The 230,686-nt window shown below is 36.4% G+C and carries 229 protein-coding genes, 1 riboswitch and 1 other annotated feature (2 of these 231 only partly in view); of the genes, 200 read left to right on the plus strand and 29 right to left on the minus strand.

What is annotated here, in order from left to right; translation table 11 throughout:
* Positions 1 to 481: the 5' portion of an MDR family MFS transporter gene (locus ACZDYH_RS03405; RefSeq protein ID WP_000449912.1), read on the minus strand. It extends 1,061 nt beyond the left edge of the window; 481 of the gene's 1,542 nt are visible here — the first part of the coding sequence; it begins with the start codon at positions 479 to 481; its stop codon lies off the left edge, out of view.
* A gap of 412 nt (positions 482 to 893) precedes the next feature.
* Between ACZDYH_RS03405 and ACZDYH_RS03410 the strand changes: the two genes are divergently transcribed.
* Positions 894 to 1,394, plus strand: coding sequence for a hypothetical protein (locus ACZDYH_RS03410; protein ID WP_000708120.1), 501 nt, complete (start codon positions 894 to 896; stop codon positions 1,392 to 1,394).
* A gap of 31 nt (positions 1,395 to 1,425) precedes the next feature.
* Here the strand turns inward: ACZDYH_RS03410 and ACZDYH_RS03415 are convergent, their stop codons facing one another.
* Complete coding sequence (locus tag ACZDYH_RS03415; protein ID WP_000939448.1) at positions 1,426 to 1,659, minus strand: SPP1 phage holin family protein; 234 nt, start codon at positions 1,657 to 1,659, stop codon at positions 1,426 to 1,428.
* Between the two features lie 163 nt (positions 1,660 to 1,822).
* On the opposite strand from ACZDYH_RS03415, the gene ACZDYH_RS03420 reads away from it, so the two are divergent.
* Both ACZDYH_RS03420 and ACZDYH_RS03425 read left to right on the plus strand, forming a co-directional pair.
* Positions 1,823 to 2,476 carry a diguanylate cyclase domain-containing protein gene (locus ACZDYH_RS03420; RefSeq protein ID WP_000680811.1) on the plus strand — a complete coding sequence of 218 codons (654 nt, stop codon included), beginning with the start codon at positions 1,823 to 1,825 and terminating at the stop codon, positions 2,474 to 2,476.
* Positions 2,477 to 3,090: 614 nt separating this feature from the next.
* On the plus strand, positions 3,091 to 3,753 hold the full coding sequence (locus ACZDYH_RS03425) for a YkyA family protein (protein WP_000922498.1): 663 nt from the start codon (positions 3,091 to 3,093) through the stop codon (positions 3,751 to 3,753).
* Between the two features lie 31 nt (positions 3,754 to 3,784).
* Here ACZDYH_RS03425 and ACZDYH_RS03430 read toward each other — a convergent pair whose 3' ends face one another.
* Complete coding sequence (locus ACZDYH_RS03430; protein WP_000804864.1) at positions 3,785 to 4,243, minus strand: YkyB family protein; 459 nt, start codon at positions 4,241 to 4,243, stop codon at positions 3,785 to 3,787.
* A 141-nt stretch (positions 4,244 to 4,384) separates the two neighbouring features.
* Between ACZDYH_RS03430 and ppx the strand changes: the two genes are divergently transcribed.
* Positions 4,385 to 5,959 carry an exopolyphosphatase gene (ppx, locus tag ACZDYH_RS03435; protein ID WP_002024754.1) on the plus strand — a complete coding sequence of 525 codons (1,575 nt, stop codon included), beginning with the start codon at positions 4,385 to 4,387 and terminating at the stop codon, positions 5,957 to 5,959.
* Positions 5,960 to 6,067: 108 nt separating this feature from the next.
* Positions 6,068 to 8,176: a polyphosphate kinase gene (locus tag ACZDYH_RS03440; RefSeq protein WP_000421680.1), complete on the plus strand. Its 2,109-nt coding sequence runs from the start codon at positions 6,068 to 6,070 to the stop codon at positions 8,174 to 8,176.
* A gap of 161 nt (positions 8,177 to 8,337) precedes the next feature.
* On the opposite strand, the gene ACZDYH_RS03445 is transcribed toward ACZDYH_RS03440, so the two are convergent.
* Entirely contained in the window at positions 8,338 to 8,574 is a 237-nt protein-coding gene (locus tag ACZDYH_RS03445; protein WP_000283738.1) for a hypothetical protein, read from the minus strand.
* 97 nt (positions 8,575 to 8,671) lie between these two features.
* Complete coding sequence (locus ACZDYH_RS03450; RefSeq protein ID WP_002024756.1) at positions 8,672 to 9,529, minus strand: metallophosphoesterase; 858 nt, start codon at positions 9,527 to 9,529, stop codon at positions 8,672 to 8,674.
* 231 nt (positions 9,530 to 9,760) lie between these two features.
* On the opposite strand from ACZDYH_RS03450, the gene fadH reads away from it, so the two are divergent.
* The 3 genes from fadH to ACZDYH_RS03465 all read left to right on the plus strand — a co-directional run bounded on the left by fadH (position 9,761) and on the right by ACZDYH_RS03465 (position 12,669).
* Positions 9,761 to 10,525: a 2,4-dienoyl-CoA reductase gene (gene fadH, locus ACZDYH_RS03455; RefSeq protein ID WP_000660913.1), complete on the plus strand. Its 765-nt coding sequence runs from the start codon at positions 9,761 to 9,763 to the stop codon at positions 10,523 to 10,525.
* A gap of 255 nt (positions 10,526 to 10,780) precedes the next feature.
* On the plus strand, positions 10,781 to 11,998 hold the full coding sequence (locus tag ACZDYH_RS03460) for an EAL domain-containing protein (RefSeq protein WP_139848846.1): 1,218 nt from the start codon (positions 10,781 to 10,783) through the stop codon (positions 11,996 to 11,998).
* Positions 11,999 to 12,180: 182 nt separating this feature from the next.
* Positions 12,181 to 12,669, plus strand: coding sequence for a DUF3993 domain-containing protein (locus ACZDYH_RS03465; RefSeq protein ID WP_001233804.1), 489 nt, complete (start codon positions 12,181 to 12,183; stop codon positions 12,667 to 12,669).
* Between the two features lie 81 nt (positions 12,670 to 12,750).
* On the opposite strand, the gene ACZDYH_RS03470 is transcribed toward ACZDYH_RS03465, so the two are convergent.
* A complete protein-coding gene (locus tag ACZDYH_RS03470) occupies positions 12,751 to 12,987 on the minus strand; it encodes a glutaredoxin family protein (RefSeq protein WP_006928192.1) in 237 nt (78 codons plus the stop codon).
* Between the two features lie 233 nt (positions 12,988 to 13,220).
* On the opposite strand from ACZDYH_RS03470, the gene ACZDYH_RS03475 reads away from it, so the two are divergent.
* From ACZDYH_RS03475 to ACZDYH_RS03520, 10 genes are all read left to right on the plus strand, one after another.
* On the plus strand, positions 13,221 to 13,457 hold the full coding sequence (locus ACZDYH_RS03475; protein WP_000055151.1) for a YkuJ family protein: 237 nt from the start codon (positions 13,221 to 13,223) through the stop codon (positions 13,455 to 13,457).
* A gap of 241 nt (positions 13,458 to 13,698) precedes the next feature.
* Positions 13,699 to 13,848 (plus strand): hypothetical protein, encoded by a 150-nt coding sequence (locus ACZDYH_RS03480; protein ID WP_000440540.1) that lies wholly within the window; start codon positions 13,699 to 13,701, stop codon positions 13,846 to 13,848.
* A 74-nt stretch (positions 13,849 to 13,922) separates the two neighbouring features.
* Positions 13,923 to 14,441, plus strand: coding sequence for a ribonuclease H-like YkuK family protein (locus ACZDYH_RS03485; protein ID WP_000348489.1), 519 nt, complete (start codon positions 13,923 to 13,925; stop codon positions 14,439 to 14,441).
* A 120-nt stretch (positions 14,442 to 14,561) separates the two neighbouring features.
* The gene (abbA, locus tag ACZDYH_RS03490) at positions 14,562 to 14,753 is read left to right on the plus strand and encodes an antirepressor AbbA (protein ID WP_001188692.1); all 192 of its coding nucleotides are present in this window, start codon (positions 14,562 to 14,564) and stop codon (positions 14,751 to 14,753) included.
* Positions 14,754 to 14,921: 168 nt separating this feature from the next.
* Positions 14,922 to 15,365 carry a cyclic-di-AMP-binding protein CbpB gene (gene cbpB / locus ACZDYH_RS03495; protein WP_000623579.1) on the plus strand — a complete coding sequence of 148 codons (444 nt, stop codon included), beginning with the start codon at positions 14,922 to 14,924 and terminating at the stop codon, positions 15,363 to 15,365.
* 178 nt (positions 15,366 to 15,543) lie between these two features.
* Entirely contained in the window at positions 15,544 to 16,428 is an 885-nt protein-coding gene (locus ACZDYH_RS03500) for a LysR family transcriptional regulator (RefSeq protein ID WP_001987174.1), read from the plus strand.
* 71 nt (positions 16,429 to 16,499) lie between these two features.
* Positions 16,500 to 17,222 (plus strand): 2,3,4,5-tetrahydropyridine-2,6-dicarboxylate N-acetyltransferase, encoded by a 723-nt coding sequence (gene dapD, locus ACZDYH_RS03505; RefSeq protein WP_000783241.1) that lies wholly within the window; start codon positions 16,500 to 16,502, stop codon positions 17,220 to 17,222.
* Positions 17,223 to 17,285: 63 nt separating this feature from the next.
* A complete protein-coding gene (locus tag ACZDYH_RS03510) occupies positions 17,286 to 18,416 on the plus strand; it encodes an N-acetyldiaminopimelate deacetylase (protein ID WP_000218672.1) in 1,131 nt (376 codons plus the stop codon).
* A 246-nt stretch (positions 18,417 to 18,662) separates the two neighbouring features.
* Positions 18,663 to 19,529, plus strand: a complete 867-nt coding sequence (locus ACZDYH_RS03515) for a hypothetical protein (RefSeq protein WP_006928202.1) — start codon at positions 18,663 to 18,665, stop codon at positions 19,527 to 19,529.
* A gap of 82 nt (positions 19,530 to 19,611) precedes the next feature.
* A complete protein-coding gene (locus ACZDYH_RS03520) occupies positions 19,612 to 20,277 on the plus strand; it encodes a potassium channel family protein (RefSeq protein ID WP_000504032.1) in 666 nt (221 codons plus the stop codon).
* Positions 20,278 to 20,320: 43 nt separating this feature from the next.
* Here the strand turns inward: ACZDYH_RS03520 and rnjA are convergent, their stop codons facing one another.
* Together rnjA and ACZDYH_RS03530 are read right to left on the minus strand one after the other, a co-directional pair.
* The gene (gene rnjA / locus ACZDYH_RS03525; protein WP_000670377.1) at positions 20,321 to 21,988 is read right to left on the minus strand and encodes a ribonuclease J1; all 1,668 of its coding nucleotides are present in this window, start codon (positions 21,986 to 21,988) and stop codon (positions 20,321 to 20,323) included.
* Positions 21,989 to 21,992: 4 nt separating this feature from the next.
* Positions 21,993 to 22,205: a DNA-dependent RNA polymerase subunit epsilon gene (locus tag ACZDYH_RS03530; protein WP_000576435.1), complete on the minus strand. Its 213-nt coding sequence runs from the start codon at positions 22,203 to 22,205 to the stop codon at positions 21,993 to 21,995.
* A gap of 547 nt (positions 22,206 to 22,752) precedes the next feature.
* Here ACZDYH_RS03530 and ACZDYH_RS03535 point away from each other — a divergent pair.
* Positions 22,753 to 23,526: a Cof-type HAD-IIB family hydrolase gene (locus ACZDYH_RS03535; RefSeq protein ID WP_000998268.1), complete on the plus strand. Its 774-nt coding sequence runs from the start codon at positions 22,753 to 22,755 to the stop codon at positions 23,524 to 23,526.
* A gap of 60 nt (positions 23,527 to 23,586) precedes the next feature.
* Here the strand turns inward: ACZDYH_RS03535 and def (ACZDYH_RS03540) are convergent, their stop codons facing one another.
* Together def (ACZDYH_RS03540) and ACZDYH_RS03545 are read right to left on the minus strand one after the other, a co-directional pair.
* Positions 23,587 to 24,141, minus strand: coding sequence for a peptide deformylase (gene def / locus ACZDYH_RS03540; protein ID WP_000957048.1), 555 nt, complete (start codon positions 24,139 to 24,141; stop codon positions 23,587 to 23,589).
* 169 nt (positions 24,142 to 24,310) lie between these two features.
* Positions 24,311 to 24,457 carry a YjcZ family sporulation protein gene (locus ACZDYH_RS03545; protein ID WP_000274562.1) on the minus strand — a complete coding sequence of 49 codons (147 nt, stop codon included), beginning with the start codon at positions 24,455 to 24,457 and terminating at the stop codon, positions 24,311 to 24,313.
* A 514-nt stretch (positions 24,458 to 24,971) separates the two neighbouring features.
* Between ACZDYH_RS03545 and pdhA the strand changes: the two genes are divergently transcribed.
* The 5 genes from pdhA (at position 24,972) to ACZDYH_RS03570 (ending at position 30,329) form a co-directional block, all read left to right on the plus strand.
* Positions 24,972 to 26,087 carry a pyruvate dehydrogenase E1 component subunit alpha gene (gene pdhA / locus ACZDYH_RS03550; protein ID WP_000536895.1) on the plus strand — a complete coding sequence of 372 codons (1,116 nt, stop codon included), beginning with the start codon at positions 24,972 to 24,974 and terminating at the stop codon, positions 26,085 to 26,087.
* 3 nt (positions 26,088 to 26,090) lie between these two features.
* On the plus strand, positions 26,091 to 27,068 hold the full coding sequence (pdhB, locus tag ACZDYH_RS03555) for a pyruvate dehydrogenase complex E1 component subunit beta (protein WP_000068168.1): 978 nt from the start codon (positions 26,091 to 26,093) through the stop codon (positions 27,066 to 27,068).
* A gap of 93 nt (positions 27,069 to 27,161) precedes the next feature.
* Positions 27,162 to 28,451 carry a pyruvate dehydrogenase complex dihydrolipoyllysine-residue acetyltransferase gene (gene pdhC, locus ACZDYH_RS03560; RefSeq protein ID WP_000863419.1) on the plus strand — a complete coding sequence of 430 codons (1,290 nt, stop codon included), beginning with the start codon at positions 27,162 to 27,164 and terminating at the stop codon, positions 28,449 to 28,451.
* A 5-nt stretch (positions 28,452 to 28,456) separates the two neighbouring features.
* On the plus strand, positions 28,457 to 29,869 hold the full coding sequence (lpdA, locus tag ACZDYH_RS03565; protein WP_000260104.1) for a dihydrolipoyl dehydrogenase: 1,413 nt from the start codon (positions 28,457 to 28,459) through the stop codon (positions 29,867 to 29,869).
* 232 nt (positions 29,870 to 30,101) lie between these two features.
* Positions 30,102 to 30,329 carry a hypothetical protein gene (locus ACZDYH_RS03570; RefSeq protein WP_000697469.1) on the plus strand — a complete coding sequence of 76 codons (228 nt, stop codon included), beginning with the start codon at positions 30,102 to 30,104 and terminating at the stop codon, positions 30,327 to 30,329.
* A 1-nt stretch (position 30,330) separates the two neighbouring features.
* Here ACZDYH_RS03570 and ACZDYH_RS03575 read toward each other — a convergent pair whose 3' ends face one another.
* Positions 30,331 to 30,723, minus strand: a complete 393-nt coding sequence (locus tag ACZDYH_RS03575) for a DUF1885 family protein (RefSeq protein WP_001163299.1) — start codon at positions 30,721 to 30,723, stop codon at positions 30,331 to 30,333.
* Between the two features lie 130 nt (positions 30,724 to 30,853).
* Between ACZDYH_RS03575 and ACZDYH_RS03580 the strand changes: the two genes are divergently transcribed.
* The 4 genes from ACZDYH_RS03580 to ACZDYH_RS03595 all read left to right on the plus strand — a co-directional run bounded on the left by ACZDYH_RS03580 (position 30,854) and on the right by ACZDYH_RS03595 (position 31,838).
* Entirely contained in the window at positions 30,854 to 31,150 is a 297-nt protein-coding gene (locus tag ACZDYH_RS03580; RefSeq protein WP_000462038.1) for a DUF3055 domain-containing protein, read from the plus strand.
* A gap of 194 nt (positions 31,151 to 31,344) precedes the next feature.
* Positions 31,345 to 31,473: a GapA-binding peptide SR1P gene (locus ACZDYH_RS03585; RefSeq protein WP_000536778.1), complete on the plus strand. Its 129-nt coding sequence runs from the start codon at positions 31,345 to 31,347 to the stop codon at positions 31,471 to 31,473.
* A 59-nt stretch (positions 31,474 to 31,532) separates the two neighbouring features.
* Entirely contained in the window at positions 31,533 to 31,661 is a 129-nt protein-coding gene (locus tag ACZDYH_RS03590; RefSeq protein ID WP_000536803.1) for a GapA-binding peptide SR1P, read from the plus strand.
* A 48-nt stretch (positions 31,662 to 31,709) separates the two neighbouring features.
* A complete protein-coding gene (locus ACZDYH_RS03595) occupies positions 31,710 to 31,838 on the plus strand; it encodes a GapA-binding peptide SR1P (protein WP_000536796.1) in 129 nt (42 codons plus the stop codon).
* Positions 31,839 to 31,874: 36 nt separating this feature from the next.
* On the opposite strand, the gene ACZDYH_RS03600 is transcribed toward ACZDYH_RS03595, so the two are convergent.
* Complete coding sequence (locus ACZDYH_RS03600; RefSeq protein ID WP_102955934.1) at positions 31,875 to 32,705, minus strand: protein-glutamine gamma-glutamyltransferase; 831 nt, start codon at positions 32,703 to 32,705, stop codon at positions 31,875 to 31,877.
* Positions 32,706 to 32,780: 75 nt separating this feature from the next.
* Positions 32,781 to 34,253, minus strand: coding sequence for an arginine decarboxylase (gene speA, locus ACZDYH_RS03605; protein WP_000084899.1), 1,473 nt, complete (start codon positions 34,251 to 34,253; stop codon positions 32,781 to 32,783).
* A 367-nt stretch (positions 34,254 to 34,620) separates the two neighbouring features.
* Between speA and ACZDYH_RS03610 the strand changes: the two genes are divergently transcribed.
* Complete coding sequence (locus ACZDYH_RS03610) at positions 34,621 to 34,890, plus strand: UPF0223 family protein (RefSeq protein ID WP_000456562.1); 270 nt, start codon at positions 34,621 to 34,623, stop codon at positions 34,888 to 34,890.
* 81 nt (positions 34,891 to 34,971) lie between these two features.
* Here the strand turns inward: ACZDYH_RS03610 and ACZDYH_RS03615 are convergent, their stop codons facing one another.
* The gene (locus ACZDYH_RS03615) at positions 34,972 to 35,598 is read right to left on the minus strand and encodes a YktB family protein (protein ID WP_000155317.1); all 627 of its coding nucleotides are present in this window, start codon (positions 35,596 to 35,598) and stop codon (positions 34,972 to 34,974) included.
* Between the two features lie 206 nt (positions 35,599 to 35,804).
* Here ACZDYH_RS03615 and ACZDYH_RS03620 point away from each other — a divergent pair, with 206 nt between their 5' ends.
* Both ACZDYH_RS03620 and ACZDYH_RS03625 read left to right on the plus strand, forming a co-directional pair.
* Positions 35,805 to 35,993, plus strand: a complete 189-nt coding sequence (locus ACZDYH_RS03620) for a hypothetical protein (protein WP_001250165.1) — start codon at positions 35,805 to 35,807, stop codon at positions 35,991 to 35,993.
* Positions 35,994 to 36,081: 88 nt separating this feature from the next.
* The gene (locus tag ACZDYH_RS03625; RefSeq protein ID WP_102955935.1) at positions 36,082 to 36,867 is read left to right on the plus strand and encodes an inositol monophosphatase family protein; all 786 of its coding nucleotides are present in this window, start codon (positions 36,082 to 36,084) and stop codon (positions 36,865 to 36,867) included.
* A 50-nt stretch (positions 36,868 to 36,917) separates the two neighbouring features.
* Here the strand turns inward: ACZDYH_RS03625 and ACZDYH_RS03630 are convergent, their stop codons facing one another.
* Entirely contained in the window at positions 36,918 to 37,097 is a 180-nt protein-coding gene (locus tag ACZDYH_RS03630) for a DUF5325 family protein (RefSeq protein ID WP_000400127.1), read from the minus strand.
* 140 nt (positions 37,098 to 37,237) lie between these two features.
* Between ACZDYH_RS03630 and typA the strand changes: the two genes are divergently transcribed.
* From typA to ACZDYH_RS03645, 3 genes are all read left to right on the plus strand, one after another.
* Complete coding sequence (gene typA, locus ACZDYH_RS03635; protein WP_000914762.1) at positions 37,238 to 39,082, plus strand: translational GTPase TypA; 1,845 nt, start codon at positions 37,238 to 37,240, stop codon at positions 39,080 to 39,082.
* Between the two features lie 158 nt (positions 39,083 to 39,240).
* Positions 39,241 to 39,543: a YlaH-like family protein gene (locus tag ACZDYH_RS03640; RefSeq protein WP_000893662.1), complete on the plus strand. Its 303-nt coding sequence runs from the start codon at positions 39,241 to 39,243 to the stop codon at positions 39,541 to 39,543.
* 15 nt (positions 39,544 to 39,558) lie between these two features.
* Positions 39,559 to 39,834, plus strand: coding sequence for a hypothetical protein (locus tag ACZDYH_RS03645; RefSeq protein WP_001258151.1), 276 nt, complete (start codon positions 39,559 to 39,561; stop codon positions 39,832 to 39,834).
* Positions 39,835 to 39,869: 35 nt separating this feature from the next.
* Here the strand turns inward: ACZDYH_RS03645 and ACZDYH_RS03650 are convergent, their stop codons facing one another.
* Positions 39,870 to 40,070, minus strand: a complete 201-nt coding sequence (locus ACZDYH_RS03650; protein ID WP_002082250.1) for a YlaI family protein — start codon at positions 40,068 to 40,070, stop codon at positions 39,870 to 39,872.
* 145 nt (positions 40,071 to 40,215) lie between these two features.
* Here ACZDYH_RS03650 and ACZDYH_RS03655 point away from each other — a divergent pair, with 145 nt between their 5' ends.
* The gene (locus tag ACZDYH_RS03655; RefSeq protein WP_000024596.1) at positions 40,216 to 40,671 is read left to right on the plus strand and encodes a pyridoxamine 5'-phosphate oxidase family protein; all 456 of its coding nucleotides are present in this window, start codon (positions 40,216 to 40,218) and stop codon (positions 40,669 to 40,671) included.
* Positions 40,672 to 40,917: 246 nt separating this feature from the next.
* Positions 40,918 to 42,246, plus strand: a complete 1,329-nt coding sequence (locus ACZDYH_RS03660; RefSeq protein WP_000358083.1) for a PhoH family protein — start codon at positions 40,918 to 40,920, stop codon at positions 42,244 to 42,246.
* Between the two features lie 31 nt (positions 42,247 to 42,277).
* Here the strand turns inward: ACZDYH_RS03660 and ACZDYH_RS03665 are convergent, their stop codons facing one another.
* Positions 42,278 to 42,775: a molybdopterin-binding protein gene (locus tag ACZDYH_RS03665; RefSeq protein WP_001289809.1), complete on the minus strand. Its 498-nt coding sequence runs from the start codon at positions 42,773 to 42,775 to the stop codon at positions 42,278 to 42,280.
* A gap of 155 nt (positions 42,776 to 42,930) precedes the next feature.
* Between ACZDYH_RS03665 and ACZDYH_RS03670 the strand changes: the two genes are divergently transcribed.
* The 3 genes from ACZDYH_RS03670 to pyc all read left to right on the plus strand — a co-directional run bounded on the left by ACZDYH_RS03670 (position 42,931) and on the right by pyc (position 48,300).
* Entirely contained in the window at positions 42,931 to 43,218 is a 288-nt protein-coding gene (locus ACZDYH_RS03670; RefSeq protein ID WP_000135694.1) for an Fpa/YlaN family protein, read from the plus strand.
* Between the two features lie 125 nt (positions 43,219 to 43,343).
* On the plus strand, positions 43,344 to 44,522 hold the full coding sequence (locus ACZDYH_RS03675; protein WP_000758412.1) for an FtsW/RodA/SpoVE family cell cycle protein: 1,179 nt from the start codon (positions 43,344 to 43,346) through the stop codon (positions 44,520 to 44,522).
* A gap of 331 nt (positions 44,523 to 44,853) precedes the next feature.
* Positions 44,854 to 48,300 carry a pyruvate carboxylase gene (gene pyc, locus ACZDYH_RS03680; RefSeq protein WP_434712666.1) on the plus strand — a complete coding sequence of 1,149 codons (3,447 nt, stop codon included), beginning with the start codon at positions 44,854 to 44,856 and terminating at the stop codon, positions 48,298 to 48,300.
* 85 nt (positions 48,301 to 48,385) lie between these two features.
* Here the strand turns inward: pyc and ctaA are convergent, their stop codons facing one another.
* A complete protein-coding gene (gene ctaA / locus ACZDYH_RS03685; protein ID WP_001188742.1) occupies positions 48,386 to 49,321 on the minus strand; it encodes a heme A synthase in 936 nt (311 codons plus the stop codon).
* Positions 49,322 to 49,818: 497 nt separating this feature from the next.
* On the opposite strand from ctaA, the gene ctaB reads away from it, so the two are divergent.
* The 7 genes from ctaB to ACZDYH_RS03720 all read left to right on the plus strand — a co-directional run bounded on the left by ctaB (position 49,819) and on the right by ACZDYH_RS03720 (position 56,951).
* Positions 49,819 to 50,742, plus strand: a complete 924-nt coding sequence (gene ctaB / locus ACZDYH_RS03690) for a protoheme IX farnesyltransferase (RefSeq protein WP_001015058.1) — start codon at positions 49,819 to 49,821, stop codon at positions 50,740 to 50,742.
* Between the two features lie 93 nt (positions 50,743 to 50,835).
* Positions 50,836 to 51,885, plus strand: coding sequence for a cytochrome c oxidase subunit II (gene coxB / locus ACZDYH_RS03695; protein WP_000745268.1), 1,050 nt, complete (start codon positions 50,836 to 50,838; stop codon positions 51,883 to 51,885).
* Positions 51,886 to 51,945: 60 nt separating this feature from the next.
* Complete coding sequence (ctaD, locus tag ACZDYH_RS03700) at positions 51,946 to 53,781, plus strand: cytochrome c oxidase subunit I (protein WP_153578907.1); 1,836 nt, start codon at positions 51,946 to 51,948, stop codon at positions 53,779 to 53,781.
* A complete protein-coding gene (ctaE, locus tag ACZDYH_RS03705; protein WP_000557861.1) occupies positions 53,781 to 54,404 on the plus strand; it encodes a cytochrome c oxidase subunit III in 624 nt (207 codons plus the stop codon). Before ctaD ends, ctaE begins: the two co-directional genes overlap by 1 nt.
* Positions 54,405 to 54,407: 3 nt before the next feature.
* Positions 54,408 to 54,740 (plus strand): cytochrome c oxidase subunit IVB, encoded by a 333-nt coding sequence (gene ctaF / locus ACZDYH_RS03710; RefSeq protein WP_000985706.1) that lies wholly within the window; start codon positions 54,408 to 54,410, stop codon positions 54,738 to 54,740.
* A gap of 80 nt (positions 54,741 to 54,820) precedes the next feature.
* Positions 54,821 to 55,726 (plus strand): cytochrome c oxidase assembly factor CtaG, encoded by a 906-nt coding sequence (gene ctaG, locus ACZDYH_RS03715; RefSeq protein ID WP_000069022.1) that lies wholly within the window; start codon positions 54,821 to 54,823, stop codon positions 55,724 to 55,726.
* Positions 55,727 to 55,952: 226 nt separating this feature from the next.
* On the plus strand, positions 55,953 to 56,951 hold the full coding sequence (locus tag ACZDYH_RS03720; RefSeq protein WP_000535802.1) for a formamidase: 999 nt from the start codon (positions 55,953 to 55,955) through the stop codon (positions 56,949 to 56,951).
* A gap of 46 nt (positions 56,952 to 56,997) precedes the next feature.
* On the opposite strand, the gene ACZDYH_RS03725 is transcribed toward ACZDYH_RS03720, so the two are convergent.
* Positions 56,998 to 57,363: a YugN family protein gene (locus ACZDYH_RS03725; RefSeq protein ID WP_025709069.1), complete on the minus strand. Its 366-nt coding sequence runs from the start codon at positions 57,361 to 57,363 to the stop codon at positions 56,998 to 57,000.
* A 204-nt stretch (positions 57,364 to 57,567) separates the two neighbouring features.
* On the opposite strand from ACZDYH_RS03725, the gene ACZDYH_RS03730 reads away from it, so the two are divergent.
* The 6 genes from ACZDYH_RS03730 (at position 57,568) to ACZDYH_RS03755 (ending at position 61,093) form a co-directional block, all read left to right on the plus strand.
* Complete coding sequence (locus tag ACZDYH_RS03730; protein ID WP_000735378.1) at positions 57,568 to 58,602, plus strand: CAP domain-containing protein; 1,035 nt, start codon at positions 57,568 to 57,570, stop codon at positions 58,600 to 58,602.
* A 187-nt stretch (positions 58,603 to 58,789) separates the two neighbouring features.
* Positions 58,790 to 59,227, plus strand: coding sequence for a YlbD family protein (locus ACZDYH_RS03735; RefSeq protein ID WP_001143346.1), 438 nt, complete (start codon positions 58,790 to 58,792; stop codon positions 59,225 to 59,227).
* 11 nt (positions 59,228 to 59,238) lie between these two features.
* On the plus strand, positions 59,239 to 59,484 hold the full coding sequence (locus ACZDYH_RS03740) for a YlbE-like family protein (RefSeq protein WP_001200990.1): 246 nt from the start codon (positions 59,239 to 59,241) through the stop codon (positions 59,482 to 59,484).
* 76 nt (positions 59,485 to 59,560) lie between these two features.
* Complete coding sequence (locus ACZDYH_RS03745) at positions 59,561 to 60,133, plus strand: histidine phosphatase family protein (RefSeq protein WP_000134946.1); 573 nt, start codon at positions 59,561 to 59,563, stop codon at positions 60,131 to 60,133.
* A gap of 114 nt (positions 60,134 to 60,247) precedes the next feature.
* On the plus strand, positions 60,248 to 60,700 hold the full coding sequence (locus ACZDYH_RS03750) for a YlbF/YmcA family competence regulator (RefSeq protein ID WP_000634366.1): 453 nt from the start codon (positions 60,248 to 60,250) through the stop codon (positions 60,698 to 60,700).
* Positions 60,701 to 60,826: 126 nt separating this feature from the next.
* Positions 60,827 to 61,093 (plus strand): YlbG family protein, encoded by a 267-nt coding sequence (locus ACZDYH_RS03755; RefSeq protein ID WP_002082261.1) that lies wholly within the window; start codon positions 60,827 to 60,829, stop codon positions 61,091 to 61,093.
* Between the two features lie 54 nt (positions 61,094 to 61,147).
* Here the strand turns inward: ACZDYH_RS03755 and ACZDYH_RS03760 are convergent, their stop codons facing one another.
* Complete coding sequence (locus ACZDYH_RS03760; protein WP_000616017.1) at positions 61,148 to 61,537, minus strand: DUF7147 family protein; 390 nt, start codon at positions 61,535 to 61,537, stop codon at positions 61,148 to 61,150.
* 498 nt (positions 61,538 to 62,035) lie between these two features.
* On the opposite strand from ACZDYH_RS03760, the gene rsmD reads away from it, so the two are divergent.
* Positions 62,036 to 62,602 (plus strand): 16S rRNA (guanine(966)-N(2))-methyltransferase RsmD, encoded by a 567-nt coding sequence (gene rsmD / locus ACZDYH_RS03765; protein ID WP_001266978.1) that lies wholly within the window; start codon positions 62,036 to 62,038, stop codon positions 62,600 to 62,602.
* Positions 62,599 to 63,090 (plus strand): pantetheine-phosphate adenylyltransferase, encoded by a 492-nt coding sequence (coaD, locus tag ACZDYH_RS03770; RefSeq protein ID WP_000200601.1) that lies wholly within the window; start codon positions 62,599 to 62,601, stop codon positions 63,088 to 63,090. The genes rsmD and coaD overlap by 4 nt, the downstream gene beginning before the upstream one ends.
* Here the strand turns inward: coaD and ylbJ are convergent.
* Positions 63,082 to 64,311 (minus strand): sporulation integral membrane protein YlbJ, encoded by a 1,230-nt coding sequence (gene ylbJ, locus ACZDYH_RS03775; RefSeq protein ID WP_000273082.1) that lies wholly within the window; start codon positions 64,309 to 64,311, stop codon positions 63,082 to 63,084. The genes coaD and ylbJ overlap by 9 nt on opposite strands.
* Before the next feature lie 113 nt (positions 64,312 to 64,424).
* Between ylbJ and ACZDYH_RS03780 the strand changes: the two genes are divergently transcribed.
* Both ACZDYH_RS03780 and ACZDYH_RS03785 read left to right on the plus strand, forming a co-directional pair.
* The gene (locus ACZDYH_RS03780) at positions 64,425 to 65,216 is read left to right on the plus strand and encodes a patatin-like phospholipase family protein (RefSeq protein WP_000662588.1); all 792 of its coding nucleotides are present in this window, start codon (positions 64,425 to 64,427) and stop codon (positions 65,214 to 65,216) included.
* Positions 65,209 to 66,246: a SepM family pheromone-processing serine protease gene (locus ACZDYH_RS03785; RefSeq protein WP_000476280.1), complete on the plus strand. Its 1,038-nt coding sequence runs from the start codon at positions 65,209 to 65,211 to the stop codon at positions 66,244 to 66,246. The genes ACZDYH_RS03780 and ACZDYH_RS03785 overlap by 8 nt, the downstream gene beginning before the upstream one ends.
* A 9-nt stretch (positions 66,247 to 66,255) precedes the next feature.
* On the opposite strand, the gene ACZDYH_RS03790 is transcribed toward ACZDYH_RS03785, so the two are convergent.
* Complete coding sequence (locus tag ACZDYH_RS03790; protein ID WP_002182932.1) at positions 66,256 to 67,437, minus strand: nucleotidyltransferase; 1,182 nt, start codon at positions 67,435 to 67,437, stop codon at positions 66,256 to 66,258.
* 213 nt (positions 67,438 to 67,650) lie between these two features.
* Between ACZDYH_RS03790 and ACZDYH_RS03795 the strand changes: the two genes are divergently transcribed.
* The 3 genes from ACZDYH_RS03795 (at position 67,651) to ACZDYH_RS03805 (ending at position 69,022) form a co-directional block, all read left to right on the plus strand.
* Positions 67,651 to 68,151 carry a YceD family protein gene (locus tag ACZDYH_RS03795; RefSeq protein ID WP_000872149.1) on the plus strand — a complete coding sequence of 167 codons (501 nt, stop codon included), beginning with the start codon at positions 67,651 to 67,653 and terminating at the stop codon, positions 68,149 to 68,151.
* A gap of 61 nt (positions 68,152 to 68,212) precedes the next feature.
* Entirely contained in the window at positions 68,213 to 68,386 is a 174-nt protein-coding gene (rpmF, locus tag ACZDYH_RS03800) for a 50S ribosomal protein L32 (protein ID WP_001984764.1), read from the plus strand.
* 129 nt (positions 68,387 to 68,515) lie between these two features.
* Positions 68,516 to 69,022 (plus strand): RsfA family transcriptional regulator, encoded by a 507-nt coding sequence (locus tag ACZDYH_RS03805; RefSeq protein ID WP_000246467.1) that lies wholly within the window; start codon positions 68,516 to 68,518, stop codon positions 69,020 to 69,022.
* Positions 69,023 to 69,054: 32 nt separating this feature from the next.
* On the opposite strand, the gene ACZDYH_RS03810 is transcribed toward ACZDYH_RS03805, so the two are convergent.
* On the minus strand, positions 69,055 to 69,528 hold the full coding sequence (locus tag ACZDYH_RS03810) for an N-acetyltransferase (protein ID WP_088361877.1): 474 nt from the start codon (positions 69,526 to 69,528) through the stop codon (positions 69,055 to 69,057).
* 296 nt (positions 69,529 to 69,824) lie between these two features.
* On the opposite strand from ACZDYH_RS03810, the gene panE reads away from it, so the two are divergent.
* The 39 genes from panE to pyrE all read left to right on the plus strand — a co-directional run bounded on the left by panE (position 69,825) and on the right by pyrE (position 113,514).
* Positions 69,825 to 70,709, plus strand: a complete 885-nt coding sequence (gene panE, locus ACZDYH_RS03815) for a 2-dehydropantoate 2-reductase (protein ID WP_033687782.1) — start codon at positions 69,825 to 69,827, stop codon at positions 70,707 to 70,709.
* A gap of 79 nt (positions 70,710 to 70,788) precedes the next feature.
* On the plus strand, positions 70,789 to 72,405 hold the full coding sequence (gene bshC / locus ACZDYH_RS03820; RefSeq protein WP_088361878.1) for a bacillithiol biosynthesis cysteine-adding enzyme BshC: 1,617 nt from the start codon (positions 70,789 to 70,791) through the stop codon (positions 72,403 to 72,405).
* Between the two features lie 369 nt (positions 72,406 to 72,774).
* Entirely contained in the window at positions 72,775 to 73,707 is a 933-nt protein-coding gene (rsmH, locus tag ACZDYH_RS03825) for a 16S rRNA (cytosine(1402)-N(4))-methyltransferase RsmH (RefSeq protein ID WP_000472508.1), read from the plus strand.
* A gap of 15 nt (positions 73,708 to 73,722) precedes the next feature.
* Positions 73,723 to 74,085 carry a cell division protein FtsL gene (gene ftsL, locus ACZDYH_RS03830; RefSeq protein WP_000182804.1) on the plus strand — a complete coding sequence of 121 codons (363 nt, stop codon included), beginning with the start codon at positions 73,723 to 73,725 and terminating at the stop codon, positions 74,083 to 74,085.
* A 21-nt stretch (positions 74,086 to 74,106) separates the two neighbouring features.
* Complete coding sequence (locus ACZDYH_RS03835; protein ID WP_000739963.1) at positions 74,107 to 76,257, plus strand: penicillin-binding protein; 2,151 nt, start codon at positions 74,107 to 74,109, stop codon at positions 76,255 to 76,257.
* Positions 76,258 to 76,338: 81 nt separating this feature from the next.
* Positions 76,339 to 78,255 carry a stage V sporulation protein D gene (locus ACZDYH_RS03840; RefSeq protein ID WP_001266234.1) on the plus strand — a complete coding sequence of 639 codons (1,917 nt, stop codon included), beginning with the start codon at positions 76,339 to 76,341 and terminating at the stop codon, positions 78,253 to 78,255.
* A 185-nt stretch (positions 78,256 to 78,440) separates the two neighbouring features.
* Complete coding sequence (gene murE, locus ACZDYH_RS03845) at positions 78,441 to 79,916, plus strand: UDP-N-acetylmuramoyl-L-alanyl-D-glutamate--2,6-diaminopimelate ligase (protein WP_474885729.1); 1,476 nt, start codon at positions 78,441 to 78,443, stop codon at positions 79,914 to 79,916.
* Between the two features lie 22 nt (positions 79,917 to 79,938).
* On the plus strand, positions 79,939 to 80,913 hold the full coding sequence (gene mraY / locus ACZDYH_RS03850) for a phospho-N-acetylmuramoyl-pentapeptide-transferase (protein WP_000893060.1): 975 nt from the start codon (positions 79,939 to 79,941) through the stop codon (positions 80,911 to 80,913).
* The gene (gene murD, locus ACZDYH_RS03855) at positions 80,914 to 82,266 is read left to right on the plus strand and encodes a UDP-N-acetylmuramoyl-L-alanine--D-glutamate ligase (protein ID WP_000860116.1); all 1,353 of its coding nucleotides are present in this window, start codon (positions 80,914 to 80,916) and stop codon (positions 82,264 to 82,266) included.
* Positions 82,267 to 82,356: 90 nt separating this feature from the next.
* On the plus strand, positions 82,357 to 83,448 hold the full coding sequence (gene spoVE, locus ACZDYH_RS03860) for a stage V sporulation protein E (protein ID WP_000753520.1): 1,092 nt from the start codon (positions 82,357 to 82,359) through the stop codon (positions 83,446 to 83,448).
* Between the two features lie 102 nt (positions 83,449 to 83,550).
* A complete protein-coding gene (gene murG, locus ACZDYH_RS03865; protein WP_025709060.1) occupies positions 83,551 to 84,645 on the plus strand; it encodes an undecaprenyldiphospho-muramoylpentapeptide beta-N-acetylglucosaminyltransferase in 1,095 nt (364 codons plus the stop codon).
* Between the two features lie 212 nt (positions 84,646 to 84,857).
* On the plus strand, positions 84,858 to 85,763 hold the full coding sequence (murB, locus tag ACZDYH_RS03870; protein WP_000437024.1) for a UDP-N-acetylmuramate dehydrogenase: 906 nt from the start codon (positions 84,858 to 84,860) through the stop codon (positions 85,761 to 85,763).
* A 98-nt stretch (positions 85,764 to 85,861) separates the two neighbouring features.
* Positions 85,862 to 86,632, plus strand: a complete 771-nt coding sequence (divIB, locus tag ACZDYH_RS03875; RefSeq protein ID WP_001065794.1) for a cell division protein DivIB — start codon at positions 85,862 to 85,864, stop codon at positions 86,630 to 86,632.
* Positions 86,633 to 87,031: 399 nt separating this feature from the next.
* Complete coding sequence (ftsA, locus tag ACZDYH_RS03880) at positions 87,032 to 88,339, plus strand: cell division protein FtsA (RefSeq protein WP_001087558.1); 1,308 nt, start codon at positions 87,032 to 87,034, stop codon at positions 88,337 to 88,339.
* Positions 88,340 to 88,378: 39 nt separating this feature from the next.
* Positions 88,379 to 89,533, plus strand: coding sequence for a cell division protein FtsZ (ftsZ, locus tag ACZDYH_RS03885; RefSeq protein WP_000888984.1), 1,155 nt, complete (start codon positions 88,379 to 88,381; stop codon positions 89,531 to 89,533).
* 259 nt (positions 89,534 to 89,792) lie between these two features.
* Complete coding sequence (gene spoIIGA, locus ACZDYH_RS03890; RefSeq protein WP_000261975.1) at positions 89,793 to 90,710, plus strand: sigma-E processing peptidase SpoIIGA; 918 nt, start codon at positions 89,793 to 89,795, stop codon at positions 90,708 to 90,710.
* A 20-nt stretch (positions 90,711 to 90,730) separates the two neighbouring features.
* A complete protein-coding gene (gene sigE / locus ACZDYH_RS03895; RefSeq protein WP_000976948.1) occupies positions 90,731 to 91,450 on the plus strand; it encodes an RNA polymerase sporulation sigma factor SigE in 720 nt (239 codons plus the stop codon).
* Between the two features lie 157 nt (positions 91,451 to 91,607).
* Complete coding sequence (gene sigG / locus ACZDYH_RS03900) at positions 91,608 to 92,387, plus strand: RNA polymerase sporulation sigma factor SigG (protein WP_000197753.1); 780 nt, start codon at positions 91,608 to 91,610, stop codon at positions 92,385 to 92,387.
* Positions 92,388 to 92,550: 163 nt separating this feature from the next.
* The gene (locus ACZDYH_RS03905) at positions 92,551 to 92,832 is read left to right on the plus strand and encodes a YlmC/YmxH family sporulation protein (protein WP_000236750.1); all 282 of its coding nucleotides are present in this window, start codon (positions 92,551 to 92,553) and stop codon (positions 92,830 to 92,832) included.
* A 120-nt stretch (positions 92,833 to 92,952) separates the two neighbouring features.
* On the plus strand, positions 92,953 to 93,771 hold the full coding sequence (gene pgeF, locus ACZDYH_RS03910) for a peptidoglycan editing factor PgeF (RefSeq protein WP_088361880.1): 819 nt from the start codon (positions 92,953 to 92,955) through the stop codon (positions 93,769 to 93,771).
* Complete coding sequence (locus ACZDYH_RS03915; protein ID WP_000218005.1) at positions 93,768 to 94,442, plus strand: YggS family pyridoxal phosphate-dependent enzyme; 675 nt, start codon at positions 93,768 to 93,770, stop codon at positions 94,440 to 94,442. The genes pgeF and ACZDYH_RS03915 overlap by 4 nt, the downstream gene beginning before the upstream one ends.
* A gap of 19 nt (positions 94,443 to 94,461) precedes the next feature.
* Positions 94,462 to 94,932: a cell division protein SepF gene (locus ACZDYH_RS03920; RefSeq protein ID WP_000119129.1), complete on the plus strand. Its 471-nt coding sequence runs from the start codon at positions 94,462 to 94,464 to the stop codon at positions 94,930 to 94,932.
* 6 nt (positions 94,933 to 94,938) lie between these two features.
* The gene (locus ACZDYH_RS03925) at positions 94,939 to 95,202 is read left to right on the plus strand and encodes a YggT family protein (RefSeq protein WP_000214232.1); all 264 of its coding nucleotides are present in this window, start codon (positions 94,939 to 94,941) and stop codon (positions 95,200 to 95,202) included.
* A 15-nt stretch (positions 95,203 to 95,217) separates the two neighbouring features.
* Positions 95,218 to 95,985 (plus strand): YlmH family RNA-binding protein, encoded by a 768-nt coding sequence (locus ACZDYH_RS03930; RefSeq protein WP_002164454.1) that lies wholly within the window; start codon positions 95,218 to 95,220, stop codon positions 95,983 to 95,985.
* Positions 95,986 to 96,074: 89 nt separating this feature from the next.
* Complete coding sequence (divIVA, locus tag ACZDYH_RS03935; protein ID WP_001131611.1) at positions 96,075 to 96,581, plus strand: septum site-determining protein DivIVA; 507 nt, start codon at positions 96,075 to 96,077, stop codon at positions 96,579 to 96,581.
* A 51-nt stretch (positions 96,582 to 96,632) separates the two neighbouring features.
* Positions 96,633 to 96,856: a binding site (T-box leader), on the plus strand.
* Between the two features lie 71 nt (positions 96,857 to 96,927).
* Positions 96,928 to 99,693, plus strand: a complete 2,766-nt coding sequence (ileS2, locus tag ACZDYH_RS03940) for an isoleucine--tRNA ligase (protein ID WP_000455951.1) — start codon at positions 96,928 to 96,930, stop codon at positions 99,691 to 99,693.
* A gap of 157 nt (positions 99,694 to 99,850) precedes the next feature.
* Positions 99,851 to 100,180, plus strand: coding sequence for a TraR/DksA C4-type zinc finger protein (locus tag ACZDYH_RS03945; protein WP_001002956.1), 330 nt, complete (start codon positions 99,851 to 99,853; stop codon positions 100,178 to 100,180).
* 124 nt (positions 100,181 to 100,304) lie between these two features.
* Positions 100,305 to 100,763, plus strand: a complete 459-nt coding sequence (lspA, locus tag ACZDYH_RS03950; protein WP_000642180.1) for a lipoprotein signal peptidase LspA — start codon at positions 100,305 to 100,307, stop codon at positions 100,761 to 100,763.
* 4 nt (positions 100,764 to 100,767) lie between these two features.
* Positions 100,768 to 101,676, plus strand: coding sequence for an RluA family pseudouridine synthase (locus ACZDYH_RS03955; RefSeq protein WP_000005833.1), 909 nt, complete (start codon positions 100,768 to 100,770; stop codon positions 101,674 to 101,676).
* A 203-nt stretch (positions 101,677 to 101,879) separates the two neighbouring features.
* Positions 101,880 to 102,422, plus strand: a complete 543-nt coding sequence (pyrR, locus tag ACZDYH_RS03960; protein WP_001156491.1) for a bifunctional pyrimidine operon transcriptional regulator/uracil phosphoribosyltransferase — start codon at positions 101,880 to 101,882, stop codon at positions 102,420 to 102,422.
* A gap of 146 nt (positions 102,423 to 102,568) precedes the next feature.
* The gene (uraA, locus tag ACZDYH_RS03965) at positions 102,569 to 103,852 is read left to right on the plus strand and encodes a uracil permease (RefSeq protein WP_000435928.1); all 1,284 of its coding nucleotides are present in this window, start codon (positions 102,569 to 102,571) and stop codon (positions 103,850 to 103,852) included.
* Positions 103,853 to 104,000: 148 nt separating this feature from the next.
* On the plus strand, positions 104,001 to 104,915 hold the full coding sequence (gene pyrB, locus ACZDYH_RS03970; RefSeq protein ID WP_166694728.1) for an aspartate carbamoyltransferase: 915 nt from the start codon (positions 104,001 to 104,003) through the stop codon (positions 104,913 to 104,915).
* Positions 104,899 to 106,185 carry a dihydroorotase gene (pyrC, locus tag ACZDYH_RS03975; RefSeq protein ID WP_001108367.1) on the plus strand — a complete coding sequence of 429 codons (1,287 nt, stop codon included), beginning with the start codon at positions 104,899 to 104,901 and terminating at the stop codon, positions 106,183 to 106,185. The genes pyrB and pyrC overlap by 17 nt, the downstream gene beginning before the upstream one ends.
* Positions 106,182 to 107,279, plus strand: coding sequence for a carbamoyl phosphate synthase small subunit (locus ACZDYH_RS03980; RefSeq protein ID WP_000828680.1), 1,098 nt, complete (start codon positions 106,182 to 106,184; stop codon positions 107,277 to 107,279). The genes pyrC and ACZDYH_RS03980 overlap by 4 nt, the downstream gene beginning before the upstream one ends.
* Positions 107,264 to 110,482 (plus strand): carbamoyl-phosphate synthase large subunit, encoded by a 3,219-nt coding sequence (carB, locus tag ACZDYH_RS03985; RefSeq protein WP_001126101.1) that lies wholly within the window; start codon positions 107,264 to 107,266, stop codon positions 110,480 to 110,482. The genes ACZDYH_RS03980 and carB overlap by 16 nt, the downstream gene beginning before the upstream one ends.
* The gene (pyrK, locus tag ACZDYH_RS03990) at positions 110,479 to 111,258 is read left to right on the plus strand and encodes a dihydroorotate oxidase B electron transfer subunit (RefSeq protein ID WP_000983359.1); all 780 of its coding nucleotides are present in this window, start codon (positions 110,479 to 110,481) and stop codon (positions 111,256 to 111,258) included. Before carB ends, pyrK begins: the two co-directional genes overlap by 4 nt.
* Positions 111,255 to 112,184, plus strand: coding sequence for a dihydroorotate oxidase B catalytic subunit (pyrD, locus tag ACZDYH_RS03995; protein WP_001081049.1), 930 nt, complete (start codon positions 111,255 to 111,257; stop codon positions 112,182 to 112,184). The genes pyrK and pyrD overlap by 4 nt, the downstream gene beginning before the upstream one ends.
* Positions 112,169 to 112,885, plus strand: coding sequence for an orotidine-5'-phosphate decarboxylase (gene pyrF / locus ACZDYH_RS04000; protein WP_006928308.1), 717 nt, complete (start codon positions 112,169 to 112,171; stop codon positions 112,883 to 112,885). Before pyrD ends, pyrF begins: the two co-directional genes overlap by 16 nt.
* Complete coding sequence (pyrE, locus tag ACZDYH_RS04005) at positions 112,882 to 113,514, plus strand: orotate phosphoribosyltransferase (protein ID WP_000711443.1); 633 nt, start codon at positions 112,882 to 112,884, stop codon at positions 113,512 to 113,514. The genes pyrF and pyrE overlap by 4 nt, the downstream gene beginning before the upstream one ends.
* 108 nt (positions 113,515 to 113,622) lie before the next feature.
* Here pyrE and ACZDYH_RS04010 read toward each other — a convergent pair whose 3' ends face one another.
* Both ACZDYH_RS04010 and ACZDYH_RS04015 read right to left on the minus strand, forming a co-directional pair.
* Positions 113,623 to 113,877: a YbeF family protein gene (locus tag ACZDYH_RS04010; protein ID WP_006928316.1), complete on the minus strand. Its 255-nt coding sequence runs from the start codon at positions 113,875 to 113,877 to the stop codon at positions 113,623 to 113,625.
* Between the two features lie 166 nt (positions 113,878 to 114,043).
* Positions 114,044 to 115,429 carry a hypothetical protein gene (locus ACZDYH_RS04015; protein ID WP_006928318.1) on the minus strand — a complete coding sequence of 462 codons (1,386 nt, stop codon included), beginning with the start codon at positions 115,427 to 115,429 and terminating at the stop codon, positions 114,044 to 114,046.
* A gap of 182 nt (positions 115,430 to 115,611) precedes the next feature.
* Between ACZDYH_RS04015 and ACZDYH_RS04020 the strand changes: the two genes are divergently transcribed.
* Positions 115,612 to 115,980 carry a YoqO family protein gene (locus ACZDYH_RS04020; RefSeq protein WP_139848852.1) on the plus strand — a complete coding sequence of 123 codons (369 nt, stop codon included), beginning with the start codon at positions 115,612 to 115,614 and terminating at the stop codon, positions 115,978 to 115,980.
* A 32-nt stretch (positions 115,981 to 116,012) separates the two neighbouring features.
* On the opposite strand, the gene ACZDYH_RS04025 is transcribed toward ACZDYH_RS04020, so the two are convergent.
* The 3 genes from ACZDYH_RS04025 to ACZDYH_RS04035 all read right to left on the minus strand — a co-directional run bounded on the left by ACZDYH_RS04025 (position 116,013) and on the right by ACZDYH_RS04035 (position 119,743).
* A complete protein-coding gene (locus ACZDYH_RS04025) occupies positions 116,013 to 116,537 on the minus strand; it encodes a DinB family protein (RefSeq protein WP_001012051.1) in 525 nt (174 codons plus the stop codon).
* Between the two features lie 83 nt (positions 116,538 to 116,620).
* Positions 116,621 to 117,691: a M24 family metallopeptidase gene (locus ACZDYH_RS04030; protein ID WP_000172800.1), complete on the minus strand. Its 1,071-nt coding sequence runs from the start codon at positions 117,689 to 117,691 to the stop codon at positions 116,621 to 116,623.
* Between the two features lie 342 nt (positions 117,692 to 118,033).
* Positions 118,034 to 119,743: an Rqc2 family fibronectin-binding protein gene (locus ACZDYH_RS04035; protein ID WP_000863286.1), complete on the minus strand. Its 1,710-nt coding sequence runs from the start codon at positions 119,741 to 119,743 to the stop codon at positions 118,034 to 118,036.
* 105 nt (positions 119,744 to 119,848) lie between these two features.
* Here ACZDYH_RS04035 and ACZDYH_RS04040 point away from each other — a divergent pair, with 105 nt between their 5' ends.
* The 17 genes from ACZDYH_RS04040 to spoVM all read left to right on the plus strand — a co-directional run bounded on the left by ACZDYH_RS04040 (position 119,849) and on the right by spoVM (position 137,789).
* A complete protein-coding gene (locus ACZDYH_RS04040) occupies positions 119,849 to 122,572 on the plus strand; it encodes a calcium-translocating P-type ATPase, SERCA-type (protein WP_006928320.1) in 2,724 nt (907 codons plus the stop codon).
* Between the two features lie 99 nt (positions 122,573 to 122,671).
* Positions 122,672 to 123,547: a YicC/YloC family endoribonuclease gene (locus ACZDYH_RS04045; protein ID WP_000625866.1), complete on the plus strand. Its 876-nt coding sequence runs from the start codon at positions 122,672 to 122,674 to the stop codon at positions 123,545 to 123,547.
* 67 nt (positions 123,548 to 123,614) lie between these two features.
* On the plus strand, positions 123,615 to 123,878 hold the full coding sequence (gene remA / locus ACZDYH_RS04050) for an extracellular matrix/biofilm regulator RemA (protein ID WP_001251456.1): 264 nt from the start codon (positions 123,615 to 123,617) through the stop codon (positions 123,876 to 123,878).
* Between the two features lie 13 nt (positions 123,879 to 123,891).
* Positions 123,892 to 124,509, plus strand: coding sequence for a guanylate kinase (gene gmk, locus ACZDYH_RS04055; protein WP_001257741.1), 618 nt, complete (start codon positions 123,892 to 123,894; stop codon positions 124,507 to 124,509).
* Positions 124,510 to 124,511: 2 nt separating this feature from the next.
* Positions 124,512 to 124,724: a DNA-directed RNA polymerase subunit omega gene (gene rpoZ, locus ACZDYH_RS04060; protein ID WP_000933960.1), complete on the plus strand. Its 213-nt coding sequence runs from the start codon at positions 124,512 to 124,514 to the stop codon at positions 124,722 to 124,724.
* Between the two features lie 172 nt (positions 124,725 to 124,896).
* Complete coding sequence (gene coaBC, locus ACZDYH_RS04065) at positions 124,897 to 126,102, plus strand: bifunctional phosphopantothenoylcysteine decarboxylase/phosphopantothenate--cysteine ligase CoaBC (RefSeq protein ID WP_000911750.1); 1,206 nt, start codon at positions 124,897 to 124,899, stop codon at positions 126,100 to 126,102.
* Entirely contained in the window at positions 126,099 to 128,504 is a 2,406-nt protein-coding gene (gene priA / locus ACZDYH_RS04070) for a primosomal protein N' (protein ID WP_284996409.1), read from the plus strand. The genes coaBC and priA overlap by 4 nt, the downstream gene beginning before the upstream one ends.
* A gap of 11 nt (positions 128,505 to 128,515) precedes the next feature.
* Positions 128,516 to 128,986, plus strand: coding sequence for a peptide deformylase (gene def / locus ACZDYH_RS04075; protein ID WP_000279455.1), 471 nt, complete (start codon positions 128,516 to 128,518; stop codon positions 128,984 to 128,986).
* Between the two features lie 23 nt (positions 128,987 to 129,009).
* Positions 129,010 to 129,954 (plus strand): methionyl-tRNA formyltransferase, encoded by a 945-nt coding sequence (fmt, locus tag ACZDYH_RS04080; protein ID WP_474885743.1) that lies wholly within the window; start codon positions 129,010 to 129,012, stop codon positions 129,952 to 129,954.
* Positions 129,951 to 131,285, plus strand: coding sequence for a 16S rRNA (cytosine(967)-C(5))-methyltransferase RsmB (gene rsmB / locus ACZDYH_RS04085; RefSeq protein WP_088361885.1), 1,335 nt, complete (start codon positions 129,951 to 129,953; stop codon positions 131,283 to 131,285). Before fmt ends, rsmB begins: the two co-directional genes overlap by 4 nt.
* 4 nt (positions 131,286 to 131,289) lie before the next feature.
* Positions 131,290 to 132,378 carry a dual-specificity RNA methyltransferase RlmN gene (gene rlmN / locus ACZDYH_RS04090; RefSeq protein ID WP_000450541.1) on the plus strand — a complete coding sequence of 363 codons (1,089 nt, stop codon included), beginning with the start codon at positions 131,290 to 131,292 and terminating at the stop codon, positions 132,376 to 132,378.
* Positions 132,379 to 132,382: 4 nt separating this feature from the next.
* On the plus strand, positions 132,383 to 133,135 hold the full coding sequence (locus ACZDYH_RS04095) for a Stp1/IreP family PP2C-type Ser/Thr phosphatase (protein ID WP_000648707.1): 753 nt from the start codon (positions 132,383 to 132,385) through the stop codon (positions 133,133 to 133,135).
* Between the two features lie 8 nt (positions 133,136 to 133,143).
* Positions 133,144 to 135,117, plus strand: a complete 1,974-nt coding sequence (pknB, locus tag ACZDYH_RS04100; RefSeq protein ID WP_000904747.1) for a Stk1 family PASTA domain-containing Ser/Thr kinase — start codon at positions 133,144 to 133,146, stop codon at positions 135,115 to 135,117.
* A gap of 246 nt (positions 135,118 to 135,363) precedes the next feature.
* On the plus strand, positions 135,364 to 136,245 hold the full coding sequence (rsgA, locus tag ACZDYH_RS04105) for a ribosome small subunit-dependent GTPase A (protein WP_001113932.1): 882 nt from the start codon (positions 135,364 to 135,366) through the stop codon (positions 136,243 to 136,245).
* 2 nt (positions 136,246 to 136,247) lie between these two features.
* Positions 136,248 to 136,892 carry a ribulose-phosphate 3-epimerase gene (gene rpe / locus ACZDYH_RS04110; protein ID WP_000589974.1) on the plus strand — a complete coding sequence of 215 codons (645 nt, stop codon included), beginning with the start codon at positions 136,248 to 136,250 and terminating at the stop codon, positions 136,890 to 136,892.
* Positions 136,893 to 136,961: 69 nt separating this feature from the next.
* Positions 136,962 to 137,642, plus strand: a complete 681-nt coding sequence (locus tag ACZDYH_RS04115; protein WP_000752663.1) for a thiamine diphosphokinase — start codon at positions 136,962 to 136,964, stop codon at positions 137,640 to 137,642.
* A 66-nt stretch (positions 137,643 to 137,708) separates the two neighbouring features.
* Positions 137,709 to 137,789 (plus strand): stage V sporulation protein SpoVM, encoded by an 81-nt coding sequence (gene spoVM / locus ACZDYH_RS04120; RefSeq protein ID WP_001213599.1) that lies wholly within the window; start codon positions 137,709 to 137,711, stop codon positions 137,787 to 137,789.
* 73 nt (positions 137,790 to 137,862) lie between these two features.
* Here the strand turns inward: spoVM and rpmB are convergent, their stop codons facing one another.
* Positions 137,863 to 138,051 (minus strand): 50S ribosomal protein L28, encoded by a 189-nt coding sequence (gene rpmB / locus ACZDYH_RS04125; protein WP_000124776.1) that lies wholly within the window; start codon positions 138,049 to 138,051, stop codon positions 137,863 to 137,865.
* 376 nt (positions 138,052 to 138,427) lie between these two features.
* Between rpmB and ACZDYH_RS04130 the strand changes: the two genes are divergently transcribed.
* The 84 genes from ACZDYH_RS04130 to miaB form a co-directional block, all read left to right on the plus strand.
* On the plus strand, positions 138,428 to 138,790 hold the full coding sequence (locus ACZDYH_RS04130; RefSeq protein WP_000021109.1) for an Asp23/Gls24 family envelope stress response protein: 363 nt from the start codon (positions 138,428 to 138,430) through the stop codon (positions 138,788 to 138,790).
* Between the two features lie 22 nt (positions 138,791 to 138,812).
* Positions 138,813 to 140,489 (plus strand): DAK2 domain-containing protein, encoded by a 1,677-nt coding sequence (locus ACZDYH_RS04135; RefSeq protein WP_000027129.1) that lies wholly within the window; start codon positions 138,813 to 138,815, stop codon positions 140,487 to 140,489.
* Between the two features lie 290 nt (positions 140,490 to 140,779).
* Positions 140,780 to 142,828 (plus strand): ATP-dependent DNA helicase RecG, encoded by a 2,049-nt coding sequence (gene recG / locus ACZDYH_RS04140; protein ID WP_102955945.1) that lies wholly within the window; start codon positions 140,780 to 140,782, stop codon positions 142,826 to 142,828.
* 88 nt (positions 142,829 to 142,916) lie between these two features.
* Positions 142,917 to 143,510: a transcription factor FapR gene (gene fapR, locus ACZDYH_RS04145; protein ID WP_000747348.1), complete on the plus strand. Its 594-nt coding sequence runs from the start codon at positions 142,917 to 142,919 to the stop codon at positions 143,508 to 143,510.
* Positions 143,507 to 144,499, plus strand: a complete 993-nt coding sequence (gene plsX, locus ACZDYH_RS04150; protein ID WP_086389460.1) for a phosphate acyltransferase PlsX — start codon at positions 143,507 to 143,509, stop codon at positions 144,497 to 144,499. Before fapR ends, plsX begins: the two co-directional genes overlap by 4 nt.
* 14 nt (positions 144,500 to 144,513) lie before the next feature.
* On the plus strand, positions 144,514 to 145,458 hold the full coding sequence (gene fabD / locus ACZDYH_RS04155; protein WP_000515900.1) for an ACP S-malonyltransferase: 945 nt from the start codon (positions 144,514 to 144,516) through the stop codon (positions 145,456 to 145,458).
* Complete coding sequence (gene fabG, locus ACZDYH_RS04160) at positions 145,458 to 146,198, plus strand: 3-oxoacyl-[acyl-carrier-protein] reductase (protein WP_000911773.1); 741 nt, start codon at positions 145,458 to 145,460, stop codon at positions 146,196 to 146,198. The genes fabD and fabG overlap by 1 nt, the downstream gene beginning before the upstream one ends.
* Positions 146,199 to 146,267: 69 nt before the next feature.
* Entirely contained in the window at positions 146,268 to 146,501 is a 234-nt protein-coding gene (acpP, locus tag ACZDYH_RS04165; protein WP_000786062.1) for an acyl carrier protein, read from the plus strand.
* Positions 146,502 to 146,559: 58 nt separating this feature from the next.
* The gene (gene rncS, locus ACZDYH_RS04170) at positions 146,560 to 147,297 is read left to right on the plus strand and encodes a ribonuclease III (RefSeq protein WP_001146875.1); all 738 of its coding nucleotides are present in this window, start codon (positions 146,560 to 146,562) and stop codon (positions 147,295 to 147,297) included.
* Between the two features lie 146 nt (positions 147,298 to 147,443).
* Entirely contained in the window at positions 147,444 to 151,013 is a 3,570-nt protein-coding gene (smc, locus tag ACZDYH_RS04175) for a chromosome segregation protein SMC (RefSeq protein ID WP_000478974.1), read from the plus strand.
* Between the two features lie 15 nt (positions 151,014 to 151,028).
* Positions 151,029 to 152,018 (plus strand): signal recognition particle-docking protein FtsY, encoded by a 990-nt coding sequence (gene ftsY / locus ACZDYH_RS04180; protein WP_000007655.1) that lies wholly within the window; start codon positions 151,029 to 151,031, stop codon positions 152,016 to 152,018.
* 133 nt (positions 152,019 to 152,151) lie between these two features.
* Positions 152,152 to 152,484, plus strand: coding sequence for a putative DNA-binding protein (locus ACZDYH_RS04185; protein WP_000891062.1), 333 nt, complete (start codon positions 152,152 to 152,154; stop codon positions 152,482 to 152,484).
* Between the two features lie 12 nt (positions 152,485 to 152,496).
* Entirely contained in the window at positions 152,497 to 153,846 is a 1,350-nt protein-coding gene (gene ffh, locus ACZDYH_RS04190) for a signal recognition particle protein (protein WP_000863460.1), read from the plus strand.
* A 101-nt stretch (positions 153,847 to 153,947) separates the two neighbouring features.
* Positions 153,948 to 154,220 carry a 30S ribosomal protein S16 gene (rpsP, locus tag ACZDYH_RS04195; protein ID WP_000268750.1) on the plus strand — a complete coding sequence of 91 codons (273 nt, stop codon included), beginning with the start codon at positions 153,948 to 153,950 and terminating at the stop codon, positions 154,218 to 154,220.
* A 14-nt stretch (positions 154,221 to 154,234) separates the two neighbouring features.
* Positions 154,235 to 154,462 (plus strand): KH domain-containing protein, encoded by a 228-nt coding sequence (locus ACZDYH_RS04200; RefSeq protein WP_000737401.1) that lies wholly within the window; start codon positions 154,235 to 154,237, stop codon positions 154,460 to 154,462.
* Positions 154,463 to 154,583: 121 nt separating this feature from the next.
* On the plus strand, positions 154,584 to 155,099 hold the full coding sequence (gene rimM, locus ACZDYH_RS04205) for a ribosome maturation factor RimM (RefSeq protein WP_000170278.1): 516 nt from the start codon (positions 154,584 to 154,586) through the stop codon (positions 155,097 to 155,099).
* Positions 155,099 to 155,833, plus strand: coding sequence for a tRNA (guanosine(37)-N1)-methyltransferase TrmD (gene trmD, locus ACZDYH_RS04210; RefSeq protein ID WP_000686903.1), 735 nt, complete (start codon positions 155,099 to 155,101; stop codon positions 155,831 to 155,833). The genes rimM and trmD overlap by 1 nt, the downstream gene beginning before the upstream one ends.
* Positions 155,834 to 155,979: 146 nt before the next feature.
* A complete protein-coding gene (gene rplS, locus ACZDYH_RS04215; RefSeq protein ID WP_001186516.1) occupies positions 155,980 to 156,324 on the plus strand; it encodes a 50S ribosomal protein L19 in 345 nt (114 codons plus the stop codon).
* Between the two features lie 101 nt (positions 156,325 to 156,425).
* Positions 156,426 to 156,977, plus strand: a complete 552-nt coding sequence (gene lepB / locus ACZDYH_RS04220; RefSeq protein WP_000711853.1) for a signal peptidase I — start codon at positions 156,426 to 156,428, stop codon at positions 156,975 to 156,977.
* 20 nt (positions 156,978 to 156,997) lie between these two features.
* Complete coding sequence (ylqF, locus tag ACZDYH_RS04225; protein ID WP_000236704.1) at positions 156,998 to 157,888, plus strand: ribosome biogenesis GTPase YlqF; 891 nt, start codon at positions 156,998 to 157,000, stop codon at positions 157,886 to 157,888.
* Positions 157,889 to 157,944: 56 nt separating this feature from the next.
* Entirely contained in the window at positions 157,945 to 158,718 is a 774-nt protein-coding gene (locus ACZDYH_RS04230) for a ribonuclease HII (protein WP_001194265.1), read from the plus strand.
* Positions 158,719 to 158,912: 194 nt separating this feature from the next.
* On the plus strand, positions 158,913 to 160,073 hold the full coding sequence (sucC, locus tag ACZDYH_RS04235) for an ADP-forming succinate--CoA ligase subunit beta (protein WP_001020791.1): 1,161 nt from the start codon (positions 158,913 to 158,915) through the stop codon (positions 160,071 to 160,073).
* Between the two features lie 19 nt (positions 160,074 to 160,092).
* Positions 160,093 to 160,995: a succinate--CoA ligase subunit alpha gene (gene sucD / locus ACZDYH_RS04240; protein ID WP_000115178.1), complete on the plus strand. Its 903-nt coding sequence runs from the start codon at positions 160,093 to 160,095 to the stop codon at positions 160,993 to 160,995.
* A gap of 88 nt (positions 160,996 to 161,083) precedes the next feature.
* Positions 161,084 to 161,953 (plus strand): DNA-processing protein DprA, encoded by an 870-nt coding sequence (gene dprA, locus ACZDYH_RS04245; RefSeq protein ID WP_000818043.1) that lies wholly within the window; start codon positions 161,084 to 161,086, stop codon positions 161,951 to 161,953.
* 144 nt (positions 161,954 to 162,097) lie between these two features.
* A complete protein-coding gene (topA, locus tag ACZDYH_RS04250) occupies positions 162,098 to 164,176 on the plus strand; it encodes a type I DNA topoisomerase (protein ID WP_001286963.1) in 2,079 nt (692 codons plus the stop codon).
* Positions 164,177 to 164,224: 48 nt separating this feature from the next.
* Positions 164,225 to 165,529 (plus strand): FADH(2)-oxidizing methylenetetrahydrofolate--tRNA-(uracil(54)-C(5))-methyltransferase TrmFO, encoded by a 1,305-nt coding sequence (gene trmFO, locus ACZDYH_RS04255; RefSeq protein ID WP_474885752.1) that lies wholly within the window; start codon positions 164,225 to 164,227, stop codon positions 165,527 to 165,529.
* Positions 165,530 to 165,594: 65 nt separating this feature from the next.
* Complete coding sequence (gene xerC / locus ACZDYH_RS04260; RefSeq protein ID WP_001101243.1) at positions 165,595 to 166,494, plus strand: tyrosine recombinase XerC; 900 nt, start codon at positions 165,595 to 165,597, stop codon at positions 166,492 to 166,494.
* Positions 166,495 to 166,536: 42 nt separating this feature from the next.
* Positions 166,537 to 167,079, plus strand: a complete 543-nt coding sequence (gene hslV / locus ACZDYH_RS04265) for an ATP-dependent protease proteolytic subunit HslV (RefSeq protein WP_000526272.1) — start codon at positions 166,537 to 166,539, stop codon at positions 167,077 to 167,079.
* A 22-nt stretch (positions 167,080 to 167,101) separates the two neighbouring features.
* On the plus strand, positions 167,102 to 168,493 hold the full coding sequence (hslU, locus tag ACZDYH_RS04270; RefSeq protein WP_000550078.1) for an ATP-dependent protease ATPase subunit HslU: 1,392 nt from the start codon (positions 167,102 to 167,104) through the stop codon (positions 168,491 to 168,493).
* Positions 168,494 to 168,570: 77 nt separating this feature from the next.
* Entirely contained in the window at positions 168,571 to 169,350 is a 780-nt protein-coding gene (codY, locus tag ACZDYH_RS04275; protein ID WP_000421290.1) for a GTP-sensing pleiotropic transcriptional regulator CodY, read from the plus strand.
* Between the two features lie 347 nt (positions 169,351 to 169,697).
* Complete coding sequence (rpsB, locus tag ACZDYH_RS04280) at positions 169,698 to 170,399, plus strand: 30S ribosomal protein S2 (protein WP_000111485.1); 702 nt, start codon at positions 169,698 to 169,700, stop codon at positions 170,397 to 170,399.
* A gap of 103 nt (positions 170,400 to 170,502) precedes the next feature.
* Positions 170,503 to 171,390 (plus strand): translation elongation factor Ts, encoded by an 888-nt coding sequence (tsf, locus tag ACZDYH_RS04285; protein ID WP_001018578.1) that lies wholly within the window; start codon positions 170,503 to 170,505, stop codon positions 171,388 to 171,390.
* 66 nt (positions 171,391 to 171,456) lie between these two features.
* A complete protein-coding gene (gene pyrH, locus ACZDYH_RS04290) occupies positions 171,457 to 172,179 on the plus strand; it encodes a UMP kinase (RefSeq protein WP_000042668.1) in 723 nt (240 codons plus the stop codon).
* A 2-nt stretch (positions 172,180 to 172,181) separates the two neighbouring features.
* Positions 172,182 to 172,739, plus strand: coding sequence for a ribosome recycling factor (frr, locus tag ACZDYH_RS04295; RefSeq protein ID WP_000531501.1), 558 nt, complete (start codon positions 172,182 to 172,184; stop codon positions 172,737 to 172,739).
* A gap of 85 nt (positions 172,740 to 172,824) precedes the next feature.
* The gene (gene uppS / locus ACZDYH_RS04300) at positions 172,825 to 173,601 is read left to right on the plus strand and encodes an isoprenyl transferase (RefSeq protein ID WP_000971296.1); all 777 of its coding nucleotides are present in this window, start codon (positions 172,825 to 172,827) and stop codon (positions 173,599 to 173,601) included.
* A gap of 17 nt (positions 173,602 to 173,618) precedes the next feature.
* Positions 173,619 to 174,410 (plus strand): phosphatidate cytidylyltransferase, encoded by a 792-nt coding sequence (gene cdsA, locus ACZDYH_RS04305; RefSeq protein WP_000813594.1) that lies wholly within the window; start codon positions 173,619 to 173,621, stop codon positions 174,408 to 174,410.
* Between the two features lie 23 nt (positions 174,411 to 174,433).
* Positions 174,434 to 175,576, plus strand: coding sequence for a 1-deoxy-D-xylulose-5-phosphate reductoisomerase (gene dxr, locus ACZDYH_RS04310; protein WP_000790373.1), 1,143 nt, complete (start codon positions 174,434 to 174,436; stop codon positions 175,574 to 175,576).
* 17 nt (positions 175,577 to 175,593) lie between these two features.
* A complete protein-coding gene (gene rseP / locus ACZDYH_RS04315) occupies positions 175,594 to 176,850 on the plus strand; it encodes an RIP metalloprotease RseP (RefSeq protein ID WP_001090243.1) in 1,257 nt (418 codons plus the stop codon).
* A 109-nt stretch (positions 176,851 to 176,959) separates the two neighbouring features.
* Positions 176,960 to 178,660: a proline--tRNA ligase gene (locus ACZDYH_RS04320; RefSeq protein ID WP_102955949.1), complete on the plus strand. Its 1,701-nt coding sequence runs from the start codon at positions 176,960 to 176,962 to the stop codon at positions 178,658 to 178,660.
* Between the two features lie 124 nt (positions 178,661 to 178,784).
* Positions 178,785 to 183,086, plus strand: a complete 4,302-nt coding sequence (locus tag ACZDYH_RS04325; protein WP_000060005.1) for a PolC-type DNA polymerase III — start codon at positions 178,785 to 178,787, stop codon at positions 183,084 to 183,086.
* Between the two features lie 336 nt (positions 183,087 to 183,422).
* Complete coding sequence (rimP, locus tag ACZDYH_RS04330) at positions 183,423 to 183,893, plus strand: ribosome maturation factor RimP (protein WP_000359096.1); 471 nt, start codon at positions 183,423 to 183,425, stop codon at positions 183,891 to 183,893.
* Positions 183,894 to 183,910: 17 nt separating this feature from the next.
* Complete coding sequence (gene nusA / locus ACZDYH_RS04335; protein WP_000102604.1) at positions 183,911 to 185,017, plus strand: transcription termination factor NusA; 1,107 nt, start codon at positions 183,911 to 183,913, stop codon at positions 185,015 to 185,017.
* 11 nt (positions 185,018 to 185,028) lie between these two features.
* Positions 185,029 to 185,301 (plus strand): RNase P modulator RnpM, encoded by a 273-nt coding sequence (gene rnpM, locus ACZDYH_RS04340; RefSeq protein ID WP_000071127.1) that lies wholly within the window; start codon positions 185,029 to 185,031, stop codon positions 185,299 to 185,301.
* Complete coding sequence (locus tag ACZDYH_RS04345) at positions 185,302 to 185,613, plus strand: YlxQ family RNA-binding protein (protein WP_001286523.1); 312 nt, start codon at positions 185,302 to 185,304, stop codon at positions 185,611 to 185,613.
* A gap of 4 nt (positions 185,614 to 185,617) precedes the next feature.
* Complete coding sequence (infB, locus tag ACZDYH_RS04350; RefSeq protein ID WP_000036343.1) at positions 185,618 to 187,678, plus strand: translation initiation factor IF-2; 2,061 nt, start codon at positions 185,618 to 185,620, stop codon at positions 187,676 to 187,678.
* Positions 187,675 to 187,956 (plus strand): DUF503 domain-containing protein, encoded by a 282-nt coding sequence (locus ACZDYH_RS04355; RefSeq protein ID WP_000582363.1) that lies wholly within the window; start codon positions 187,675 to 187,677, stop codon positions 187,954 to 187,956. The genes infB and ACZDYH_RS04355 overlap by 4 nt, the downstream gene beginning before the upstream one ends.
* A 15-nt stretch (positions 187,957 to 187,971) precedes the next feature.
* Positions 187,972 to 188,328, plus strand: coding sequence for a 30S ribosome-binding factor RbfA (rbfA, locus tag ACZDYH_RS04360; RefSeq protein ID WP_000776437.1), 357 nt, complete (start codon positions 187,972 to 187,974; stop codon positions 188,326 to 188,328).
* An 86-nt stretch (positions 188,329 to 188,414) separates the two neighbouring features.
* Complete coding sequence (gene truB, locus ACZDYH_RS04365) at positions 188,415 to 189,338, plus strand: tRNA pseudouridine(55) synthase TruB (RefSeq protein ID WP_000399350.1); 924 nt, start codon at positions 188,415 to 188,417, stop codon at positions 189,336 to 189,338.
* Between the two features lie 43 nt (positions 189,339 to 189,381).
* On the plus strand, positions 189,382 to 190,353 hold the full coding sequence (gene ribF, locus ACZDYH_RS04370) for a bifunctional riboflavin kinase/FAD synthetase (RefSeq protein ID WP_000766706.1): 972 nt from the start codon (positions 189,382 to 189,384) through the stop codon (positions 190,351 to 190,353).
* 100 nt (positions 190,354 to 190,453) lie between these two features.
* A complete protein-coding gene (rpsO, locus tag ACZDYH_RS04375) occupies positions 190,454 to 190,723 on the plus strand; it encodes a 30S ribosomal protein S15 (protein ID WP_001229392.1) in 270 nt (89 codons plus the stop codon).
* A 160-nt stretch (positions 190,724 to 190,883) separates the two neighbouring features.
* On the plus strand, positions 190,884 to 193,022 hold the full coding sequence (gene pnp, locus ACZDYH_RS04380; RefSeq protein WP_000076737.1) for a polyribonucleotide nucleotidyltransferase: 2,139 nt from the start codon (positions 190,884 to 190,886) through the stop codon (positions 193,020 to 193,022).
* 153 nt (positions 193,023 to 193,175) lie between these two features.
* Complete coding sequence (locus ACZDYH_RS04385) at positions 193,176 to 194,075, plus strand: polysaccharide deacetylase family protein (protein ID WP_000868224.1); 900 nt, start codon at positions 193,176 to 193,178, stop codon at positions 194,073 to 194,075.
* Positions 194,076 to 194,162: 87 nt separating this feature from the next.
* Positions 194,163 to 195,404, plus strand: coding sequence for a M16 family metallopeptidase (locus ACZDYH_RS04390; protein WP_000592996.1), 1,242 nt, complete (start codon positions 194,163 to 194,165; stop codon positions 195,402 to 195,404).
* A gap of 133 nt (positions 195,405 to 195,537) precedes the next feature.
* Entirely contained in the window at positions 195,538 to 195,789 is a 252-nt protein-coding gene (locus ACZDYH_RS04395) for a YlmC/YmxH family sporulation protein (RefSeq protein ID WP_001239759.1), read from the plus strand.
* A 170-nt stretch (positions 195,790 to 195,959) separates the two neighbouring features.
* A complete protein-coding gene (dpaA, locus tag ACZDYH_RS04400) occupies positions 195,960 to 196,862 on the plus strand; it encodes a dipicolinic acid synthetase subunit A (protein WP_000954735.1) in 903 nt (300 codons plus the stop codon).
* Positions 196,859 to 197,458 carry a dipicolinate synthase subunit B gene (gene dpaB, locus ACZDYH_RS04405; protein WP_000053596.1) on the plus strand — a complete coding sequence of 200 codons (600 nt, stop codon included), beginning with the start codon at positions 196,859 to 196,861 and terminating at the stop codon, positions 197,456 to 197,458. Before dpaA ends, dpaB begins: the two co-directional genes overlap by 4 nt.
* A 150-nt stretch (positions 197,459 to 197,608) precedes the next feature.
* Positions 197,609 to 198,655 (plus strand): aspartate-semialdehyde dehydrogenase, encoded by a 1,047-nt coding sequence (gene asd / locus ACZDYH_RS04410; RefSeq protein ID WP_474885764.1) that lies wholly within the window; start codon positions 197,609 to 197,611, stop codon positions 198,653 to 198,655.
* A 23-nt stretch (positions 198,656 to 198,678) separates the two neighbouring features.
* The gene (gene dapG / locus ACZDYH_RS04415; protein WP_000692451.1) at positions 198,679 to 199,911 is read left to right on the plus strand and encodes an aspartate kinase; all 1,233 of its coding nucleotides are present in this window, start codon (positions 198,679 to 198,681) and stop codon (positions 199,909 to 199,911) included.
* A gap of 11 nt (positions 199,912 to 199,922) precedes the next feature.
* Positions 199,923 to 200,801: a 4-hydroxy-tetrahydrodipicolinate synthase gene (gene dapA, locus ACZDYH_RS04420; protein ID WP_102955952.1), complete on the plus strand. Its 879-nt coding sequence runs from the start codon at positions 199,923 to 199,925 to the stop codon at positions 200,799 to 200,801.
* Between the two features lie 736 nt (positions 200,802 to 201,537).
* A complete protein-coding gene (locus ACZDYH_RS04425) occupies positions 201,538 to 203,208 on the plus strand; it encodes a ribonuclease J (RefSeq protein WP_000823097.1) in 1,671 nt (556 codons plus the stop codon).
* A 101-nt stretch (positions 203,209 to 203,309) separates the two neighbouring features.
* A complete protein-coding gene (gene tepA, locus ACZDYH_RS04430) occupies positions 203,310 to 204,059 on the plus strand; it encodes a translocation-enhancing protein TepA (protein WP_000139806.1) in 750 nt (249 codons plus the stop codon).
* Positions 204,056 to 204,259 (plus strand): YlzJ-like family protein, encoded by a 204-nt coding sequence (locus ACZDYH_RS04435; RefSeq protein ID WP_000605036.1) that lies wholly within the window; start codon positions 204,056 to 204,058, stop codon positions 204,257 to 204,259. The genes tepA and ACZDYH_RS04435 overlap by 4 nt, the downstream gene beginning before the upstream one ends.
* A gap of 212 nt (positions 204,260 to 204,471) precedes the next feature.
* Entirely contained in the window at positions 204,472 to 206,853 is a 2,382-nt protein-coding gene (locus ACZDYH_RS04440) for a DNA translocase FtsK (protein WP_001118782.1), read from the plus strand.
* Positions 206,854 to 207,056: 203 nt separating this feature from the next.
* Positions 207,057 to 207,158: riboswitch (purine riboswitch) on the plus strand.
* A gap of 232 nt (positions 207,159 to 207,390) precedes the next feature.
* Positions 207,391 to 208,116, plus strand: coding sequence for a GntR family transcriptional regulator (locus ACZDYH_RS04445; protein WP_000114182.1), 726 nt, complete (start codon positions 207,391 to 207,393; stop codon positions 208,114 to 208,116).
* A 92-nt stretch (positions 208,117 to 208,208) separates the two neighbouring features.
* Positions 208,209 to 209,294, plus strand: coding sequence for a BMP family lipoprotein (locus ACZDYH_RS04450; RefSeq protein ID WP_000725771.1), 1,086 nt, complete (start codon positions 208,209 to 208,211; stop codon positions 209,292 to 209,294).
* A 117-nt stretch (positions 209,295 to 209,411) separates the two neighbouring features.
* Positions 209,412 to 210,944 (plus strand): ABC transporter ATP-binding protein, encoded by a 1,533-nt coding sequence (locus ACZDYH_RS04455; protein WP_000456914.1) that lies wholly within the window; start codon positions 209,412 to 209,414, stop codon positions 210,942 to 210,944.
* Positions 210,937 to 211,995 carry an ABC transporter permease gene (locus tag ACZDYH_RS04460; RefSeq protein ID WP_001085254.1) on the plus strand — a complete coding sequence of 353 codons (1,059 nt, stop codon included), beginning with the start codon at positions 210,937 to 210,939 and terminating at the stop codon, positions 211,993 to 211,995. Before ACZDYH_RS04455 ends, ACZDYH_RS04460 begins: the two co-directional genes overlap by 8 nt.
* On the plus strand, positions 211,996 to 212,955 hold the full coding sequence (locus tag ACZDYH_RS04465; RefSeq protein ID WP_474885768.1) for an ABC transporter permease: 960 nt from the start codon (positions 211,996 to 211,998) through the stop codon (positions 212,953 to 212,955).
* Positions 212,956 to 213,164: 209 nt separating this feature from the next.
* Positions 213,165 to 214,439, plus strand: a complete 1,275-nt coding sequence (yfmF, locus tag ACZDYH_RS04470; RefSeq protein ID WP_000772418.1) for an EF-P 5-aminopentanol modification-associated protein YfmF — start codon at positions 213,165 to 213,167, stop codon at positions 214,437 to 214,439.
* The gene (yfmH, locus tag ACZDYH_RS04475) at positions 214,440 to 215,726 is read left to right on the plus strand and encodes an EF-P 5-aminopentanol modification-associated protein YfmH (protein WP_016123272.1); all 1,287 of its coding nucleotides are present in this window, start codon (positions 214,440 to 214,442) and stop codon (positions 215,724 to 215,726) included.
* Positions 215,727 to 215,826: 100 nt separating this feature from the next.
* A complete protein-coding gene (gene ymfI, locus ACZDYH_RS04480; RefSeq protein WP_006928385.1) occupies positions 215,827 to 216,540 on the plus strand; it encodes an elongation factor P 5-aminopentanone reductase in 714 nt (237 codons plus the stop codon).
* Positions 216,541 to 216,615: 75 nt separating this feature from the next.
* The gene (locus tag ACZDYH_RS04485) at positions 216,616 to 216,864 is read left to right on the plus strand and encodes a DUF3243 domain-containing protein (protein ID WP_000114450.1); all 249 of its coding nucleotides are present in this window, start codon (positions 216,616 to 216,618) and stop codon (positions 216,862 to 216,864) included.
* Between the two features lie 138 nt (positions 216,865 to 217,002).
* Entirely contained in the window at positions 217,003 to 217,788 is a 786-nt protein-coding gene (locus ACZDYH_RS04490; RefSeq protein WP_000574107.1) for a DUF3388 domain-containing protein, read from the plus strand.
* Between the two features lie 21 nt (positions 217,789 to 217,809).
* Positions 217,810 to 218,736 carry a helix-turn-helix domain-containing protein gene (locus tag ACZDYH_RS04495; RefSeq protein ID WP_006928386.1) on the plus strand — a complete coding sequence of 309 codons (927 nt, stop codon included), beginning with the start codon at positions 217,810 to 217,812 and terminating at the stop codon, positions 218,734 to 218,736.
* Positions 218,737 to 218,800: 64 nt separating this feature from the next.
* Complete coding sequence (pgsA, locus tag ACZDYH_RS04500; protein ID WP_001052967.1) at positions 218,801 to 219,379, plus strand: CDP-diacylglycerol--glycerol-3-phosphate 3-phosphatidyltransferase; 579 nt, start codon at positions 218,801 to 218,803, stop codon at positions 219,377 to 219,379.
* Positions 219,380 to 219,399: 20 nt separating this feature from the next.
* On the plus strand, positions 219,400 to 220,638 hold the full coding sequence (gene cinA / locus ACZDYH_RS04505) for a competence/damage-inducible protein CinA (protein ID WP_006928395.1): 1,239 nt from the start codon (positions 219,400 to 219,402) through the stop codon (positions 220,636 to 220,638).
* 143 nt (positions 220,639 to 220,781) lie between these two features.
* A complete protein-coding gene (gene recA / locus ACZDYH_RS04510; protein WP_001283860.1) occupies positions 220,782 to 221,813 on the plus strand; it encodes a recombinase RecA in 1,032 nt (343 codons plus the stop codon).
* 483 nt (positions 221,814 to 222,296) lie between these two features.
* Positions 222,297 to 223,859, plus strand: coding sequence for a ribonuclease Y (rny, locus tag ACZDYH_RS04515; RefSeq protein ID WP_000204911.1), 1,563 nt, complete (start codon positions 222,297 to 222,299; stop codon positions 223,857 to 223,859).
* A 162-nt stretch (positions 223,860 to 224,021) separates the two neighbouring features.
* The gene (locus ACZDYH_RS04520; protein ID WP_001221095.1) at positions 224,022 to 224,816 is read left to right on the plus strand and encodes a TIGR00282 family metallophosphoesterase; all 795 of its coding nucleotides are present in this window, start codon (positions 224,022 to 224,024) and stop codon (positions 224,814 to 224,816) included.
* Between the two features lie 149 nt (positions 224,817 to 224,965).
* Positions 224,966 to 225,226 carry a stage V sporulation protein SpoVS gene (gene spoVS / locus ACZDYH_RS04525; RefSeq protein ID WP_000404341.1) on the plus strand — a complete coding sequence of 87 codons (261 nt, stop codon included), beginning with the start codon at positions 224,966 to 224,968 and terminating at the stop codon, positions 225,224 to 225,226.
* A 59-nt stretch (positions 225,227 to 225,285) separates the two neighbouring features.
* On the plus strand, positions 225,286 to 226,209 hold the full coding sequence (locus ACZDYH_RS04530; protein WP_102955954.1) for a dipeptidase: 924 nt from the start codon (positions 225,286 to 225,288) through the stop codon (positions 226,207 to 226,209).
* Positions 226,210 to 226,433: 224 nt separating this feature from the next.
* On the plus strand, positions 226,434 to 228,191 hold the full coding sequence (locus tag ACZDYH_RS04535; protein WP_000625418.1) for a 2-oxoacid:acceptor oxidoreductase subunit alpha: 1,758 nt from the start codon (positions 226,434 to 226,436) through the stop codon (positions 228,189 to 228,191).
* Positions 228,178 to 229,044: a 2-oxoacid:ferredoxin oxidoreductase subunit beta gene (locus ACZDYH_RS04540; RefSeq protein ID WP_000190155.1), complete on the plus strand. Its 867-nt coding sequence runs from the start codon at positions 228,178 to 228,180 to the stop codon at positions 229,042 to 229,044. Before ACZDYH_RS04535 ends, ACZDYH_RS04540 begins: the two co-directional genes overlap by 14 nt.
* Positions 229,045 to 229,474: 430 nt before the next feature.
* A protein-coding gene (gene miaB, locus ACZDYH_RS04545) for a tRNA (N6-isopentenyl adenosine(37)-C2)-methylthiotransferase MiaB (protein WP_001005378.1) crosses the window boundary here: on the plus strand, positions 229,475 to 230,686 show its 5' portion. It continues 318 nt past the right edge of the window; 1,212 of the gene's 1,530 nt are visible here — the first part of the coding sequence; the start codon lies at positions 229,475 to 229,477; its stop codon lies beyond the right edge, outside the window.

Here is a 230,686-nt window from a genome sequence, read left to right on the forward strand (position 1 = left end):
TATAAGCACCTAATAAAGGACCGAATACACTAGATGTCCCGAAAACAGCACCGAATAGTCCTGTCATCTTCCCGCGTTTTTCTGGTGGGAAGATATCGTACATAATTGTGAAGGCGATAGGCATAAGGGCACCACCACCGATCCCTTGAATAGCTCTATAAATACTTAATTGCTCAATACTTGAAGCTGTTCCGCAAAGAGCAGAACCGAATAAGAAAAGAATGAGGCCCCCAATATAAAAACGTTTCCGCCCGTACATATCAGAAAGTTTCCCGAAGATAGGCATCCCTGCCATTGTTGCTACCATATAAGCTGATGTGACCCAAACAAACTTATCAAATCCTCCTAGGTCTCCAACGATTGTTGCCATTGCGGTTGCAACGATTGTATTATCCATTGCGGCCATTAATATACCAAGCAGTAAACCAGCAACAACAAATTTTGTCTTGTTGGCTTCTTTTTTTAATGGTTGAGTTTCCAAATATAACCCTCCTTTAGAAATAAGTAAACTATATTAAGTTTTGAGTGCAGTGGATAAAAAATTTTAATGTATAGTTGATTTTAATTTCTTTTCCATAAGTGCACTGATATGCCATAAAGAATATTATAGTCAAATTTGACTATAAGGCAAACTTTTTCTTACGTCAAAATATTCTTTCGTATGAGTAGAGAACGAGTGAGCCATACTGAATATTGCTATGAAGGGAATGAAGTAAATTGTAAAAAAATTTCATAAAGAACACCTTCTGTTAATAGATGAAAAATGGTTTTTTCTTCATATTGTCGAATAGGATAAAAGGAAGAGAAATATTAAACATTGCTTGTAGCAAGCTTTAGTAATTTGGGGAATTCATTGTGTGTATGTTACATCTGAAATGAGGTGAATATATATTATGAAAATATGGGGACGAATTTCGGATACAGGAAAGTATTCAATACCGCTACAACCAGTATTGTGGATTGACGGATCGAAAAAGGAAAACGAATTTCCTCAAGTAGCCGTTACATTACAAATTGGTAGTATGTATACAGAACAGTTTTCGTATGAATTGACCTACGATGTAAACGACATACTTATTATGCGAATTGAAGTGGAAAATAAAGGGGTAGAAATGATTTCGAGAGTTGTTGTAAGTCATATGATTCGAGATTACTTTGCTTATATTCCTAATTCTTTAAAAGTTGATAAGGGGATAAGTGAGTTTTTATTCCAGCTTGTTAGATGGCGAATTGATGATTTGTTACCGAATGAGAAGGTGGAACTACGTTGTAAAATAAAAGCTAATAAAGATAAAGCTCTTAAACAAACATTCTTTCAGGCTACATATACATTTCAAGATAAAGAGATATCATATGGCCCACTGCAAACAAATGAAGTTGTTGTGCGTCAATGATAAAAAGGAACCTGTACAAAAGGTTCCTTTTTTAGTGAAGGTTGTGTTTTTTGAGTATTTTCTTTTGCTCCATTCCTTTTTTTCCTACATAGTTATTTTTGTAGCCAAAGTATAGAATAAATAAAAATGAAACAACATTAACAATAGCGTCGATTTGATCGTTTGTAATAAAGTGTATCCCGAAAGAGGTAAATAATAATTTTAATGATAATAGAAAACCAGCTAGTAAACGCATAGCATCTGATAGATTCTCTTTTTGTAGCATATAGATTACTCCTTTCTATAAAAGTTATATATTATATATATGAAATAGAGTAGAAAAGGTATACAAGCTTAAGCAGAAATGTACATTGCATATGTACATTTTTTATTTTGTAGAAAAACATTATTGATATAGAAACATATATTGGTATAAAAGGGGGAAAAGTATGAAACATAAAGGGAAAATTAGTGGATTATTGCTTGGCAATACTGTGGCAGTTACAGAATGGATTGCACTTCAGGATGTAATTGCAAAACTGGATTCACGATCATTTTATACCGTCTTTATTATTTATATATTGCAAATGATACTAAGTTATTATTTTGGACATTGGTACGATAAAAGAGCGAACGAGCGTATGGGTATGGAAGTAGGAGGAATGGCAAGCAATGATTTTGTTGTTGATTTTTTTGGGAAAGTAGCTGCTTTATCTGAAAGAGATTCTCGTAATATTACAGTGTACATTCTTTCTGTAAAAGAATGGGAAGGATTAAAAGACACGTTGCAAGAAAAAAAGTTGGGAGTGTTAGTACAAAAATTAGAGAGTACCATTGTAAAGACAATTCGGAAGGGTGATGTTGTTACAAAGTGGGATGAAAATAAGTACGTTATTGTAGCAATTGATAATGGTCATGAAACATCAACAATAACAAAACGATTAATGAAAAATATTGAAAGTGAAATAGAAGGTGATTTACTCAGTGTCACTCTTTTATTTGGAGCAGCTAGCTATCCAGTAGAAGGAAAAACGTTTGAAGAACTGTTGAGAAAGTCGCAAAATCAATTGTACCAGTATAGAAATTTGCAGGAAAATGAGTGAAGCTTTGATTTGAAGATATATGATAGGAAGATGTTTTATTTGTAACATTTTTTTGACTTTTATTACAAAAAAACGCCGCGTTTGTAATAAAAGTCTTTAAAAATATATGAAATAAGCATATAATTATGATGGTAGTGCCAATGCAATTTGCACAGTGTGTTTTATTTTAAAAGTGTAGAGGAAAGCAAGCTCTACACTTTTCCTTTTTAGGAAATGAAAAGAATATTTGTAAGTTGTTGCGAGATATCGATTGTACTGTGTAAAATGAACAAAGAGATTAATTGATAGAAAGCTGGAAAGGGAATGATAGACGTGAGAGCGGAGCGATCACCTTTTATCAGGTGAACTATTATAGTCTTATTAAGACTGAGGTGAAATTCCGTGGATATTAAAGTAATACATAGTGTGAACAGGCCTTAAAAAACACGAAGTAGTATACTTAAAGATGGATATGGAATTGCTAAATAATTCAAAAAGAATAATGTAATATCAAGTAATAATTTGTACAAACAATATTAATGATCTTCGTAAAAAAGATGCGAGTGTATAGAACAATTACATATTTTATAACTTTTTTATATTACACGATGGTCGTTTATAAGTAGGAGGAAGAGATGTTGAAATATAGTAAATTAGCAATTGTAACTACATTATCAATGATTTTATTAGCCGGTTGTTTTGGCCCGAAACCAGAAGAAGAATTATATGTAGCGTTTGAAAACGCTGCTAAACAAGAAAAAACAATGTTTGAAGATGCAAAAAAACTTGAGACTTTAGAGAAAGAAGGACAAGAATTATATAACCAGATTGTTCAAGAAGGAAAAGATAATAATCAAACTGTTAAAGAAAAACTGAATCAAGCAGTGAAAAATACAACTGAACGAGAAAAAGTGCTTACAAAAGAAAAAGAAGTTTTAAATAAAGCGCAAGAAGAAGTGAAGTCAGCTGATAAGTATGTGAAGAAAATTGAAGATAAGAAATTGAAAGATCAAGCTGATAAAGTGAAAAGCACGTATGAGAAACGCCACGATTCATTTAATAAAATGTATGACAGCTATAACAAATCTTTAAAACAAGAAAAAGAGTTATATACAATGTTACAAGATAAAGGTACTAAATTAAAAGATATTAGTGAAAAAGTAAAAGTAGTAAATCAATCTTATAAGGATATTGAGTCAGAAAAAGATAAATTTAATGAATTTACAAAGTCTTATAATACAGAAAAAGTAGCTTTTTATAAACAAGCAAATATTAAAATTAAAGAAGAGAAAAAATAAAACAGTTTGGCCTACACTTGGCCAAACTGTTTTATTTTTTTGTATAAGTACGACTATACCATGGAACAGGCTCACTTAATTTTTTTTCTTGTTTTAATGCTTCAGGACCAATATAATCTTGAAGTGTTTTTTTTGCTACTGTTAAAGATAAGGTTGTTTTCGGATTTCGATAGGAGGATTCAAGATGACCAAGATGCGGTAGAATTCGAAAATCTTCTTTCGTAGGAGGGATGTGGAAAAAATAATCGCCTAAACGTATAAGGACATCAGATTGTTGTTGGCTAAAACGTGGGTTTCTAGAAAAATGCAATCCTTCTTTAATTGCTTTTTTTTCAGCAATCAAACGTTCTAAAGCTGTCTTTTTTAACCAGTATAAATATTTAGGATTAGTAGCTGCTTTAGCATGACGATTCACAACGAAAATAGATTGAGCTAGTCGATTAATAGAATGTTGGTTTTGTAATTGAGATTGTGGTTGTGAAGGTTTCATATTGAATCTCCTTTCAATTTTTCATTATTATACCATAAATAAAATAGGTATTTATTATACGCAAAAAGTGATTGTATATATTTTCAATATTAAAGCAATATTGTTACAAAAAACAACTATTTTGTATAATAGTAATAGAATATGTTTTTGAAATTTGATAATGAAAGAGTGAGAAGTTTGAAAGAAATATTAAAACAACAGTATGCCATTATAGATATTGGATCTAATACAATGCGTTTAGTTATTTATGAAAAGCAAAATGGAGGTTTTTATAAAGAGATTGAAAATACGAAAGTTGTTGCTAGGTTAAGGAATTACTTAATTGATGGTGTATTGAATGAAGAGGGAATAGAAGTATTATTACAGACATTATTTCAATTTCAAGAAAGTACAAGATTCCATCAGTTGCATCATGTACTTTGTGTTGCAACAGCAACAATTAGACAGTCGGAGAATCAAGAGGAAATTAAAAAGCTTGTTGAAGGACAAACGGACTTTACTCTTAGAGTATTATCAGAGTATGAGGAAGCGCGTTACGGATACTTGGCGGTTATGAATTCTACATCGTTTTCAGAAGGAATAACGGTAGATATTGGTGGGGGAAGTACGGAAGTTACATACTTTAGAAATAGAGAGATTTTAGAGTACCATAGTTTTCCTTTTGGGGCACTTTCTTTAAAGCAACAATTTATTAAAGGTGATATTCCTACTAAAGATGAGTTAGAGGGAATGCAACAGTATTTAGAGTTTCAATTTCGAACGTTACCATGGTTAATCAATAAGAAATTGCCTCTTATTGCAATTGGTGGTAGTGCTAGGAACTTAGTAAAAATCCATCAAAATTTAATATGTTATCCTATAGCAGGATTACATTTATACAAGATGAAAGAAGAAGATATTGAAAGTGTAAAAGAGGAATTGGAAAAATTGTCGTTCATAGAACTTCAGAAATTGGAAGGATTAGCAAAAGATCGAGCAGATACGATTATTCCAGCGGTTGAAGTATTTCATACACTTGTTAATGTTATAGAGGCACCGGCATTTGTATTAAGTAGAAAAGGGTTAAGAGAAGGTGTTTTCTATGAAGAGTTGACAAAAGATTTGGGGATTTCATATTATCCGAACGTAGTTGAAGAAAGTTTGCATTTACTATCACATGAATACGAAATGGACATGGAATTTGTTATTCAACTTATTAAACATGGAAGATTAATTTGCAAACAACTTGAGGAAATAGGGCTTATTTCTATGACAGTAAAAGACTGGGAAGTGTTCCATCAAGCTGCGAAAGTATTTAATATAGGCAAATATATAGACGAAGAAGCGAGCCGTTTACATACGTTTTATTTATTAGCGAATAAGACAATTGATGGCATGATGCATAAAGATCGAGTAAGGCTAGCGCTTATTGCATCGTATAAATCAAAAATGTTATTTAAACAACATTTATCTCCATTTGAAGGTTGGTTTGATAAAAGCGAACAAAAAAAAATCCGCCTGTTAGGAGCTGTTTTACAATTTTCAGCTACTTTAAATGTAAGGCAACGATCGCTTATTGATACCATATCTATAACAGAAAGCGAAGAGGGATTAACGTTTAAAGTTTTATGTGAACAATCGGCATTAGCAGAAAAAGTACAAGCTGAAAAACAAAAAAAACAGTTAGAAAGAGTATTAAAAACGAATATTAATTTATTATTTGAACTAAAACATTAGGTTGTACGGATGTCTTTACGAAAAATTTACACTTTGTAATATTGTAATTTGATAAAATGAAATTAACTAAATTATAGTAAAAAAGTTTCAAGGGGAAGTGTGAAGAGAATGGAATTATTGAAGGGGAATGCAGTAAATTTAAATGATACAGCTTATTACAATAATCGAGAGTTAAGTTGGTTAGCATTTAATGAACGTGTCTTACAAGAAGCGCAAGATGCAAATAATCCACTTTTGGAAAGATTGAAATTTATTAGTATTTTTAGTTCGAATTTAGATGAATTTTTTATGGTACGTGTAGCGGGATTAAAGGATCAAGTGAGTGCTGGATTTAATCAACCAGAAAATAAAGCTGGCTTAACACCGAAAAAGCAATTAAATAAAATTGCGATAAAAGCCCATGCACTAATGACAGTACAATATGATACATTTAAAAATTATGTATTACCAGCGCTTGAGTTAGAGGGAATTGAACGTTTAACATTCAATGATTTGACGAAAGAGCAGCGAGAATTTATAGAAGAGTATTTTGACGAGCAAATTTTTCCGGTGTTAACTCCTGTAGCTATTGATGCATATCGCCCATTTCCAATGTTATTAAACAAAAGTTTGAATTTGGCTACTCTTTTATATGATGAGAAGCAAGCGGAAGAAGAAAACAGGACGAAGTTAGGGATTGTACAAGTTCCTTCATTACTTGAGCGCTTCATAATTTTACCGAGCGAAGGGCAAAAGCATAAATTTATTTTATTAGAAGACGTAATTAGTAGCTTTACTCATAAATTATTTACGGGATATACAGTATCATCTGTTACTCGTTTCCGTATTACACGCAATGCAGATTTAACGATTCATGAAGAAGGTGCGAGAGATTTATTAAAGGTAATTGAAAAAGAATTAAAAAAGCGTAAGTGGGGGGCTGCTGTACGTTTAGAAGTTGGGAAAGAACACATTGATGAAAGAGTATTAGCGTTATTATATGAGGTTCTGGAAGTAAAAGATGAAGATGTATATATAATGGATGGCCCATTAGATTTGACATGTTTGTTTTCTTTATATAAAAAACTAGCTCCTTTATATGAACATCTTGTATATCCAGCTCTTATTCCGCAACCGCCTCAAGATTTAGGTGATGAAGAAGATGTATTTGAAAAAGCAATTGAGCATGATATTTTATTACATCATCCTTTTGAATCATTTCAGCCGGTAGTTGATTTTGTCCGTGATGCGGCAGACGATCCGAATGTACTTGCGATTAAACAAACGTTATATCGTGTAAGTGGTGATTCACCGATTATTCAGGCGTTAAAGATAGCGGCTGAAAAGGGAAAACAAGTGACGGTATTAGTTGAATTAAAGGCAAGGTTTGATGAAGAAAACAATGTTCACTGGGCTAAAGAATTGGAACAGGCAGGCTGTCATGTTATTTACGGTGTCAGTCACTTGAAAACACATAGTAAAATTACGCTAGTTGTAAGGAGAAAAAACGGAAAAATCGAAAGGTTCGTACATCTGGGAACTGGGAACTATAATGATGCAACAGCGAAGTTATATACTGATTTTGGATATATTACATCAAGAAAAGATTTTGGGGTCGATGCAACCAATTTCTTTAATTATTTAAGTGGTTATACAACAAAGCCACATTTTCATCATTTATCGGTTGCTCCATTTGATATAAGAGAGCAATTTATGGATTTAATAGATGAAGAAATCCGTTATCATAGGCAATATGGAAATGGATATATTATCGCTAAGATGAATTCATTAACAGATAAACCGTTAATAAAAAAAATGTACGAAGCATCACAAGCTGGAGTAAAGGTAGAGCTCATTGTTCGAGGAACATGTTGCCTACGACCTGGTATTCCAAATGTAAGTGAAAATATTCGTGTAGTTAGTGTTGTTGGAAGATATTTAGAACATAGCCGTATTTATTATTTCCATCATAATGGGGAGGAGAAAATATATTTATCTTCAGCTGATTTGATGACGCGAAATATGGAGAAGCGAGTGGAAATATCTTTCCCGATATTAGATATTGAAATGAAGGCACGAATTAAGGCGATTTTACAGCTTACATTAGCTGATAATGTGAAAACACGTGAACAAAATAAAGATGGTGATTACTATTATGTTATTAATGGTAGTACAGAAGAAATTGATAGCCAAGTGAAGTTGTTTAAGATGGCGTATCAAAATACAGACGCTGAATAATGAAAAAAAGTAAAAACCTCTTATGTCCATAAGAGGTTTTTACTTTTTTCTACTCATATGCTCCAAAAATGGAAGGATGAGTAGAAACAATAGTTTTATTATAAGCGTGTAATGAGATGGCTCGTTGAGAGAATAATATTTGAAAGAATCGTTACTTTAACCTAGTAATAGTATGGTTGCTGACATGGTCCACCGTAACAAGGATAAGGTGCTGGCGGCGGGAAAGGTGGTGGATAAGGTGGATAAAATGGTCGAGGGCCGAAAGCTAATGCTCCGCCGAGCAATCCACCAGCAATTCCAGCTAGAAAGGGAACGCCAAAAAACGGGAAGAAGCGTGAGTCGCCTACTGGACCAATAGGTGCTGAACGGACTGGAATTGGTTGATAATATGGATACATGAACATACCTCCTTTATTGGACTCACTTTTATCATATGGTAAACGAAACATGGATGAGCGCGTACAAGAAAGGATATGTAAGAAAATAGGCGAATTATTACGAATGTTGGAGTGTGAAAATTGTGATTTCAGGTTTTGACATGAAACGAAATGGGACACGTGTTCTTCCAAGACCTCGATTGACATAGAGAGTTAAATCCTGCATCGTATAGAAGCCTTCAATATAGTCTTTGGCGAGTGATGGTGTAATAATAGCACCTAAAAAAGGAATTTGTACTTGTCCGCCATGGCTATGACCAGAAAGTTGCAAGTTGATTGGATATTTGGAAATTTGCGGCGCGATATCTGGCTCGTGAACAAGAACGATGTTATAAGTATTTTGCCGTGCATGTTGTAATGTTTTCTCTATTTTTGGTTTGCCTAGTAGTATATCATCGAGACCGAAAATAGAAATTTCACTATTATCCATTAGACGAATTCTTTTTTCACTATTTAGCAATAGTTCAAATCCTGATTCACGCATGATGTGCTCATAGTATTCAGTTCCATATCCACCGTGATCATGGTTACCATAAATAGCGAATTTACCGAAGGGGGCTTGTATATTTTTTAAAATGGATGCGACAAAAGGAGTGTCAGTATACGTTTGATAATTATCAATGAGATCTCCGGTAAAAAGGACAATATCTGGATTTACAGCATTAATTTTAGAAACAACTTGAGATAAATGTTGAAGCGAGAAATAGTATCCGAGATGTAAATCGCTGAATTGAAGAATTTTCATACCATGAAAACTTTTTGGGATGAGTTGTGATTTTAATGTGTGCTGTGTAAAAGAAATGAAATGGGGTTCTATATATTTAGCATAGTAGTATCCGATGCCACTGGTTATAAATGAATAGAGACAAGTACGCATACCAATTTTCAAAAAATTTCTTCTTGTAATGTGCGTCATAAAAATATGAGTATACCTCAATGTTTTTATTCCATTTACAGGCTACTCAAATCTCCTTTCAGTTTATTTAAAAATATATTTTACATAATAAAAAATTAGTATAGATTACGAAAAAAATGAATAAAAAGAAAGTTCTTTACATTAAAATATCAGAAAAGTTTAAAAATATAAAGATTTCTATTAAATAAAGTGATAAAATGAATGTGTATTCATTTTTTGGAGGGGATGTATGTGAAAGAAAAGGTAGTTATTATAACAGGTGGATCGAGTGGAATGGGAAAAGGAATGGCGACTCGCTTTGCAAAAGAAGGGGCACGAGTTGTTATTACAGGACGTACAAAAGAAAAACTAGAGGAAACAAAGTTGGAAATTGAACAATTTCCAGGGCAAGTATTACCTGTACAAATGGATGTAAGAAATACGGATGACATTCAGAAAATGATTGAACAGATTGATGAGAAGTTTGGTCGAATTGATGTTTTAATAAATAATGCAGCTGGAAACTTTATTTGTCCAGCAGAAGATTTATCCGTGAATGGCTGGAATTCGGTCATTAATATTGTATTAAACGGTACATTTTACTGTAGCCATGCTGTGGGAAAATATTGGATTGAAAAAGGTATAAAAGGGAATATCATTAATATGGTAGCAACATATGCATGGGATGCAGGTCCAGGAGTTATTCATTCGGCTGCAGCGAAGGCAGGAGTATTAGCGATGACGAAGACGCTCGCTGTTGAGTGGGGACGTAAATATGGAATACGAGTTAACGCTATCGCTCCAGGACCAATTGAACGTACGGGCGGTGCTGATAAATTATGGATTTCAGAAGAAATGGCTAAGCGTACGATACAAAGTGTTCCGCTTGGAAGGCTGGGTACGCCAGAAGAAATCGCTGGTCTAGCTTATTATTTATGCTCAGATGAAGCTGCGTACATAAATGGAACTTGCATGACAATGGATGGAGGACAACATTTACATCAATATCCATTTTAAAAGGGATAAAAAAATGAATGTTTGATTCATTTTTTTACGGTTAAATGTGACGGAATTGTGACATATGAAAGAAAAGTGTTTACAAGAGGTCATATATACGTTATATTTAAGACCTCTTTTTTCTTCATAGTAGAATTGCTAATTCCCCTTAGCATTTTACCCCTCTAATCCCTTCAGGAAAACTGAAGGGATTTTTTATTATTTTTCCGTAAATATCATGTTATAATTTTTGAAAAGTAAAGGGAGGGAAGCACGTTGATAGATGCATTAGATGTAATGAGTAACTTGGATAAAGTCCTTCCTTATTATCAAGCTATTTTTAGTGCTGATGAGCATACTGTAATTGGATATGAAGTAGTAGGACGTATTCAAACAGAAGAGGGCATACAAAGTTTAGCTTCTTTCTTTCACGATGATTCGATTCCAAGTGAATTTCAACTGGAAGCGGATAATATTATAGTAGAAAAAGCTTTAAATCGTTATTTAGAAAGCGATCAAAAATTATTATTATTTATACATCGGAATGCTAATGTATTAATGAATGATGATGATGAAAGCTTGCTTCAACTTTTATTGAGGTATGAAGAACAAGGTTTAAATTTAAAACAAATTGTTTTAGAGATTACAGAGCATGAATGTAAAGAAGATATAGAGCAATTTAATCATTTGCTTATGTATTATCGTACATATGGTATTCAAATTTCGATTAATAAAGTCGGAACGGGTACAAGTAATTTAGAGCGTATTAGCGTGTTAGCACCTGATATTTTAAAAGTAGATTTAACGAACTTAAGGCAAACAGCACTTTTACAATCTTATCAAGATATTTTATATTCTTTATCATTACTTGCTAGAAGAATTGGTGCAACTTTATTATATGAAGAAATAGATGCTTTTTATCAACTGCAATATGCTTGGAAGAACGGCGGAAGATATTATCAAGGTAATTATTTAAAAGAATGTTTACCTGATTTTATTGAAACGAATGTTTTGAAAGAGCGACTAGGTAATGAATGTCATCAGTTTATTCAGCATGAAAAGAAGAAGTTACAAAAAATTTATAATTTAACAGAGATGTTACGCGATCGCATTGGCGATGTTTTATCAAAACAAAAAAAGAAAGAAGATATAAATGATTGGTTATTACAATTTAGTCAAAGTGTATCACAGTGTAGTTTTCGTATATTTATTTGTAATGAAGATGGTTTCCAACAATCAGGAAATGTTATGAAAAAAGATGGAGAATGGATTGTGATGCCGGATTATTATATGAAGAACTGGAGCTGGCGCCCGTATTTTCTCGAGAATATAATGAAAATGCGTTTTGAGAATAAGGCGAGGCTTTCAGATTTATATGCAGATATTGAAACGGGAGAAATGGTACGAACATTTTCTTTCCCGATTGATGATGACAACTTTTTATTTATAGATTTATCTTATGAATATTTATATGAAGAAGATGTTTTATTTTAATGCACGAAGAGATTCGTGCATTTTTTGTTTGTTTTTATCATAAATTGGTAATAGTGAAAATGGTGATGAAAATGCTGTCTATCGTTGTAAAGATTTTACGAACGAAATCTGTCCTTTCTTTGCATAATCATTGTTACAATGAATACTACAAAGACAAGTTCTTTTAAAAGGAAGGTGAAAAAATGAGGAAATATGGAATATGGCTTGTTCTATTTGTATGTGTTGCCTTTCTAGTTGGTTATAGTGTTACGACTGTTTTAGGAAAAGAGGAAGTGGAAGTCGATCGGAAAGAAGTATTTACAACGATACAAAAAGGCTATGAAACCCAGTTTTCAATTCGTGGGAAGCATTTGCCGATGAATAAGATGATAGAGACGTTATCACCGTATTTTACAGATAATTTCCTTCAAGTATTTACAGATGAAAATAGCAGAAGTGATAAACAAAGTGGTGAATATTTACTTCCGGCAAAAGAAGCACCGTTTTCTTTTAATTCAGAAACGAAAATGTCGTATGATGAAGAACATAAAAATTTATATGTATATGAGCGGACAAAAAGTGGACAATATCAAATTGTAACATTGAAAAGGGATCAAGATAAATGGAAGTTAGCAGGATATCATGAAAGTCAGGAACTTTTAACTGAAATAAAAAGGTTGCAACAATTATAAAGTGAAACTTTTAATCAGTGGGTGGGAGTTTTACTACCTACAAATAGCGGGATAAGAATAGGAATAGGTATTTACCTATTCCTATTCTATATTGAGTAGTAGTTGTAACTTTTCAATTTGAAAACCTGCAACTACTTCGCCATCAATTACGACTGTTGGAGTTGAATAAGAATCATAGTCGTATAAAAGACGATTGCGAGCAGCAGCGTCTTTTTTTACGTCAAATTCTTCATATGCAACGTTATTATGCTTCAAAAATTCTTTTACAATAACACATGGCGGACAATCGGGTTGTGTATAAACCTCAATTTTTTTCATTGTAATTCCTCCTTTTTTCTGTTTTTTATTATATTCTTCCAGTATAAAAACCGCAATAATGAAGGAGAAATATGTTCTTTCTGTTTTTTCCTTCGCATTTCGACAAATTTTTAGTTGAGTTTCTGGCCAATAACCTTTATCCTAGAGTGTGGAACATTTTTTCTGTTATGACGGATAGAATGAGTATAGCTGTAAAACCTATTGGTAGGAAGATCAGAGAAAGGAGAGATTTCATGTCTCTACTCCAAGGAATTTTAACTCGACTTGTTAGTCTACAAGAACAAGCTGAAAGCGGTGAAGTAGCACAACGCTATTTTGAAGTGAACGGTGAGCGCAAATGTAGCGTGAAATTTTTCGATAAAAGTGAAATGTATGAGTTAGAAGTGTATCAACAAGGTGAAAAACCTCAAGTATATCAATTCGATAATATCGACATGGTTGCAATTGAGATTTACGATATCATTTCTTGATACATATAAAAAAGGTACTGCCACATGGCAGTACCTTTTTTAGTTCTATTACTTTCTAGCATAATGTATAGAAGTTTTTTATTTTTCCTACAATGGTATTAAAATGAAAATTTAATCCGTGCAAGTTTGCTTATCCATGTGGATAATTAGTCCCGTCAACCGGGTGAATATGTGAAGCTAAACTTCTCACTATCGCTGGGTTTTGCAAATAGCGGGAGAAATATAACTAGGAGGTTATCGTATGGAACGTTTACCAGTTGTGATTTGTCCTAATTGTCAAAGTTCTGCTGAGATTATTCATGTATTAACGGCTCAATCTAATCAAAATGTAATTTATACGTGCCAAGTTTGTCACTTTGTAATTCGAAATATTGAAACGAATAAAGGATAGGAAGTTATAATTTTAGTTTTTGTCCCATACAATGAGAATACGAAAAGTCTGTCTAATTGAAAGGACGTGACTCTGTGGACGGTGCACATAAATTTTACAATGTTTCAGAGAGACATTTAAATTTTGATATGGTCTTTAACCGTATTTGTAGTTTCATTGAAAAGGATCCGCGAAATTTGTATCGATTATCCATTGGGACAGACTCGCAAGCGCATCAAAAGGATACGAGGTTTATTACAGCAATCCATATTCATCGTGTTGGAAAAGGTGCCTGGGGTTGTTTACACCATAGATCAGTAAAAGATAAGCCAGCGACCTTACGTGAGAAAATATATTTAGAAACGCAGTTTAGTCAAGAAATCGCATGTCTATTTACGCCTACTCATATACAAACAATATGGGAGTTATTGCATCCTTATGCTCAAGATGGGGCTGGATTCATAATGGAAATTCATTTAGACATTGGGAATGATGGCTTAACAAAAGAATTTATTTTAGATATGACAGAAAAAATTCGAGCGATGGGATTAACTGCAAAAATTAAGCCGGATGCTTATGCGGCGTTTAGCTATGCAAATCGATATACGAAATGATTTTTTTGTATGTGTACGATTGTTACATATCTTTTAATAAAAACTGAATATTACATCTATTAAATAGGTTGAATTTTTTATATAATAAGAGTAACGATGCGAGTGTAAGGAGAGGGGTATATGCAAAGGGAAGTTGTTTTAACGAAGGAAGAAGAAAGTTTACTACTAGATATTTTATTTCAGCAAAATTACGCAAGTGAAATTTTAGCTGTGGAACTTACAGATATTGAGAATGGTTTGAAACAGACAGATGTGATGCAATATAAAAAAATCACAAGGTTATTTTACAGATTAAAAAATAAAGGGTATTAAGCGCTACCGGAATGGTAGTCTTTTTTTTGTGCGGTATGCTAAAATAGCTGTGTGATTGTATTTTTATTGAAATAAATTTAGGACAAAATAATAATATGAAAACGCTGTCATAAAATGTGAATAGAGTTGTGAACATAAGCAGGAAAAAGGGAAAATGGGGGATGTAATATGATTAGTATTCCGAAAGACGAATTTCAACAAATTCTTGTGAAGGATTTAATGATTTCATCGGAAAAAGTAGCTCATGTCCAAATTGGAAATAGTTTAGAACATGCTTTACTTGTTCTTGTAAAATCTGGATATTCAGCGATACCTGTCTTAGATCCAATGTATAAACTACATGGTTTGATTAGTACTGCCATGATATTAGATGGTATGTTAGGATTAGAACGTATTGAGTTTGAAAGGCTCGATGATATGAAAGTAGAGCAGGTGATGAAAGAAGATATACCTGTTCTTAAATTAGACGATTCATTTGCAAAAGCTTTAGAAATGACAATTGATCATCCTTTTATTTGCGCTGTTAATGAAGAAGGCTATTTTGAGGGGATTTTAACACGTCGGGCTATTTTAAAATTGTTGAATAAGAAAGTAAGGCAACATAATCGATAAAGTGAAAAAAGTGACTTCATAGAAACGAAGAAGTCACTTTTTTTCGTGCATATCACTTGTGTATGTATTATATTTAAAAAGACATAAAACATAAGGAAAGTTTGCGCTGGACAATTGTATTTTCTGAATGAAAGCATTCGGATAAATTAAGGATGAAAAGCTTATTGAAATAAGGTGTATGGAAGCTAAGGAAAGAGGGAGAAAGTTGCAAATTGATGATTTTCAAATGATGGTTGTGTTAGCTCAGGAATCAAATATGAGAAAAGCGGCGGAACGTTTATTTGTTTCCCAACCTGCGCTGAGTCAACGATTACAATCTATGGAGAAACAATGGGGAATGAAGTTTTTTATTCGCTCACAAAAAGGATTGACAATTACACCTGAAGGGGAAAAAGTTGCAAATTATGCCAAAGAAATGTTGCAAAGGGAAGAAGATATAAAAAGTGAGCTGGCTGTTTTCAGAACGGAAACTCATGGAACGTTAAAAATAGCTGTTGCATCAGTTATTGGTCAATATTGGCTCCCTCCTGTTTTGAAAAAGTTTGTGCATAAATATCCTTCTGTAAAGATATCGCTGTTTACTGGATGGAGTAGTGAAGTGCAAAAGCAGTTTTATGAAGGAGACGTGCATGTTGCTATACTGAGGGGAACACAAGAATATAAAGGTCAGAAGCAACAATTATTTGAAGATGAACTGTATTTAGTTGATAAAGAAATAAAAGATATTTCGATGTTAAAAGAAACAAATAGGCCGTTCATTCAATTTAAAAGTGACTCGACTTATTATGGACAAATACAAAATTGGTGGTATGGTTTATTTTCTAATCCGCCTAAGCGAACGATTGTAGTTGACCAAATTGAAACATGTAAACAACTTGTTTTAAATGGTATAGGTTATGCCCTTTTACCTTCTACTGTTTTAAAGGAAGTACAGGAAAATATGTATAAAACACCTGTTCAACTGACGAGAGAAACATGGTTGTTAACAAGTGACTCGGCAAGGCAGTTGAAGCAAGTACAAGCATTTTTAGAAATTATAGAAGAAATTCAAAGGGAAAAATAAGATTATTATCTTGCTACTCGCTCTTTCGTTTGGTAGAGTAACATTATAAATGGATTTAGGAGGCAACAAGAATGAAAATGATGGACGCTAACGAAATTATTTCGTTTATTCAAAAAAGTGAAAAGAAAACTCCTGTAAAGGTATACATAAAAGGGGATTTAAAAGAAGTAACATTCCCTGAAACAGTACAAGCATTTGTGAATAAAAAATCAGGTGTATTATTCGGAGAATGGTCTGAAATTAAGACAATTCTTGATGAGAATAATAAGCACATCGTTGACTACGTTGTAGAAAACGATCGTCGTAATTCTGCAATCCCAATGCTTGATTTAAAAGGTATTAAAGCTCGCATCGAGCCAGGTGCTATTATTCGTGACCATGTTGAAATTGGTGACAACGCTGTAATTATGATGAATGCAACAATTAACATTGGTGCTGTAATTGGTGAAGGTTCTATGATCGACATGAACGCAGTACTTGGTGGACGTGCAACAGTCGGTAAAAACTGTCACGTAGGTGCAGGTGCTGTACTTGCAGGTGTTATTGAGCCACCTTCTGCAAAACCAGTTATCGTTGAAGATGATGTAGTAATCGGTGCAAATGTAGTTGTTTTAGAGGGTGTTACAGTAGGTAAAGGTGCAGTTGTAGCAGCGGGAGCTGTTGTAACAGAAGATGTACCTCCATACACAGTTGTTGCAGGTACTCCAGCACGTGTAATCAAAGAAATTGATGAGAAGACAAAAGCAAAAACAGAAATTAAACAAGAGCTTCGTCAATTAAACCCAGAGAAATAAAAAGTAAAAAAAGCGTAAGAGCGTAAATGGGCTCTTACGCTTTTTATAGATAGAGGTGCAAAAATGACAGTAAGCAAATTTGTCCAAATTCGTAGAGATCTACATAGAATTCCAGAAATCGGATTTAAGGAATGGAAAACACAACAGTATATTTTAGATTATATAGGAACACTTTCTCATGAATTTGTGGAAGTGAAGACATGGAAAACGGGTGTAATCGTTAAAGTAAATGGAAAAAATCCCGAAAAAATAATAGGTTATCGTGCAGATATAGACGGTTTACCAATTACAGAGGAAACTGGATACGAGTTTGCTTCTATTCATGAAGGAATGATGCATGCATGTGGCCATGATGTACATACAACAATCGGTTTAGGCCTTCTAACGAAAGCTGTGAGCGAAAGAATAGATGATGACCTTGTATTTCTATTCCAGCCAGCAGAAGAAGGACCAGGCGGTGCTCTTCCTATGTTAGAAAGTGAAGAGTTAAAAGAATGGAAACCGAATATAATTCTTGGTCTTCATATTGCACCAGAATACGCTGTGGGGACAATTGCAACGAAAGAAGGACTGTTATTTGCCAATACTTCAGAATTATATATTGATTTAAAAGGGAAAGGTGGCCATGCTGCCTATCCGCATACTGCAAATGACATGATTGTTGCAGCGAGTCATCTTGTTACACAGCTTCAATCCGTTATTAGTCGCAATGTAAATCCTCTTGATAGTGCAGTAATTACAATCGGGAAAATTACTGGTGGTACGGTTCAAAATATTATTGCAGAAAAATCTCGTTTAGAAGGAACGATTCGAACATTATCAGTGGAATCAATGAAGCGTGTGAAAAGCAGAATTGAGTCAATTGTTGCAGGTATCGAAGCTTCTTTCCAGTGTGAGGCGATTATAGATTACGGAGCAATGTATCATCAAGTATATAACCATGAAGAGTTAACGAGAGAGTTTATGGAATTTGTACATAAACAAACTGATATGAATGTTATTACATGTACTGAGGCAATGACGGGTGAAGATTTTGGTTATATGCTTCGAGAAATCCCTGGATTTATGTTTTGGCTTGGAGTAAATTCAGAATATGGTTTACATCATGCAAAATTAAAACCAGACGAAGAAGTGATTGAAAAGGCAATTACATTTTTAAGCCAATATGTAAAGTGGAAAGGGAATAGAAAATAAAACTTCCACTTTCTTGAAGGTTCCAAAAAACTTTTTGTTCTGAGGTGTAAGTAACGCTCGTATAGATTGATTTTAGACATTTATATACAAATGGAAGAATTAAAGTTAATTGTACTGTTTTAATAATGAGCAGGGGGTTTAGCCACTGCTCATTATTAATTATTTGACTAACTTATATATGTTTACTTTTAGTATGAAAAGTGTGTAAAATCAATGTGAAACATAGAAAAAAGGGTGGGGAATTACGTGCAAATTAGCAGTGCGATTTTATGTTTCGTCTTATATGCGTATGTTATTATTGCGGCGGTTTATTTTGGGATAAGTTTTTATGCCTATCGTCTAGTAGATAATAATGAATATGACGAAACATACAAATGGGTGAAGAGATATTTATCACCTGTACTAGAAATTATGAATGGGTTTGTGCTCTTTTTATTTATTGGATTAATTGCTTTTTCAACGAGTTTAGTAGGGAATAAAACTACGTTATTTGTATTGGGTATCATTATTTTTATGTTGTTAGGAATAAGGATTGGTAATACGGTCTTTTGGAATGAAAGAAAAGTAGATGGTTGGACGGGAATGTTAATTCCGTGCATGTTAGCTGCAATCGTGACAAATATAGAGCATGAATATTATCAATTACATTTTTGGCTTATTATCGTTTTAACAATTCTTTCTGTTTTGTATATAAGCACAGTAGTACTAACATATATTGCACATGAAAAAGGAGATGTTAAAGGCACTCGTTTCTTTAGAGGACGGGCATTATTTTGGAGTGTGCCGACGATGGTAGTTATCGGGCTTATTGCGATATTAGTAAATGGATATCAATTTTCTAATTGGCAACTATTTTTAGAAAATTGGTGGATCTTTATCTTTTCGTTTATTGCTTTTTTAGGTGCAACGCATTATTTATTCCATCAACATCATTACATATGGGCGTTGTTATTTGCATTCACACAGCTTCTATTTGCCTTTTTTGGTCAAGAAACATTATTATTCGTTTTTGAAACATTTAGTTCTTTTGGAAATATATTTGTATTTGCTATGCTACTTGTTGGTATCGCTTTTTACTTGCAACAATATTTTTATATACAAAAACAAAAATAAGAGCTAATCATAGTTTTTGTGACGCATATAAAGTGTGTTACACTGAAAATAAATAGTACTTGAAGTTATTGGAGGAATTCCCGTGGGTGAGAAAGAAAAAGAATTTGCTGTCATTGGACTTGGTCGCTTTGGTGGAAGTATTTGCCGAGAACTAGCTCAATTAGGTATGGAAGTAATGGCAATCGATTCAGATGAGGATAAAATTAATGAATTTGCAAATATAGCTTCGCATGCTGTAATTGCAGATTCAACAGATGAGATGGTATTAAAAAGCCTTGGTATTCGAAATTTTGATCACGTAGTCGTTGCTATTGGAGATAATTTAAATTCAAGTATTTTAACGACTTTGATTTTGAAAGAGTTGGGTGTAAAAAATATTACTGTAAAAGCTCAAAATGATTATCATGAAAAAGTGTTAAGTAAAATAGGTGCAGATCATATTGTGCATCCAGAACGTGATATGGGAAAAAGGATTGCTAATAATATTGCATCAAGCAATGTGCTAGACTACCTTGAGCTTTCAGATGAGCATAGTATTGTAGAGATTATTGCGAATAAAAAAATTGATGGGCACTCTTTAATTGAATTAGATATTCGTGCGAAGTTTGGATTGAATATTGTAGCAATTAAACGAGGCAAAGAAGTTATCGTATCCCCTCGAGCTACGGAGAATATTCAAGCAGGAGATATATTAATTGTCATTGGTCATGACGATGAAGTGGATCGATTTAAACACTTTTTAAGATAAGAGAAAAGAAAAGGACAATGCCTTCATGGCATTGTCCTTTTTCTTATATTTCCATAATGATTGGTAAAATCATTGGACGGCGTTTCGTTTTCTCATATAGGAATGGAGCTAATGTGTCTGTAATTTCATTTTTAATTTCAGACCATTGTGTTGTTTTACGCTCCATTACTTTTTCTAAATGAGTTGTAATTAATGTTTGTGCATCATTGATTAAATCGCTACTTTCACGCATGTAAACGAAACCGCGTGAGATGATATCAGGTCCTGCTGCAACTTTAAATTCTTTCATATCAATGCTTACAACTACAATTACAAGTCCTTCTTCAGAAAGGATACGACGATCGCGTAATACGATATTGCCAATATCTCCAATACCGTTTCCATCAATGTAGACCGAACCAGATGGGATTTTTCCAGCTACGCTAGCTTCATCCGAACGTAAAGCAAGAACATCGCCATTATCCATAATGAAGCAATTTTCTTCAGGGATGCCACAATCATTTGCTATGTTCATGTGCATACGCTGCATACGATATTCACCATGAATTGGCATGAAGTACTTCGGTTTAATTAGACGTAACATTAATTTTTGTTCTTCTTGTCCACCGTGTCCACTTGTATGGATATTTGAAAGTTTCCCATGAATTACATCAGCGCCAGCGCGGTACAACATGTTAATTGTACGACTTACGCTAATTGTATTTCCTGGAATTGGTGAAGAAGAGAAAACAACTGTATCTCCAGGAATAATTTGAATTTGGCGGTGTGTACCGTTTGCAATACGTGAAAGTGCTGCCATCGGTTCACCTTGACTACCTGTACATAAAATAACAACTTTATTAGCTGGTAAGCGGTTTAGTTGAGATGCATCTATGAATGTATCTTTCGGGCAACGAATATAACCAAGGTTTTGTCCAATTTCAATCGCTGCTTCCATACTTCGACCAAACACAGCTACTTTACGGTTGTTTTCAACAGCAGCTTCAACAACTTGTTGTAAGCGGTGAATATTTGATGCAAAGGTTGCGAATATAATCCGTCCTTCTACTTTACGGAAAATGTCTTGAATGCTATCACCAACGCGACGCTCAGACATAGTAAAGTTTGGAACTTCACTGTTCGTACTATCAGATAATAGACATAGTACGCCATCTTTACCGATTTCAGCCATTTTTGTTAAATCAGCTGGTTCACCAACTGGTGTGAAGTCAAATTTGAAGTCACCTGTATGAACAACTTGACCTTGAGGTGTTTTCACAACAACGCCGTACGAATCTGGAATACTGTGTGTTGTACGGAAGAAGGATACAGACGTTTTTTTGAATTTAATAACGTCATCTTCTTGAATCTCGTAAAGTTTTGCTTTACGAAGTAAGCCGTGTTCTTCTAATTTGTTTTTGATGAGTGCAATTGCTAATTTTCCGCCGTAAATTGGAATGTTCACTTGACGTAATAGGTAAGGGATTCCGCCGATATGATCTTCGTGACCATGTGTAATGAATAACCCTTTAATTTTATCTTCGTTTCGCACAAAATAAGTGTAGTCTGGTATTACATAATCGATTCCGAGAAGTTCGTCCTCTGGAAATTTAATTCCAGCATCAATTATAATAATTTCATCTTGAAATTGAACAGCGTATGTATTTTTACCGATTTCACCAAGCCCACCGAGAGCAAATACAGCAACTTGGTCGTTTTTTAGAAATTTCATATCGCTATACGATTTCCGCTAATGTTAAATCAGCGTTTTCTTTTTCATATTCAAGATGAGCGCCAGTAACAGACTGAACAAACTCGATATTATATGCGAACTTATTTAATTTTGTACGAACATCCTTTTCAGACGTAGCCTCTAAATATAAAACTTTTGTATTTTCACGTACTGGAACCTCAGTTAATTTTTCTTGATAAAATACTTTAAAAATCATTTGGAAAACCTCTCCTTGTCTATGTTTTGCATTATCTGTTACTTATTATAAAGCAAACAGTCACGATTTTCATGTTTTTTCGAATGAGAATGAAGAAAAAGCCCGAAATGGGCACAATTTAAGCGACTGTCTTTTTACGGACTAGACCATTTAAATAACGCTTGAGCTTTTTCTTCAGCTTCTTCAGCATGATTACTCCTTCCTTTCCTTATTTTAAACATGCCTATTACTAGTGAAAACTCTATCTCTGATATAAGAGATAGGACAAAAGTGAATGGTGAATCTTGTCCTTTCCCATACAGTGAAAGTTATTCTATAGTAACGATCAGTAGCCGTTAGTTATAGGTATAGTATGAGGAAGAATGGAAAAGAAAATTCATCCGAACAAGTATCTACATGTTTTACTAATATATATATGCAAAGTTTACAAATAAGGTCAGAAAGGGAACGCTTTCTTCACAGATGTTTAATATGTTATACTTTTTTTTAGAATTTGAAAAGTGATATTCAAAATAGGAATATAGAGTCTCAGAAAGGATTTTGACAAATGAATGATAAAATTGTCTTTTTTGATATTGATGGAACATTATTAGATCATGATAAAAAAATTCCGCAATCTACACGAGATGCAGTAAAACAGTTACAAGAAAAAGGTGTACATGTAGCAATTGCGACAGGGCGCGCGCCATTTATGTTCGAAGATATTCGTAAGGAACTTGATATACATAATTATGTTAGTTTTAATGGACAATATGTTGTCTTTGAAGATGAGGTAATATTTAATAATCCGTTACATCCAGATGCTTTACATAAGTTTACTCAGTTTGCAAAACAAGAAGGATATCCACTTGTATATCTTGACCATCAAGATATGAGAGCATCAGTGGAATATCATGATTATGTGAAAGAAGGCTTTGGAAGCTTAAACTTTGAGCATCCAGCATATGAGCCTAATTTTTATGAGGAACGTAATATTTATCAAACACTACTTTTTTGTGAAGTAAATGAAGAGGAAAAGTTTATTAATCATTATCCAGATTTCCATTTTATTCGTTGGCATGCATATTCAATGGATATCATTCCGAATGGTGGTTCTAAGGCAAAAGGAATTGAGAAATACATTGAAAAGTTAGGTTTTAATCGTGATCAAGTGTATGCATTTGGAGATGGCTTAAATGATTTAGAAATGATCGAAGCCGTTGGCACAGGTATTGTGATGGGAAATGGCCATGAAGACTTGAAAAAACTTGCAAATCATGTGACAAAGGATGTTAATGAAGACGGTATATATCATGGACTAAAGTGGGCTGGATTGCTATAAGTGAATATGGAACCCATTTCATAATAAAAAGGCGGAAGATTAACTTCCGCCTTTTTATTATTATCGCTCTAGAGGTTTGGAATCATCAGGAGCGGCAAAAGGATTTTCTTTATTGATATGGTCATAGAACATAACGCCATTTAAATGATCAATCTCGTGTTGGAATACGATTGCTGGTAAACCTTTTAAACGTAATTTTACTTCTTCTCCGTTAATAGAAGTTGCTTTTACTGTAATTCTTGTATAACGAGGAACATAACCAGGTACTTCGCGGTCTACAGATAGACAGCCTTCACCACCCTGTAAATATGTACGTTCAACAGAATGGCTAATGATTTTTGGATTGAATAATGCATGGCTATATAATGTACCATCCGCATCGGTTACATGAACTGCAATCATTTTTTTTGAAACACCGATTTGCGGAGCCGCTAATCCGATTCCAGGGCGTAAACTATATTTTTCAGCCATTTCAGGATCTTGGCTATTTATTACGAATTCAATCATTTCTTTTAAGGTAGTTGTATCTTCTTCGCTTGCCGGTAAGGACACCTCTTCTGCAACGTTGCGCAAAATAGGATCTCCTTCGCGAATAACATCTTTCATTGTAAGCATATGTAATCTCTCCTTTCCTCTTTAGTCTACCAAAGGAGATGGAAAAAGTCATCGGCAAGAAAGGGAAGGCATTTTGGAAATCGTTCTATTATAGAGTAGTTATGTATGTGATAAAAAGAAAAAGACGGCAAAGCCGTCTTTTTCTTTCCATAGTTGTTTCGTTTTACAATTAGCGAATGCAAGCAGCACCAACGATAATTAAAAGAATAAACAACACAACGATTAAGGCGAAGCCGCGTCCAGACCCGCCACAAGAACCGCCATAACCGTAGGAAGGATATGAACAAGTTGGATAGCAATATGAGTATCCGTACATGAGATGACCTCCTTTATCATTTCCCGCTAATACTGCGGTTACTATAATGTATGGAAGAGAGGGTAGAAATGTATAGGTATTTACCTAAAAAAGGAAGAGTAGTTTGTATATTTTTGTTACGAAGAGAGAAAAACTAAAGAGAATTAAATCGTTTACATATTATTCTAAGAGAAAAAATAAGTGAAAAAGGGAATAATATAACAGTAGGTCAATGCTTACTAATACAGATGTAAAAAATAAAAACACGTTTGTGTAGTAGAAACCTGCATATTATTTATAAAAAAACGTATTCAAAGTAATTGACATCGTAATTAGAATAGTTGTAAACTAAAAAACGTGATCAAGATTGTATTAATATGTTTCTGAAAAAACATTAGTACAGATTGTTAGGTACACAAAATTATTCTCAACCGACATACAAACATGTTGGTTTACATCGTTGCGCTTTTTAAACTGGAAAATAGCCAGTGAAAGCGTTTCAGAATATGGTTCAAGAGAGGAAGAGGTGAACGGAATGGGTACTAAAACAAAAAAGACCCTATTTAATGTTGATGAGCAAATGAAAGCTATCGCAGCTCAATTTGAAACATTACAAATTTTAAATGAAAACGGTGAAGTTGTGAATGAAGCAGCTATGCCTGAATTATCTGATGATCAATTAAAAGAATTAATGCGTCGTATGGTGTATACTCGCGTATTAGATCAACGTTCTATTTCTTTAAACCGTCAAGGACGTTTAGGTTTCTACGCACCTACAGCTGGACAAGAAGCTTCTCAATTAGCAAGTCATTTCGCACTTGAAGCAGAAGACTTCATCTTACCAGGATACCGTGATGTACCACAATTAGTATGGCACGGATTACCATTATACCAAGCATTCTTATTCTCTCGTGGACACTTCATGGGTAACCAAATGCCTGAGAATGTAAATGCATTAGCTCCACAGATCATTATCGGTGCGCAAATCATCCAAACTGCTGGTGTTGCGTTAGGTATGAAACTACGTGGTAAAAAATCTGTTGCAATTACTTACACTGGTGACGGTGGTGCTTCACAAGGTGACTTCTACGAAGGTATGAACTTTGCAGGTGCATTCAAAGCTCCAGCAATCTTCGTTGTTCAAAACAACCGTTATGCAATCTCTACTCCAGTAGAAAAGCAATCTGCAGCTAAAACTGTAGCACAAAAAGCAGTAGCAGCAGGTATTTACGGAATTCAAGTAGACGGTATGGATCCATTAGCTGTATACGCAGCAACTGCTTTCGCTCGTGAGCGCGCAGTAAATGGCGAAGGCCCTACTTTAATCGAGACTTTAACATTCCGTTACGGTCCACATACAATGGCTGGTGATGACCCAACTCGTTACCGTACAAAAGATATCGAAAACGAATGGGAACAAAAAGACCCAATCGTACGCTTCCGTAAGTTCTTAGAAGCTAAAGGCCTATGGTCTCAAGAAGTTGAAGAGACAGTAATCGAAGAAGCAAAAGAAGATATCAAACAAGCAATTGCTAAGGCTGACCAAGCTCCAAAACAAAAAGTAACTGATTTAATGGAAATCATGTACGAAAAAATGCCTTACAACTTAGCTGAACAATATGAAATCTACAAAGAAAAGGAGTCGAAGTAAGCCATGGCTCAAATGACAATGATTCAAGCAATCACTGATGCTTTACGCGTTGAAATGAAAAATGACCCTAACGTACTTGTATTTGGTGAAGACGTTGGTGTAAACGGCGGTGTATTCCGTGCTACTGAAGGTTTACAAGCTGAATTTGGTGAAGATCGTGTAATGGATACTCCACTTGCAGAGTCTGGTATTGGTGGACTTGCAGTTGGTCTTGCACTTGAAGGATTCCGTCCAGTTCCAGAAATCCAATTCTTCGGTTTCGTTTATGAAGTAATGGATTCAATTTCTGGTCAATTAGCTCGTATGCGTTACCGTTCTGGTGGACGTTGGACTGCTCCAGTAACAGTTCGTTCTCCATTCGGTGGTGGTGTTCATACTCCTGAACTTCATGCTGATAGCTTAGAAGGATTAGTGGCTCAACAACCTGGTCTAAAAGTTGTTATTCCATCTACTCCATACGATGCTAAAGGTCTTTTAATCTCTGCGATTCGTGACAACGATCCAGTTATCTACTTAGAGCATATGAAATTGTACCGTTCATTCCGTCAAGAGGTACCAGAAGGTGATTACACAATTGATTTAGGTAAAGCTGATATCAAACGTGAAGGTACAGATGTATCTGTTATCGCTTACGGTGCTATGGTTCACGCTGCATTAAAAGCTGCTGAAGAACTTGAAAAAGAAGGTATCTCTTTAGAGGTTGTTGACTTACGTACAGTTCAACCATTAGATATCGAAACAATCATCGCTTCTGTTGAAAAAACAGGTCGCGTAGTTGTAGTTCAAGAAGCTCAAAAACAAGCTGGTATTGCAGCTAACGTTGTAGCGGAAATTAACGACCGTGCAATCTTAAACTTAGAAGCTCCAGTTGTACGTGTTGCAGCTGCTGATACAGTATTCCCATTCTCTCAAGCAGAGAGCGTATGGTTACCAAACCACAAAGATATTGTTGAAGCTGTAAACAAAGTAATGAACTTCTAATTTTTAGCTTTTCATGTGCAAAAGAAATCAGCACATGCTGGTTTCTTTTGTACATATTCCATAATAATGAAATGAATCAGGGGGCTGAATTCCGTGGCATTTGAATTTAAACTACCAGATATCGGTGAAGGTATCCACGAAGGTGAAATCGTAAAATGGTTTATTAAACCAGGCGATGAAGTAAACGAAGACGATGTACTTCTTGAAGTACAAAATGATAAAGCAGTAGTAGAAATCCCTTCTCCTGTTAAAGGTAAAGTACTTGAAGTACTTGTAGAAGAAGGAACAGTTGCAATCGTAGGAGATACATTAATTAAATTTGATGCTCCTGGATACGAAAACCTTAAATTTAAAGGTGACGATCATGATGAAGCTCCAAAAGCTGAAGAAGCAGCAGTAGAAGCTCCAGCAGCGGAAGCTACTCCAGCAGCAACTGCAGAAGTAGTAAATGAGCGCGTAATCGCTATGCCATCTGTTCGTAAATACGCTCGTGAAAAAGGTGTAGACATTCATAAAGTAGCTGGTACTGGTAAGAATGGCCGTATCGTAAAAGCTGACATCGATGCATTTGCAAATGGTGGACAAACTGTAGCAGCAACTGAGGCTCCAGCAGCAGTAGAAGCTACTCCAGCAGCAGCGAAAGAAGAAGCACCAAAAGCACAACCAATCCCAGCTGGTGAATATCCAGAAACTCGTGAGAAAATGAGTGGTATCCGTAAAGCGATTGCGAAAGCAATGGTTAACTCTAAACACACAGCTCCTCACGTAACATTAATGGACGAAGTAGATGTAACAGAACTTGTTGCTCACCGTAAGAAGTTCAAAGCAGTAGCAGCTGACAAAGGTATTAAATTAACTTACCTTCCGTACGTTGTTAAAGCTTTAACATCTGCATTACGTGAATACCCAATGTTAAACACTTCTTTAGACGATGCATCTCAAGAAGTAGTTCATAAACATTACTTCAATATCGGTATCGCAGCTGATACAGACAAAGGTCTATTAGTACCAGTTGTTAAAGATACAGATCGTAAGTCTATCTTCACAATCTCTAACGAGATCAATGATCTTGCTGGTAAAGCACGTGAAGGTCGTCTAGCTCCAGCTGAAATGAAAGGTGCTTCTTGCACAATTACAAACATTGGTTCTGCAGGTGGACAATGGTTCACTCCAGTTATCAACCACCCAGAAGTAGCAATCCTTGGTATCGGCCGTATCGCTGAAAAACCAGTTGTGAAAAACGGTGAGATCGTTGCAGCTCCAGTATTAGCATTATCTCTAAGCTTTGACCATCGTTTAATTGACGGTGCAACTGCTCAAAAAGCGTTAAACCAAATTAAACGTCTATTGAATGACCCACAATTATTAGTAATGGAGGCGTAATAACAATGGTAGTAGGAGATTTCCCAATTGAATTAGATACAGTCGTTGTTGGTGCAGGTCCTGGTGGATACGTTGCGGCAATTCGTGCAGCACAATTAGGTCAAAAGGTAGCAATCATTGAAAAAGCTAACCTTGGTGGCGTATGCTTAAACGTTGGATGTATTCCTTCAAAAGCGTTAATCAATGCAGGTCATCGTTATGAGAATGCAATGCATTCTGATGACATGGGTATTACTGCAGAAAACGTAAAAGTTGACTTTACAAAAGTTCAAGAATGGAAAAACGGCGTAGTTAAGAAATTAACTGGCGGTGTTGAAGGCCTTCTTAAAGGTAACAAAGTTGAAATCATTCGCGGTGAAGCTTACTTCGTAGATGCTAATACATTACGCGTTATGACTGAAGATGCAGCTCAAACTTATACGTTTAAAAATGCTGTTCTTGCAACTGGTTCTACACCAATCGAAATTCCAGGATTCAAATACTCTAAACGTGTTATCAACTCTACAGGTGCTTTAAGCTTACCTGAAATTCCTAAAAAACTTGTTGTAATCGGCGGCGGTTACATCGGTATGGAATTAGGTACTGCATATGCTAACTTCGGTACAGAAGTTACTGTAGTAGAAGCTGGCGACGAAATCTTAGCTGGTTTCGAAAAAGCTATGAGCTCTGTTGTTAAACGCGCTCTACAGAAAAAAGGTAACGTAAATATCCATACAAAAGCTATGGCTAAAGGCGTTGAAGAGACAGAAACTGGCGTAAAAGTTAGCTTTGAGGTTAAAGGTGAAATCCAAACTGTAGAAGCAGATTACGTATTAGTAACTGTAGGTCGTCGTCCAAACACTCAAGAAATCGGTCTTGAGCAAGTTGGAGTTAAAATGACTGACCGCGGCATCATCGAAATCGATGAGCAATGTCGTACAAATGTACCAAACATCTATGCAATCGGTGATATCGTTCCTGGACCACCATTAGCTCACAAAGCTTCTTACGAAGGTAAAGTAGCTGTAGAAGCAATTAGTGGCCATGCATCAGCTATCGATTACATCGGAATTCCTGCAGTATGCTTCACTGATCCAGAATTAGCATCTGTTGGTTACACTAAAAAACAAGCTGAAGAAGCTGGAATGACTGTAACTGTATCTAAGTTCCCATTCGCTGCTAACGGTCGTGCATTATCATTAAACAGCACTGACGGTTTCTTACAACTTGTAACACGTAAAGAAGATGGTCTTCTTGTAGGTGCTCAAGTTGCAGGTGCAGGTGCTTCTGATATTATCTCTGAGATTGGTTTAGCTATCGAAGCTGGAATGACAGCTGAAGATATCGCTCAAACAATCCATGCTCACCCAACATTAGGTGAAATCACAATGGAAGCAGCTGAAGTTGCTCTTGGAATGCCAATTCACATTGTAAAATAATTTAAGTAATGTAAATAGCCCTTCTCTTATTGTAAGAGAGGGGCTATTTTTATTTTCATCAAATGACTTGCAAGGTCTTTAAACGTACTTGTCGAATGAATATATAATACTTTAACAAATGATTCCGGCTTAACTTACTTCAAAGGTAATATATATCATCCTATAATATGTAATTGATTCAAACGTAACCCCATATATTAATAAAATAGAGCATGTCAAAGGAGAAGGTTCCATGAAAATATTACATGTTATATTTTATCATTTACTACTATGGAGTGGCTTTTCCACTGTATTAACATTATCGAATGGTGATAAGTTTCATTATAAAGTTATTCTTTTTTTCGTATTTCTATATTTAGCCTATGTAATAGCATATTTTGTATTGCACGTAAGAAAGCAAGCTTTATTTCTTACATGTTCGAATTGTATATTATTTTTAATCATATTATCTATTTTTTAAATTAGCGTTTATAAAAATACATTGTTCTTCCATTAAATAATTGTAACTCTCCTTCTAATTTCTTCGCTAAAAAACGGCAAAATTCATTTGCTTTCCCTTTGTCACCAAATGTTGCATTAGGTGGTAAAGAAACTTGGATGAAAGATTGTTCATTTTCTATACCAACACCAATATAAATTGAGTCATACCGGTCGTGATTGGATTGAAGTTTTAATGTTGTTGTAGATGTATCTAAAATTTCATAAGGAAAAGCGGTATTTGTATACGTGTAATTAATTTGGGCACCAGTTTTAGAAGTAACTGTTTTATAATAATGAAAAAGTTGTTTTATATCATCTATTGAAACTGATTGTTGGTTGGATTTCGGTACAAGCGTAATAAAGGCGTGTTGCATATAAGTTCCCCCTAACTTAGTAGAATACTATCATTCTACATCCTACTGAATTTTTTGACAATTAAAAGGAGTATTACATGTTTTGTTTAATATACTATTAATGAAACGTGATGTAGAAAGGTGGAAACCAATGTTTGAAAAATTGTATGATGAGCATGAAAGTGTGAAGGTACGATTTTTAGGGTTTATGACACATGATACACGTTATGATTTTGGTGTTATTTATACAAATATGTTTTTTGGAAAGCCGCTCATTGTTTGTATGCAAACAGGAAGGTCTACTTTACTCGGACGAGATGATGTAGAGAATGTTCAATATATACAGGAGATTTTTAAATTAGGATCAGAAGAGGAAGCAAAGGAGTTAGCTCAGTTTTTCAAATTTCTAGTTCCGTCAACTTCTTTACATGCGGAATATGAAGAATAATTAATGTGAAACAGTCGTACTTATAAATATGGCTGTTTTTTATTTGAATATCGCATACTAATTTAAATTTAAAATATTTAATGTGTTATACTAAAAACCTATTGACGTAAAAAGTATAACATATTAAAATAAAGACAGAAAGTTAAGCGGTTACAAAAAGTTTTTGGGATTATAAACTTAGGGGGAAATGAAAAATGGGAACAATCGTATGTCAAGATTGTGAAGGTACAATTGCACACTTCGAAGATGAGAAAGTAACGGTACTTTACGGGAAATGTGGATCTTGCGGATGTGATCACACAGAGCATACAAAAGCCCAATAATTGATAGGAAATGGACAGCTAAAAGTTTTTAGGACCATAAACTTAGGGGGAAATGAAAAATGGGAACAATCGTATGCCAAGTATGTGAAGGAACAATCGGACATTTTGAAGATGAGAAAACGACGGTACTTTACGGAAAATGCGGAACAAATTGTGACTGTGCTAGAAAAGATAATGCGAAAGCTTAATGATAAATAAATAGATAGATTACTATTGAAACTCAGGGGGAAATGAAAATGGGAACAATCGTATGCCAAGTATGTGAAGGAACAATTGGACATTTTGAAGATGAAAAATCAACAGTACTATACGGGAAATGTGGATCTCATTGCGAATGTGACCATAAAGAACATACAAAAGCTTAATAATAAGAAAAAGCGCCTACATGTGTAGGCGCTTTTTTAATAAATTGTAGTTGTATGACCAACTGTTGCAACGATTGCATCATCCCTAATCGGAATAAAGCTTATGGAGGTCTGTGGTGTACTAAAAGAAGCGTATTGGCTCATTATACGACTATCGATACGGGTAATAGTATCGGTCAAGAAAGCTGAAATAAAAGCGTAAGGGACTCGTCGTTCATTTAATGAATAAATAATTTCTTCTTTTGTTTTTACACCTACGCCATGCCCGTAAAAAAAGAAATTTCCTAAATAGATTGTATTTTCTCCTTGCCATTCAATCGTAGCTGGATTTACTTGTGGGTTTTTAAAGTAAACGAGGTCACCTGGAACAAGATCGCCACCGTTTTTTGTTATAAGCCTTAGATCTTGGTCGTAGTCCCATGTATAAAGTAAAAGGTTTGCAAATAGACGATTGAAAGTTTCTTCCTCATACAATGATAGTAAAGCTTTATAAAAAATAATGATCATAGCGGTTGCGCATTCAGTTCCATATAGTTTTCCGTTTTTGAAAATATCCTGTATGGCAATAGAAGGTGGTATGTTTGGAAGAAGCTCGAATCCCCCAAGAGACGTTCTTTTCCAATACTGGGGGTTGCAAAAGGATTGTTGAAATGTACGAAACTGAAATCCACTTTGAAAAAGCTCTAGTGCAGAGATAATAATATTAACTCGTAAATTGAGATCAAAGCTGAGTTCATCAGCTGTTCGGAAGGAATAAACTTCTTGATTTCCTGCCATTATTGATAAAATTTGTTGTTTCTCTGCTGCAAATGGCTCATATTCATTTGTAATATAAGGATGTACAATAGAACGGCCTATTACAATCATAATAGTATCCCCACCTATACGTTACATTCTTAAGTATCGTATGAAGAAAAGGAAAAAAGGTGAAAAAAAAGCCTATCAACTGATAGGCTTGTACTCTTTAATAACACGTAATGTTTGTAATGTCATATCTTCAGGACCTTGTACAGGTAAACCTGCTTCTAAGTTTTTACGAATATACTCTAAGTTTTCTTGTGTAATAATTTCCCCCGGAGTAAAGATTGGAATCCCTGGCGGATAAACCATAACAAAATCAGCTATAATACGACCCGCTGCATTTTCAAATGGAATGACTTCTGTTTCCGAATAAAAAGCATCTCGAGGAGAAAGTGCTAGCACTGGAATTTCTGGAATCTCTACTTGTACTTGAACACCTTTATCTGCCCTATTTCTAAATGTTGCTGCTAAATCTTGTAATGCTGCAATAAGTGTATTTGTATCACTTTCTGTATCTCCCAAAGTGATAAGACATAGTATGTTGTATAGATCTGAGAGTTCTACTTCAATGTTATATTGCTCTCTAAGCCATACTTCAGCTTGGTGGCCGGTAATACCTAAATCTTTTACAGATACAATTATCTTTGTAGGATCATAGTTAAAGGTAGCATCTGTACCTAACATTTCTTTTCCAGGACAGTAAAGATGCTCAATAGAATTTATAGCATCACGAACATGCTCAGCTAATTGTATTGTTTGTTCTATGAGTGCTGTTCCTTCTGTAGCAAGACGTTTTCTCGCAACATCAAGGGATGCTAACAAGATGTAAGAAGTTGATGTAGTTGTAAGCATGCTAATAATAGATTGGACATGCTTTACATTCACTAAGCCTTCTTTCACATTAAGAATAGAACTTTGAGTTAAAGAGCCTCCTAATTTGTGAACACTTGTTGCTGCCATATCCGCACCAGCTTGCATCGCTGACATAGGTAATTCATCGTGAAAATGAATATGAACACCATGAGCTTCGTCGACTAGTACAGGGATGTCATAAGAATGTGCTAATTGTACAATCTGTTCTAAGTCTGCAGCAAACCCAAAGTACGTTGGGTTAATAACAAGTAAGCCCTTTGCATCTGAGTGCTCTTCAAGTGCTTTTTTGACAGATTGAATTGTGATTCCATGAGAAATACCGAGCTTCGGATCGATTTCAGGATGCATGAAAATCGGTTTTGCACCTGAGAAAATAATAGCTGACATTACTGATTTATGCACGTTTCGTGGTACTAGGATTTTGTCACCAGGACCGCAAACGCTCATCACCATTGTCATAATAGCGCCACTTGTACCTTGAATAGAAAAGAAAGTATGATCTGCACCGAATGCGGCTGCTGCTAAATCTTGTGCTTCTTTAATCATACCTTTTGGATGATGTAAATCATCGAGTGGCGCAATATTAATTAAATCAATTGCTAATGCATTATGCCCAATAAATTCGCGAAATGTAGGATCCATGCCTTGTCCTTTTTTATGACCAGGAATATGGAATTGAATTGGATTTCGCTTACTGTGCTCAACTAAAGCGGTAAACAATGGTGTTTCGTATTGGGACAATCTATACACCCCTTCTTCTTCATAATATTTAGTGTAATTTGTTTTATATAATCCTGCTCTAAAAAAGTGTAGCCCTTTTTAGAATAAGGCTTGTTTTTCTGCCATTCAAAAAATCGTTTTTGAGATGGTAGCTTCACTTTATTTTCTATAAAACAAAAGCATTATATCACCAATAATTATAGATGTATAGAAAAAAATCTTTTTAAGGTGAGTATGTTTAATAGTTAGCCTCAACTAATGAATAGAGGAAGACAATTCCATTAAAATGAATAAATAGTGTATAATGCAGAGTGGCTATAATGAAGAATAAAATATTCTCTTTAAGATAGCATAATGAAACAAGAAGAAATGATAAATGAGGTGCGAAATGGAATATCAATATCCGTTAGATTATGATTGGTCAAATGAGGAAATGGTTACAATGGTGAAGTTTTATGAAGCGATTGAGAAAGCTTATGAAAAAGGAATTATAAGAGAAGAGTTAATGGGTTTATATCGTCGTTTTAAAGAGATTGTTCCATCGAAAGCAGAAGAAAAGAAAATTGATAAAGAATTTCAAGAAGTAAGTGGATACTCTATATATCGTGCTATTCAAAGGGCAAAAGAAGTCGAAGAACAAAAGCTTGTGAAAATGTAAAAAATATTTTGAAAAATAAAAACTGAAGTGATATAATGTGATAACAACTAAAAACGGACAATATAAATTGTCCGTTTTCTACTATCGATTACAAAGTGCATATAAAGGAAGGAGTGATTGCATCGTAGATTCAATCTTAGCAAGGAATTGTTCGTTGGTCATTGCTGAAAACTCCTCTGGTGATATATGAATACCAACTAATAATTCTGCTTTTTTTACAGTAGCTAATCGTTCAATCATCTTTTGTAAGTCTTCGGTTTCAAGTGTTTTATGTAATTTCACACTTGGTTTAGTATGGTCAATGGACCAAACGAAGTCATTTGGAATATTTGTTTTTAAATCATTTAAATGTTCTAAGAAGGCATGAGCCGTCTCAACTTTTTGTGGACACTCATAGATTAAACCAAAGTATATGAAGGCATGAGTACCCCATAAGCCGATTTGGAAATGCGGTAGCATTTTATATCCTCGTTTATTTGTTGAAAAAGCAACCCAAGTATCGTTTGGTGGATTGACTTTGCGGCGTGCGTGTTTTGCAACATGATAAAAAAAGTTCTCATCAGTTTGTTTGGATAAGTATTCTGCAAATTGTTCCCCTAAAGCTTCTAGCTTAGGATGAATGTTCGTTTTAATTGCACTCATTCGTTCTTCGAGACCATCAACTGTAAAGACATCAAAATCAGTTGACTTGAATGTTTGTATTGTCATGATTGTTCCTCCAACTCCTATTTTGCTTTTATTTTAGCATAGCTTGTACTATTCATAAAAAAAACAGCACAAAAAAATTTAAATAAAAAAATATAATTTTGTTGCATAGATGATTTATCCAACATAGTATAGTATAAAACAAAAAATCAGAAAATTGAATTAATTCTAGTCCGAGGGCAGACGAATATTGGGAGGAGGCAAATAATATGAGACAGGTGATTAATGCGTTAAAGAGAACAGATGCTGAAAAGAGAATACCGGTGCTACGTTTGGAGCTAGATTATGAATTAGCAACTTTATATGATGCGATGATGGAAGATGATAACCAGAAAAAAGAAGAGTGTGTACAAAAGTTAGAAGTGTTAAGACTTGAAATGATTCGTTTAGAAGCGTAATAATAGTATATGTATAAAAAATTAGTTGGTGCGAACCTTATAAAGGGTTCGTTTTTTCTGTGAACAGTATAGATCGGAGTGTTTAAACATGCAAGAAGTATGGAAAGACATCGATGCACACGCCAAACGGTGGATTCGGGATGCAGGAGAGCATTTAATGGCATCAATGAAAAAAGCACTTATTATAGAAACAAAATCAAATGCAGCTGACTTAGTTACAAATATGGACCGAGAGATAGAACAGTTTTTAATTGGGAAAATTAAAGAAACATTCCCGAATCATAATATTTTAGGAGAAGAGGGTTATGGAGACGAGATAACGTCTTCTGACGGGGTTGTTTGGTTAATTGATCCAATTGACGGCACGATGAACTTTGTTCATCAAAAAAGAAATTTTGCGATTTCAATTGGGATTTATGAGAACGGTATCGGAAAGATTGGACTTATATATGATCCAGTGCATGATGAACTATATCATGCAGTCAAGGGATCTGGAGCTTTTTGTAATGATATATCAATTCCTCCATTGGAAAAAGGAACTGTAGAGCAAGGTATTGTAGCTTTAAATGCGATATGGCTTACAGATAATCCATTGCTTAATATGGAAAGTATGATGGCACTTGTTAAGAAAGCAAGGGGCACAAGGTCATATGGCTGTGCAGCGTTAGAGATGGTATACGTTGCAACAGGAAGAATAGATGCATATGTAACGCCGAGATTATCACCATGGGATTTTGGCGGAGGGCAGATAATTGTAGAAGAAGTTGGAGGTAAGGTGACGACATTCTCTGGAGCGCCACTTTCTATCATAGAGAAGAGCAGTATGTTAGTTGCAAAACCAGGAGTGTATGAAGAAGTGTTATCGTTTATATGAGAGCAACAAAAAAAGTAAGAGGCTGTGTATAAGCTTCTTACTTTTTAGCGTTATTGTGATTTGCGCATTTTTCTTTTTGTTACAAAACCGTATCCAACTGTAACAAATGTGCCGATAATGCAAATAATAATACCGATTGGACTATTTTCAGCAATCATAATGCCGATACCGATTAAGAAAATAACACCGATAATTGCAGTTAATAAAAAGCGATATTGAATGTGTTCCATTTCTTCACCCTCCAATCTCATTTTACTTTCACAAAAGTAAGAATACAACTATATTTTCATTCTTGCTTTTATTTTAATTGCTATTGTATCCCCTTCGCTCTTATAATAGAGAAGGATTAAAAAGACATTAGGAGTTGGACATGTTGAAAAAACGACAAGATTTACGTAATATAGCAATTATTGCCCACGTTGACCATGGTAAAACAACACTTGTTGACCAGTTATTACGTCAAGCGGGGACTTTCCGTGCGAACGAACACGTTGAAGAACGCGCAATGGATTCAAATGATCTAGAAAGAGAACGCGGTATTACAATTTTAGCGAAAAATACAGCGATTCACTATGAAGATAAAAGAATTAACATTTTAGATACACCTGGTCACGCTGACTTCGGTGGAGAAGTAGAACGTATCATGAAAATGGTTGATGGTGTTTTACTTGTTGTTGATGCATATGAAGGTTGTATGCCACAAACACGATTTGTTTTAAAGAAAGCTCTTGAGCAAAACTTAACTCCAATCGTAGTTGTAAACAAAATTGACCGTGACTTCGCTCGTCCAGATGAAGTAGTTGATGAAGTAATCGACTTATTCATTGAGCTTGGTGCAAACGAAGATCAATTAGAGTTCCCAGTTGTATTTGCATCAGCAATGAACGGAACAGCAAGCTTAGATTCAAATCCAGCAAATCAAGAAGAGAATATGAAATCATTATTCGATACAATTATCGAACATATTCCAGCACCAATTGATAACAGCGAAGAGCCACTTCAATTCCAAGTAGCACTTCTTGATTACAACGACTACGTTGGACGTATTGGAGTTGGTCGCGTATTCCGCGGTACAATGAAGGTTGGACAACAAGTTGCTTTAATGAAAGTAGACGGAAGCGTGAAGCAATTCCGCGTAACGAAATTATTCGGTTACATGGGATTAAAACGTCAAGAAATTGAAGAAGCAAAAGCAGGGGACTTAGTAGCCGTTTCTGGTATGGAAGACATTAACGTAGGTGAAACAGTATGTCCAGTTGAACATCAAGATGCGTTACCATTATTACGTATTGATGAGCCAACACTACAAATGACGTTCCTTGTAAATAACAGCCCATTTGCAGGTCGTGAAGGTAAATACATTACATCTCGTAAAATTGAAGAGCGTCTTCGTTCACAATTAGAAACAGATGTAAGTTTACGTGTAGATAATACAGATTCTCCTGATGCGTGGATCGTATCTGGACGTGGGGAACTACATTTATCTATCTTAATTGAAAACATGCGTCGTGAAGGTTATGAATTACAAGTATCTAAGCCAGAAGTAATCATTAAAGAAGTTGATGGCGTAAGATGTGAGCCTGTAGAGCGCGTACAAATCGATGTACCTGAAGAATACACTGGTTCTATTATGGAATCTATGGGTGCACGTAAAGGTGAAATGTTAGATATGGTGAATAACGGAAACGGTCAAGTTCGCCTTACTTTCATGGTTCCAGCACGTGGTTTAATTGGTTACACAACAGAATTCTTAACATTAACTCGTGGTTACGGTATTTTAAACCATACATTCGATTGCTACCAACCAGTACACGCTGGACAAGTTGGTGGACGTCGCCAAGGTGTTCTAGTTTCACTTGAAACAGGAAAAGCATCACAATACGGTATTATGCAAGTTGAAGACCGTGGTGTAATCTTCGTTGAACCAGGTACAGAAGTATATGCTGGTATGATTGTCGGAGAACACACTCGTGAGAACGACTTAACAGTTAACGTTGTGAAAATGAAACAACAAACTAACATTCGTTCTGCGACGAAAGATCAAACTTCAACAATGAAGAAACCACGCCTAATGACTTTAGAAGAATCATTAGAGTACTTAAACGATGACGAGTTCTGTGAAGTAACTCCAGAATCAATTCGTCTACGTAAAAAGATTCTTGATAAGAGTGAGCGCGAAAGAGCTGCTAAGAAAAAGAAATCTGTTGAAGCGTAAAAATAAAAAAACAACGCCCTTTATAAAGGGCGTTGTTTTTTTATTTTGTTTATTTTTTAGAATATTTACTCTTTTTTTGTGGACAGTATTTTTTTTGCGAGTTACTCTTGTATTAAGTGTATAAAGAAAATTGCATTTTACTGCTAGGGGGGAAGAGTGTGTTAGAAAGGATGTCTTTTTTTGCAAAATTGTGTAAGGTAGATGAAAATCCAGAGTTAGGAATGTGGTTACTTTATGGGACGATTATTATATTAAGTGCTCTCGTTTATAATTTAGGGTTTGCTAGAAAGTTGTCTGTACTAAAAAATATTGTGATATACATATCATTAGCAATTGGATGCACAGTATTAACCTTTTTTGCTGTGTTTTTACCTGTTGGAGAAGGACTTGTTGTAGCGGCAATTGTACTTGGAATTTATAGACTGCGTTTGCGTCAAGCGAAACAACAAAAAGCAGGATAAGAAAGGGGAGTTTTCATGCGTTCAGTACAAGATGCACTATATAATTGGTTAACAATTAAAACAGTTGCGGAAGCACGTCCAGATGATAGTGCTGCAAAAGAAACATATTTGTTATTTCAAAATATGGTATATGAAGAACATAAATTAAGAAATGTGGAAGTCGAAAAGAACGAGGAAATGTATTTAATTACATATGAAATAAATGGAGAACGGAAATCTGCAAGGTTTCCGTTAGAAGCCATTGATTGTTTTTTGGATCAGATGAATCGTGAACCAGAAAAATATAAATAAGTCCTTATCTATATGAGTAAGGACTTATTTACATTTTACCAATCATCTTCGATTTTTTTATCACGATATAATCGGAAATTACCACTTGCATGACGTTCCATTGTACGCTCTGCAATTCGTTCCGAACATTCCATGCACATATATGTATGAATAGGGCGATTACGCAGTTTTTTTGCCATAGGATTTTCATCATCTAACATATCTTTTTTATCACAAATCATACATTTGACTCTCATTTCGTCACCTCAATACGAATTCTATCAGTATAAGTATATCATGGAAGTATAATGTTTTTGAATAATAGTGGGAAAAAATAATATTTTCGCAATTTGAAAAATAAGTTATGATAAGGATATACCAAGTATATTTGGAGGTGAAAATATGGCGAATGTAGTAGAGCCTACCTTAACAGAGGATTTAGTACAAACGTTGCGTAAAGAGTGTATTGTTATGATAGCAACGACAGATTTCGAAAAACAAGTTCCTAACGTAAGTGCTATTTCTTGGGTGTATGCAGTGAGTAAAACTAGTATTCGATTTGCAGTAGATCAACGTTCACGTATTGTGGAAAATATACGTCATAATACAGGTGTGGTATTGACTATAATGGCGAATGAATCCGTATTTTCTATAAGTGGTGCAGGTGAAATTTTGACAGATAGAATGGAAGGTATTTCTCTAAAATTAACTGTAATAGAAGTAAAGGTGCAAGAAGTGCGTGATGTTATGTTTTATGGAGCGAAACTTGCAATTGAACCAACATATGAAAAAACATATGATCTTCGGGCAGCGAAAAAGCTGGATAACGAAGTCTTAGTAGGGATAAGAGAATTATAAAGATGCTAAATAAGAAATTCGTTTATTCACTTTTGTAGTCGGTTATTGTGATTTAACGTTAATAATTATAATAAAAAGTAATATATTGAATAGAAATGAATAAAGAATAAATAAAAGGTTTAATGACTATGATTTTCGATTCTACCTCGTTTACACGGTACATATAATTATAACAATGGTTCGTCCATATTGTATGGATGAAACCCTTGTTCTACAAATTTAAAAGTGGAGTCAGGGGGTAACAGGTTGGATAAAATTTATGTGTTAGATACGAATGTACTTTTGCAGGATCCTTTATCTATTTTTTCATTTGAAACCAATGAAGTAGTGATTCCAGCAGTTGTATTAGAAGAGGTTGATTCGAAAAAACGTTATATGGATGAAGTAGGAAGAAACGCTCGTTATGTATCTAAGTTAATAGATAAATTTCGTGAAATAGGAAAGCTGCATGAAAGTATCCCGCTAGAAAACGGCGGAACATTTCGTATTGAATTGAACCATCGTTCATTTGTGCAACTACAAGATATTTTTGTAGAAAAAACAAATGATAATCGAATTTTAGCTGTAGCAAAAAATCTATCTTTAGAAGAACAGGAAAAAGAGGACGGGAAGTCTGTTATTTTAGTAAGTAAAGATGTACTCGTAAGGGTAAAAGCTGATGCAATTGGTTTGAAGGCTGAAGATTATTTAAGTGATCGCGTAATTGAAGTAGAAAATATATATTCTGGTTTTTTAGAAGGATATATATCAAAAGAACAATTGGATTATTTTTATGAGAAAGGTGAATTGCCTCTATCTGAAATTGCGAATCATCCTTTTTACCCAAATCAATTTGTAGTAATGAAAGATGCATTAGGGGGCTCTAGTTCTGCGCTTGGCATTGTGGATCACTTAGGGAAGAAGGTAAAGAAACTTATTTTTCACAATGAACAAGTGTGGGGGATACGACCACGAAACGTGCAGCAAATTATGGGATTAGAATTGTTGCTTCGTGAAGATATTCCGCTTGTAACGTTAACGGGGAAAGCCGGCACAGGAAAAACGTTACTTGCGTTAGCTTCGGGACTTATGCAAACAGAAGACTTAGGGTTATATAAAAAATTACTTGTGGCAAGACCAATTGTTCCAGTCGGAAAAGATATCGGTTATTTACCAGGAGAAAAAGAAGAAAAATTAAGACCATGGATGCAGCCAATTTTTGATAACCTAGAGTATTTATTTAATACGAAAAAGCCAGGAGAGTTAGATGCTATTCTAGCTGGAATGGGTTCGATTGAAGTAGAAGCCCTTACTTATATACGCGGGAGAAGTATTCCAGATCAGTTCATTATCATTGACGAAGCACAAAATTTAACAAAGCATGAAGTGAAAACGATATTAACTAGGGTAGGGGAAAAGAGTAAGATTGTATTGATGGGAGATCCTCAGCAAATTGATCACCCATATTTAGATGAATATAATAATGGCTTAACGTATGTTGTAGAGAAGTTTAAAGAACAGCGTATTAGTGGTCATGTGAAGTTTGTTAAAGGAGAGCGATCTAATTTAGCTCAACTAGCAGCAGATTTATTGTAAAAAGGAGTGAGCTTAAGCTCACTCCTTTTCTTTAAATAATTGTAAATTTACGGATGTTACGGATTGGATTTTGTTGATTAGATCCATCATTGAAATAGAGATGAACAGGCCCGTCTTCTTTTAATGGTTTTCCTTCTTTTGAAAAGCCTAGTATAGCATTTTTGACAGTTTCTAATGGAAGTGTCATTGTATGATCTACCGTTTCAATTTCAACTTGCGTAGCGTCCTCTAAAATTTCAGCGTTAGCAAGGAATGGATGAAATGGTATACCAAATGTTCCAGTAATCAGCTGTTCTTTTTTATATTTCTTCACACTTTGTTGTATTGGAGGAAAAGCGGCACCATCACGGATTTCGCGATCCCAATGTTCTGAAGTGTTTTTTAAATAAGTTTCTAGTTCAGACGTGTTTTCTCTAGTTTCATCAAAGTAAGTTGTCAAATCTACTTTTCGATCATCAAAGATCCAAACAGTTGGATCAATAGTGATTGGAAAACGTACTTTTCCGTTAATAAATAAAATTTCGCTCATTGTTGTTCCCCCATTTGTGTTATACTCCCACTTTTCAGTATAATAGTATTAGACACTGTTGTCACAAAAAATGTTTCTATTGCAATTTATTAAAACTATCGCTAATATTAATAGATAGGATAGAGGAGAGTAGGACGGAAACGGAGGGAATCAATTTGGCGTCTGAGACAGTAGCAAATCATCAGGAAAAGGCACTAGCCCTTCTACAAGCGGATGCAGAGAAGATTTTAAGACTTATTAAGGTGCAAATGGACCATCTTACAATGCCGCAATGTCCATTATATGAAGAAGTGTTAGACACACAAATGTTTGGACTATCCCGCGAGGTCGATTTTGCAGTTCGCCTTGGTCTTATTGCAGAAGAACAAGGGAAAGCAATGTTAGGTGAGCTCGAACGTGAGTTATCTGCACTTCATGAAGCATTTACAAACAAACAACAATAACGGGTTCAAATAAGGGGGCTCAAACTAAATTAGTTTGAGCTTTTTATTTGTATAATAAAGCAGGAAGAATCAATGTACATATGGAATACAACAATAATTAAATTGAAACAGAAAGAGGAAATGAAATGAAAAAAGTATGGAAATCAATGGATTATTCATTATTACTTCCTCTTGTTATCTTATGTGTGCTGGGAGTAATAATGGTATATAGTTCTAGTTCCATTGTTGCGATTTCGAGGCATAACTGGCCGGCAAATTACTTTTTTAAAAAACAATTAATAACTTTAGCTATTGGAACGGTATTGTTAGTAATTGTAGCTTCGTTACCTTATAAGTTTTGGAGGAAACGAATAATTTTATCCGCGATGGGGCTAGGGAGTATTGCTTTACTAGCAGCAGCCTTGATTTTTGGTAAGGAAATAAATGGTGCAAAAGGTTGGATATTAGGTATACAGCCCGCTGAATTTGTTAAACTATCGATTATTATTATATTAGCTCGCTTTTTTGCAAGGAGACAAGAAACAAATACACCTGTTTTTAAAGGGTCGGGACTTACACTTGGATTTGTTGGAATGGCAATGTTTTTAATTTTAAAGCAAAATGATTTAGGTACCGATTTGTTAATTGCAGGAACAGTAGGGATTATGTTTCTTTGTTCAGGAGTAAGGATTAATTTATGGATTAAACGAATTGTTTTAACTTCTATAGTATGGATTCCAGCTCTATATTTTTTGGCTAATTATAAATTAAGTGGATATCAAAAGGCACGTTTTTCAGTTTTTCTTGATCCATTCAATGATCCTCAGAATGATGGATTCCAATTAGTAAATTCTTTTATTGGAATTGCTTCAGGAGGGCTAAATGGTCGAGGATTAGGAAATAGTGTGCAAAAATATGGGTATTTACCAGAACCGCAAACAGATTTTATTATGGCTATTATATCTGAAGAATTAGGTTTTATTGGTGTAGCTATTATTTTAATTTGCTTGCTACTTATTATTATTCGTTCATTCAGGATTGCTCAAAAATGTAACGATCCTTTTGGAAGTTTAATTGCAATCGGAATTGCAAGTTTAATAGGAGTACAAACTTTTGTTAATGTTGGTGGTATGTCTGGATTAATACCGCTTACGGGAGTGCCTTTACCATTTATTAGTTATGGTGGAAGTTCCTTAATAGCTAATCTACTTGCAATGGGAATACTACTTAATATTGCTAGTCACGTGAAACGACAAGAGAAACAACAGAATGGTCTAATGAAAGAAAGAGAACAAAATGGACCACATCTTGTAGTTGTAAAATAAAAACACATTATGCTTTAGAGCATAATGTGTTTTTATTTTTAAGTAGTTTTAAATGTGATGTATTAATATATCTTTCGGTTAAACAATATATCACATTTAGTTTAATGTGATATACAATTAAGTTGTTAGAAAAGGAAGAGGTATGCTATACTATTTTTGTGAAACAAATTGCACAGAAAACTTATCATTTGTTAAAAAATAAGGTATGATGGATAAAAATAAAGTGAAGCTTTCTAAGTATAATATAATGTGGAAAGTGAAGAACTTCACGCTTTTTAAGGTGTGTATATATTTTATCTCTAGAGTGGTAGGAAAGTAGAGGGGGAAAATCATGACAAAGCTGCAACGTATTCAAAAAGTATTGGTAGCTAACCGTGGAGAGATTGCAATTCGTGTGTTTCGAGCTTGTTCGGAACTTGGATTAAAAACAGTTGCAATCTATTCTAAAGAGGATAGTGGTTCTTATCATCGCTATAAAGCCGATGAGTCCTATTTAGTTGGGGAAGGAAAAAAACCAATTGATGCTTATCTAGATATTGAAGGCATTATTGAGATTGCAAAAAGTAATCATGTAGATGCAATCCACCCTGGATATGGTTTCTTGTCAGAAAATATTCAATTCGCTAAACGTTGTGAAGAAGAAGGAATTATCTTTATCGGTCCGAAAAGTAAGCATTTAGATATGTTTGGAGATAAAGTGAAAGCAAGAACACAAGCGCAGCTAGCACAAATTCCAGTTATACCTGGTAGTGATGGTCCAGTAAATTCATTAGAAGAAGTCGAAAAATTTGCTGAAAAGTATGATTACCCGATTATTATTAAAGCATCCCTTGGGGGTGGCGGTCGTGGTATGCGTATTGTGCGTACTAGTGAGGAATTAGGAGAATCATATAATCGAGCGAAATCAGAAGCGAAAGCAGCCTTTGGTAATGATGAAGTTTACGTCGAAAAATTCGTTGAAAAACCTAAACATATAGAAGTACAAATTTTAGCAGATGAAGAAGGCAATGTTGTTCATTTATACGAGCGTGACTGTTCTGTACAACGTCGTCATCAAAAAGTTGTAGAAATTGCACCGAGTGTATCACTTTCAGATGATCTGCGTCAGCGTATTTGTGATGCTGCTGTGAAGTTAACGAAAAATGTAAGTTATTTAAATGCAGGAACAGTAGAATTCCTTGTAAAAGATGATGAGTTTTACTTTATTGAAGTAAATCCACGTGTTCAAGTAGAACATACGATTACAGAAATGATTACGGGAGTAGATATTGTTCAATCACAAATTTTAATAGCTGATGGACATGCATTACATAGCAAAATGGTAGGTGTTCCGAAGCAAGAGGAAGTAGTTGTACATGGATTTGCAATTCAATCTCGTGTAACAACTGAAGATCCGCTAAATAATTTTATGCCGGATACAGGAAAAATTATGGCGTATCGATCAGGCGGTGGTTTTGGTGTACGTCTTGATACAGGAAATAGCTTCCAAGGTGCAGTTATTACACCGTACTACGATTCTTTACTTGTAAAAGTTACAACTTGGGCACTTACTTTTGAGCAAGCTGCTGCAAAAATGGAACGTAACTTAAAAGAATTCCGTATTCGTGGTATTAAAACAAATATTCCATTCCTAGAGAATGTAGTAAAACATAAAAACTTCTTATCAGGAGAATATGATACTTCATTTATCGATGCGTCACCTGAATTGTTCTTGTTCCCGAAACGTAAAGACCGTGGAACGAAAATGTTAAATTACATTGGTACAGTAACAGTAAATGGTTTCCCAGGGGTAGGTAAAAAAGAAAAACCAATATTCCCAGATGCTCGTATTCCATGTTTAAAACATTCAGAGCCAATCCAAAATGGAACGAAACAAATTTTGGACGAGCGTGGAGCGGACGGATTAGTAAAATGGGTACAGGATCAAAAGCGTGTACTTTTAACGGATACAACATTCCGTGATGCACACCAGTCATTACTTGCAACTCGTATTCGTACAAAAGATTTACATCAAATTGCGGAGCCAACAGCGAGAATGTTACCGAACCTATTCTCAGCGGAAATGTGGGGCGGTGCAACATTTGACGTTGCGTATCGTTTCTTAAAAGAAGATCCATGGGAACGATTACTAGATCTTCGTGAAAAAATGCCGAACGTGTTATTCCAAATGTTACTTCGTTCTTCAAACGCAGTTGGATACAAAAACTATCCAGATAATTTAATTCAAAAATTTGTGGAATGTTCTGCTCAAGCAGGCATTGATGTATTCCGTATTTTTGATAGCTTAAACTGGGTGGAAGGCATGAGAGTTGCAATTGACGCTGTACGAGACACTGGTAAAATTGCAGAAGCAACAATGTGCTACACAGGGGATATTCATGATCCACTGCGTAGTAAATATGATTTAAATTACTATAAAAATTTAGCAAAAGAGTTAGAAGCATCAGGAGCTCACATTTTAGGTATTAAAGATATGGCAGGCTTACTAAAACCAAATGCAGCATATGATTTAGTTTCTGCATTAAAAGAGACAGTGTCGATTCCAATTCATCTGCACACGCACGATACGAGTGGAAATGGTATATTAACGTATACGAAGGCAATTGAAGCGGGTGTTGATATCGTCGATGTAGCAGTGAGTTCTATGGCTGGTCAAACGTCACAACCAAGTGCGAACACGCTATACTATGCATTAGGTGGAAACGAAAGACAACCAGATGTTAATATAGATTCTTTAGAAAAACTATCTCATTATTGGGAAGATGTACGCAAATACTATGCACCGTTTGAAAGTGGTATGAATGCGCCGCATACAGAGGTATATATGCATGAAATGCCGGGTGGGCAGTATAGTAATCTTCAGCAACAAGCGAAGGCGGTTGGTTTAGGAGATCGCTTCGATGAAGTGAAAGTAATGTACCGCCGTGTGAATGACATGTTTGGAGATATTGTAAAAGTAACGCCATCATCAAAAGTTGTTGGTGATATGGCATTATTTATGGTTCAGAACCATCTGACAGAACAAGATGTTTTAGAGCGTGGACATGCGATGGACTTCCCAGGGTCTGTTGTTGAAATGTTCTCTGGTGATTTAGGTCAACCGTACGGTGGTTTCCCGAAAGAATTACAAAAGATTATTTTAAAAGGGAAAGAGCCATTAACAGTAAGACCAGGTGAATTACTAGAGCCAGTAGATTTCGAAGCGTTAAAAGAAGAATTATTCCATAAACTTGGACGCGAAGTAACGATTTTTGATGTAGTGGCATATGCTTTATATCCAAAAGTATTTATGGATTATGAAAAAGTTGCTGAGCTTTATGGAAATGTATCTGTACTTGATACACCGACGTTCTTCTATGGTATGAGACTAGGTGAAGAAATTGATGTAGAAATTGAACAGGGTAAAACATTGATGGTTAAACTAGTATCAATTGGAGAACCTCAGCCGGATGGAAACCGTGTTCTTTACTTGGAATTCAACGGTCAACCACGTGAAATTATCGTGAAAGATGAGAGTGTAAAAGCAACAGTTGCACAACGTGTGAAAGGAAACCGTGAGAATCCAAATCATATTAGTGCAACGATGCCAGGAACGGTAATTAAAGTAGTTGTAAAAAAAGGCGACGAAGTGAAAAAAGGCGATTCTATGGCAATTACAGAAGCGATGAAAATGGAAACGACAGTTCAAGCGCCGTTCAATGGTAAAGTGAAGAAAGTATATGTTAACGATGGTGATGCAATTCAAACGGGTGATTTACTTATTGAATTAGATCACTAAAATAAAAAAAGGGCTGTGTAAATACAGCTCTTTTTTTATTGCAAAAAAATCCCTTGCCAATTCGGCAAGGAATTTTAGTTTTATATTATTTTGTTTGTTTAGAAGTTGATGCAGCTTCTTTTGCATTCACTTTACTTCTTGTTCCTAACATAACTAAATAGCATAGTACAGCAAACAAGCAAGAAATAAATAGAGAATGTAACAATGCCATCGCTAAACTAGCGTTTGTAAATACAACTAAAACTCCTACTACAGCTTGAAGTGTAACAAGGATAAATGAAATGATCCATCCCCAATATACGACAGGTTGCTGTTTGTAATGGCGAATAGCGAGAATCATCGCGTATAGTATCCAAGCGAAAATTAACATCGCTGCAACTCTATGGCCCATTTGAACCCATTCATGTAGTTGAGTTGGCATAGGTCTGTTTTTGCTACATAAAGGAAAGTCTGGACAGGCTAAGCTAGCTCGTTCGTGACGTACTAAAGCGCCTGTGTAGACGACGATATAACTGTAAATTGTTACACCATAAATATGAAATTTCATTTTTTTGTCCATAATAAGTGAACGTGCATCAAATTTTTGGTCAATTTCAAAGATAAGACACGTTAATAAAATGACAGAAGCAAATGAAATTAAGGAAATACCGAAGTGGATAGCAAGTACAGCGGGCATTTGGCCCCAAACAACTGCTGCTGCTCCCATTAATGCTTGTGCAACTAAAAATACGAAGGATAAAATTGCTAACGTTTTTGTTTCACGCACATGTTTATAATATTTCCAGGACAAAATACAAAGGAGAGTGACAAGAATTCCAGCTGATCCTGATGTTAATCGGTGACTAAGTTCAATAATAGTTTCCATTGATAAATTAGATGGAACAAATTCACCGTTACAAAGTGGCCATGATTTACCACAACCTTGACCAGAACCTGTTTTTGTAACTAAAGCGCCTCCTAATAAAACTATTAATAAATCAAGGCTTGTAATGACTGCTAACCATTTAATAAAGCGTTGCAATCTCTTTCACCATCTTTCTGCTATGAAGTTATTGCGAAATATTTTCATTCCATTATGTATAGAATAAAACGCGCTAGTTCCTATGATATATAAAAAATAATAAAATAGCAAAGAAATGGAGGAGGAAGGAAATGGGGAGAAAACAGGTGTAAAAACAGGGTTCCTAAGGAAAATTTTGGGTGAAAAATAGGCTATTTTGAAAAGAAATGGGGAGAATACGTGTTAAATAGGACAAAATAGTTTATTATAGAAGGTAACATCATGTTATGATAAGGACAAGTCAGAATGAAGTTTTTTATATTCGACACAAAAAGTTCATGTTTTCTTCACAAAATGTTCGGGAAATATGATTTAATATATTGGAGTATGAGCGTAGATTAGTAGTAGAATGGGTTAACAATGTTTCTACTGTAATAATATTGCTATATAGAAGCGAATTATTTCATTTGAAATATGCGCAAAAAGAAAGATGAAAGTTTTAAGAGGGGGTTAGAGTGATGAACCATGCAACAAGTGAGCTGCATGATGAGTCCGCTGTTACAAGTGTACCGGAAACAACTCGGTTACAAGATTTAAAAGCACTCGTTAAAATGGGGATTGTAAACTCAAATACACTTACTGTATTTACAGGATTTTGGTTGGCATTACACTTTAATGGATTAAGTGTAATGGACAATCTGGATAAGTTATTCTTTACAATCGTTGGTTCTGGATTAGTTATGGCAGGGGTATGTTGTTTAAACAACTACATTGATCGAGACATTGATCCATTAATGGAAAGAACAAAGACCCGTCCAACGGTTACTGGAAAGTATAAACCAGGATTTGCACTTACATTTGGACTAGTCATATTACTTCTTGGTTTTGTATTTTTATTATTAACAACACCAATGGCAGTCTTAATGGGATTTATTGGTGCTTTCACATATGTTGTTCTATATAGTTTATGGACAAAGAGAAAGTATACACTAAATACTGTTGTAGGTAGTATATCTGGTGCAGTTCCTCCTTTAATTGGATGGGCAGCAATCGATCCATCTTTAGGCCATCCAATTGCTTGGATGTTATTTTTAATTATGTTTATTTGGCAAATCCCACATTTCCTTGCATTAGCAATGAAACGTGTTGATGAATATCGAAATGCAGGAATTCCAATGCTTCCTGTAGTTCATGGATTTGAAATTACGAAACGCCAAATTATGATTTGGACAGTATGTTTATTACCACTACCATTTTATATGAGTGGACTAGGGATAACATTTATGGTAATTGCAACACTGCTTAACATCGGATGGATCGTTTTAGGATTTTATGGCTTCCGTAAGAAAGATGACATCAAATGGTCCGTGCAAATGTTTGTTTATTCCCTAAATTATTTAACAATCTTATTTGTATCAATGATTGTAGTTACATTCTTCTAAGACAACGACATAATTGGATTTCTTTACGTTGAGATTTACTTTACTTAACTATAAAGTACAATCTAATTCACAAGGAAAGTGGGGGTTGTTTGTATGAAGAAACAGTGGCGACTGCTTTCGTTCGTTTCACTGCTGGCTTTACTGTTAGGGGGATGCGGTAAAGCCTTTCAATCTACTTTAATTCCGCAAGGAGAAGTAGCAAAAATGCAATATGATTTACTTCTACTGGCGAGTGCAATCATGGTAGGAGTAGTACTAGTAGTTACTATTATTTTCTTATATGTAATTGTGCGTTTCCGACAAAAGAAAGGTCAGGAAGATTATATTCCAGAGCAAGTTGAAGGGAATCACAAGCTAGAAATTATATGGACAGTTATTCCGATTATTCTTTTACTAATCTTAGCTGTTCCAACAGTTACATATACATTCAAACTTGCTGATGTAAGTGCGATGGAGAAAAAGAATATTGATAAAGATACTATCGTTGTTGATGTAACAGCGAATCTTTATTGGTGGGAATTTTCTTATAAATCAGAAAAGATAGTAACTTCGCAAGATTTGGTCATCCCCACAGGTAAGAAAGTGTATTTAAATTTGAAGGGTGCCGATATTAAACACTCATTTTGGGTTCCATCTTTAGCAGGGAAAATGGATACAAATACAGACAATGTGAACAAAATGTGGTTAAAGGCAGATAAATCGGGCACTTATAATGGTTTTTGTACAGAATTTTGCGGCCCATCACATTCTTTAATGCAATTTAAAGTGAAAGCTTTAGATGAAAGCGAGTACAAAAAATGGCTTGCTGATATGAAGAAGATTGATGGGAAGAAAGAAGTAGCTTCAACAAAGGCGCAAGAGGGCCAAGAAATATTTAATAAAAGCTGTATTGGTTGTCACGCAGTTGGATCTAATGATAGTAGACCACCTTCCGCTCGTATCGCACCAAACTTAGCAAACTTTGCGGATCGCGATATGGTTGCCGGTATTGCCGAAAACAATGAAGAAAACTTAAAAAAATGGCTGAAAGATCCTGAAAATATGAAGCCAGGAAACAAAATGACTGGCAAATATGGCAACTTAACGGATGATCAAATTGATGCATTAAATGCATATTTACAAACGTTAAAAGTTGAAAAGTAAAGAGGGACTATTCGCGAAGGGGAGGTTGAAAACGTGAGTTCTGTAGCAAAAAAACAGGGGATGGGTGCTGTCATATGGGATTATTTAACGACAGTAGACCATAAAAAGATTGCCATTCTCTATTTAATTGCAGGTGGATTGTTTTTTGTAATAGGCGGAATAGAAGCTCTATTTATTCGCCTTCAATTAGCGATTCCTAACAACGCTTTTCTTGTTGGGGATGCTTATAATCAAGTATTAACGATGCACGGTACAACAATGATTTTCCTCGCAGCTATGCCACTCGTGTTTGCATTTATGAACGCCGCTGTACCACTTCAAATTGGTGCACGTGATGTAGCGTTCCCGTTTTTGAATTCACTCGGATTTTGGTTATTTTTCTTTGGTGGAGTATTTTTAAATTTAAGTTGGTTTTTAGGTGGAGCACCTGATGCAGGATGGACATCTTATGCATCTTTAGCTTTAGCCTCTAAAGGTCATGGTGTTGATTTCTATGTACTCGGCTTGCAAATCTCAGGTATTGGTACACTAATTGGAGGAATTAACTTCCTTGTAACCATTATTAATATGCGCGCTCCAGGAATGACGTATATGCGTATGCCGATGTTTACATGGACAACATTTGTAACATCTTCGCTTATATTATTCGCTTTTCCGCCGTTAACTGTAGGATTAGGACTTTTAATGTTAGATCGTTTATTTGGAACAAGTTTCTTTAATCCGGCATTGGGCGGGAATACAATTATATGGGAGCATTTATTCTGGATTTTCGGTCATCCAGAAGTATACATTCTTATACTCCCAGCTTTCGGAATATTCTCAGAAATCTTCGCGACATTTTCGAAAAAACGATTGTTTGGTTATTCATCGATGGTGTTTGCGACTGTATTAATTGGATTTTTAGGATTTATGGTATGGGCGCACCATATGTTTACTGTTGGACTTGGTCCAGTTGCTAATGCTATTTTCTCAGTTGCAACAATGGCGATTGCGGTTCCGACTGGTATCAAAATATTCAACTGGCTCTTTACAATGTGGGGCGGAAGTATTCGTTTTACGACACCAATGATGTGGGCAGTAGCTTTCATTCCATCATTCGTAATGGGTGGAGTTACAGGGGTTATGCTAGCATCTGCACCAGCTGATTATCAATTTCATGATAACTATTTCGTAGTAGCGCATTTTCATTATGTAATCGTTGGCGGTGTTGTATTTGGTTTACTTGCAGGAGCTCATTATTATTGGCCACTGATGTTTAATAAAGTATTAAATGAAACATTAGGAAAGATAACGTTTTGGCTATTCTTTATCGGCTTCCATTTAACTTTCTTTATTCAGCATTTCCTTGGCTTGATTGGTATGCCACGCCGTTACTACACATATCTTGAAGGGCAAGGGTTGGAAATGGGGAATATGATTAGTTCCATCGGAGCGGTGTTTATGGCTCTTGGAACGATTGTTCTTCTATTCAATGTAATTAAAACGACAGTATCAAAAGAAAAAGCTGGTCGTGATCCGTGGGATGCACGTACATTAGAATGGACAATGCCAGCACCGACACCAGAATATAACTTTAAACAATTACCATTTGTTCGCGGATTAGATCCGTTTTGGATTGAAAAACGTGAAGGTAATAAAGAAATGACAGCAGCGGAACCAGTTGGTGATATTCATATGCCAAATCCTTCGTTTTCACCATTTGTCATTTCTTTCGGATTGTTTATAGCGGCATTTGGTGCGATGTATATGCAGGGCGGAAAAGATAAGTTCTGGTTATTAGTAGCAATTATTGGTTTAATCATTACATTTGGCACAATGTTCCTACGTTCAGTAATTGATGATCATGGGTATCATATTCATAAAGAAGATTTAGAGGATAAGGGGGGCAAGGCATAATGCACGTAGATGAAAAATTAACGAATGAAACATTTCCAGCAGAGCCTGAAAAAGCAACCCTTGAAGGGAAAAATAAGTTTGTCGGTTTTTGGTTATTTCTTGGAGGCGAAACAGTGTTGTTCGCTTCCTTATTCGGAACATATTTAGCGTTAAAGAATTCTACAAATGGTGGACCAACATCTCAAGAGATGTTCCAAATGCCACTCGTTTTCATTATGACGATGCTTTTATTAACGAGTAGCTTAACGAGTGTATATGCGATGTATCACATGAAAAACTTTAACTTTAAGAAAATGCAGCTTTGGTTACTAGTAACAGTATTGCTAGGTTTAGGGTTTTTAGGATTTGAGATATATGAGTTTTATCATTATACACATGAATTTAAGCATACTATGAGAAGTAGTGCGTTTGGCTCTGCGTTTTATGCTCTTGTTGGTACACATGGACTCCACGTATTGTTTGGGTTATGTTGGATTTTAACATTAATCTTTAGAAATGCGAAGAGAGGTCTAAATTTATACAATGCACCGAAGTTTTATGTTGCATCGATTTATTGGCACTTTATTGACGTAGTTTGGGTGTTTATTTTCACTGTAGTATATTTAATGGGAATGGTGGGATAAACAATGGCGATAAAGCAAACGAATAATCCTAAAGTTGATCTTGTTTATCGGAAGAGAAAAAGTGCGGAGGAAATGAGGCATCAAGTTATTACGTTTGCATTAATGATTTTTTTAACATTAGTTGCATTTGTAGCGGTGGCGTATCCAAAAACTTTTAGTCCGATTTTCTCTGTACCGTTTATTTTACTATTAGCAGTGGTACAAGTAATTTTTCAATTGTATTATTTTATGCATATGAGTCATAAAGGACATGAAGCAGCAAGTTTCTTTCTTTACTCTGGTCTGCTAATAGGGTTAATTACAATTTTAGCTTTTATGACAATCGTGTGGATTTGAAAAGTGAAAAATAAGGGAGCTTGTGTTGTCACAGCTCCCTCTTCATATTATGAGATAACCTTACGAAGGTAGGTGTGAAAATGAGTAACTTGTGGATATTTGGTTTTCAGGCTTTATGGAGTCCAATCTTTTTATTATTTATGCTTTCGATTCTTATTGGGTACTTCTTAATTATTGGGCCATATAGAATGCGATTTGAAAATGCGACGAAGGTAAGTAAGAAGCAAATTTTTTATTTTACGACTGGTATTGTTCTTTTGTATTTTGTAAAGGGAGGGCCTATTGATTTAATTGGCCATATTATATTTAGTGCTCATATGTTTGAAATGGCAGTCATGTATATTGCAGTTCCACCGTTACTGTTGCTTGGTATACCAATTTGGTTATATCGTTACATTACTTCTTTTAAGTTTGTTCAAATTATATTAAAGGCATTTGCTAAACCGCTTATTGCGTTATTTGTATTTAACGGCCTGTTTTCTTTTTATCATTTACCAGTTGTTTTTGATACGGTAAAACAAAGTCAAATAGCTCATCCTATTTGTCTCGCTATATTGTTTTTTACAGCAATCATGATGTGGTGGCCGATGTTAAATCCATTACCAGAATATCAAACGTTAAGTGATATAAAGAAACTTGGTTATATGTTTGCTAACGGCATATTATTAACGCCTGCATGTGCGTTAATCATTTTTGCGACAGCCCCGTTATTTGCAACGTATACGGATCCGGCTGCTTGGATGAAAGCGATGGAACTATGTGTACCAGCGGGCACTTTATCAGATTTAAATATAACGGGACCAGAATTTTTGCACTGGATGCCAGTCGTACAAGATCAGCAAACTGGTGGTATCATAATGAAAATTGTCCAGGAAATAGTGTACGGTACAATTATAGGCTATGTATTCTTTAGATGGGCACGTAGAGAACGTGAAAAGGATAAGGAGCAGTTGCAACAATTGCCGCCGTATTTACAGATTAAGTAAAAAAGTGTATGGGATTCCATGCGCTTTTTCTTTTTAGCTACCTTAAAAAGATTGAATTTTCTAACTTTTTATGTTAAGTTAGTGTAGGCGTGTACTAAAAGTGGAGATAAAATTTACTACTAGCTTTCATGCGTAATAATTCCATATGTAGTGCAAGTTTTTTAGAGAGTTACAAATATATATTGTTATCTTTAATAAACACGAACTATTTTAAGGGGGAGTTTAAATGGGTAGTAGTGGAAGTATGGTAAAGCCGATTAGTGGTTTTTTGACAGCACTAATTCAATATCCAGTACCAGTAGTTGAATCGCGTGCAGACATTGATAAACAAATTCAACAAATCATAAAAACAATTCATTCGACCAAATCAGGTTACCCTGGTTTAGAATTGATAGTATTTCCTGAATATAGTACACAAGGGCTCAATACAAAAAAATGGACTACAGAAGAATTTTTATGCACAGTGCCTGGGCCAGAAACAGACTTATTTGCTGAGGCATGTAAAGAATCTAAAGTATATGGTGTTTTTTCAATAATGGAGAAAAATCCTGATGGTGGAGAGCCATATAATACAGCAGTTATTATTGATCCACAAGGTGAAATGATTTTGAAGTATCGTAAGCTAAATCCTTGGGTGCCAGTCGAGCCTTGGAAAGCTGGAGATTTAGGCTTACCTGTTTGTGATGGACCTGGAGGAAGTAAATTAGCTGTTTGTATTTGTCATGATGGCATGTTCCCTGAAGTAGCTCGTGAAGCGGCCTATAAAGGTGCAAATGTCTTAATTCGTATTTCTGGATATAGTACACAAGTTAGTGAACAATGGATGCTAACCAATCGTTCAAATGCATGGCAGAATTTAATGTATACATTGTCGGTAAACTTAGCGGGTTATGATGGCGTATTTTATTACTTTGGTGAAGGACAAGTATGTAATTTTGATGGGACTACTTTAGTACAGGGACATCGAAATCCTTGGGAGATTGTTACTGCTGAAGTATATCCAGAACTAGCAGATCAGGCTAGATTAGGATGGGGATTGGAAAATAATATATATAATCTAGGTTCAAGAGGATATGTAGCAACTCCTGGTGGGGTGAAAGAAAATCCATATACGTTTGTAAAAGATTTAGCTGAAGGTAAATATAAGGTTCCTTGGGAAGATGAGATTAAAGTAAAAGATGGATCTATTTATGGATATCCAGTAAAAAAAACGATTCATTCTTAGGAAAGGGAAATAAAACAAGCGCATCATATTGATGCGCTTGTTTTTGTTAATCAATAATTTGAAATTCTTTTAACTCTTTTTCGACATTTTGTAGGAGTTGTTCGCTTTTTTGAAGTACATTCGTTGGGAAAGTCTCATCATCACCATATTCAACGCCGTGAGGATAATAATGTTTTCCTAATAAGGGGGGAAGTAGTTTTACTTCAGCGTGTCTACTGCCAATGTCACCTTCAACAGCAACTCCTTGCACTCGTAAATAATAAACATCCTTTAATATTTCAAATTTATAATCGTATGTAACTCGCTCATAATCCCACTGTCCGGCAAGTACGAAGTGGTTGTTTTCCATGATTTCAGTTAAAAGAGTTAATTCAACGACGGCTCCATTAAATTTCGTATTTTTAAATTGCATATAATACCTCCTTTTTTAATGTTACACCATTATTTTTATAATAGTATGAATAATAAGAAAGTGCAATTCATATTGAGAGAAAAGGGATAATCCAGACTTTTTTCACAAAAATATGATATAGTGAAAAGAGTACGGTACACACAAAAAGAAAGAAAAGGATTTGTGTATATCTCAATTTTATGTTTTGTTCAGGAGGTATATCGTTTGAAGAAATTATTGCGTATCGTAATGATTACATTTTTAATTTTAGCTGTTGATTTATACGGGAAATTACTCGTTTCACAATATATATTAACCCCATCTCAATCAAAGCAAGAAAATAAAATTGTGAAAAAGAAAAAGCAAATTAAGGAAGACTCCTCAGACACTGTTTTAAATATGATTGGTGAAGACTCTGAAAACTTATTAGCGAAGTGGGGAGAACCCTCTCGAATAGAGCCATCTGCATACGGATATGAATGGTGGGTATACAACCAGGATTTAACTCAGTATGTTCAATTTGGAGTTTCTGAACGTAAAGTTGTAACGGCATACGCAGCTGGTGAACAAGTTAAGGTTCCACCTTATTATATAAATGAAAAATATGAAGAAGTATATAAAAAAAGTCCGCTTTCGCATGAAATTTCATTAAAAAGAGGGAAAAATAGTTATCAATTTGAGCTATCTGATACCGAAGTCATGGAACAACCGTTAATACCTGTAGAAGATGGATGGGCGCAATTGTATTTTGATCAATTTACACATGAGCTTGTTGGTGTTCGTTATATGGATGATGAAACTTTATTACGCCAAAGACCGTATCAGCTCGTTTATTCAGGTGAATTAATAGCAGAACAACCATTGACTCCAGAAAAAATAAAACAAGTAGAAAATGGGAATATGCAACAAATTTTTGATTTAACAAATATCATTCGAAGTCGTCATAAATTACCATTATTAACATGGGATCAGGAAACAGCAGATGTTGCTGTTGGTCACAGTAAAGATATGAAAGACAATAATTATTTTTCTCATGACTCACCTACATTAGGTACACTAGGAGATCGTTTGCAGCGCGGGAAAGTAGGATTTCAACTTGCTGGTGAGAACATAGCGGCGCAACATAGTGATGGAATTGCGGCAGTGCAAGGTTGGTTAAATAGTGAGGGGCATAGAAAGAATTTATTAAATGAACAATTTACAGGATTAGGTGTTGGTGTATACGATAAATTTTATACACAAAACTTTATTCGAAAATAAAGTGAAATTGTAAGCGGTGGGGTGTTAACATCACCAAATTAGTTACTTCGTATTCACTGAATTGTAGGTGGGAATCTGACCGTATGCAAATAGCAGAAAAAAAGGTGCATGAATCGTCTAAAAATAGGCGAACCATGCGCCTTTTTTTTCTTACTATATAGTAGATATACATGGAGAGGTGAGGATTATGCCAACAACAAAAGGACCGTTACATCCATCGGTTCAACAGTTTAAAGAATTTGTAAACCATCACCCTAAAATGGTTCATGAGGTTAGAAGTGGTCATAAAACATGGCAACAATTTTATGAAGAATGGTACTTACTTGGTGAAGAAGATCCAATATGGGCAACTTATAGACCGGATGGAGCGCCTGCGTTTTCTTCGGTAAAAGAAAATAAAAAAGAAAAAGATAATCGAACTGAAGAGGAAAAAACTGCTGATGTGATGGGGCAAATGCTTTCTTTTTTTAAAAAGTTGGACGTGGAACAAATGCAGAACCATTTAGCCAATGTGACGAGTGCAATTGGGAGCGTGCAACAAGTTATTCAGCAATTTCAAGGTAACCGTACGCAGCAAGAGCAAAGTACTTCAGAAAATAACCCGTTTTTCTTTCAAAAGGATTAGGGGGAAAGATGATGAGAGCAGAAATTATGGAGTTTATAAAGGCTGATGAGGATTTATCTCGCTATATTAGAGAGCAACCGTACTGGTATAGAAAATTAACACGAAATCCTGAAGAAAAAGAGGCTTTTGAGTTAGCGGCGATGCAACATTTCAAAAAAACAATACCAGATAAAGTGGAAAAGTTTCAAAATCAATTGGCCGTTGCTTCGATCATGATTGATATGTTTCAGTATATGAAGCAACAAAATGCAACCTAATTGGAAGTGAAAAATATGTCCGTCATGCAGAACTTTTGTTACAATAGAGGTTGATTATTTAAAAAGGAGTTGCAGCATGACGGAAATTTGTTTAGTACGACATGGACAAACTGATTGGAATTTTCAAGAAATTATTCAGGGGCGAGAAGATATTCCGCTTAATGAAGTTGGTAAGAAGCAAGCGAGTCAGAGTGCAGCTGCTTTACAAGAAGAAACGTGGGATATCATTATAAGTAGCCCGTTAATTAGAGCGCAAGAAACGGCTAATGAAATTGCAAAGACAGTTGGATTACAATCGATTTTATTAGATGAGCGATTTGTTGAACGGAATTTTGGAGAAGCTTCAGGGAAGCCGGTTGCGGCTGTTAGAGAGTTGATTGCTGAAGGTAAAGTAGAAGGTATGGAGCGAGATGAAGAGATTGTAGCTCGTTGCTTTGCTGCTTTAGAAGATGTTGCGACAACTCATTTTGGCAAACGTATTATTATTGTTGCTCACTCACACGCGATAAAAGCGATTTTACATGCCATTGAACCAGATGAAATTACATTTAAGACACCATTAAAAAATGCGTGTATTAGTTATGTGAAACAAAATAGTGGAAAGTGGGATGTTCTTAAATATAATATAGCGGAACATATTAATGTATAAGTGTGTACGGATATAGTGTAAAAATAGTTTCATTATATCTTTCTTTTGAGTAAGTCACTTCAATTAGTAGTTCTAATCTAAATGTGGTATGATGGATACTCGGAGGTGTCTCTCATGATTGTAGCGACGCTAGAAAGCGTATTAATATTAGATAAGGCAGAGCAGCTTGCAAAAGCGATTATCTGTTCAGATATAGCAGAAGATTATCGTAAGTATTATAGAGAATTACATGAAGATATGGAACTTCAGACGCTCATTCAGCAATTTACAGCGATGAAAGAACGGTATGAGGAAGTACAGCGTTTTGGAAAATACCATCCTGACTATACTACCGTGTCAATGAAAATGAGAGAATTAAAGCGTTCTGTGGACTTACATGATAAGGTTGCAGCTTTTAAAAGAGCAGAAACTGCTTTGCAGAAGTTATTAGACGAAGTTAGTGTAGCAATCGGTTCGGAAGTGTCTTCTTCCATTAAAGTGCCAACAGGAAATCCATTCTTTGATGCTGGTGGCTGTGGTGGAGGTTGTGGTACTGGCGGAGGTTGTGGTTGTAAAAAAACGGGGTGATGTACCCCGTTTTTTAGAAGTTGGAAGAAAACGTATACAGAGTTTGTCCTGTAATGTTATAAATTTCTGATTGGTTTTCATAGAATATAAAATATATGTTTTTAAAAGGAGAAGATGGAGAAGATTATGTTCGGGCAACGACAAAGTATGATTGTTTATTTACATTCATTGAAACATGCCAAGATTTTAAGGAAATATGGTAACATACATTACATATCAAAACGATTAAAATATGCTGTAGTATATTGTGATATGGAACAAATTGAGCATATGATGCATAAGTTGAACAAACTTCCTTTTGTGAAAAAGATAGAACAGTCGTATCGCCCGTATTTAAAAACGGAATTTGAAAATTCCCGTCCTGATCGAGCAAAAGAATACGATTATAGCTAATAGAAAAAATCCCCGGCTAAATTTAGCCGGGGATTTTTCACTTGAAATAACGTGTTATTTCATCGGAGGAATGAAATTGTTCATTCGTAAAATACCAATTAAATGATTAAAAAATAGTTCTTTTTCTGGGAAAGTTGTAGATGGTTTTACAGTAAAGGTAGCCACTTTTTTTCCGAGTTGTTCTGCCGTTTCTTCAAATAAAATGACACGTTTACTTTTTTTATTTTCAAATACAGGAATGCCTTCACGACATATGTATAATGGTTGGAAATCACCAGTAGTAGTTGGTTTTAATATTACAACAAGCGAACATACTTTTTTATCGTTTTTTATCGTTTCAAATTGTAACATATGTGCTATACGTTCTTGATTTGTTTTGGCAATTTCAAGTAATTCATATAAATCAGAGTAGCCTTCTCCAAGTTCTATAAAGCGTTGAATCATATCTTTTCCTCCTCTTTCTTTTACTGTACCATTTCACTTTTTAAATGAAAAGCACACAAAGAAAAAAAACCCTGCATAGCAGGGCCCTTCTTATACTAGCATGTACTAGTAAGAAGGCAAAGGGAGAGGAGAAACCGGAGGAAGAACTTATGGGGAAACGTAAGTCTTCTCCGCGGTTGGCAACAACATCGAAGATGATGTTGTTATAATTATTTATGTCCAATCTAAATGAAGATATACATAATGAAATTAAATTTTATGTTGGGCTTTTTATTTTTCTTTTTTTTATTTTGTGATAGGATAAAAAAGATAAAGTGGAACTAATATACATATTGGGTTCATATTAGTGAATGATGAGATGAATACATAAAAATAACGAGAGGTTATTTGAGGCCGAGTTTTCCTATAGTTAGGTGAATGTGGTTTGTTAACGGTTACCGAAGTGGGAATGGCTTTCTATAATCGCTCGATAGATTGAAATAAAGGTAGTGACAACAGATGAGAGTAGTTTCAGGAAAATGTAAAGGACACCCACTTAAAGCGGTTCCTGGTAATACAACACGTCCAACGACAGATAAAGTAAAAGAATCTATTTTTAATATGATAGGTCCTTATTTTGATGGTGGTATCGCCCTTGATTTATTTGGTGGTAGTGGTGGTCTTGGAATTGAGGCTTTGAGCAGAGGGATTGATAAAGCAATTTTTGTTGATCGGGATAGTAAAGCGATAAAAGTAATTCATCAAAATTTAGAAAGTTGTAGAGTACAGGAACAAGCTGAAGTATATCGAAATGATGCTGAACGTGCAGTAAAGGCGCTAATAAAACGTGAAATGTCATTCGATCTTATATTGATAGATCCTCCATATAAAGAGCAAAAAATTGTATCTTTAATTAGTATAATGGATCAACATGGATTGCTACATAGTGATGGATTAATTATGGCAGAGCATGGTAATGATGTAGTTTTACCTAATTCAATAGGAAGGCTTGTAAAAGTACGAGCTGAGAATTATGGGATTACTGCAATATCGATTTATAAGTATGAAGGTGAGGGGACAGAATGACAAGTATAGCTATTTCTTCAGGAAGTTTTGATCCAATTACCCTTGGGCATCTGGATATTATTAAAAGGGGAGCAAAAGTATTTGATGAGGTGTACGTAGTCGTTTTAAACAATTCATCAAAAAAACCATTCTTTTCAGTTGAAGAGCGATTAGAATTAATTCGAGAAGCGACAAAGGATATTCCGAATGTAAAAGTAGATTCGCATAGTGGGCTATTAGTAGAGTATGCAAAAATGCGTAATGCAAATGCAATATTACGTGGTTTACGAGCAGTTTCTGATTTTGAATATGAGATGCAAATTACTTCTATGAATCGAAAATTAGATGAAAATATTGAAACATTTTTTATTATGACAAACAATCAATATTCATTTTTAAGCTCGAGTATTGTAAAAGAAGTTGCGAGGTATGGAGGAAGTGTAGTAGATCTTGTACCTCCTATTGTAGAACGTGCTTTAAAAGAAAAGTTTCAAACCCCGTTAAAGTGAACGGGGTTTTTCTTTATATGTGCGCAAAAATAATAAAATAACATATAAGTATAGACAAAATAATGTGAAAATTGGTCCATAATGTATAAAAGATGTCCAAATTTCATGTAGTATAGAAGGATGCTCGGATAAAAATACAGGAATATCTTTTGGCATAGGCGAGAAAGAACTCACTTTCTCATAAAATGGTGTCCAAAATACAAATGTAAAAATAGGGGCAAGAATACTTTGAATAATTCGTGCGAAAAAATAGGGTTTAAATCGGATATCTGTTTCAGCTAATATGCTAGCAACTTGTGCCTGAATAGAAAGACCACTAAATGCTAAAATGAAGCTTGTTACCATAGCTTGTTGTAAGAGCGGTGTTTCATTTATTTGACTAATCATTTGGCTTCCGAGTGTCATTTCGAAAATACCTGATAATATAGGTATACTAAAATCTGTACTTAGTTGGAAGAATGATAAAATATGTTGCATAATAAAAGAAAGAGCTGCTGTAATGTGAAATACAGTAATCATTTTATTTAACACAGAGAATAAAATAATAAATCCGCCAATCATAAGTAATGTTTGAATAGAAGAAACAATGGCATCCCCAAGTAATTTACCAATTGGTCTTTTTTCTTGTAAGCGTGTCTCGTGAAGGATTAAAAAAGGGTTTTGAAAGCGACGTTTTTTTGTAGTGTGTGTATTAATTTTGTAAGCGGTATTATCGCCGTAAAAACGCATAATTAATCCGACAGCAAAGTTACTGAAATAATGGGCAGCGGCTAATATAATTCCTAATTTCGGATTATTAAAAAAACCGATAGACACAGCACCGAAAATAAAAAGTGGATTAGAAGAATTTGTGAAAGAAACGAGGCGCTCCGCTTCAATCTGAGTTAAAAGATTGCTTTTTCGTAGTCTAGCGCTTAATTTGGCGCCTGCAGGGAAACCAGAAGCCATTCCCATCGCCCAAACAAATCCGCCTATCCCTGGAACGCGAAAAAGTGGGCGCATGAGTGGTTCTAATATAACGCCAATAAATTTTACAACACCGATACTAATTAGAAGTTCCGCAATGATGAAAAACGGTAATAGTGAAGGGAATACAACTTCCCACCATATATTTAACCCGCGAATAGAAGCTTGCAAAGCGGCTTGGGGGTGGAGTACAAGAGAAAAGGTTAAAAATAGCGTTGATATGGTAAGGAAAGCGGTTTTCCATTTTTCATACATGTAAGTAAATCCCCCTTTGTCCCAAAAAACGTTCATTTCAGTATACGTGGATACGTAGTGAATTTAGACCATAAGTATGAAAAAGGAATGAAAAAAATTAAAGGGTGAGAAAAATGAAAGAACCAAAGATTGGTTTAGCACTTGGGTCTGGAGGAGCGAAAGGGTTTGCTCATATTGGTGTAATAAAGGTTTTAAGGGAAGCGGGTATCCCTATTCACATGATTGCAGGAAGTAGTATGGGGGCGCTAATAGGTACGTTTTATGCGGCAAGTAGCAACGTTGAAAGATTGTATAAATTGGCATCTGTTTTCAAGCGGAAGTATTATTTAGATTTCACGGTACCGAAAATGGGATTTATTGCTGGAAAACGTGTCAAAGATATGATTAAAATGTTTACATATAATAAAAATTTAGAAGAGTTAGATATCCCGACGGCTGTTGTGGCTACTGACATATTGAAGGGGGAAAAAGTGGTTTTTACAAGTGGGCCAGTTGCAGATGCGGTGAGGGCTAGCATATCTGTTCCTGGAGTGTTTGTACCAGAAAAAATAGATGGAAGATTATTAGTGGATGGTGGAGTCATTGATCGCATCCCAGTATCGGTTGTGAAAGAGTTAGGGGCCGATATTGTTATCGCTGTTGATGTATCTCCAATTAAGGTAAATGGCGATGTTACGTCCATTTATGACGTAATCATGCAAAGTATTGAAATTATGCAGCATGAGCTTGTAATGAATCGGCAAATTGCATCGGATTTAATGATGCGACCAGCTGTAGAGCAATTTAGTTCACGTGCTTTTACAAACATTGAAGACATTATTCGAGTTGGAGAAGTAGAAGCAGAAAAACATATTTCAAATATTTATTTATTAATTGAGCAGTGGAAGGAGAAACATAATGTTTAAGCGTTTTCGGTTTATATATGCAATCTTAATAGGGGTTATATTGGCGATGTTACTTGTTTACGTACGTTTACCGTATTATATAACAAAACCAGGAATGGCTGCCAAATTAGAGCCTTATGTTCAAGTTGAGGGTGGAACGAAAGAATCTGGTGATTTTATGCTTGTTACGGTTTCAATGGGACCAGCAAATGTGGTGAATTTAATAGCGGCACAGTTTAATAAATATACACATATTTCGAAAGCGGAAGAAATATTGCAAAAAGGTGAGAGTGATGAAGAATATCAATTTCGCCAAAATTATGCGATGAAAGATTCACAAAATGCAGCAATTTATAATGCATATAAACGTGCAAATCGCTCAGTATCTTTTGAAAATAAAGGTGTATTAGTTGCTGGTGTGGCAAAAGGAATGCCGTCAGAAGGAAAGCTTAAGCTTGGTGATGTTATTATAGCTGTTGACGGAAAAACGTTTGAAAAGACGGAGCAATTTATTGAATATATGACAGGGAAAAAAGAAAATGATGCTGTAAGTATTGAGTACATGAGAAATGGAAAACAATTGAAAGAGAATTTAAATGTAAAGACGATTCCTAATGGGAATGGACGTGTCGGTATAGGTGTTTCTATCGTTACGGAAAGAGAATTAGTGGTCGATCCGAAAGTGAAAATTAATTCTCATGAAATTGGTGGACCATCCGCAGGTTTAATGTTCACATTAGAAATATATAATCAACTTGTGGAAGAAGACTTAACGAAAGGACATGAAATAGCTGGAACAGGTACAATTAATGAAAAAGGAGAAGTGGGCCCGATTGGTGGTATAAATCAAAAAGTGGTGGCTGCTAGCGATGCTGGGGCTGAAGTGTTCTTTGCGCCAAATGAAAAAGGTGCGGAGAAATCGAACTATAAAGATGCACTTGAGACTGCAAAGGATATTAAAACAAAAATGAAAATTGTACCAGTGGATACGCTGGATGATGCGTTAACATATTTAGAAAAGATGGATAAGGAAAAAACCTCTCTGAAATAGAGAGGTTTTTTATAGGAATTTTGTAGTTGTTTCATCATAGCGAATAGGATGGTGTGTTATATCCTGTTTTAATAGTTGTGTGCGTAACGGTTCGTGCATGATGGAGAAATATACAGAGTTTGCTTTTTTCTCTATATCTAAAGCGGCATGGTCGAATGTTTTTGTATGAGTAAGGATTGGAAGTTCGATTTTTTTCTTATTTTTTGAAAGGTAAGTTTGTCCTTTTTGTGACATGCCTAGCAGGCGAATATATGGTGCGTGTTGTTCTATATTTGCGCTACGTATATCCTCTTTTGTTGTGTTTGTTAAAATGTGTGTACAAGCTCTTTGTAATCTAGTCCATGTATAACGTTTTGTTTTTAATGCTTCCATGAATGAATAGAAGGAGGAACTGTTTTGTATTTTTGATAAAATACGATGCTCTAAACCTTCTTCTATTTCATATATATGTCGTAAGTCCCCTGGAGACATCGTCATGAGTCTATATTTAAAAAATGAAAAGTATTGTTCCCAATTATGTAATATCCCGTAGTTTTGTTTGTAATTTGCTAAAAGCGAAGTGGTTGCCTGTGGGAGAAAAGGTTCAATTGTTGTAAATGATCCTTCTTCGCTAAAGAGTTGTTTTCGGATGCTTGTCGCGCTTGCAATATGTTGGTCATTAAATGTTTCATCGTGATAATGAGAGGCAAATCTTTTTATAGTTTGAGCTTGTATAGAGCTATTTTGTGACAGAATTGCTTTCATATATTGGAAGCCTAAAATATTATTTGGTTGTGACATATCTATGTTTTTTTCAGATGTTAAAATGTGTGAGAAAGCATCCGATGTTGCTTTTGCATAACTATTACCAGCGTCCATGAATTGTTTTACAAGGCAGTTAAAAGTCTCTTCTTCGTTTTTTTGTATGGAGATGGTATTATAAAAATTTTCGATTTGTCCATCCTCACTACCGAAACAAATTTCGGAAACACGTAGGGCATTTAAAATGGAAATAGCACCATTTGCGAAGGTTTCAGCCTTTTGTGTTGCAAAGACGTATGGAAGCTCTACAACAAGGTCTACGCCGTTTGCTAAGGCCATTTTAGTGCGATACCATTTGGAAATGAGTGCGGGCTCACCACGCTGTAAAAAAGGACCACTCATAACGGCAATTATTATATCGGATTGTGTTAACTTTTTTGTCTGTTGCACATGATAAAGATGACCGTTATGAAAAGGGTTATATTCAACAACAATACCACCAGCTTTTATGGTAATCTCTCCTTTCGATGTAGCATCTTTTTGAAAAACGTGATACTCTATATATTATTTACTATGATGACTTCATTATAGTGTAAAGAAAAAACATTGACAAATATAAAATGGCTAGCTATAATTTTGTTTGTTGCCTTGAGGTGATATGATATGAAATGGTCCATCCATCAATTGAATAAATTGAGAAATAAAGGATTGACATTGGATGAGATGGTAGATGTAAGTGAGCTAAAAGAGGTCGAGAAAGATATTCGTGAAATTAATCCTGTTCATGTAACGGGAAGAGTTGATTTTGGCTCCGGTAAGTTTACGTTTCATCTACATATAACTGGAAGCATGGTTTTACCATGTTCTCGCTCTTTAGTAGATGTGACATTACCATTTGACATTAAAACAACTGAGGTGTTCCAAACTTCACAAGAAGAATTTGAAACTGAAGCTGAAATTCATTCTTTAGAAGGAGAAGTACTTGACTTACTGCCCGTAATCAAGGAAAATATACTTTTGGAGATTCCAATGCAAATTTTCAGTGATGATGTTTCTGGTGGAGCACCGACGCAAGGTCAAGACTGGCAAGTGATTTCGGAAGAAGACAAAGAAAAGACTGTTGATCCAAGATTGGCAGGACTTGCAAAGTTTTTTGACAAATAATCGGAAGACTGGTTCAGGCCTTCATATGAAAATAACTATTTCTTTTAAGGAGGTGGGAAGAATGGCTGTACCTTTTAGAAGAACTTCTAAAACAGTAAAAAGAAAGCGTCGTACGCATTTCAAATTATCAGTACCTGGTATGGTAGAGTGCCCAAGCTGTGGTGAAGCGAAATTAGCTCACCGTGTATGTAAAGCATGCGGTACTTACAAAGGTAAAGAAGTAATCAGCAAGTAATTGCGGGAAAATAAACGCAGAAGATATCTTCTGCGTTTATTTTTTTTGTCTTAATCTTTAGTTGTTGTATTCTATCTTTTCTAGTAACTGCATATGCTTAATAAAAAATGCATAGGGAGGACTAGAGAGATGGCGACAACAAGACAAGATGCTTGGACTGATGATGAAGATTTGCTTCTGGCAGAAGTAGTACTCCGGCATATTCGAGAAGGTGGAACACAACTTTCTGCCTTTAAGGAAGTGGGAAAAAATTTATCTCGTACACCAGCAGCATGTGGGTTTAGGTGGAATTCTTACGTAAGAAAGCAATATAAAGAACGTATTGAGGAAGCAAAGCAACTTCGTAAAGTAGAACATTATGAAGTGAAAGAGACAAAGGTGTTAGAACCTACGTCAATTACGTTGAATGATGTTATTGATTTCTTGCAAAATTATAAAGATGAAAACTCTTTAACGGTGTTGCAACAACAAGTTGAATCATTACAAACAGAAAGAGAGCGCCTTCTGGAGCGATTATCAGTATATGAAGAAGAGTATAGAACATTACTTGATTATATCGATCAAAAAAGAAGTGTAATGGTAGCGGAAAGAAACAATGCTCGCTCGAATGAGAAGTTAGAGAAGCTTAAGAAATAAAAAACAGCTGTTATACAGCTGTTTTTTATTTCTTAAGCCGATTCTTCGTTTGTAACCGCATTCAAATTTGTTTCTGGATGCCAAATATAAAAATCACCATCAGTTACTGATACGGGGTTGAAATTTAATTTATTCCAAAAACCAGCTGAATGAATACGTGCTATTGTTTTAATAGGAAATTGCATTTGTTTCGCATGATTTACAAGCATTTGCCCGAATCCTTGTTTTTGAAAAGTTGGTAATACTTCAAGTTTATAAAGTTCTAGGTAAGGACCTGTAATTTCGAATGGTTCTCCGCCGTTTCTTTTCATATATAGACTCATACGTGCGATTAGTGATCCACCATAATAAATGCCATAAAATGGAGATTCACTGTCGTTTTCAATAATGTTTGCTTGCAATTCTTCCAGCATAGATAGTTCTTGGGCTCCGCACCCTTTAAATTTTTTGAATTCATCTAACGTTTTATAATTGATGAGCAAGCGCTCAACTTTTGGGAATCCCATTACATCACATCCTTTTGTTATCTTGTTGAATGCAGAAAAGTAAAAATATTTACAATAATAGTATAACTCATTTTTTTATTTTTATGAAGAAGATAGTATATTTCTTTTATTATTTTTTTGAGGATTTGCTAAACTAAGAGTATAAGTGTATTAATAGGCAGTATTATACATAGCGAAAAAAGAGAGTGTATTTGTTTGGCAGAGGACAACGAAATTATAGGGCGTGCTCATGTACTTTAAAAAGATATAAAAAGGAGGGGAGGCAAGGGCGCTTAATGTGAATCCCTTGTGTGAAAATGAAAATTGGAATTGTCGGACCAGGTGCTATTGGTCTATTGTATACATTTTATTTACAAAAAAGTAACCAAGATGTTACGTTGTTTACAAGAACGGCTAAGCAGGCTGAAGAGTTGAATGAAACAGGTGTAACTTGTATTAGAGATGGAAGATGTGAAACAGTATATCCATCTGTTTTACCGATAGAAAGTATGGTAGCACAAAATTTAGATTATATATTTATTTCTGTGAAGCAATATCATATAGATGACGTACTACCGTTTGTGGAAGGGGCATCATCATTAATCTTTTTGCAAAATGGAATGTCGCATCTTCAAAAGATGCTGAAAATAGGGAGTGAAAATATAGCTGTTGGTATTGTAGAACATGGTGCGAAAAAAGAGGGAGGGCATATCGTTCATCATACTGGGATAGGGGTAACAAAATTTGGAGTGGTTTGTGGTCAATCTATACATTTCAAGAAAATATGCCGTTATTTTCCTGTTACTTATTTTCCAGTTCAAATAGAAACGGATTGGGAAGAGATTATGCACAAAAAATTAGTAGTAAATGTATGTATCAATCCATTGACAGCACTATTGGGAGTTAAGAATGGTGAATTAATCACGAATCGTTTTTTTTATCAAATGATGGAGCAAGTGTTTCAGGAGGTCGCATTTCTTATTAGAGGAGAAAAAGAAATGGTATGGCAAATGGTACGAAATGTGTGTGAAGGAACGTCTCGTAATACATCCTCTATGTTAGCGGATGTAAGAGCGAATAGACAGACGGAAATTAATGCGATTGTTGGATATGTATTAGAAGAAGCTAAGAAACAGCAACTACCAGTTCCGACACTTCAATTTTTGTTCGATGCAATAAAAGGGTTAGAAACAAGAGTATAAGTGTTATTCTTTGCTTTTACGTGAAACATTGACTACAATGTGGATTGGTGAGAGAACTGGATACGAAAGGAAGAATTATATGGAGATAAAAGAAATCTCTGTTCCGCAACAAGGTGTTGTAGCGGACTATATGAACGGTAAAAAAGAGATACAGTCATGTTTTGATTATATGTTAACAGAAGATGCTTTTAAACAACGTTTACATGATTTGCGTGAAAGGGAGTTTTTCCGCCAAGATTTAGTAGCGCATTTATTAGAATATAATACAAAATTACAAGCGGGAGAATCTACACTTCAAAATGTAAAAGCGCTTGGAGATGAAAATACATATGTTGTTATAGCTGGACAACAAGCAGGGTTATTAACTGGACCGCTTTATACAATTCATAAAGTTATTTCAATTTTACAGCTTGCAAAGGAAAAGGAAGAAAGTTTAGGAGTTAAAGTTGTCCCTGTCTTCTGGATTGCGGGTGAAGACCATGATATGGATGAGATTAACCATACTTTTGTAGCGAAAAATAAAAAGATGAAAAAAACTATTTTTTATGACCGTAATCCGAAAAAAGCGAGTGCTTCTGAGTCTGAACTTTCTGTTGAAGATTGTAGAAATTGGATTGAAGAGATTTTTAAAACATACCCAGAAACAAATTTTACAAAGGATGTATTAAAATTTGTTGATGATGCTTTGAAAAAATCGAATACGTATGTAGATTTCTTTGCTCATCTTATTACGAAAATCTTTGCTAATTCTGGTTTAATCCTTGTTGATTCACATCATCCTGAATTAAGAAAGTTAGAAATTCCATTTTTTAAGCGAATTATAAGTAAGTATAAAGAGATACAAGAGGGGCTTCGTAATCAGCAAGAAGTAATTAAAGAACTAGGATACAAACCGATTATTGAAACGAAGTCTCATGCAGTGCATATATTCATGGAAATAGATAATGAACGAGTATTGCTTGAAGATCAACAAGGTAAGTTTGTTGGAAAGGATGGGGCGCATTCCTTTTCATACGAAGAGTTGATTGAAGAGATGGAGAGAAATCCAGCACGTTTTAGTAATAATGTTGTAACACGTCCTCTTATGCAAGAGTATGTATTTCCTACGCTCGCATTTATTGGAGGTCCAGGAGAATTAGCTTATTGGAGTGAATTACAACAAGTATTCCATACTGTCGGTTTTCAAATGCCACCTGTCGTTCCTCGTCTTACAATTACTTATGTGGAGAGAGATATAGCGACGGATTTATTTGATTTGCAATTGAGAGAAAGTGATCCGTTTTTAAATGATGTCGATAAATTGCGTGAAAACTGGTTGTCTAATCAAATAGAGGAACCGATTGATGCTCATTTTGAAAAGGCGAAAAAAGAAATTGCCGATATTCATACATCTTTACAGCAATTTGTAAAGAAAATAGAGCCAGGGTTAGGTGCGTTTGCAGGGAAAAACGAATTGAAAATTAATGAACAAATTGAACTGCTGGAAAGAATGTTGAAAAGAAATGTTGAGAAAAAGTATGAGGTTCAGCTAAATAAATTCCGCCGTATACAATTCGCACTTCGTCCATTAGGTGCACCGCAAGAACGTGTGTGGAATGTATGTTATTATTTAAATCAGTTTGGTTTGGATTTCGTTGATCGTGTAATGGAAAACCCTTTTTCTTGGGACGGAAAACATCATGTTATAAAACTATAAAATCTTGCTCTTTGGAGCAGGATTTTATTTTTATTCCGTTGAATTTACTGTGAAGTGATTTTTTTCTGAATTATCAATCAAAAAAGTGTTAAATATGGCAATTGTGTTGGATACTTAAATATATGACAAAATAGCACAAAATGTAAACGTATTATTCGCTTTTTCGACAGTTTTTTATTTAAATTCCCGCAAAAGATGATAAAATTTAGTATATAATAAAAGAAAATAGCGATTTGTATAGTATGTTGCCTTTGTTGGTAAGTTAAATGAGTCGTTCTTTCGTATTATTTCATTCTCTAAGCGTGAAATATGTGTTTAGAGGAAGGGATACATTCAACATAATTAATTGGAAAAAGAGTAGGTGCAACAATGTTTAAACACGTAACAGTGCTTTTAAAGGAAACAGTAGACGGCTTAGATATAAAGCCAGATGGTACATATGTAGATTGTACACTGGGGGGAGGAGGACATAGTTCTTATTTATTATCCCAATTAACTGAAGGTGGAAAATTAATAGCGTTTGATCAAGATGAGATAGCGATTCAAAACGCGAAAGAAAAGTTCTCTTCATACGGTGAACAGTTTATAACAGTAAAGAGTAACTTCCGTTATTTAGCTGAAAAACTGCAGGAAATAGGTATAACAGAAGTAGACGGTATTTTATTTGATTTAGGTGTTTCATCCCCACAATTAGATACACCAGAACGAGGCTTTAGTTATCATCATGATGCACCGCTAGATATGCGGATGGATCAAGATGCCCCATTAACAGCGTACGATGTTGTAAATAGCTGGTCATATGAACAACTTGTAAGGATTTTCTTCCAATACGGTGAAGAGAAATTTTCAAAACAAATTGCAAGAAAAATTGAAGCTTATCGTGAGAATAAAGCTATTGAAACGACAGGAGAATTAGTAGAGCTAATTAAAGAAGGTATTCCGGCTCCTGCTCGCAGAACGGGTGGGCATCCTGCTAAGCGAGTGTTTCAGGCAATTCGTATAGCTGTAAATGATGAATTAAAAGTATTTGAAGAAGCATTGGAATCTGCTATTGAGATGGTTAAGCCAGGTGGAAGGGTTAGTGTTATAACATTCCATTCATTAGAAGATCGTATTTGTAAAACAACGTTTAAGCGAAATAGTACAACGCCACAATTGCCGCCAGGATTACCGATTATTCCTGATGAATTTAAGCCGAAATTAAAGCTTATTACAAGAAAACCGATTTTACCTTCTGATATAGAGCTAGAAGAAAATAATCGTGCGCGTTCTGCGAAGTTGAGAATCGCTGAAAAACGATAAAAGGGAGAGAGAGGTATGACTAATTTAGCTGTAAAGTACAAACAACAAGCGCAAGAAGAGGTGCAAATTCAAACGCCCCCACAGCAGATGGCTAAGCCGAAGGTTAAAGCGAAAATTACAAGAATCGAAAAACTGTTGTATGTAGCGTTTATTGGCTTTTTATTGTATGCCTGTGTCGCGTTTATTGGAAATAAAGCAGGCCTTTATCAAGTTAATGTAGAAGCAGCGACGATAGAAGAAAAAATTGTACAGCAGCAAAAAGAAAATCAAGAATTACAAGCTGAAGTAGAGAAGTTAAGTCGCTATGAACGGATCGCTGAAGTTGCAAAAAAACACGGGCTAGAAATTAATGCGAATAATGTGAAAGGCCTCAAATAAGGCAATAGGTGTGAAGGAACGATGAAGAAGAATATGACTAAATTTCATACCAATAAGGGAGCAGGTTATTTTATGATATTTTTCCTCCTGCTCTTTTTGCTGTTATTAGCCCGATTTTTTTACATACAATCAACAGGAACAGTTCATAATCAGGATTTAGATGCACTTGCTAAACAAAAGCATAGTAAAACAGGAGTTCTTGAAGCGAACCGAGGAACCATTTATGATCAAAACGGTCATGTGTTAGCGCAAGACGCAAACTCTTACAAAATGGTAGCTGCACTAAAAGGTGCTAACTCAGTTGAGAATAAAGAAGATACTGCAAAGAAAATTGCAGGAGTACTTGGAAAAGGCGAAGAGGATATTTTAGCTTCTTTAAACAAGGAAGGTAGAAGTCAAGTCGAATTTGGAACGTTAGGCAAGGATTTGACGAAAGAAAAGAAGGAACAAATAGAAGCGTTGAAGTTGCCGGGAATATCTTTTATTACAGAAAATGCAAGGGTGTATCCAAACGGTGATTTTGCATCTTACGTTATAGGTCATGCAAAACCAAATGAGAATGGAACCTCGGTAGGTCAATTTGGCATAGAGAAAAGCTTGGATAAATACTTAAGTGCTTCGAACGGAGAAGTAGCATATACAGGTGATCGTAAAGGTGTGTCCCTTGATGGGGGAAAAGTTAATGTAAAGGCACCTAAAAATGGAGATAACGCTTATTTAACAATTGATCAACGTGTCCAAAGTTATTTAGAAGACGCGATGAAAGCAGCAAGTAAGCAATATGAGCCAGAAAGTTTAATAGGGATTGTTGCAGATCCGAAAACTGGGAAAATATTAGCGATGTCTACTAAACCTAGTTATGACCCTAATGATCGCCAAATTAAATATTTCTTCAATGACGCGATTGCCAATGCATTTGAACCTGGATCAACAATGAAAATTTTTACGTTAGCGGCAGCTATTAATGAAGGTGTGTACAAAGGACAAGATTATTATCAATCCGGGACATATCAAGTCGGAAATAGGAAAATAAAAGATCATAATGGCGGTGCTGGTTGGGGCTCTATCACGTTTGATGAAGGGGTAGAGCGTTCTTCAAACGTAGCGTTTGCAATTTTAGGAGATCAAAAACTTGGTCCAGAACGTTTCCGAAAATATATTCATAGTTTTGGATTAGATGAAAAAACGAACATTGATTTATCAGGTGAAGGATCGAATACAATTTTATTTGATCAGCAAATACAACAAGTGACAACAGCTTTTGGACAAGGTTCCACTGTAACACCAATTCAGCTTGTACAAGCTGCAACGGCCATTGCAAATGATGGGAAAATGATGAAACCTTATGCAATTGATAAAATTGTAGATCCGATAACAGACAAAGTAAAATTAGAACATAAGCCAGAAGAAGTAGGAAAACCTGTTACAAAGGAAACAGCAGCGCAAGTAAGACAGTTATTAGAACGTGTTGTTACATCTCCGAAAGGTACAGGGACAGCTTATAAAATTGATGGATATTCAGTTGGTGGTAAAACAGGTACAGCGCAAATTCCGGATGGAAAAGGCGGCTATATGACAGGAAGACAGAATTATATATTCTCATTCTTAGGTATGGCACCAATGGACGATCCACAACTTGTCGTGTATGTAGCTGTTAAACAGCCGAAATTAAAAGATGACGAGAACGGCGCACAACCTTTAGCTGATATTTTTAAATATGTAACAAAAAATAGTTTAGAGTATTTAAAGATTAAGCCAAATGAAGTGAAAGATCCGAAAAAACATCTGAAAGAACAACAAACTACTGTTCCAGATGTAACTGGTAAAACGATGGCTGAAGCGGGGAAAGCGATTGATAAAGCAAAACTTCGTCCAATCGTACTAGGTGAAGGGAAAGTACAGCAACAAGTACCAAAAGCGACTGAACAAACATTAAAAGGCGACCGAGTCTTCTTGGTAGGAGATAAGCCTACAATGCCAAATATACAAGGATGGGCACTGCGTGATGTTATGAATTTAGCGAAGACATTACAGCTTAACTTGAAACCTTCTGGTACAGGATACGTAACAGAACAAAGTGTGGCGGAAGGAACATTATTACAACCTGGTACAGAATTAGGTGTCACACTCGTACCGCCACTCGAACCACAGCAAGAAGCAGAAAAGCCGTAATGGTAAAAGAGAATAAGTTCTAATTAAATAAGTACAAGCATATATTGGAACAAGCTAGGCGTAAGGGAGGCTTGTTCCGATATGCGTGTATCAAATGTAACAGTTAGAAAACGACTTATTTTTATACTTATATCAGGTATACTTATTTTCACTATTATCGATATTCGTCTTGGATATGTGCAATTTTTTCTTGGGAATATGTTAACGGATCGTGCGAAAGATTCATGGAGTCGTAATATTACTTTTGAACCCGAACGTGGGAAAATTTTAGACCGAAATGGTGTGGAACTTGCCACGAATAAAAGTGCTCCAACTGTCTTTGTTGTACCGAGGCAAATTGAAAAACCAGCAGAGACTGCAGAGAAGTTAGCTGCAGTATTAGGTGTGGAAAAAGATGAGATTTATAAAAGGATTACAAAAAAAGAATCGATTGTAAGGTTAGATAAAGGCGGAAGGAAAATATCACATGACAAAGCGAAAGAAGTACGAGGATTAAGTTTGAAGGGCGTGTATATCGCAGAGGATTCTATCCGGTACTATCCATTTGGAAACTTTTTATCACATGTATTAGGTTTTGCAGGTAGCGATAACCAAGGTCTTATGGGACTAGAAAAATATTATGATAAAGAGCTAAATGGGGACAAAGGTCATGTGCGTTTTTTTGCAGATGCGAAAGGACAAAGGATGCCTAATGTTGGTGATGATTTCAAAAAGCCAGAAGCTGGTTTAAATTTAGGATTAACAATCGATGCGCGTATTACAAGGATTATGGAAAGAGAAATGAATATTGCGGAGTCAACTTATAATCCTGACGGTATGATTGCGATTGCAATGAATCCTAAAAATGGTGAAATTTTAGGTATGTCTAGTCGACCGAGTTTTGACCCAGCGGATTTTCAAAGTGTCTCTCCAGAAGTGTATAACAGAAATCTACCTGTATGGAGTACGTATGAGCCTGGTTCAACATTTAAGATCATTACATTAGCTGCAGCATTGAATGAAAATTTAGTAGACTTAGAGAAGGATACGTTTTATGATGATGGAGCAGCTGAAGTAGGTGGAGCTAGATTGAAATGCTGGAAAGCAGGAGGTCATGGCAGTCAAACGTTTTTAGAAGTCGTTCAAAACTCATGTAACCCGGGATTTATTGAACTTGGTGATCGCCTTGGTAAAGACCGATTATTTAAATACATTCGTAATTTTGGTTTTGGGCAGAAGACTGGAATTGACTTGCAAGGTGAAGGCAGTGGGATTTTATTTAATTTAGATAAAGTTGGTCCAGTAGAGCAAGCAACAACTTCATTCGGCCAAGGGGTTTCTGTTACACCAATTCAACAAGTAGCAGCTGTAGCGGCGGCTGTAAATGGTGGAACATTGTATCAGCCGTATATAGCTAAGGAGTTTATTGATCCGAAAAATAATCAAGTTGTTAGTAAAAAGACACCTGTTGAGAAAAGAAAAGTTATTTCCAAGGAAACTTCAGAAAAAGTTCGTTATGCATTAGAGAATGTTGTAGCGAAAGGTTCTGGTAAAGGTGCTTATATTGATGGATATCGTGTAGGTGGAAAAACGGGTACTGCTCAAAAGGTGAAAGATGGTAAATATTTAGAGAATAATTATATAGTATCTTTTATCGGATTTGCTCCAGCGGATGATCCAGAGATTGTTGTGTATGTTGCTGTTGATAATCCAAAAGGGGTTACACAGTTTGGTGGAGTGGTAGCAGCTCCGATTGTCGGGAATATCCTTCGAGATGCGCTTCCTGTTATGGGAGTGAAACCGAGAAAAGAACAAGTTGAGAAAGAATATAAATGGGGCGATACACCAACTGTGGAAGTTCCGAATTTAATTGGAATGAAAAAGAAAGACTTACAAACACAACTCGTCGATTTGAAGCTTGATATAAGTGGAGATGGAGAGAAAGTAATTAAACAATCACCAGAAGCGGGAGCTAAAGTAAAAGAAGGCTCAAAAATTAGAATTTACTTCGGGAATTAAAGGTAACATAGTACGTTTTATGGTACAATTGGTGGAAGTGAGTTCTTTATAGAACAGTTACTTAATTTGAGACAGTAAGTGTCTCATTCATAAATAGGTCAGTAGCACTTACCTCCTTATATAGGAGGTAATGTGTTGCTTACTGAAAAAAAGATAAATAAACAATGTAGAGAGGGTTTAGTGAAATGAAGTTGCATACACTTGTATCATGTTTGCATGATTTTCCAGTTGTTCCAAAAGAAAATCCAGAAATCACATCTATAGAAGCTGATTCACGTAAAGTGAAAGAGGGAAGCTTATTTGTATGTATGAAAGGATATACGGTTGATAGCCATGATTTTGCTAAGCAAGCAGCGGCACAAGGAGCGGCTGCTATTGTTGCGGAAAGACCAATTGATGTTGACGTTCCAGTTGTACTTGTGAAAAATACTTTTCGTTCGTTAGCGGTTTTAGCTGATTATTTTTATGGTCAACCGACACACAAGTTACATTTAATCGGAATTACAGGTACAAATGGAAAGACAACAACATCGCATATTATGGATGAGATTATGCGAGCACATGGTCATAAAACAGGGCTAATTGGAACGATTAATATGAAAATCGGTGATGAAACATTTGAGGTGAAAAATACAACACCAGATGCACTAACACTTCAACAGACGTTTTCAAAAATGGTTGAACAAGGTGTGGACACCACGGTAATGGAAGTTTCGTCACATGCGTTAAATCTTGGTCGTGTACACGGATGTGATTACGATGTAGCGGTGTTTACGAATTTAACACAAGATCATTTAGACTATCATAAAACGATGGAAGAATATAAACATGCAAAAGGGTTACTATTTGCACAGCTTGGCAATAGTTATAATCATAATCGTGAAAAGTACGCTGTGCTGAATAGCGATGATAATGTAACAGAAGAGTATATGAGAAGTACTGCAGCAACAGTTGTAACATATGGTATTGATACAACAAGTGACATTATGGCAAAAAATATCGTTATGACGAGTGGCGGGACTACATTTACGCTTGTCACACCATATGAAAGTGTAAATGTTACAATGAAATTAATAGGTAAATTTAATGTATATAACGTACTTGCAGCAACAGCAGCAGGACTTGTTTCGGGTGTGAAATTAGAAACAATCATTGCTGTTATAAAGGATTTAGCTGGGGTTCCAGGACGTTTTGAAGTTGTTGATGGAGGGCAAAATTATACAGTTATTGTTGATTACGCACATACGCCAGATAGTTTAGAAAATGTATTAAAAACTGCAAAACAATTTGCAAAAGGTGATGTGTATTGTATCGTTGGTTGTGGCGGCGATAGGGACCGAACGAAGAGACCGATAATGGCAAGTGTTGCAACAAAATATGCAACTCATGCAATTTATACATCAGATAATCCAAGAAGTGAAGATCCAGCGGCTATTTTAGATGATATGGTACATGGTGCAAGCGGGAAAAATTATGAAATGATCATTGATAGAAAAGAAGCAATACACCATGCAATCGCTAAAGCGAAAGCAGATGATATCATTATTATTGCTGGTAAGGGGCATGAAACGTATCAAATTATTGGTAAAGAAGTTCATCATTTCGATGATCGTGAAGTTGCTAAAGAAGCAATTACAGGGCGTTTAAACAACGAAGAGTAACAACGTGAGAGGAGGACTACATGTGCTTGAGCAAGGTTTATTAGTAACGGCTGGGGTAGCATTCTTAATTTCTGTTGCCCTTTCGCCATTGTTTATTCCATTTTTAAGAAAATTAAAGTTCGGACAGAGTATTCGTGATGAGGGACCGAAGTCACATCAAAAAAAATCAGGGACACCGACAATGGGTGGTATCGTCATATACGTATCTATGATGGTAACTTCACTTATTATGGCGATTAAGTTTAATTATTTAGGTGCAGAGGTTTCGTTATTACTATTAGTGACGTTTGGTTACGGATTGATTGGATTTTTAGATGACTACATAAAGGTAGTTAAGAAGAGAAATCTTGGTTTAACATCAAAGCAAAAATTAGTAGGTCAGCTTGTTATTGCTATTGCATTCTTTTTAATTGGAAAAGGGCAAGCGTTCCACACATACATCATGATTCCGGGAACGGATGTTAAGTTTGAATTAGGTTGGGCGTATTTCGTACTTGTACTATTTATGCTTATTGGTGGATCAAATGCAGTTAACTTAACTGACGGTTTAGATGGTTTATTATCAGGAACAGCTGCTATTGCATTTGGAGCATTTAGTATTATTGCTGTGGCACAAGAGCAATTTGGAGTAGCGATATTCTGTATGGCAGTTGTAGGAGCTGTACTTGGATTTTTAGTATTCAATGCGAATCCAGCAAAAGTGTTTATGGGAGATACAGGTTCATTAGCTTTAGGTGGAGCCATTGCAGCTGTAGCGATTTTATTAAAACAAGAATTGCTACTTGTAATTATTGGCGGAGTATTCGTAATGGAAACTTTATCGGTTATCATTCAGGTCATTTCATTTAAAACAACAGGAAAACGTGTCTTTAAAATGAGTCCATTACACCATCATTATGAATTATGCGGTTGGTCAGAGTGGCGTGTTGTTGTGACGTTTTGGTCTGCAGGATTTTTATTAGCTGTGTTAGGAATTTATATCGGGGTGTGGATGTAATTGAAAACTGTAACTGAATTTCAAAATAAGAATATTCTTGTATTGGGTATTGCAAAAAGTGGTTATGCAGCAGCTACATTGTTACAAAAGCTAGGGGCAAATGTTATTGTAAATGACGGAAAGCCTTTAGCAGAGAATGTACTTGCTGCAGAATTACAAGCAAAAGGAATGGACGTTGTATGCGGTGGTCATCCTTTAGAATTATTAGAGAGAAATATTTCTCTTGTAGTAAAAAATCCAGGAATCCCGTATTCTAATCCAATATTAGTTGCTGCGAAAGAAAAACAAATTCCGATTGTTACGGAAGTTGAATTAGCATATCGTATTTCAGAAGCACCATTTGTTGGGATTACGGGGTCTAACGGTAAAACGACGACGACAATGCTGACATTTGAAATGCTAAAAGAAGGACAAAAGCATCCTGTAATTGCAGGGAACATTGGAACTGTAGCGTGTGAAGTAGCACAGGATGCAAAAGAAAATGAAGTTGTAGTTACAGAACTTTCATCGTTTCAATTGATGGGAGTAGAATTGTTCCAACCTAAAATTGCTGCGTTTTTAAATTTATTTGAGGCCCACTTAGATTATCATGGGACGAAGAAAGAATATGGTTTAGCAAAAGCAAATATTTTTAAAAACCAAACAGAAAATGATTATAGTGTAATAAATGCGGATGATGCAGATGTGATGGCTTTGTCTGCGTATTCTAAAGGTCAAAAAATCCTGTTTTCGACAACGAAAGAAATTGAAGATGGTGCGTGTATAAAAGATAACGCTCTTTATTTCAAAGGTGAAAAAGTTGTTGAAGTAAGCGATATCGTTTTACCTGGTCAACATAATCTAGAAAATATTTTAGCTGCGATGAGTATTGCGAAATTATTAGGTACTTCTAATGAAGCAATTACGGTCGTGTTAAAACGTTTTACGGGTGTAAAACATCGTTTAGAATATGTAACAACGATTAACAACCGTAAGTTTTATAATGATTCAAAAGCAACGAATATGTTAGCGACTGAGAAAGCACTATCTGCGTTTACACAACCGATTGTGTTACTAGCAGGTGGGCTTGATCGCGGAAATGAATTCGATGATTTAATTCCGTATTTCAAAAATGTAAAAGCGATTGTAACATTTGGACAAACAGCTCCTAAACTAGTAAGAGCGGCAGAAAAAGCGGGATTAGATATAATTGAAAGTGTCGATACTTTAGATGAAGCAGTGGTGAAAGCTTATGCTCATTCTAAAGATGGTGATGTCGTTCTTCTTTCTCCAGCGTGTGCAAGCTGGGATCAATTTAAAACATTTGAAGAAAGAGGAGACATTTTTATACAAGCTGTGCATAAACTTATATAAAGTAAATCAAAACATCAGTAGGCTAACACCTACTGATGTTTTGTTACATAGGGCAAAAGGTTCTGCCTAAAGAGGTGGTGTTTGTGGGTAATGAAGAAAACGCCTGATTTTATTCTCATCATCGTAACACTTTCATTGTTGACAATCGGAATGATTATGGTTTATAGTGCGAGTGCAGTTTGGGCCTCTTATAAAATGGGGGACTCATTCTTTTTTGCAAAAAGACAATTACTGTTTGCGGGTCTTGGTGTAGTAGCTATGTTTTTTATTATGAAAATTGATTATTGGGTGTGGCGTACGTATTCAAAAGTGATTTTGCTAGTTTGCTTCATTCTTCTTATTCTCGTTCTTATTCCTGGAGTAGGTCTTGTTCGAGGAGGAGCACGAAGTTGGATTGGAATCGGAGCATTTTCGATTCAACCGTCAGAATTTATGAAGTTTGCGATGATTATTTTCTTGGCAAAGTTTTTAGCAGAACGGCAAAAATTGATTACATCTTTTAAACGTGGTTTATTACCGGCTCTTAGTTTTGTGTTTCTTGCTTTTGGGATGATTATGTTACAGCCAGACCTTGGGACAGGAACGGTAATGGTTGGGACATGTATCATTATGATATTCATTTCGGGAGCGAGAGTCTTTCACTTTGCAATGTTTGGTTTGATTGGTGTAGCAGGATTTGTAGGGTTAATTGCATCAGCACCGTATCGAATGAAACGCATTACATCATATTTAGATCCGTGGTCAGATCCGCTCGGGAGTGGATTTCAAATTATCCAATCATTACTTGCAATTGGACCTGGTGGATTATTTGGGCTTGGACTTGGACAAAGTAGACAAAAATTTCTTTATTTACCTGAACCACAAACTGACTTTATATTTGCGATCTTATCCGAGGAATTAGGTTTTATTGGTGGTTCATTTGTGTTATTATTATTTAGTCTATTATTATGGCGCGGGATTCGTATCGCATTAGGAGCGCCAGATTTATATGGTACGTTTTTAGCAGTAGGTATTGTGGCGATGATTGCGATTCAAGTAATGATTAATGTTGGTGTTGTAACAGGACTGATGCCTGTTACGGGTATTACCTTGCCGTTTTTAAGTTATGGTGGATCAAGTTTGACATTAATGTTAATGGCAGTAGGTGTATTATTAAATATAAGTCGCCATTCTCGCTACTAACCCTGTTTATAAGACAGGGTTTTTCGTATGTGTGTAAAAATGCAATATGTATATAGAAATAAATATAATGGAAATAAGAAAAGAGAAGCGGAGGAGTTAGTAGTGCGTGTATTAGTGAGTGGTGGGGGTACTGGTGGTCATATTTATCCAGCTCTTGCTTTAATTAGAGAAATAAAAAAGTTAAATCCAGAAGCAAGATTTTTATATATTGGTACGGAAAATGGACTAGAGAGTACAATCGTTCCAAAAGCAGGTATACCATTTCAATCTATTGTTATAAGTGGATTTAAACGAAAAATATCATTAGATAATGTGAAAACAGTAATGCGTTTTCTAAAAGGTGTACAGGATAGTAAACGATATATTCGTCGTTTTAATCCGGATATCGTAATTGGAACGGGTGGATATGTATGTGGACCAGTTGTATACGCTGCAGCCAAATTAGGTATTCCAACTATTGTACATGAACAAAATAGTGTACCAGGTGTAACGAACAAGTTTTTAAGCCGTTATGTTGATAAAGTTGCTGTTTGTTTTGAAGCAGCTATAGAGCATTTTCCAGAGTCAAAAGTGGTAATGACAGGTAATCCACGAGCATCAGAGGTAATGGATCAAAATGGAATGAAGGGGAAACGTTCAGTTGGGCTTTCTCTTCCTAAAAAGTCTGTACTTATATTTGGTGGAAGTCGTGGGGCTAGACCGATTAACGATGCCTTCGTTGAAGCAATTGAACAGTTTGGGAACAAAAGCTACGAAATACTATATGTAACAGGTGAAGTACATTATGACAAAGTGATGGAAGCCGTGAAGCAAAAAGGGAACCCAAGCAATGTTATTATTAAGCCGTTCATTCATAATATGCCAGAGGTACTAACTGGTGTAGACCTTGTTGTTTCAAGGGCTGGGGCAACAACACTTGCAGAATTAACAGCGTTAGGAAAACCAAGTGTGTTAATACCGAGTCCGTATGTAACAAATAATCATCAGGAAAAGAATGCACGTTCAGTTGTTGATAAAGGAGCGGCAAAAATGTTACTAGAAAAAGATTTAACAGCTGAAACGCTTATTCGTGATATTGATGAGATTTTATTAGATGCACAAACATTACAAAATATGAAGCTAGCTGCTAAGCAACTAGGTATTCCAGATGCAGCAAATAAGCTGTATGAAGTAATGAATAAGCTTGTAAAAAAATAAAGTGAGGCTTTAATCAGCGGGGAGTGATTCTCTCTCGTTGATTATTACCTTTCACTAATCGGATGTTTACTGGTATCCTCATTCCGCCTAATTTCTTTATTATCGCCTAATTTTGATTTAGGAGCTGTACTGCCCGTAAATAGAGGGATAACGTTAGGTGAACGCCCTGCATATTATTGTCATAAGGAGACTTAATATGGGGGAGATTGTCTATGGAACAATTAGTAAATGAGCTTATAGAAGCAGACGTTGGTCGTGTTTTAGTTAACGAGCCGTTAGCACGTTATACAACTATGAAAATAGGTGGACCAGCGGATATTTTAATTGTGCCAAAGCATGTAGCCGGTATTGAAAAAACATTACAGTTAGTAAAACAATACAAAACGAAGTGGACTGTAATTGGTCGCGGTTCAAACCTTCTTGTATCTGATCAAGGCATAGAAGGTGTTGTTATTCGTTTAGGAGAAGGATTAGATCACTTAGAGGTCGAAAAACATAAGGTAAGAGTTGGTAGTGGATATCCTCTTATTAAATTGTCAACTTTACTTAGTCGTCAAGGGTTAGCTGGATTGGAGTTTGCAAGCGGTATTCCAGGAAGTGTCGGTGGTGCAGTATATATGAATGCAGGTGCACATAAATCGGATATATCGAGTGTATTATCGAAGGCTCTCATTCTGTTTGAAGACGGTACAATTGACTGGTTAACGAATAAAGAACTGGAGTTTTCTTATCGGGCATCTGTATTGCAAACGAAACGTCCTGGTATTGTTTTAGAGGCGGTGTTTCAATTACAGGCGGGAAAACGTGAAGAAATTGTACGTAGCATGCAAAATAATAAAGATTACCGCCGTGAAACGCAACCATGGAATCACCCGTGTGCAGGAAGTGTATTTCGGAATCCAATCCCACATTTTGCAGGAGATTTAGTAGAAAAAGCAGGGCTTCGTGGTTATAGGATTGGTGGAGCTCAAATTTCTGAAATGCATGGCAATTTTATTGTTAATACCGGGGGAGCTTCAGCGCAAGATGTATTGTCTTTAATTGAATTAATAAAACATACAATTAAGGATAAATTTGATGTAGATATGCACACAGAAGTAGAAATCATTGGAAGATAACGGTTATTCGTTCCGCTCATTATCATTTATGTTATAATAAGAAGATAAGAACGGCATGAGGAACATGCCGTTCTTTATGTTACATAGGGGGATCGTACATGAATAATAGTAAAGTGATTAAACTACAAGATCGTGTACCAAAATTGAAAAATCAAAAGAAAAAAAACAAAAAAAATGTTAATCATCGATTGATTTTATACATATCAATTTTATTTTTATTAGTGCTCTTTTTAATTTATTTTCGGTCTCCGCTTAGTAATATAAAAAAGATTAGTGTGTTTGGAAATCACTATATGACGGATGAACAAGTAATGAAGGATTCAGGCGTGACATATGATACAAGTTATTTCCGAGTGACAGCACATAAAGCTGAAGAAAACTTAACGAAGCGAAAAGAAATTAAAGCAGTAAATGTAAAAAAACGTTTTCCAAACAATATTGATATTCATATCGAAGAATATGTAACGATTGGTTATATAAATAAAGAGGGAAAATTACAACCGTTATTAGAGAATGGAAAAACACTTGATGTACTACCTAATGGAAAACTTCCTGTTGCAGCACCGATTTTCGAACCTTTTAAAGAAGAGAAAATGAAGGAGTTAATCGCTGAACTAGAAAAATTAACACCAGCTATTTTAAAATCTATTTCGGAGATTCGCTATTCACCAACGAATGCGAATGAAGATCATCTTACTTTATATATGAATGAAGGTTATGAAGTGAGCACTACAATTCAAAATTTCGCAAAACGTATGGAAGCCTATCCGCTTATTTTAAAAACAATTGAGCCAGGTAAGAAGGTATTAATTGACTTAGAAGTAGGTGCATATACGAAAGAATTAGGTGCGGAAGAAAAAAAAGAATAGAATGGTAGTTTTCGTTACTTATAGCAGAAAAAACGAAACGAATGTTCTATTATGTGTATACGAATTTAGAAGAATGGTTCATTTGATGAAAAATATGTAAAAATTCTTAGATTCATACTAGTATTGGTACAAGTTTCACTTTTCTATGAGTACATCTTAGTGTAGACTTATACTTGGCGGTAAACTTTACACTCGAAATAGAATTATTTCAAGATAAGCAGTTATTCATAGTTTACTGCGATATTCTTAATTGAATGCTAAATAAAAATAAGAAAAATATAGGGTTAAAAAAGGGAAACGTATAAAGACGTTGAATATTTTTCTTATAAATAGTAAAGTTGCGATTGTTGTTCCATATATTGAGTTGTATGGTATAAATAAAGAAGGAGGTGCCAAAGAATGAACAGCAATGAAATATATGTTAGTCTTGACATCGGTACATCCAATGTTAAAGTCATCATTGGTGAAATGGTTAATGACAGCTTAAACATTATTGGTGTTGGAAATGTAAAATCAAATGGTTTAAAGAAGGGATCGATAGTTGATATAGACGAGACTGTTCGATCAATTAAAAAAGCAATTGAACAAGCTGAGCGCATGGTGGGAATCCACATTGAGCAAGTTGTAGTAGGTGTCAATGCAAACCAGGTACAGCTACTTCCTTGTCACGGAGTAGTCGCTGTTTCAAATGAAGATCGTGAAATCGGGAATGAAGATGTCTTACGCGTTCTAGATGCAGCACAAGTTGTGTCAATTGCTCCAGAACGTGAGTTTATTGATGTGGTACCTCGACAGTTCATCGTAGACGGTCTTGACGAGATTAACGATCCACGCGGGATGATCGGTGTAAGATTAGAAATGGAAGGTACACTTATTACAGGCTCGAGAACTTTACTACATAACCTACTTCGTTGTGTAGAAAAAGCAGGTCTTGAAATTGTTGATATTTGTCTTCAACCTTTAGCGGCTGCAACAGTTGCAATATCTTCAGATGAAAAAAATAGAGGAGTAGCCCTTGTTGATATGGGGGGAGGATCTACAACTTTATCTATTTTTAAAGATGGAGAGTTACAAGCGACGAGCGTATTACCATTAGGTGGAGACCATATAACGAAAGATATTGCGATTGGGTTGAAAACTTCAACAGAAAATGCAGATCAAATTAAGTTGAAATATGGACATGCTTTTTATGATACAGCATCTGAAGAAGAGATGTTTACGGTTCCTATTATGGGAAGTGATCAAACAGAACAATATTCTCAGTTGGAATTATCGGATATAATAGAGGCTCGTGTAGAGGAAATTTTAATGTTTGTTCAAGATGAAGTGCGTAAGTTAGGAGTAAAGCAAGTGGCTTCTGGTTATGTACTAACTGGCGGAATTGCTTCTATGCCAGGTGTTCTTGATCTTGCATATGATATTTTACATGAAAATGTTCGTGTAGCAACTCCTGATTATATTGGTGTGCGTGAGCCCCAATATACAAGTGGAGTTGGATTAATTAAACATTCTTATCAAAAAGCTAAATTACGTGGGAAAAATGTGCAGGAAAAGCAAGAGCATTTTGAACCAGTACCAGCACCAGCACCAACGCCGGTACAACAGCAACCCACGAAACAAAAAACTCGTAATCAAAACAATAATAATCAAAATGATGACCGCATGATGTCAAAAGTAAAACGTGTATTCCGTTATTTATGGGATTAAAATTGGACACGAAAAATGAGGTTCTAGGGGGATTTCGACATGTTAGAGTTTGATACTACTCAAGATCAATTAGCGAATATAAAAGTTATCGGTGTCGGCGGTGGCGGAAACAATGCTGTAAACCGTATGATTGAACACGGTGTACAAGGTGTAGACTTTATCGCTGTGAACACTGATGCACAAGCATTAAATCTATCAAAAGCTGAAACAAAAATGCAAATTGGTGGAAAATTAACGCGTGGACTTGGTGCAGGCGCAAACCCTGAAGTAGGGAAAAAAGCTGCAGAAGAAAGTAAAGAACAGATTCAAGAAGCACTTCGTGGTGCGGATATGGTCTTCGTAACTGCCGGTATGGGCGGTGGAACTGGAACTGGTGCAGCTCCAGTTGTTGCTCAAGTTGCAAAAGAATTAGGTGCTTTAACAGTAGGTGTTGTAACACGTCCATTTACTTTTGAAGGACGTAAGCGTGCGACGCAAGCAGCATCTGGTATTGCAGCATTTAAAGAAAATGTAGATACTCTTATTGTAATTCCAAACGATCGCTTATTAGAGATTGTTGATAAAAATACGCCAATGTTAGAAGCATTCCGTGAAGCTGATAACGTATTACGTCAAGGTGTTCAAGGTATTTCGGATTTAATTGCAACGCCAGGTTTAATTAACTTAGACTTTGCAGACGTAAAGACAATTATGTCTAATAGAGGTTCTGCTTTAATGGGTATTGGTTCTGGTAATGGGGAAAATCGTGCTGCAGAAGCTGCGAAAAAAGCGATTTCTAGCCCATTACTAGAAACATCTATTGATGGAGCTCAAGGTGTTATCATGAACATTACGGGTGGCGCTAACTTAAGCTTATATGAAGTACAAGAAGCGGCAGACATCGTAGCTTCAGCTTCAGATCCAGAAGTAAATATGATCTTCGGTTCTGTTATTAACGAAGGATTAAAAGATGATATCGTTGTAACTGTAATTGCAACTGGTTTTGATGATAGCATTGCAACTCAACCACCAAAACCAATTATTCGTCCGAATGCGAACCACACGCAACAACAGCAACAACCAGTAGCTCAACCTTCAAAACAGCGTGAAGTAAAACGTGAAATGAAGCGTGAAGAGCCAGTTGTACATGAGCGTCATTCAGATTCAGATGATATCGATATTCCAGCATTTTTACGTAACCGTCGTAGACGATAAAAAAAGGAGCTTTCATGCTCCTTTTTGTTTTTTATGGAAAAGACCTGCTAAGCAGGTCTTTTTTTTTATTTCGTATATTTCAATATATTTTGTTTGTGAAAATAAGAGTATATCATTCTATGAATTTGTACTTTTATTTTTTACCGACAGATTATGTCTAGAAATCACAAAATAACAAAAAAACACCTCCGCAAATTGACACACTTTCCTATTGGATATGCATTATACTAGTCTCAACTTGAAAAAAGAGGTGAATTGTTTGGTTGTTTACGCCGACGTTGTTTGGTTGTTAAACGCCTGCATTGATTTTCTTTTGCTTTTATTAACAGCTACCGTGTTAAAAAAGAAAATCAAAAGATGGAGGCTTGTGTTAGGGGCATTTATAGGTTCAACTATTGTTATTTTTGCCTTTACTCCTTTTGCTTCTATGATGACACATCCAATTATGAAACTACTGTACTCGTTACTTATTGTGTATACAGCATTTGGGTTTACAACATTTAGAAATTATGCACAAACTGTTTTTACTTTTTACTTTGTAACCTTTATGGTTGGCGGAGGATTAATTGGAACTCATTTCTTTTTGCAAACGAATGAAATGGTAAATGGATTGGTTCAATCTCAGTCAATTTCTTACGGTGATCCAATTAGTTGGTTATTTGTTATTTTTGGTTTTCCAGTAATTTATTATTTTTCTAAAAAGCGTATTGAAAGCGTAGAGGTCACGAAAATACACTATGATCAAATTGTGAAAGTAAAAATTCAATTAGCCGAAGAAGAACTAGAACTCGCAGGTCTTATTGACAGTGGGAACCAACTTTATGACCCATTAACAAAAACACCTGTTATGATTATGCATGTTTCATCATTAGAACATTGCTTACCATCTTGGTTAACAGAACAAATTTATTCCAAAACAGAAATTCCTCAAATACCAGAAAATGATTCTGGTTGGGCGACCAAATTACGCTTAATTCCTTTCCGTGCAGTAGGAGTAGAGAGTCAATTTTTGTGGGCAATTAAGCCTGACAGTGTGCAAGTTGACCATGAAGGTAGTTCTATTGTTGTAAACAAAGTATTAATTGGATTAAATACACAACAGCTGTCTACTAATGGGGAGTATCAATGTATTGTGCATCCAAAAATGTTGATTTCGCAAAAAATGGTGATCGCTTAATAAATGAGAGGCGGGATAATATGATGAAATTAAAATTTTATTTAGTATACCTTTGGTATAAAGTATTGCTGAAATTAGGAATTAAGACCGATGAAATTTATTATATTGGTGGAAGTGAAGCGTTGCCACCACCGTTAACAAAAGAAGAAGAGGAAGTTCTTTTGAATAAATTGCCAAAAGGAGATCAGGCAGCAAGGTCATTACTTATTGAACGTAACTTAAGGCTCGTTGTATATATAGCAAGAAAGTTTGAAAATACAGGGATAAATATTGAAGATTTGATTAGTATAGGAACAATCGGCCTTATTAAAGCGGTAAATACATTTAATCCAGAAAAGAAAATAAAATTAGCAACATATGCATCGCGTTGTATAGAAAATGAAATTTTAATGCATTTACGTCGAAATAACAAAAATCGTTCGGAAGTTTCTTTTGATGAACCACTAAACATTGATTGGGATGGGAATGAACTGTTATTGTCTGACGTGTTAGGTACAGATGATGATATTATTACAAAAGATTTAGAAGCTACTGTAGATCGTCACCTTTTAATGAAAGCATTACACCAATTAAATGATCGTGAAAAACAAATTATGGAACTTCGGTTTGGGCTTGCTGGAGGAGAGGAAAAGACGCAAAAAGATGTGGCGGATATGCTTGGGATTTCACAGTCATACATTTCGCGTTTAGAAAAAAGAATTATAAAAAGATTACGAAAAGAATTTAATAAAATGGTGTGAAGAATAAGACCAGCCGTTATGTAGGCTGGTCTTATTCTATTTAGTTGTATTAGGAAAGATAATTTAAATAAAAAATCGTGAAAAAACCACATGCATAAAATCCCCTTCAAAGGAAATACTTTACACTGTACAGCAACTCCCGATAGGAGGGAACACTTTGACGAGAAACAAAGTAGAAATTTGCGGTGTTGATACAGCTAAACTTCCAGTATTAAAAAATGATGAAATGCGTAAATTATTTCGTGAAATGCAAAGTGGAGAGATAAGCGCAAGAGAAAAATTAGTGAATGGAAACTTACGTCTTGTACTGAGCGTCATCCAAAGATTTAATAACAGAGGAGAATATGTTGACGATTTATTTCAAGTTGGTTGCATCGGACTTATGAAATCAATTGATAATTTTGATTTAGGCCAAAATGTAAAATTTTCAACGTATGCTGTGCCGATGATTATTGGGGAAATACGCAGATATTTGCGTGATAATAATCCGATTCGCGTATCGCGCTCATTGCGAGATATTGCGTATAAAGCTTTGCAAGTAAGAGAAAAATTGATTGCAGAAAATTCAAAAGAACCAACAGCAATGGATATTGCAAAAGTGCTAGAAGTAACTCATGAAGAGATAGTATTTGCTTTAGATGCGATTCAAGATCCAGTTTCATTATTTGAACCGATTTATAATGATGGGGGAGATCCTATCTTTGTTATGGATCAGTTAAGTGATGAAAAACAAAAGGACGAGCAGTGGGTTGAAGAATTAGCATTGAAAGAAGGAATGAAGCGTTTAAATGATAGAGAGAAAATGATTATTAGAAAACGTTTCTTCCAAGGAAAGACACAGATGGAAGTTGCAGAAGAAATTGGGATTTCCCAAGCGCAAGTATCACGTTTAGAGAAGTCAGCTATTAAACAAATGAATAAAACGATTCAAGGATAAGGTCTCACCAATTATGGTGAGACCTTTTTATATGTAATATGGTTTGTGCTCATAGTAGGGGATTAGTGTTCATATAATGAAACTAGCATGGTGTTTCGTATAGATGGCTTCCTGTAAATATGAGAAACAGTTTCCAATTTGTCATATAAGGGAGAGGATAAAAATGGTGATACGAATTTCAGAGTTACAGATGAAGGATGTTATAAATATTTCAGATGGAAAAAGGATTGGGAATATTGGAGATATTGAAATTGATATGAACACAGGGCAAGTTTGTTCTGTTATTATTTCCAAACAGACACGTATGCTAGGTATTTTTGGAAAAGATGTTGAGATTGTAATTCCTTGGAAGGAAATTGTGAAAATTGGGGAGGATGTCATACTTGTAAGAGTAAATCCTGTTAATTCTGTAACAGAATCAATACAAACACCGACAATTTCATAAAGAATATTACAAATTCCTCTTTTTTTTCTGTTAGGATTATGAAAAAATAAAAGTATGGTAAAATAGACAGGAAGTACCATGCTTTTTTCTGTTATTTTAATTAAAAGGAGCCGCTTTATTATGAGAGAACCATTTAAATATGTGGACGGTATACTGTATTTACAAGCGTGGAAAGAACTTGGAAACATTACTGCTGGATTTACGACAAAAGATGGTGGGATAAGTACGGGCTCCTTTCATGCGATGAATTTAGGATTACATGTGAATGATATCGTGGAGAACGTTCATGAAAACAGACGCATTTTAGCAAATAAGTTACAAAAACCATTAGAAAACTGGATTTGCTCTGAACAAGTTCATGCTCATCATGTTGAAAAAGTAGGGCAACAGGAAAAGGGAAGTGGTGTCTATTCATATGAGGACGGCATTTCAAAAACAGATGGCATTTATACGAGTAATGAAGATGTTCTGTTAACGTCTTGTTACGCGGATTGTGTTCCGCTCTATTTTTATGCACCATCACATGGTATGATAGGACTTGCGCATGCTGGATGGAAAGGCACTGTACAAGAGATTGCAAAGGAAATGATTCAAAAGTGGAATGCAGAAGGTATTTCAAGTGATGAAATTCATGTTGCAATTGGGCCGTCGATCGGATCTTGTTGTTATGTTGTGGATGATCGTGTATTAACAGCAGCACAGGAAGTAGTTAGCGGTGCTGTTCCTCATCAAAAAATTTCTGACGGGCAGTACGCAATTAATTTAAAAGACATTAATCGTATATTATGTGTACAAGCAGGCATAAAAGAAGAGCATATTGTAATGTCATCTCTTTGTACAAGCTGTGAAGAGCAACTATTTTTCTCTCATCGTCGTGATCAAGGTAAGACAGGAAGAATGTTGAGTTTCATAGGTTTTAAGGAGGAAGGAAGCAAGTGACAGTACAAGAAAATTTAGTAATTGTAAACGAAGCTATTAAAGAATCTTGCGCTCGAGCTGGACGTTCGTTGCAAGATATTAAACTTGTTGCAGTTACAAAAACTGTAGGGATTGAAAAAACAAACGAAGTAATTGAAGCTGGAATTATCGATTTAGGTGAAAATAGAAATGAAGGTTTCTTACAGAAATACGAGCATTTCGGTTCAAAAGTTAATTGGCACTTTATTGGCTCATTACAAACGAGAAAAGTAAAAGAAATCATTAATGAAATTGATTATTTACATTCGTTAGATCGTCTTTCGCTGGCGAAAGAAATTCAAAAACGTGCTGATAAGAAAGTGAAATGCTTTATTCAAGTGAAAACCTCATCTGAAGAATCGAAGCAAGGATTGGCAATAGAAGAGGTTGTTTCTTTTATTCAAAGTTTGCAAGAATTCGATAAAATTGAAGTGGTTGGACTAATGACGATGGCTCCATTTACAGAAGAAGAGGAAGAAATCAGACGCTGTTTTAAGGAATTACGTATGCTGCAAACAGAGGTGCAGGAGCTAGAGTTATTACATGCGCCATGTAAAGAATTATCAATGGGAATGTCCAACGATTACACAATTGCAATTGAAGAAGGGGCTACATATATTCGTTTGGGAACGATTTTAGTAGGAAAAGCGTAAAAGGAAGGAGAATCTTATTATGAGTTGGTCAAAAGTAAAATACTTCTTTTTTGATACACCGGAAGAAAAAGAAGCAGCTCAATATGGTTATGAAAAGGAGCAAACAGACATGAAAAAGCAGCAAGATCCACCAGAACAACAAGACGTTACGTTTCCGAAAGCGCAACCGAAGCAAAATGTTGTGAGTATTGAAACAGCAAAACAATCTTCAAAAGTTGTTTTATTAGAACCACGCACATATTCGGAAGCACAAGGGATTGCGGACCACTTAAAAGGTAGACGAGCTGTTGTAATTAATTTGCAGAGAATGTCTACTGATCAAGCGGTACGTATCGTTGACTTTTTAAGTGGTACTGTATACGCTATAGGCGGGGACATTCAAAAAATAGGGCCGAAAACATTTATGTGTACACCTGAAAATGTAGATATTGTTGGTGCGATTTCAGAGTTATTCGGTGAAGAAGAAGAAACAAATATAAAGAGGTGGTAATACGCCATGACAACAGTTTTTATAGTGTTAAGTTATGCTATCGAGATTTACTCGTGGGCACTTATTATTTACATTCTCCTATCATGGTTTCCTGGTGCAAAGGAATCAGCTTTTGGAGAGTTCCTGGCACGTATTTGTGAACCGTATTTAGAACCATTCCGCCGCTTTATTCCGCCGCTTGGAATGATTGATATTTCTCCAATCGTTGCGATCTTTGCGTTGAAACTTGCTAAAACTGGTTTGTTCAGTTTATTAAGCTATTTCTTATAGTAAGAAGGTAAATACATGAGCATCTACGAACATTTTAGGCCTGATGAGGAGGTCTTTGTGGATAAAGTGCTAGAGTGGAAGCGAGCGGCGGAATACCATCAAGTGAAGTTAACGGATTTTCTTGATCCTAGGCAACAACAAATTGTTTCTATGGTAATAGGACAAGGTGATGTTGCTGTGCAATTTGGTGGTGCAACGCCTAATGCAGAGCGTAAAAGAGCACTTATTTATCCAGACTATCTAGAATTAAATGAAGAAGAATTTCAAGTAGAAGTATTAGAAATTGACTATCCTTCCAAGTTTTATACGCTAGAACATAGGCAAATATTAGGTACATTTATGTCTCTTGGTTTAACAAGAGAAAAATGTGGTGATATTTTGCTGCAAGAAAATCGTGCCCAAATTGTAGTTGCGAAAGAAATTGTATCGTATATTGAGATGAACTTACAATCAATAGGGAAAGTAAAAGTCTCTTTAGCGTCAGTGCAAGGAGAACAAATTCTACAGATAGATGAAACGTGGGGAGAGAAATCTGGAACGGTTTCTTCACTTCGTTTAGATGTTATGTTAGCTGAAATGTTACATTTATCTAGACAGAAAGTACAACCTTTCATAAAAAATGGTTTAGTAAAAGTCAATTGGAAAACAGTGGAGCAAACTTCTTATGAATGCTATCCAGGAGATGTTTTTTCTGTTAGAGGATATGGCCGAAGTAAATTATTTTCTGTAGAAGGTAGAACAAAACGCGACAAATGGAGAATTTTGTATGGTATACTAAAATGATTGGTTTTTTAGAAGGAAATCCTCCTATTTTGTCGAAGAAAAGATATAATTGAAAGAGGAAATTTAGATAACTACTTGGAGGTGGCGTTGTGCCGTTAACACCATTAGATATTCATAACAAAGAATTTGGTCGCGGATTCCGTGGCTATGATGAAGATCAAGTAAATGAGTTTCTTGATCAAATTATCAAAGATTATGAATTGGTCATTCGTGAGAAAAAAGCTTTAGAAGAAAAAGTTGCGCAGTTAGAAGGGAAGTTAGATCATTTCTCTAATATTGAAGATACGTTAAACAAATCTATCGTCGTTGCACAAGAAGCAGCGGAAGAAGTAAAACGTAATGCGCAAAAAGAAGCGAAATTAATTGTGCGTGAAGCTGAAAAGAATGCTGATCGTATTATTAACGAAGCATTAGTAAAATCAAGAAAAGTTGCTTTTGATATTGAAGAGCTAAAGAAACAAGCGAAAGTATTCCGAACTCGTTTCCGTATGTTATTAGAAACACAGCTTGAGATGTTAAACAACGATGATTGGGATAAACTAATTGAATTAGAAGACGAAGTAGATGAACTGTTGAAAAAAGAAGAAACAGTGTAAGCTTGACGTTTTTCTCATTATTACATATAATTTTAAACAACATATTTATTAAGAAAAACGAAGATAGGGATAAGTACCTTTTCAAACCTTATATAGCGAACTGAGGATGGTGTAAGCTCAGGATAAGGAGATAGTGGGAATATCACCCTGGAGTTCCGCGCTGAACAAATAGAGTAAGCGTAGGCGTGTATTCGCGTTAAGAATATAAAGAGGATTCTATACACACGTATATGATCTACTAGGGTGGTACCGCGGGAGACTTTCTCGTCCCTTTTTGGGATGAGAAGGTCTCTTTTTTATTCCGTTTTTTAAGTGTTTCTTTTATACATGTAAGGAGGAATTGAGCATGGAGTACAAAAATACATTACTGATGCCAAAAACAGAGTTCCCAATGCGTGGGAATTTACCAAAACGTGAGCCTGCAATGCAAGAAAAATGGGCTGAAATGAATATTTACGAAAAAGTACAAGAACATACAAAAGGACGTCCTTTATTTGTATTGCATGATGGACCTCCATATGCGAATGGTGACATTCATATGGGACATGCATTAAATAAAGTATTAAAAGACTTTATTGTTCGTTATAAATCAATGACTGGTTTTAGTGCGCCATATGTTCCAGGATGGGATACGCACGGTTTACCAATTGAACAAGCTTTAACAAATAAAGGTGTAAAACGTAAAGAAATGACAGTTGCTGAGTTCCGTAAGTTATGTGCAGAGTATGCATATGAACAAGTAGAACGTCAACGTGAACAATTTAAGCGTCTAGGTGTACGTGCAGATTGGGATAATCCATATATTACTTTAGAGCCAGCTTATGAAGCACAACAAATTAAAGTGTTTGGTGACATGGCGAAAAAAGGTTATATCTATAAAGGTCAAAAACCAGTTTACTGGTCTCCAACGAGTGAATCTGCTTTAGCGGAAGCTGAAATTGAATATCAAGATAAAAAATCAGCATCTATTTACGTAGCATTCCCTGTAAAAGATGGAAAGAACGTATTAGAAGGTGATGAAAAGTACATCATTTGGACAACGACACCTTGGACATTACCTGCAAACTTAGGTATTTCTGTTCACCCAGAGCTTGAATATAGCATTGTAAAAGTAAACGATGAGAAATATATCATTGCTTCTGAGCTGTTTGAGACAGTTGCAAAAACGTTAGAGTGGGAAAATGCTGAAGTTGTGAAAACAGTAAAAGGTAGCGAACTTGAGTACACAGTTGCAAAACATCCATTCTACGATCGTGATTCATTAGTTATGCTAGGAGACCACGTAACAACAGATGCAGGTACAGGTTGTGTTCATACAGCACCAGGACACGGGGAAGATGACTTCGTTGTTGGTAAAAAGTATGGATTAGAAGTACTTTGCCCAGTCGATGATAAAGGTGTATTAACAAATGAGGCACCTGGATTTGAAGGCTTATTCTATGATAAAGCTAACAAACCAATTACAGAAAAATTAGAAGAAGTAGGCGCGTTACTGAAACTAACATTCATTACACATTCATACCCACATGATTGGAGAACGAAAAAACCAATTATTTTCCGTGCGACAGCACAGTGGTTTGCATCTATTGAAGCATTCCGTAAAGAATTAATAGAAGCTGTAGCAGAAACAAAATGGGTACCAGCATGGGGAGAAACTCGTCTTCATAATATGGTTCGTGACCGTGGTGACTGGTGTATTTCTCGTCAGCGTGCATGGGGTGTGCCAATTCCAGTATTCTATGCTGAGAATGGTGATCCAATTATTACGGATGAAACAATTAACCATGTAGCAGATTTATTCCGTGAACACGGTTCTAACGTATGGTTCGAGCGTGAAGCGAAAGATCTATTACCAGAAGGATTTACACATCCAGGTAGCCCAAATGGCGAATTCCGTAAAGAAACAGACATCATGGATGTATGGTTCGATTCAGGTTCTTCTCACCAAGCGGTATTAGAAGAGCGCGAAGATTTACAGCGTCCAGCTGATTTATATTTAGAAGGATCTGACCAGTATCGTGGTTGGTTTAACTCTTCATTATCAACAGCAGTTGCTGTAACAGGTAAAGCTCCATATAAAGGCGTACTAAGTCACGGTTTCGTACTAGATGGTGAAGGACGTAAGATGAGTAAGTCGATTGGAAACATTGTCGTACCGAAGAAAATTATGGATCAATTAGGCGGAGACATTTTACGCTTATGGGTATCTTCTGTTGACTATCAATCTGACGTACGTATTTCAGATGATATTTTAAAACAAGTAGCAGAAGTGTATCGTAAAATCCGTAACACATTCCGTTTCTTATTAGGAAACTTAGACGACTTTAAGCCAAGTGAAAATGCAGTAGCTGTAGCTGAACTTCGTGAAGTAGATCGTTACATGTTAGTGAAATTAAATGACTTAATTACAAAAGTTAAAGAAGCATATGAGACATACGACTTCGCTGCTGTGTATCATGCAATTCATAACTTCTGTACAATTGATTTAAGTTCATTCTATTTAGACTTTGCAAAAGACATTTTATATATTGAAGGTGCAAACCACGAAGATCGTCGTGCGATTCAAACTGTATTATATGATGTTCTTGTTGCGTTAACGAAACTTGTAACACCAATCTTACCGCATACAGCTGATGAAGTATGGCCATACATTCCAGGCGTAACAGAAGAAAGTGTACAATTAACTGATATGCCAGAAGCTGTACAATTAGATGACGCGGAAGCGTTAAAAACAAAATGGGATGCATTTATGACATTACGTGATGACGTGTTAAAAGCACTAGAAGTAGCTCGTAATGAAAAAGTAATCGGTAAGTCATTAAATGCAAGCATTACGCTATATCCAACTGCAGAAATGAAAGCTATGTTAGAGTCTATTAGTGAAGACTTAAAGCAATTATTCATCGTTTCTGAGTATAAACTTGGTGGTATGATGGATGAAGCGCCAGCAGATGCACCGAAGTATGAACATACAGCGGTTGTTGTTGCTCAAGCAACTGGTGAAACATGTGAACGTTGTTGGGTAGTTTCAGAAACAATTGGTAAAGATGCTGAACATGAAACATTATGTGAGCGTTGTGCAACAGTTGTTAAAGAAAACTATGTAAAATAATAAAAAAAGCTGACTGCTATTGATGCAGTCAGTTTTTTTGTTGATGGCATATCAAAATCACTTTCAGACTCTTTCCTGTGAAGGAAAAATGTGTGTGAGGTAAGCAAATAAATTTCGGACACACTAACTGTACATTACAGCTAGGAGGAATGTACACGTGAATGAAATTTACATGGAAATAAAAGAAGAATTGCAATTGATGAGAAAAGAGTTGCAAGAGAGACTAGCTAAAGAAGTAATGCACAAATATGATGTCGAGTTCAGCCAAGAGCTTGGATATGAAATTAAGGAAGAGATAAAGAAAAAATTGCTATTACATGATATAAAAGAGGATTTAAAGGATGTAGAACGCGCATTATTTAAAATGGAAATAGACATGTATGGTATTTGTGAAGAGACGGGGAGATTAATTTCGACAAAGCAAATGAAGACAATGCCGACTGCCCGTACGATTCATGAATTCTTTTATGAAAAGGTAAATGTATGAATACGCACAACGATATTATATTACCTTTTTTTAATTTATTTTATTCTTCTATAAAGGTTCATTGTGAAAAGGTAGCAGCTATGCTAAAATTTTGAGGTACACTGTCTTTGTGGGGGAAATGAAAATGATATATTATGTAATAGCGTTATTCGTCATTGCTATCGATCAAATATCGAAGTGGTTAATTGTAAAGAACATGGAATTGGGTACGAGTATTCCGATTATCGACAATGTATTATACATAACATCACATCGAAATAGAGGCGCTGCTTGGGGTATTTTAGAAAATAAAATGTGGTTCTTCTACATTATTACAGTTGTTTTTGTAGTGTTTATTGTATTTTATATGAAAAAGTATGCGAAAACAGACAAGCTTCTAGGTATTTCGTTAGGCCTAATTTTGGGCGGGGCAATTGGTAACTTTATTGATCGTGTATTTAGACAAGAAGTAGTGGATTTCATTCACGTGTATATTTTCTCGTACAACTATCCAGTATTCAATATAGCTGATTCAGCATTATGTATTGGTGTTGTATTAATTATTATTCAAACATTATTAGAAGGCAAGAAAGCGAAGGAGTAATTGAATGAGTGAAGTAGTACAAGTAACAGTTGCAGCAGAGCAAAAAAACGAGCGAATTGATAAATTCGTTACAGGGATAAATAACGAATGGTCACGTACGCAAGTGCAGCAATGGATTAAAGATGAAGTTGTGACAGTAAACGGGAAAGCGGTAAAAGGGAATTATAAAGTAAAAGAAGAAGATGAAATTACAGTAACAATTCCTGAACCAGAAGAGTTAGATATTCAACCAGAGGATTTAAATTTAGAAATTTATTATGAAGATGCAGATGTGCTTGTTGTAAATAAGCCACGTGGTATGGTTGTACATCCAGCACCAGGGCATACAAGTGGTACACTTGTAAATGGCCTTATGCACCATTGTACAGACTTATCAGGCATTAACGGTGTAATGCGTCCAGGTATCGTGCATCGTATCGATAAAGATACATCTGGACTATTAATGGTTGCTAAAAATGATATGGCACATGAATCGCTTGTAAATCAGCTTGTAGCAAAAACAGTAACGAGACGTTACAAAGCGATTGTACACGGTGTGATTCCGCATGATAAGGGAACGATTGATGCTCCGATTGCTCGTGATAAGAAAGAGCGTCAAAGTATGACAGTTGATGAAAATGGTAAGAACGCTGTTACGCATTTCCAAGTGTTAGAACGCTTTAAAGACTTTACACTTGTAGAATGTCGCTTAGAAACGGGACGTACGCACCAAATTCGTGTTCATATGAAATATATTGGCTATCCACTTGCAGGAGATCCGAAGTATGGTCCGAAGAAAACGTTAGATATGAATGGACAAGCACTTCATGCGGGTATTTTAGGCTTTGATCATCCTCGTACTGGTGAATATATTCAGTTTGAGGCACCGATTCCAGAAGTGTTTGAAGACGCATTAAATATTTTACGAAAATAGTATTGACAAATCATAAGAAAACTGAGATACTGACAACAGTTAAATAATGATCCTTTAACACAGCCCCGTGAGGTTGAGAAGGTAACGGTTTGAAATACTTAGGGTATGTTGTACCCTTTTTTCAAAAGTCCTCTCGCACACGCTGAGAGGACTTTTTTTATACCATTACTCTCACGCAAGAAAAAAGCTTGGAGGTGTAGAGCATGCAAGAGAAAGCTGTCGTTTTAGATGACCAAATGATTCGCCGCGCTTTAACACGAATTAGTCATGAAATCGTGGAACGAAATAAAGGTGTCGATAATTGTGTTCTTGTCGGAATTAAAACTCGTGGAATTTTTATTGCACAACGTTTGGCAGAACGAATTGGTCAAATTGAAGGAAAAGAAATGGAAGTTGGAGAGTTAGACATTACGTTATATCGTGATGATTTAACACTACAATCGAAAAATAAAGAACCACTTGTAAAAGGTTCTGATATCCCTGTAGATATTACGAAGAAAAAAGTTATCCTTGTGGATGACGTATTATATACAGGAAGAACAGTTCGAGCAGCAATGGATGCTCTTATGGATTTAGGTAGACCATCTCAAATCCAATTGGCGGTTCTTGTTGATAGAGGTCATCGCGAATTACCAATTCGCGCTGATTATGTAGGGAAGAATATTCCAACATCAAGTGAAGAGCGTATCGAAGTTGATTTGCAAGAGACAGATCAACAAGATCGAGTAAGCATATACGATAAGTAAAGCCCTTTTAAATGTAGTCCTGTGAGGCTGCCAAAGGGTCTTGGCTTTCATATGTCAAATTTGGCATACGAAAGTGTAGGACTCTTTGTGCACAGGCACAAAGAGTTTTTTTATTGCAAAGATTTAAACTGAAGGAGGATGTAACAATGGAACAAAAGCCAGTGTTAGACGTTAATGAAGTACCGAAACCGGGAAAATGGTTATTTTTAAGTATACAACATTTGTTCGCGATGTTTGGATCAACAGTGCTTGTTCCGTTTTTAACAGGATTGAATCCATCAGTAGCATTAATATCAAGTGGATTAGGAACGTTAGCGTTTCTTCTTATAACGAAAGGTCAAGTACCTGCTTATCTAGGATCATCATTCGCCTTTATCGCACCGATTATAACAGCGAAAACGGCAGGTGGACCGGGAGCGGCAATGCTTGGTGGTTTGCTAGCAGGACTTGTGTACATCTTAATCTCACTCGGAATTAAGAAATCAGGATCAGAGTGGATTATGAAATTACTACCACCAATCGTAGTTGGTCCAGTAGTAATGGTAATCGGTCTAGCTTTAGCACATACAGCAGTTAACATGGCGATGAACGGTGCGGATGGCAAATATAGCTTTACACACTTTTCAGTAGCGTTAGTAACATTAGCAATTACAATTATATGCTCGATATTTGGAAGAGGATTTTTCAGTATCATACCAGTGTTACTTGGCATTATCGGCGGATATATCTTCGCTTACTTCCAAGGGCTAGTAGACTTAAAGCCGGTAGCTGAGGCAAAATGGTTTGTTGTACCAGATTTCACAGTACCATTTGTAACATACACACCAGAGTTTTCATGGAAGATTGTACTCTTGATGGTACCAGTTGCACTAGTAACAATATCAGAACATATCGGACATCAAATTGTTCTTGGAAATGTTATTAAAAGAGATTTAATTGAAAAACCAGGTTTACACCGTTCAATCTTCGGTGACGGAGTAGCAACATTAATCGCGTCACTAATCGGTGGGCCACCGAATACAACGTATGGTGAAAACATCGGTGTGCTAGCAATTACGAGAGCATACAGTGTATACTTATTCATCGGTTCAGCAGTATTCGCAATCATGTTCGGATTTATCGGTAAGATTTCTGCACTGATTCATTCGATCCCAACACCAGTTATGGGTGGTGTATCAATCTTACTATTCGGTGTAATCGCATCAAGCGGATTACGCATGATGGTAGATGATAAAACAGATTTAAGTGACAAACGAAACTTAATGATTGCATCAGTAATATTAGTAATCGGTATTGGTGGAGCGGTACTTCATGTAGGAGAATCATTCCAAGTAGAAGGAATGGCACTAGCAGCAATTGTAGGTGTACTGTTAAATCTACTACTACCGGAAACGAAACAAATAAAACAATCTAAGCAGATTGCTTCATAATAATAACCTTTTAATTCAGTCCTGTGAGACCGGAAAGGGTGGCTTCTTTCTTGCACCCTAGTCTCACACGATTAGGGTATTTTTATGCAAAGGTTGTTATAAAAATTCAAAAGTGGTAACATAAAAATCAGAAAGATGAGGGATGACGATGAGCCATTTGTTAACGATGAGTGAATTATCGGAAGTAGAAATTTCAGAAATCCTAAAAAATGCAGAAGATTTTGCGAATGGAAAAGAGAGCAAAACGACAGAGCAAACTTTTGTTGCGAACTTGTTCTTTGAGAATAGTACGAGAACGAGATTTAGCTTTGAAGTTGCTGAGAAGAGATTAGGACTTGATGTTTTAAACTTTTCAGCTGATGCATCTAGCGTACAAAAAGGAGAAACTCTATACGATACGATAAGAACACTAGAATCAATCGGAACAAAAGCAGTGGTCATCCGCCACGAGCAAGATCGCTACTTCGATGAACTAAAAGATCAGGTGAATATTCCAATCTTAAATGCTGGAGATGGATGCGGAAACCACCCAACACAGTGCCTACTGGACCTTCTTACAATTAAACAAGAGTTTGGAAGATTTGAAGGTTTGAAGATTGCAATAGTAGGAGATGTTCGTCATAGCCGAGTAGCACGTTCTAATGCAGAAGCATTAACGAAGCTTGGTGCAACAATTTACTTTGCAAGTCCAGAAGAGTGGCAAGATGAAGACAACACATTTGGAACATACAAACCATTAGATGAACTTGTTCCAGAAGTTGATGTAATGATGTTACTCCGTGTACAACATGAGCGTCATGATCATTATGAAACAGACATTATGAAAGAATATCATGAGAAACACGGATTAACAGTAGAAAGAGAAAAGCGTATGAAAGAAGGAAGCATTATTATGCATCCAGCTCCTGTAAACCGTGATGTTGAAATTGCAAGTGAACTTGTTGAGTGTGAGCGTTCACGTATATTTAAACAAATGGAAAATGGAGTTTACGTAAGAATGGCTGTACTAAAACGCGCCTTACCAAATGTATTAGGAGGAATGAAACATGAATTATTTGTTTAAAAATGGTCGTTATATGAATGAAGAAGGAAAAATCGTAGCAACGGATCTTCTCGTACAAGACGGTAAAATCGCTAAGGTAGCAGAAAATATTACGGCAGATAATGCTGAAGTAATCGATGTGAACGGAAAGTTAATCGCACCTGGATTAGTAGATGTACACGTACATCTTCGTGAACCAGGTGGTGAACATAAAGAAACAATTGAAACAGGTACACTAGCAGCGGCAAAAGGTGGATTCACTACAATTTGCGCAATGCCAAATACACGCCCGGTACCAGATTGCAGAGAACATATGGAAGACTTGCAAAAACGTATTGAAGAAAAAGCTCATGTTAACGTACTACCATACGGAGCAATTACAGTACGTCAAGCTGGTTCTGAAATGACAGATTTCGAAACATTAAAAGAACTTGGAGCATTTGCTTTCACAGATGACGGCGTAGGCGTACAAGATGCGAGCATGATGTTAGCGGCTATGAAACGTGCAGCAAAATTAGATATGGCAGTAGTTGCGCACTGTGAAGAGAATACGCTTATTAATAAAGGTTGTGTACATGAAGGGAAGTTTTCTGAGAAACACGGATTAAACGGTATCCCATCAGTATGTGAATCTGTACATATTGCAAGGGATATACTGCTTGCTGAAGCAGCAGATTGCCACTATCACGTATGTCATGTAAGTACGAAAGGTTCTGTACGTGTAATCCGTGATGCGAAACGCGCTGGAATTAAAGTAACAGCAGAAGTAACACCGCATCACCTAGTGTTATGTGAAGATGATATCCCATCAGCTGATCCTAACTTTAAAATGAACCCACCGCTTCGTGGAAAAGAAGACCATGCAGCATTAATTGAAGGTTTATTAGATGGAACGATCGATATGATCGCAACTGACCATGCACCGCATACAGCGGAAGAGAAAGCACAAGGAATTGAAAGAGCACCGTTTGGAATTACTGGTTTTGAAACAGCATTCCCGCTTCTATACACAAACCTTGTGAAAAAGGGAGTTATTACGCTAGAACAGTTAATTCAATTCTTAACAGAAAAGCCAGCTGATACATTCGGCTTAGAAGCAGGTCGCCTAAAAGAAGGTAGAGCAGCTGATATTACAATCATTGATTTAGAACAAGAAGAAGAGATTGACCCAACAACATTCTTATCAAAAGGAAAAAATACACCATTCGCAGGTTGGAAATGCCAAGGATGGCCGGTAATGACAATCGTTGGTGGTAAGATCGCATGGCAAAAGGAGAGTGCATTAGTATGAAAAGACAACTTATCTTAGAAGATGGAACAGTATTAATTGGAACAGGTTTCGGAGGCGAAATCGAAAAGTCAGGTGAGGTTGTATTTACAACAGGAATGACTGGATATCAAGAAACATTATCTGATCCATCATATTGCGGTCAAATCGTAACATTCACGTACCCATTAATCGGAAACTACGGCATTAACCGTGACGATTTTGAATCCATTCACCCATCTGTAAATGGTTTAATCGTAAACGAAATTTGTGATCACCCATCAAACTTCCGTAATGAAATTTCGTTAAATGATTACTTGAAAGAAAGAAATATCCCAGGATTAGCAGGGATTGATACGAGAAAATTAACGAGAAAAATTCGTCAATACGGTACATTACGTGGACGCCTTTGTAACATGGATGCAGATGTAGAGTACATTGTAAGCCAATTAAAAGCGACAGTATTTACAGATCATGTAAAACGCGTATCAACGAAAGATCCATACCCAAGCCCAGGTCGTGGTCACCGAGTTGTACTAGTAGACTTCGGTATGAAACATGGTATTTTACGAGAATTAAATAAGCGTGACTGTGATGTAATTGTAGTTCCTTACAACACAACAGCGGAAGAAATTTTACGCCTTAGCCCAGATGGAATTATGTTAAGTAATGGACCTGGAGATCCGAAAGATGTACCAGAAGCAATTGAAATGTTAAAAGACATTATCGGTAAAGTTCCTTTATTCGGAATTTGCCTAGGACATCAATTGTTCGCTCTAGCATCAGGTGCAAATACAAGTAAGTTGAAATTTGGTCACCGTGGTTTAAACCATCCAGTAAAAAATCTTGCAACTGGAAAAGTAGCAATTACATCTCAAAACCACGGATACGCAGTAGAAGAAGAATCAGTTGAAAATACAGATCTTGAAATTACACATGTTGCTTTAAACGATGGAACGGTAGAAGGTCTTCGTCATAAGAAGTTCCCGGCATTTACAGTACAATACCATCCAGAAGCTTCAGCGGGACCAGAAGATGCAAATGATTTATTCGAAGATTTCTTAACAATGATTGAAAACTTCAAGAAAGAAGGGGAAGAGTTATGCCAAAACGCCTAGACATTAACACAATTTTAGTAATCGGATCAGGACCAATTGTAATTGGGCAAGCAGCGGAGTTTGACTACTCTGGTACACAAGCTTGTCAATCTCTTAAAGAGGAAGGTTACAAAGTAATCCTTGTTAACTCTAACCCAGCAACAATTATGACGGATACTGCAACAGCTGATAAAGTATACATCGAGCCATTAACATTAGAATTCGTAAGCCGTATTATTCGTAAAGAACGTCCTGATGCAATCCTACCAACATTAGGTGGTCAAACAGGTTTAAACATGGCTGTTGAACTTGCAAAATCAGGCGTACTTGACGAGTGCGGAGTTGAAATTTTAGGAACAAAATTATCAGCAATCGAGCAAGCGGAAGATCGTGATTTATTCCGTACATTAATGCAAGATTTAAATGAACCAACACCACCAAGTGAAATTATTCATAACCTTGATGAAGCATATGGATTTGTAAACGAAATTGGTTACCCAGTAATCGTTCGACCAGCGTTCACATTAGGAGGAACGGGCGGCGGAATTTGTCATAACGAAGAAGAGCTAATTGAAATCGTAACAAGTGGTTTAAAACATAGCCCAGTAACACAATGTTTATTGGAGAAAAGTATTGCTGGCTGTAAAGAAATTGAATACGAAGTAATGCGTGATTCAAATGATAACGCAATTGTAGTGTGTAACATGGAAAACATCGATCCAGTTGGTGTTCATACAGGTGATTCAATCGTTGTAGCACCGAGCCAAACGCTAAGCGACCGTGAATACCAAATGTTACGTAACACGTCATTACGAATTATTCGTGCACTAGGAATTGAAGGTGGATGTAACGTTCAGCTTGCACTAGATCCATATAGCTTCCAATACTATGTAATCGAAGTAAATCCACGTGTAAGTCGTTCATCTGCACTAGCATCTAAAGCAACTGGATATCCAATTGCGAAATTAGCAGCAAAAATTGCAGTCGGCTTAACGTTAGATGAAATCGTAAACCCAGTAACACAAAAAACTTACGCTTGCTTCGAGCCAGCGTTAGACTATGTTGTTTCAAAAATTCCACGTTGGCCGTTTGATAAGTTTGAATCAGCGAACAGAACGCTTGGAACACAAATGAAAGCAACTGGTGAAGTTATGTCAATCGGACGTAACTTAGAAGAATCATTACTAAAAGCAGTTCGTTCTTTAGAGCTTGGCATTTATCACTTAGAATTAGACCACTTAAAAGAACTTGATAAAGAAACGATGAAAAAACGTATCATTAAAGCGGATGATGAACGACTGTTTATTGTAGCAGAAGCAATTCGCCAAGGTGTAACGAAAGAAGAAATCAATGAATGGTGTGAAATGGACTTCTTCTTCTTACAAAAAGTTGAAAACATCGTAAATATGGAACGTGAAGTAAAAGCGAATGTAGGAAATATGGAAGTACTACAAACTGCAAAAGAAATGGGCTTCAGCGATCACTACATTGCAGCAGCTTGGAACAAAACGGAGCGCGAAATTTACGATATGCGTAAAGAAAATAATATGATGCCAGTATTCAAAATGGTAGATACTTGTGCGGCAGAGTTTGAATCTGCAACGCCATATTACTACAGCACATATGCGGACGAAAATGAATCGATTGTAACAGATCGTAAGAGTGTAGTAGTTCTAGGATCTGGTCCGATCCGTATTGGTCAAGGTGTTGAGTTTGATTACGCAACAGTTCACTCAGTATGGGCAATTAAAGAAGCTGGATATGAAGCAATTATCATTAACAACAACCCAGAAACAGTTTCAACAGACTTCAGTATTTCTGACAAATTATACTTTGAACCATTAACGATTGAAGATGTAATGCATATTATCGATTTAGAAAAACCAGAAGGTGTTATCGTTCAGTTCGGTGGACAAACGGCAATTAACTTAGCAGCGAAACTAGAAGAACATGGTGTGAAAATTTTAGGAACATCACTTGAAGACTTAGACCGTGCAGAAGATCGTGATAAATTCGAAGCTGCTTTAACAAAACTTGGCATCCCGCAACCAGTTGGTAAAACAGCAACGACTGTAGAACAAGCGGTAGCAATCGCAGAAGAAATTGGTTACCCAGTATTAGTAAGACCATCTTACGTACTAGGTGGACGTGCGATGGAAATCGTATATCGCCAAGAAGAACTACTGCACTACATGAAAAATGCAGTTAAAGTTCATGCAGATCACCCAGTATTAATCGACCGTTACATGGTTGGTAAAGAAATTGAAGTAGATGCAATTTCCGATGGTGAGAATGTATTCATTCCAGGTATTATGGAACATATTGAACGCGCTGGAGTTCACTCTGGTGACTCAATTGGAGTATATCCACCACAAAGTTTATCTGAAAAACTAAAAGAACAAATCATTGAACATACAATTGCACTTGGAAAAGGATTAAACATTGTTGGATTACTAAATATCCAGTTTGTAGTATTCAAAGATCAAGTGTACGTAATTGAAGTAAATCCACGTGCAAGCCGTACAGTACCGTTCTTAAGTAAAATTACAGGCGTACCGATGGCGAATGTTGCAACGAAAGTTATTTTAGGGCAAGACCTAGTAGAGCAAGGATACGGAACTGGCTATCACCCAGAAGAGAAAGAAGTATATGTAAAAGCTCCGGTATTCTCATTCGCGAAACTACGCTCAGTTGATACAACATTAGGACCTGAAATGAAATCAACAGGGGAAGTAATGGGTAAAGACTTAACGCTTGAAAAAGCATTGTATAAAGGATTAGTTGCTTCTGGAATTAACATCCCAACGCACGGCTCAGTAATCATTACTGTAGCGGATAAAGATAAAGAAGAGGCGATGGAAATTGCAAAACGTTTCCACGAAATCGGCTATAACTTATTAGCAACAGCTGGAACAGCACAATCATTAGAAGAGCAAAATATCCCAGTACAAGTTGTAAACAAAATTGATTCTGAAGACTACAACTTACTAGATATTATCCGTCAAGGAAAAGCACAGTTTGTAATTAACACATTAACAAAAGGTAAACAACCAGCGCGTGATGGTTTCCGCATTCGCCGTGAATCAGTAGAAAATGGTGTGGCTTGCTTAACATCACTTGATACAACAAGAGCAATCTTACGAGTATTAGAATCTATGACATTCTCAGCTCATTCAATGAAAGAAATTACGCAAACAAAGCGTCACGAGGTGGTACATGCATGATGCAAAAGCAAAATATGATCGTCGTTAACCAAAAAGAAATCGCAAAAAATATTTACGAATTAGTGCTTCAAGGAACGTTAGTACAGCAAATGAACGAACCAGGGCAGTTTGTACACATTAAGGTAGCAGAGGGCATTGCGCCCCTTCTGCGCCGCCCAATTAGTATTTGTAATGTAGATCAAGAGAAGAACGAATTTACAATGCTATATCGTGCCGAAGGACAAGGGACAAAAACATTAGCAACTAGAAAACAAGGTGAAATGGTAGATGTACTAGGACCATTAGGACACGGTTTTCCTGTAGAAGAAGCAGAAGCTGGTCAAACAGCTTTACTAGTAGGTGGGGGAATTGGTGTACCACCACTTTATGAATTATCACAGCGCCTCGTTGCAAAAGGTGTACGTGTTATTCACATCTTAGGCTTTCAAACGAAAGATGTAGTTTTCTATGAAGAAAAATTTGCAGAACTTGGTGATACGTACGTTGCGACAGTAGACGGTACACACGGTACAAAAGGATTTGTCACAGATGTAATTGATAATTACGGAATTGACTTTGATATTCTTTATTCATGTGGTCCGCTAGCGATGCTTCGTGCATTAGAAGGACGTTACAAAGAGAAAAAAGCCTATATTTCATTAGAAGAACGTATGGGCTGTGGTATTGGAGCTTGTTTCGCATGTGTATGCCACTTACAAGAAGATCCAAGTGGACATTCTTACAAGAAGGTGTGTAGCGACGGACCAGTATTTCCAATCGGGGAGGTTGTACTATGAACAGATTGCAAGTTGAATTACCAGGATTATCATTAAAAAATCCAATTATACCGGCATCTGGATGCTTTGGGTTTGGTCGTGAATATGCACAGTTTTACGATTTAAGTGTACTAGGATCAATCATGATTAAAGCGACGACAGAACAACCACGTTATGGAAATCCAACGCCTCGTGTTGCTGAAACACCAGGCGGCATGCTAAATGCAATCGGACTTCAAAACCCGGGATTAGACAAAGTAATGAATTCGGAATTACCATGGTTAGAACAATTTGACCTTCCAATTATTGCAAACGTTGCAGGCTCACAAGCTGAGGATTACGTAGCGGTTGCGAAGGAAATTTCTAAAGCGCCTAATGTCCATGCACTAGAATTAAACATTTCTTGTCCGAACGTAAAAACAGGTGGTATCGCCTTTGGTACAAATCCTGAAATTGCTGCTGATTTAACGAAGCGAGTAAAAGAGGTTTCTGAAGTACCTGTATACGTGAAATTGTCACCGAACGTGGCAAACATAGTAGAAATTGCAAAAGCGATTGAAAATGCAGGTGCAGATGGTTTAACGATGATTAATACATTGCTTGGTATGCGTCTAGATTTAAAAACAGCTAAACCAATTTTAGCAAACCGTACAGGCGGATTATCAGGTCCTGCGATTAAGCCAGTAGCAATTCGCATGGTACATGAAGTAAGCCAAGCGGTTAACATTCCAATTATCGGAATGGGTGGTATTGAAACAGCTGAAGATGTAATTGAATTCTTCTATGCTGGCGCAAGCGCAGTTGCAGTAGGTACAGCGAACTTTATCGATCCGTTCGTATGTCCGACAATTATTGAAGAGTTACCAGCATTATTAGATGAATTAGGATTTGATCACATTTCGGAATGTCAAGGAAGGAGCTGGAAGCAAACATGTCACAGTCGTTAATCGTTGCACTAGATTTTCCAGGGAAACAAGAAGTAGAACAATTCTTACGCCACTTTGAAGGGGAAGAGTTATTTGTCAAAGTAGGTATGGAGTTATTTTACAAAGAAGGCCCTGCGATTATTACGTACTTAAAAGAAAAGGGACATAAGATCTTCTTAGATTTAAAACTTCATGATATTCCGAATACAGTAAAAAGCGCTATGCGTAGCCTAGCTAGTCTAGATGTTGATATGGTAAATGTTCATGCTGCTGGGGGAAGCAGCATGATGAAAGCTGCGATTGAGGGATTAGAGGAAGGTAAGCAAGAAGGAAAAGAGAGACCGATTTGTATTGCAGTTACACAACTAACAAGCACTTCGGAAGCTATGATGAAAAAAGAGATCGGCATTGAGAAAACGTTAGAAGAAGCGGTTGCTCATTATGCAAAATTAACGAAAGAAAGTGGACTTGATGGCGTTGTTTGTTCAACACTTGAAGTTCCAAAATTACGTGAAGTATGCGGAAATGAATTTGTAACAGTAACACCGGGGATTCGTCTTGCAAGCGATGATGTAAATGACCAAGTGCGCGTAGCAACACCGAAACGTGCGAGGGAACTTGGCTCAAGCTACATCGTAGTTGGACGTAGTATTACAAAAGCAGAAAATCCGCTTGAAGCGTATAAAACAGTAAAACAACAGTGGGAAGGTGTAACAGTATGAAAAAAGAAATCGCATCGCATTTATTAGAAATTGGAGCAGTATTTTTACAACCGAATGATCCATTCACTTGGTCTTCAGGTATGAAATCACCAATTTATTGTGATAACCGTTTAACTTTATCTTATCCAAAAGTACGTCAAGCGATTGCAGCTGGATTAGAAGAGTTAATTAAAGAGCACTTCCCAACTGTAGAAATTATTGCAGGAACAGCAACTGCTGGTATTGCGCACGCTGCATGGGTAAGCGATCGTATGGATTTACCAATGTGCTACGTACGTAGTAAAGCAAAAGGTCACGGTAAAGGGAACCAAATCGAAGGAAAAGCTGAAAAAGGTCAAAAAGTCGTAGTAGTAGAAGACTTAATTTCAACTGGCGGTAGTGCAATTACATGTGTAGAAGCACTTCGCGAAGCTGGATGTGAAGTATTAGGAATCGTATCAATCTTCACATACGAGCTTGAAGCAGGAAAAGAAAAACTAGAAGCAGCTAACGTAGTATCATACTCTTTAAGCGATTACAGTGCATTAACTGAAGTAGCAGCAGAAAAAGGTATGATTGGACAAGCTGAAACGAAAAAATTACAAGAGTGGCGTAAAAATCCAGCTAACGAAGCTTGGATCACAGCGTAACACGAAAAAAACGACTGCGGGGGAACGCGGTCGTTTTTTTATATCATTGTTAAAAATTCAAGTAAAGTTCCATCAATATCAAAGAAAATCATATTACAATCTCCTTAACTACTTAGTGCTTTCTGCAAGCTTATATCCTCTTACAAACAATAGAGTCACATAAGAAACAATAAATGAGAAAATGCTATACATGCCGACCCAAAAGAAAAATTTTGGAGTAAAGGCGATAACACCTATTATTAAAAAACTAGCAAACGTTACAATCGGCATTACGTAATACGTTTTCGACTTGCGCGTTCCAATAACAGAAACGATAAAGATAAGTAACGGACAAATTAATAAGACGAAAATCAATTCATTCATAGTTATGTCCCCTTTTCTAATTGCAGTAATCTGTTTCTCGTAAACGTTTTGAAAAAATTACTCTCCTAATATAATTTCGCTAAGGGATAACGAATCCCTGTTGAAAACCAGTAATTCATGATGAATTTTACAAGAAAAAACGTAAGCAAGAGAACACTTGCTTACGTTATAAAATAAACATCGCAAAGATAGTGGTGACAATTAAACCGATAACAACCGGTAAAAAGTTTCGGCGTGCCAGTTCAAATGGATCTACCTTGCAAATTGCAGCAGCAGGAATAAGCGCCCAAGGAATTAACGTCCCGCCCCCGGTCCATATAGCCGCAATTTGTCCGAGTGCTGTTAATGTAGCTGTTCCATGACCTAAAGCTGTTCCGAAAAGGTTTGCAATGGAACCAGCAAGCGATATACCGGAAAAACCAGATCCATCTAAGCCTGTTATGACACCAACGATAGTTAATGTTCCCGCCGATACGTATTGGTTTAAAGGGACCGTTTGAGATAAGGCAATCCCTAAGTCGTTAATGATTCCATGTGAACCTTTCGGTAAATAGTCTCCGATAATTTTCACAAAGCCGCTATCTCCTAAATAAAAGAGTGCAGCAATTGGAATAACTGGACCAAAGATTTTAAATCCAAATTGGAGCCCTTCTATAAAATAATCGGTTGTTTTATTTAGTCCATTACCTTTGTAGGCGATGAGTGAAATGATGATAATCATAATAACAGTCGTTCCGCCGATAAGTGCAGTTGCGTCGCTTCCTTGTAGTTTAAATTGAATCATGCAAAGGATATCAATGATATATACGGTAGGGATACATATAGCGAGCCATTTCTTTGTGCGAGGAGATAATGAAGTGAGCGTTTTAGAAGACGCAGTTAATGGAATAGATTCTTGTATAGATAAGCCTGTATGAAACTCTTTTCGTAAGAAGAAAAAAGCGACGGAAGTTGTCACAATGCCCATAACGATAACAAGTGGAACACTTGCAGATACGACGCTGGAAACAGGGAGACCAGCCGCGTCTGCAGTTAATTTCGGTGCACCTTGAATAACGAAGTCGCCAGATAAGGCGATGCCGTGTCCGAATAAGTTCATAGCAATTGCAACCCCAATTGGAGGAAGACCGACACGTACAGCAACCGGCAATAAAATAGCTCCCATTAAGGCGACAGCTGGAGAAGGCCAAAAGAAGAAAGAAATGGTCATCATTAAAAGGCCGATAATCCAGTAGGCGAGTGTAGGTGTACGAATCATTTTTGTAAATGGTGAAATCATCGTATCATTTATGCCAGTATGAACGAGTAAATTGCTCATTGATACAATAATGGAGATGATTAATATAGTTGGTAATAGCTCAGTAATGGCGTAAATGAAACTTTGAAAAATCCCGCTAATGGCAAGAGGGATAGAACTTGTTGCAGTTAATGCTAATAAAAAGATAAAAACGATACAAATAATCGTCGTATCTTTCCGGAGAATAAAAAAGGTAATAATAGTGAGTAAACAAATAATGTAGAGAGCGTGTAATAGCGTTAATTCAACTCCCATAACATTCACATCCTTTAGGCATTCGTGTAGTTTATTGTATGAAAGCAGTGAAAGTATGTGAGTATAGGAAAAAGAAAAAAGTAAAATTTCATGTACTGTAATGGTAAGGACGATAAATGGATGTTACAATACAATTAATCCTAAAAATGGAATTTGAGGAGAAGTAGAATGGAGGAGTACGAATGAGAGAGAGAATAGGATATTATGGTGTGCTCGTTTGTTTACTATTATCAGTTATTTCAGGGCAATTTCTTAACAGTGGATGGGTACCAGTTATATTATGTATTGGCGTATTGATTTTTGCTCCTATGTATCGCTGGAATGAATGGAAAGCATATAGTCGAAAAAAGAACATGGTTTTCAGTATCGAGTTTATCATTATAATTAGTATGATCCCATTTTTGTTATTAAAAGGAAATGAAATAATAGATGGAATTGTAATGTTTCAAGGATGGTTGTTTATTGCGAAATTACTATATTTAATTTACATTTTAATGTTGGTAGCGATAGTCACTAAAAAATTAAACGAAAAGTTATTCGTTAATGAATAAAAGAAAATGCCACCTTATTCGGTGGCATTTTCTCATTTTACTGAATGGGCTTTTTGCATTTTTTTAATTAAACGAATTTGTCCGCGATGATTGATTTCATCTTCAAAAACGTGAAACCATTTAAAGTAGTTGTTAGCTGGTTTGTCATACCAAAAGTCTGTTGTTTTAAACAGCCATTCATCAGGTAATGATTGAAATGTTGCAATCGTTTTGGAACGTACTTCTTGTAATGTATTGATGTAAAATTTTATAGATTTTCCTTTTATTTTCTCGCGTCCAAGGTTCCCTAACTCAATAGCAGGTAACCAATGTTCTAATTCAGCTTCCGTCGGTTCACGGTCTTCAAAGGTATGAATTTGGTAGTAAAATTCAATAGCAGCCATATGGTACAATAACATACCAATTGAATTTGCGTCCTTATCATATAAATAATCAAGTTCTTCAATTGTTAAACCTTCCACTGCTTGCATTGTTGTATAGCGAGCGTAATTCATCATGGAAACAAGATTTGAAAATTCTACTTGTAAACCCTCTATTTTATCAATTACAAAATTCAATTTAAATTCCTCCTCTTTAAACGAATACTCCAGAGAAGGAATTCTATGTGTAGAGAAAAACTCCTTTTAAAAAGGCCATGATTTTAACAAGGGATTACAATTAGTTCTCTATTTGATTTTGTAATAACTTCATATCCGTCTTTTGTAATGACGATATCGTCTTCAATTCTACAACCGCCCCAGTTTGGTATGTAAATACCTGGTTCAACTGTAACAACCATACCTTCTTTTAATGTAGCTTTACTTTCTTGGGATAAGCGAAGAGGTTCATGTATTTCTAAGCCAAGACCATGACCAGTAGAATGACCAAAATATTGACCATATCCACAATCTGTAATGTAGTTTCTTGTTACATCATCGATACTTTTCGCGGTTTCTCCAGGCTTAATCGCTTCAGTCCCACGTTTTAACGCTTCTCGTACAACATTGTATATTTTTTTGAATTCTTCCGATGGTTCCCCTATTGCTACAGTACGTGTTATATCAGAACAATATCCGTCATAAAGTGCACCGAAATCTAATGTAACGATGTCGCCTCGTTCAATTATTTTATTTGATGCAACTCCATGTGGAAGAGAAGAACGAACACCAGAAGCTACAATAATTTGAAATGATGAAGATGCAGCACCTTTTTTTCGCATGAAAAATTCTAATTCATCTCGTACAGCATTTTCACTTATTCCTGGTTTTAGAAACGTAAGAATGTGGTGAAATGCTTCGTCCGCGATATTAGCTGCAATTTTCATTGTTTCTATTTCAGGCGTGTCTTTAATGATACGAATATTTTCGATAATTTCGCACACTTGAATCATTTCCGCCTGTACGTATTTTTGCAAGTTTTTATATTGTTGCAATGTCATGTTGTTTTCTTCAATTCCAAGTTTTTGAATGTTTAATTTCGATACTTGATGTGCAATTTCTTTTTCTAAATTTCCTTTATGCATAATAATTTCAGCATCTTTTATTTGTGATTTCGCTTGATCTACATAGCGGAAATCAGTGATAAAAACAGCTTGATCGGCAGAGATTAAGACGACGCCAGCGCTACCTGTAAAGCCTGTTGCATATTGGCGATTTTCTTTTTTTGTAATAAGTAACCCGTCAATTTCATAGTTTTGTAGTTGATTTTGGATTTTATTAATTTTTAAAGTCATGTTAATTCCTCCTATTCATAGTATTGAATAAAGCAAATAGCGTGCCAAAATGTATATTTGAAGAAAGGATAGTAGGGACAACATATATTTTAGGGGAGATAAAAAAATAGCCCGTAATTTGTGGGAGACGGTTTGTTCATAAAATCTAGATTGCTTCAATGAATAGCAGGGGGATGGGGAAAAATGATTGGAGTTACACTTGTACTTTATTTACATGCTGTAAAAAAATTTATACAAATGTGAAATGATACTGTCAATTTTTTTGACAATATTGAATGGATATAGCAACGAAATTGAAAACATATAAAAAATGCGCTGCATACAAGCAACGCATTTTTTTATTTATGCTTTTAATTTCATTACAATATCAGCATCTGGTGTTACATATACGGTTTGCTGATTGTCGTACGTAACAAAACCAAGTTTTGCACCACTCGGTTTTTTGACATGGCGTATTTTGGTGAAATCAACAGGTACAGAGCTAGACTCTTTCGCTTTACTGTAATAGGCAGCAATTTTGGCAGCTTCTAGTAAAGTTTCTTCAGCAGGCTCTAAAGAACGAATGACAACGTGAGAGCCAGGTATATCTTTCGTATGTAACCAAATTTCATCACGGCGGGCAAACTTCGTTGTTAAATAATCATTTTGTTTATTGTTTTTACCAACGAAAATCTCTGTGCCATCACTTGCTACATATTTATCTAATACTGGTTTAGTAGGCTTTTTCTTTGCGTTTTTCGTTTTGCGATTGCGCACATAACCTTCTTCAGCTAATTCCTCACGAATTTCTTCAATGTCTTTTGAAGAAGCAGCTTCCATTTGTTGAAGTAAGCTATCAAAATAAAGAATTTCTTCATTTGTTTTTTCAATTTGTTCTTCTACAACAACAACTGAATTTTTTGCTTTTTGATACTTTTGGAAATAGCGTTGTGCATTTTCAGATGGTGTTTTTAAAGGATCTAATGTGATTTTTACAGTTCCACCATTCTCATCGTAATAATTAACGACCTCAATATCTTTATCGCCCTTTTTTAAAGCGTACATATTGGCTGTAAGTAGCTCTCCAAATAGTTGATACTTATCTGCTTTTCCAGCATCTTGCAGTGTTTTTTCGAGTTTAATGAGTTTTTTCTCGTTTTTATTTTTTTCGTTTTGCATAAAGCGTTCTAAATCATGAGCTTGTTGTTTTACACGATCACGTTCTGCTTTGCCAAAGAAGAAACGATCTAACAATTCGCTCACTGATGAGAATGTTTTTTCTTCTCCTTGCAAGTGTGTAAGAGGGAAAAGATAAAAGAATTCTTTTCCATTTGCAGTAATCATTGTAGGTGTATATGCATGAGATAGTAATGGTGTTTGTACAGAGAAAAATGCTTCTGATAATGCTTTCTCGTTTACCATACCGGCTTTCTTTACTACTTCTTTTGCAAATAATGGGGATATTCCCATGAAAGCACCGACGAGTTGTTTATCCATATTTCCAGATAGAAAGTCTAGCGGTCTAATAAAATCATCTGCGGTTTCAATTTGCAGAGGATTGATTTTATGTTGGGCTGGTGGCGCGACGTACTCAGCACCAGCATATACAGTTCGGTGACGGTTTACGGCTAATGAAACGTGTTTTAAGCTATCTAAAATCACGTTTGTTTTCGTATCTAATAAGATAATGTTACTATGTCGTCCCATTATTTCAATTACTAATGTTTTTAATGATTCGTCTCCGATCTCATTACGACTGCGAACTGTAATTTGAATAATGCGTTCTAAGTCGATTTGTTCAATTTTTTCAATAAATCCACCTTCTAAATGTTTGCGAAGAAGCATACAAAACATCGGCGGTATTGCTGGCGAATCGTAGTTTTGATTCGTTAAGTGCATACGCGCATATGTAGGATGAGATGAAAGAATTAGTTTTTGGTTCTTTCCATTCGCTCGAATATGTAATAAAATCTCGTATTTTGAAGGTTGATATATTTTGGAAATTCTTCCTGTGTAAAGAGAATTTTCAATTTCATGTGTAATCGCTCTTGTAAATAATCCATCGAATGCCATAAATGAACACTCCTTTCTAACTAAATGTTAATTATAGCATTTTTTTGGACGAGGCTGAATAAGCTTTCAATAGAGTATGTCTGGAATCAGGAGGTCGATAGCAGGATGAACTGGTATGGAATGCGAGCACATGAAGTGGAAGAAAGAACGAATACGAATGTAAAGGTTGGACTTACAGAGAAAGAAGCAGAAGGGCGAGTAAAGAAATTTGGTACTAATGAATTAGAAGAAGCAAAAAGGCCTTCTGCACTAATGGTATTTTTAGCACAGTTTAAAGATTTCATGGTACTCGTTTTGTTTGGAGCAACAATTGTTTCTGCGTTTTTAGGTGAATACATTGATTCTATTGCTATTGTTGCCATTGTTATTATCAATGGTATTCTCGGCTTTTTTCAAGAAAGAAAAGCTGAAAAATCATTGGAAGCTTTAAAGGAACTAGCCGCCCCGCAAGTTACTGTAATGCGGAATGGAAAGTGGGTAAAAGCACCATCTAAAGCACTTGTTTTAGGTGATATTATTAAGTTTTCCAGTGGTGATCGTATTGGGGCTGATGTGCGTCTTGTTGAGGCATCAAGTTTATATATTGAAGAGTCTGCTTTGACAGGGGAGTCCGTACCTGTACAAAAGAAGGTAGAAGCATTGCAAGGGCAAGATGTTGCAATTGGTGATCAAAAAAATATGGCTTTTATGGGGACAATGATTACGCGAGGATCTGGTACAGGAGTCGTTGTAGCAACTGGTATGAATACAGCGATGGGGCAAATTGCAAATATGTTGCAAAATGCAGAGCAAATGGAAACGCCACTGCAAAGAAGGTTAGAACAGCTCGGAAAAATATTAATTATTGTAGCTCTTATTTTGACAGCGCTCGTTGTATTGGCTGGTGTGTATCAAGGGAATGAAGTATATCATATGTTTTTAGCTGGGGTATCGCTAGCTGTTGCGGCTATTCCAGAAGGATTGCCAGCAATTGTTACAGTAGCTTTATCACTTGGTGTACAGCGTATGATAAAAAAGAGAGCAATTGTAAGGAAGTTACCGGCCGTAGAAACGTTAGGCTGCGCTTCTGTTATATGCTCTGATAAAACGGGAACAATGACGCAAAACAAAATGATGGTAACACATATGTGGTCAGGCGGAGAATTGTGGAAAGTGACAGGGCAAGGATATGAACCTAATGGCTCTTTTATGAAAGGTGAAAAAGAAGTGAATCCAGCTAAGACAAAATCACTTTATCAGCTACTTACATTTGGTTCACTATGTAACAATGCAAATATTATGCAAAAGAAAAAGGCGTACGTATTAGATGGAGATCCAACAGAGGGAGCGCTTGTAGCTGCAGCAATGAAAGCTGGGATAACACGTGAGGCATTGAAAGGGAAATTTGAAATTATTCGTGAATTTCCATTTGATTCAACTCGAAAAATGATGAGTGTTATTGTACGAGATCGAGAGGGGAAAAAGTTTATTGTTACGAAAGGAGCACCGGATGTTCTTTTGCAAATGAGCCAAACAATCTTATGGGGGGATAAGCAGCAGCCGTTAAGTGAGCTATATAGAAAAGAAGTACAGGCGGCTATTCATAGCTTAGGTAGTCAAGCGCTTCGAACAATTGCAGTTGCGTTTAAACCTTTAAAAGTCACGGATTCTATTGAACATGAAAGAGACGTTGAAAAAGATTTTATGTTGGTTGGGATACAAGGTATGATTGACCCGCCAAGGCCAGAAGTCGCGCAGGCGGTAAAAGAGTGTAAAGAAGCTGGTATTCGAACAGTAATGATTACAGGTGATCATAAAGTGACAGCAATGGCGATTGCTGAACAATTAGGAGTTTTACCACCAGATGGACGCGTTGTTGAAGGAGTAGAACTCGCGAATATGGATGTGGAGGAATTAGAAAATGTTGTAGAAGATACGTATGTATTCGCTCGTGTATCACCTGAGCATAAATTGAAAATTGTTAAAGCATTGCAAAATCAAGGACATATAGTAGCGATGACAGGTGATGGAGTGAACGATGCTCCAGCTATAAAAACAGCGGATATTGGGATAGCGATGGGGATTACAGGGACAGATGTTGCAAAAGAAGCCTCTTCACTTGTTTTACTAGATGATAATTTTGCTACAATTAAGTCAGCGATTAAAGAAGGAAGAAATATATACGAGAACATACGTAAGTTCATTCGCTACTTATTGGCGTCAAATGTTGGAGAAATTTTAGTTATGTTATTTGCGATGTTACTTGCATTACCACTGCCGATGGTTCCTATTCAAATTTTATGGGTGAACTTAGTTACTGATGGTTTACCAGCGATGGCATTAGGTTTGGATAAGGCTGAAGGAGATGTGATGAAGAGAACACCGCGTCACCCGAAAGAAGGGGTATTCGCTAGAGGGCTTGCGTGGAAAATAATAAGTCGAGGGTTTTTAATTGGAGCAGTGACGTTAGTGGCGTTTATTATTGCGTATAACCAACATCCAAATGAACTGAAATATGCACAAACTGTAGCGTTCGCGACGTTGGTACTTGCACAGCTTATTCATGTATTTGATTGTCGTAGTGAGCATTCTGTCTTTCACCGTAATCCATTTGGGAACGTGTATTTAGTAGGGGCGGTTATTATTTCGTTACTACTTATGCTAGTGGTTATATATTATCCACCGTTACAACCGATCTTTAGCACAATGCCGATACAAGCAAGAGATTGGTTATTAATTGGAGGTTTGTCATCAATTCCGACTTTCTTACTAGTAGGTTCTTTATTAACAGGGAAAAAGGCTAAGAAGAAAAAGCCGATGTTATATAAGAAGGGATTAAACTTGAAATAGTCAATGTTATGAAAATGTGATATAATTTACAGAAGGTAGTAGAGCCTTGTCTCTATTACCTTTTTCATTGAGTTATTTTATGGCTTGGATGTGATAAAAATGATTTCTAGTATGACAGGGTTTGGAAGATCGAAAGTAGAAAGTGATACTTTTCAAATTACAGTAGAAATGAAATCGGTGAACCACCGTTTTTTAGAGATGAGTATTCGACTTCCTAAGCAAATGATGGTATTTGAGGACAAAATTCGTAAAATAATTGCACAGCAAGTTCGACGTGGACGCATCGAAGTGTCTATTAGTATAGCAGGTGAAGGACTTGTTGAAAGAAAATTAAGTGTGAATTGGTCACTTCTTGAGCAGTACCAATCGATGATGGAAGATATAAAAGGGAAATTTCAATTACAAGATTCTATTACACTCGAACAATTAATGGCAATGCCAGAAGTAACAGCAATTGAAGAAATAGAAAATGTAAATGAACATTTTGAGAACAGTTTATATGAGGCTGTTCGTCAAGCTGCTCATATGTTGAAAACGATGAGAGATGGCGAAGGAGAACGATTACATAAAGATATAGCGTATCGTTTACAAGAAATTAGCAATTGTGTAAATGCAATTATTCCACATGCACCGATTGTTACACAAAAATATCGTGAACGATTAGAAAATCGCTTAAAAGAATTACATAATCAAGATCTAGATGAACAAAGATTGCTAACAGAAGTCGCAATCTTTGCAGAGCGTTGTGATATTCATGAAGAGTTAGTTCGTTTGCAAAGTCATTTAGAGCAATTTCGTGAAACATTGCAGATTGAAGAGCCTGTTGGAAGGAAAATGGATTTCATCGTGCAAGAGATGCATAGAGAAATTAATACGATTGGTTCTAAGGCAAATGACTTAACAATTTCAAAATATGTTGTAGAAATGAAAAATAACCTTGAAAAAATTCGTGAACAAGTACAAAATATTGAGTAGCTTTCAAAAAATATATAAAGTTATACGTGGTGGAGAAATCGGATAGACTTACTAGGAGGCGCAAACTATGGCCATGCGGTTTTTAAATATTGGATACGGAAATATTGTATCTGCTCATCGAATTATTGCTATTGTAAGTCCGGAGTCAGCTCCTATTAAACGAACAGTACAGGAAGCACGCGAACATAATGCTTTGCTTGATGCTACTTATGGGAGAAAAACAAGGGCGGTTATTGTTATGGATGATGGGCATGTTGTATTAAGTCCAATTCAACCAGAGACGATTGCACATCGTTTGAATAATAAAGAAGATTTAAGTGAGGAAGGGTAGGTTTTACATATTTATGAGAAGTAGAAGAGGATTGCTCATCGTTCTTTCAGGGCCTTCTGGGGTTGGAAAAGGGACGGTTCGTAAAGAGCTGTTTAGCCATGAGGATACACGTTTTCAATACTCTATTTCAGTAACGACACGTAAGCCGCGTGAAGGTGAAGTAGATGGTGTGGATTATTTCTTTAAAGAAAGAGAAGAATTCGAGGAAATGATTCGTAATGAAAAATTACTTGAGTGGGCTGAGTTCGTAGGTAATTATTACGGAACACCGATTGACTATGTTGAAAAAACATTACAAGAAGGAAAAGATGTATTCTTAGAAATTGAAGTGCAAGGAGCAATTCAAGTTAAGAAAGCTTTCCCAGAAGGTGTATTTATTTTCTTAGCACCTCCAAGTTTATCTGAACTAAAGAGCCGTATTGTCGGACGTGGTACAGAGACTGAAGATGTTATTGAAAATCGTTTAACTGTAGCGAAAGAAGAAATCGAGATGATGGACGCTTACGACTATGTAGTAGAAAACGATCAAGTTGAATTAGCTTGTGATAGAATTAAAGCAATTGTGGTTGGCGAACATTGCCGCCGCGAAAGGGTAGCAAAATATTATAAAGAAATGACGGAGGGTCTATAATTATGTTAAATCCATCAATTGACTCATTACTACAAAAAATCGATTCTAAGTACACTTTAGTAACAGTGGCTGCAAAACGCGCACGTGAAATGCAACTTGCTAATAACTGTGTTGTAGAAAAACCTGTTTCTCATAAATGTGTAGGTAAAGCATTAGAAGAAATCGATGCAGAAGCATTAAGCTACGTACCAAGTGAAGATAAAGTAGCTGAATAAGCCTTTGCCTTCGACAAAATAAAACATAGACTTTATAATTTTCTATGTAACGGTAACAACCTATTTACAAGTAGGTTGTTATTTTTTTACGAAAGGAATGAAATATCGGTACTGACGAGCTGAGAATTCTATTTCAGTATTATAAGTTTGAAAAAGAAAGAGGACGAGTCATATGCTAAAAGGGAAAAAGATACTTCTATGTGTAACAGGAGGCATTGCGGTTTTTAAAGCAGCTGCGTTAACGAGTAAATTGACACAATCTGGCGCGATTGTAAAAGTAATGATGAGTGAGTCGGCAATGAAGTTTGTTACGCCTCTTACATTCCAAGCGCTTTCTCGCCATGATGTATATACGGATACATTTGATGAGAAAGACTCAGCTGTTATTGCTCATATTGATTTAGCAGATTGGGCGGATGTTGTACTTGTCGCACCTGCTACTGCCAATTGTATTGGAAAGTTAGCTGGTGGTATTGCAGATGATATGATTACAACTACTTTGTTAGCTACTACAGCTCCGGTATGGATTGCGCCTGCTATGAATGTGCATATGTATGAAAATAAAATAGTTCAAAAAAATATGATGACATTGAAAACGCTAGGATATACATTTATTGAGCCTGGGGAAGGCTTTTTAGCATGTGGATATGTAGCGAAGGGACGACTAGAAGAACCAGAAGCAATTATTGCACGGTTAGAGGAAGCTTTCTCAGAACACAAACCATTGCAGGGAAAAAGAATATTAATAACTGCTGGCCCAACACGTGAAAAGGTTGATCCAGTTCGTTTTATGACGAATTTTTCTTCTGGAAAAATGGGGTATGCGATTGCGGAAGTGGCAGCGAATTTAGGCGCTGATGTTATACTCGTTTCAGGACCGACAGCATTAAATCCACCGTTACATGTAACGACAGTACAAGTGGAATCTGCACAAGATATGTTAGAAGCAGTTCTTCAACATTATCAAAACGTAGACGTTGTCATTAAAACAGCAGCAGTTGCAGATTATCGTCCGAAATATGTGCATGAGAATAAAATGAAAAAGCAAAATGGTGATGCTGTCATTGAACTTGAAAGAACGGTGGATATTTTAAAAACGTTAGGTCAGAAAAAGGATAAACAGTTACTTATCGGTTTTGCTGCTGAAACGACAAATGTAGAGGAATATGCAACGAAAAAACTACGTGAGAAAAATGCAGATATGATTGTCGCGAATGATGTAAAAGCACAAGGAGCTGGATTTGGCACGGATACGAATATTGTAACAATGTATAGAAAAGATGGAAAAGTTATTGAGTTGCCACTTTTAATGAAAAAAGAGGTAGCTCGTGAAATATTGAAGCAAATTGAAATGATGTTAGAAGATGATCGTTTATGAAATTTGCAAGTGTAATTGTTGATGTACCTGCCCGTCAGACAGATCGACCATTTGATTACATTATCCCTAAAAAATGGGAAGATATTGTACAGACAGGAATGCGTGTAGTAGTTCCGTTTGGGCCAAGAAAATTGCAAGGTTTTATTATTGGGATTAAAGATTCGGTGGATGTAGAAAGTAAGAAGTTAAAGACAATCCATGAAATATTAGATGTAACACCAGTTTTAAATGATGAATTATTAAAGCTTGGATATTGGCTTACAAGTGAAACGTTATGCTACATGATTTCAGCTTTTCAAGTGATGCTTCCAACTGCGATAAAAGCAACGTATAAAAAACGTCTACAACTTTGTAAACAGGAAGAAATAGCACCAGAAATACTATATTTATTTCAGGATAAAGAAGCAATTGATTTTGAAGTAATCGAGCAACAGCCACATTTATACCGAACTATTCAACAAGAAATTAAAAATGGTACGGTTGAAGTCGTTTATCAAGTGAAAGATAAAGTACAAAAGAAGAAGCAAAGAGTGGTTCAGCCGGAGTTGCCAGAAGATAAATTGGAATTAGCGGCATTTGAACTGAAAAGTAAAAAACAACAAGATGTACTTTATTATTTTGTGGAAAATTATAAAAGTGCACCGTTGAAAGTAATTACAGAAGAGTTACAAATAACAGATGCTCCAATAAAAGCACTTGTTAAAAAGGGATTCATTTCAGAAAAGTATGTGGAAGTATACCGAAATCCGTATGACGATGATGATTTTGAACAAACAAAACCATTTCCACTTACGGAGGAACAAAAACAAGTTATTACACCGATTTTATCATCAATTACAAATGAAACTTATAATCCATTTTTACTATATGGTGTTACAGGAAGTGGAAAGACAGAAGTATATTTACAATCTATAGCAGCAGTGCTCAAGAAAGGAAAAGAAGCTATCGTTCTTGTCCCTGAAATTGCACTAACGCCCCAAATGGTGGATCGTTTTAAAGGTAGGTTTGGCTCGCAAGTTGCAGTTCTTCATAGTGCGTTGTCTGTTGGAGAAAAGTATGACGAGTGGCGTAAGATTTTAAGAAAAGAAGTGAAAGTTGTAGTTGGTGCGCGTTCAGCTGTTTTTGCGCCTTTTGAGAATTTAGGGATTATTATTATTGATGAAGAGCATGAATCAAGTTACAAACAAGAAGATAATCCGAGGTATCATGCAAGAGATGTAGCTGTCTGGAGAGGACAATATCATAAATGTCCTATCGTTCTTGGTAGTGCGACGCCAACACTTGAATCGTTTGCAAGGGCGAAAAAAGGTGTTTATAAACTACTAACAATGGAAAAACGTATGAATGAACAAGCTTTACCAACGGTAGAGATTGTTGACATGCGAGAAGAACTTCGTGACGGGAATCGATCAATGTTTTCTAAGGCGCTGCATGAAAAAATAGCAGATCGATTAGAAAAGAAAGAACAAATGGTACTCTTTTTAAATAGAAGAGGTCATTCTACATTTGTTATGTGCCGTGATTGTGGGTATGTTGTACAATGTCCGCATTGTGATATTTCATTGACATATCATAAAATGAATCATCGTTTAAAATGTCATTATTGTAGTTACGAAGAGAATATGCCAACTGAGTGTCCAGCTTGTCAAAGTACATACATTCGTTTCTTTGGTACAGGTACACAAAAGGTAGAAGAAGAAATTACAAAACTATTTCCAGAGGCGCGAGTCATTCGAATGGATGTAGATACGACAAGTCGAAAAGGAATGCATGAAAAATTATTAAAGGCGTTTGGGGAAGAAAAAGCAGATATATTACTTGGAACACAAATGATTGCTAAAGGATTAGATTTTCCGAAAGTAACGCTCGTTGGGGTTTTAACTGCAGATACGATGCTTCACTTACCTGATTTTCGGGCAAGTGAAAAGACATATCAGTTATTGACGCAAGTAAGTGGACGAGCGGGTAGACATGAATTGCCAGGGGAAGTTGTGATTCAAACGTATACGCCAGAACATTACAGCATAGAGTTAGCGAAGAACCAACAATATGATGTGTTTTTTGACCAAGAAATGCAAATGAGACGAACAAGACAATATCCCCCATATTACTATGTTGTACTCGTAACTGTATCTCATCCAGAATTATTAAAAGCGGTACAAGTGACGGAAAAAATTGCCTCGTATTTACGAACGCATTGCTCACAGCAAACAATGGTGCTAGGACCAGTTGCTTCAGCGATTCCAAGGATAAAAGATAGATATCGTTATCAATGCATGATAAAATACAAACGGGAACCAAACTTAAAGAACGTGCTCAAAATGGTAAATGAACATTATCAAGCAGAAATGCAAAAAGAGCTACAAATCTCAATTGATTTTAATCCAACAATGTTAATGTAGCGGAGGGAAATATGGCAGTTTTAGAAATAATAAAGCATCCAAATGAAGTGTTAGAAACACCATGCGAAAGAGTAATTAACTTTGATAAAAAGTTAGTGAAATTGTTGAAAGATATGCATGAAACAATGTTAATTGCGGACGGAGTCGGTTTAGCTGCGCCTCAAGTAGGTGTAAGCTTGCAAGTAGCGGTTGTTGATGTCGATGATGATACTGGGAAAATCGAGTTAATCAATCCATCAATATTAGAAAAACGTGGTGAACAAGTAGGTCCCGAAGGCTGTTTAAGCTTCCCGGGACTTTATGGTGAAGTAGAACGTGCCGATTATATTAAAGTAAGAGCGCAAAATCGCCGTGGGAAAGTATTCTTATTAGAAGCGGAAGGATTTTTAGCGCGTGCAATTCAACATGAAATTGATCATTTACACGGTGTTTTATTTACATCGAAAGTGACAAGATATTATGAAGAAAACGAACTAGAATAGGTGTTAAAAGGAGCGGTTTTTAAATGATAAAAGTAGTGTTTATGGGAACACCGGACTTTTCAGTGCCGGTGCTTCGTCGTCTTATTGAAGATGGCTATGAGGTAGTAGGTGTTGTGACGCAACCTGATCGTCCAGTAGGTAGAAAAAAAGTATTAACACCTACACCTGTTAAAGTTGAAGCGGAAAAACATGGTATCCCTGTGTTACAGCCGTTAAAAATTCGTGAAAAAGATGAATATGAAAAAGTATTGGCATTAGAGCCAGATTTAATTGTAACAGCTGCATTTGGGCAGATTGTACCAAATGAAATTTTAGAAGCACCGAAGTATGGATGTATTAATGTTCACGCTTCTTTACTTCCTGAACTTCGTGGTGGTGCACCAATTCATTATGCAATTATGGAAGGTAAAGAAAAAACAGGTATTACAATTATGTATATGGTAGAAAAATTGGATGCTGGTGATATCTTAACGCAAGTGGAAGTTGAAATTGAAGAGCGTGAAACGACAGGCTCATTATTTGATAAATTAAGTGAAGCAGGAGCACACCTTCTATCTAAAACAGTACCTTTATTAATCCAAGGTAAGTTAGAACCGATTAAACAAAACGAAGAAGAAGTAACGTTTGCGTACAATATAAAACGTGAGCAAGAGAAAATTGATTGGACAAAAACAGGTGAAGAAGTATACAATCACATTCGCGGATTGAATCCATGGCCAGTTGCTTATACAACTTTAGCAGGACAAGTTGTTAAAGTATGGTGGGGAGAAAAAGTGCCTATAACTGAACCGGCTGAAGCAGGTACGATTGTTGCAATCGCAGAAGATGGTTTTGTTGTAGCAACGAGTAATGAAACAGGTGTTAAAATTACTGAATTGCAACCATCTGGTAAAAAGCGTATGAGTTGTTCACAATTTTTACGTGGAACAAAACCTGAAATTGGAACGAAGTTAGGAGAAAATGCATGAGACAAAATGTTCGTGAATTAGCTCTTGATGGTTTAATTCAAGTGGAAAAAAGTGGTGCATATAGCAACTTACTTTTAAATAATCTAATTGAAAAAAGTGCAATTGATAGAAAAGATATTGGTTTATTAACTGAAATTGTATATGGAACGATTCAACGTCGTGACACATTAGATTATTATTTACAGCCTTTTTTAAAAAAGAAGGTTGAGGCGTGGGTAAGAGTATTGCTTCGCTTATCTTTATATCAAATGATTTATTTAGACCGAGTGCCAGAAAGAGCGGCTATTCATGAAGCGGTTGAGATTGCAAAGCGTCGCGGGCATAAAGGAATTGCTGGTATGGTGAACGGTGTATTACGTTCGATTCAGAGAGAAGGTGTACCTTCTGTAGATGAAATCAAGGATCCAGTAGAACGTCTTGCAATTACAACAAGTCATCCAGTTTGGCTTGTCCAAGAGTGGACTTCAGAATACGGTTTAGAAACTGCAGAAAAAATGTGCGAAGTAAACATGTTACCCCCTGTACCAACAGCGCGTGTGAATGTTGATAAGGTAACGGTAGAAGAAGCGATTGAGTTGTTGGCAAGTGAAGGTATAGAAGCAAAACGTGGTGACTTATCAGATGATGCAATTCAGATTGAAAGAGGAAATGTAGCGCATACAGAAGCGTTTAAAAAAGGATTTCTTTCTATTCAAGATGAAAGTTCTATGCTTGTAGCACGCGCTTTAGAACCGAATACGGGAGATGCAGTTCTTGATAGTTGTGCTGCTCCAGGCGGAAAAACAACGCATATCGCGGAACGATTAAAGGGAACTGGTAAGGTCATGTCCCTTGATTTACATGCACACAAAGTACGTTTAATTAAACAGCAAGCAGAGCGACTTGGTCTAGAAAATGTCGAAACTAAAGCGCTAGATGCTAGAAAAGTGCAAGAGCACTTTGCAAATGAAACGTTTGATAAAATATTGGTAGATGCACCGTGTTCTGGATTTGGTGTAATTAGACGTAAACCTGATATTAAGTTAGGAAAAGATAAAGGCGATAGTGAAAGATTATCGATGATTCAAATTGCAATACTAGAAAAAATAGCACCATTATTAAAACAAGGCGGTCGTCTTGTTTATAGTACGTGCACAATTGAGAAAATAGAAAATGAACAAGTAATAGAGAAATTTTTACAAGAACATCCTGAATTTGAATGGGATACTACGCTTAAAGAGCGTATGCCAGAAAAATTAACTCCGTATATTGATGAAGGTCAAGTACAAATTTTACCGCATTATTTTGCGACGGATGGCTTTTATATTGCTTGTTTAAGGAAGAAGGTGTAGCATCATGGAAACGACTGTAAGAAAACAAAAGAAAAATTTAGAAACGAAGAAACCATCAATTTACTCTTTACAACTTCATGAAATGCAAGATTGGTTAAAGGAACAAGGAGAACCGAAGTTCCGTGCTGGACAAATTTTTGATTGGTTATATAAAAAACGTGTAAAAAATTATGAGGATATGTCAAACCTTTCTAAAGGATTGCGTGATAAATTGTCGAATTCCTTTGATATTACTACTTTAAACACGTTAGTAAAACAAACGTCTTCGGATGGAACAATTAAATTCTTATTCCAATTATATGACGGATATTCTATTGAAACGGTATTAATGCGACACGAATATGGAAATTCCATTTGTGTAACAACGCAAGTGGGTTGTCGTATTGGGTGTACGTTCTGTGCTTCGACACTTGGTGGATTAAAGCGAAACCTAGAAGCTGGAGAAATCGTAGCGCAAGTAGTAGAAGTTCAGCGTGCGCTTGATGAAACGGAAGAACGTGTAAGTTCTCTTGTTGTTATGGGGATTGGAGAACCATTTGATAACTATGATAATTTAATGGGATTCTTACGCATCATTAACCATGAAAAAGGACTTCATATTGGTGCGAGACATATGACTGTTTCGACGAGTGGAATTATCCCGAAAATTTATAAGTTTGCTGAAGAAGATCTACAAATTAATTTTGCGATTTCATTGCATGCTCCAAACTCAGAATTACGTTCAAAATTAATGCCGATTAACCGTGCTTATAAATTACCAGATTTAATGGAAGCTATTAAATACTATGTAAATAGAACAGGGCGTCGTATTACTTTTGAATATGGATTATTTGGAGGAGAAAATGACCAAGTAGAGCATGCTGAAGAGCTTGCTGCGCTCTTAAAAGGTGTAAAATGTCATGTGAACTTGATTCCGGTAAACTACGTACCTGAACGTGATTATGTACGTACGCCACGTGAACAAATTTTCTTGTTCGAGAAAACGTTAAAAGATCGTGGAGTGAATGTAACGATTCGCCGTGAACAAGGTCATGATATTGATGCAGCCTGCGGTCAGTTGCGTGCGAAGGAGCGCAAAGAAGAGACGAGGTGACGAGATGAAAGCCGTATTTCTATCGGATAAAGGAAAAGTTCGTCAACATAATGAAGATAGTGCAGGAGTTTTTCACAATTTAGATGGAAATGTATTAGCGGTAGTAGCAGATGGAATGGGAGGTCATCGAGCTGGTGATGTAGCTAGCTCGATGGCCATTCAATTATTCCATGATTATTGGAAGCAAACACATAATATGAATGAGCCGAAAAAAGTAGAACAATGGTTACATACTAGTGTTGGGATTATTAATGAGCGTATATATGAATACGCTCAGCAAAATGTAGAATGTAATGGTATGGGAACAACGCTTATAATAGCTGTTTGTACACCAAGCTTTGTGACAATAGGGCATATAGGAGATAGTCGTTGCTATATGGTATCAGAAGGAGAAATGACGCTAGTAACGGAAGATCATTCACTTGTAAATGAGCTTGTGAAACATGGTGAAATTTCAAAGGAAGACGCAGAGTATCATCCGAAAAAGAATGTGTTATTAAGAGCATTAGGAACAGAAGAAAAAGTTGGGTTAGATGTTAAAACGTTGGTGATTGAGGAAGATGATCAATTACTTCTTTGCTCTGATGGGTTATCAAACAAAGTTTCTATTGATGATATGCGACAAATTTTACAGTTAAATGAACAGCTTGAAGGTAAAGGGCAGTGTCTCATTCAATTGGCAAATGATCGCGGTGGAGAAGATAATATCACACTTGTTCTTATTGATTATGCGGGTTCGACAAACGAAAGTAGGTGAAGTGCAACGTGCTGATTGGAAAACGCTTAAATGACCGTTATAAGCTGCTGAAAATGATTGGTGGTGGCGGAATGGCCAATGTATATTTAGCTCATGATGATATACTTGGCCGAGATGTAGCGGTAAAAATATTAAGACTCGACTACTCAAATAACGAAGAGTTTATTAAACGTTTCCATCGAGAAGCGCAGTCTGTTACAACGTTGTCGCATCCAAATATTGTGAATATGTATGATGTCGGAGAAGAAGATGGTATATACTATCTTGTCATGGAATATGTACCAGGGCAAACATTGAAGCAATACATAATTGAGCGAGGGATGTTACCTATAGGAGAAGCTCTTGATATTATGGAGCAGTTAACATCCGCTATGGCACATGCCCATCATTTTGAAATTGTGCATCGTGATATAAAGCCGCACAATATTTTAATTCGAGCTGATGGAATAATAAAAGTAACAGATTTTGGAATTGCGACAGCTACAAGTGCAACAACAATTACACATACAAATTCAGTGCTCGGTTCAGTCCATTATTTATCACCAGAACAGGCACGTGGCGGGATAGCAAATAAACAATCAGATATCTATTCTCTTGGAATAGTTATGTTTGAATTGTTAACAGGAAGACAACCGTTTTCTGGCGAATCTGCTGTTGCTATAGCTTTAAAACATTTACAAAGTGAAATCCCATCACCAAAAAGATGGAATGAAAATATTCCGCAAAGTGTTGAAAATATTATATTAAAGGCAACTGCAAAAGATCCGTTTCACCGATATCAATCTGCCAATGCGATGAAGCGAGATATTGAAACTGCGCTATATCCAGAGAGGATAAATGAGCAACCATTTTACATACCGGAAGATATGGAAGCGACGAAAGCGATTCCGATTATTCAACAAGAACAATTATTTGAAAATGTAAGTGATGAAACGATTGTTTTAAAAGGGAGTAAGGTGGAAGAACCGATAAGAGCAGAAGCAGCTGAGTTAGATAAGAAGAAAAAACGGAGTAACAAGTGGCTTAAAGTTTTAATTTCAACATTTTTATTTTTAGCAATAGGAATAACATTAGCACTTACGGTTATTCCAGGATTATTTATTCCGAAAGATGTGAAAGTTCCTGATGTGGCTGGTATGAAATACACGACAGCTGTAAATACATTAGTAGAAAAGGGCTTTGAGGTGACGGAGCCTAATATTGTATATACAGATGATGTTGAAGTTGGGGATGTAATAAAAACGGACCCTGTAGCAGGAAGAGTCGTAAAAGAAAACGCTAAAATTACTATCTATCAATCAGGTGGAAAAAAGAAAAGTAAGATGGCAAATTTCACAGGTCAAAACTTTGAGAGTGTAAAAGCTGAGTTAGAAGAAAAATATAAACAAGTTACGGTAAATTATATTGAAAATGATAAGCCGAAAGGTGAAATTGTAGAACAAATTCCGACGCCTGATCAGATGGTTATAGAAGCGGAGCAAGAACTGAAAATCTGGGTAAGTAAAGGTCCTTATCAAATTAGACCAGGTGACTTTTCGGGGTGGACTGAAAATAGTGTAACTGGTTATTTGAATGAGAGAAAACTAACGTCAGATATAAAACGAGAGTATTCAGATACAGTCGAAAAAGGACTTGTAATTTCGCAATTTCCAAAACCAGGTACACCATTAAAAGAGGGAGATAAAGTAACTATTATTATCTCTGATGGTCAAAAGCCTAAAGTGACTAAAACGGTAAAATTGGACAATATCTCTATCCCATATGAGCCTGCTGTAACAGGTGAAAAAAAGCCGCAAACAATAGAAATTTATAAAGAAGACATGCAGCAAAAAATGGATAGACCGGTTGAAACGAGAACAATTACTGAATCAGCGACTATTTCTTTAGAATTTGTAATTCAAGAAGGTTCAAAGGGACACTATAAAATTGTACGGGATGGAGTAACGATTATTGATAAAGAAGTACCATATCCAACTCAATAATAGTGAAAGTCTACTTATTATTATTGCCTGTTATGCTGTCTACAAAGTGGACGGTATAGCAGGCAAAAATATATGATTCAAAAAGCTAGTAAAGTGATGCAGCTGTAAATATTTTTTTGCATTTAATGGGAAATTCAATGTATATTAGCGAAAGTATATATAGTAGGTTTTGAAATCGTTATTTGGAAAATTTAAATCCATTCATTTTTAAATTCAGCATCACCTTATACAAAAAAGGAGAATTCTATGCCAGAAGGAAAAATTATAAAAGCTTTAAGTGGGTTTTATTACGTGCAGCATGAAGAAGGGGTTACGCAATGTCGTGGGCGAGGTGTATTTAGAAAAAATAAAATTACACCACTTGTAGGAGACCAAGTTGTTTTTCAGGCAGATAATCCAACTGAAGGTTATGTGCTTGAAGTGTTTGATCGAAAAAATGAACTTGTTAGACCTCCTATTGCTAATGTCGATCAAGCGATCCTTGTGTTCTCTGCAGTAGAACCAGATTTTAATCCTGGACTGTTAGATCGATTTTTAGTGCTGATTGAATATCATAACATTAAGCCAATTATTTGTATTAGCAAGATGGATTTAGTAGATGAAAAGATGAAAGCAACTGTTGAAGCTTATGCGAATGATTATCGTGAGATGGGTTATGATGTTTTATTTACTTCTATTAATACGTCAGAAAGTATTGATATATTAAAACCATACTTAGAAAATTGTGTTTCTGTCGTTGCGGGCCAATCTGGTGTTGGGAAATCTTCAATGCTTAATGTGCTACGTCCAGAATTAGAGCTGAAAACAAATGATATTTCTTCCCATTTAGGACGCGGGAAGCATACGACAAGACACGTAGAATTAATTGCAATTGGGAGTGGACTAGTAGCAGATACACCGGGTTTTAGTTCACTAGATTTCATTGATATAGAAGTAGAAGATCTTACATATTGTTTTCCAGAGTTGAAAGAAGCGAGCCAATACTGTAAATTTAGAGGGTGTACACATCTTTCTGAACCGAAATGTGCGGTGAAAGCTGCGGTTGAAGAAGGGAAGATTACAGAATATCGCTATAAGAACTATAAACAATTCGTAGAAGAAATTAGAGAGAGAAAGCCGAGGTATTAGTTATGATTAAAATTGCACCATCGATTTTATCAGCAGATTTTTCAAAATTAGGGGAAGAGATTAAAGATGTAGAAAAGGGCGGAGCGGATTACATTCACGTTGACGTAATGGATGGACATTTCGTACCAAATATTACGATTGGACCGTTAATTGTAGAAGCAATCCGTCCGATTACATCATTACCATTAGATGTACATTTAATGATTGAAAATCCTGATAACTATATCCCGACTTTCGCACAAGCGGGAGCGGATATTATTACTGTTCACGTAGAGGCGTGTCCGCATCTACATCGTACAATTCAGTTAATTAAATCTCATGGTATTAAAGCGGGCGTTGTATTAAATCCACATACGCCAGTTTCAGTGATTGAGCATGTATTAGAAGATATAGATATGGTATTACTTATGACAGTAAACCCTGGATTTGGTGGACAGAAGTTTATCCATTCTGTATTACCGAAAATTAAACAAGTTGCAGACATGGTGAAAGAGCGCAATCTAGAAGTGGAAATTGAAGTTGATGGTGGTGTAAATGCTGAAACAGCAAGACTTTGTGTGGAAGCAGGAGCAAATGTACTTGTAGCTGGGTCAGCAGTATACAATCAAAAAGACCGCGGTGAAGCAATTCGCGTAATTCGTGGGTAGTGATGAACTTTTATCCTAGTAAGGCATTTATAGGATAGGATAAAAATATGTAAAAAGGCAATCTACCGAATGGCAGATTGCCTTTTTACAATGGAAGGAGAAGAAAAAATGATTATTCATATTTTGGCAGGAGGACCTTCGGAATATTGCGCAGATTTTGCTCGATACGAGAATGAGGAAGTAGTGTGGGCAGCGGTTGATAGGGGAGTATACCGTCTATTAAAGAAAGGGATTACCCCGGCTGTTGCGTTTGGAGATTACGATTCAGTTACTGAAGAAGAATTAGTATGGATGGGACAGCAAACGAACGAATTACATATTGTTCCGCGGGAAAAAGATCAAACGGATTTAGAAATTGCAATCAACTGGGCATTAGAACAGAAGCCGGCACTAATTCGTATTTTTGGTGCTACTGGTGGAAGGCTTGATCACGGTTTGGCAAATATACAGATGCTTTTAAAAGGGTTAGAAGTAGAGATAGAAATGTGTATTGTGGACAATAAAAATGAAATAACAGTTAAAAAAATGGGTACACATATAATTGAAGAAAATAAAAATTTTCCTTATGTATCTTTTGTACCAGTTACTGAAATAGTGGAAGGGATTACATTGTTTGGTTTTAAGTACCCTCTTACTAATAAAACAATAGAGTGGGGATCAACACTTTGTATTAGTAACGAACTCGTTGAGGAAAAAGGTACTTTTTCATTTACTTCTGGCATATTAATGTTGATAAGAAGCACTGATTGAAGAAACAATTTTGCTCCTTACATCATATAGTGACCAAGTGGAGTAATGGGGATTAGGAGGGAAACCATGAGATTTTATACAATTAAGTTACCTAAATTTCTTGGTGGAATAGTTCGTGCAATGTTAAATACCTTCAAAAAAGATTAAAAAAAGCACCTATCACCGGTGCTTTTTCCATTGTTATAGTAAAAAAAGAGCCTATCGGCTCTTTTTTTTATTATTAAACACGTTCGATTTTGCCAGATTTTAATGCTCTAGCAGAAACGTAAACACGTTGAACTTTTCCGTCGATGCGTACGCGAACTTTTTGAAGGTTAGCGCCCCATTTACGTTTTGTAGCGTTCATTGCGTGAGAACGAGAGTTACCAGAACGAGCTTTTCTTCCAGTAATAGCACAAACACGAGCCATTTATATTTCCCTCCCTTGATACCTTACCATACGTAATTTTTCAATGTTAGTCTTTTATGCGATGCTAAAAACACTACTATAATTTAACACAACTAAAAAGAGAATGCAACACCGTAGAAAAAAGAAATCAAGAAAATTTACTTGACACTATATGTTAATGAAGAAAAGTTGAAATCCATAAAAATTGCTTGACATATTATAGTGGTACATGTTGTATAATAACAATGGACTATTTTGCTCATCATAAAAAAGTGTAATTTAAAACATAAAATATGAGAGTGAAAAGAAAGAACGATGGAATTTTCTTTAAAAAGATTATATGATAGTAACTAAAGTAGTCTAGCTCACTTTCACCATTTATGAAGGGGGAAACGAGATGTCAATTGAAATTAAAACGAAGTACGGTCAAATTGATATTAGTACAGATGTAATTGCAACAATTGCTGGAGGTGCCGCGGTAGATTGCTACGGTATCGTAGGTATGGCATCAAAAAATCAGTTAAAAGATGGATTAACAGACATTTTACGAAAAGAAAACTTCACTAGAGGTGTTATTGTTCGTAAAGATGAAGATGAAGTACATATTGATATGTATATTATTGTGAGCTATGGTACGAAAATTTCAGAAGTGGCACATAATGTGCAGACGAAAGTGAAATATACATTAGATCAAACTGTAGGACTAGCAGTAGATTCTGTAAACATCTACGTACAAGGAGTTAAAGTAATAAACTTGTAATGTGCATTAAGGAGGAAAATCTGTGTCAATTCAAAAAATTGATGGAAAACGTTTATCACAAATGATCATGCAAGGAGCGAATAATTTAACAAACAATGTTCAGCTTGTTGATGCATTAAACGTATTTCCAGTTCCAGATGGCGATACCGGTACAAACATGAACTTATCTATGACTTCAGGTGCGCGTGAAGTGAAAGCAAACCCTTCACAGCATGCTGGTAAAGTCGGCGTAAGTTTAGCCAAAGGATTATTAATGGGAGCTCGTGGTAACTCTGGAGTTATTTTATCTCAGTTGTTCCGTGGTTTCTCTAAATCCATTGAACAAAAAGAAGAATTAACAACAGTTGATTTTGCTGCAGCACTAGAAGCTGGAGTAGAGGCGGCTTATAAAGCGGTTATGAAACCGATTGAAGGAACGATTTTAACGGTTGCAAGAGAAACGGGTAAATATGCAGTAACAGTTGCGAAAAAACAGCGCGACTTTGTTTTGTTTATGGAAGACGTTGTGAAAGAAGCAAACGCATCGTTAAATCGTACGCCAGATTTATTACCTGTATTAAAACAAGTTGGCGTTGTAGATAGCGGTGGTAAAGGTCTTGTAGTGGTATACGAAGGATTTTTAGCTGACTTAAAAGGAGAAACGATTTCTTCTGATGCACCGACGCAACCATCTATGAATGAAATGGTACGCGCAGAACATCACCGTAGTGTACAAAGCCAATTGAGTACAGAAGATATTAAGTATGGATATTGTACGGAGTTCATGGTGAAATTAGAGGCTGAAAAGGTGAAAGAGCATAATTTCTCTGAACAAAAATTCCGTGAAGATATTAGTGTATATGGTGATTCTCTACTAGTTGTGTCTGATGATGAAATTGTAAAAGTTCATATCCATGCAGAACATCCTGGAGACGCTATGAACTACGGGCAAAAATACGGTAGTTTAATTAAGATTAAAGTAGAAAATATGCGTGAACAGCATACTGCTTTATTAGATGAACCTACTATGGTTCCTGAACAACCAGCTCAATCGAAAGAAAAACAACCATATGGTATCGTAACTGTAGCTATGGGGTCTGGTATTAAAACTTTATTTGAGAGCATCGGCGCAACGAAAGTTATCGAAGGTGGTCAAACGATGAATCCAAGTACGGAGGATATCGTGAAGGCAATTGAAGAAGCAAATGCTGAAAAAATCATTATTTTACCGAATAACGGAAATATTGTAATGGCAGCAGAACAAGCGGCATCAGTTGTAGATCAAGAAGTTATTGTTGTTCGTTCGAAAACAGTTCCTCAAGGTATGGCAGCAATGTTAGCATTTAACCCAGTTGGAACGTTAGAAGAGAATGAAGAAAACATGCAAGAAGCTTTATCTCATGTGAAAACAGGTCAAATTACGTATGCTGTACGTGATACGGAAATTGATGGTGTAGCAATTCAAAAAGATGACTTCATGTGTATTGCAGATGGGAAAATTGTATCTACAAATGCTGAAAAAGTAGGAGCTGCGAAGCAATTACTAGAAGCGCTTATTGATGAAGATTCTGAAATCGTAACGATTCTACAAGGTGAGGATGCAACTGACGAAGAAGTAGCGGAGTTAGTTGAATTTGTAGAAGAGAAATTTGAAGATGCAGAAGTAGAAGTGCATGCTGGAAACCAACCAGTGTATTCTTTCATCTTCTCTGTAGAATAAGATAAGATTCGTTTTGAAAATAAATGGATTACTTACTTGCTAATGGATAAGAAGTAGTAATATGAAGTTTATTACTAGTTTTTATTCAAAAGGCTAGCATATTGAAGAGAGAAAAGAGCCTTGCTGCTAATAGTGAGGCTCTTTTTTACTTGTTTTATATAAGGGATTTGAGTAGTTTCTCTTAGAATGCCTATGATAGAATATATAAGGTGAAAGAGAGCGATTACAGATGCTAATTGGTACTCAAATAAAATGCAATAAAGAAAATAATGTGACGGGGTGTGAGAATCTTGAATGATGTTGTACAAGTTCCTGTTACGGATGTAAAGGGGATCGGAGGAGAAACATCTGAGTTACTACATGAGATGGGTATTTATACAGTTTCTCATCTATTAGAACATTTTCCATACCGTTATGAAGATTATGCGATGAAAGATCTTGCTGAAGTAAAGCATGATGAACGTGTAACGGTTGAAGGGAAGATTCATAGTGCTCCTTTGCTGCAATATTATGGTAAGAAGAAATCGCGTTTAACAGTTCGTGTTCTCGTCGGTCGTTATTTAATTACGGCGGTATGTTTTAATAGGCCTTACTATAAGCAAAAATTAAAGTTAGATGAAACGGTAACGATTACTGGTAAATGGGATCAACATCGTCAAACAATTGCTGTATCAGAACTTCATTTTGGGCCGGTTGTACGTCAACAAGAAGTGGAACCTGTTTATTCAGTAAAGGGGAAACTTACAGTAAAACAGATGCGTCGTTTTATTGCTCAAGCGTTAAAGGAATATGGAGATTCTATAGTCGAAGTGTTACCGGATGGTTTGTTAGGGCGATATAAATTATTACCAAGATATGAAGCGCTCAGGGCATTGCATTTTCCGGTAGGACAGAAAGATTTGAAGCAAGCGCGTCGCCGTTTTGTATATGAAGAATTTTTCTTATTTCAGCTGAAAATGCAAACGCTCCGGAAAATGGAGAGGGAAAATTCAAAAGGGACGAAGAAAGAGATTCCGTCAGTAGAATTACAAGAATTTATCGATGCACTGCCGTTTCCATTAACGGGTGCGCAGCGCCGAGTTGTAGATGAAATTTTGAAAGATATGACATCTCCTTATCGGATGAACCGACTATTGCAAGGTGACGTTGGTTCTGGGAAAACAGTTGTTGCTGCGATTGGCCTTTATGCATCGAAATTAGCCCATTATCAAGGTGCTTTAATGGTTCCTACAGAAATTTTAGCTGAGCAACATTATCAGTCGCTTGCTGAAACGTTTTCGCATTTTGGTATGAAGGTGGAACTGTTAACAAGTTCTGTTAAAGGGGCGAGACGTCGAGAAATTTTAGCGAAGTTAGAACAAGGAGAAATAGATATTCTTGTTGGAACGCATGCCTTAATTCAAGATGAAGTTATATTTCATAGGTTGGGTCTCGTTATTACAGATGAACAGCATCGATTTGGTGTAGCGCAGCGCCGAGTTTTACGGGAGAAAGGTGAAAGTCCAGATGTATTATTTATGACAGCGACACCAATTCCGCGTACGCTTGCAATTACTGCATTTGGAGAGATGGATGTTTCGATAATCGATGAGATGCCAGCAGGTAGAAAGGTGATTGAAACATACTGGGCAAAACATGATATGTTAGATCGCGTTCTCGGTTTCGTTGAAAAGGAGATAAAAAAAGGAAGACAGGCATACGTTATTTGTCCTTTAATTGAAGAATCTGAGAAACTTGATGTGCAAAATGCTATCGACTTACATAGTATGCTGACGCATCATTACCAAGGGAAATGCCAAGTTGGATTGATGCATGGGAGATTATCGTCTCAGGAAAAAGAAGAGATAATGGGACAGTTTAGTGAAAATAAAGTACAAATTCTTGTATCGACAACAGTTGTTGAAGTAGGTGTGAACGTACCGAATGCGACTGTAATGGTTATTTATGATGCAGAACGTTTCGGTTTATCGCAGCTTCATCAGCTTAGAGGGCGTGTCGGCCGTGGTAGTGAACAATCATATTGTTTATTAATAGCAGACCCTAAATCAGAAACAGGGAAAGAAAGAATGCGCATAATGACTGAAACAAATGATGGATTTGTATTGTCAGAAAAAGATTTAGAATTACGAGGTCCTGGAGATTTCTTTGGGAGTAAGCAAAGTGGCTTACCAGAATTTAAGGTTGCTGACATGGTACATGATTATCGAGCGTTAGAAACAGCAAGGCAAGATGCGGCGATACTAGTAGATTCAGAAGCGTTTTGGCATAATGATCAGTATGCTGCCTTGCGTACGTATCTTGATGGGACAGGTGTTTTCCAAGGAGAGAAGCTCGATTAAAGGGAGTCAACAAAAGTTTTTGTTGCATTCTACTTTTAATGATTATATACTACTGTTAGTACCTAGTCATAAAAATGGATGGTGCGGTATGAAAAAAAGAAGAAGTAAAAAAGAAAGACAAGAGTTATTACAACAAACAATCGAATCAAATCCTTTTATTACGGATGAAGATTTAGCGGAAAAATTTCAAGTGAGTATACAAACAGTACGACTTGATCGTATGGAATTGTCTATTCCTGAATTAAGAGAGAGAATTAAACATGTAGCTACAAAGCAACATGAAGAAGATGTGAAATCTTTACCGTTAGAAGAGGTTGTTGGAGAAATTATTGATATTGAATTAGATAGACATGCAATCTCTATCTTTGAAGTAAAGATAGAACATGTATTTAAAAGAAATCAAATTGCTCGTGGGCATCATCTGTTTGCGCAAGCAAACTCACTAGCTGTTGCGGTTATTGATGAAGAATTAGCTTTAACTGCAAAGTCTACCATTCGATACATTCGCCCTGTAAAATTAGGAGAGCGTGTTGTTGCAAAAGCGCGCGTTGAAGATGTAGAGAATGATAAGGGACGGACGGTTGTCAAAGTGCGTAGCTTCGTTGGAGAAGAACTTGTTTTTACAGGCACTTTTGAAATGTATCGATCTAGTAATTATAGTGAGGAAGGTAACAACTTATGAAAATCGCAATAGATGCAATGGGCGGAGATCACGCTCCAAAGGCTGTAGTATTAGGGGCAATGAAAGCTATTAAGGAATATTCTGATTTACATATTACGTTAGTAGGGAAAGAAGAGGAAATTCGTCAATACTTAACGAGTGATGAACGAATTACTATTCTTCATACAGACGAAAAAATAGAATCAACGGAGGAACCAGTAAGAGCGGTCCGTCGAAAAAAACAAGCTTCAATGGTGCTTGCGGCACAACAAGTAAAGGATGGAGAAGCAGACGCTTGTATATCCGCAGGTAGTACGGGAGCTTTAATGGCAGCTGGATTATTTGTAGTCGGTCGTATGGAAGGAATTGAGCGACCAGCTTTATCGCCTACAATGCCAACTGTAGATGGAAAAGGTTTTGTTATGTTAGATGTTGGAGCAAATGTTGATGCAAAACCAATTCATTTATATCAATATGCAGTAATGGGATCTGTTTATGCTGAGAAGGTAAGAGGAATTGAAAATCCTCGCGTTGGACTATTAAACGTTGGAACAGAGGATGGAAAAGGAAACGAGCTTTCAAAGCAAGTATTTGCAATGCTTAAAGATGCGCCAATTAATTTCGTTGGGAACGTTGAATCAAGAGATTTATTGCAAGGTGTAGCAGATGTTGTTGTATGTGATGGTTTTACAGGGAATGTAGCGTTGAAATCATTAGAGGGAACAGCACTTGCGCTATTCTCTATGTTGAAAGAACAGTTAATGAGTTCATTTACGAGCAAATTAGCAGCGGCGGTATTAAAGCCAAAACTTATGGTATTAAAAGATAAAATGGATTATTCGGAGTATGGAGGAGCTGCATTATTTGGATTGAAAGCACCTGTCATTAAGGCTCATGGTTCTTCTAATGACCAGTCGATATTTAGTGCGATTCGTCAAACGAGAGAAATGGTAGCGAAAGAAGTAATTCTTACGATTTCAAGCGTAATGGAGAAAGAGTCACTCCAATAAGAGGAGGATTTGAAATGGGAAAAATAGCATTTCTTTTTCCGGGCCAAGGTTCACAGGCAGTTGGAATGGGTAAACAATTAGCAGAGAATAATAAAGAGGTTGCAAAAGTGTTTGCAAAAGCAGATGAGGTGTTGGAAGATTCACTTTCAGAAGTGATTTTTGAAGGACCGCAGGAAAAGCTTACATTAACAACAAATGCGCAGCCTGCATTATTAACAACGAGTTTTGCTATTTTGACAGCTTTGAAAGAGTATGACATTACACCTGACTTTGTCGCTGGTCATAGTTTAGGTGAATATAGTGCTCTTGTAGCAGCTGGTGCATTAACTTTTGAAGATGCTGTATATGCTGTAAGGAAACGTGGCGAATATATGGAAGAAGCTGTTCCGGGCGGGGAAGGCGCAATGGCAGCTATATTAGGTGCTGACCCACATATGCTGAAACAAGTTACAGAAGAAGTAACAAGTGAAGGATATGCAGTGCAAATCGCTAATATGAATAGTACGAAGCAAATTGTGATTTCTGGAACGAAGCAAGGCGTAGAGGTTGCTTCTCAAAGAGCGAAAGAAAATGGTGCAAAGAGAGCGATTCCACTAAAAGTAAGTGGGCCATTCCATTCTTCACTTATGAAGCCGGCAGCTGAGAAGTTCCAAAGTGTTTTAAATGAAATTACAATTCATGACACGAATATTCCTGTTATTGCAAATGTTACGGCGGAAGTTATTACACGTGGTGCAGACATTCAAGAAAAGTTAATTGAACAGCTTTATTCGCCTGTATTATGGTACCCGTCTATTGAATATATGGTGAGCCAGGGAGTAGATACGTTTATTGAAATTGGACCTGGAAAAGTACTTGCTGGACTTATGAAGTCAATTGATTCATCAGTAAAAGCATATGCGATATACGATGAAGAGACATTAAAAGATACCATTTCAAATTTGAGAGGAGAAAACTGATGTTAAAAGGGAAGGTAGCATTAGTAACTGGCGCTTCACGTGGAATTGGTCGCGCGATTGCGATCGATTTAGCGAAACAAGGGGCAAATGTAGTAGTAAATTATGCTGGTAATGAACAAAAAGCAAATGAAGTAGTAGATGAAATTAAAAAATTAGGTTCTGATGCAATTGCGGTAAGAGCAGATGTTGCAAATGCTGATGATGTTACAAATATGGTGAAACAAACAGTAGATACATTTGGACAAGTTGATATTCTTGTAAATAATGCTGGTGTAACGAAAGATAATTTATTAATGCGTATGAAAGAAGAAGAATGGGATACAGTTATTAATACAAACTTAAAAGGTGTATTCTTATGTACAAAAGCAGTATCTCGTTATATGATGCGTCAACGTCACGGTAGAATTATAAACATCGCTTCGGTTGTTGGTGTTATAGGAAACCCAGGACAAGCTAACTATGTTGCTGCTAAAGCGGGTGTTATTGGATTAACAAAAACATCTGCAAAAGAGTTAGCAAGTCGAAATATTACAGTGAATGCAATTGCGCCGGGCTTTATTGCGACTGATATGACGGATGTACTAGATGAGAATATTAAAGCCGAAATGTTAAAAGTTATTCCAGCTGCTCAATTTGGTGAAGCGAAAGATATCGCGAATGCTGTAACGTTTTTTGCTTCTGATCAAAGCAAATATGTTACAGGTCAAACGTTAAATGTTGATGGCGGTATGGTAATGTAATAAAAGAATCGATTTCACCTAGTTTTTTTGGTCAATATTTAATATAATATTTGAGGGGAGGTGAATGGAATGGCAGATGTTTTAGAGCGCGTAACAAAAATCATCGTTGATCGTTTAGGAGTAGAAGAGACTGAGGTAGTACCAGCTGCAAGCTTCAAGGAAGATTTAGGAGCAGACTCCCTAGATGTAGTAGAACTTGTAATGCAATTAGAAGATGAATTCGAAATGGAAATTTCTGATGAAGATGCTGAAAAGATTGCTACTGTTGGCGATGCTGTGACTTACATAGAGAGTCATCTATAATGCTTAAGTGAAGTCCCGTTTTTTAGCGGGGCTTTCTGGCTTATATCTGGAGGGACCTATGCCGTACCGAAAATATAGAGAAAAAAAATACGAAACAAAATATCGTGAAGCATTTAAAGTGTTTCAAGAAAAGATAGGTATTACGTTTACAGATGAAAAATTATTGATTCAAGCATTTACGCATTCATCGTATGTGAATGAGCATCGAAAAAAACCGCATGAAGATAATGAGCGTCTTGAATTTCTTGGAGATGCAGTATTGGAACTGACTGTATCGCAGTATCTGTTTCAAAAATATCCGACAATGAGCGAAGGAGAGTTAACAAAACTACGTGCAGCTATTGTATGTGAGCCATCTCTTGTTCGTTTTGCGAACGAATTGTCATTTGGTAGCCTTGTTTTATTAGGAAAAGGTGAAGAAATGACAGGTGGACGTGAACGACCAGCTTTATTAGCGGATGTCTTTGAAGCGTTTATTGGTGCCCTTTATCTTGATCAAGGGCTAGAAACAGTTTGGGAATTCTTAAAAGAAATTGTATATCCGAAAATTAATGAGGGTGCTTTTTCTCATGTGATGGATTATAAGAGTCAGTTGCAAGAATTGATTCAGCGTGATGGCAGTGGCAATGTTGAGTATCAAATTTTGCAAGAAAAAGGACCAGCTCACAATCGAGAATTTGTGTCACGTGTTACGTTAAATAACGTAGCTTTAGGTCTTGGTAGTGGTAAGTCGAAAAAAGAAGCAGAGCAACAAGCTGCTGCAGAAGCATTGAAAAAATTAAAAGAACAACTATAAGGAATCCCCCTTTGAATGAGGGGGATTCCTTGTGCATAGAATGAAACTTTCTTTTTGTTTATAATGAAAAAGAAGGTAAATCCGTATAATACTTGTTTTTGTATAGAGAACATTTATAACGACGGAGAATAGGAGGAAGGCCTTTCGTGTTTTTAAAAAGATTAGAAATAGCAGGGTTTAAGTCTTTTGCTGAGCGTGTATCTGTTGATTTTGTCCCAGGTGTAACTTCTGTAGTAGGACCTAATGGAAGCGGGAAAAGTAATATTACTGATGCAATTCGCTGGGTACTTGGTGAACAATCTGCAAAATCATTACGTGGTGCAAAGATGGAGGATATTATTTTTGCAGGCAGTGATACGAGGAGAGCGGTTAATGTTGCTGAAGTAACAATAACTTTAAATAATGAAGATCAACGTTTACCAATTGAATACAATGAGGTGTGTGTAACACGTCGTGTATCTCGTTCAGGTGATAGTGATTTTTATATTAATAAACAATCATGTAGATTGAAAGATATTATCGATTTATTTATGGACTCTGGTATGGGAAGAGAAGCTTTTTCAATTATTAGCCAGGGGAAAGTGGAAGAGATTTTAAGTAGTAAGTCAGAAGAGCGTCGAGGTGTATTTGAAGAAGCGGCAGGCGTACTAAAATACAAACTTCGCAAAAAGAAAGCTGAAGGGAAATTAGCAGAAACACAAGAAAACTTAAATCGTGTACAAGATATAATTCATGAATTAAGTAGTCAAGTAGAACCTTTAGAAAGACAAGCTTCTATTGCGAAAGATTATCTTGAGAATAAAGAAGAATTAGAGAAAGTAGAAGCCGCGCTTATTGTCCATGAAATTGAAGAATTGCACGAGAAATGGGAAGCGCTTCGAAATCAGTTTGGGCATAATAAAAACGAAGAAGCTAAAATGTCAACGAATTTACAAAAAAGTGAAGAAGAGCTTGAGGAATTACGAGGACAATTACAAGCGGTAGATGAGTCTGTAGACTCGTTGCAAGAAGTACTTCTTCTTTCTAGTAAAGAGCTAGAAAAACTTGAAGGGCAGCGTGAGTTGTTAAAAGAGAGAAAGCAAAATGCTACGACGCATTGTGCGCAACTTGAGCAGTTAATTGTTGAATTAACAGAGAAAGCTAAAAGTTACGATGGTGAGATTGAGTCAAGTACAGAAGCTTTAATGCAATTTGTGAATGAAGTAAAAGAGTTGGAGCAAAAATTGCATGATAATGAGCAACTGCTTGCTACTTTTGCTGACAATTTAGAGGAACAGATTGAGAATTTAAAAGGTGACTATATTGAGCTTTTAAATCAACAAGCTAGTCATCGTAATGAATTATCTATGATTGAAGAACAATCTAAACAGCAAACGTCTAAAAACGAGCGTCTAGATGAAGAGAATGCGAAATATGTAGAAATGCGTATGGAAATTACAGCGAAAAAGACGAAACTTGTAGAAAGTTACGAACAAGCGAAAGAAAAAGTAGCTGGCATTCTCTCAAACATACAGAAGACAGAGGCGGCGCTTGGGAAATGTAAGACGCAGTATAGTGAAAATGAAACAAAACTGTATCAAGCATATCAATTTGTGCAACAGGCACGTTCTCGAAAAGAAATGCTTGAAGAGATGCAAGAAGATTATTCTGGATTCTATCAAGGTGTACGTGAAGTATTGAAAGCTAGAGAAAATAGGTTGCAAGGTATCGAGGGTGCTGTTGCGGAACTGTTAACGGTACCGAAAGAATACGAAGTTGCAATGGAAATTGCTCTAGGTGCAGCGATGCAGCACATTGTTGTACAAACAGAGGAGCATGCTCGTAATGCGATAGCATTTTTAAAGCAAAATAAACATGGACGTGCAACGTTTTTACCGCAAGCTGTTATTAAAAGCAGGTCTTTATCATTTGAGCAATTACGCATTGCAAATCAACACCCATCGTTTGTAGGTGTGGCGGCAGAACTTGTGCAGTACAACAATAAATATGAAAATGTAGTTTCAAATTTATTAGGTACGGTTATTGTTGCGAAAGATTTACGCGGAGCAAATGAGTTGGCGAAACAACTGCAATACCGTTATCGCATTGTAACAATCGAAGGTGATGTAGTGAATCCTGGCGGTTCTATGACTGGTGGGGCGGTAAAGCAAGCGAAATCTTCTTTATTAGGACGCCAACGTGAACTGGAAGAGTGGACTCGCAAGTTAACTGATATGGAAGAAAAAACAATGAAGTTAGAAAACTTTGTTAAAGCAGTAAAACAAGAGATTCAAGAAAAAGAAGTGAAAATACGCGAACTAAGGCAAACTGTAGAAGTAGATCGTGTAGATGAGCAGAAATTAAGAGAAGAGATTAATCGTCTAGAATTAGAAGAACATCGTATTAATGATCGATTGTCTATTTATGATTTAGAGATTGAAGGGTTTTTACAAGATCGAGTAAAAATGCAAGGGCGTAAAGAGGAGTTAGAAGGGATTTTAACGAATCTTCAAGCTGATATCACTAAGTTAGATAGTAAAATTGTAGCTTTAACAAAACAAAAAAGTGAGCAACATTCTTCGAAAGAAAAAGTTCAAAAAGAAATGACGGAGTTAAAAGTTCTGGTAGCTGAAAAGCAACAACGCTTATTTAATCAAAAAGAAAAAGTTGAACGATTGACGAAGGAAAAAGAAGAAACGGATGCGACACTTGTAAAAACGAAAGAGGATTTAGCGTTCTTAAAACAAGAAATGACATCTAATTCAAGTGGTGAAGAGCAAATTACGAATATGATTGAGAAGAAAGCATATGATCGTAATCAAACTTCAGAATTAATTCGCTCTCGTCGTGAACAACGTGTATCGTTGCAAGAGAGGGTAGAACATTTAGAGCGCAATTTGAAAGAAACGACAGGTAAACATAAATATATTCTTGAAATGTTGAAAGATCAAGAAGTGAGAATAAATCGACTTGATGTAGAGTTGGAAAATAGATTACAACATTTACGTGAAACATATACGATTTCATTTGAAGCGGCAAAACTAAAATATACAATGACAATGCCTGCAGAAGATGCGCGTAAGAAAGTAAAATTAATCAAATTATCTATAGAAGAGTTAGGTACAGTGAACCTAGGGGCAATTGATGAATATGAACGTGTAGCGGAGCGTCATACATTCTTACTAGAGCAGAGAGATGACCTAGAAGAAGCGAAAGCGACATTGCACCAGCTTATTACCGAAATGGATGAAGAAATGAAAAAACGCTTTTCTACTACGTTTGAAGGCATTAGAATGGAGTTTCAATCGGTATTCTCTGAATTATTTGGAGGCGGTAGAGCGGATTTAGTAATGACTAATCCAGAGGATTTACTAAATACGGGTATTGATATTGTAGCACAACCGCCAGGGAAGAAACTGCAGAACTTAGGTTTACTTTCAGGTGGAGAGCGTGCTTTAACAGCAATTGCGCTTTTATTTGGTATTTTAAAAGTACGCCCAGTACCATTCTGTGTACTAGATGAGGTAGAGGCAGCCCTTGATGAGGCGAATGTAGCTCGTTTTGCACAGTATTTAAAGAAATTCAGTAATGAGACGCAGTTTATTGTAATTACACATAGAAAAGGTACAATGGAAGAGTCTGATGTGTTGTACGGTGTAACAATGCAAGAATCAGGGGTATCTAAACTTGTTTCGGTTCGTTTAGACGCCGGAGAAGAACTTGTTGCAAGTGAATAGGAAGGATGGGAAAGTATGAGTTTTTTTAAAAAACTAAAAGAAAAAATTTCAAAACAAACGGATACAGTTACAGAGAAATTTAAACAAGGATTAGAAAAAACGAGAAATTCATTTGCGGATAAAGTGAATGATTTAGTGTATCGTTACCGTAAAGTGGACGAAGATTTTTTCGAAGAGTTAGAAGAAATCTTAATCGGTGCAGACGTTGGCGTTGCGACGGTAATGGAATTAATTGACCAATTGAAAGAAGAAGTACAACGTCGTAACATTCAAGATCCAAAAGAAGTACAAGCTGTTATTTCAGAAAAACTAGTAGGAATTTACAAAGGCGACAGCGATTTTAGTAACGAAATTAATATGCAAGAGGACCAATTAACGGTTGTTTTATTTGTTGGTGTTAATGGTGTAGGAAAAACGACGACAATTGGTAAACTGGCGCATAAGTTTAAATCAGAAGGTAAGTCAGTCCTATTAGCGGCAGGAGACACATTCCGTGCTGGAGCGATTGAACAATTAGAAGTATGGGGCGATCGCGTTGGTGTAGAAGTGATTAAACAAGGATCTGGATCTGATCCAGCGGCGGTTATGTATGACGCTGTACAAGCTGCGAAAGCACGTAAGGTAGATGTATTACTATGTGACACAGCAGGACGCTTGCAAAATAAAGTAAATTTAATGAAAGAATTAGAGAAGGTGAAGCGTGTAATTGAGCGTGAAGTACCAGGTGCTCCTCATGAAGTATTACTTGTTATTGATGCAACAACAGGACAAAACGGTTTAAGCCAAGCGAAAACATTCCGTGAAGCAACGAATGTAACTGGTATTGTTTTAACGAAGTTAGATGGAACTGCTAAAGGTGGTATTGTATTAGCGATTCGTAACGAAATGGATGTACCAGTGAAGTTTGTTGGATTAGGAGAGCAAATGGATGACTTGCAACAGTTTGATCCAGAACAATATGTGTATGGTTTATTTGCGAACTTAGTAGAAACAGAAGAAGTATAAGTGAAAGGAGCGGTATTTCCGCTTCTTTTTCTATAAAAAATATATGATGTTAAGAAAAAAACTTGACACTCTTTTGGACTACATGTAAACTAATTCATGTAAAGGGAAATCACTTAACAAAGGATGATCCAACATGCTCGAAAAAACAACGAGAATGAACTATTTATTTGATTTTTATCAATCGTTGTTAACGCAAAAACAAAGAAGTTATATGTCGCTTTATTATCTAGATGATTTATCTCTTGGTGAAATTGCGGAAGAATTTGATGTAAGTCGCCAAGCCGTGTATGATAACATTAAACGGACTGAAGCGATGCTTGAAGAATATGAAGAAAAATTAGTATTACTTCAAAAGTTTCAAGAGCGACAGCGACTTGTTGCAAAGCTAAAACAGCTAATCAGCGAAGAAGAGCATGTGAATGAAGAAATGAAACAAGTTGTTGAAGCTATCGAAAAATTAGATTAGGAGGGCGGCAATATGGCATTTGAAGGATTAGCCGACCGACTTCAACAGACAATGCAAAAAATCCGCGGCAAAGGAAAAGTTTCTGAAGCCGATGTGAAAGAAATGATGAGAGAAGTTCGTCTAGCTCTTTTAGAAGCAGATGTTAACTTTAAAGTAGTAAAAGATTTTGTGAAGCGTGTGTCTGAACGTGCTGTCGGACAAGATGTAATGAAAAGTTTGACACCTGGACAACAAGTAATTAAAGTTGTACAGGAAGAACTTACAGAACTTATGGGCGGAGAGCAAAGCAAAATTGCTGTTGCTAATAAGCCACCGACTGTTATTATGATGGTTGGTCTGCAAGGTGCGGGTAAAACAACGACGACAGGTAAGCTTGCGAATTTGCTTCGTAAAAAGCATAACCGTAAACCGATGCTTGTTGCAGCGGATATTTACCGTCCAGCAGCGATTAAACAGCTTGAAACATTAGGGAAGCAATTGGACATGCCTGTATTCTCTTTAGGAGATCAAGTAAGTCCTGTTGAAATTGCGAAACAAGCGATTGCAAAAGCAAAAGAAGATCATCACGATTATGTTTTAATCGATACAGCGGGTCGCCTGCATATTGATGAAGAACTAATGGATGAATTAGCGAAAGTTAAAGAAGTTGCGAAACCGGATGAAATTTTCCTTGTTGTCGATGCGATGACGGGACAAGACGCGGTAAATGTTGCACAAAGTTTCCATGAACAGTTAGGTTTAACAGGTGTTGTATTAACGAAATTAGATGGTGATACGCGCGGTGGTGCTGCATTATCTATTAAGGCTGTAACAAACACGCCGATTAAATTTGCTGGTATGGGTGAAAAACTAGATGCAATTGAAGCGTTCCATCCAGAGCGTATGGCATCCCGTATTTTAGGGATGGGCGATGTCTTAACATTGATTGAAAAAGCGCAAGCTACAGTTGATGAAGAGAAAGCGAAAGAACTTGAGCAAAAAATGCGTACGCTTTCGTTTACGCTTGACGATTTCCTAGAACAACTTGGACAAGTGCGTCAACTTGGGCCGCTTGATGAATTGTTAGGAATGCTTCCTGGTGCAAATAAAATTAAAGGGCTGAAAAATGCACAAGTTGATGAAAAACAAATTGGGCATATTGAGGCAATTATTCGTTCTATGACTAAATTAGAACGAGAACAACCGGAAATAATCAATGCTAGTCGCAAAAAGCGCATTGCCAAAGGTAGCGGTACAACTGTACAAGAAATCAATCGTCTAATTAAACAATTCGATGACATGAAAAAAATGATGAAGACGATGACGGGAATGCAAAAAGGTAAGAAAAAAGGACTAGGTGGATTGAAGTTTCCATTCATGTAAGGAAAAAAAGATGGCTCTGTTAAGAAAAAATACTTTACAAAGTAATAGTCTTTTTGCTAATATAATTATCTGTGTGAAATAAATTCGGAGGTGCTTTATAAATGGCAGTTAAAATTCGTTTAAAACGTATGGGAGCTAAAAAAACTCCTTTCTATCGTGTAGTTGTTGCAGATTCTCGTTCTCCTCGTGACGGACGTTTCATTGAGGAAATCGGAACTTACAATCCAGTTGCTCAACCAGCTGAAGTTAAGATCAACGAAGAAGCAGCATTAAAATGGTTAGGAAATGGTGCTAAACCATCTGATACAGTTCGTAACTTATTCTCTAACCAAGGTATCATGGAGAAATTCCACTTATCTAAACAAGGTAAGTAATTGAGGCAATGACTATGAAGAAGTTAGTCGAGACGATTGTCAAGCCTCTTGTCGATTATCCTGAAGATGTAAAAGTTACACAGGAACTTTGCAACGGAGAGATAAAGTATCGATTAACTGTACATCCTGAGGATGTTGGAAAAGTCATTGGAAAGCAAGGGAGAGTTGCGAAAGCGATTCGAATGCTCTTGTATTCAGTGGGACATCATAATGATGAAAAAGTAACACTGGAAATTCAATAAACGTAAAAAAGGGCGAGGAGTTATTCCTCTCCCTTTTTTAACATTTAAATAGAGAGTGCATGTTCCATCTGTGAAATGGAGATGCTTAATTTATATAGAAACCAGGGGTGACATACTATTTATGACAAAATGGTTTAACGTAGGGAAGATTGTAAATACTCATGGCGTAAGAGGGGAAATCCGTGTTATTTCTCGTACTGATTTTCCAGAAGAGCGATATAAAGTAGGAAACACGTTATACATATCGAATGAGAAAGGCACAGACTACCTTCCGGTGAAGGTAACTTCTCATCGCCAACATAAGACATTCGATTTATTAACATTTGAAGGATATAACAATGTAGATGAAGTAGAGAAGTTTAAAGGTTCTTTAATAAAAGTACCAGAAGAGCAGTTAGGTGAACTTGCTGAAGGTGAATACTACTATCATGAAATTATTGGTTGCAGTGTTGTAACGGAAGAAGGAGAAGCGCTAGGGACAATCAAAGAGATTCTATCTCCTGGTGCAAATGATGTTTGGGTAATTAAACGCCCGAAGGGTCAAGATCTTTTAATTCCTTATATCGATGACGTTGTACTTCAAGTTAATATTGAAAATAAATTAGTAACCATTCATGTAATGGAAGGGCTGCTATAATGAAAATTGATATTTTAACGTTGTTCCCAGACATGTTTACCGGTGTATTTGGATCTTCTATATTAAAGAAGGCGCAAGAAAAAGAAGCGGTAAACCTTCGTGTTGTTAACTTTCGTGATTATACAACAAGTAAGCATAATAGCGTAGACGATTATCCTTACGGCGGAGGAGCTGGTATGGTGCTTACTCCTCAGCCTATTTTTGATGCTGTAGAAGATTTGACGAAAGAGACAGAGCGTAAGCCTAGAGTTGTCTTAATGTGTCCGCAGGGCGAAAGATTTACGCAGAAGAAAGCGGAAGAGCTTGCAGGGGAAGAACATTTGATCTTCGTATGTGGGCATTATGAAGGGTATGACGAACGAATTCGTGAGCATCTCGTAACGGATGAGATTTCTATTGGTGACTATGTATTAACGGGCGGAGAATTAGCCTCTATGGTTATTACTGATAGTGTTGTACGTCTCTTGCCAGGTGTGCTAGGAAATCATGCTTCACAAGTAGAGGATTCGTTTAGTACAGGTTTATTAGAGCATCCTCATTATACACGTCCAGCTGATTTTCGTGGTATGAAGGTACCGGATGTATTAATGTCAGGGAATCATAAAAACATTGATGAATGGCGACATAAGGAATCTTTGCGTCGAACGTATACGCGTAGACCTGATTTGTTAGATGAGAGAGAGTTATCTAAACAAGAGAAAAAATGGCTTGAGGAAATAAAGCGAGAGCAGTAATAACTTCATATATTTGCTATTGCAACAGGCCTAGTAATATGCTATTATAACATTTGTGCTACTGAAATCAGTAGCCGTATTAACGATGTTCCGCTGTAATTTATTAAGACTTTATAAGAGCATCTGTTTAAAGGAGAGAATTTAATATGCAACAATTAATCGCAGAAATTACAAAAGGCCAATTAAAAACTGACCTTCCTTCATTCCGTCCTGGTGACACTTTACGTGTACACGTAAAAGTTGTTGAGGGAACTCGTGAAAGAATTCAGCTTTTCGAAGGTGTTGTAATTAAACGTCGTGGTGGCGGAATCAGTGAAACATTCACAGTTCGTAAGATTTCTTACGGTGTAGGTGTTGAGCGTACATTCCCAGTTCACACGCCAAGAATCGCGAAAATCGAAGTACTTCGCCGTGGTAAAGTACGTCGTGCTAAGTTATACTACTTACGTAACCTTCGCGGTAAAAAAGCACGTATTAAAGAAATTCGATAAGACATGTATGGGAGCTTGTAAATGCACAAGCTCCCTTTTTCCAATCTATATGAAATTTTGGTATAATACGAGCAGTTTACATAACCGTGGAGGGGAAATGCATGAAAAAAGAGAAGAGTTCACTTTGGGAATGGATTAAAGCAATTTTGATTGCTGTTGTATTAGCTGGTGTTATTAGACAGTTTTTCTTTGCGCCAATTCTCGTAGACGGGGTATCGATGGCACCTACTTTACATGATCGTGATCGAATGATTGTGAATAAAATTGGTTATCACATTGGAGATCCAAAACGCTTTGATATTATCGTATTTCGAGCAACAGAAGATAAAGATTACATTAAGCGCATTATAGGCCTGCCAGGCGATGAAATAGAGTATCGTAATGATAAACTGTATGTTAACGGAAAGGCTTATGAGGAGCCGTATTTAGACAAGCAGAAAAAGCAAATTGCTGATGGACCGCTTACATATGATTTTAATCTTGAAGAAATGACAGGCAAGAAAACCGTTCCAAAAGATCAATTATTTGTTTTAGGTGATAATCGTCGTTTTAGTAAAGATAGCCGTTCAATCGGTACGATTTCAATGGATCAAGTAATTGGTAAAGCTAATATGTTATATTGGCCGTTAGAAGACGCACGTATTGTGAAATAAATGAAAAAGAAGGTGGCAACATGGTAATTCAATGGTTTCCAGGGCATATGGCGAAGGCTAGACGCCAAGTAACGGAGAAATTAAAATTAATTGATGTTGTAATTGAACTTGTAGATGCTCGATTACCATTATCATCTCGAAACCCAATGATTGATGAAATCATTACACATAAGCCAAGGCTTGTTGTTTTAAATAAAGCGGATATGGCGGATGATCGTTTAACAAAACAATGGATCGCATATTTTAAAGAAAAAGGCCATATGGCAATTTCGATTAACGCGCAAGCTGGACAAGGTATGAAGGAAATTGCAGCAGCTTGTAAAGTGCTTGTTAAAGAAAAATTTGATAAAATGGTTGCAAAAGGTATTAGACCGAGAGCGATTCGTGCATTAATTGTAGGTATACCAAATGTTGGTAAATCTACATTGATTAATAAATTGGCAAAGAAAAATATTGCTAAAACAGGAGATCGTCCAGGTGTGACAACAGCTCAACAATGGATTAAAGTTGGGAAGGAAATGGAATTGTTAGATACACCAGGTATTCTGTGGCCTAAATTTGAAGATCAATTAGTGGGTCTTCGTTTAGCGACAACGGGTGCAATTAAAGATTCAATTTTAAATTTACAAGATGTAGCTGTTTACGCATTACGTTTTATGGAGAAACATTATCCAGAACGCTTGAAAGAACGCTATAATTTAAATGAGATTCCAGAAGATATTGTGGAATTATTCGATGCAATTGGAAAAAATAGAGGCTGCTTAATGGGCGGCGGAATGATTGATTATGATAAGACATCTGAGCTTGTGCTTCGTGAGCTTCGTGGTGGCAAACTTGGAAAAATGACGTTTGAAACACCGGAAGAGTTTGGAGAGCAAGTGGAAGATGTGGAAAAAATAGAAGAAGTATAAGACGTGCGTTTGTGCGTCTTTTCTTTTTGGATATGTTTAAAAAGGAGCTTGTATAAATGCAAACTATGACGATAAAAGAAGCGGAAAATGTATTGAAAGAAATTATGAATGAAGAAGATGATCGCTTTCAACTGTTAATGAAAGATGATCGAAAAGGTGTTCAAAAGCTCGTTTTGAAGTGGTATAAACAAAAAGAGTTAGAACAGAAAGAAAAAGAGAAGTTTTTTGAAATGTCCAAGTATGAAAATGCTTTGCGTGAAAAAGGGGTCACATATATCGCGGGTATTGATGAAGTAGGGCGTGGGCCATTGGCTGGGCCTGTTGTGACGGCAGCTGTCGTTCTTCCTGAGGATTTTTATATTCCAGGGTTAAATGACTCGAAAAAGTTGAGTGAAGCGAAACGTGAGCGTTTTTATGATGAAATAAAAGTACAAGCAATTGCAATTGGAGTAGGAATTGTATCACCGCAAGTTATTGATGATATTAATATTTACCAAGCAACGAAACAAGCGATGTTAGATGCAGTTGCAAATTTATCTTGTACACCCCAACATTTATTAATTGATGCGATGAAGCTTCCTACACCAATTCCGCAAACATCAATTATTAAAGGTGATGCGAAAAGTGTTTCGATTTCAGCAGCATCCATTATAGCAAAAGTAACGAGAGATCGTATGATGAAAGAACTGGGAGAGAAGTATCCTGAATATGGATTTGAGCAACATATGGGATATGGCACAAAGCAACATTTAGAGGCAATTGAAGTGCATGGAGTACTAGATGAACACCGCAAGTCATTCGCACCAATTAAAGATATGATTCAAAAATAAGCTGTAAATATACAGCTTATTTTTTTATTTTGGCATATAAACATTACTATTTTCGAAAAAGAATAAAGCGATTTCAGTTTTCTGACACTTTATTGTAGACAGCGTGCCAATCATCTTATACAATGGCAATGTAATGTTTTTTAAACATTAAAAAACTTTTCGAGTAAAACAGGAAAACAGGGGAGGATGGGACCATGAATATCCATGAGTACCAAGGTAAGGCAGTCCTTAGAAGCTATGGGGTTAGCGTTCCGAACGGGAAGGTTGCATTTACAGTAGAAGAAGCTGTAGAAGCAGCGAAAGAATTAGGAACAGATGTATGTGTAGTGAAAGCACAAATTCACGCTGGTGGACGCGGCAAAGCTGGCGGAGTAAAAGTTGCAAAAAATTTAGATGAAGTTCGTACATATGCAGAAAGCATTTTAGGAACTACACTTGTGACACATCAAACAGGTCCTGAAGGTAAGGAAGTAAAACGCTTACTTATCGAAGAAGGTTGCGATATTAAAAAAGAATATTATGTAGGTCTAGTTTTAGATCGTGCAACTTCTCAAGTTGTTTTAATGGCGTCTGAAGAAGGCGGAACAGAAATTGAAGAAGTAGCAGAAAAAACACCTGAAAAAATCTTTAAAGAATATATTGATCCAGCAGTAGGCTTGCAAGGTTTCCAAGCGCGCCGAATTGCATTTAACATCAATATTCCAAAAGAGCTTGTAGGACAAGCTGTGAAGTTTATGATGGGCTTATATCGTGCGTTTATCGAAAAAGATTGCTCTATCGCTGAGATTAACCCACTTGTTACAACAGGCGAAGGTAAAGTTATGGCATTAGATGCAAAATTAAACTTTGATTCTAATGCGTTATATCGCCATAAAGACATTTTAGAGCTTCGTGATCTTGATGAAGAGGATTCAAAAGAAATTGAAGCTTCAAAATACGATTTAAACTACATTCCTTTAGATGGAAATATCGGTTGTATGGTTAATGGTGCAGGTTTAGCGATGGCTACAATGGATATCATTAAACATTACCACGGTGACCCAGCTAACTTCTTAGATGTTGGTGGCGGTGCAACTGCAGAAAAAGTTACAGAAGCATTCAAAATTATCCTTTCTGACAAAAATGTAAAAGGTATCTTCGTTAACATTTTTGGTGGCATTATGAAGTGTGATGTTATTGCAGAAGGTGTTATTGAAGCAACGAAACAAGTAGGTCTTGAGTTACCTTTAGTTGTACGTCTTGAAGGCACAAACGTAGAACTAGGTAAGAAAATTTTAAATGAGTCTGGCTTAAATATTGTTGCAGCAGAATCTATGGCAGACGGTGCACAAAAAATTGTTTCACTAGTGGGCTAATAGAAAGCGGGGGAGAAAAATGAGCGTATTAGTTAATAAAGATACAAAAGTTATTGTTCAAGGTATTACAGGTTCTCAAGGTTTATTCCATACAAAACAAATGATTGAATACGGTACGAAAATTGTCGGTGGTGTAACACCAGGTAAGGGCGGCACTGATATTGAAGGTGTACCAGTATTTGATACAGTAGAAGATGCAGTGAAAGCAACAGGCGCAAACGCTTCAGTTGTATACGTTCCACCCGCTTTTGCGGCAGATGCAATTATGGAAGCTGTTGATGCAGAAATTGATTTAGTAGTATGTATTACTGAAGGGATTCCTGTATTAGATATGGTAAACGTAAAGAGATATATGGCGGGTAAACATACACGTTTACTTGGACCAAACTGCCCAGGTGTAATCACACCAGATGAATGTAAGATTGGTATTATGCCAGGATATATTCATAAAAAAGGTCATGTTGGTATCGTATCTCGCTCTGGTACATTAACTTATGAAGCTGTACATCAGTTAACACAAGAAGGTATTGGCCAATCTACTGCTGTAGGTATCGGCGGAGACCCTGTTAACGGTACAGACTTTATTGATGCGTTAAAAGCATTTAATGAAGATGAAGAAACACATGCTGTAATTATGATTGGTGAAATCGGCGGTACAGCAGAAGAAGAGGCAGCTGAATGGGTAAAAGCTAATATGACAAAACCTGTTGTAGGCTTCATTGGTGGTCAAACAGCGCCTGCTGGCAAACGTATGGGCCATGCTGGTGCAATCATTTCTGGCGGTAAAGGAACTGCTGCTGAAAAGATTAAAACAATGGAAGCTTGTGGCATTAAAGTAGCTGAAACTCCAGCAGTTATGGGAGAAACGCTAATCTCTGTTTTAAAAGAAAAAGGTTTATTTGAGACTTGTAAAAACTATTAATCTGTTGAAAGACACCTTCTTACTTGAGGGTGTCTTTTTACACTTTTTTCTGTTTACATAATAAAAATTATGGGTAAGGAGAATCAAGATGAAAAGAGAGAGATTATTACATCTTCATTACTTGCTAGCAGATTATTGGAAAGCGATGGAGAGGCTACTATATGTCGATCCAGAATTAAAGAACATATATAAATTTAACGAAAAACAAATGGAACACTACACTGGAATATCCTCGAAAAAATCTTCAGAACTAGTAAAATTTCTTCAAAGTTCAAATCTTCCGCAATATATATCTTATTTAGAGAGAAATCGTATTTTTTATATAACGATATGGGATGAAGATTATCCGCAATTATTACGTGAAATACAAGACCCTCCCTTCGTTTTATATGGAAAAGGAGAGAAAGATTTCCTGAATAAAGTAAATAAATTAGCAGTTGTTGGAACGAGAGAACCATCATTATATGGTCATGAGAGTTTGAAGTTTATTTTACACCCCTTATTAGAAAGAGAGTGGCTTATTGTCAGTGGGTTTGCAAAAGGGATAGATACAATGTCTCATGAGATTACAGTAAGGCATCATCGCCCGACTATTGCGATATTAGGGCATGGATTGTCTTTTATGTATCCGAAAGAAAATAGACATTTATATGAAATGTGGAAGGAATATATATTGTTATTGACAGAGTATCCGCCGCACTATGCACCGAAAAAATGGTATTTTCCAAAAAGGAACCGGATTATTAGTGGTATAAGTAAAGGTGTTTTAGTTGTAGAAGCGAAATCGAGAAGTGGAACACTTATTACTGCAGACCTTGCGTTAGAGCAAAATAGAGAGGTGTTTGCGCTTCCTGGACCTATATTTATAGAGGGGGCATCGGGAACGAATCATCTTATTCAGCAAGGAGCAAAACTAGTAAGAAATGCAGAAGATATCTTGGAAGAGATTTTAAATTAATCTTATATTTTTATGTTTTTATTAAACAATTATTGACAAATGGTAGATTGGCACTGTATGGTATATTCATTCTTGATTGACAAAAACAAGAGAAATCAATAAGATTAATGAAGACTTGAATCCACCTCTTAAGGAGGCACTAGCATGTCAGATTACCTCGTAATCGTGGAGTCGCCTTCTAAGGCGAAGACCATTGAGAAATATTTAGGGAAAAAATACAAAGTTGTCGCGTCTATGGGACATGTTCGCGATTTGCCAAAAAGTCAAATGGGGATAGAAGTAAAGAACAACTTCACCCCGAAGTATATTACCATTCGTGGTAAAGGTCCCGTCTTAAAAGATTTAAAATCAGCGGCGAAAAAAGCGAAGAAAGTCTATCTCGCGGCCGATCCAGACCGTGAAGGGGAAGCGATTGCTTGGCATTTAGCGAATACGTTAAATGTGGACGTTGAATCAGATTGTCGGGTTGTGTTTAATGAGATTACGAAAGATGCAATCAAAGAATCATTTAAACATCCTCGTGCAATTAATATGGATTTAGTGGATGCACAACAAGCAAGACGTATACTTGATCGTCTTGTTGGTTACAATATTAGTCCTTTATTATGGAAGAAAGTAAAAAAAGGATTAAGTGCAGGACGTGTACAATCTGTAGCAGTTCGTTTAATCATCGAGCGTGAAAGGGAAATTCAAAACTTTGAACCTGAAGAATTCTGGACAATTAAAACAGAATTTGTAAAAGGAAAAGACACATTTGAAGCAAGCTTTTACGGTGTAGATGGTGAAAAAGTTCAATTAACAAATGAAACGCAAGTGAATGAAATAATTGAACAGATGAAAGACAATGCGTTTTCAGTTGAAAATGTAACGCGCAAAGAGCGAAAACGTAATCCTGCATTACCGTTTACAACATCTTCCTTGCAACAAGAAGCAGCACGTAAGTTAAACATGCGAGCAAAGAAAACAATGATGCTTGCACAGCAATTGTATGAAGGGATAGATCTTGGAAAACAAGGAACTGTAGGTCTTATTACGTATATGAGAACTGATTCAACACGTATCTCAGAAACAGCTCAAACAGAGGCTCGTACTTACATCACTGAAGCGTATGGTACGGAATACATAGGAACAGAAAAGAAGAAAGAAACGAAAAAGTCAAATGCACAAGATGCGCATGAGGCAATTCGTCCTACTTCAGTAATGAGAAAGCCAGAGGAACTAAAAAGTTTCTTAGGTCGTGATCAACTTCGATTATATAAATTGATTTGGGAGCGATTTGTTGCAAGTCAAATGGCGTCTGCTATAATGGATACTGTGACAGCGAGACTCATTAATAACAATGTTCAGTTCCGTGCAAGTGGATCGGTTGTAAAGTTCCCAGGATTTATGAAAGTGTATGTAGAGTCAAAAGATGATGGTGCTGAAGAAAAGGATAAGATGTTGCCACCTTTAGAAGTAGGGGAAACTGTATTTTCAAAGGATTTAGAACCAAAGCAACATTTTACACAACCTCCTCCGCGCTATACAGAGGCTCGCCTAGTAAGAACACTTGAAGAACTTGGAATTGGAAGACCGTCAACATATGTACCTACACTTGAAACAATTCAAAAGCGTGGGTATGTAGGTTTGGATAATAAACGCTTCGTTCCGACTGAACTTGGTGAAATAGTAATTGAACTTATTTTAGAGTTTTTCCCAGAAATTATTAACATTGAATTTACTGCCAATATGGAGCAAAGCCTTGATGAAGTAGAAGAAGGAAATGCGAATTGGGTAAAAATTGTTGATGATTTCTACGTAGGTTTTGAACCGCGTTTAGAAAAAGCGGAAAAAGAAATGCGTGAAGTGGAAATTAAAGATGAACCAGCTGGGGAAGATTGTGAATTATGTAATCACCCAATGGTCTTTAAAATGGGTAAATACGGGAAATTTATGGCTTGCTCGAATTTCCCAGATTGTCGTAATACAAAGCCGATTGTGAAAGAAATCGGTGTTACTTGTCCAAAGTGTGATAAGGGTCAAATTATTGAACGCCGTAGTAATAAAAAGAAACGTCTTTTCTATGGGTGCGGTACGTATCCGGAATGCGACTTTGTATCTTGGGATAAGCCAATTGGTCGTAAGTGTCCGAAGTGCGAAGGCATGCTTGTAGAGAAAAAGTTGAAAAAAGGCGTGCAAGTACAATGTATTTCGTGCGATTATGAAGAAGAACAACAAATGTGAGCGTAACTGCTCACATTTTTTTCGGGAAGAAAAGGAAAGGTGATATAAATGACAACACAAGTAGTAAACGTCATTGGCGCAGGTCTTGCAGGAAGTGAAGCGGCTTACCAAATTGCAAAACGTGGTGTCCAAGTTAGATTATATGAAATGAGACCGGTAAGGCAAACGCCAGCTCATCACACAGATAAATTCGCTGAATTAGTATGTAGTAACTCACTTCGTGCAAACACTTTAACAAATGCAGTTGGAGTTATTAAAGAGGAAATGCGCTTAATGGATTCTGTAATTATTCGTGCGGCGGATGAGTGCTCTGTACCAGCTGGAGGTGCTTTAGCTGTAGATCGTCATGAGTTCGCAGCTAAAGTAACAGAATACGTAAAGAACCATCCAAATGTAACTGTAATGAATGAAGAAATTACAGATATTCCAGAGGGACCGACAATTATTGCTACAGGTCCATTAACATCTCCTGATCTTTCTGCAAAATTGAAAGAATTAACAGGAGAAGATTATTTCTACTTCTATGATGCTGCAGCCCCAATCGTAGAAAAAGACAGTATTGACATGAATAAAGTATATTTAAAATCGCGTTATGACAAAGGTGAAGCTGCATATTTAAATTGCCCAATGACAGAAGAAGAGTTTGATCGTTTTTATGAGGCTCTAATTGCTGCTGAGACAGTGCCTTTAAAAGAGTTTGAAAAAGAAATTTTCTTTGAAGGTTGTATGCCAGTAGAAGTTATGGCAAGTAGAGGGAGACAGACGTTAGTATTTGGACCTATGAAACCTGTTGGATTGGAAGATCCAAAAACAGGGAAAACGCCATATGCTGTTGTTCAGTTACGTCAAGATGATGCAGCGGGAACTTTATACAATATCGTAGGTTTCCAAACTCATTTAAAGTGGGGACCGCAAAAAGAAGTGCTACAGTTAATTCCGGGATTGGAAAATGCAGAGATTGTACGTTATGGTGTAATGCATCGTAATACGTTTATTAATTCACCTAATTTGCTTCGTCCAACATATCAATATAAACAACGTGATGATTTATTCTTCGCTGGTCAAATGACTGGAGTAGAGGGATATGTTGAATCAGCAGCATCAGGATTATTAGCAGGAATTAATGCTGCGCGTCTTGTGCAAGGTGAAGAGCCAGTTGTATTACCGCCAGTAACTGCGATGGGTAGCATGGCAAATTACATTACGGCAACGAACGCTAAAAACTTCCAGCCGATGAATGCGAACTTCGGTCTATTTGCACCGTTAGAGAAGAAGATTAAAAAGAAAGCAGAACGAAATGAAGCGAACGCAGCACGCGCTTTAGAAACGATTCGAAATTTTGTAAATATTTAGTTAAATTTCTTGCAAAGGCTACTAAGTTGTGATACGATTTAGTAGCCTTTATTGAGGTGAGTTGTGTGAATGTGAAGAAATTGTTACAATTATTCGTTGGATATTTACAAATTGAAAGAAATTATTCAAAATATACAATTGCAAGTTATCAAAATGATTTAGAACATTTTGTGCAATTTATGGAACGAGAAGGCATATCCTCTTTTTTAGACGTTACATACGCGGATGTTCGTTTGTACTTAACGACGTTGCACGATGAAAAGTTAGCCCGTAAATCTGTCGCAAGAAAAGTATCAAGCTTACGAAGTTTATATCGTTTTTTGATGCGTGAAGGTTATCGAAAGGATAATCCGTTTGCACTTGCGTCACTCCCCAAAAAAGAATTGTCAATCCCAAAGTTTTTATATGCTGAAGAGTTAGAGGAATTATTTGAAGTTTCTGACACGGAAACGCCATTAGGCCAAAGGAATCAAGCTTTATTAGAGTTGATGTATGCGACTGGGATCCGTGTGAGTGAATGTGTCAATTTACAACTTACCGATATTGACTTTGCGGTGGGAACAATTTTAGTAATGGGAAAAGGAAAAAAACAAAGGTATATTCCGTTCGGAAGCTATGCGCAAGATTCTTTAATTACTTATATAGAGAATGGGAGAAAACAGTTAGTTAATAAGACTGACGAAGATTCTCATATGGTATTTTTAAATGCGAAAGGTACACCGCTAACAAGTCGTGGGGTTCGTTATGTTTTAAATGAACTCATTAAAAAGGCTTCGCTGACAATGCGGATAAGTCCCCATATGTTAAGGCATACATTTGCTACACATATGCTAGATGAAGGGGCGGATTTACGTACTGTACAGGAGCTATTAGGCCATGAAAATTTGTCGACGACACAAATTTATACGCATGTCTCTAAAGAAAGATTGCGTTCTGTTTACATGAAGCATCACCCGCGGGCATAAATTGCTTTAAAAGCTATAAAAACAAATAAAGGAGTTTTTTCTATGGGAAATTTCCACGCTACAACGATATTTGCAGTTCATCATAATGGAGAATGTGCAATGGCTGGAGATGGCCAAGTGACAATGGGAAATGCTGTTGTAATGAAACATACAGCTCGTAAAGTTCGTAAACTTTTCCAAGGTAAAGTTTTAGCTGGTTTCGCAGGATCAGTTGCTGACGCATTTACTCTTTTTGAAATGTTTGAAGGGAAATTAGAAGAGTATAATGGCAACTTGCAGCGTGCTGCTGTTGAAATGGCAAAACAATGGCGTGGCGATAAAATGTTACGTCAGCTAGAAGCGATGCTCATTGTCATGGATAAAACAACTATGCTCCTTGTTTCAGGTACAGGAGAAGTGATTGAACCGGATGATGGTATTTTAGCAATTGGATCTGGTGGGAATTATGCACTTTCTGCAGGTCGTGCTTTAAAGCAATATGCAAGTGAACACTTAACAGCGAAGCAAATTGCGAAAGCGAGTTTAGAGATTGCTGGCGATATTTGTGTTTATACGAATCACAACATAATTGTTGAAGAATTGTAGAATCGTAAGGGAGGCATTTTATATGCATTTACATTTTACTCCGCGCCAAATTGTGGAAAAATTAGATCAATACATCATCGGTCAAAAAGACGCAAAGAAAGCGGTTGCTGTAGCGTTGAGAAATCGATATCGCCGCAGTAAATTAGCTGAAAATTTACGTGACGAAATTGCACCTAAAAATATTTTAATGATTGGACCGACAGGTGTTGGGAAAACAGAGGTAGCACGACGAATGGCGAAACTCGTTGGAGCACCTTTTATTAAGGTTGAGGCTACAAAATTCACAGAAGTTGGATATGTGGGTAGAGATGTAGAGTCGATGGTACGTGACTTGGTGGAAACATCGGTTCGTATCGTAAAAGAAGAAATGGTAGTGAAAGTTCAAGATAAAGCAGAAGAGCAAGCGAATCAACGTCTTGTTGAAATTTTAGTGCCGAGTCCGGAGAAGCAATCTGGATTCAAAAATCCATTAGAGATGCTTTTTGGAGGCGCTCAAAATTCGAATCAAACGTCTGATACGCAAGAAGATGTTGAAATCGAAAAGAAACGTCAAGATGTGGAGAGAAAGCTTGCTGCAGGGCTTCTTGAAGAAGAAATTGTATCGATTGAAGTGACTGAACAACAGTCTTCCATGTTTGATATGTTACAAGGAACTGGCATGGAACAAATGGGAATGAATTTCCAAGATGCGCTAGGAAGTTTTATGCCGAAAAAAACGAAAAAACGTAAACTTTCTGTAAAAGAAGCAAGAAAACTCTTGACAAATGAAGAGGCACAGCGCTTAATTGATATGGATGAAGTTACACAAGAGGCTGTTTATCGTGCTGAACAGCTCGGGATTATTTTTATCGATGAAATTGACAAAATTGCTGGTAAGCAGTCGAATAGCGTAGATGTATCACGTGAAGGTGTGCAACGTGACATTCTGCCAATTGTAGAAGGGTCGAATGTTGCGACAAAATACGGATCAGTAAAAACGGATTATATTTTATTCGTTGCAGCTGGAGCGTTCCATATGTCTAAACCGTCGGATTTAATTCCGGAATTGCAAGGGAGATTTCCGATTCGAGTAGAATTAACAAAATTATCGACAGACGATTTTGTTAAAATATTAATCGAGCCTGACAATGCGTTAATTAAACAATATATGGCATTATTAGCGACTGAAGGTATAGAAATTGAATTTTCAGACGAAGCTATTCGTAAGATTGCTGAGATTGCTTATCAAGTTAATCAGGATACAGATAATATTGGAGCAAGAAGACTTCATACGATTATGGAGAAGCTCCTTGAAGATTTATCGTTTGAAGCATCTGAAATTACGTTAGAGAAAATAACGATAACACCTCAATACGTTGAGGAGAAATTAGCAACAATTGCTAAAAATAAAGATGTGAGCCAGTTTATTTTGTAATAGTGTCATCAGGTGACTCGCCCTAGTTTCCAAGTGATGAAAAAATATGTGAGTAACATGTAGGAGGAACTTTTGAAATGGAATTATTAGCAAAAACGAGAAAATTAAATGCGTTATTACAGAGCGCAGCAGGGAAGCCTGTAAACTTTAGAGAAATGTCTGACACAATGTGTGAAGTAATCGAAGCAAACGTATTCGTAGTTAGCCGTCGTGGTAAATTACTAGGTTATGCAATTCACCAACAAATCGAAAACGAACGCATGAAGCAAATGCTTGCAGAACGTCAATTCCCAGAAGAATATACACAAAGCTTATTCAACATTACAGAAACATCTTCAAACTTAGATGTGAACAGTGCTTACACAGCATTCCCAGTAGAAAACAGAGAATTATTCGGTCAAGGTTTAACTACAATCGTACCAATCGTTGGTGGCGGTGAGCGTCTAGGTACATTAGTATTAGCTCGTCTTGGTCAAGAGTTCTTAGATGATGATTTAATCCTTGCTGAGTACAGCTCAACTGTTGTAGGTATGGAAATCTTACGTGAAAAAGCAGAAGAAATCGAAGAGGAAGCGCGTAGTAAAGCTGTTGTTCAAATGGCAATCAGCTCATTATCTTACAGTGAGTTAGAAGCAATTGAGCATATCTTCGAAGAATTAAATGGAACAGAAGGTTTACTTGTTGCAAGTAAAATTGCTGATCGCGTAGGAATTACTCGCTCTGTAATCGTAAATGCACTACGTAAATTAGAAAGTGCTGGTGTTATTGAGTCTCGCTCTTTAGGTATGAAAGGAACATACATTAAAGTGCTAAACGACAAGTTTCTACAAGAACTTGCTAAATTAAAAACAAACTAATTTATAAAAAACTCTCCTCAATTGAGGAGAGTTTTTTTGTGCAATGGATAGAAGATGCTTGTGAAAAGTGTCATAAGCGTTTTTTCTGGGAAAACTATTAATTGTATTTACTTTTTTGCTTAAAAGAAAAGAAGGTTGGTAATACTAGAATTCGAGTATGAACAAAGAAAGTTTTACATTGTTCGCATTTTCGACTTGATTGTAATATTTCAGTATGATATAGTAAGCAGTGGTGTCAGTACAAAGTACACACGTTTACTGATTTAAGTGTTGGTGCTACGTTTGTAGTTTCGCTTAGAGATGAAGTAAACGGAGGATATCAAAAACCATTTAGGAGGAACTATATTATGTCAGTAATTTCTATGAAGCAATTGCTTGAAGCTGGTGTTCATTTCGGACATCAAACTCGTCGTTGGAACCCAAAAATGAAGCGTTACATTTTCACAGAGCGTAACGGTATCTACATCATCGACTTACAAAAAACTGTGAAAAAAGTTGAGGAAGCTTACAGAACGATGCGCGACATCGCTGCTGAAGGCGGAGACATCTTATTCGTAGGTACTAAAAAACAAGCACAAGAAGCTATTAAAGAAGAAGCAACTCGTGCTGGTATGTACTTCGTTAACCAACGTTGGTTAGGTGGAACTTTAACAAACTTCCAAACAATCCAAAAGCGTATCAAGCGTCTTAAAGACATCGAAAGAATGCAAGAAGATGGTACTTTCGAAGTACTTCCTAAGAAAGAAGTTGTTCAACTTAAAAAAGAGTTAGAGCGTCTTGAGAAATTCTTAGGCGGTATTAAAGATATGAAAGGTCTTCCAAGTGCATTATTCGTAGTAGACCCTCGTAAAGAGCGTATTGCAGTTGCTGAAGCACGCAAATTACACATTCCAATCATCGGTATCGTTGATACAAACTGTGATCCAGACGAAATCGATCACGTTATCCCAGCAAACGATGATGCAATTCGTGCTGTAAAACTTCTTACATCTAAAATGGCAGACGCGATCCTTGAAGCAAAACAAGGTGAAGAAACTGTTACTGCGTAACAAAGTTGGAAAGGTGATAAGGGGTTCGGCCTTTTATCACCTTTTTTAAGGTATAAACACCTTTATAAAAGGTATAAATACATATTTTAGGAGGATGAAAAGTATGGCAATCACTGCTCAAATGGTAAAAGAATTACGTGAAAAAACTGGCGCAGGTATGATGGACTGCAAAAAAGCTTTAACAGAAACTAACGGCGACATGGAGAAGGCAATTGACTTCTTACGTGAAAAAGGTATTGCGAAAGCTGCTAAAAAAGCAGACCGCATTGCTGCTGAAGGTTTAACTTTCATCGAAACAAACGGTAACGACGCTTTAATCTTAGAATTAAACTCTGAAACTGATTTCGTTGCGAAAAACGAAGGTTTCCAAACACTAATTAAAGAATTAGCTGCTCACTTATTAACTAACAAACCAGCTAACGTTGAAGAAGCTATGGCTCAAACAATGGAAAACGGTAAAAAAGTTGAAGAGCACATCAACGAAGCAATCGCTAAAATTGGTGAAAAACTTACACTTCGTCGTTTCGAAATCGTATCAAAAACTGATGCAGATGCATTCGGCGCTTACCTACACATGGGTGGACGCATTGGTGTATTAACAGTTCTTGAAGGTTCTACTGATGAAGCTGCTGCTAAAGATGTTGCAATGCACATCGCTGCAGTTAACCCTAAATACATCGACCGCGATGCTGTAACAGCTGAAGAAGTTGAGCATGAGCGTCAAGTATTAACACAACAAGCATTAAACGAAGGCAAGCCTGAGAAAATCGTTGCGAAAATGGTTGAAGGCCGTCTAGGCAAATTCTTCGAAGAGATTTGCTTACTTGACCAAGCATTCGTTAAAAACCCTGATATGAAAGTTCGTCAATTCGTTGAGTCTAAAGGCGGAACATTAAAAGGATTCGTTCGCTACGCTGTTGGTGAAGGTATCGAAAAACGCGAAGACAACTTTGCTGAAGAAGTAATGAACCAAGTAAAAGGTAGTAACTAATACAGATTAGGGAACACATTGTGTTCCCTTTTTTAAAATAAAGATGTAAGCAATTGGAGGTTCATTATGAGTAAACCGAAATATAATCGTGTCGTTTTAAAGCTAAGTGGAGAAGCTTTAGCTGGAGAGCAAGGATTTGGAATTAACCCAACTGTTATTAAGTCAGTTGCGGAACAAGTAAAAGAAATTGCAGAACTTGATGTAGAGGTTGCTGTTGTTGTTGGTGGCGGTAACATTTGGCGTGGGAAAATTGGAAGTGAAATGGGCATGGATCGTGCAGGGGCAGATTACATGGGCATGTTAGCGACAGTTATGAATTCATTAGCTCTTCAAGATAGCTTGGAGAATATCGGAATTCAAACTCGTGTACAAACTTCAATTGAGATGCGTCAAGTTGCAGAACCTTACATTCGTCGTAAAGCAGTTCGTCACTTAGAGAAAAAACGTGTTGTTATCTTTGCAGCAGGTACAGGTAACCCATACTTCTCTACAGATACAACAGCAGCATTACGTGCGGCAGAAATTGAAGCAGATGTAATTTTAATGGCGAAAAACAATGTAGATGGTGTATATAATGCGGATCCATCTATTGATCCAACAGCTACAAAATACGAAACGCTTACTTACTTAGATGTATTAAAAGAAGGTTTAGGTGTAATGGATTCTACAGCTTCTTCTCTATGTATGGATAATGATATTCCATTAATTGTATTCTCAGTTATGGAAAAAGGTAATATTAAACGTGCCGTTTTAGGCGAAAATATCGGAACAGTGGTAAGGGGGAAATAAATATGGGACAACAAGTATTGAAGTCTTCAAATGAAAAAATGGAAAAAGCAGTTGCTGCTTATTCTCGTGAATTAGCAACAGTTCGTGCTGGCCGTGCAAACGCGTCTGTATTAGATAAGGTACAAGTTGATTACTACGGTGCACCAACACCAGTTGTGCAATTAGCGAACATTACAGTTCCAGAAGCACGTTTACTAGTAATTCAACCTTATGATAAAACTTCTATCGGTGATATTGAAAAAGCAATTTTAAAAGCAGATTTAGGCTTAAACCCTTCTAATGATGGAACTGTAATTCGTATTGCATTTCCTGCACTAACAGAAGAGCGTCGTCGTGATCTTGTAAAAGTTGTGAAAAAATATGCTGAAGAAGCAAAAGTTGCTGTTCGTAACGTACGTCGTGACGGAAATGATGATCTTAAGAAGCTTGAAAAAGCTGGCGAGATTACAGAAGATGATTTAAGAGGATATACTGAAGATATCCAAAAAGAAACAGATAAATATATTGCAAAAGTTGACGAAATCGCAAAAAACAAAGAAAAAGAAATCATGGAAGTGTAATAGCGATAACTTCGCAAATATGACCCTCTTCTTAAGGGGGTCTTTTTACACTTTTAGGCATACGTCTGCTTGCTGGAGGGTATGAATGATGTTTAAAAACTTTCCTTTTTTTAAAGGTAAAAAGGACACATCGTTTGATCATCTCGTTGAAGAAGTGAAAAAAGGATATATCCCAGAACATATTGCCATCATTATGGATGGGAATGGAAGATGGGCAAAGAGGAGAGCAATGCCTCGTATTGCGGGACATCATGAAGGTATGCAAGTTGTAAAGAAAATTACAAAATTTGCAAGTAAACTTAATGTGAAAGTGTTAACTCTCTATGCTTTTTCAACTGAGAACTGGAAAAGACCGAAAAAGGAAGTTGATTATTTAATGAAGCTTCCAGAAGAATTTCTAGGTACATTTTTACCAGAATTGATTGAAGAAAACGTACAAGTCCGAGTAATAGGGCAAAAAGATCGTCTTCCTACGCATACACGCAGAGCGATGGAGAAAGCCATGGAAGATACGAAAGAGAATACGGGATTAATTCTTAATTTCGCGTTAAACTATGGAAGTCGAGATGAAATCGTTTCTGCTGTGCAACATATGATGAAAGATAATGAGGAAGGAAAAATTCGTTCTGAAGAGGTAAGTGAAGAAATGCTTTCCTCCTACTTAATGACGAGTTCTTTACCTGATCCAGAGTTGTTAATCCGAACAAGCGGAGAGCTACGTATTAGTAATTTCATGTTATGGCAAATTGCATATTCGGAGTTTTGGTTTACAGACGTGTATTGGCCAGACTTCAAAGAAGAACATTTGCTAAATGCGATTACTGACTTTCAACATAGAGGGCGCAGATTCGGAGGCGTGTAGAAAGAGAGGGTTTGGTAGTGAAACAGAGAATTATTACTGGAGTGGTTGCTGCCGCGCTATTCATTCCCATCGTAATATACGGTGGCGTGCCTTTTACGGTTTTAGTGTATGCACTTGCTTCTATAGGTTTATATGAATTAATTCGTATGAATAAGCTTACGCTTATTTCAGTACCGACAGTTTTAGCTGCAGTATTATTGTGGATTCTTTTAATTCCAAGTAGTGCATCAAAACTGTTTACATGGATTGGATTAGGTAAATTGGAAATCACATTTGTGATTGTTTTATTACTTTTATCATATACAGTCCTTTCTAAGAATACATTTACTTTTGATAATGCTTCATTTTTACTGATGGCAACGACATATGTAGCAATGGGATTCTTATATTTAAATGAAACGAGAATATTAGGAATTAAATATGTATTTTGCGCATTATTTGTTATATGGGCTACTGATTCAGGCGCATATTTCGTAGGAAAAGCATTGGGCAAGAGAAAATTGTGGCCAGAAATTAGTCCAAATAAAACGATTGAAGGTTCATTAGGCGGCATCGTTTGTGGAATTATTGTGGCACTTGTTTACAACGTGTTCTTCCCAGTCGAATCGAATGTAGTAATTTTAATTGTGCTGACAATTATCATTTCTATTTTTGGACAAATTGGTGATTTAGTACAATCTGCTTTTAAACGTCATTATGGCGTAAAAGATTCAGGTACAATTTTACCTGGGCATGGTGGTATATTAGACCGAACAGATAGTTGGTTATTCGTTTTACCAATTCTCTACTTCTTATTACAATACAATTAATAAATGAACGAGGGGTTGGAGTCATGAAAAACATTAGTTTATTAGGTGCAAGCGGATCAATTGGTACACAAACTTTAGATGTATTACGCTCGCACCCAGACCAATTCCGTCTCGTTGCTTTTTCTGTAGGGAAAAATATTGACTACGCAGTAAAGGTAATTCAAGAATTTTCTCCGCAAATCGTCTCTGTGCAAAGAGAGGAAGATGTTTTAAAATTACAATCTGTTTCTGGTAATACAAAAATTGTATATGGTAGTGAAGGGCTTTTAGAAGTAGCATTACATCCAGATGCGGAGATTGTAGTAAATGCTGTTGTAGGTAGCGTAGGGTTGTTACCAACACTTCGTGCAATTGAGGCGAAAAAAACAATTGGAATTGCAAATAAAGAAACGTTAGTAACTGCAGGACATCTTGTAATGGAAGCAGCACGAAAACATAATGTTTCGTTACTTCCAGTAGATAGTGAACATTCGGCTATTTTTCAGTGCTTGAATGGTGAAAATGAAAAAAGAATTTCTCGTCTTATTATAACGGCTTCTGGTGGAAGTTTCCGTGATAAAACGAGGGATGAATTGCATCATGTGACCGTAGAAGATGCGCTTCGACATCCAAACTGGTCAATGGGTTCGAAAATTACAATTGATTCTGCTACAATGATGAATAAGGGACTAGAAGTAATTGAAGCACATTGGCTTTTTGGTATCCCTTATGAGCAAATCGATGTTGTTTTACATAAAGAAAGTATTATCCATTCTATGGTTGAATTTGAAGATCGTAGTGTAATGGCGCAGCTTGGTTCACCTGATATGCGAGTACCAATTCAATACGCACTTACATATCCTGATAGATTGCCTCTTTCAGACACAAAACAGTTAAACTTATGGGAAATAGGGACGTTGCATTTTGAGAAAATGGACCAAGAACGATTCCGTTGTTTACGTTTTGCGTATGAAGCTGGAAAAGCAGGTGGAAGTATGCCAGCTGTAATGAACGCAGCGAATGAAGTTGCTGTTGAAGCCTTTTTACAAAAGAGAATTGGTTTCTTAACAGTGGAAGACCTCATTGAAAAAGCAATGAACCATCACAATGTCATTGCACGACCGAGCTTAGAGGAAATTTTGGAAATTGATGCGGCCACAAGACGGTTTGTGATGGAACAAATTTAGCAAAGGTGGTTATGGAATTGAATACAGCGATTGCCTTTATATTAATTTTCGGTGCACTCGTATTTTTCCATGAGCTAGGGCATCTATATTTCGCAAAAAGAGCAGGTATTTTATGCCGCGAGTTTGCGATTGGTTTTGGTCCGAAAATATTCTCATTTGAAAAGAATGAAACGGTGTATACGATTCGATTACTGCCCCTTGGTGGCTATGTAAGAATGGCTGGCGAGGATGCGGACACAGTTGAGTTAAAGCCTGGGAAAAAGGTTGGCCTTGTATTAAATGAAAAAGACGAAGTTGTGAAATTAGTTTTTGATGGATATGAAAAGTATCCAAATGTTCGTGTTATTGAAGTCGAACAAGCTGATTTGGAGCATAATTTAACAATTTCGGGCTATGAAGAGTACGAGGAAGAGCTTCAAACATTCCGAGTGAATGAAAAGGCTCGTATTATTACTGCGGGGGAAGAAATTCAAATTGCTCCGTATAATAGACAATTTGGCTCGAAAAAACTAGGGCAACGCGCTTTAACAATCTTTGCGGGTCCTGCAATGAACTTCATTTTAGCATTTGTTATTTTTGTGATTCTTGGATTTGTACAAGGGGTTCCTATTGACAAACCAATGGTCGGAAAAGTGATGGATAACAGTGCAGCACAGCAAGCTGGATTGAAAGAGAATGATACAATTCAAGCTATTGATGGGAAAAACACAAGTACATGGAAAGATGTTGTTACTATTGTACGTGAAAACCCAAATAAAGAAATTACGTTACAAGTAAAGCGTGATAATGAACAGTTTAATGTGAAAGTAACGCCAACACTCGATAAAGAAGGAAAAGACGAAGTTGGTAGAATCGGTGTGTATTCTCCTGTAGAGAAAACAGTAATGGGTTCTATTAAATCAGGATTTGAACAAACGTACCAATGGACGAAACTAATTTTTGAATCTCTTGTTAAATTAGTAACTGGTCAATTTTCTATTAATGAGTTATCAGGTCCAGTAGGAATTTATAATCTAACAGATCAAGTTGTAGATTATGGGTTTACGCGTGTACTAAGTTTAGCTGCAGTTCTAAGCATTAATCTTGGTTTATTTAATTTATTACCAGTTCCTGCTTTAGATGGTGGCCGTTTATTCTTCTTCTTAATTGAAGCGTTACGAGGGAAACCAATTGATCGCCAAAAAGAAGGAATGGTTCACTTTATTGGTTTTGCATTATTAATGTTACTTATGTTAGTTGTAACTTGGAATGACATTCGTAAGTTTTTCTTGTAAAATAAAGTGAAACTTATAATGAAATAGAGCTCGTAGAATAAAATCCCTCACCTAACTCGAGGTGAGGGGTTTTACTGCGTGTAAGAGTAAAATGAAGAGGTGCAAATAAATGAAACAAAGTATGGTATTCAGTCCTACATTACGTGAAGTTCCAGCTGATGCTGAAATTAAGAGTCATCAGCTATTACTTCGTGCAGGTTTTATGCGTCAAAATGCTTCTGGTATTTATAGCTTTCTACCATTTGGATTAAAAGTATTACACAAAGTAGAACGTATCGTTCGAGAAGAAATGGAGCGCGCAGGAGCTGTAGAATTATTAATGCCAGCTATGCAAGCTGCGGAATTGTGGCAAGAATCAGGTCGTTGGTATTCTTACGGATCTGAATTAATGCGTATGAAAGATCGTAATGCTCGTGAATTCGCATTAGGAGCGACACATGAGGAAGTAATTACGGATCTTGTGCGTGATGAAGTGAAATCATATAAAAAATTACCGTTAACATTATACCAAATTCAAACAAAATTCCGTGATGAGCAAAGACCTCGTTTCGGCTTATTACGTGGAAGAGAGTTTCTAATGAAAGATGCATACTCTTTCCATGCTACACAAGAGAGCTTAGATGAAGTATACAATCGTTTATATAAAGCATACTCTAACATTTTTGCTCGCTGTGGCTTGAATTTCCGTGCAGTTATTGCTGATTCTGGAGCAATGGGCGGAAAAGATACACATGAATTTATGGTATTATCTGATGTTGGTGAAGATACAATTGCATACTCTGACACATCTGATTATGCAGCAAACATCGAAATGGCTCCTGTTGTAGCTACGTATACGAAGAGTGACGAAGCAGAAAAAGCACTTGAAAAAGTAGCAACACCAGACCAAAAAGCAATTGAAGAAGTATCTGCATTCTTAAACATTGCAGCTGACAAGTGCATTAAGTCTATGGTGTTTAAAGTAGATGAGAAATTAGTAGTGGTACTTGTTCGTGGTGATCACGAAGTAAACGATGTGAAAGTGAAAAATGTATACGGCGCTTCAGTTGTTGAGCTTGCTTCTCATGAAGAAGTAAAAGCATTATTAAATTGTGAAGTTGGTTCATTAGGACCGATTAATGTAACAGGTGATATCGAAATTATTGCTGATCATGCTGTAGCATCAATTGTTAACGGATGTTCAGGAGCGAATGAAGAAGGATTCCATTATGTAAATGTAAATCCAGAACGTGACTTTAAAGTAAGTCAATATACAGATTTACGCTTCATCCAAGAAGGAGACCAATCTCCAGATGGAAACGGAACAATTCTTTTTGCACGCGGAATTGAAGTTGGTCATGTATTCAAATTAGGAACTCGTTATAGTGAAGCAATGAACGCAACATTCCTAGATGAAAACGGAAAAACACAACCACTTATTATGGGTTGTTACGGTATCGGTGTATCTCGTACAGTGGCAGCAATTGCAGAGCAGTTTAACGATGAGAACGGCTTAGTTTGGCCAAAAGCTGTAGCACCGTTCCATGTGCATGTAATTCCAGTAAATATGAAATCGGATGCACAACGTGAAATGGGTGAAAATATCTACAACTCATTACAAGAACAAGGCTATGAAGTGTTATTAGACGATCGTGCAGAACGTGCAGGTGTTAAATTTGCAGATGCAGATTTATTCGGTCTTCCAGTTCGTGTTACAGTTGGTAAAAAAGCAGACGAAGGTATTGTAGAAGTGAAAGTACGTGCTACAGGTGAGTCTGAAGAAGTAAACGTAGAAGAACTTCAAACATATATTGCAAATATTTTAAAATAAGAAGAGGTACCTCGTAATGGGGTACCTTCTCTTTCTTTGTAAACGTATTTTGTAAAAGAAGAGGTGAGAAATCTTTCTTTGTGGTACGTTTCAATTTATAATAGCAAATGGAAGGAGAGTGCTTATGTCTTTAACAAATGAACAACAAGAGCGATTTCAAATTTTGCTCCAGCAGTTGCAAATACCAGACGACCTTATAAATCAATATTTACAAGGCGGTGGTATTGAAAGGCTCGTTATTGATAAAGCGAATAAAAGTTGGCATTTTGATTTACAGGTGCCACGTATTTTGCCTACAGAATTATATGAATTGCTAGAAACAAAGCTTAAGCAATCATTTTCTCATATTGCAAGAACAACATTTGCATTAGAAACAGAGAATAAACAATTTACAGAAGAAGAAGTGAGGGCGTATTGGCCGCTTTGTACGGAACGAATTACATTTTCACCTATGTTCGCATACTTAAAGAAGCAGCTTCCGCAGGTGAATGGAGTGAAGTTGCTAATAAATGTGAATAACGAGCTGGAGTCTACTGCTTTAAAGAAAAACGTTGCGAAACCAGTAGGGGATCAATACGAAGTTTTTGGATTCCCGCGTTTTCAGTTAGACACACATATACAGCAAAATACAGAAGAAATGCAAAAGTTTCGTGAACAAACGCAGCAAGAAGACCGCGAGCGTGTTATACAAGCTATGGAAGAAATGGCGAAGAAGCAAGCTGAAGAAAGCAGCGTTGTGTATGAAGGACCGATTACACTCGGGTATCTTATTAAGCCAGATGAAGAGATTACACCGATGCGAGAAATTCAAGATGAAGAAAGAAGAAAAACGGTTCAAGGATATGTCTTCCATGTAGAAACAAAAGAGCTTCGTAGTGGACGTACGTTATTAACTTTAAAAATAACGGATTATACGGATTCTATTATGATCAAAATGTTTTCGCGTGACAAAGAAGATATTCCAATGCTGCAATCCTTGAAAAAAGGAATGTGGGTGAAAGCGCGTGGTTCTGTTCAAAACGATACATTCGTTCGAGATTTAGTAATGATTGCAAATGATATTAATGAAATAACAGGACCGTCTCGTAAAGATAAAGCACCAGAAGGCGAAAAACGAGTAGAGCTGCATCTCCATACTCCGATGAGTCAAATGGACGCTGTCACTCCAGTTTCTAAGCTTGTTGCTCAAGCTGGTAAATGGGGACATGAGGCTATTGCGGTTACAGACCATGCCGTGGCTCAGTCTTTCCCAGAGGCGTATTCTGCGGGGAAGAAGGCTGGAGTTAAAGTTATATATGGTGTAGAAGCAAATCTAGTTAATGATGGTGTACCGATAGCGTATAACGAAGCGCATCGTTTACTTGCAGAGGAAACGTATGTTGTTTTCGACGTTGAGACGACAGGTTTATCAGCTGTATACGATACAGTCATTGAGTTGGCTGCCGTAAAAGTAAAGGGTGGCGAAATTATTGATCGCTTTGAATCTTTCGCAAATCCACATCAACCATTATCAGCGACGATTATTGAATTGACAGGTATTACAGATGATATGTTAACTGATGCACCTGAAGTGGACGAAGTGTTTAAAAAGTTTGAGGAATGGATGGGCGACCATACACTTGTTGCTCATAACGCGAGCTTTGATATGGGCTTTATTAACGTAGGTTTTAAAAAGGCTGGACTAGAAAAAACGAATAACCCCGTTATTGATACGTTAGAACTTGCACGATTCTTATTCCCAGAAATGAAAAATCATCGATTAAATACGATGTGTAAAAAACTTGATATTGAATTAACACAACATCACCGTGCGATTTATGATACAGAAGCGACGGGATATTTACTTGTGAAAATGTTGAAAGACGTAATTGAAAAGGGATTTGAATATCACGATCAATTAAATGATAGCATGGGACAAGGGGATGCGTATAAGCGTGGCCGTCCAAGTCATATGACGTTACTTGCCACATCAGATGTTGGATTGAAAAATTTATATAAACTTGTTTCATATTCTCACCTTAATTACTTTTACCGTGTACCACGTGTGCCGAGGTCACTATTAAAAAAATACCGTGAAGGAATTTTAGTAGGAACGGCTTGTGATAAAGGTGAAGTGTTCGAGGCAATGATGCAAAAGGCACCTGAAGAGGTAGAAGAAATTGCCCAGTTCTATGATTACATTGAAGTAATGCCTCCAGAGGTGTTGCGTCATTTAGTAGAACGTGAACTTGTTCGAGACGAAGGTCAATTAAAAACAATTATTTCTAACTTAGTAAAACTAGGTGAGACGTTAGATAAACCAGTTGTTGCTACAGGAAACGTGCATTATTTAGACCCTGAGGATGCAATGTATCGTAAAATTTTAGTCAGTTCGCAGGGCGGAGCCAATCCGTTAAATCGACATTCATTACCGCCAGTACATTTCCGTACAACTGATGAAATGTTAGAATGTTTTTCATTCTTAGGTGAAGACAAAGCGAAAGAAGTTGTTGTAACAAATACACAAAAGATTGCGTCATTAATTGGTGATGTGCATCCAGTAAAAGACGATCTATACACACCGAAAATTGAAGGTGCTGATGATGAAACGCGTGATATGAGTTATAAAATGGCGCGTAGCATTTATGGTGAAGAGCTACCGGAAATTGTAGAAGCACGTTTAGAAAAAGAATTAAAAAGTATTATTGGGCATGGATTCGCCGTAATTTATTTAATTTCACATAAGCTTGTGAAAAAATCGTTAGTAGACGGATATCTAGTAGGTTCGCGTGGATCGGTAGGGTCATCATTTGTTGCAACGATGATGGAAATTACAGAAGTAAACCCATTACCACCACACTATGTATGTCCGAAGTGTAAGCAATCAGAATTCTTTAATGATGGTTCTGTAGGTTCTGGTTTTGACTTACCAGATAAAGAATGCCCTGCTTGTAATATTCCATATGTAAAAGATGGACATGACATTCCGTTCGAAACGTTCCTTGGATTTAAAGGAGATAAGGTACCCGATATCGATTTGAACTTCTCCGGGGAATACCAACCACGTGCCCATAACTATACGAAAGTACTGTTCGGTGAAGACTATGTATATCGTGCAGGAACGATTGGTACAGTTGCGGAAAAAACTGCTTACGGATATGTAAAAGGTTATGCAAATGATCATAACTTAACGATTCGAAATGCAGAGATTGATCGCTTAGTAGCAGGGTGTACCGGTGTAAAACGTACAACAGGACAGCATCCAGGCGGTATTATCGTTGTGCCAGATTACATGGATATCTTTGATTTCTCACCAATACAGTATCCAGCTGATTCAATTGGTGCTGAATGGAGAACAACGCATTTTGATTTCCACTCGATTCATGATAATTTATTGAAACTTGATATACTAGGACACGATGATCCGACTGTTATTCGTATGTTACAAGATTTAAGTGGTATTGATCCGAAAACAATCCCAACGGATGATCCAGAAGTAATGAAAATTTTCTCTGGTCCAGAATCGTTAGGGGTAACGGAAGAACAAATTAACTGTAAAACAGGTACACTTGGTATACCAGAGTTTGGTACAAAATTCGTAAGACAGATGTTAGAAGAGACAAAACCGACGACATTCTCAGAGTTAGTCCAAATTTCTGGACTATCACATGGTACTGACGTATGGCTTGGTAATGCAAACGAGTTAATTTATAACGGTACATGTACGCTGAGCGAAGTTATCGGTTGTCGTGATGACATCATGGTATATTTAATCTATCAAGGTCTAGATCCATCATTAGCCTTCAAAATCATGGAGTCGGTTCGTAAAGGTAAAGGTGTACCGGAAGAATGGGAAGAAGACATGAAAAATAATAATGTACCAGGTTGGTATATTGATTCATGTAAGAAGATTAAATACATGTTCCCTAAAGCCCATGCGGCTGCTTACGTACTTATGGCTGTACGTATCGCATACTTTAAAGTACATTTTGCACTGTTATTCTATGCCGCATATTTTACAGTTCGTGCAGATGATTTTGATGTAGAGGCAATGGCGAAAGGTTCAGCATCTATACGTGCAAGAATTGATGAAATTGCTCAAAAGGGACTCGATGCTGCGCCGAAAGAGAAGAGTTTATTAACGGTACTAGAAATGACACTTGAAATGTGTGAGCGTGGATACTCATTCCAAAAGGTGGATTTATACCGCTCACATGCAACAGAATTTATTATTGATGGAGATACATTAATCCCTCCATTTAATGCAGTACCTGGTCTTGGCACAAACGCAGCTTTAAGTATTGTAGAAGCACGTAAAAATGGAGACTTCTTATCAAAAGAAGACTTGCAACAGCGAAGTAAGGTTTCGAAAACAATTATTGAGTATTTAGATAGCCAAGGTTGTTTAGGAGACTTACCGGATCAAAACCAGTTATCACTGTTCTAGTAGGTAGGAAAAGTCTTTGCAAATCAACATTTCCTATGATATACTATTAACCGAGATAACCATGTCATGTATATTGTGTAAAGAAAAGAGTGGGGAAACCCACTCTTTCGTGTTACTGTCTATGTTTTATCTACGTAGATAGGTAAAAGATTTCTGTCGTATATACATATTTTGTTACAAGTTTTACTTCTTAAATTTGGTAATACTAAGACAGATAATCCCTGCTGAACAGCAGGGGCTTTTGTTAGCTAACGAGAAAGAATAAGATAGACCGTTTTTAAATTGGCGGGGTCTTCTTCTTTTAAATGGTACATGACGGCAGGAAGGAGGCTGTTTATGGATAAGAAAGTCACAGAAGTTGTAGAAGCATTTGCGCAGCCGATCGTTGAAGAGTTAAATCTTGAACTTGTAGATGTAGAGTATGTGAAAGAAGGACAAGACTGGTTCTTACGCGTATTCATCGATTCTGAAAAGGGAGTCGACATTGAAGAATGCGGTGCGGTAAGTGAACGTTTAAGCGAAGCTTTAGATAAAGAGGACCCAATTCCTCATCTTTACTTTTTGGATGTATCATCTCCTGGAGCGGAACGCCCATTAAAGAAAGAAAAAGACTTCCAGCAAGCGGTAGGAAAACAAGTGGCAATTAAAACATATGAGCCGATTGATGGTGAAAAGATGTTTGAAGGAAAGCTGCTTTCTTACGATGGTACAACAATAACATTATTATTAACAATTAAAACACGTAAAAAAGAAATCCAAATTTCGATGGATAAAGTCGCAAATGCGCGACTTGCTGTTACGTTTTAGTTAGAAGGGGGATCTTCATGAGCACTGAGTTATTAGATGCTTTGCTCGTATTAGAATCTGAAAAAGGCATTAGCAAAGACATTATTATTGATGCGATTGAAGCAGCTTTAATCTCTGCTTATAAGCGCAATTTTAATCAAGCACAAAACGTTCGTGTGAGCTTTAACCCAGAAGTGGGAACAATTCAAGTTTTAGCACGTAAAGACGTAGTAGACAATGTGTTTGATCCACGTCTTGAAATTTCTGTAGAGGAAGCAAGACAAATTAATCCAAACTATCAAGATGGTGACGTACTAGAAATTGAAGTAACACCAAAAGACTTTGGTCGTATTGCAGCACAAACTGCAAAACAAGTTGTAACACAACGAGTGCGTGAAGCAGAGCGCGGTGTTATTTACTCTGAGTTTAGTGACCGTGAAGAAGATATTATGGTAGGTATTGTACAACGTCAAGATGCTCGTTTCATCTATGTAAGCTTAGGAAAAGTAGAAGCTTTATTACCTGTAAGTGAGCAAATGCCTAATGAGCAATACAAACCACATGATCGTATTCGCGTATTCATTACGAAAGTAGAAAAAACGACAAAAGGACCACAAATTTACGTATCACGTACACATCCTGGTCTTTTAAAACGTTTATTCGAAATGGAAGTTCCTGAAATCTATGATGGAACTGTAGAAATTCGTTCTGTAGCACGTGAAGCTGGCGATCGCTCTAAGATCTCTGTATATGCAGAGAACACTGATGTTGATCCAGTTGGTTCTTGTGTAGGACCAAAAGGGCAACGTGTACAACGCATTGTAGACGAATTAAAAGGTGAAAAAATTGACATCGTTCGCTGGTCAAATGATCCAGTTGAATATGTTGCAAATGCATTAAGCCCATCACAGGTTGTTAAAGTACTTGTAGATGAAGAAGAAAAAGCGACAACAGTAGTTGTTCCAGACCACCAGCTATCATTAGCTATCGGTAAGCGTGGACAAAATGCACGTCTTGCAGCTAAATTAACAGGCTGGAAAATTGACATTAAGAGTGAGTCTGATGCGAAACAACTTGGTATTGTAACAGAAGAAGATAGCGTAATCGCATTTGGATTCGATTCAGTGGAAGACGAAATCGAATAGAGGTGATGAGTATGAGCAATCGAAAAGTTCCGTTACGAAAATGTGTTGCAACGCAAGAAATGAAATCAAAACGAGAGCTCGTTCGCATTGTTCGTTCCAAAGAGGGAGAAGTGTCCATTGATTTAACTGGGAAAAAATCAGGACGAGGTGCTTACTTGTCGAAGGACAAGGAGAGCATTCTTCAAGCTCAAAAGAAAAATGTTTTGGAACATCATCTAAAAGCGAAAATCGACGGTTCTTTATATGAAGAGCTTCTTGAGCTTGTTGAGAAGGAGTCGAAATAAGTGTCCGATTGGAAATCGTTTTTAGGACTAGCAAACCGGGCTCGGAAAATTATTTCGGGTGAAGAACTCGTTTTAAAAGAAGTACGAAGTGGCAAAGCAAAACTTGTATTGCTATCTGAAGATGCGTCAGTAAATACTACAAAACGCATCACAGATAAAACTACGTACTACAACGTACCAATGAGAAAGGTCGAAAATCGACAACAATTAGGGCATGCGATTGGGAGAGATGAGCGAGTCGTTGTAGCTGTGTTAGATGAAGGCTTTGCGAAAAAGCTGCGTAGCATGCTCGATACAAATTACCGGGGGTGAAGGTATGAGTAAAATTCGAGTGCATGAATATGCAAAAAAACATAATATCTCAAGTAAAGATCTTATGACAAAACTAAAAGAAATGAATATCGAGGTTTCGAATCATATGACAATGTTAGACGATGAAGTAGTAAATAAATTAGATAATGAATATCAAACTGAAAAACCTTCTGTTGCAGATGAGTTTGAAGTAGAAGAAAAAGTTGTTCGCAGTAAAAAGAACAGCAATAAGAAAAAGAAAAAAGGCAAAGGGAACGAAGACAAACGTCAAGAGAACTTTGCTGGTAGACAACAAACTCAAATTGTAGAAACACCAGATAAAATTACTTTCTCTGGAAGCCTTACAGTAGGAGATCTTGCTAAAAAATTAAGCAAAGAGCCATCTGAAATTATTAAGAAGCTCTTCATGCTTGGAATTATGGCAACAATTAACCAAGACTTGGATAAAGATACAATTGAGTTAATTGCTAACGACTACGGTATTGAAGTAGAAGAAGAAGTAATTGTGAGCGAGACTGAGTTTGAAACATTCATTGATGAGCAAGATGATGAAGAGAACTTAAAAGAACGTCCAGCTGTAGTTACAATCATGGGACACGTTGACCACGGTAAAACAACATTACTGGATTCTATTCGTAACTCAAAAGTAACTGCAGGCGAAGCGGGTGGAATTACTCAGCATATCGGTGCATATCAAGTTGAAGTAAACGATAAGAAGATTACATTCTTAGATACACCTGGTCACGCAGCATTTACAACGATGCGTGCTCGTGGTGCACAAGTAACGGATATTACAATCCTTGTTGTTGCAGCGGATGACGGTGTTATGCCACAAACGGTTGAAGCAATTAACCATGCGAAGGCAGCAGGAGTACCAATTATTGTTGCTGTGAATAAAATGGATAAACCAGCTGCAAACCCTGATCGCGTAATGCAAGAACTAACAGAATATGAATTAGTTCCAGAAGCTTGGGGCGGAGATACTATTTTCGTACCAATTTCTGCAATTCAAGGCGAAGGCATTGACAACTTACTAGAAATGATCCTTCTTGTAAGTGAAGTAGAAGAATATAAAGCAAATCCAAACCGCTATGCAACTGGTACAGTAATCGAAGCACAGCTTGATAAAGGTAAAGGAACTATCGCGACATTACTTGTTCAAAACGGTACGCTTCGAGTTGGAGATCCAATCGTTGTTGGAACTTCATTCGGACGTGTTCGTGCAATGGTAAGTGATATTGGTCGTCGTGTAAAAGTTGCTGGTCCATCAACTCCTGTTGAAATTACTGGTTTAAACGAAGTACCACAGGCTGGAGATCGTTTCATGGCATTCGCTGATGAGAAGAAAGCTCGTCAAATTGGTGAATCACGTGCACAAGAAGCTTTAGTTGCACAACGTGGTGAGAAATCTAAATTAAGCCTTGAAGATTTATTCCAACAAATCCAAGAGGGCGATGTAAAAGAAATTAACTTAATCGTAAAAGCAGACGTACAAGGTTCTGTTGAAGCGATGGCAGCATCACTTCGTAAAATTGATGTTGAAGGTGTAAAAGTTAAAATCATTCACACTGGTGTAGGTGCGATTACAGAATCTGATATCATTTTAGCTTCTGCATCTAATGCAATTGTAATTGGATTTAACGTACGTCCAGATGTGAACGCGAAGCGTACAGCTGAATTAGAGAACGTTGATATTCGTTTACACCGTATTATTTATAAAGTAATCGAAGAGATTGAAGCAGCGATGCAAGGTATGCTTGATCCAGAATTCGAAGAAAAAGTAATCGGTCAAGCAGAAGTTCGTCAAACGTTTAAAGTAACAAAAGTTGGAACAATCGCAGGTTGTTACGTAACAGACGGTAAAATTACGCGTGATAGTGGCGTACGTATTATCCGTGACGGCGTAGTAATTTTCGAAGGACAACTTGATACGTTAAAACGTTTCAAAGACGACGTAAAAGAAGTTGCACAAAACTATGAGTGTGGTATTACAATTGAGAGATATAATGATCTTAAAGAAGGGGACATCATTGAAGCGTACATTATGGAAGAAGTGAAGCGATGATTATCGCTTCACTCTCATTCGAGTGTATGATTTACGATGTGCATTCTTTAAAAGAGAAACGTGCAATTTTACAACGTGTGTTAACTCGTGTGAAACAGCGCTATAATGTAGCTGTTTCTGAAGTTGGGCATCAAGATGTATGGCAACGTACAGAAATTGCAATTGTTTCCGTATCCTCAAATCGTGTTATCTGTGAAAAAGAAATGAATCGTGTACTTGAGTACATCGATTCATTTCCTGAAATTGAACGTACAATAACACATTTGGAATGGTATTGAATGAGGTGAAGAGTTATGAAATTACGTGCGAACCGTGTGGGCGAGCAAATGAAAAAAGAATTAGGCGATATTATCAGTCGTAAAATTAAAGACCCACGTATTGGATTTGTTACAGTAACAGATGTACAAGTGAGTGGTGATTTACAAATTGCTAAAGTATATATTTCTGTTTTAGGTGACGAAGAACAGAAAGAAAATACTTTAAAAGGTTTAGCGAAGGCAAAAGGCTTTATTCGTTCAGAAATTGGCCAACGTATTCGTCTTCGTAAAACACCGGAAATTACCTTTGAGTTTGATGAGTCTATCGGATATGGTCATCGAATTGATACACTTTTACATGAAATTAATAAAGACGGTAAACGTGAAGAATAATGGATAGACATTTGTCTATCCATTTTTTCAATGCAAAATAAGTTTTGGATATTTAATACGAAAGAATTATGATGAGGTGAACATATATGGAAGGTGTAGTATTATTACATAAGCCAAAAGGCATGACATCACATGATTGTGTATTTAAATTAAGAAAGATATTGCGAGAAAAGAGAATTGGTCATACGGGAACATTAGATCCAGATGTAACAGGAGTATTACCTATTTGTGTGGGACGAGCAACGAAAATTGCACAATTTTTAACAAGTGAAACGAAAACATATGAAGGTGAAGTAACATTAGGGTTTTCGACGACAACTGAAGACGCTTCTGGTGAGGTTGTTGAAACGAAAAATGTAGATCGTACTATTACTCGTATGGAAGTAGAGAAAGCCCTTGCGGAATTAACAGGCACGATTGAACAAATGCCACCAATGTTCTCGGCTGTAAAAGTAAACGGGAAAAAATTATATGAATATGCAAGAGCAGGACAAGAGGTGGAACGTCCAGTTCGTACAATTACAATTCATGAATTCGTATTACTTGATGATCGTGAAGTTTTTGAAGGTGAAAATATTTCATTCCGTTTCCGTGTAACGTGTAGTAAAGGAACATATGTAAGAACATTAGCTGTAATGATCGGGGAGAAACTTGGTTTCCCATCACATATGTCTCACCTTGTAAGAACGGCATCTGGTGAATTTTTATTAGAAGATTGCATATCATTTGAAGAAATTGAAGAAAACGTGCAAAATGGAACAGTAGAGTCTATCTTCATTTCAATTGATGAAGCATTAAGTAAGTTTCCAAAAATGGTTGTAGATGAAAAGCAAGCAGAGAAAATAAAGAATGGTATGTTCTTAAAGAATGAATTAGAAATAACAGCACCATTTATTACAGTGTTTGATAAAAATGATCGTTGCTTAGCAATTTATGAACATCATCCGAAACATCCTGGCATGTTAAAGCCGATGAAAGTACTTGTGAATAATCAAGAACTAAAGCTATAATGAATTATTGGAAGGATTATTACAGAAAAAGGTGAATTCAAGCGTGAAACTTATTCATTTAACTCATCCACATGAACAAAATAAATTAGAATTACCACCTACTGTAATGGCATTAGGATTTTTTGATGGCATTCATTTAGGACATCAATGTGTAATTCGAACTGCGAAAAAAATAGCGGACGAACGAGGATATAAAAGTGCAGTTATGACATTTCATCCTCATCCATCTGTTGTTTTAGGGAAAAAGGATGCGCATGTGGAGTATATTACACCAATGCGCGATAAAGAAAAAATAGTCGAAAGCTTAGGAATCGATATATTATATGTGATTAAATTTGATGAATCATTTGCAGGGTTATTACCGCAACAATTTGTAGATGATTATATTATTGGTTTAAATGTAAAGCATGTAGTAGCGGGGTTTGATTATTCATATGGACGTTTAGGAAAAGGAAAGATGGAGACTTTACCATTTCATGCAAGAGGGGAGTTTACACAGACTGTGATTGAAAAAGTTGAATTTCAAGAAGAGAAAGTAAGTTCTACAGCATTACGAAAGTTAATTCGAAATGGCGAAATGGAGCAAATTCCATCTATTTTAGGTAGAGCCTATACTGTAGCGGGAACAGTTATACACGGCGACAAACGTGGGCGTCAAATTGGTTTTCCAACAGCTAATGTAGGTTTAAGTGATGAGTATTTATTGCCACCTGTAGGTGTTTATGCAGTGAGATTAAAAGTTCACGATGAATGGTACGATGGTGTATGTAATATTGGATATAAACCGACTTTTAAAGAAGATGAGCGTCAATTATCAATTGAAGTGCACTTATTTGAATTTAACAAAGATATATACGATCAAAATGTTACAGTAGAGTGGCATATGCGTATAAGAGCAGAAAAGAAATTCAACGGTATTGATGAGTTAGTTGAACAAATCGCAAAAGATAAGAAAACAGCACAAGAATATTTTATGAGCGAAAAGAATATACTTGCTTTTTCAAATGAAAAGTAGTATTCTATGTTATGTACTTTATGACAACCATTGCTTGGCATTGCGACTCACCGACGCTTGCTAGGTAATTGGGGGTTTAATTAATAGGAGGTGAAATAGGATGGCTTTAACACAAGAACGTAAAAATGAAATCATTGCACAATTTAGAACTCATGAGACTGATACTGGTTCTCCAGAGGTTCAAATTGCTGTCCTAACGGAGCAAATTAACACTCTAAACGAGCACTTACGTACTCACAAGAAAGATCATCATTCACGTCGTGGTCTATTAAAGATGGTTGGTAAACGTCGTAACTTACTAACTTACCTTCGTAATAGCGATATCACACGTTACCGTGAATTAATCACAAAGCTTGGCTTACGTCGATAGTCAAAGAAGCGGGAATATTCCCGCTTTTTTGTTAGGTAAAAATATATCTTCTACGCTTTATAGCTTACTTAATTTTAGGCAATACTAGAGGTAGAATATTGTGATATACTATCCATTTACATAGAAGAATTGAATACTTTAAATTGAGAGGGGTACTTAAATGAGTCAAGAAAAGCAAGTCTTCTCGATAGATTTAGCTGGTCGCCAGCTAACAGTTGAAACTGGTCAGCTTGCAAAACAAGCGAACGGAGCAGTATTAGTAAGATATGGCGATACAGCGGTTCTATCTACAGCAACTGCATCAAAAGAAGCAAAAAATGTAGATTTCTTCCCACTTACAGTAAACTATGAAGAGCGTTTATATGCAGTCGGAAAAATTCCTGGCGGTTTTATTAAGCGTGAAGGTCGTCCAAGTGAAAAAGCAATTTTGGCAAGTCGTTTAATCGACCGTCCAATTCGTCCGCTATTCGCAGATGGCTTCCGTAACGAAGTACAAGTTGTCAGCATTGTAATGAGTGTTGATCAAGATTGTTCTTCTGAAATGGCAGCTATGCTTGGTTCTTCATTAGCGTTATCGATTTCAGATATTCCATTTGAAGGTCCAATCGCTGGTGCGACAGTTGGCCGTATTAATGGCGAATTCGTTATTAACCCAACAGTAGAACAGCAAGAACAAAGTGATATCCACTTAGTTGTAGCTGGTACGAAAGATGCGATTAACATGGTTGAAGCAGGAGCAGATCAAGTACCTGAAGAAACAATGTTAGAAGCAATTATGTTTGGTCATGACGAAATTAAACGTCTAATTGCATTCCAAGAAGAGATTGTACAAGCTGTAGGTAAAGAGAAATCAGAAGTGAAACTTTATGAAGTTGACGCTGATCTTAACCAAGCTGTACGTGAAATGGCTGAAGAAGATATGCATTCAGCAATTCAAGTACATGAGAAACATGCACGTGAAGATGCAATTAACGAAGTGAAAAAGCGTGTTATTGAGCATTACGAAGCGCAGGAAGCTGACGCTGATACATTAGGACAAGTAAATGAGATTTTATATAAAATTGTAAAAGAAGAAGTACGTCGTCTTATTACAGTTGAAAAAATCCGTCCAGATGGCCGTAAAGGTGACGAAATCCGTCCATTAGCATCAGAGGTTGGTATTTTATCTCGTACACACGGTTCTGGTTTGTTCACTCGTGGACAAACACAAGCATTAAGTATTTGTACATTAGGTGCATTAGGCGATGTGCAAATTTTAGATGGTCTTGGTGTAGAAGAATCAAAACGCTTTATGCACCATTACAATTTCCCATCATTTAGTGTTGGTGAAACAAGACCAATGCGTGGACCAGGTCGTCGTGAAATCGGTCACGGTGCACTAGGAGAACGCGCACTTGAGCCTGTAATTCCATCTGAAAAAGATTTCCCATACACAGTACGTCTTGTATCTGAAGTTTTAGAATCAAATGGTTCTACTTCACAAGCAAGTATTTGTGGTAGTACTTTAGCAATGATGGATGCTGGTGTTCCACTTAAAGCTCCAGTTGCAGGTATTGCAATGGGTCTAGTTAAAACTGGTGAGCATTACACAATTTTATCTGATATTCAAGGTATGGAAGATCATTTAGGTGATATGGACTTTAAAGTAGCAGGTACAGCACAAGGTGTAACTGCACTACAAATGGACATTAAAATCGATGGTCTATCTCGTGAAATTTTAGAAGAGGCATTACAACAAGCGAAAGTTGGTCGTGTGCACATTCTAAATCATATGTTATCTGTTATTCCAGAGCCACGCACTGAATTATCAGCGTACGCTCCAAAGATTATTACAATGACAATTAATCCAGATAAAATCCGTGACGTTATCGGACCGAGCGGTAAACAAATCAATAAAATTATTGAAGAAACTGGCGTTAAAATTGACATCGAGCAAGATGGCACAGTATTTATTTCTTCAATAAACCAAGAAATGAACGACAAAGCTAAGAAAATTATCGAAGATATCGTTCGCGAAGTACAAGTAGGTGAAATCTACGAAGGAAAAGTGAAACGTGTTGAGAAATTCGGTGCTTTCGTTGAATTATTCAGCGGTAAAGATGGATTAGTTCACATTTCTGAACTTGCACTTGAGCGTGTAGGTAAAGTAGAAGACGTTGTAAAAATCGGTGACGTAATTACGGTTAAAGTTATCGAGATTGACAAGCAAGGTCGCGTAAATCTATCTAGAAAAGTATTGCTAAAAGAAGAGCAAGAAAAAGAAGCTGCTAAAGAAGAAAACAAACAAGAGCAGCAATAAGTAAAAGCCAGTTTAACTGGCTTTTTTTGTTATGTAAAAAACATGATGTTCAATATATTTTTATGTCGGTATAGGTATAGTTTTCATTATAACGCTCAAATTAACAAAGATAAGAAGAAAATGTTTTTATATAGTTAATTTGGGAGGGTTTATATGAAAGTTCGTATATTGGCATACATATGTATATTTTCTTTATATGTCAGTTTAGGCTCTTATTCTGTTTTTGCGCAAGATAACTTGCATGAAGAAATTCAAAAGCATGCAAAACAGTATGAGATTGCACCTCAAAATGCGATGATTGATAAAATATGGAAGGCAACACCTGGATATAATGGAAGACAAGTGGATATTGAAGCATCGTATAATAATATGAAGAAGCTAAAGGAATTTGATCAAAAATATCTTGAATTCAAAGAAGTCTCACCGAGTGTTCATTTAGAAGATTTATCACCAGCTCCAATTTATAGAGGGCATCCAAATAAAAAGATGGTAGGATTAACAATAAATGTGGCATGGGGAAATGAGTATTTGCCTCGCATATTAGAGATATTGAAAAAGCATGATGTGAAGGCCACTTTCTTTTTAGAAGGACGTTGGGTGAAAGAAAATTTGCGATTTGCAAAAATGATTGTCGATGCAAAACAAGAAGTTGGAAATCACTCATACACACATCCAAATATGAAAACGTTATCGTCTGATGAAATACGAGAGCAGTTACAAAAAACAAATCGAATGATAGAAGTAGTAACGAATCAAAAAGTAAGATGGTTTGCCCCGCCGAGTGGAAGTTTTCGAGATGAAGTCGTAAAGATTGCAGATGATTTTCAAATGGGAACGATTATGTGGACTGTAGATACGATTGATTGGAAGCGACCTGAGCCGGATGTACTATTGCAGAGAGTAATGAGAAAAATACATCCAGGTGCTATCATATTAATGCATCCTACTTCGTCTACAGCAGAGGCTTTAGATATAATGATTACAAAATTGAAGGAACAAGGATATAAAGTGGGGAATATAACTGAATTACTGGATGAAAAACGTGTGGATTAAATACATTTGCATGACATTCATCCTTAAACTTGTTATCATTAAATAATAGCGTTTTATTTAGAGAAACTGGCAGTAGGAGGAAAGTTTTTGATTAAAAAATATACTTGTAAAAATGGTGTAAGAATAGTTATGGAGAATATACCAACTGTAAGATCGGTTGCAATTGGTATTTGGATCCATGCGGGATCAAGAAATGAAAATGAAAAAAATAATGGGATTTCTCACTTTTTAGAGCATATGTTCTTTAAAGGGACAGAAACACGTAGTGCACGAGAGATTGCAGAATCATTTGATAGCATTGGTGGTCAAGTGAATGCATTTACTTCAAAAGAATATACATGTTACTATGCAAAAGTATTAGATGAGCATGCTAAATATGCTTTAGATGTTTTAGCAGATATGTTCTTTAATTCAACATTTGATGAGGAAGAACTGAAAAAAGAGAAGAATGTCGTATGTGAAGAAATTAAAATGTACGAAGATGCTCCAGATGATATTGTGCATGATATGTTAACGAAAGCAACATATGAAACGCATCCACTTGGATATCCTATTTTAGGAACAGAAGAAACGCTTAATACGTTTACAGGTGATACGTTACGTCAATATATAAAAGATCATTATACACCTGAAAATGTAGTTGTATCAATCGCAGGAAATATTGATGAAGCATTTTTACAAACAGTGGAGCAATATTTCGGTAGTTATGAAGGAACAACAAACCGTGAACAAGTACATAGCCCAATTTTCCATTTCAATAAGGTAGCCCGTAAAAAAGAAACGGAACAAGCTCATTTATGTCTAGGATATAAAGGCTTACAAATGGGACACGAAGATATTTATAACTTAATTGTATTAAATAATGTTTTAGGCGGTAGCATGAGTAGCCGTTTATTCCAAGAAGTACGTGAGCAACGTGGATTAGCTTACTCAGTATTTTCTTACCACTCTTCTTATGAAGATACAGGCATGTTAACACTTTACGGTGGAACAGGTAGCCAACAATTAGATACATTGTATGAAACAATGCAAGAAACATTAGAGACATTGAAAAATACAGGTATTACAGAAAAAGAGCTTATGAATAGTAAAGAGCAATTAAAAGGAAATTTAATGTTAAGTTTAGAAAGTACAAATAGCCGTATGAGCCGTAACGGTAAAAATGAATTGCTTCTTCGTAAACATCGTTCACTTGATGAGATTATTGAAAGTGTAAACACTGTAACAAAAGAAAATGTGGACGGATTAATTCGTAATATGTTTACTGACGAGTTCTCTGCGGCACTTATTAGTCCAGACGGAAAACTTCCAAAAGGAATAAAACTATAATCAATTTTTACGATGTATAAAAAATAACCTTCTCTCTTTTTAAATGAGAGAAGGTTATTTTTTTTATACATATAGAATAGGTACTAATTATAGACAATGCAAATGAAAAATTCATTAGGGGAGTGGAGTGTGTATGCGATTAAGTGAATTAAGTGGTAAAGAGGTTGTAGATATAGAAAAAGCGGAAAAAATGGGAGTCTTAGGTTATATGGATTTAGAGATTAATGAGAAAGACGGGCAAATACAAACACTTATAATACCTGTAGGGAAGTGGGGAGGTTTTAAAAAGGAACCACAAGAAGTAAGGGTGGCATGGAGTCAAATAAAGAAAGTCGGACACGATATGCTTCTTTGTGATAGTATAGATCGTTCAAATTCGGAGTGAAGGATGGCCATTTTGGTCATCTTTTTTTGTATCTACATAGAAACCTGATAAATCATATGTGTATTTGGATTTTCAATCACCATAAACTCGTACATTACATATGATGTGGAGGAAAAAGAAAAAGTAGGCACTTTTCTTATAAATGACAGAAAAAGAAGGTGAATTAGGGAATGTTGACTGAGATGCATATTGCTGTCATAGGAGGAGATGCAAGACAGCTAGAAGTAATTCGTAAGCTAGTTGAATTGGATGCGAAACTTTCTTTGATAGGTTTTGATCAGTTAGATCATGGTTTCACAGGGGCAGCAAAAGAAAGTATACAAAATTTAGATTTCACTTCTGTAGACGCAATTATTTTGCCGGTTGCCGGTACAAATGCCAAAGGAGAAGTAGATACTATTTTTTCAAATGAAAAAGTTTCAATAACGAAAGAACAAATTGAAAATACACCAGAACACTTTACTATATATTCAGGTATTGGTACACCTTACTTGGAAAATCTCGTATCTACTACGAACCGAAAACTTGTTAAATTATTTGATCGTGATGATGTAGCAATATACAATTCTATTCCAACGGTAGAAGGTACATTAATGATGGTAATTCAACATACCGACTATACAATTCATGGGTCCAATGTAATGGTTCTAGGATTTGGTAGAACAGGAATGAGTGTTGCGAGAGCATTTCAATCATTAGGAGCCCATGTCAAAGTTGGAGCAAGACGATCTGAACATATTGCACGTATTACAGAAATGATGTTTTCTCCTTTTCATATGCAAGACATAGAGAAAGAAGTAGGAAATATCGATATTGTAATTAATACGATTCCGCACCTCGTTGTAACAGCGAATGTTATTGCAAAAATGCCAGCTCATACGTTAGTGATTGATTTAGCTTCTAAACCAGGCGGTACCGACTTTAGATATGCGGAAAAAAGAGGAGTCAAAGCATTGCTAGCACCTGGATTACCAGGTATTGTTGCCCCAAAAACGGCTGGGCAAATCTTAGCAAATGTTCTTTCTCAGTTATTAGCAGCAGATGCAATCGCAAAGGAGGAGGAAAAGAAATGAGTTTGAAGGGGAAACGAATTGGTTTCGGATTTACAGGTTCACATTGTACGTATGAGGAAGTTATGCCGCACTTAGAAAAATTAATTGCTGAAGGAGCAGAAGTACGTCCTGTTGTTTCATACACTGTTCAATCAACAAATACTAGATTTGGAGAAGGAGCAGAGTGGATTAAGAAGATTGAAGAAATAACAGGTTTTAAAGCAATTAATTCAATTGTTGGAGCAGAGCCACTTGGACCTAAAATTCCATTAGACTGCATGGTAATCGCTCCTTTAACAGGAAATTCTATGAGTAAATTTGCAAATGCAATGACAGATTCTCCAGTACTAATGGCAGCAAAAGCGACGCTAAGAAATGGCAAGCCTGTCGTATTGGCAGTTTCGACGAATGATGCTTTAGGGTTAAATGGGGTAAATCTCATGCGCCTAATGGCAACAAAAAACATCTACTTCGTTCCGTTCGGTCAAGATGCGCCAGAGAAAAAACCGAACTCAATGGTAGCTCGTATGGAGTTACTGGAAGATACAGTATTAGAAGCGCTGCAAGGAAAGCAATTGCAACCGGTGGTCGTAGAAAAATTCAGATATATGAATTAAAAAACGAAAAAAAACGGACAATTTTTGATGAAACCATCATTCTTACTGTAGAATATGATAAAATTAACGTTATTAAGATTAGAAGGGGTATTGTATACTCCTTCTGATTCTAAGTTATAGAAGGATTGGTATCTAGAAAGGGGCATAGTGATGGAAAAGCAAAAAACTTTTCATGTCGCTGTAGTTGGAGCAACCGGCGCAGTTGGTGAACAAATGTTAAATACTTTAGAGAAACGAGAATTTCCAATCGGGAAATTAACGTTACTTTCATCTAAACGATCTGCAGGTAAGAAACTTGTATTTAAAGGTGAAGAATTTACAGTTCAAGAGGCAACTCCTGAAAGCTTTGAAGGAGTAGATATTGCACTATTTAGTGCTGGTGGATCTGTATCGAAACAATTAGCGCCAGAAGCAGCAAAACGCGGTGCGATTGTTGTTGATAATACAAGTGCATTCCGTATGACAGAAAACGTGCCACTTGTTGTACCTGAAGTAAATGAAAACGACTTAAAAGAACATAATGGTATTATTGCAAATCCAAACTGTTCTACAATTCAAATGGTAGTAGCTCTTGAGCCAGTTCGTCAGCAATATGGTTTAAAACGAGTAATCGTTTCCACATATCAAGCTGTATCAGGTGCTGGTGCGGCAGCTATTGAAGAACTGCATGAACAATCACAAGCAATCTTAAATGGCGAAGAAGTTAAGGCAAATGTTCTTCCTGTATCAGGTGATAAGCAGCATTTCCCAATTGCTTTTAATGCGATTCCACAGATTGATAAATTCCAAGATAATGGATTTACGTTTGAAGAAATGAAAATGATTAACGAAACGAAAAAAATTATGCATATGCCTGAATTAGAAGTAGCGGCAACATGTGTACGTTTACCAGTTGTATCAGGACACTCTGAGTCTGTTTACATCGAAGTAGAAAAAGAAGGCGTAACAGTAGCAGAATTAAAGAGCTTACTTGCAAATGCGGAAGGTATTGTTCTACAAGATAATCCAGAAGAGCAGTTATATCCAATGCCAGCTACTGCAGTAGGTAAAAACGAAGTATTCGTTGGAAGAATCCGTAAAGATTTAAATAACGATAAAGGATTCCATCTTTGGGTCGTATCTGATAACTTATTAAAAGGCGCTGCATGGAATTCTGTTCAAATTGCAGAGCGCTTAGTAAAATTACAATTAGTGTAAACGGCTAAGAGAAGGTGCAAAATATGAAAATAATTGTTCAAAAATTTGGTGGCACATCAGTACGTGATGACAATGGACGTAAGCATGCGCTTCATCATATAAAAAAATCATTAGCTGCTGGTTATAAAGTAGTTACTGTCGTATCTGCTATGGGCCGTAAAGGTGAACCATATGCAACGGATACGTTATTAAGTCTTGTAAATCAAGAAGAATCTACTATTTCTAAGCGTGAGCAAGATTTATTATTATCGTGTGGAGAGTTAATCTCTGCAATTGTTTTCTCTAATATGTTGAATGAGAACGGTATAAAAGCAGCAGCATTAAATGGTGCACAAGCTGGTTTTGTAACGAATGATGACTTTACGAATGCAAAGATTATTGAAATGAATTGCGATCGTATACATGAAGAGTTAGAAAATGTAGATGTAATCGTCGTTACAGGATTCCAGGGACAAACGAAAAAAGGTGATACGACAACACTTGGACGCGGAGGTAGTGATACTTCAGCTTCAGCATTAGGTGTTGCACTTCATGCTGAATACATCGATATATTCACTGATGTAGAAGGTGTTATGACTGCGGATCCTCGTATTGTAAAAGATGCACGTCATCTTCAAACTGTAACGTATAACGAAATTTGTAACATGGCTTATCAAGGTGCGAAAGTCGTTCATCCACGTGCAGTTGAAATTGCGATGCATGCAAAAGTGCCACTTCGTGTACGTTCTACGTATTCTGATAGTGAAGGTACGCTTATTTCAGCATATGACGGTGCTACAAGAGGTCGTGATGTAGAAGAACGTCCTGTTACAGGCATTGCCCACGTATCAAACGTAACGCAAATTAAAGTGCTTGCAAAAGAAACGGCATATGATTTGCAACAACATGTGTTTAAAGAGATGGCGAACGAAGGAATAAGTGTTGATTTAATTAATATTTCACCTACTGGCGTAGCATATACGGTGAGTGATAATGTATCAAGTCATGCAGTTAAATTATTACAGAACCTTGGATATGAGCCAATTGTGACAGAACATTGTGCGAAAGTATCTATCGTTGGGGCTGGAATGGCAGGATACCCAGGGGTTACTGCGAAAATCGTTACAGCTTTAGCGGAAAAAGGTATTCAAATCCTGCAATCGGCAGATAGTCATACAACAATTTGGGTTCTTGTAAAAGAAACTGATTTAGTGGAGGCTGTAAATGCATTACATAGTGCGTTTGAGCTTTCAAAAGAAAAGCAACTGGAACAATAAGGAGTGAGACCATGATAGATTTTGGGACAATTGCAACCGCGATGGTAACACCGTTTGATATAAACGGGAATATCGATTTTGCAAAGACAACGAAATTGGTAAATTATTTAATTGATAACGGTACAACAGCAATCGTGGTAGGAGGAACGACAGGAGAATCTCCTACATTAACTTCAGAAGAGAAAGTAGCGTTATATCGCCATATCGTATCTGTTGTCGATAAAAGAGTGCCCGTAATCGCTGGAACAGGTAGCAATAATACGCATGCTTCTATTGACTTAACTAAAAAGGCAACAGAAGTTGGTGTGGATGCAGTAATGCTAGTAGCACCGTATTATAACAAACCGAGTCAAGAAGGAATGTATCAGCATTTTAAAGCAATTGCTGAAAGCACGCCGCTTCCGGTTATGCTATATAACGTTCCAGGACGATCTATTGTACAAATCTCCGTTGATACAGTTGTTCGTTTATCAGAAATAGAAAACATTGTTGCTATTAAAGATGCCGGCGGCGATGTGTTAACAATGACAGAAATCATTGAAAAAACAGCGGACGACTTTGCGGTATACAGCGGTGATGACGGTTTAACGTTACCAGCTATGGCAGTTGGAGCGAAAGGTATCGTTTCGGTAGCCTCTCATGTTATCGGAAACGAAATGCAAGAAATGATTACAGCATTTCAAGCAGGAGAATTTAAGAAGGCACAAAAATTACATCAATTACTTGTAAGAGTAACTGATTCATTATTTATGGCGCCAAGTCCAACTCCAGTAAAAACAGCGTTACAAATGGTTGGATTAGATGTAGGTTCTGTACGTTTACCACTTCTTCCATTAACAGAAGAAGAAAGAGTAACGTTACAATCTGTAATGCAATCTATCCCTCGTTAATAAAAAATGACCTAGTGTAGAACTAGGTCATTTTTTATTATATGCAAATCTTTTCCTCTTTTTCTCACTTATATGTGTTCTTATAAGAATATTAATCGCTTCTTCATTATGTGTATAAGAAAATAATCGTACCCCTTTAACTGAGTCAAAAAATGATAGATATTATGGCATAAACGTAATAAACTACGGTGTCTGTTTTTAGAGAAATCCCCTCAAATGTGACGTAATTCATAAAAAAACTCCATTTTGTAAGTGTTTTTGTTGGATTCTAGAAAAATAAATCTTGAAACTTCCTATTATGAAATGAATTTAGCGTATGTATGGCTAGTTCTTAAAAATAATATGGAGTATAAAATCGGAGTAAATATAAAGGAAATACGTTCGATACTTTTGTTGTCATTCCGTTCTTTTACTCTTTCTTTCGCACGATTTAACTTGTGTTCTATTTCTTGTATCAGGTATAATATGGCTAAGTAGCTTAGTACGGGTATGCTTAGCAAAATTGGGAAAAATTATAATTTAATTAAATTTTCATATCATATCGAATAAGATATTTGATTTATATAATGAAAGAGAGGTGAAACCTGGTTTAAAAAATAAACAAGGACATGATATCGCATAACGGTAAGGACATTCGTCTTGGACGGTGAAAATATGGTGGTTGTAGAGTTTCCCCTGGTGTCTCTGCAATTTTAGTGAAATCAGTGTTTGCAAGATTTTTAAACCAGGCAACAACATGAAGAGAAAAGAGAATGAGTCTGTTAAAGTATTTGCTCTTGGTGGAGTAGGTGAAATCGGGAAAAACATGTACTGTGTTGAAATTGATTCTGAAATCTTTATCGTAGATGCAGGGTTAATGTTCCCGGGAGATGAAATGTTTGGAATTGATATCGTTATTCCTGATATTACATATTTAGTGGAAAATCAAGAGCGAGTAAAAGGTTTATTTATTACTCACGGTCATGAAGATCATATTGGTGGAATTGTGTATGTACTTCGTAAATTATCTATTCCAGTCTATGCAACGAAATTAACAGTAGGACTTATACAAGAAAAACTTGGTGAAGCGGGCATGTTAGGCCGTGTAGACCTAAAAACAATCGATTCAAATTCAACAGTAGAATTTAACACTACAACGGTGTCATTCTTCGGAACGACACATAGTATTCCGGATTCTGTTGGCGTTTGTTTCCATACATCAAAAGGTGCAGTCGTATATACGGGAGACTTTAAATTCGATCAAACTCCAATTGGAAATAGTGGAGCAGACCTTGGGAAAATGGCGCAAATCGGAAATGAAGGCGTACTTTGCTTATTATCTGATAGTACAAACGCAGAGCGCCCAGGCTATACAGGTTCAGAAAAAGAAGTTGGTGTAGAAATCTCTAAAGTGTTCTACGGTGCAGAAGGTCGTATTATCGTTGCTTCATTTGCATCGAATGTACATCGTATTCAACAAGTATTTGATGCAGCTGCTGAAACAGGGCGAAAAGTAGCGGTAGTAGGACGTAGTATGGTGAAAGTAGTAGACATTGCAAGACGTCTTGGTTATTTAAATGTTCCAGAAGGTATGGTTATTTCATTACAAGAAGTAGACAACTTCCCAGAGAAAAAGGTAGCTATTTTAACGACAGGTAGTCAAGGTGAACCGATGGCTGCTCTATCTAGAATGGCAAAACAAGCACATAAACAAATTTCAATTCGTAAAGGTGATACTGTTATCATTGCTGCTTCGCCAATTCCGGGTAATGAAATATCTGTATCAAAAATTATTGATTTGTTATTTAGAGCTGGAGCTGAAGTTGTTTATTACGGCGAACGAAAAGTTCACGTGTCAGGTCACGGTAGCCAAGAAGAATTAAAATTAATGTTAAATTTAATGAAACCAAAGTACTTTGTACCCGTACATGGTGAGTTCCGTATGCAAAAAGCACATGCATATTTAGCTGAAGATGTAGGTATTACAAGAGAAAATATCTTTATCGTAGAAAAAGGCGATGTAATTGCTTTTGGTGACGATGAAGCAAACTTAGTCGGTAAAGTACAAGCTGGTAATGTTTTAATTGATGGATTAGGTGTAGGTGACGTTGGTAATATCGTTCTTCGAGATAGAAAGATGTTATCTCAAGATGGAATACTAGTAGTTGTTGTAACGCTTGGTAAAGATGAAAAGAAAATTATCTCTGGCCCAGAAATCATTTCACGTGGTTTCGTATATGTTCGTGAATCAGAAGCGTTAATTGAACGATCTACAGAGATTGTACGTATGATTGTTGAGCAGTCAATTAAAGAATATTCAATTGAATGGTCAATGTTAAAACAAAATATTCGTGAATTATTAGGACAGTTCTTGTACGAAGAGACAAAGAGAAAACCTATGATTTTACCGATTATTATGGAAGTATAAAAAGATCACCCTTATGGGTGATCTTTTTTCTTTTTAACCCTATTGAATGAAATTTATAACTTAAGAAATAATAGTTATATACGAGTGAAAGGGGATGCGAAATGACAGAACGTGATCGATATACAAATGAAGAAAAAGAAGCTGAGCCAAAAGAAGCTGGAAAAGAGGCTTCAATAGTTGAAAAAATTCAACAGCTTGGACAGACAAATGTACCACAGATGAATGAATCACGTATTCATTGTTTAACGATTATCGGACAAGTGGAAGGTCATGTTCAATTACCACCGCAAAATAAAACAACAAAATATGAGCATATCATTCCGCAAATTGTTGCGATTGAACAAAATCCGAAAATTGAAGGTTTGCTTTTAATATTAAATACAGTTGGAGGTGACGTTGAAGCTGGGCTAGCAATTTCTGAAATGGTAGCTTCACTTTCAAAACCAACAGTATCTCTAGTTTTAGGTGGGGGACATTCCATCGGTGTACCGATTGCTGTTTCTACTGACTATTCGTTTATTGCGGAAACTGCGACGATGACAATTCATCCAATTCGTTTAACAGGTCTTGTCATAGGTGTGCCACAAACATTTGAGTATTTGGATAAGATGCAAGAAAGAGTCATTCGTTTTGTGACGAAGCACTCGAAAGTAACAGAAGATCGTTTTAAAGAGCTTATGTTTGCGAAAGGAAATTTAACGCGAGATATTGGGACGAATGTAATTGGTGGAGATGCAGTAAAGTACGGTCTTATAGATGATGTCGGCGGTATTGGAAATGCTATTCGAAAATTAAACGAATTAATAGATGTTCGTGCGGAAGATAGTACAGAAGGGACAATGCTACAATGATTTTATATACAATTATGCCAGAGCAACTTGTGTATCCGGTCGATTATTCACAATGTGAAAGTCAAAAAGTTGTAAATATAAATGGTGTGGAATTAATGGTTTCTGAAGAGGAACATGGATGTTATTCTATTGTACGTGTGCTAAGTACGGACCCACTTCACTATTTAGAGTTTGAGCCCGGTCAGAAAATAACCTTTTAGCAAAAAGAAGGATTTTGTTTAGAAGCTATGGTATAATATAAAAAACAAGACGGTTGAGCAGCCATGAGTAGGCTGCTTTCTTCTGTTTATTTAGCATTTTACAAGAAGTGTAAAAATAGAAGATATAAAGACCTGAAAAATAGAGAAAACAGACATATAAATAGAGCATTTTGAAGGGAGCTTTACTTATATGTAGAACACGAGGTGAAGAAATGGCAAAACAAAAGCAAAGAGGGACGAAGGCAAAGGCAAGACGTACGATAAAGCCAACTTTGTATTATGAAATCGTCGGTTTAACTCTTTTTGCACTTTCAATCATTACGATTTTACAGCTAGGCGTTGTAGGGAAATCGTTTGTGTTATTTTTTCGCTTCTTCTTTGGTGAGTGGTACATAATTGGTGTGTTAGGTGTAATAGCTTTATCGGTTTCCTTTGTTATAAAACGCGGATGGCCGAACCTTTTAAATAAACGATTAATTGGATTTTATTTAATTGTATTGGCGATATTAATGTTTAGTCATATTACATTATTTAACCTTCTTACAAAAGATGGAGCAGTGCAAAATACTTCTGTTATTGTGAGTACGAAAGATAACTTCTTTCTTGAAATGAAAAAGGGGCCAGATAGCGTTCATTTAGGTGGTGGTATGTTTGGTGCGCTTATGTTCGCAACATGTTACTTCTTATTTGACGAAGTAGGAGCTTATATCATTGGTATTATTCTAGTTATTCTCGGTATACTTTGTATAACAAATAAGCATATTGGAGAAGTGTTAGCTCCAGTTGGTAGAATTCTTAGAAGTCAGTTTCAAGTGATGCAAGGGGATTATAAAGATTGGAGAGCCAAAAGAACGGCTGAACAAACAGAAAAGAAAAAAACAACAAGAAGCACAAGAAGCAAACGTGCTGCAGAACAAGAAGAAATTATTGAGCCGATGGAAGAAATCTCAATTGATCCTCCGATTATTTCGAATTTCACTGAGAATTATCCTGTAAATGAAGAAGAGGATAAACGAATCGAAGTAGAGCAAGAAGAGTTGATCACTTCACCGTTTATTGAAGAGACTCCGCCAATTGAAGAACCAAAGAAAAAGCGTGGAGAAAAAATTGTTGAATCGTTAGAGAGTGAAGCGCAAGCACCTCCTATGCAATTTTCAAATGTAGAAAATAAAGATTATAAGCTTCCTTCACTTGATATATTAAAATTTCCAAAGAATAAGCAAGTTACAAATGAAAATGCGGAAATTTATGAGAATGCTCGTAAATTAGAACGTACATTCCAAAGTTTTGGAGTGAAAGCGAAAGTAACAAAAGTGCATAGAGGTCCTGCAGTTACAAAATATGAAGTGTATCCTGATATGGGGGTAAAGGTAAGCAAAATTGTCAGTTTAAGTGATGATTTAGCCCTTGCTTTAGCTGCAAAGGACATTCGTATTGAAGCGCCAATTCCCGGGAAATCAGCTGTAGGGATCGAAGTTCCAAACTCAGAGGTTTCGATGGTAACGCTGAGGGAAGTTCTTGACTCTAAGGCTAATAATCATCCGGAAGAGAAGTTGTTAATTGGTCTTGGCCGAGATATTACAGGTGAAGCTGTATTAGCCCGTCTAAATAAAATGCCTCATTTACTCGTAGCTGGTGCGACAGGTAGCGGGAAAAGTGTATGTATTAACGGTATTATTGTTAGTATTTTAATGCGTGCAAAACCACATGAAGTAAAATTAATGATGATTGACCCGAAAATGGTAGAGCTAAATGTATATAACGGTGTGCCTCATTTGTTAACGCCAGTTGTAACTGATCCGAAAAAAGCATCGCAAGCATTGAAAAAAGTTGTGAGTGAAATGGAACGTCGTTATGAATTGTTTGCTCATAGTGGTACACGTAACATTGAAGGATACAACGATTATATAAAAGAGCATAATAGTCAATCAGAAGCGAAACAACCCGAATTACCTTATATTGTAGTAATTGTGGACGAGTTAGCAGATTTAATGATGGTTGCTTCGTCTGATGTAGAGGATGCGATTATGCGTCTAGCGCAAATGGCTCGTGCTGCTGGTATTCATTTAATTATTGCAACGCAACGTCCGTCAGTTGACGTTATTACGGGTGTTATTAAAGCAAATATTCCATCACGTATTGCATTCGCTGTATCTTCTCAAACAGATTCTCGTACAATTCTTGACGGTGGTGGTGCAGAGAAGCTACTAGGTCGTGGAGACATGCTGTTTATACCAATTGGTGCATCGAAACCTGTACGTGTACAAGGCGCATTTCTATCAGATGATGAAGTTGAGAGAGTTGTAGAATATGTTATTGGACAGCAAAAAGCACAATATCAAGAAGATATGATTCCGCAAGATGTTCCTGATACGAAGCAGGAAGTAGAAGATGAATTATATGATGAAGCGGTTCAACTTGTAGTGGAAATGCAAACAGCATCTGTTTCTATGTTACAACGTAGGTTTAGAGTAGGTTATACGCGAGCTGCTCGCCTAATTGATGCAATGGAAATGAATGGTGTAGTAGGTCCGTATGAAGGGAGTAAACCGAGGGAAGTACTCATTAATGATGTACAAGAAAAAAGTTCTTAAAAAAAGCCTAATTGTTTTTACAATTAGGCTTTTTTATATAGTGTTTTTGTTATATACTATACTCAGCGATAAAGAAAGGGCTTACATTTAGGGGTGCCCTTTAGAATACGAATACTTTTAGTATGTTTTATGTAAATGTTCGATATTTAATGCAGAAAAATGTTAGATTTTGTTGACACGTATGAGAGCAAGTGGTAAGATTACTTCGAAAAGAATCACTGCCTCATATAATCTTGGAGATAAGGTCCATAAGTTTCTACCTGGCAACCATGAATTGCTAGACTATGAGGGGAAAAGTGTGTAACAAAGGATGTAAAGGATCTTTGTGCCGAACTTTTTCTCGAAATGAGGAATGTTTATGGTGCAAAGTTTTTTTTATGCAATAAAGAGTGAAAATTTTATTTTAAAAAATTATTATTATTTATTCGACAATTACACTTATTTTGGTGTTTAGTCATTTGTACTATGTTGTAAGTTGAAAAAAGAGAAAAGAAGTCTTACATCAGAGGTCGAATAATTGAAATGCGGGGGAGTCTTATGTCAGTAAAATCTGATAGTCGTCACCTATATCTACGGGTGATTGATCACATCAAAGAAAAAATTAAAGATGGCGCTTATAAAGAACGACAAAAGTTACCATCAGAGTTTGATTTAGCGAAAGAACTTGGCGTAAGTAGAGCGACTTTAAGGGAAGCGTTGCGTATTTTAGAAGAAGAAAATGTTGTCATTCGTAGACATGGTGTAGGGACATTTGTAAATGCAAAGCCATTATTTTCTTCTGGAATAGAACAACTTTCTAGTATTACAGATATGATTTCTAGTGTGGGGAAAACACCAGGAACAATCTTTTTATCATCATCTACTACAACTTTAACAGAAGAGGAAAAAGAGAAGTTTAATAGTGAAGATGGTTTTAATGCAGTGATGATTGAACGCGTGCGTACAGCAGATGGGGAACCTGTTGTGTATTGTATCGATAAACTTGCAAAAGAAATATTGCCAGACTTATCGGGTTACAATGAGGAATCATTATTAACGGTGATACATAATAACACGCATAAGCGCATAACATATGCGGTTGCTCACATTGAGCCAATTGGCTATCACCCTAAAATCTCACCAATTTTAGAATGTGAGCCTGAAACAGCACTGCTTGTATTAAAACAAATGCACTATGATCAAAATGATGAGCCAATCTTATATTCTATCAATTACTTTAGAGCTGATAAATTTAGCTTCCACGTATTAAGAAAGCGTATGTAGGTAAATTCCTTTTTAGGGAGGTGACAGCAAGAAGTAAGGAACAGCAGCGTAAGAATAAATAAATATATATCATTTTTGGAGGGGTTTCTAGTATGAAGAAAAAAGCAGGCCTTTTATTATCATTAACTTTAGCAGCAAGTACAGTTTTAGGTGCATGTGGTAACTCGGATAAGGCGAGCAGTGACAAGAAAGACACGAAAGACAATAAAGATTTCAAGGTTGGTCTTGTAACGGATGTTGGGGGCGTTGATGATAAGTCATTTAACCAATCTTCTTGGGAAGGGTTACAAAAGTTTGGTAAAGATAATGGTTTAAAAGAAAAGACAAATTATCGTTACCTTCAGTCTGAAAAAGAAGCTGATTATATTCCGAATTTAAAAAAATTCTCAAAAGATAAATATGATTTAACATTCGGAATTGGTTATAAATTAGAAGGTGCAATTAAAGAAGTAGCAAAAGAATCTTCAAAACAACAATTTGCAATCGTAGATACTGTTGTAGATGCACCGAACGTAACGAGCATTACGTTTAAAGATCATGAAGGATCATTCCTTGTAGGTGCGGTAGCAGCTATGTCAACAAAATCGAATAAAGTAGGATTTGTTGGTGGAATGAAAAGTGATTTAATTAGTAAATTTGAAAATGGATTTAAAGCTGGTGCAAAGGCAGTAAATCCAAACATTGAAATCGTATCTGAATATGCAGAAGCATTCGATAAGCCTGAAAAAGGTACAGTTCTTGCTTCAGCAATGTATGGTCAAGGCGTAGACGTAATTTATCATGCTGCTGGTGGTACAGGTAACGGTGTGTTCACAGAAGCGAAAAACCGTAAGAAAAAAGGTGAAAATGTTTGGGTAATCGGTGTTGACCGTGACCAACATCAAGAAGGTATGCCTGAAAATGTAACATTAACTTCAATGATTAAACGTGTTGATGTAGCAGTAGAAAAAGTAGCTAAAGAAGCAAAAGATGGGAATTTAAAAGGTGGAAAAATTGAAGAGTTTGGCTTAAAAGATGACGGTATTGGTATTTCAAAAACAACTGATAACGTGAAAAAAGTTAACCCTGAAATTTTAACAAAAGTAGAAGAGCTTGAAAAGAAAATTACAGCCGGTGAAATTAAAGTGCCAGCTACAGATAAAGAGTATAAAGAATACGAAGCTTCTCTAAAAAAATAAATAGAGAAATAGCAAAGGTTAGTTCATAGAACTAACCTTTGTATGTATAAAACTTCCGAATTGCTTAATAAGTTAATAGTGTAATAGGGAATGTTCCCTGTTAAAAGGAGGAACACAATGGAATACGTAATTGAGATGAATAACATTACGAAAGTATTCCCAGGCATTGTAGCGAATGATGATATTACGCTGCAAGTAAAGCAGGGTGAGATACATGCTTTACTTGGAGAAAATGGTGCAGGGAAATCCACATTAATGAATGTACTATTTGGTTTGTACCAACCAGAGCAGGGTGAAATTAAAATTAAAGGTAAACCTGTAAAAATCACAAATCCGAATATAGCAAATGACCTTGGTATTGGAATGGTCCATCAACACTTTATGCTTGTTCATAATTTTACAGTTACAGAGAATATTATTCTCGGAAATGAACCGAAGAAAAAAGGGAAAATTGCTGTTGAGGAAGCTGCTAAAGAAATTCAAAAACTGTCTGAACAATACGGTTTATCTGTAGATCCATATGCGAAAATACAGGATATTTCAGTTGGTATGCAGCAGCGTGTTGAGATTTTGAAAACTCTTTACCGCGGTGCAGAAATTTTAATATTTGATGAACCAACAGCTGTGTTAACACCGCAAGAAATTCATGAGCTAATTCAAATTATGAAAAAGCTTGTGCAAGAAGGAAAATCTATTGTTCTTATTACACATAAGTTGAAAGAAATTATGGAAGTTTGCGATCGTTGTACGATTATTCGTAAAGGAAAAGGGATTGGAACGGTTGACGTTGCAAATACGGATGAAAATAAACTTGCAGAATTAATGGTCGGACGTCAAGTGAATTTTAAAACAGAAAAAATAGACGCGAAGCCAAAAGAAGAGGTACTTTCAATTGCAAACCTTGTTGTTCACGATGCACGTCAACTACCTGCTGTAAAAGGCCTTGACTTAACTGTTCGTGCGGGGGAAATTGTTGGGATTGCAGGGATTGATGGAAACGGACAAAGTGAATTAATAGAAGCAATTACTGGTTTACGAAAAGTTGAGTCAGGTTCTATTGCAATTAAAGGAAAAGAAATAACAAATTGGCCTGTTAGAAGAATAACAGAAGAAGGAATTGGTCATATTCCAGAAGATCGTCATAAACACGGACTCGTTCTTGATTTTTCTGTTAGAGATAATATAGTTCTGCAAACGTATTATAAAAATCCATTTTCAAAGAAAGGGATTTTAAATTTCAGCAAAATTACAGAAAAAGCAAAGGCTCTTATTGAACAGTTTGATGTGCGTACACCTAGTGAGCAAACGTTAGCACGCGCTCTATCTGGGGGGAATCAACAAAAAGCAATTATTGCACGTGAAGTAGACCGAAATCCAGATTTATTAATTGCGGCACAGCCAACACGTGGTTTAGATGTAGGAGCAATTGAATTTATTCATAAGAGATTAATAGAGCAAAGGGATAAAGGAAAAGGTGTATTACTTTTATCATTAGAGTTAGATGAAATCTTAAATGTTAGCGATCGAATTGCTGTTATTTATGAAGGGGAAATTGTAGCAATAGTTGATGCGAAAGAAACGAATGAACAACAGCTTGGATTGTTAATGGCTGGAGGAACAAAGAAGGAGCAGGTGGGTACAAATGGCTAAAAAGCTTTTAACAGAACGAACGATAAATATTTTAGTCCCAGTACTATCCGTTATTTTCGGCTTACTTGTAGGAGCGATTGTAATGCTAGTTAGTGGCTATGATCCAATTGTTGGTTATAGTGCACTTTGGACAGGAATGTTCGGCAGCGCAAGTGCGATTGGTGAAACGCTTCGTACAATGATACCGCTTATTCTTGCTGGCTTATCGGTGGCGTTTGCATTTCGTACAGGTTTATTTAATATCGGGGTAGAGGGTCAATTGTTAGTTGGTTGGCTTGCAGCGGTTTGGTTCGGTTATGCAGTCTCACTACCAGCTTTCCTTCATATTCCATTATCTATTTTATTTGCAGCATTGGTGGGCGGAATTTGGGGCTTCATTCCGGGATATTTAAAAGGGAAGTTTCAAGTGAATGAAGTTATTGTAACTATTATGATGAACTATATCGCGTTGTATGTAACGTATGACATCATTAAGCGTTTCTTACATGCGGGTAATGACAAAACGTATGATATTAAAGAGAGTGCGTCACTATCTTCAGACTGGCTTGCTTCTATTACTGATGGTTCACGTCTACACTGGGGAATTATTGTAGCAATTTTAATCGCTATTTTAATGTGGTTCTTATTAGATCGAACAACTTTAGGTTACGAATTAAAGTCAGTAGGATTTAATCAGCATGCTTCTCAATATGCAGGTATGAAAGTTTCTCGTAATGTAGTATTCTCCATGACAATTGCTGGTGCATTTGCGGGGATTGGTGGAGCGATGGAAGGATTAGGGACATTCCAGAGTATGACAGCGATGTCTTCGTTTACAGGAGTAGGATTTGATGGGATTGCCGTAGCATTACTTGGAGGGAATAATCCGTTTGGTATAATCCTTTCAGCTTTATTATTTGGTGGTTTGAAAAGTGCTTCCCCTCAAATGAACTTTGAGGCAGATGTACCGTCAGAGCTTATTAATGTAATTATTGCATGTATCATCTTCTTTGTTGCATGTAGTTATGTGTTAAGATGGGCGCTTACACGCATGAGCAAGGAGGGGAAATAAATGAGCTTTTTAGATATATTAGCCATTCTTGTGACGGGTACGTTATATACATCGGCACCTATCATTTTCACGGCACTAGGTGGTGTATTTAGTGAACGATCGGGTGTTGTAAATATCGGATTAGAAGGACTAATGCTATTTGGTGCATTTATTGGAGTCGTTACAAACTTATTAATGGGTGATACTTGGGGAACGATGACTCCGTGGATTGCGTTACTATTTGCGGCAATTGGTAGTGGATTATTTGCATTACTTCATGCGGTAGCTTCTATTACATTCCGAGCAGATCAAGTTGTAAGTGGTGTAGCCATTAACTTCTTATCTCTTGGTTTAACAGTATTTGCAATTAAGAAGATTTTTGATAAAGGGCAGACTGACTTTATTCAGTATCGTATTGAAAAGATTGATATTCCAGGCCTTTCGGATATTCCGGTTTTAGGGAAAATATTTTTCTCGAACGTACCAATAACGTCATATATTGCCATTATTTTAGCATTCGTTGTTTGGTATGTTATTTATAAAACACCGTTCGGTCTTCGTCTACGTGCTGTTGGTGAACACCCAATGGCAGCGGATACGATGGGGATTAACGTATATAAAATGCGCTATATTGGAGTCTGTATTTCAGGAGTGTTTGCTGGAATTGGTGGAGCGATTTTTGCAATGTCAATTTCTAATAACTTCTCAGGGGCAACTATTACAGGACAAGGTTTCTTAGCTTTAGCTGCTATGATTTTTGGAAAGTGGAATCCACTAGGCGCACTAGGTGCAGCTCTATTCTTTGGTTTTGCGCAATCTTTAAGTGTAACGGGCGGAACAATCCCTGTATTAGACCAAATTCCAAGTGTTTTATTAACGATATTACCATATGTATTCACAATATTAGCGCTTGTCGGTTTTGTAGGTCGTTCTGAAGCTCCTAAAGCATTAGGAGCTCCTTATGAAAAAGGAAAACGATAAGTATTTTATAAGTATAAAAAAGCTCGCACATTAGTGTGGGCTTTTTTACATAGAATATATTTAATACGGAATTTTACTATGTTCCTTACATATTAAAGTTTTTAGAAAGAATCATATGTAAGCATAATAAGGGAGAAAAGTTGATTTTTTATTTCTAAAAACTGTATATTGAAGAGGAATATTCCTATATACGTAAAGGAGGGCTATAAATGAAACTAATGGAACAACAACTACATGAGTTAGGTGGTTTGCGCGTACATATTATTCCGACTGATAAATATAAAACGAATACCTTTGTATTTCGTTTTAAAGCGCCTTTAAATGAGGAGACGGTGACAGAGCGTGCCCTATTGCCATACGTATTGCAAAGTGCGACAGAAAAATTACCTTCTGTAATTCGTCTTCGTCAATATTTAGAAGAATTATACGGATCTTCTTTAGCGGTAGATGTAAGTAAAAAAGGGGAAGACCATATTATCTCCATTTATGTAGACATTGCAAATGAAGTTTATTTACATGATGCACCACCGTTATTTGAAAAAGCGCTTTCTATGTTGTCAGATATTGTGTTACATCCAGCAACGGAGGGGAACGGTTTCCTATCTTCTATCGTAGAAAGTGAAAAAAGAGCACTGTTACAGAGAATTGAAGCTACTTATGATGATAAAATGCGTTATGCAAACGAGCGTTTAATTGAAGAAATGTGCAAAGTAGAACCGTATCGTTTAAGTGCAAATGGAAAAAAAGAGAGTGTTATGTCTATTACAAATGAAAGTTTGTATCAGTATTATCAAAAGGTGTTAGCGGAAGATGAAATGGATCTATATATTATTGGTGATATTTCAGAAAACGCCGTTGATCTTGTAAGTAAGTATTTTTCTATTTCAACTCGTCCAGTGAGAGAAAGAAATGTACTCCTTCATAGACGAAACAATGAAGAAAAAGAAGTTGTTGAAAAACAAGAATTAAAACAAAGTAAATTACACATCGGTTATCGTACATTTGTCACATATAAAGATGAAGATTATTTTGCATTGCAATTGTTCAATGGATTGTTTGGTGGCTTTTCTCATTCGAAGTTATTCGTAAATGTGCGTGAAAAAAATAGTTTAGCGTACTATGCAGCATCGCGCTTTGAAAGTCATAAAGGTTTATTATTTGTTATGTCAGGAATCGAAGCGAAAAATTATGAAAAAGCAGTTGAGATTATTAAAGAACAAATGCTTGCGATGCAAAACGGAGAGTTTTCTGAAGAAGAAATACATCAAACAAAAAGTGTCATCCAAAATCAAATATTAGAGGCAATTGATACACCACGTGGCTTTGTAGAAATGCTATATCATGGTATTATTTCAGATCGTACACGTCCAGTTGAAGAATGGCTTACAGGTATAGAAAGTGTGACGAAAGAAGAAATTGTAAAAGTTGCTAAAAATATTGAACTAGATACAATTTACTTTTTACAAGGAACGGAGGGAGAGTAAATGGAGAAAATTGTTTATGAGCAATTAAAAGAAACACTCTATTATGAAAAACTTCCTAATGGATTAGATGTATATGTTTTACCGAAACAAGGATTTAATAAAACATTTGCGACGTTTACGACGAAATATGGTTCTGTAGATAATACATTTGTACCATTAGGGAAAGAAGAAATGATTCGTGTGCCTGATGGAATTGCACATTTTCTTGAGCATAAATTATTTGAAAAAGAAGATCACGATGCTTTCCAATTGTTTAGTAAACAAGGAGCATCGGCAAATGCTTTTACATCCTTTACACGAACAGCTTACCTTTTTTCATGTACTTCAAACGTAGAACAAAATTTAAATACATTGCTAAACTTCGTGCAAGAGCCTTATTTCTCTGAAAAAACGGTTGAAAAAGAGAAGGGGATAATTGGGCAAGAAATTCAAATGTATCAAGATAACCCAGATTGGCGTTTGTACTTCGGGTTAATTGATAGCTTGTTTGTAAAACACCCAATTAAAATTGATATTGCAGGGACAATCGAATCTATTAGTAAAATTACGAAAGATTTATTGTATGAATGTTATGAAACATTTTATCATCCGAGCAATATGTTATTATTTGTTGTGGGTGCAATTGATCCAGAGAAAACAATGGATTTAGTACGTGAAAATCAAGCGAAAAAAGATTATAAAAACCAGCCAGAAATTGTGCGTTCATTTGAAAAAGAACCAAATGAGGTAAATGAAAAGAAAAAAATTATTTCAATGCCTGTGCAAACACCGAAATGTTTAGTTGGTATTAAAGCGACTAATTTAAAGGAAAAGGGGCAAGCGCTTTTAAAACAAGAAATTGCGCTTACGTTACTCTTAGATTATTTATTTGGAAAAAGTTCTGTTCATTACGAAACTTTATATAATGAAGGGCTTATTGATGATTCATTCTCGTATGACTATACAGAAGAAAATAACTTCGGTTTTGCAATGGTTGGCGGTGATACGAAACAACCTGATGAATTGGCAAATCGTTTAAAAGATATTTTATTAAAAACAGATTATGATCAATTAGATGCGGCGGCATTAGAACGAGTGAAGAAAAAGAAAATTGGTGGTTTTTTACGCTCGTTGAATTCACCAGAATATATTGCAAATCAATTTACACGATACGCGTTTAATGAATCTAGCCTGTTTGACGCATTGACTGTATTAGAAGGACTAACCGTTCAAGACTTACAAGAAGTAGCGAAATTATTGTTATCAGAAGACAAAATGAGTATTTGTCAGGTGTTACCGAAAAAATAAAATTAAAAAGATACCCTCATCTTATCATTGAAAAATTGTAAGATGAGGGTATTATTTAGTTATGTGAAAATTGAACTTGTAGAGATAAGAGAGGGACTTTATGAAAAAGTATGCGTTAGTAACTGGAGGGAGCGGAGGAATTGGCTCTACTATTTCGAAACAATTAATTCAAGATGGATATACAGTTTATGTTCATTACAATAACAATGAAGAAAAGGTATTGGAATTGCAGAAGGCATGGGGAGAAGTTATCCCTGTTCAAGCGAATTTAGCTTCTAGTGATGGAGCAGAGCAATTGTGGGGACAAATTGAACATCCTATTGATGTTATTGTATACGCAGCTGGGAAGAGTATTTTTGGACTAGTAACAGATGTAACAAACGATGAATTGGATTATATGGTAGAACTTCAAGTGAAGAACGTATATAAATTACTTTCTATGGCACTTCCGCCTATGATCGGGAGAAGAAGTGGTAATATTGTAATTGTTTCATCTATATGGGGACAAATAGGGGCTTCTTGTGAAGTGCTTTATTCAATGGTAAAAGGGGCACAAAATTCATATGTGAAAGCTTTAGCGAAAGAAGTTTCTTTAAGTGGATTACGTGTGAATGCAGTAGCACCAGGAGCAATTGAAACGGAAATGTTAAGTGTTTTTTCTGAAGAAGATAAAATGGGAATTGCTGAAGATATACCATTAGGTAGAATAGGATTACCAGAAGAAGTAGCGAAAACAGTTTCATTCCTCGTATCACCAGGAGCGTCTTACATAACTGGACAAATTATCGGAGTGAATGGCGGTTGGCACTGCTAAAAAATTCTTACATAAAAAATGAATAGTTGCACAAATTAAGGATGATTTTATTACTCAATAGTGAGGTGCTTAATTATGTCAGTATTAGATAATTTTGATCAGTGGAAGAGCTTTTTAGGAGAACGTTTAGAGCAAGCGCAAGACAAAGGTTTAGATGGCGGTGCGGTATCAGATATGGCGTTTCGTGTTGGCGACTATCTTGCTAATGAAGTAGAAGGACGCAATGACCAAGAGAAATTATTAGCTGAGCTTTGGAAAGTTGCTGATGAACAGGAGCAACATACAATTGCAAATTTAATGGTTAAGTTCGTACAACATAAGTAAAAGTAGAGAGGAGATTCTCCTCTCTACTTTTTTTGTATAATAATTACACAGGGTAGATTATACATTTAGCTTCCCTATTAAGGTGAAATCATATAATATAGTACGTAGGTGTAAAGTAAGCAAGGGGAGTGATCTTGGATGATTGAATGGTATTTTGAATATGAAATACATAAAAACCGACCTGGCTTGCTTGGTGACGTTTCTTCGTTAATCGGTATGCTCGGCATTAATATTGTCACAATTAATGGTGTAGATAATGCACGACGTGGGTTACTTCTTATGTGTGATAATCAAGAGCAAATCTCTAGACTTGAATCAATTTTAAATACGATGGATAACATAACGGTAACGAAATATCGTCCGCCCAAGCTAAGAGATAAGCTAGCGGTTAGGCATGGTAGGTACATACAACGAGATGCAGATGATAAGAAAACATTTCGATTTGTGCGTGATGAATTAGGCTTACTTGTAGACTTTATGGCAGAAATTATGAAAAAAGAAGGCCATAAACTAATTGGGATACGCGGAATGCCTCGTGTCGGAAAAACAGAATCCATTGTTGCTGCAAGTGTTTGTGCAAATAAAAGGTGGTTATTTGTATCATCTACTCTTATTAAGCAAACTGTTCGTAGTCAATTAATTGAAGATGAGTATAGCGATGACAATATTTTCATCCTAGATGGAATTGTGTCAACGAAGCGTGCTAACGAAAGACATTGGCAGCTCGTTCGTGAAATTATGAGATTGCCTGCAACGAAAGTTGTGGAACATCCTGATGTATTTGTGAGTCAGTCAGAATACACATTGGATGATTTTGATTATATTATCGAGTTGCGTAACGATTATGATGAAGAAATTCAATATAATTTAGTAGATGAAATTGAGCAAGGTACGCAAAATAATTTCTCTATGTTTGACTTTTAAAGAAATATTGAGGTGTTAGTAGTGACGGAATTGGGACAAAAGCTGAAAGAAGCAAGAGAAGCGAAAGGCTTGTCTATTGATCAGCTGCATGAGATTACAAAAATTCAAAAACGCCATTTAGTGGCAATTGAAGAAGGCAATTATGATGTATTGCCAGGAGCTTTTTATGCGCGTGCATTCATTAAACAATACGCAGATGCGGTTGGATTAAATGGAGAGGAACTGCTCGTAGAACATCAGAGTACGATACCACAATCTGAAAAGCGTGAAGTTCCACAAGTATCAACGGGACAAAAAACACAAGAAACAATGCAAAAATCTTCATCATGGCCAATTGCAGATCACATGCCGAAAATCTTAGTTGCGCTGTTAGTAATCGCAGTTGGAGTGGTAATCTGGTTTGTGTTTCAAGCGTTAACTGGAAAAGATGATGAAAAAGTTCCGAGCGCTCAAAGTGAGAAAATTGAAGTTCAAAAAGCGAAAGATTCTCCGTTAGATACGAAGAAAGATGAAGTGAAAGCGGAAGAGCCAAAAAAAGAGGAACCAAAAAAAGAGGAACCAAAGAAAGAAGAACCAAAGAAAGAGGAGCAACCAGCACAACCAACTGGACAGCAAGAAGTGAAAGTAGTTGGAACAACTGGAAAGGTATCTACTTTGGAAATTCATAATAATAAAACATTAGAACTGGAATTATCGGGTAAAGGTGCGAGTTATGTAGATGTTAAAGATGAAGCTGGGAATGTGATTCTAAACGCTACAGTACAAGAGGGCCAAATAGAAAAACGTGATGTATCAACATTAAAAGAAGTGCGACTTAATATTGGAAATGCAACGAATGTTGAAGTTAAACTGAATGGCCAAGTGGTCGCTTATCCATTGGATCCAGAAAAAGAACTTCACCAAAGATTGGTGATAAAAAACCAAGGGATAGAGCAACCTGCACAATAACAGTCATCGCTTCGATGACTTTTTTTCGATGAACAAATGTTTTTGATATGATGGAGGAATAGCTGTGAATTTACCAAATAAAATTACAATATCTAGAATCTTCTTAATTCCAATTTTTATGGTAATTATGTTAGCACCCTTTGATTGGGGTTCATACAAAATTGGTGATGTTGATTTACCGATTCAACATTTAGTGGGGGCACTTATCTTTATCATTGCTTCAGCTACAGATTGGATTGATGGACATTACGCAAGAAAATATAATCTTGTAACGAATTTAGGGAAGTTTCTTGACCCGTTAGCTGATAAATTACTTGTTTCGGCAGCACTTATTACATTGGTAGAGATGCAATATGTACCGGCTTGGATTGTTATTGTAATTATCAGTCGTGAGTTTGCGGTAACTGGTTTACGTCTTGTACTTGCTGGAACAGGGGAAGTAGTTGCAGCAAACCAGCTAGGAAAAATTAAGACATGGACACAAATTATTGCGATTGCAGCATATTTATTACACGATGTACCTTTAAATTTAATCCATATTCCAGTTGCGGATATCTTCATATGGATTGCATTAATCTTTACTGTTATTTCAGGATGGGATTATTTCTGGAAAAATAGAGCTGCTTTTGTAAACTCAAAATAGAAGTTTATGGGGGAATTGGGATGAATGCTGAGATTATTGCGGTTGGAACTGAATTATTACTTGGACAAATTGCAAATACAAATGCCCAGTTTTTATCTGAAAAGTTAGCTTCAATCGGAATTAACGTGTACTATCATACTGTTGTTGGTGATAATAATAAGCGATTGCAAAAGGCGATTGAAGCTGCGGAAGAACGTGCTGATATACTTATTTTCACAGGTGGATTAGGACCGACAAAAGATGATTTAACGAAAGAAACGATAGCTACTAGTTTAGATGAAGAGCTTGTGTATGATGAAAAGGCATTAGCCTTAATAAGTAATTACTTTAAGCGTACAGGCCGTGAATTTACGGAGAATAATAAAAAGCAAGCGCTCGTTTTAAATGGAGCAACAGTATTTGCAAATGACCACGGTATGGCGCCGGGTATGGGGGTAAATAAGAACGGAAAAGTTTATATTTTATTACCAGGGCCACCAAAAGAGATGAAACCAATGTATGTAAGTTACGTAGAGCCTTTTTTACGTAATTTTACAACAGGAGAAAACATTTATTCTCGTGTGCTTCGTTTCTTCGGTATTGGGGAGTCCCAATTAGAGGTGAAAGTTCAAGATTTAATTGATGGACAAACAAACCCAACAATTGCCCCATTAGCAAATGATGGAGAAGTGACATTACGTTTAACCGCTAAGCATCAAAATGTTAGCGAAGCGGAGAAACTAATTCAATATGTGGAAGATTTGATTTTAGAAAGAGTAGGAGAATTTTTCTACGGATATGACCAAGAATTTTTGCATTATAAGGCAATCGAGTTATTGAAGAGAAAAGGGTTAACTTTAGCGTGTGCAGAAAGTTTAACAGGTGGTCTTTTTGGAAATCAAGTAACTGAAAACGCTGGTGTTTCTTCTGTGTTTAAAGGCGGTGTCATTTGTTATCATAATGATGTGAAGCAACATGTTTTACGTGTGCCTGAAGAAGTGTTGCATACTGATGGTGCAGTTAGTAAAGAATGTGCTCGTTATCTTGCTGAAAATGTTAAGGATGTACTAAAAGCGGATATCGGAATTAGTTTCACTGGTGTAGCAGGGCCAGATGCTTCAGAACAGAAAGAACCAGGAACAGTATTTGTTGGGCTTTCTATTAAGGATGAACCAACTGTAGTCTTTCCTCTTAATTTAAGCGGAAGTCGTCAACAAATTAGAGAACGAACAGCAAAATATGGATTTTATCATTTATATAAAAAGCTAGAAGAGATATAAGTTTCTTCTAGTTTTTTTACGGTTAAATTTAGATATTATTTGATAGAAAATAAAAAAATCGAATAAATGTTCGATTTTTGTTGGCAAATTGAATTGAAAATAGGTATAATAAGATTAGCAATTCAGTTAAGGAGGAATTTTGAATGAGTGATCGTCAAGCAGCGTTAGATATGGCGTTAAAACAAATAGAGAAGCAATTCGGTAAAGGTTCAATTATGAAATTAGGAGAACAAGCGGAGCGTAGAGTTTCTACAGTTTCTAGTGGTTCTTTAGCACTTGATGTGGCACTAGGGGTAGGCGGATATCCACGTGGCCGTATTATCGAAATTTACGGACCTGAAAGTTCAGGTAAAACGACAGTTTCATTACATGCAATTGCAGAAGTACAACGTCAAGGTGGACAAGCAGCATTCATCGATGCGGAGCACGCAATGGATCCTGTATATGCACAAAAATTAGGCGTTAACATAGATGAATTACTATTATCACAGCCTGATACAGGGGAGCAAGGATTAGAAATCGCGGAAGCACTTGTACGAAGTGGTGCGGTTGACATTATCGTAATTGACTCTGTAGCAGCTCTTGTACCGAAAGCAGAGATTGAAGGCGACATGGGTGACTCACACGTAGGTTTACAAGCACGTTTAATGTCACAAGCACTTCGTAAGCTTTCAGGAGCAATCAACAAATCAAAAACAATTGCAATCTTTATTAACCAAATTCGTGAAAAAGTTGGGGTTATGTTCGGAAACCCAGAAACAACTCCAGGTGGTCGTGCGTTGAAATTCTATTCAACTGTCCGTCTTGAAGTGCGTCGTGCGGAGCAATTAAAGCAAGGTAACGACATCGTTGGTAATAAAACAAAAGTAAAAGTAGTGAAAAATAAAGTAGCACCACCATTCCGTGTTGCTGAAGTTGATATTATGTACGGAGAAGGTATTTCAAGAGAAGGTGAAATCTTGGATATGGCTTCTGAGCTTGATATCGTTCAAAAGAGCGGTGCTTGGTATTCTTATAATGAAGAACGCCTAGGACAAGGTCGTGAAAATTCGAAGCAGTTCTTAAAAGAAAATACAGATTTAAGAGAAGAAATTGCCTTCTTTATTCGTGAGCATCACGGAATTAGTGAAGATTCTGGTGCTGAGGGCGCAGAAGATTCAACTCTTCTTGATTAAAAAAATAAAAGACACGGCCTCGTGTCTTTTATTTTTTTATCTACTATTAAGGAGCATAATATTATAGATAAAAAATATTTTTTTACTTCAAATGCGTTGTGTAAAGAGGGATATTTAAATATTTTAAGTAAAAGAAATGGGAATTACTAAGGTTTTCCAGTATAGTAGGCTCCTTACTTTTAAAATTTAGGTCACATTCAAGGCTGAAGGCAAAGAAAGTAAAAGTAGACAACGCTTGACAATGAAAATTACGATAGATACAATGAGAATGTATATTTTTTTCTTATATACAATATACTCTTCTCAAGAAGAGAAGTAATATTCGGAGTAAGGTTTAAATCTTACCGAAATAATAATATGACATTTTAATTGTGAAATGAAGAAAGTCCCTTAAAAAAGCGGGACGACGGTCTTTGCTGTATGTTGTAATTCAATGTACATGCCGACAGTCTTTTTTCATTCATAGCAAGGGGAGGTGAAATCATGACGAGTACAGTTTGGATACTCATCTCCATTTTGCTTGCAACAGTCGGTGCAGTTGTTGGCTTTTTTGTTCGAAAGTCTATTGCTGAAGCGAAGATTAATGGTGCGGCTAATGAAGCGAGACGTATTTTAGACGAAGCGAATCGTGATGCTGAAGCACTTAAGAAAGAAGCGCTTTTAGAAGCAAAGGATGAAATTCATACACTTCGTACAGAAGCTGAATTAGAAATTCGTGACCGTAGAAGCGAATTACAAAAACAAGAAAATCGTTTAATGCAAAAAGAAGAGAACCTTGATCGTAAAGACGAAACGCTCGATAAACGCGAGCAACAGTTAGAGAAGAAAGAGGAATCTCTTGTAGCGAGACAACAACAGATTGAAGAGTTGGAAAGCAAAGTGGGAGAGTTAGTTCAAAAGCAACAAACAGAATTAGAGCGCATTTCCAATCTGACACGCGAACAAGCGAAAGCAATTATTCTTGGTAAAGTAGAAAGTGAAGTTTCTCATGAAATCGCTGTTATGGTAAAAGAAAGTGAAGTTCGCGCGAAAGAAGAAGCGGATAAGAAAGCAAAAGAGATTTTATCTCTTGCAATGCAAAGATGTGCAGCTGATCATGTTGCTGAAACAACCGTTTCGGTTGTAAATCTTCCAAATGACGAAATGAAGGGACGTATTATCGGGCGTGAAGGTCGTAATATTCGTACGTTAGAAACGTTAACGGGTATTGACTTAATTATCGATGATACACCAGAGGCGGTAATCCTTTCTGGATTCGACCCAATTCGTCGTGAAACAGCTCGTATCGCTCTTGATAAACTAGTACAGGACGGACGTATTCACCCAGCGCGTATTGAAGAGATGGTCGAAAAATCAAGACGTGAAGTGGACGAGTATATTCGCGAAGTCGGAGAGCAAACAACGTTTGAAGTGGGTGTTCACGGATTACATCCAGATTTAATTAAAATTTTAGGTCGTTTAAAATACCGTACAAGTTATGGTCAAAACGTCTTAAAACACTCTATGGAAGTTGCGTATTTAACTGGACTTATGGCGGCAGAGCTTGGCGAGGATGAAAAACTAGCAAGACGTGCAGGTCTATTGCATGATATCGGAAAAGCGATTGACCATGAAGTAGAAGGAAGCCACGTTGAAATTGGTGTTGAACTTGCAACGAAATATAAAGAGCATCCTGTAGTTATAAACAGTATCGCATCTCACCATGGTGACACAGAACCAACTTCTATCATTGCAGTTTTAGTTGCAGCAGCAGATGCTTTATCAGCTGCAAGACCGGGAGCTCGTAGTGAAACACTTGAAAACTATATTCGTCGTCTTGAAAAGTTAGAAGAGATTTCAGAGTCTTATGAAGGCGTTGAAAAGTCATTTGCAATTCAAGCAGGACGTGAAGTTCGTATTTTGGTAAAACCAGATACAATCGATGACTTAGAAGCTCATCGCTTAGCTCGTGATATCCGAAAACGTATTGAAAATGAACTGGATTACCCAGGACATATTAAAGTAACTGTTATTCGTGAAACACGTGCAGTGGAATACGCAAAATAAAGTGGTGAAACACCACTTTATTTTTTTGTGTTGGAATTGGATAAAATAAAGACAGTTAGTTATATAGTATAAAAGTGAAACAAACTTATAATAAACATATTATAAGGAATTTACTTGATGCTATAGCAATAAAAAATGCAGTACATAGAAAGGGTAAGACATATGAGAATATTATTTGTTGGGGATGTAGTAGGATCTCCTGGTAGAGGTATGATTCAACAATACGTACCGGCATTAAAGAAAAAATATACACCTACAGTAACAATCATTAATGGAGAAAACGCAGCAGGTGGCCGTGGGATTACAGAAAAAATATATCGAAACTTTTTAGAATGTGGGGCGCAAGCAGTTACACTTGGAAACCACGCTTGGGATAATCGTGAAGTATTTGAATTCATCGATGATGCAAAATATCTTGCAAGACCAGCTAACTTCCCAGAAGGAACTCCAGGAAAAGGACTTATCTTTGTGAACTGTAATGGAACAGAAGTTGCAGTTATTAACTTACAAGGACGTACTTTCCTTCCTCCGATTGATTGTCCATTCCGTAAAGTGGATGAATTAATTAATATTGCGAAAAAACGTACGAATATTATCTTTGTTGATTTCCATGCGGAGACTACAAGTGAAAAACAAGCGCTAGGTTGGTATGTAGATGGGCGTGCTACAGCAGTAGTAGGTACGCATACGCATGTCCCTACAGCAGATAACCGTATTTTACCAAGCGGAACAGCATACATTACAGATGTTGGGATGACAGGGCCATATGACGGAATATTAGGTATGGACAGAGAAGCAGTATTGAAGAAGTTTTTAACAAACTTACCAGTACGATTTGAAGTAACAAATGGTAGAACGCAATTAAGTGCAGTGTTAATTGATGTGGATCCAAATACAGGAAAAGCAAAGAAAATTGAACGTATTTTAATTAATGACGATCAACCATTTTTTGAGTAAATTCTCGTTAAATTTTAGGTAAGTTATTATATTTTAATTTTTTAGAAAAATTACGAAAATTTAGCAGGAATACGCGCCATTCCTCGTGAATATAAGTTAAAGTGAAATAATTGCTAATACTTTTTAAAGAAACGAGGAGGAAACGCGGAATGGAAATATTAAAAGTTAAAGCAACGTCGGTCCCTAATTCTGTAGCTGGTGCACTTGCAGGTGTTATTCGCGAACGCGGAACAGCAGAAATTCAAGCTATTGGTGCAGGTGCATTGAACCAAGCGGTAAAGGCAGTAGCAATTGCAAGAGGATTTGTAGCGCCTAGTGGTTTGGACCTGATTTGTATCCCAGCGTTTACAGATATTATGATTGATGGCGAAGAGCGTACAGCAATAAAATTAATTGTAGAACCTCGTTAAGTTTTAAACAACCTGTTTGCAGTATGCAAACAGGTTGTTTTTATAATGGAGGAATGAAAATGAAAATTTTTGATGCTCATTGTGACGTGCTTCTTCAGTTATGGAGTGCACAAGGGAAAAGGAATTTTAACGATGATTCACAATTACATATTACATTTGAACAGTTAAAGAGAAGAAAAGGAAGTATACAATGTTTTGCTATATATGTACCAGAAACAGTGGCATATGAAAACCGATTTGAAGCAGCATTACAAATGGTAGATATTTTTTATAATGAAATTTTATCCCTACCAGGTGTAAAGTTTATTCAGACAAAAGATGATATTAACATGTTAAAACAGGACGAGGTTGGAGCGATATTAACACTAGAAGGATGCGAAGCAATTGGAAAAGAAGCAATGAAATTACGGTTGTTGTATCGCCTAGGAGTACGTTCTTTTGGACTAACATGGAATTATGCCAATCTCTTAGCTGATGGTGCGCTAGAGACACGTGGGGCGGGTTTAACGAATTTTGGTAAACGGGTTGTACAAGAACTGAATGCGCTACATGTATGGACTGATGTGTCTCATCTGAATGAAAGAAGTTTTTGGGATGTTATAGAGATTGCAAAAAATCCTATTGCTTCCCACTCAAATTGTATGAAACTTTGCGAGCACCCACGTAATTTAAACGATGAACAACTTAAAGCTCTTATAAAGAAAAATGGCATGATCGGTGTCACTTTTGTACCGCAGTTTTTAACGAATGAAAATGAAGCAAATATAACAGATATAGTAAGACATATCGAATATATTTGTTCATTAGGTGGAGAGTACAATATAGGATTTGGTTCAGATTTTGATGGGATTTTAGAAACAGTTGTAAATGTATCAGTTTATCGAGATTATGAAAATGTAATGAATGAGCTTTGTAAACACTATGCTGCATCTACTGTAGAACGATTTTTATATGATAATTTTGTAGAACATATGAGTTTTTAAGTTTTGGTTTAAAATTCAGAAAAATTAAAATTAATTCATTTGATTTTATTGCTTTTTTTAAGACCTAATACTAGAATGAAAAACAAAATAGCTTTATACTAAAGATTCAGGGAAATCAGAAGAGGCATAATTTGCGTCCGTTGTAGTTTATTTGCATAAAAAATGCTAAACTATTACTGTAAAAAAATACACTACAATGAATGCAGCCAAAAGGGGTGTAGGAGATGATTAGTCAACTTTCATGGAAAGTTGGAGGCCAACAAGGTGAAGGAATTGAAAGTACAGGAGAAATCTTCTGTATTGCATTAAACCGATTAGGATATTACCTATACGGTTACCGCCACTTCTCATCACGTATAAAAGGCGGCCATACAAATAATAAAATTCGTGTAAGTACAACAGAAGTACGAGCGATCTCAGATGATTTAGATATTTTAATTGCTTTTGACCAAGAAACAATTGATTTTAATTTCCACGAACTACGTCCAGGTGGAATTGTAGTTGCGGATGCGAAATTTAATCCAACAATACCTGACAATACAGATGTAAATCTATATGTGATACCGTTTACAGATATTGCTTCAGAATTAGGCACATCATTAATGAAAAACATGGTTGCTGTTGGAGCATCAAGTGCAGTATTAGGATTAGATGAAACAGCTTATTTAGATGTTGTTGAAGAAATCTTTGGTCGTAAAGGAGAGCAAGTCGTTCAAAAGAATATGGACGCAATTAAACGCGGCTCTCAATATATGAAAGAATTACTAGGTGAGAAAGTAAACATGATGCAGCTTGAAAAAGCTGATGGTAAAAAACGCATGTTTATGATTGGAAACGATGCAATCGCATTTGGTGCGGTAGCTGGTGGTGCTCGTTTTATGTCAGCATACCCAATCACACCTGCATCAGAAATTATGGAATACTTAATTAAAAAATTACCGAAAGTCGGCGGAACAGTAATCCAAACTGAGGATGAAATCGCAGCTTGTACAATGGCAATCGGTGCAAACTATGCTGGTGTTCGTACATTAACGGCATCTGCTGGTCCAGGTCTTTCATTAATGATGGAAGCAATCGGTTTAGCAGGTATTACAGAAACTCCATTAGTAATTGTTGATACACAACGTGGCGGCCCAAGTACAGGATTACCAACTAAGCAAGAACAGTCTGACTTAATGGCGATGATTTACGGTACGCATGGTGAAATTCCAAAAATCGTAATGGCGCCAAGTACAGTTGAAGAAGCTTTCTATGACATTGTAGAAGCATTTAACTTATCTGAAGAATATCAAGTTCCTGTTATTTTCTTAACAGATTTACAGCTTTCTTTAGGAAAACAAACAGTAGAACCACTTAAATTAGATAAAGTGGAAATTCGTCGTGGTAAGCTTGATTTAGAAGTAGAATTACCAGAACGTGAAAATAAAGCATACTTCAAGCGTTATGAAGTAACAGAAGACGGCGTTTCACCACGTGTTTTACCTGGTATGAAAAATGGTGTTCACCATGTTACAGGTGTAGAACATGATGAAACTGGAAAACCATCGGAATCAGCAATAAACCGTAAAGATCAAATGGACAAACGTTTCCGTAAAATGGAGAACTTGAAGTTTAATACCCCTGTTTATAAAAATGTTAAGCATGAAGAAGCAGACGTATTGCTTGTTGGATTTAACTCAACTCGTGGTGCGATCGAAGAGGCAATGACGCGTTTAGAACAAGAGGGTATGAAAGTAAACCATGCTCATGTGCGTTTAATTCACCCGTTCCCAACAGCTGAAATCGATCCACTTGTGAAAAAGGCGAAGCGTGTTGTAGTAGTAGAAAACAATGCAACAGGTCAGCTTGCTAACATTATGAAAATGAATCTTGGTAATGGTGAGAAAATTTCTAGTCTTTTAAAATATGATGGAAACCCATTCTTGCCGAAAGAGATTTACAACGAATGCAAAAAAGGGGTTGTATTAAATGGCAACATTTAAGGACTTTCGTAACAGTGTAAAGCCAAACTGGTGCCCAGGTTGCGGAGACTTCTCAGTGCAAGCTGCAATTCAACGTGCGGCAGCTAACGTTGGCCTAAATCCAGATGAACTTGCTGTTATTTCTGGTATCGGCTGTTCAGGCCGTATTTCAGGTTATATTAATTCATATGGTGTGCATAGTATTCATGGTCGTGCCCTTCCAATTGCGCAAGGTGTGAAAATGGCAAATCGTGATTTAACAGTTATCGCTTCAGGTGGTGACGGTGATGGGTTTGCGATTGGTATGGGTCATACAATCCATTCTATTCGTCGTAATATCGACATTACGTACATCGTAATGGATAACCAAATTTACGGATTAACAAAAGGGCAAACTTCACCACGTAGTGAAGCTGGATTTAAAACGAAAAGCACACCACAAGGTTCAATTGAACCATCACTAAATGTAATGGAAATGGCCTTAACAGCTGGTGCGACATTTGTGGCGCAAAGCTTTTCGAGTGATTTAAAAGAATTAACACAAATTATTGAAGCTGGTATTAACCATAAAGGATTTTCATTAATTAACGTATTTAGCCCATGTGTTACTTACAATAAAGTAAATACTTACGATTGGTTTAAAGAGAATTTAACGAAACTAAGCACAGTAGAGGGATATGATCCATCTAATCGCATGATGGCTATGCAAACTTTAATGGAAAATAACGGTTTAGTAACAGGGTTAATTTATCAAAATACTAAGCAACCATCATATCAAGAACTTGTTAAAGGCTATAGTGAAGAGCCTTTAGTGAAATCTGATTTAAATATGGATCAGAAAATGTTTGATGAGCTTGTTGCTGAATTTATGTAATGTAAGAAGAGGAGGTTGCCGATTTGGTAACCTTTTTTTATGTACAAAAATATAGGGTAGCCTTATTTACTTAGAAAATTCAGAATGATAAAATAATATATAAATCGTTGTATGAAAATGGCAAGTTCATTGCTTATGAAATGTAAGATCATAAAGGGCCTCTTTATTGTTAAAATTGGCGAAATACATCATACTATGGTAATGTTTATAGGGATAAAGCAATATGCTTTTTGGTAGGACAACAAGAAATGATAAAAAGGGAATGTCTATTTGCGTGGGGAAGACTTCATTCTTATGAATGATTAGATTGATTACTCAAGTTTCAAAGGACAAGTTATCTCTCAAGCTATCTAACCATTTTTGAGGTGAGTCTAGGCGCATTAAAATGGACTATAGAGTATGTATAGTTAAGGGTGAAAGGAGATTACCGATGAACGAGCAACAACGATTAGCAAGTCAACAAGCAAATTCCTCTACGAAAAAAGAAGAGAAAGATTATAGTAAATACTTTGAAAATGTATATCAACCACCTTCCTTAAAGGATGCGAAAAAGCGCGGGAAAGAAGAAGTTAAAATTGAACGGGATTTTGGCTTACCTGAAGAGTTTCGCAATTTTGGTACAGGAAGAAAGTTCTATATTCGTACATATGGTTGTCAAATGAATGAGCATGATACGGAAGTAATGGCAGGTATTTTCACCGCACTTGGATATGAACCAACTTTTTCAACTGAGGATGCAGATGTAGTTTTATTAAACACTTGTGCAATTCGTGAAAATGCTGAAAATAAGGTGTTTGGTGAGCTAGGCCATTTAAAGTCACTCAAACGAAGAAATCCAGACCTTTTAATTGGTGTATGTGGTTGTATGTCTCAAGAGGAATCTGTTGTAAATAAAATTATGCAAAAAAATCAGCATGTAGATATGGTATTTGGAACGCATAATATTCATAGATTACCGTACATTCTAAAAGATGCGATGTTCTCGAAAGAGACGGTAGTTGAAGTATGGTCAAAAGAAGGTGACGTAATTGAAAACCTTCCGAAAGTACGTCGTGGTGATATTAAAGCTTGGGTAAATATTATGTATGGCTGTGATAAATTCTGTACGTATTGTATTGTACCGTATACACGCGGAAAAGAGCGAAGTAGACGTCCAGAAGATATTATCCAAGAGATTCGTCATTTAGCTGCAAATGGTTATAAAGAAATTACTTTACTTGGTCAAAACGTAAATGCATATGGTAAAGACTTTGAAGATATAGAATACGGTCTTGGCGATTTAATGGACGAACTTCGTAAAGTTGATATTGCCCGTATTCGTTTTACAACGAGCCATCCACGTGATTTCGATGATCACTTAATTGAAGTGCTTGGCAAAGGTGGCAACCTAGTAGAACATATCCATTTACCAGTTCAATCTGGAAGTACGGATATGCTGAAAATTATGGCACGTAAATATTCGCGTGAGCATTATTTAGAACTTGTAAGAAAAATTAAAGAAGCAATTCCAGATGCAGTATTAACAACAGATATTATCGTTGGTTTTCCAAATGAAACAGATGAGCAATTTGAAGAAACGATGTCGTTATATCGTGAAGTAGGGTTTGATACTGCCTTTACATTCATTTACTCTCCTCGCGAA

It is taken from the genome of Bacillus sp. EB V-12 (genome assembly GCF_056158125.1).

Excerpts from the sequence above, each read along its gene's own strand:
- ACZDYH_RS03410 (WP_000708120.1), top strand. The coding sequence starts at position 894 with ATGAAAATATGGGGACGAATTTCGGATACAGGAAAGTATTCAATACCG.
- ACZDYH_RS03415 (WP_000939448.1), bottom strand. The coding sequence starts at position 1,659 with ATGCTACAAAAAGAGAATCTATCAGATGCTATGCGTTTACTAGCTGGT.
- ACZDYH_RS03420 (WP_000680811.1), top strand. The coding sequence starts at position 1,823 with ATGAAACATAAAGGGAAAATTAGTGGATTATTGCTTGGCAATACTGTG.
- ACZDYH_RS03425 (WP_000922498.1), top strand. The coding sequence starts at position 3,091 with ATGTTGAAATATAGTAAATTAGCAATTGTAACTACATTATCAATGATT.
- ACZDYH_RS03430 (WP_000804864.1), bottom strand. The coding sequence starts at position 4,243 with ATGAAACCTTCACAACCACAATCTCAATTACAAAACCAACATTCTATT.
- ppx (WP_002024754.1), top strand. The coding sequence starts at position 4,385 with ATGTTTTTGAAATTTGATAATGAAAGAGTGAGAAGTTTGAAAGAAATA.
- ACZDYH_RS03440 (WP_000421680.1), top strand. The coding sequence starts at position 6,068 with ATGGAATTATTGAAGGGGAATGCAGTAAATTTAAATGATACAGCTTAT.
- ACZDYH_RS03445 (WP_000283738.1), bottom strand. The coding sequence starts at position 8,574 with ATGTATCCATATTATCAACCAATTCCAGTCCGTTCAGCACCTATTGGT.
- ACZDYH_RS03450 (WP_002024756.1), bottom strand. The coding sequence starts at position 9,529 with ATGACGCACATTACAAGAAGAAATTTTTTGAAAATTGGTATGCGTACT.
- ACZDYH_RS03465 (WP_001233804.1), top strand. The coding sequence starts at position 12,181 with ATGAGGAAATATGGAATATGGCTTGTTCTATTTGTATGTGTTGCCTTT.
- ACZDYH_RS03470 (WP_006928192.1), bottom strand. The coding sequence starts at position 12,987 with ATGAAAAAAATTGAGGTTTATACACAACCCGATTGTCCGCCATGTGTT.
- ACZDYH_RS03475 (WP_000055151.1), top strand. The coding sequence starts at position 13,221 with ATGTCTCTACTCCAAGGAATTTTAACTCGACTTGTTAGTCTACAAGAA.
- ACZDYH_RS03480 (WP_000440540.1), top strand. The coding sequence starts at position 13,699 with ATGGAACGTTTACCAGTTGTGATTTGTCCTAATTGTCAAAGTTCTGCT.
- abbA (WP_001188692.1), top strand. The coding sequence starts at position 14,562 with ATGCAAAGGGAAGTTGTTTTAACGAAGGAAGAAGAAAGTTTACTACTA.
- cbpB (WP_000623579.1), top strand. The coding sequence starts at position 14,922 with ATGATTAGTATTCCGAAAGACGAATTTCAACAAATTCTTGTGAAGGAT.
- ACZDYH_RS03500 (WP_001987174.1), top strand. The coding sequence starts at position 15,544 with ATGGAAGCTAAGGAAAGAGGGAGAAAGTTGCAAATTGATGATTTTCAA.
- dapD (WP_000783241.1), top strand. The coding sequence starts at position 16,500 with ATGAAAATGATGGACGCTAACGAAATTATTTCGTTTATTCAAAAAAGT.
- ACZDYH_RS03510 (WP_000218672.1), top strand. The coding sequence starts at position 17,286 with ATGACAGTAAGCAAATTTGTCCAAATTCGTAGAGATCTACATAGAATT.
- rnjA (WP_000670377.1), bottom strand. The coding sequence starts at position 21,988 with ATGAAATTTCTAAAAAACGACCAAGTTGCTGTATTTGCTCTCGGTGGG.
- ACZDYH_RS03530 (WP_000576435.1), bottom strand. The coding sequence starts at position 22,205 with ATGATTTTTAAAGTATTTTATCAAGAAAAATTAACTGAGGTTCCAGTA.
- ACZDYH_RS03535 (WP_000998268.1), top strand. The coding sequence starts at position 22,753 with ATGAATGATAAAATTGTCTTTTTTGATATTGATGGAACATTATTAGAT.
- def (WP_000957048.1), bottom strand. The coding sequence starts at position 24,141 with ATGCTTACAATGAAAGATGTTATTCGCGAAGGAGATCCTATTTTGCGC.
- ACZDYH_RS03545 (WP_000274562.1), bottom strand. The coding sequence starts at position 24,457 with ATGTACGGATACTCATATTGCTATCCAACTTGTTCATATCCTTCCTAC.
- pdhA (WP_000536895.1), top strand. The coding sequence starts at position 24,972 with ATGGGTACTAAAACAAAAAAGACCCTATTTAATGTTGATGAGCAAATG.
- pdhB (WP_000068168.1), top strand. The coding sequence starts at position 26,091 with ATGGCTCAAATGACAATGATTCAAGCAATCACTGATGCTTTACGCGTT.
- lpdA (WP_000260104.1), top strand. The coding sequence starts at position 28,457 with ATGGTAGTAGGAGATTTCCCAATTGAATTAGATACAGTCGTTGTTGGT.
- ACZDYH_RS03570 (WP_000697469.1), top strand. The coding sequence starts at position 30,102 with ATGAAAATATTACATGTTATATTTTATCATTTACTACTATGGAGTGGC.
- ACZDYH_RS03575 (WP_001163299.1), bottom strand. The coding sequence starts at position 30,723 with ATGCAACACGCCTTTATTACGCTTGTACCGAAATCCAACCAACAATCA.
- ACZDYH_RS03580 (WP_000462038.1), top strand. The coding sequence starts at position 30,854 with ATGTTTGAAAAATTGTATGATGAGCATGAAAGTGTGAAGGTACGATTT.
- ACZDYH_RS03585 (WP_000536778.1), top strand. The coding sequence starts at position 31,345 with ATGGGAACAATCGTATGTCAAGATTGTGAAGGTACAATTGCACACTTC.
- ACZDYH_RS03590 (WP_000536803.1), top strand. The coding sequence starts at position 31,533 with ATGGGAACAATCGTATGCCAAGTATGTGAAGGAACAATCGGACATTTT.
- ACZDYH_RS03595 (WP_000536796.1), top strand. The coding sequence starts at position 31,710 with ATGGGAACAATCGTATGCCAAGTATGTGAAGGAACAATTGGACATTTT.
- ACZDYH_RS03600 (WP_102955934.1), bottom strand. The coding sequence starts at position 32,705 with ATGATTGTAATAGGCCGTTCTATTGTACATCCTTATATTACAAATGAA.
- ACZDYH_RS03610 (WP_000456562.1), top strand. The coding sequence starts at position 34,621 with ATGGAATATCAATATCCGTTAGATTATGATTGGTCAAATGAGGAAATG.
- ACZDYH_RS03615 (WP_000155317.1), bottom strand. The coding sequence starts at position 35,598 with ATGACAATACAAACATTCAAGTCAACTGATTTTGATGTCTTTACAGTT.
- ACZDYH_RS03620 (WP_001250165.1), top strand. The coding sequence starts at position 35,805 with ATGAGACAGGTGATTAATGCGTTAAAGAGAACAGATGCTGAAAAGAGA.
- ACZDYH_RS03625 (WP_102955935.1), top strand. The coding sequence starts at position 36,082 with ATGCAAGAAGTATGGAAAGACATCGATGCACACGCCAAACGGTGGATT.
- ACZDYH_RS03630 (WP_000400127.1), bottom strand. The coding sequence starts at position 37,097 with ATGGAACACATTCAATATCGCTTTTTATTAACTGCAATTATCGGTGTT.
- typA (WP_000914762.1), top strand. The coding sequence starts at position 37,238 with ATGTTGAAAAAACGACAAGATTTACGTAATATAGCAATTATTGCCCAC.
- ACZDYH_RS03645 (WP_001258151.1), top strand. The coding sequence starts at position 39,559 with ATGCGTTCAGTACAAGATGCACTATATAATTGGTTAACAATTAAAACA.
- ACZDYH_RS03650 (WP_002082250.1), bottom strand. The coding sequence starts at position 40,070 with ATGAGAGTCAAATGTATGATTTGTGATAAAAAAGATATGTTAGATGAT.
- ACZDYH_RS03655 (WP_000024596.1), top strand. The coding sequence starts at position 40,216 with ATGGCGAATGTAGTAGAGCCTACCTTAACAGAGGATTTAGTACAAACG.
- ACZDYH_RS03665 (WP_001289809.1), bottom strand. The coding sequence starts at position 42,775 with ATGAGCGAAATTTTATTTATTAACGGAAAAGTACGTTTTCCAATCACT.
- ACZDYH_RS03675 (WP_000758412.1), top strand. The coding sequence starts at position 43,344 with ATGAAAAAAGTATGGAAATCAATGGATTATTCATTATTACTTCCTCTT.
- pyc (WP_434712666.1), top strand. The coding sequence starts at position 44,854 with ATGACAAAGCTGCAACGTATTCAAAAAGTATTGGTAGCTAACCGTGGA.
- ctaB (WP_001015058.1), top strand. The coding sequence starts at position 49,819 with ATGAACCATGCAACAAGTGAGCTGCATGATGAGTCCGCTGTTACAAGT.
- coxB (WP_000745268.1), top strand. The coding sequence starts at position 50,836 with ATGAAGAAACAGTGGCGACTGCTTTCGTTCGTTTCACTGCTGGCTTTA.
- ctaD (WP_153578907.1), top strand. The coding sequence starts at position 51,946 with ATGGGTGCTGTCATATGGGATTATTTAACGACAGTAGACCATAAAAAG.
- ctaE (WP_000557861.1), top strand. The coding sequence starts at position 53,781 with ATGCACGTAGATGAAAAATTAACGAATGAAACATTTCCAGCAGAGCCT.
- ctaF (WP_000985706.1), top strand. The coding sequence starts at position 54,408 with ATGGCGATAAAGCAAACGAATAATCCTAAAGTTGATCTTGTTTATCGG.
- ctaG (WP_000069022.1), top strand. The coding sequence starts at position 54,821 with ATGAGTAACTTGTGGATATTTGGTTTTCAGGCTTTATGGAGTCCAATC.
- ACZDYH_RS03720 (WP_000535802.1), top strand. The coding sequence starts at position 55,953 with ATGGGTAGTAGTGGAAGTATGGTAAAGCCGATTAGTGGTTTTTTGACA.
- ACZDYH_RS03725 (WP_025709069.1), bottom strand. The coding sequence starts at position 57,363 with ATGCAATTTAAAAATACGAAATTTAATGGAGCCGTCGTTGAATTAACT.
- ACZDYH_RS03735 (WP_001143346.1), top strand. The coding sequence starts at position 58,790 with ATGCCAACAACAAAAGGACCGTTACATCCATCGGTTCAACAGTTTAAA.
- ACZDYH_RS03740 (WP_001200990.1), top strand. The coding sequence starts at position 59,239 with ATGAGAGCAGAAATTATGGAGTTTATAAAGGCTGATGAGGATTTATCT.
- ACZDYH_RS03745 (WP_000134946.1), top strand. The coding sequence starts at position 59,561 with ATGACGGAAATTTGTTTAGTACGACATGGACAAACTGATTGGAATTTT.
- ACZDYH_RS03750 (WP_000634366.1), top strand. The coding sequence starts at position 60,248 with ATGATTGTAGCGACGCTAGAAAGCGTATTAATATTAGATAAGGCAGAG.
- ACZDYH_RS03755 (WP_002082261.1), top strand. The coding sequence starts at position 60,827 with ATGTTCGGGCAACGACAAAGTATGATTGTTTATTTACATTCATTGAAA.
- ACZDYH_RS03760 (WP_000616017.1), bottom strand. The coding sequence starts at position 61,537 with ATGATTCAACGCTTTATAGAACTTGGAGAAGGCTACTCTGATTTATAT.
- rsmD (WP_001266978.1), top strand. The coding sequence starts at position 62,036 with ATGAGAGTAGTTTCAGGAAAATGTAAAGGACACCCACTTAAAGCGGTT.
- coaD (WP_000200601.1), top strand. The coding sequence starts at position 62,599 with ATGACAAGTATAGCTATTTCTTCAGGAAGTTTTGATCCAATTACCCTT.
- ylbJ (WP_000273082.1), bottom strand. The coding sequence starts at position 64,311 with ATGTATGAAAAATGGAAAACCGCTTTCCTTACCATATCAACGCTATTT.
- ACZDYH_RS03780 (WP_000662588.1), top strand. The coding sequence starts at position 64,425 with ATGAAAGAACCAAAGATTGGTTTAGCACTTGGGTCTGGAGGAGCGAAA.
- ACZDYH_RS03785 (WP_000476280.1), top strand. The coding sequence starts at position 65,209 with ATGTTTAAGCGTTTTCGGTTTATATATGCAATCTTAATAGGGGTTATA.
- ACZDYH_RS03795 (WP_000872149.1), top strand. The coding sequence starts at position 67,651 with ATGAAATGGTCCATCCATCAATTGAATAAATTGAGAAATAAAGGATTG.
- rpmF (WP_001984764.1), top strand. The coding sequence starts at position 68,213 with ATGGCTGTACCTTTTAGAAGAACTTCTAAAACAGTAAAAAGAAAGCGT.
- ACZDYH_RS03805 (WP_000246467.1), top strand. The coding sequence starts at position 68,516 with ATGGCGACAACAAGACAAGATGCTTGGACTGATGATGAAGATTTGCTT.
- ACZDYH_RS03810 (WP_088361877.1), bottom strand. The coding sequence starts at position 69,528 with ATGGGATTCCCAAAAGTTGAGCGCTTGCTCATCAATTATAAAACGTTA.
- panE (WP_033687782.1), top strand. The coding sequence starts at position 69,825 with ATGAAAATTGGAATTGTCGGACCAGGTGCTATTGGTCTATTGTATACA.
- bshC (WP_088361878.1), top strand. The coding sequence starts at position 70,789 with ATGGAGATAAAAGAAATCTCTGTTCCGCAACAAGGTGTTGTAGCGGAC.
- rsmH (WP_000472508.1), top strand. The coding sequence starts at position 72,775 with ATGTTTAAACACGTAACAGTGCTTTTAAAGGAAACAGTAGACGGCTTA.
- ftsL (WP_000182804.1), top strand. The coding sequence starts at position 73,723 with ATGACTAATTTAGCTGTAAAGTACAAACAACAAGCGCAAGAAGAGGTG.
- ACZDYH_RS03835 (WP_000739963.1), top strand. The coding sequence starts at position 74,107 with ATGAAGAAGAATATGACTAAATTTCATACCAATAAGGGAGCAGGTTAT.
- ACZDYH_RS03840 (WP_001266234.1), top strand. The coding sequence starts at position 76,339 with ATGCGTGTATCAAATGTAACAGTTAGAAAACGACTTATTTTTATACTT.
- murE (WP_474885729.1), top strand. The coding sequence starts at position 78,441 with ATGAAGTTGCATACACTTGTATCATGTTTGCATGATTTTCCAGTTGTT.
- spoVE (WP_000753520.1), top strand. The coding sequence starts at position 82,357 with ATGAAGAAAACGCCTGATTTTATTCTCATCATCGTAACACTTTCATTG.
- murB (WP_000437024.1), top strand. The coding sequence starts at position 84,858 with ATGGAACAATTAGTAAATGAGCTTATAGAAGCAGACGTTGGTCGTGTT.
- divIB (WP_001065794.1), top strand. The coding sequence starts at position 85,862 with ATGAATAATAGTAAAGTGATTAAACTACAAGATCGTGTACCAAAATTG.
- ftsA (WP_001087558.1), top strand. The coding sequence starts at position 87,032 with ATGAACAGCAATGAAATATATGTTAGTCTTGACATCGGTACATCCAAT.
- ftsZ (WP_000888984.1), top strand. The coding sequence starts at position 88,379 with ATGTTAGAGTTTGATACTACTCAAGATCAATTAGCGAATATAAAAGTT.
- sigE (WP_000976948.1), top strand. The coding sequence starts at position 90,731 with ATGATGAAATTAAAATTTTATTTAGTATACCTTTGGTATAAAGTATTG.
- ACZDYH_RS03905 (WP_000236750.1), top strand. The coding sequence starts at position 92,551 with ATGGTGATACGAATTTCAGAGTTACAGATGAAGGATGTTATAAATATT.
- pgeF (WP_088361880.1), top strand. The coding sequence starts at position 92,953 with ATGAGAGAACCATTTAAATATGTGGACGGTATACTGTATTTACAAGCG.
- ACZDYH_RS03920 (WP_000119129.1), top strand. The coding sequence starts at position 94,462 with ATGAGTTGGTCAAAAGTAAAATACTTCTTTTTTGATACACCGGAAGAA.
- ACZDYH_RS03925 (WP_000214232.1), top strand. The coding sequence starts at position 94,939 with ATGACAACAGTTTTTATAGTGTTAAGTTATGCTATCGAGATTTACTCG.
- ACZDYH_RS03930 (WP_002164454.1), top strand. The coding sequence starts at position 95,218 with ATGAGCATCTACGAACATTTTAGGCCTGATGAGGAGGTCTTTGTGGAT.
- ileS2 (WP_000455951.1), top strand. The coding sequence starts at position 96,928 with ATGGAGTACAAAAATACATTACTGATGCCAAAAACAGAGTTCCCAATG.
- lspA (WP_000642180.1), top strand. The coding sequence starts at position 100,305 with ATGATATATTATGTAATAGCGTTATTCGTCATTGCTATCGATCAAATA.
- ACZDYH_RS03955 (WP_000005833.1), top strand. The coding sequence starts at position 100,768 with ATGAGTGAAGTAGTACAAGTAACAGTTGCAGCAGAGCAAAAAAACGAG.
- pyrR (WP_001156491.1), top strand. The coding sequence starts at position 101,880 with ATGCAAGAGAAAGCTGTCGTTTTAGATGACCAAATGATTCGCCGCGCT.
- uraA (WP_000435928.1), top strand. The coding sequence starts at position 102,569 with ATGGAACAAAAGCCAGTGTTAGACGTTAATGAAGTACCGAAACCGGGA.
- pyrB (WP_166694728.1), top strand. The coding sequence starts at position 104,001 with ATGAGCCATTTGTTAACGATGAGTGAATTATCGGAAGTAGAAATTTCA.
- pyrC (WP_001108367.1), top strand. The coding sequence starts at position 104,899 with ATGAATTATTTGTTTAAAAATGGTCGTTATATGAATGAAGAAGGAAAA.
- ACZDYH_RS03980 (WP_000828680.1), top strand. The coding sequence starts at position 106,182 with ATGAAAAGACAACTTATCTTAGAAGATGGAACAGTATTAATTGGAACA.
- carB (WP_001126101.1), top strand. The coding sequence starts at position 107,264 with ATGCCAAAACGCCTAGACATTAACACAATTTTAGTAATCGGATCAGGA.
- pyrK (WP_000983359.1), top strand. The coding sequence starts at position 110,479 with ATGATGCAAAAGCAAAATATGATCGTCGTTAACCAAAAAGAAATCGCA.
- pyrD (WP_001081049.1), top strand. The coding sequence starts at position 111,255 with ATGAACAGATTGCAAGTTGAATTACCAGGATTATCATTAAAAAATCCA.
- pyrF (WP_006928308.1), top strand. The coding sequence starts at position 112,169 with ATGTCACAGTCGTTAATCGTTGCACTAGATTTTCCAGGGAAACAAGAA.
- pyrE (WP_000711443.1), top strand. The coding sequence starts at position 112,882 with ATGAAAAAAGAAATCGCATCGCATTTATTAGAAATTGGAGCAGTATTT.
- ACZDYH_RS04010 (WP_006928316.1), bottom strand. The coding sequence starts at position 113,877 with ATGAATGAATTGATTTTCGTCTTATTAATTTGTCCGTTACTTATCTTT.
- ACZDYH_RS04015 (WP_006928318.1), bottom strand. The coding sequence starts at position 115,429 with ATGGGAGTTGAATTAACGCTATTACACGCTCTCTACATTATTTGTTTA.
- ACZDYH_RS04020 (WP_139848852.1), top strand. The coding sequence starts at position 115,612 with ATGAGAGAGAGAATAGGATATTATGGTGTGCTCGTTTGTTTACTATTA.
- ACZDYH_RS04030 (WP_000172800.1), bottom strand. The coding sequence starts at position 117,691 with ATGACTTTAAAAATTAATAAAATCCAAAATCAACTACAAAACTATGAA.
- ACZDYH_RS04035 (WP_000863286.1), bottom strand. The coding sequence starts at position 119,743 with ATGGCATTCGATGGATTATTTACAAGAGCGATTACACATGAAATTGAA.
- ACZDYH_RS04040 (WP_006928320.1), top strand. The coding sequence starts at position 119,849 with ATGAACTGGTATGGAATGCGAGCACATGAAGTGGAAGAAAGAACGAAT.
- ACZDYH_RS04045 (WP_000625866.1), top strand. The coding sequence starts at position 122,672 with ATGATTTCTAGTATGACAGGGTTTGGAAGATCGAAAGTAGAAAGTGAT.
- remA (WP_001251456.1), top strand. The coding sequence starts at position 123,615 with ATGGCCATGCGGTTTTTAAATATTGGATACGGAAATATTGTATCTGCT.
- gmk (WP_001257741.1), top strand. The coding sequence starts at position 123,892 with ATGAGAAGTAGAAGAGGATTGCTCATCGTTCTTTCAGGGCCTTCTGGG.
- rpoZ (WP_000933960.1), top strand. The coding sequence starts at position 124,512 with ATGTTAAATCCATCAATTGACTCATTACTACAAAAAATCGATTCTAAG.
- coaBC (WP_000911750.1), top strand. The coding sequence starts at position 124,897 with ATGCTAAAAGGGAAAAAGATACTTCTATGTGTAACAGGAGGCATTGCG.
- priA (WP_284996409.1), top strand. The coding sequence starts at position 126,099 with ATGAAATTTGCAAGTGTAATTGTTGATGTACCTGCCCGTCAGACAGAT.
- def (WP_000279455.1), top strand. The coding sequence starts at position 128,516 with ATGGCAGTTTTAGAAATAATAAAGCATCCAAATGAAGTGTTAGAAACA.
- fmt (WP_474885743.1), top strand. The coding sequence starts at position 129,010 with ATGATAAAAGTAGTGTTTATGGGAACACCGGACTTTTCAGTGCCGGTG.
- rsmB (WP_088361885.1), top strand. The coding sequence starts at position 129,951 with ATGAGACAAAATGTTCGTGAATTAGCTCTTGATGGTTTAATTCAAGTG.
- rlmN (WP_000450541.1), top strand. The coding sequence starts at position 131,290 with ATGGAAACGACTGTAAGAAAACAAAAGAAAAATTTAGAAACGAAGAAA.
- ACZDYH_RS04095 (WP_000648707.1), top strand. The coding sequence starts at position 132,383 with ATGAAAGCCGTATTTCTATCGGATAAAGGAAAAGTTCGTCAACATAAT.
- rsgA (WP_001113932.1), top strand. The coding sequence starts at position 135,364 with ATGCCAGAAGGAAAAATTATAAAAGCTTTAAGTGGGTTTTATTACGTG.
- rpe (WP_000589974.1), top strand. The coding sequence starts at position 136,248 with ATGATTAAAATTGCACCATCGATTTTATCAGCAGATTTTTCAAAATTA.
- ACZDYH_RS04115 (WP_000752663.1), top strand. The coding sequence starts at position 136,962 with ATGGCAGATTGCCTTTTTACAATGGAAGGAGAAGAAAAAATGATTATT.
- spoVM (WP_001213599.1), top strand. The coding sequence starts at position 137,709 with ATGAGATTTTATACAATTAAGTTACCTAAATTTCTTGGTGGAATAGTT.
- rpmB (WP_000124776.1), bottom strand. The coding sequence starts at position 138,051 with ATGGCTCGTGTTTGTGCTATTACTGGAAGAAAAGCTCGTTCTGGTAAC.
- ACZDYH_RS04130 (WP_000021109.1), top strand. The coding sequence starts at position 138,428 with ATGTCAATTGAAATTAAAACGAAGTACGGTCAAATTGATATTAGTACA.
- fapR (WP_000747348.1), top strand. The coding sequence starts at position 142,917 with ATGAAAAAAAGAAGAAGTAAAAAAGAAAGACAAGAGTTATTACAACAA.
- plsX (WP_086389460.1), top strand. The coding sequence starts at position 143,507 with ATGAAAATCGCAATAGATGCAATGGGCGGAGATCACGCTCCAAAGGCT.
- fabD (WP_000515900.1), top strand. The coding sequence starts at position 144,514 with ATGGGAAAAATAGCATTTCTTTTTCCGGGCCAAGGTTCACAGGCAGTT.
- fabG (WP_000911773.1), top strand. The coding sequence starts at position 145,458 with ATGTTAAAAGGGAAGGTAGCATTAGTAACTGGCGCTTCACGTGGAATT.
- acpP (WP_000786062.1), top strand. The coding sequence starts at position 146,268 with ATGGCAGATGTTTTAGAGCGCGTAACAAAAATCATCGTTGATCGTTTA.
- rncS (WP_001146875.1), top strand. The coding sequence starts at position 146,560 with ATGCCGTACCGAAAATATAGAGAAAAAAAATACGAAACAAAATATCGT.
- ftsY (WP_000007655.1), top strand. The coding sequence starts at position 151,029 with ATGAGTTTTTTTAAAAAACTAAAAGAAAAAATTTCAAAACAAACGGAT.
- ACZDYH_RS04185 (WP_000891062.1), top strand. The coding sequence starts at position 152,152 with ATGCTCGAAAAAACAACGAGAATGAACTATTTATTTGATTTTTATCAA.
- ffh (WP_000863460.1), top strand. The coding sequence starts at position 152,497 with ATGGCATTTGAAGGATTAGCCGACCGACTTCAACAGACAATGCAAAAA.
- rpsP (WP_000268750.1), top strand. The coding sequence starts at position 153,948 with ATGGCAGTTAAAATTCGTTTAAAACGTATGGGAGCTAAAAAAACTCCT.
- ACZDYH_RS04200 (WP_000737401.1), top strand. The coding sequence starts at position 154,235 with ATGAAGAAGTTAGTCGAGACGATTGTCAAGCCTCTTGTCGATTATCCT.
- rimM (WP_000170278.1), top strand. The coding sequence starts at position 154,584 with ATGACAAAATGGTTTAACGTAGGGAAGATTGTAAATACTCATGGCGTA.
- trmD (WP_000686903.1), top strand. The coding sequence starts at position 155,099 with ATGAAAATTGATATTTTAACGTTGTTCCCAGACATGTTTACCGGTGTA.
- rplS (WP_001186516.1), top strand. The coding sequence starts at position 155,980 with ATGCAACAATTAATCGCAGAAATTACAAAAGGCCAATTAAAAACTGAC.
- lepB (WP_000711853.1), top strand. The coding sequence starts at position 156,426 with ATGAAAAAAGAGAAGAGTTCACTTTGGGAATGGATTAAAGCAATTTTG.
- ylqF (WP_000236704.1), top strand. The coding sequence starts at position 156,998 with ATGGTAATTCAATGGTTTCCAGGGCATATGGCGAAGGCTAGACGCCAA.
- ACZDYH_RS04230 (WP_001194265.1), top strand. The coding sequence starts at position 157,945 with ATGCAAACTATGACGATAAAAGAAGCGGAAAATGTATTGAAAGAAATT.
- sucC (WP_001020791.1), top strand. The coding sequence starts at position 158,913 with ATGAATATCCATGAGTACCAAGGTAAGGCAGTCCTTAGAAGCTATGGG.
- sucD (WP_000115178.1), top strand. The coding sequence starts at position 160,093 with ATGAGCGTATTAGTTAATAAAGATACAAAAGTTATTGTTCAAGGTATT.
- dprA (WP_000818043.1), top strand. The coding sequence starts at position 161,084 with ATGAAAAGAGAGAGATTATTACATCTTCATTACTTGCTAGCAGATTAT.
- topA (WP_001286963.1), top strand. The coding sequence starts at position 162,098 with ATGTCAGATTACCTCGTAATCGTGGAGTCGCCTTCTAAGGCGAAGACC.
- trmFO (WP_474885752.1), top strand. The coding sequence starts at position 164,225 with ATGACAACACAAGTAGTAAACGTCATTGGCGCAGGTCTTGCAGGAAGT.
- hslV (WP_000526272.1), top strand. The coding sequence starts at position 166,537 with ATGGGAAATTTCCACGCTACAACGATATTTGCAGTTCATCATAATGGA.
- hslU (WP_000550078.1), top strand. The coding sequence starts at position 167,102 with ATGCATTTACATTTTACTCCGCGCCAAATTGTGGAAAAATTAGATCAA.
- codY (WP_000421290.1), top strand. The coding sequence starts at position 168,571 with ATGGAATTATTAGCAAAAACGAGAAAATTAAATGCGTTATTACAGAGC.
- rpsB (WP_000111485.1), top strand. The coding sequence starts at position 169,698 with ATGTCAGTAATTTCTATGAAGCAATTGCTTGAAGCTGGTGTTCATTTC.
- tsf (WP_001018578.1), top strand. The coding sequence starts at position 170,503 with ATGGCAATCACTGCTCAAATGGTAAAAGAATTACGTGAAAAAACTGGC.
- pyrH (WP_000042668.1), top strand. The coding sequence starts at position 171,457 with ATGAGTAAACCGAAATATAATCGTGTCGTTTTAAAGCTAAGTGGAGAA.
- frr (WP_000531501.1), top strand. The coding sequence starts at position 172,182 with ATGGGACAACAAGTATTGAAGTCTTCAAATGAAAAAATGGAAAAAGCA.
- uppS (WP_000971296.1), top strand. The coding sequence starts at position 172,825 with ATGATGTTTAAAAACTTTCCTTTTTTTAAAGGTAAAAAGGACACATCG.
- dxr (WP_000790373.1), top strand. The coding sequence starts at position 174,434 with ATGAAAAACATTAGTTTATTAGGTGCAAGCGGATCAATTGGTACACAA.
- ACZDYH_RS04320 (WP_102955949.1), top strand. The coding sequence starts at position 176,960 with ATGAAACAAAGTATGGTATTCAGTCCTACATTACGTGAAGTTCCAGCT.
- ACZDYH_RS04325 (WP_000060005.1), top strand. The coding sequence starts at position 178,785 with ATGTCTTTAACAAATGAACAACAAGAGCGATTTCAAATTTTGCTCCAG.
- rimP (WP_000359096.1), top strand. The coding sequence starts at position 183,423 with ATGGATAAGAAAGTCACAGAAGTTGTAGAAGCATTTGCGCAGCCGATC.
- nusA (WP_000102604.1), top strand. The coding sequence starts at position 183,911 with ATGAGCACTGAGTTATTAGATGCTTTGCTCGTATTAGAATCTGAAAAA.
- rnpM (WP_000071127.1), top strand. The coding sequence starts at position 185,029 with ATGAGCAATCGAAAAGTTCCGTTACGAAAATGTGTTGCAACGCAAGAA.
- infB (WP_000036343.1), top strand. The coding sequence starts at position 185,618 with ATGAGTAAAATTCGAGTGCATGAATATGCAAAAAAACATAATATCTCA.
- ACZDYH_RS04355 (WP_000582363.1), top strand. The coding sequence starts at position 187,675 with ATGATTATCGCTTCACTCTCATTCGAGTGTATGATTTACGATGTGCAT.
- rbfA (WP_000776437.1), top strand. The coding sequence starts at position 187,972 with ATGAAATTACGTGCGAACCGTGTGGGCGAGCAAATGAAAAAAGAATTA.
- truB (WP_000399350.1), top strand. The coding sequence starts at position 188,415 with ATGGAAGGTGTAGTATTATTACATAAGCCAAAAGGCATGACATCACAT.
- rpsO (WP_001229392.1), top strand. The coding sequence starts at position 190,454 with ATGGCTTTAACACAAGAACGTAAAAATGAAATCATTGCACAATTTAGA.
- pnp (WP_000076737.1), top strand. The coding sequence starts at position 190,884 with ATGAGTCAAGAAAAGCAAGTCTTCTCGATAGATTTAGCTGGTCGCCAG.
- ACZDYH_RS04385 (WP_000868224.1), top strand. The coding sequence starts at position 193,176 with ATGAAAGTTCGTATATTGGCATACATATGTATATTTTCTTTATATGTC.
- ACZDYH_RS04395 (WP_001239759.1), top strand. The coding sequence starts at position 195,538 with ATGCGATTAAGTGAATTAAGTGGTAAAGAGGTTGTAGATATAGAAAAA.
- dpaA (WP_000954735.1), top strand. The coding sequence starts at position 195,960 with ATGTTGACTGAGATGCATATTGCTGTCATAGGAGGAGATGCAAGACAG.
- dpaB (WP_000053596.1), top strand. The coding sequence starts at position 196,859 with ATGAGTTTGAAGGGGAAACGAATTGGTTTCGGATTTACAGGTTCACAT.
- asd (WP_474885764.1), top strand. The coding sequence starts at position 197,609 with ATGGAAAAGCAAAAAACTTTTCATGTCGCTGTAGTTGGAGCAACCGGC.
- dapG (WP_000692451.1), top strand. The coding sequence starts at position 198,679 with ATGAAAATAATTGTTCAAAAATTTGGTGGCACATCAGTACGTGATGAC.
- dapA (WP_102955952.1), top strand. The coding sequence starts at position 199,923 with ATGATAGATTTTGGGACAATTGCAACCGCGATGGTAACACCGTTTGAT.
- ACZDYH_RS04425 (WP_000823097.1), top strand. The coding sequence starts at position 201,538 with ATGAAGAGAAAAGAGAATGAGTCTGTTAAAGTATTTGCTCTTGGTGGA.
- tepA (WP_000139806.1), top strand. The coding sequence starts at position 203,310 with ATGACAGAACGTGATCGATATACAAATGAAGAAAAAGAAGCTGAGCCA.
- ACZDYH_RS04435 (WP_000605036.1), top strand. The coding sequence starts at position 204,056 with ATGATTTTATATACAATTATGCCAGAGCAACTTGTGTATCCGGTCGAT.
- ACZDYH_RS04440 (WP_001118782.1), top strand. The coding sequence starts at position 204,472 with ATGGCAAAACAAAAGCAAAGAGGGACGAAGGCAAAGGCAAGACGTACG.
- ACZDYH_RS04445 (WP_000114182.1), top strand. The coding sequence starts at position 207,391 with ATGTCAGTAAAATCTGATAGTCGTCACCTATATCTACGGGTGATTGAT.
- ACZDYH_RS04450 (WP_000725771.1), top strand. The coding sequence starts at position 208,209 with ATGAAGAAAAAAGCAGGCCTTTTATTATCATTAACTTTAGCAGCAAGT.
- ACZDYH_RS04455 (WP_000456914.1), top strand. The coding sequence starts at position 209,412 with ATGGAATACGTAATTGAGATGAATAACATTACGAAAGTATTCCCAGGC.
- ACZDYH_RS04460 (WP_001085254.1), top strand. The coding sequence starts at position 210,937 with ATGGCTAAAAAGCTTTTAACAGAACGAACGATAAATATTTTAGTCCCA.
- ACZDYH_RS04465 (WP_474885768.1), top strand. The coding sequence starts at position 211,996 with ATGAGCTTTTTAGATATATTAGCCATTCTTGTGACGGGTACGTTATAT.
- yfmF (WP_000772418.1), top strand. The coding sequence starts at position 213,165 with ATGAAACTAATGGAACAACAACTACATGAGTTAGGTGGTTTGCGCGTA.
- yfmH (WP_016123272.1), top strand. The coding sequence starts at position 214,440 with ATGGAGAAAATTGTTTATGAGCAATTAAAAGAAACACTCTATTATGAA.
- ymfI (WP_006928385.1), top strand. The coding sequence starts at position 215,827 with ATGAAAAAGTATGCGTTAGTAACTGGAGGGAGCGGAGGAATTGGCTCT.
- ACZDYH_RS04485 (WP_000114450.1), top strand. The coding sequence starts at position 216,616 with ATGTCAGTATTAGATAATTTTGATCAGTGGAAGAGCTTTTTAGGAGAA.
- ACZDYH_RS04490 (WP_000574107.1), top strand. The coding sequence starts at position 217,003 with ATGATTGAATGGTATTTTGAATATGAAATACATAAAAACCGACCTGGC.
- cinA (WP_006928395.1), top strand. The coding sequence starts at position 219,400 with ATGAATGCTGAGATTATTGCGGTTGGAACTGAATTATTACTTGGACAA.
- recA (WP_001283860.1), top strand. The coding sequence starts at position 220,782 with ATGAGTGATCGTCAAGCAGCGTTAGATATGGCGTTAAAACAAATAGAG.
- rny (WP_000204911.1), top strand. The coding sequence starts at position 222,297 with ATGACGAGTACAGTTTGGATACTCATCTCCATTTTGCTTGCAACAGTC.
- ACZDYH_RS04520 (WP_001221095.1), top strand. The coding sequence starts at position 224,022 with ATGAGAATATTATTTGTTGGGGATGTAGTAGGATCTCCTGGTAGAGGT.
- spoVS (WP_000404341.1), top strand. The coding sequence starts at position 224,966 with ATGGAAATATTAAAAGTTAAAGCAACGTCGGTCCCTAATTCTGTAGCT.
- ACZDYH_RS04530 (WP_102955954.1), top strand. The coding sequence starts at position 225,286 with ATGAAAATTTTTGATGCTCATTGTGACGTGCTTCTTCAGTTATGGAGT.
- ACZDYH_RS04535 (WP_000625418.1), top strand. The coding sequence starts at position 226,434 with ATGATTAGTCAACTTTCATGGAAAGTTGGAGGCCAACAAGGTGAAGGA.
- ACZDYH_RS04540 (WP_000190155.1), top strand. The coding sequence starts at position 228,178 with ATGGCAACATTTAAGGACTTTCGTAACAGTGTAAAGCCAAACTGGTGC.